This window comes from Sphingomonas beigongshangi, from assembly GCF_016820445.1.
GTDB lineage: Bacteria > Pseudomonadota > Alphaproteobacteria > Sphingomonadales > Sphingomonadaceae > Sphingomonas > Sphingomonas beigongshangi.
This window is the reverse complement of sequence record NZ_JADHDT010000005.1, coordinates 1-225610: the sequence shown is the minus strand read 5'-3', so window position 1 is coordinate 225610 and position 225610 is coordinate 1. Positions and strand designations below refer to the sequence as shown.

Here is a 225610-nt window from a genome sequence, read left to right as displayed (position 1 = left end):
CCGGATGCGGTGACGCTCGACACCAGCTTCCTGTCGATCGAGGCGAGCGTGCAGCGGGCCGTCGAAATCGTCGAGGCCGCCCGGGCGGGCTAGTCGGTCGCCCAGTCGCTCCGGGCGTGGGGGATGCGAAGGACCGTGATGCCGTCGGCCACCGCCTCGTACACGATCAAGTGTGAGCGATAGGGATGCGCGCGAAGCGGCGGATCGAGTTCGAGGCGTAGCCGCGCAGCATTCGGAAAATCTGCGAGGAAGGCCAGCGTATCGAGCAGCCCTGCGACATAATGCTCGCTCTGGTCCAGGCCGAACCGATCGGCGCCGCCCCAGTAAATGGCGTCGAGGTCCGCTGTCGCGCGACGACTGAGACCGAACCTTGCCACTCGCTACCGGACCCTGCTGCGGATGTCCGCCATGATCTGGTCGATCGGGCGAGGATCGATCCCGCTCGCCCGCGCCTCGTCGACCATCTTCTGCATCGCGGCAATCTTCTCCGCCCGCACCTGTTCGCGGCGGATGAGGTCGCGCACCACGTCGCTGGAATTGGCGTAGCGGCCGGTCTGCGCCTGGGCCTCGACCCATTCCTTCATGGCGTCGGGCAGCGATATGTTCATAGTAGCCATGCCGCAGATCGTGCGATCCATGGCAAGGATTGTCAACTTGCTTTCTCCGCCCTTTGGCGTTACCGCTGCATCGTCCGCCGGACCTATGGTTTGCGGAAGGTGTCGGCGCGTGTGGCATGTCCCCCGCGCCTTTTCGCATATTGGCGATCCCTCACCTCCCGCGGCCCATGCGTACGGCCGGATGCCGCGACCGACATGGGGTCGCCGCGGCGTTTTCAGCCAAGACCAGCGGAGCCAACCGCTTGGCCGGAAACGAATAAGATCGAGGACACTCTAACCCTATGGCTACTCAAGCCCTTCCGAGCCGCGACGATTTCGCGGCGATGCTCGATGACATGTTCGGCGGCGCCGACAGCTTCGAGGGCCGCGTGGTGCACGGCACCGTCACCGCGATCGAAAACGACATGGCCGTCATCGACGTCGGTCTGAAGTCCGAAGGCCGCGTGCCGCTGCGCGAGTTCGCCGCGCCGGGCCAGAAGGCCGACCTCAAGGTCGGTGACGAGGTCGAGGTCTATGTCGACCGCGTCGAGAATATGCACGGCGAAGCGATGCTCAGCCGCGACCGCGCCCGCCGCGAGGCCGCGTGGGACAAGCTCGAGCTCGAATTCTCGCAGGGCAACCGCGTCGAGGGCGTGATCTTCGGCCGCGTCAAGGGCGGCTTCACCGTCGACCTGTCGGGCGCCGTGGCCTTCCTGCCGGGCAGCCAGGTCGACATCCGTCCGGTGCGCGACGTCACCCCGCTGATGGACATCCCGCAGCCGTTCCAGATCCTGAAGATGGACCGCAAGCGCGGCAACATCGTCGTCAGCCGCCGCGCCGTGCTGGAAGAGACCCGCGCCGAGCAGCGTTCGGGCCTGATCCAGTCGCTGCACGAGGGCCAGATCATCGAGGGCGTCGTCAAGAACATCACCGATTACGGTGCGTTCGTCGACCTGGGCGGCATCGACGGCCTGCTGCACGTCACCGACCTGAGCTACAAGCGCGTCAACCACCCGTCCGAGATGATCAACATCGGCGACACGGTGCGCGTCCAGATCATCCGCATCAACAAGGACACGCAGCGCATCAGCCTCGGCATGAAGCAGCTCGAGTCGGATCCGTGGGACGGCGCCAGCGCCAAGTATCCCGTCGGCGCCAAGCTGTCGGGCCGCGTCACGAACATCACCGAATATGGTGCGTTCGTCGAGCTGGAAGCCGGCATCGAGGGCCTGGTCCACGTGTCGGAAATGTCCTGGACCAAGAAGAACGTCCATCCGGGCAAGATCGTCTCGACCTCGCAGGAAGTCGATGTCGTCGTGCTCGAGGTCGACGAGGACAAGCGCCGCATCAGCCTGGGCCTGAAGCAGGCGCAGAACAACCCGTGGGAGGCGTTCGCCGCCGCGCATCCGATCGGCTCGACCGTCGAGGGCGAAGTCAAGAACGCGACCGAATTCGGTCTGTTCATCGGCCTGGACAACGACGTCGACGGCATGGTCCACATGTCCGACATCGCCTGGGGCGTGTCGGGTGAGGACGCGCTGGCGCTGCACCGCAAGGGCGAGACCGTCCAGGCGGTCGTGCTCGACATCGATCCGGAGAAGGAGCGCATCAGCCTCGGCATGAAGCAGCTCGAGCGCGGCGGCCCCGTCGCGGCGGGCGCGGGCGATCGGCTGGGCAAGAACCAGGTCGTCACTGTCACCGTCCTCGAAGTCCGCGACGCGGGCCTCGAAGTGCAGGCGGGCGACGATGGCGCGACCGGCTTCATCAAGCGCACCGACCTCGGCCGCGATCGCGACGAGCAGCGTCCGGAGCGTTTCCAGGTCGGCCAGAAGTTCGATGCGATGGTGACCGGCTTCGATCGTTCGAAGAAGCCGACCTTCTCGGTCAAGGCGATGCAGATCGCCGAAGAGAAGCAGGCGGTCGCCCAGTACGGCTCGTCCGATTCGGGCGCGACGCTCGGCAACATCCTCGGCGAGGCGCTCAAGGCGCGCAACGAGGCGGACAAGAAGTAAGCACAGGTGGGGCCGGGACGCGAAAGTGTCCCGGCTCTGCTCATTTTGGCGGTTGTTATCCGAATTGGACCTATGCTTCGCGCACATTGATGCGTATCAAGGCATTATACGATGTCCTGCAGGAAGCCTGCCAATGATCCGTTCCGAGCTTATCCAGACGCTGACCGATCAGAATCCCGAGCTGAATGCGAAGGACATGGAAACGATCGTCACCACCTTCTTCGATGAGATCACCCGGCGGCTCGCGGCTAACGGCCGCGTCGAACTACGCGGTTTCGGCGCCTTTTCGACCCGCTCGCGCGACGCCCGCCAGGGCCGCAATCCCCGCACGGGCGAGATGGTCGACGTGGATGCCAAGCGCGTCCCCTATTTCAAGCCCGGCAAGGAAATGCGCGCGCGCCTCAACGTGTGACGTCCGGCCTGTCCCTCGCGCCGGTGGTCCCGGCGGCGGCCGAGGACCAAAATGTCGCGGCACGCCCGACAAATGGCCGGCGTCCGTCACGATAGACAAGCGCGCCGGGACGCGGCAACTCGCTGCATGGCGCGATGAACGCGCTTTTCCTCATCCGACCGTCGTCACGCTGTCCACGCCGTGCAAGCCCGGGCTTCGGCGGCATCGCCGCCGCTGCCGTCACCGCCTGCGTGTTTCGCCCGCGCGTCGTTCCGCCGGATAGCCGCGCCGGTCGGTTCCGGTCGCATCCGATCCCTCGGGCCCTGTCGATCGGGCCGGCGATCGCAGCCGCGGGCTTCGCCGCCGGACCCCTCCGCGTGCGCCTGCCGTCACCCGGCGTCGGGCGCATATATCCGACCTCCGGACGCCTCGCGCGGGTTGACGCCCGCGCCAAGCTGCGCTTCGGATCGTTCGTGCGCGGACGTGGCGGAATCGGTAGACGCTGCCGACTTAAAATCGGTTTCCTTCGGAGTGCGGGTTCGAGTCCCGCCGTCCGCACCATCGCCGTCGCCGTGGCGCTCGCCGGCTGCAACCAGCGGCCGGATTCGGGGCCCGTCGTGGCCAGCGCGATCGGGATGCCGCCCCGCGCCGCCGATCCGTCACGCAAGGCACTGGATACGCCTGCCCGCCTGCTGATGGACGCGACCGCCGAGGGCCTCGTCCGGTTTGACGCGGCCGGGCAGATCGAGCCGGGGCTGGCCGAGCGATGGATCGTCATCGACGACGGCATGAGCTACATCTTCCGCCTGCGCACCGCCCAATGGACCGATGGCAGCCCCGTTTCCGCCGACCAGGTCGTGGCGTTGCTCCGTCGTCAGTTGCGCGCCGGATCGCGCAATCCGCTGGCACCGTTCCTCACCGCGGTCGACGAAATCGTGGTCATGACGCCGCAGGTGATCGAGGTCCGCCTGCGTCGACCGCGCCCGGATCTGCTGAAACTGTTCGCGCAGCCGGAGCTTGCGCTGTGGCGGCCACGCAGCGGCGGCGCCGGCCCGTTGCGGATCGTCCATGCCACGGCCAGCCCGCTGCTGCGCCCGGCCATCGATCCCGGCCGCGCCGATCCTGACGATCAGCGCCGCACGGCGCCGGAGGACGAGGTCCGCCTGATCGGCGAACGGGCGGCGCGGGCGATCGTGCGTTTCGCCGCGCACGAATCGGATCTGGTCAGCGGCGGCACCTTCCGCGACTGGCCGCTTGTCGCCTCGGCCGGCGTCGCGCCGGCGAACGTGCGCATCGATCCCGCCGCCGGACTGTTCGGCCTCGCGATCGAACGCCGCGTCGGCTTTCTCGCCGATGCGGCAAATCGCGCGGCGCTGGCGGGCGCGATCGACCGGACGGCGCTGACCGGCGCGGTCATGGCCGGCTGGGAGGGGGCCGACAGGGTCTTGCCCGAACAGCTCGATTCGGCCGCGCCCCCCGCGGTGCCTGGCTGGTCGTTGCTGACGCCGGAGCAGCGCCGGGACGCCTTGCGCGCCAAGGTCGCCGCGGCCGGTGCCCCGGTCACGCTGACGATCGCGCTGCCGTCCGGGCCCGGCGCGACGCTTGTCTATGGGCAAATCGCTGCGACCCTGGTGACGGCGGGAATCGCGCCGCGCCGGGTCGCCGCCGATGCCGCCGCCGATCTGCGCCTGGTCGACCTGGTGGCGCCCTATGACAGCGCACGCTGGTATCTGGCGCAGGCATGCCGGCCGTGCAGCACCGAAGCCGCAACCGCGATCGAGGCCGCGCGCGATGCGCCGACGCTGGCCGAACGGTCGCGCCTGATCGCCGCCGCGGACGTGGCCCTGACCGGCGATGCCGCGTTCATCCCGCTCGCCCGCCCGTTGCGCTGGTCGCTCGTCGCCCTGCGCCTGCGCCAGTGGCAGGCGAACCCGCGCGCATGGCACCCGTTGAACCGGTTGCGCGACGACACCAAATAACCCTCATGACAGACCGCACTCGCCCGATCGACGCGCAGAGCGTGCTCGCCGCGCTTCCCGTTGGCCGTGACCCCGCCTCCGTCCGCACGCGGATCGCGGCGATGGAGCGCGTGATGGAGGGCCTGTTCGTCATCCCCGGCACGAACCGGCGGGTCGGCCTCGACGTGCTGCTGGACCTGATACCGGTCGTCGGCACGACGATCGCCGCGGCCATCGGCTCGTATCTCGTCTGGGAGGCGCGCAACCTCGGCATGTCGAAGATGCAGATGGCGCGCATGTTCGGCAATGTCGGGATCGACTGGGCGCTGGGGATGATCCCCTGGGTCGGCGCGGTCCCCGACTTCTTCTTCCGTTCCAACACGCGCAACCTGCGGATCATCCGGCGTCATCTCGATCGCCATCACCCCGGCACGGTGACGCTGCAGGGCTGAGGCGGACGCTTCGCGCGACAGGCCGTGCCGCGCGGCTGGCGCCGCCGTCCGATCGCGTCTATCCGCACCGCCTCATCGACAAAAGCGATCAACGGAGCGACCCATGGCCGCCACCTATCTGCCGACCCTCAAGCAGCTGCAATATCTCGTGGCGCTGAAGGACCACGGCCATTTCGGCCGCGCGGCAGAGGCGTGTTTCGTCACCCAGTCGACGCTGTCGGCCGGCTTGCGCGAACTCGAGACGCTGATCGGCGTGGTGCTCGTCGAGCGGACGCGCCGGGTCGTCCGCTTCACCCCGCTGGGCGATCGGATCGCCGACAAGGCGCGTCGCGTGCTGCGCGAAGCGGAGGAACTGGGCGATATCGCGCGTGCCGCCGGCCGGCCGCTGTCGGGCGAGATGCGGATGAGCGTCATCCCGACGATCGCCCCGTTCATGCTGCCGCGCATCCTGCCGCGCCTGCGTGCCGATTACCCCGACCTGAAACTGTTCCTGCGCGAGGAGCCGAGCGGTGCGGCGTGCGAGGGCCTGCACAATGGCCGCACCGACTGCGTGCTGCTCGCCCTGCCCTTCGCGTGCGGCGAAGTCGCGTCGCAGACGCTGTTCGACGACCGGCTTTACGTCGCCTATCAGCCCGGCGACATGCCGAGCGACCCTGCCTCCATTCCCGCATCGGCGATCGACGAGACTCGCCTGTTGCTGCTCGAGGACGGCCATTGCCTGAAGGATCACGCGCTGGCGGCATGCAACCGGCCCGAACTACGGGCGGAGGCGACCATGCTGGGAACCTCGCTGCACACGATCGTGCAGATGGTCGACAACGGTCTGGGCATGACGATGTTGCCGCAGATGGCGATCGACGCCGGCATCCTGGAGCATACGGGGATCGTCGCGCGCCCGCTTGCGGCGGAAAATGCGGTGCGGCGGATCGCTTTGGTCTGGCGGCGCGCGTCGCCACGGGAGCGCGACTTCCAGCTGCTCGCCGAAACGCTGGCGCAGGTCCACTGATGCGCAGGATCGATATCGCCCGGCCTGAGCGGGTCGCCCCGACGCGGCGACGCGTCCTGCCCCGCCACAGCGCCGCCATCATGTTGCTGGCGGCCCTGCCCGGATGCGTGCCGCCGGCGGCCATACCCGGCGTCGCCCCGCCGCCGACCAGCGCCACGTTGACGCCGACCGCGGTCGATCCCGCCCGGATCGCCCCGGACGCGACGATCGGCCAGTCCGTCGCGGCCACGCCCGGCCTGTCGACACTGGCGGCGGAGGTCCGTGCCGCCGGTCTGGGCACGATGCTCGACGGGCCCGGGCCCTATACGCTCTTCGCGCCCAGCGACGCCGCCTATGCGCGCCTGGCGCCGGGCGTGGCGCAGGACCTGCTCGCGCCGGACAATCGGGCGACGCTGGCCTTGCTGCTGCGCAATCACGCGGTCGCCGGCGAGGTCGATGTCGCGGCGCTGACGCAACGGATCGAGGCAGGCGGCGGCCGCGCGACGCTGACGACCCTCGCCGGACAGCCCATCACGGCGACGCTGACCGACGGCGTCGTGACGCTGACCAGCAGCAGCGGCGAAAAGGCCTATGTCGAGGCCGCCGACATCCGCCAGGCCAACGGCCTGTTGCAGGTGATCAACGGCGTGCTGACGCCGACGCTGCCGTAAGGTCTGATCCATGTGCGCGAATGCGGTGCCGGCCTACACCCCGCTCCGGCCTCGCTGGATCGCACGTCATGGCCCGGCCGGCGGGGCCCCCGCGCCAGCGACCGGCCGCCCGCGGCGAGGCTGCCGAGCGAATGCCCGGCGTGAAGCAGCGTAGGATGTTAGGGCGGTCCGCCGGGTCAGCCCCAGCGTGCGGCCGCGGCATCGTCCGTGTCGCGCGCCTCGACCCAGCGGGCGACGCCGTCGCGCGTCTCGCGCTTCCAGAACGGTGCGTCGGTCTTCAGCCGGTCGATCAGATAGGCGCAGGCCTCGAGCGCGGCGGCGCGGTGCGGTGCCGCAGCCGCGACGAAGACGATCCGCTCGCCCGGCGTCATCGGGCCGACGCGGTGGACGATCGTCGCCGTGCCGAGCGACCATCTTTGCTGCGCCTGCTCGGCGAGCCGGGTCAGGGCGGCTTCGGTGGCGCCGGGATAATGTTCGAGCTCGAGCGTGCCGACTCCGCCCGTCCCGTCCGCTCCGTCCGCATCGCGGCGCACCAGCCCGGTGAAGGTGGCGATCGCACCTGCCCCCTCCGCTGCCTCGATCCGCGCCATCTCCGCGGCGAGGTCGATCGGATTCTGCTGGACGAGGATGCGGATCATCCGCCCGTCACCGGGGGGAACAGCGCGATCTCGCGGGCGCCGGCGATCGGCGCGTCGAGCGCGACGAACGCCTGGTCGACCGCGGCGCGCAGCCGACCACGATCACTGAGCGCCGCCGCGCCGGCGGGATCGCGCGCGACGAGCCAGTCGATCAGGTCGGCGACGGTGCCGACCGTGGCGGGCGGCGTCACCCGCTCGCCCGCGCGTCCCATCGCCTCGCGTACCCAGGCGAAATAGAGCAGGTCGATGGCCATCGTAATCAATCCATGTGCTTCAGGCCGACGCGCAGGTAATCCCAGCCCGTCACAAGGGTGAGCGCCGCCGCGCCCCACAGGCTGCCGAGCCCGGCGATCTTGATCCACGGCGCGCCGGGCAGCGCGCCGGCGAGGATCAGCGCGCCGAACGCGACGAGCTGCAGCGTCGTCTTCCACTTGGCCAGCTTGGACACCGGCAGCGAAACCTGCAGGCCGGCCAGGAACTCGCGCAGGCCGGAGACCGCGATCTCGCGCAGCAGGATGACGAGCGCGGCGATCAGATGGACGCCCGTGATCAGCGCGGCATCGTCGTGCCGCGTCCCGACCAGCATCAGGATCACCGCGGCGACCATGATCTTGTCCGCGATCGGATCGAGGAAGATGCCCAGTTTCGACACCGCCCCCTGCGCGCGGGCGAGATAGCCGTCGAAATAGTCGGTGATCCCCATCAGGCAGTAGAGCGCGAAGGCGATGCCGAACCCCGCCTCCCACCGCGGCCACCACAGAAAGGCGACGAGCAGCGGAACCGCGACGATCCGCGACAGGGTCAACAGGTTGGGGAGCGTCAGCATGCCCCTTCCTATCGAGCCGGAGGACCGGGCGGAACCCGGCATCGCACGAACCGGCATCATGCCTGCCGCAGGATGGCTAGATGATGCCGCCGCGGGACGATCGCCGTCGCTTCCGCCGCGTCGCGCCACGGGCGCCGCGTCGGCAAAGCTAAGGCGTTGGCGATCCCCCGCGCCTCGGCTATGCCGATGACACGTCCGTCACGATCGAAGGGCCTGCGTCCATCATGCTGAATGCCTTGGGGTTGCTGAAGCAACGCCGCTTCCTGCCCCTGTTCACCACGCAATTTCTCGGTGCGTTCAACGACAATCTGTTCAAGACGTCGATGGTGTTGTTCGCGACCTACGCGATCTTCGACGATGCGCGGATGGAGGCCAATTTCAACGCGCTCGCGACCGGAATCGCGATCCTCCCCTTCTTCCTCTTCTCCGCCCTCGCCGGGCAGCTTGCCGACAGCCATGACAAGGCGCGCATCATCCGCATCGTCAAGACGGCGGAGATCCTGATCATGCTGCTCGGCGCGGCGGGGCTGATGGTGGCGCGTGCCGGACTGCCGACGGTCGGTATCGGCCTGATGCTCGGCGCGGTGCTGTTCCTCGGCGTGCACTCGACCTTCTTCGGCCCGATCAAATATGCGATCCTGCCCCAGCACCTGCCGCCGCACGACGTGCTCGGCGGCACCGGCCTCGTCGAGGCCGGGACCTATCTGGCGATCCTCCTCGGCACCGTCGTCGCCGGCTGGATCCCGATCGAAGGCGCGGCGGCGCTCGTCCTGGTGATTGCGGCGGTCGGCTGGCTCAGCGCACGACAGGTGCCGCCGGCCCCGCGCGAGGGGGCGAAGCTCGCCATCAACTACAATCCCTTCACCTCGTCCTGGCGGCTGATCCGCGCGACGCTCCATATCCCGCGCCTGTTCCTGTCCATCTGCGCGATCAGCTTCTTCTGGACGATCGGCGCCGTGCTGATCGTCATCTTCCCGCCGCTGGTGAAGAACGTCCTGACCGCCGACGAACGTGTCGCCAGCGGCGCGATCGCGGTCTTCTCGGTCGGTGTCGCGCTCGGCTCGGTGGTCATCAACACTTTGCTGCGCGGTCGGATCAGCGCACGCTATTCGCCCGCTTCGGTGATCGCGATGGGCGCGTGCGTGGTCCTTTTCTCCTTCCTGTGCCGCGGCTGGACCCCGGCCCCCGCCGGCGCGCTGTACCATTGGCCGGACTTCGTCGCCCAGCCGCGCGCGATACCGATCATGCTGTGCCTGCTGGCGATCGCGACGACGGGCGGCATGTTCGTCGTGCCGCTCTACGCCTTCCTGACGACGACGGTGGAGAAGGACCAGACCGCCCGCACGGTCGCGGCGAACAACGTCGTCAATTCGGGGGCGATGACGCTGGGTTCGGCGGCCGTGTTCGGGCTGAGCGCCGCAGGTGTCCAACCGCTGGAGATGCTGTTCCTGGTCGCCGCCATGTGTCTCGTCGCGGCATGGCTGGCGCAGAAGCTGCACCAGGCCTGCGACTGACCGCCGCGCGGCGGCCCCGGCACGGCGGTCGTCCCGGCCGTCCCGTTTCGGGACTCAGCCAATCATGGTATAGAAGCAGGTGAAGAACGCCGCGAAGCTCAGGCAGAAGAGCTTCCAGTCCTGATCGTCGTTGCGCGGCCGTGCGAGGCGAACCACGGTGGGGGGAAGGCTCCGCCGGAAAGGATGGCGGGCGGCTTCGTTGGTGAGGACGAGGCGTCTGGTCATGGCGAAGCGTTAACGCGCCGTTTACGATTCAGGCCAGTCGCAAAGAGGGTTAAATCCCCGCCGTCCCATGTCGGGACAGCGAAATGGAGAGGGATTGCAAGGGCATGAGCGTGGCCTTCCGCCGCGAAAGCGACGACGAGCATCTGGAGCCGAAGTTCGAAATCCCGTTGCCGCCCGGCCCCAACCGCGTGACGCGCGCAGGGCTGGCGCTGATCGCGACGCGGATCGAGGCGCTGGAACGCGCGCTCGCCGACACCGATGCCGATCCGGCGGCGGCCGAGCCGATCCGGCGCGACCTGCGCTATTGGCGGACGCGGCGCGCCACGGCGGAACCGACCCTGGCGCCGGACGACGGCAGCGCGGGGTTCGGCACCTATGTGGAGGTCGAGATGGGTGGCCGGACGCGGCGGCTGGCGATCGTCGGCGACGACGAAGCGGATCCCCATGCGGATCGGATCGCCTTTTCGGCGCCTCTGGCACGCGCGCTGACGGGCGCGGAAGCCGGCGACGAGATCGCGTTCAACGGCAAGGAGGGAGCGATCCGCGTTCTGTCGATCGCGCCGATCGACCCGCCGGCGCAATAGCCGGGCTGCGACGGCGGGAGACCGCCGCAGCCCGGTTCCAGACGCCGGGGAGCATCTGAAAGCGTCGATGGTGTCGATTGGGAGAGAACAACACCGACGGCTGTCCCGTTAGCGCGACCATGTGTCCCGCATATTTCCGCGCCGCGGCGATCGGGACATTCGCGTGCAAGACCGCGGGCGCATCGGGTGCCACCTGCCAAGGAGGTGCTTTGCCGTGATGTCCCGAACGACGCCGTCCTGCTGTCACAGCCGCCATCGGCCCGGCCGTCTGCAATGGGAGGCGGGTGGAATCACCCGCGCGCGGTGTCGCAGCTGCGGGATGAACCTGATGCGCCTGGCGCTCAGCCGCCGCTGGATCATCGCCGACCAGCTTGGCGGGGGCGGCGTCGACCAGGCCGAACGGGCGCAGCCGGTCGATCGCGCCGTCGCTCATCACTGATTGGGGCAGCCAGCCGCGCAGCGGCGGCGGAGTCAGAGCGGCAGCCAGACCGTCGCGATCGCGCCGCCGTCCGGATGGTTGCCGATCGTCGCATCCCCGCCATGCGCGCGCGCGATGCCGCGCACGCTCGCCAGCCCCAGGCCGATCCCGCCCGTATCGCGATTGCGCGAACGCTCGCCCCGGAAGAACGGCTCGAACACGCGATCGAGATCGTCCGGATCGATTCCGGGACCATGATCGCGCACCTCGATACAGGCATGACCGTCTTCCTGTGACAGGGTCACCACCGCGTCGCCCGCATATTTGAGGGCATTGCCGACGAGATTGCCGATCATCGCCTTGATCCCCGTCGCGTCTCCGGTCAGCACCAGCGGATCGCCGTCGGCGAGCGACACCGCCGCGCCGCGATCGGCAAGATCGTCGACGATGCTTTCGGTCAGCGAGCGAAGATCGAGCGCCCGCCGCTCCACCGATTGGGTCGCATCCCGGAAGAAGGCGAGCCCGGCCGCGATCATCGCCTGCATGTCGTGGATGTCGGCCTCGCTCGCGGCGCGGATCGACTCGGGCGCCTGCTCCAGCCGCAGCGACAGGCGCATCAACGGCGTGCGGAGGTCGTGCGCGATCGCGGCGATGACGGTCGTGCGGTCCTCGACATAGCGGTTGAGCCGCGTCTGCATGCGGTTGAAGGCGACCGCGGCTTCCGCGATCTCGCTCGGCCCGTCCAGCGGCACGGGCGCGGCACGCGGATCGCGACCCAGGCGCTCCGCGGCGGCGGCGAACAGCTTGACGGGCGCGATCGAACGGCGCGCGAGCATCCAGGCGAAGGGCGCGACCGCGACCAGCGCGGCGAGAAGCCACAGCAGCGCGCGCCATCGCCATCCTTCCAGGCCGGTGCGGCCGGCGCGGGCGATGATCCAGTCGCCGTCAGGCTCGCGCACCGCGACGGTGAAACCGCCGAACAGGATCTGCGCGCGCGCGTCGGGGCGCGGGTGACGCCGCGCGGCGAAGTCCGGCATGACGGGATGGAAGCCGCCCGGCGGCCCGCCGAAATGGACCCGGACGCGCTGGATCGGCACGCCCAATTGCGCCGCGAGCGCCTGTTCGAGGTGCAGGGTGCGCGGCCCCCGGCCCGCCGGTGCGTCGTCCTCGCGATCGAGCACGATTTCGCCGCTCGCATCGCGACCGTGGCGCAGCGCGCTCGCGACCTGCGCGACCGAAAAGATGTGCGGCGTCGGCGGCGTGACGAAGACGAGCAGCGCGACGTTGACGAGCTGCACGCTCGCGACGCTCGCCAGCATGACGAGGAAGATTCGCCAGAACAGCGACAGGCCGATCCGCCGCCACCAGGCCATGGCGGGTATCGGCTCGTCCGCCGTGGCGCTCATACCCGCGCTACGGCGGGTACGAACAGATAGCCTTCGTTCCGGATCGTGCGGATCATTTCGTCCCCGCCACAGCGCAGCTTCCGGCGCAGGCGGCTGATCTGTACGTCGATCGCACGGTCGAACGCGTCGGAATTCGGCCCGCGCGCCGCCTCGAGCAGCGTCTCGCGCGACAGGACGCGGCGCGGCCGCTCGACGAAGGCGCGCAGCAGCGCGAATTCGCCGTCGGTGAGGCCGACCAGCACATTCTGCGGGTCGAACAACTCGTGCGCGACAAGGTCCATCACCCAGCCGTCGAAGCCCAGGCAAAGCCGATCGCCGGCGGTCACCTGGCGGCGCATGCGCAGCGCGGCGCGCACGGTCGCCAGCACCTCGCGGGCGCTGCAGGGTTTGGGCAGATAATGCGTCGCGCCCATCTCGAGCCCGACGATCCGATCGCGTTCCTCGCCGAGCGCGCTGAGGAAGATCACCGCCGGCCCGTCGTCGCGCGCGATGCGGCGGCACGCGGCGATGCCGTCCTCTCCCGGCATCATCACGTCGAGCAGGATCGCGTCGATCCGCTCGCGTTCCAGTACCGCGTCCATCTCGCGCGTGTTCGCCGCCGCCTGCACGCGATAGCCGCGCGCGCCGAGGCTCTGCGTCAGGAGGGTCCGGATGTCGCGGTCGTCGTCGACCACCAGAATCGATGCGGGCTGGTCCGCGCCGGTCGGTAGCAGGGTCATGAGGCGGTCCGATGCCAGTGCTTTGTTGCGGCAAGATATCAGCATGGGTGGATTCGCGCCGCAAGCCGCCGGCGCGGCGGCGGCGCGACGCGAAGGATTTCCGACGCGCGCGCGGGGTCACGGGCGCACGCCCCCTGCCCAGACATTTGCGGGTAACATTCGCCTGATTGACGCTATGCTCCGCTTTTTCCTGGGGGAGAATTTCCATGCGTCGTCTCGCCAGCATCGCCCTCGTCGTTGCGCTCGCCACCGGATCGGGCGCTCAGGCGGAAGGGTCGCGCCGCATCTTCATCAGCCCGATGGGCCAGCCCTTCCGCGGTACCGACGCCGCGCCCGACCCGGAACGCACCTGGTTCGATGCCGCCGACGCCAATCACGATGGCGCGGTGTCGCAGGCGGAATTCGTCGCGGATGCGATGCGTTTCTTCAAGATCCTCGACCGCAAGAACGACGGCGAGATCGATCCCGACGACATCGACTATTATGAGAACACGCTCGCGCCCGAGGTCCGTTCGGGCAATGCGGGCGGCAGCGGGATCATCGCGCGGCGATCGGATGGCGAAGGCGGCGCCGACGTGCAGGGCACGCGTGGACCGCTCTACGACCCCAGCAAGCTGGGCGCGGCGCGGTTCAGCTATTTCGACCTGCCGGAGCCGGTGACCTCCACCGACCGCAACTTCAACCGAGGCGTGGACCCGCAGGAATTCACGCGCGCCGCGCAGCAGCGATTCGACTCGCTGGACACCAACCACGACGGCAAGTTGATGTGGGACGAATTGCCGCACGTGCGCGTGCGTGCGGAGGTACGCAGCTTCGGCGGCGACCGGCACGGCGGCGACCGCAAGGGCGGTCGGCGGCGCGGCGGTTATGGTGGCATGTCCGGCGGCATGTCGGGTGGCGGCCGGATGCCGATGGGGGGCATGAGCGGGGGCGACGCCACGCCCTGATCGGCCCCCTGATGGGCGGCGCCCCCGACCCGCCGGCTCAGTCGAGCCGGCGCGCCAATTCCTTGTTCAGGCCGAGCGCGATCAGCGTGCCCAGCGCGCCCGACAGCAGATAGCCGCCCGCCGCGATCAGCCCGAAGGTGCTGGCGAGCAGCAGCGCCGCGAGCGGCGCGAATCCGGCGCCGAACAGCCAGGCGAGATCCGACGTCAGCGCCGCACCGGTATAGCGCGCGCGCTTGGGGAAGTTGCTCGTCACCGCGCCCGACGACTGGCCGAACGACAGGCCAAGCAGGACGAAGCCGGCGATCATGAACACCAGTTCGCCCGCGGTGCCGCCGCGCAGCAGCTGCGGCGCGAAGCCGCTGAACACCGCGATGCCGACGGCGGTATAGCCCAGCAGCGAGCGGCGGCCGACGCGATCGGCGAGCAGCCCAGATGCGACCAGCGCGCCCAGGCCGAAGACCGCGCCGACGATCTCGATCCCCAGGAACCAGGCGATGTTGACGTTGGTGTAGAGGAAGATCCACGACAGCGGGAACACCGTCACCATGTGGAACAGCGCGAAGCTGGCCAGCGGCGCGAAGGCACCGATGATGATGTTGCGCCACTGCGCCTTGATGGTGGGCAGCACCGGCGATGGCGTCAGCTCGCGGCTGTGGAACAACTCGGTATATTCGGGCGTGACGACGATACGCAGGCGCGCGAACAGCGCGACGACGTTGAGCGCGAAGGCGACGAAGAACGGATACCGCCAGCCCCACGACAGGAAGTCGACCGGCTCCATGTTGGCAAGGAAGAAGGCGAACAGGCCGCTCGCCACGATCAGGCCCAGCGGCGCGCCCAGCTGCGGCACCATCGCATACCAGCCGCGCTTCTTCTCCGGCGCGTTGAGCGCGAGCAGGGAGGCGAGGCCATCCCAGGCGCCGCCCAGGGCGAGGCCCTGGCCGATGCGGAACAGCGCGAGGAGCACCGCCGACGCGTTGCCCGCCTCCGCATAGCCGGGAAGGAAGGCCAGCGACACGGTCGACGTGCCGAGCAGCAGCAGCGCGATCGTCAGTTTCGTGCCGCGCCCGTGCTGGCGGTCCACCCACATGAACACCTGCGTCCCGATCGGCCGGACGATCCAGGCGAGCGGGAACAGGGCAAAGGACCAGAGCGTGCCGCTCAGCCGGTCGAGATAGGGGAAGACGACCTGCGGAAAGACGAGCACCGAAGCGATCGCGTACACGAAAAAGTCGAAGAATTCCGACGTACGGCCGATGATGACGCCTATCGCAATCTCACCGGGACGGACCTGATGGTCGCCCTGAGTGTTGACCGCACGCGCGTCGCGCTCGAGCGGGGCGGAATGGGCGGAAGCCACGGCCATGAATCGTCATCCTGTCTTCACATGGAGGTCGCCCGACCTCATCGTCTCAACGCACCGGAGCCTAACACGGTCCCGGCGCAAGTGCTCCCCTGTAACGTCGCATGCTGCGCCGCGGGATAGGACAAAATGTCCTATTTTGCAGTGCAGCGCGCAGGCTTAGGCGCACGGTCATGCGAGCCAAACCGCCCCTCCCCCTGCGCACCGGCAAAGGCCTGCGCGCACTCGCCGTCGTCCTCGCCGCGCCCGCCCTTCTGGGCGGCTGCGACATGGTGGTGATGAACCCGTCCGGCGACGTCGCGCAGCAACAGGCGAAACTGGTGCTGGCGTCGACCGGGCTGATGCTGCTGATCATCGTCCCGGTGATCGTGCTGACCGTGCTGTTCGCGTGGAAGTATCGCGCAAGCAACACGGACGCCGAATATGCGCCGGACTGGGATCATTCGACCGGCCTGGAACTCGTCATCTGGTCCGCCCCGCTGCTCATCATCATCGCCCTGGGCGCGCTCACCTGGATCAGCACGCATACGCTCGACCCCTATCGTCCGCTCGCCCGGCTGGCGGAGGGGCGCCCGCTCGCCAAGACGGACAAGCCGCTGGAGATCCAGGTCGTCTCGCTCGACTGGAAGTGGCTGTTCATCTATCCCGAACAGGGCGTCGCCACCGTCAACGAACTGGTTCTGCCCAAGGATCGCCAGGTCCGTTTCCGCCTGACGTCCTCGTCGGTGATGAACGCCTTCTACGTCCCCGCGATGGCCGGCATGGTCTACACGATGCCGGGCATGGAGACGAAGCTGCACGCGGTGCTCAACCGCCCGGGCCGCTTCGAGGGCATGTCCGCCAATTACAGCGGCGCGGGCTTCTCCTACATGCACTTCCCGGTCGACAGCGTCGATGACGCGGGCTTCGCGCGCTGGGTGTCGGAGGCGAAGACCGCGGGGCGCACGCTGAACGCCGCGACGTACATGCAGCTCGAGAAGCCGAGCGAGCGGGTGCCCGCGATCCGCTTTGCGGCGGTGGAGCCGCAATTGTTCGACCGCGCGGTCGGCATGTGCATCCAGCCCGGCCTGTCGTGCATGCAGGATACGATGGCCAAGGACATGCAGGCCGGCGGCGGCCATGGGTCCGCGGTCAACGACACGCCCGACCAGCGCGGCAGCGAGGCGAAGGGCGCGATCCTGAAGACGCCGGAGGAAAAGGGCTCGAGCCCCCACCGCAACGCCCCGCGCCCGCCCGCGCCCGGCACCAACGATCGCGGTTCGGCAGCGAACCGCACCATGACCTCGGCCGATCCGTTGCCGCAGCCGTTCGCCGGCCGCGCGCCGATCGCCCGCTCGTAGGACGAAGACCCATGTCCGATTCCCTGCTCAAGACCATCTTCGGGCGCCTGACGCTCGACAGCTTCCCCATCCACGAGCCGATCCTGGTCGCGACCTTCATCATGGTCGCGATCGGCGGCGCGGCGGTGCTGGGCGCGCTCACCTATTTCAAGGTGTGGGGCTATCTGTGGAAGGAGTGGTTCACCAGCGTCGACCACAAGAAGATCGGCATCATGTACATGGTGCTCGGCATCATCATGCTGCTGCGCGGCTTCGCTGACGCGCTGATGATGCGCGCGCAGCAGGCGATGGCGTTCGGCTCGAACGAGGGTTTCCTGCCCGCGCATCACTATGACCAGGTCTTCACCGCGCACGGTGTCATCATGATCTTCTTCGTGGCGATGCCGTTCGTCACGGGCCTGATGAACTATGTCGTGCCGCTGCAGATCGGCGCGCGCGACGTGTCCTTCCCCTTCCTCAACAACTTCAGCTTCTGGATGACCGTCGCAGGCGCGCTGATCGTCATGGCCAGCCTGTTCGTCGGCGAATTCGCGCGCACCGGCTGGCTGGCGATGGCGCCGCTATCGGGCCTCGACTACAGCCCCGACGTCGGCGTGGATTATTACGTCTGGGCGTTGCAGATCGCGGGCGTCGGCACGTTGCTGTCGGGCGTCAACCTGCTCACCACCATCATCAAGATGCGCGCGCCGGGCATGAGCCTGATGAAGATGCCGATCTTCACCTGGTCCGCGCTGGCGACCAACACCCTGATCGTCGCCGCCTTCCCGATCCTGACCGCCGTGCTCGCGCTGCTCAGCCTCGACCGCTACGTCGGCACGCACTTCTTCACCAACACCATGGGCGGCAACCCCATGATGTACACCAACATGATCTGGATCTGGGGCCACCCGGAGGTGTACATCCTGATCCTGCCGGCGTTCGGCGTGTTCAGCGAGGTCACCAGCGCCTTCTGCGGCAAGCGCCTGTTCGGCTACACGTCGATGGTCTACGCGCTGCTGGTCATCACCATCCTCGCCTATCTCGTCTGGCTGCACCACTTCTTCACCATGGGGTCGGGGGCGAGCGTCAACTCGTTCTTCGGCATCACCACCATGATCATCTCGATCCCGACGGGCGCGAAGATCTTCAACTGGCTGTTCACCATGTACAAGGGGCGGATCCGCTTCGAGCTGCCGATGATGTGGACCATCGCGTTCATGATCACCTTCGTGATCGGCGGCATGACCGGCGTACTGCTCGCGGTACCGCCCGCAGACTTCGTGCTGCACAACTCGCTGTTCCTGGTCGCGCACTTCCACAACGTGATCATCGGCGGCGTGCTGTTCGGCATGTTCGCGGGCATCAACTTCTGGTTCCCGAAGGCGTTCGGCTTCAAGCTCGACAAGTTCTGGGGCACGATCAGCTTCTGGTGCTGGACGATCGGCTTCTACGTCGCCTTCATGCCGCTCTACGTGCTGGGCCTGATGGGCGTGACGCGTCGCCTGCGCCACTTCGACGATCCCAGCCTGCAGATCTGGTTCATCATCGCGGCCATCGGCGCGGTGATCATCGCGGCGGGCATCGGCGCCTTCCTGATGCAGCTGTTCGTCAGCATCCGGAACCGCGACAAGCTCGTCGACACCACGGGCGATCCGTGGAACGCACGCAGCCTGGAGTGGGCGACCTCGTCGCCGCCGCCGGCCTACAACTTCGCGTTCACGCCGGTCGTCCACGATCTCGACGCCTGGTACGACATGAAGAGCCGCAATGCGGCGCGCCCGGAGGAGGGATTCCGTCCGATCCACATGCCCAGCAACACCGGCTCGGGTGTGATCCTGGCCGGCCTGTCGATGGTCTTCGGGCTCGCGATGATCTGGTACATCTGGTGGCTGGCGATCCTGTGCTTCGTCGGGATCCTGGCGGTCGCGATCGGCCACACCTTCATCTACGACCGCGACTATTACATCCCTGCCGACGAAGTGACCGCGACCGAGAATGCGCGCACCAAGGCGCTGGCGACGGCGGGAGCCTGAGGACCCATGAGCACAGCCACCATCCCCCCCGGCGCCGAGGCGCCGATCTTCTACGAGCTCGACGAGCACGAGCATGAGGCCGGCGGCAGCACGATGCTGGGCTTCTGGCTCTATCTGATGAGCGACTGCCTGATCTTCGCCATGCTGTTCGCGGCCTATGGCGTCTATGGCGGCAGCTACGCCGGTGGCCCGCAGCCGCACGAGATCTTCGAGCTGCCGCTGGTCGCGCTCAACACCTCGATGCTGCTGCTGTCCTCGATCACCTATGGCTTCGCCATGCTGGCGATGAACCAGGGCAAGGCGCGCGCGGTCCAGCTCTGGCTGGCGGTCACCGGCCTGTTCGGCGCGTCCTTCGTCGGCATCGAGCTCTACGAGTTCGGCAACCTGATCCATGAAGGCGCGACGCCGCAGCGCAGCGCCTTCCTGTCCTCCTTCTTCACTTTGGTGTCGACGCACGGGCTGCACGTCACCTTCGGCTTGATCTGGCTGGTGACGCTGATGGTGCAGGTGGGGCGCAAGGGGCTGATCCCGGCCAACCAGCGCCGGCTGCAGTGCCTGTCGCTGTTCTGGCACTTCCTCGACGTCATCTGGATCGGCGTCTTCACCTTCGTCTACCTGCTGGGAGTGCTGCGATGAGCGCCGGTAACCACGCGCACGGCCACGACCATGGCCACGGCGATAACGGGCACGGGCACGGCCATGACGGCGCGCCGCACGGGTCGATGCGCGACTATGTGATCGGTTTCGTCCTGTCGGTCATCCTCACCGCGATCCCCTTCGCGCTGGTGATGACCAACGCCTTTGCCGATCACCGGGTCACCGCCGGCCTCTGCATGGCGTTCGCGCTGGTGCAGATCGTCGTGCACATGATCTACTTCCTGCACATGAATACGAAGTCGGAGAACGGCTGGACGCTGATGGCGCTGCTGTTCACCATCGTCATCGTCGTGATCTGCCTGTCGGGCTCCTTGTGGGTCATGTATCACATGAACCTCAACATGATGCCGGGCAGCGGCGCTATGTCCGCGATGTAGGGAGCCGCCGGGCGATGGCTTCCCGATCGCCCCGCCGCGCGGTCGCCACGATCCTCGTGGCGGCCGCGATCCTGCTGCTGATCGGGCTCGGCATCTGGCAAGTCGAGCGATTGCAATGGAAGCGCGCGCTGATCGCGCAGACCAATCGGCAGCTGGGCCTGCCGCCGGTTCCCGCGCCCGGCCCCGACGCCTGGCGCACCATCGGCAAGGCCGATGCTTATCGCCCCGTTCTCGCCACCGGCCGCTATCAAGCGGGGGCCGACGCCTATGTCCAGGCGGTGACGGAGCTCGGCGGCGGCTATTGGGTGGTGACGCCGCTCGTCACCGACGCGGGCTTCATGCTTCTCGTCAACCGCGGCTTCGTCCCCGCCGCGCTGCGCGGGCGCGTGCCGGCACCGGCCGGGCCGCAGCGCGTCGTCGGCCTGCTCCGCCTCTCCGAACCGAACGGTGCCTTTCTGCGCCACAACGATCCCGCCGCCGACCGTTGGTATTCACGCGACGTCGCCGCGATCGGCGCCCGACACCGGCTTGACCGCCTCGCTCCCTATTTCATCGACGCGCGCCAACCGACCAGCGGCTGGCCGCGCGGCGGGCTGACGGTGGTCCGCTTCCCCAACAACCACCTCGTCTATGCGATCACCTGGTTCGGCATGGCGGCGCTCGTCGCGTTCATGGCGTGGCGGTCGCGGCGACGGATATAGGCGGATCGTCCGCTCCGCGCCCGTCGCCCCCCTCCTTCCATCCACGCGCACGTCGCCCGCATCCACGGATGCCAAGCCGCCGTCCCGGCGTTATACTGGCCATCGCATGCTGCCCCCCTCCCCAGCCCGCGCCGACGCCGCCAGCCAGCGCAACATGCGCCAGCTGGTGCTGCTGCGCTGGCTCGCCGTCGGCGGGCAGCTCGCCGCGATCGTCGTCGTCCACTACGGCCTCGGCATCCGCCTGCCGCTGGTGCCCATGGTGTCGGTGCTCGGCGGTCTGGTGTTCCTCAATCTGGTCACGCTGCTCCGCCTCGCGCGCTGGCCGGTCACGCATGCGGAACTGTTCGGCAGCCTGCTGGTCGACGTCACCGCGCTGACCGTGCAGCTCTACCTCAGCGGCGGCGCCTCCAACCCGTTCGTGCTGCTCTACCTGCTCCAGGTCGTGATGGGCGCGGTGCTGCTGGAGGTGTGGGCGAGCTGGGCGCTGGTCGGCATCACCAGCGCGACCTTCGCGCTGCTGGCGATCGAGCATCGCCCGCTGCTGCTGCCCGCCGATTTCGCCACCAGTCTGTCGCCCGTCTATATCCTCGGCAGCTGGTTCGCCTTCGTCCTCGCCGCGGTGCTGCTGGTGCTGTTCGTCACCCGCATCGCCGCCAACTTGCGCAGCCGCGACGCGCATCTCGCCGAAATGCGCCGTCGCGCCGCGGAGGAGGAGCAGATCGTGCGCATGGGCCTGCTCGCCAGCGGCGCCGCGCACGAACTTGGCACGCCTTTGTCCTCCATCTCCGTGCTGCTCGGCGACTGGAAGACGGAGAGCCTGATCCGCGCCGATCCGCGCCTCGCCGCCGAGGTTGACGAGATGCAGGCGGAGGTGAAGCGCTGCAAGGCGATCGTCTCCGGTATCCTCTTCGCCGCCGGCGAGGTGACGGGCGAGGCGCCGGCGCGCACGACGCTGCGGCGCTTCCTGCGGGGCATCGTCGAAACCTGGCCCGGCAGGGTCGGGTTCGAGGATCGTCTGGGGCATGACCGGCCGATCGTGGCCGACCGGGCGCTGGGACAGGCGCTGACCGCGCTGCTCGACAATGCCGCCGAGGCATCCGCGACGACGATCGCGCTGGTCGCCGTCACCGACGCGGACGACCTGATCCTGTCGGTACAGGACGACGGCATCGGCTATCCCCCGCAGGTACTCGAAAGCCTCGGCCGCCCCTATAACAGCAGCAAGCCGCGTCAGGGCGCCGGACTCGGCTTGTTCCTCGCCACCAACGTCCTGCGGACGCTGGGCGGGTCCCTGGAGGCGCGCAACCTGCCGGGCGGCGGCGCCGAGACGCGCCTGACGCTGCCGCTCGCGAGCCTCGCGCTGGAGGAGGACGCATGACCGATTCGCCCGTCGACCGCCGCCTGCTCGTCGTGGAGGACGACGCCAGTTTCGCGCGCACGCTCGCCCGGAGCTTCGAACGCCGCGGCTATAGCGTCGAGATGCTGCCGGGCCCCGACGGGCTCGAGCAGACGGCGGCGCGCTTTCGTCCGACGCATGCGGTCGTCGACCTCCGGCTCGGCGGCGCGTCGGGGCTCGCGTGCGTCGCCACCCTCCACGCCGCGGACCCGGCGCTCAAGATCGTCGTCCTCACCGGCTTCGCCAGCATCGCCACCGCCGTCGAGGCGATCAAGCTGGGCGCGACCAACTACCTGACGAAACCCGCCAACACCGACGATATCGAGGCAGCCTTCGCGCGCGAGGGCGGCGATGCGGACGTCGACATCTCGGCCGCGCCGACGTCGATCAAGACGCTCGAATGGGAGCATATCCACCAGACGCTGGCCGATGCGGACTTCAACATCTCGGAGGCCGCGCGGCGCCTGGGCATGCACCGGCGGACATTGGCGCGAAAGCTCGACAAGCGGCACATGGGCTAAGGCCGCGACGGGAAAACCGTTGCCGTCCCCCCGCGCAGGCGGAGGGCCAGACATGCCATCGTCGCGAACGAGCCGAGCGGTTGACCGATCTGGACTCCGCCTTTCGCGGGAAGGACCGTGTTTGCCGTTACCGCAACAGCTTCGGCGCCTCCTGCTGCAACACCTCGCGGATCTTGCCGGAGAACATCGCCAGGAACATCGGCACGTCGACGATCATGTGCACGTTGGCGTCGCTCACCGTCGCGCGCGTGGCGAGGGCCTGGCCCATCGCCTCGACCTTGAAGTGAAGCGTGTCGCCGTCCCAGCGCTGCTCCGTGATCGCGCCGCCGGGGATCACCTTGCCGATCTTGCCGATCCCGCCGTCGAGCCGCGCCTTCGCGGCGTCCTTGCCCAATTGGTGGGGGATGTTGACGTCGATCTGGCTCATGCCGGTTCCTTTTCTTGCACTGCGGTCGCGAATAGCATCGCATCGTCTGCGAACGCCTTGAACTCCAGCGCGTTGCCCGACGGATCGCAGAAGAACATCGTCGCCTGCTCGCCGACCTGTCCCTTGAAGCGGATGTGCGGCGCGATGCCGAACGCCACGCCCGCCGCAGTCAGCCGCTCGGCGAGCGACCGCCAATCCGCCATCGTCAGCACGACGCCGAAATGCGGCACGGGCACATGGTGTCCGTCGACCGCGTTGGCGACCGCCACCGGCTCTGCCGCCGGATCGAGATGCGCGACGATCTGGTGGCCATAGAGATCGAAGTCGATCCACTGGTCGCTAGAACGACCCTCGCGGCAGCCGAGCAGGCCGCCGTAGAAGCCGCGCGCGGCGGCAAGGTCGTGGACGGGAAAGGCGAGATGGAAGGGGCGCAGCGTCATCGCGCCGTGATACGCCGTGTGTAGGCGAGCGTCACCTGCCATCGGTCAGCCCGGGCTTGTTCCGGCATCCGCCGTGCCGCACATAGCCGCGTAACTGGCTTTCGGCGGCGTGGATGCCGGACCGAGTCCGGCCTGACGAAAGAAGACGATCGCTGATGACCCGCCGCCCCGCCCTTCTCGCGCTGACGCTCGGCGCGCTCGCCGCCTGCGGCTTCGCGCCGCTGCAGCTGTGGCCGCTGACGATCCTCGGTCTCGCCGGCCTCGCTTGGCTCGTCCATCGCGCGCCGACGATGAAGCGGGCAGGCTGGATCGGCTGGTGCTGGGGGGTCGGCCATTTCACCGTCAACGACAATTGGTTCCAGCACGCGTTCGACTTCCAGGACAAGATGCCGCCGGTGCTCGGCTATTTCGCCGCGGTCGCGCTGGCGCTCTATCTCGCGGTGTTTCCGATGCTGGCCGCGCTCGCCGCATGGCGGATCGGCCGTCGCGACACGCCGGATGCGGCCTATGCGTTCGTCTTCGCGGCGGCTTGGATCGCCGGCGAATATCTCCGCAGCGTGCTGTTCACCGGCTATGCCTGGGACCCGATCGGGGTGGTCTGGCTACCGGTGATCGGCGTCGCGCGACTGTCGGCCTTGATCGGCACCTATGCGCTGTCGGGCGTGACCATGCTCGCCGCCGCATCGCTGCTGCTCCTGCCGCAGCGTCGCTGGCGGCTGCCCGCCGGCATCGCCGGTCTGCTCGCGCTCGCCGCCTTGTCCGCGCCCCTCACCCGTGCGCCCGATGTCTCTGGCGACGCCCCGCTGCTGCGCACCGTCCAGCCCAACATCGGCCAGGACCAGCGCAGCGAGGACGACGGCGAGCGGGTGCTCGACGCGCTTTCCGCGCTGTCCGGCAGGCCCGGCCCCCGCCCCCGCCTGATCCTGTGGCCGGAGGGCGTGGTCCGCGACTTCATCGAGACCGGCTATCCGCGCTGGGCCTATGGGCTTAGCAGCCCCTATTACACACGCTGGCGGATGGCGCGCCTGCTGGGGCCGCGCGACGTGCTGCTGACCGGCGGAACCGCGCTGAAATTCGACAAGGCGGAAAATGTCAGCGGCGCCGCCAATACCATCTTCGCGATCGACTCGCGCGCGCGGATCCTCGACCGCTACGACAAGGCGCATCTCGTCCCCTATGGCGAATATCTCCCCTTGCCCTGGCTGCTGAAGCCGCTCGGCCTCGCCCGCCTCGTCCCCGGCGACATCGACTTCGACGAAGGTCCGGGGCCGCGCAGCTTCACCGTGCCGGGGTTCGGTCCGATCGGCTTCCAGATCTGCTACGAGATCATCTTTTCGGGTCAGGTCGTCGACGCGGCGCACCGCCCGCGGCTCATCTTCAATCCCTCCAACGATGCGTGGTTCGGCCGCTGGGGCCCGCCGCAGCACCTGGCGCAGGCACGGATGCGCGCGATCGAGGAAGGCCTGCCGATCGTCCGATCCACGCCGACCGGCATTTCGGCGGTGATCGCCGCCGACGGACGGCTGCTCGCCGCCGTGCCGCACGGGACGGCCGGCGCGGCGGAGGTGCCCTTGCCCCCCGCGCTGCCGCCGACGCCGTTCAGCCAGCTGGGCAACTGGGCCGCCCTGATCGTCGCGCTTCTGTTCGCCGCCGCGGCGATTGCCATCCGGCGGAGGACGCGATAGGGCTCATATAACGACATCTTTATATCGTTATGAGGCAGTGATGCGCGGTTCCTACATCTTCACCTCCGAGTCCGTGTCCGAAGGGCACCCCGACAAGGTCGCCGATCAGATCAGCGACGCGATCGTCGATCTCTTCCTGTCCAAGGACCCGGAGGCCCGCATCGCCTGCGAGACGCTGACCACCACCAACAAGGTCGTGCTGGCCGGCGAGATCCGCTGCAAGGGCGTGTTCGAGGACGACCAATGGGCGCCCGGCGCACTCGAGGAGATCGAGAAGACGGTGCGCGAGACCGTGAAGCGCATCGGCTACGAACAGTCGGGTTTCCACTGGCAGACGTTTGATTTCTCGAACAACCTGCACGCCCAGTCCGCGCACATCGCGATGGGCGTCGACGAGAGCGGCAACAAGGACGAGGGCGCGGGCGACCAGGGCATCATGTTCGGCTACGCGACCGACGAAACCCCCGGCCTGATGCCCGCGACGCTGTATTACAGCCACAAGATCCTCGAGAAGATGGCCGCCGATCGCCATGCCGGCACCGCGCCCTTCCTCGAACCGGACGCGAAGAGCCAGGTGACGCTGCAATATGAGAATGGCGTGCCGGTCAAGGCGACCGCGCTCGTCGTGTCGACGCAGCACAGTGCCGATCATTCGAACCCCGAGGGGCAGGCCAAGCTGCGCGACTACGTCAAGGGCGTGTTCGCCGAGATCCTGCCCGACGGCTGGCTGCCGGAAGACGACAAGATCTACGTCAATCCTACCGGCCTGTTCGAGATCGGCGGACCCGACGGCGACGCCGGCCTCACCGGCCGCAAGATCATCGTCGACACCTATGGCGGAGCGGCACCGCACGGCGGCGGCGCGTTCAGCGGCAAGGACCCGACCAAGGTCGACCGCTCGGCAGCCTATGTCGCGCGCTACCTCGCCAAGAACGTCGTCGCGGCGGGTCTCGCCAAGCGCTGCACGATCCAGCTCAGCTATGCGATCGGCATCGCCGAGCCGCTCAGCGTCTATGTCGACACGCACGGCACGGGCACGGTCGACGAGGCGAAGCTGGAGCAGGTGCTGCCGCAGCTCGTGCGCCTGACCCCCAAGGGCATCCGCGAGCATCTGAAGCTCAACGCGCCGATCTATTCGAAGACCGCCGCTTACGGGCATTTCGGGCGCGATCCCGAAGGTGCGCTGTTCACCTGGGAAAAGACCGACCTGGTCGACCGGCTCAAGGAAGCGGTCGCGGCTTAGTCTGCGATCCGGCAACGCCGGATCGGGGCGGCACCGCGTCCCCGCACGTGGATCGTCCTTCGATACGAAAAACCCCGGGGAGACCCGGGGTTTTTTCTTTGTCGCGGCGGATGGGGCTTGCCGGCTCAGCGCCGGTAGGCGTGCCGCACCTCCGCCATCCATCCGACCTGGATGCCGCCGACCGAGGTCACCGCGGCGGCCCGCGGCTTGCGGGCCTCGTCCAGATTGACCGGCTGTTCGAAACGAAGGCCTGCGAGGCGGTCGGTGATCCACATCACCGTCCCGCGCAGCTCACGCAGGGTTCCCATGTCGATGCGCAGCGTCATGCCGACCTGCATCTCGCCCTGGTGCTCGATGCACGCGCCCGTCAGCGAGAGGTTGCGCACGCGGCGCTCGACCTGGCGGTCGCTGTCGGGAAGGCTGACCAGCGCGCGCACGATGACGCTGCTGCGCTTTTGCCGGGGGTTTTCGGTAAGATCGTCCATCGGGTCCTCTTGCCGACCCTTCTATCGCTATCGTCGTAACCAGAAAGTAAACACGCGGCCATTTATATCCGTTACGAACGTTTTTTTCCGTGGCTGACCGCCCGCACGGCCCAGTCGATCGCAAATCCCGCGGCCATGTCGGCGATCGGGTGGGATGGCGTCTCCGCGCCCTCGCGCGGGGCGAGCAGACGCGCGCGCGCGGTCGCTCCGACGGCCGCGACCAGCTGCGCGGCGACCATGCGGCCGCCGCCGCGCACCAGCGCGGGTCGCCGGGCCGCGACGCCGACGGCGACCGTGCCGAGCGCGACCGCAAGCATCGCGGGGTGGCGGCGCAATTCGCGTATCACCGACGCCGCTGCCTCGCCGAGGCCGTCCGTGGCAGGCGCCTCCGCCGGCCGCACCACCACCGCCTGTCCGGCGCCGCCCGCCACGTCGTTCATGTCAGCTCCTTCGGCATCTCGCCCCGTACCTGTGCGTGCGCCAGCAGCGCGAAAATGCCGGCCCCGCCGATCAGATTGCCCAGCACGGCCGGTGCGATCAATCCCAGCAGCGTCTCGACCGGCTCGGTGCGGCCGCTGAACAGTAGCAGGAACGCCTGGGCGGATCCGACGATCGAATGGCTGAACCCCGCGATCGTCAGGATGTAGGTGAAGGACAGGATCAGCCAGAAGCTCTGCATCCGCGCGCTGGGCAATACCCATGCCAGCACGGCAATGACGAAGCCGGCGGGAACGGCGTTGATCACCGTCCCGCCCGGCGACAATCGGGTGATCTTGTCCGACACCGCCAGCGCCGCGGTGCGCAGCGCATCGTCGCCGATGATGCCGTGGGCGATCGCCCAGCCCGCGATCGCGGTGCCCAGCAGATTGGCGAGCAGCACGATCCCCCACAGCCGCAACGTCCGGCCGAGCGCCCAGGCGGACGGCCGCGTCACCAGCGGCAGCATCGCGGTGATCGTGCTTTCCGTGAACAGCTGCATCCGACCGAGCACCACGAACAGAAAGCCGATCGGATAGCCGAACCCGACGACCAGCTCGCGCCACGGCGCGTCGGGCAGATGTTCGTGCAGCGCCGCCTCGGCGATCAACGAGGTGCTGATCGCGATTCCCGCCGCCAGGCCCGACCAGAATAGCGATATGGCCGGGCGGCGCAGTTCCTCCTCGCCCTCTTCGCGCACGGTGCGGTGGAGGTCCTTGGCGTCCGCCGCCTTCAGGTCATCGTCGTCGTGCGTTTCAGCCATCTTCATCGGGTAACGGCTGCGCCGTGCAATGGGTCCGCGACTTTGCCAGCCGCGCGCGATGTCGCTAAGGCCGCGCTCCCATGAACGACCCCGTCACCATCCGCCGCCTCTACGGCCGCCGCCAGGGCCACAAGCTTCGCCAGGGCCAGGCCGCGCTCGTCGAGGACCTGCTGCCGACCGTCAGCGTACCCGAGGATGGCGCGCTGGATGCGAAGCGGCTGTTCGGCGACGATCGCCCGCTCGAGGTGGAGATCGGCTTCGGCGCGGGCGAGCACCTCGCCGGCCAGGCGGCCATGCGCCCCGGCACCGGCTTCATCGGCTGCGAGCCGTTTCTGAACGGGGTGGTCGGGGCGCTCGGCCACATTCGCGACGGCGGTCTCGCCAACGTCCGGCTGCACATGGGCGATGCGCTCGAGGTGCTGGAGCGGCTGCCCGATGCCAGTCTGTCGCGCCTGTACCTGCTCCACCCCGACCCCTGGCCCAAGGCGCGCCATGCCAAGCGCCGGATGATCAACCACGGCCCGCTCGACGTCATCGCCGCCAAGCTGAAGCCGGGCGCCGAATTCCGGCTCGGCACCGACGATCCGACCTATTGCCGCTGGTCGATGATGGTGATGAACCAGCGCCGCGATTTCGCCTGGACCGCGCGCACGCCGCAGGATTTCCTGACCCGACCCGCCGACTGGCCGGAGACGCGCTACGAGCGCAAGGCGCGGCGCCAGGGGCACGAGGTGTGGTATTTCCGTTACCTGCGCGTCTGACGCGCGGGGGGGATCAATCGTCCAGCTTGGCGCCGTCGAGCGTGCGGTCGATGCGCGCCCGGTCGGCGGCGTCGGCGGCCTTTTCCGCCTTGGTCCGCCCGAACTTCGCGCGGTTCGCGTCCGCGCTGCGGGCGGCGTCGGCGCGGTCGCGCGCCTTGCGGGCGCGGCGCAGGTTGATGATCTCGGCCATGGCGACAGCCTATCGCGCCGCGCGATCGCGCGCCACCGCGCAGACACGGCGATACGCGGCGAGTTCGGCGCGCGCATCGGCAAGCGCACGATGCGCCGGCGGTTCGGGATCGCCGTCGGGCGTCGCGCTGCGCACCACCTCCTCGACCACGCTGCCGAGCGCCTCGCGCGGCACCACCGGCGCCAGGATCTCCGCCGCGCCGTCGCGCTGCGCCTCGTCCGTGTCGCGCAGACGCAGCGCATGGCGCGGCAATTTCGCGGCACGCAGCAGCGCGCTCAGCCATTTGCCGTCCCATGACGGCGCGCTGGCGAACAGGTCGTGCCCGCTCAACGCCTCCACCATCCGCCGCGCGACGACGTCGTGCGGCGTGCCGTCGCGCTCGATCGTCGCGCGCGCGATGCCATGCACCGCCTCGGCCGCCGGGTCCCAGTCCGTCCAGCGTTCGGGTGGCCGGATCAGGTAGGATTGCTCGCGTCCCTCCTCGAACACCCAGGCCACCTCGATCGGGTAGCTGGTCTTGCCGAGCGACGAGGCTTCGAAATCGATGAATACGCGCATGGCGGCCGAACGCATCGAGCCGCGCTCGGGGTTCAATGCCGCTGGCCCGACCGCGCCCACAGGCCGCGCAGCATCCGGCCGGCCCATGCCGGCGCGCCAGGTCGCAGCAGCAGCCAGTCGCGGATCGCCGGCCCTTTGGTGGCGCCGATCACCTGCTTGTACCCGCTGTCGCCCGCCCCCCAGTCGACCCGCGCGATGCCGCGGTCGAGCGCACTGCCGAGGTTGCGGTAATAGAGCAATTTGCCCGGCGACTGTTTGGCGAAGTCGGGGTCGTAGCTGTTGGCGATCGCATATGTGAGGTCGCCGGCATCGATATCGAAGGAAAAAGCCACCGGCCGCCCGTCGATCGTGAGGAGCGCGGCATGCATCATCGCCGCCACCTCCGGATCGGCGGCGGCGGCGCGCCAGAAGGCGCCATGCCCCCCTTCGGTGAATTTGGCGTCGCGCCCGTCGGTGCGCGACGCGATCCAGCTCGCCGCCTCCACCGCCGCCAGCCTGTCGAAGGCGGCCGGCCAGTCCGCGCCGCGCAGGCCGAGCCATTCGGGCGTACCGCGTTCGCCGAGCTGCCGTTCGAGCTGCCGGTTCTTGCGCAGCGTCGAGCCACGCGGCCACGTCCCCTGCGCGCGGAGCGCCGTCATGTCGAGCAGCCAGCTGTCGGCGACGAACCGCGGCATCGCGCACCAGCCCGCGCGTCGTGCCGCCGCGATCAGCGGTGTCGCGCCGGGATCGTCATCATAGACCGGCCCGATGCGTAATCCGTTCACCGTGCCGGCGAGCGCCGCCAGCGCCGCGTTCCAGCCGCCCTCGCTCGCGCCATGCGCGACGGGAAAGCTGCGGAAAGGCCAATAACTTCCCGGTATCGCAGCCAGGTGCAGCGGTCCGGGCCCGAACCCGACGAAGGGAAGCGCGATGACGGGCACCCCGTCGTCCTCGACCACCAATGTCCGCGGCGACCCGCCATAGGCGGCGAGTGCCGCCGCATACCAGCCGTAGCGCAGGAAGCCGTGGCTCGCCGGCCCGGCCGCGGCCACGGTATCGATCGCGCTGGCCAGCCCTTCGGCGATCCGCGCGCGCGCGATCGGCGGCATCCGCTCAAACTCGGCAAGGAGCATCGGCTTCGTCACGACCATGGTCGCTATACGCAATCGGTTACCAAGCGGTGCAGCTCGCAAGGCGGCAATCGCGAGGCTGCGTCGGACGCCGGCCCCGTTTCGGCCCTTCCGCTGCCGCGCCCGCCGCCTATGATGCGCATCATGCCGACCATGCCCGCCGTCACCACCATCGCACAAACCATCCAGCTATCGCTCGCCCCCGTGTTCATGCTGGCGGCGATCGGTCAGATTCTCAATGTGCTCGCCGGCCGGCTCGCCCGCGTCATCGACCGGGCGCGCGCGCTCGAAAGCCTGCTCGGCGAGATCGACGGCGACGAGGCCGCGCGCCGGAAATGGGAACTCAAGCTGCTCGACGAGCGCATGTCGATCATCAACGGCGCGCTGTTCCTGTCGGTGTCGAGCGCGGTGATGGCCTGCATCGTCATCGCGATGCTGTTCGTCGCCAATCTCGCCAAGCTGCACATCGGCACGTGGATCGCGCTGGTCTTCATCGTCGCGGTGACGCTGCTGATCCTCTGCCTCACCGCCTTCATGTGGGAGGTGCGGGTATCGCTGCGCGCGATCCACGTGCGCAAGGAGATCCTGCTGTGAACGCCTCGCTGGAACGCCGCTTGCTCCAGGCCGTGGTCGCGGTCGCCTGCCTCGTCCCGCTGGCGATCGGCGGCATGGGGATCGTCAGGGGCCCCGGCTTCCTCGGCCATCCGCCGGTGATCCCGCGCGACCTCGACAGCCACTTCCGCTACATCTCCGGCATCTTCTTCGCGGTGGGCGTCGCCTTCGCTACCTGCATTCCCGATATCGCGCGCAAGGGCCCACGCTTCCGCCTGCTCGGCGCGCTGGTCATCGCGGGCGGCTGCTCGCGGCTGGTCTCGCTGGCCAGCGTTGGTGCGCCCTCGTCGGGCCATCTGTTCGGGCTGGCGATGGAACTGGGCGTCGTGCCGTTGCTGATGCTGTGGCAGGCAAGCGTCGCGCGCCGGGCCTGACGCCCCCCGTTTTAGCGCACGCCCTCCAGCCCCGGCCCCACGTCGGCCTGCGCGCGATAGGTCGGGACGACCCGCGCCTTGGCCCGCTGTTCATAGGCATAGCCCGCGCCCAGCACGGTCGCCTCGCCGCCCTTGCCCGCGATGAACGACAGGCCGACCGGCAGTCCCTTGGCCAGCCCCATGGGAACCGTCAGGTGGGGATAGCCGGCGATCGCCGGCAATTCGGCGGCCGACGGGCCATTATACTGGTCGCCATAGACCGGATCGCTCAACCAGGCGCCGGCATAGGTCGGCTCGACCAGAACGGTGGCGCCCGCCGCCTTGAGCATCGCGTCGATGCCCTCCTGCCCCGCGAGCCGCAGCGACTTGGCCCGCGCCGCCTTGTAGGCGGCATCGTCCAGCCCGCCGGTCTTCGCCGCCATCTCGAAGATCTCCTGCCCGAAGAAGGGCATCTCGACCGCCGCATGATCGCGGTTGAACGCGATCAGCTGGTCGAGCGTCCGCGCCGTCACCGCCGCGGGGGTCGTCGCCAGATAGGCATTGAGGTCGGCCTTCAGCTCCGTCTGCAGCACGAGGAACTCGGCGTCGCCGAGGCCGTCCAGCTTGGGCGGCGTCACGTCGACCAGAACCGCCCCGCCCGCGCGCAGCACCGCAAGCGCCGCATCGTAGCGCGCGGCCGTGTCCGCGGGCAGATCCTTGGGGCGGATCACGCCGATCCGCAGCCCCGACAGCGCGCTCACCGACAGGCCGCTCGCATAATCGCGGCGCACCGCGCCCGCCGTCGCCGGATCGGCGGGATCGGGCGCGACCATCGCAGACAGGAGCAGCGCGACGTCGCGGACGCTGCGCCCCATCGGCCCGGGCGTATCCTGACTATGGCTGATCGGCACGACGCGCGTGCGGCTGACGAGGCCGATCGACGGCTTCAGCCCGACCAGGCCGTTGATCGACGACGGGCAGGTCACCGATCCGTCCGTCTCCGTCCCCACCGCCACCGCGGCGAAGCTGGCCGCCACCGCCGCGCCCGATCCGGACGACGATCCACAGGCGGTGCGGTCGAGCGCATAGGGATTCTTGACCAGACCGCCGACCGCGCTCCAACCGCTCATCGCATGCGTCGAACGGATGTTCGCCCATTCCGACAAATTGGTCTTGCCCAGGATGACCGCGCCCGCGCGGCGCAGCTCCGCCACCACCGGCGCGTCGCGGCCGGTAACATTGTCCTTCAGCGCCAGGCTGCCGGCCGTCGTCGCCATGCGGTCCGCGGTTTCGATATTGTCCTTGATCAGCACTGGTATGCCATGCAGCGGCCCGCGGATGCGGCCGGCCCTGCGCTCCGCGTCGAGCGCCTTCGCCTGGTCGAGCGCATCGGGGTTGACGGCGATGACGCTGCGCAGCGCCGGCCCCTTGCGATCCATCGCCGCGATCCGCGCCAGATAGGCGCGGGTCAGCTCGACGCTGGACGCCTCCCCCCGTGCCATCATCGCCTGCAGCTGGTCGATCGACGCTTCCTCGACCCTTACCGTCTTCGCCGCCGCGATATTCGGCACGACCGCACCGGCAAGCAGAAAGGCCAATAAAATCCGACGCATGGAATCCCCCTTCGAGACAGGCACGATGCTATCGCGCCCGTCGCGGAGCGCAAGCGGGGTTGCCGGGTGAACCGCAATCGCGCACCTGCGTTGGTCGCGATCCTCTTGCCCTGGACAGTCCGTGGCCACAGCGCTCAAGATCATCGGTGCCATCGTCGTATGCCTCGTGGTCGTCATCGGCCTCGGCATCACGATCGTCCCACGCTTCCTCGATCGCCTCTATTATGAGGGGCCGGACAGCGACCATTACGACGGACAACGTTTTTTCAATCCGGACGGCGACGGCGACACGTTCCGCATCGCGCCGGCGGGCGGTAGCCGCGCGGGCTTCTTCTGGCGCCAGCTGACCGGGCGCGACGGGCGGCCGGCATGGCCGGATACCGTCGCGGTGACGCCCGACCGTCCCCCCGCCCGTGTCGAAGGGGAGGCGATGCGCGTCACCTGGGTCGGCCATGCCACGGTGCTGATCCAGACCGCCGGTCTCAACATCCTGACCGATCCCGTCTGGAGCGAGCGCGCAGGTCCGCTCGGCTTCGGGCCGAAGCGCGTCGCAGAACCCGGCATACGCTTCGAGGATCTGCCCAGGATCGACCTCGTGCTCGTCAGCCACAACCATTACGACCATCTCGACCAGGCGACGCTGCGGCGCCTTTGGGAGCGCGACCGTCCCCAGATCGTCACCAGCCTGGGCAACGACAGCGTGATCGGCCAGGTCGGGGCGAAGGCGACCGCGCTCGACTGGGGGCAGGCCGCGACCCTCGATGCGACGGGGTTGAAGGTCACGCCCGTCGCGCCGCGTTGCGGGGAAAGCCCCTGGTGCCCCGGCGACCGCGCGCAGGTGATCGTGACGCGCAACCACCATTGGGGCAGCCGCTGGTTCACGGACCGCAACCGCGCGCTCTGGTCCAGTTTCGTGATCCGCCTGCCCGGCGACGGCGGCAACATCTTCTTCGCCGGCGACACCGGCTTCGGCGACGGCAACTGGCCGCGCGAGGCGGCGGCCTATGGGCCGATACGCTTCGCGATGATCCCGATCGGCGCCTTCCGCTTCGTGCCGGGACAGATGTCCTCGGGCAGCCATGTCGGCCCGGCGGAGGCGGCGCTGATCCACCAGCGTCTGGGAGCCGCGCGCAGCATGGCGATCCACTGGGGCACGTTCCGCCTGTCCTACGAAGGCTATGACACGCCGCCGCGCATGCTGGCCGAGGCGATGCGCTGCACCGGCGGCACCGGCTTCACCGCCCAAGGCCTCGGCAGGCCGTTCGAGGTGCCCCCCTACACCGCCCCCGCATCGCACGCCCCGCTGACGCGCGACGCGATGCTGCGCTGCATGGACACGCCCGCGGTGAAGGCGCTGCCCTGACGTCGCGACGAACGTCGGCGATGGGGACGATCCGCCGGGATGCCCGATCGACACGCTATCGCCGGACGGCGCCTCGGCCGGCACGCCTGTCTTCAGTCGTGCGGACCTCGCGCGCACGATGGCTGCATCGTGTCGCGCCGGTCGATCCGGCTGGTCGATCCACCGGGATCGTCGGCGAACACCCAGGCTTCTGCTTCCTCATATGTCCGGAAATAGGCGGCATCCTCCCGTGCGGTGATCCGCTTGATCTGCATCTGCGCCAGCGCGGCATCGATGACATAGGCGAGTCGCCGCGAACGGGCCTCGGGATTGGCCAGCATCGCTTCGAAGGCCGCTCCGGCATCGGCGGACTGGATCTGGACGCCACGCGTGTCGCAGATCGTGACGTGTGGCCTTCCTGCGAGCGAGGGCCGCAATCTGACGATCGCCGCGCGCACGGCGGTCGCGAACCCCGCAACGTCGTCGACAGTGAAAAAGCCACGGATGGCGAGCTTGAGAAGCCTGCGATCGAGCTCGACCTCTACATTCCAGGACGCCTTCGTCATGCACGTTCGTTACGGCAATCATATTAATCTAAGGTAATCAAATTGATCTGGATCAAACTTTAGACTGGCACTAGGGGGGCCCGGCCCGAACACCAGCATCGCTCTCACCGGGACATGCGGGCCCCGAAATCCAGCGAGCGACCAATGACGATATCATGAACTCGCCATGCCCCAGATAGACATTGCGCTCCTCAAGCGGCAGCATGCCGACATAGTGGTTGCTGTCGACGCCCTCATCGCGCTGACCAGGCAACCGCAGGCGACGGCCCTGCCGCAATTGGGGGCGACCCGCGTCAGGCTGGCGCAGCTCCTCAGGGACCATCGCCTCGCCGAGGAGGCACAGGTCCACGCACCCTTGCGTGCGGCGCGTCGGATTGACGCCATCCCCGGCTATGCGTCCATCCTCGAAGACGCGCGCCGGCTACGCGGTGTATATTCCGCGCATCTGAACCGCTGGTCGGCGGCCGAGATCGCCAAGGCATGGGCGGCGTACGGCCAGGAGGTGCCGACCCATCGAGCGGCGTTGCTCGCCATGTTCAAGCGCGAGGAGGCCGAGCTCTACCCGGCGGCCGCGCGGCTCTTGCAAGGCTGATCGGGTAGAGCTTCGGGCGACGGGGCGCATCCCCTTCCGGCAGGTTGCCCGCTCACCGGAACGTCTGCGCCAGGCCGTGGTACAGCTTCTCCCGGCAGACGGCGCGGCTTGCCCAGTCGGCGATGAAGGCGACCGCGAACATCGGCAGCAGCAGCCCGCGGCTCGCCGTCGTCTCCGACAGGATGATCACCGCGGTCAGCGGCGCGCGCACCACGCCGGCGAAATAGGCGGTCATCCCCAGGATCACGACCGCGCCTGCCGGATCGCCGGGAAACAGCGCGTGCAGCAGGTTGCCGACGCCCGCGCCCACCGCCAGGCTGGGCGCGAAGATGCCGCCGGGCAGCCCCGCCACCGCGGTCGCCAGCGTCGCCAGTGCCTTGGCCGGGCCGAACCACAAGGGCGCGTCGACGCCGACGATCATCGCCCGCGCCGCCGAATAACCGGTGCCCCAGGTCAGGCCGGACGTCGCGATTCCCAGCGCGGCGACGATCAGGCCGCACAGGCCGGCAAAGGCGATCGGCTGCGCCTTCGTCAGCGTCGTGATGCGATGCGCGCCGCTCGCCAGGCCGAGCATGACGCGCGAGAACAGCCCGCCGAACGCGCCGCCGACCACGCCTGCGACCGGCACGACCAGCAGGGCGGTCGCCAGCGAGATGTGCGCCCCGATCGCGCCGAAATAGATATAGTCGCCCATCAGCGCCTGCGCGGTGATGCCGGCGACGACGATGAGCGACAGCACCAGCAGCGTCACCTTCTGCTCATAGGCGGCGGCGAGTTCCTCGATCGCGAACAGCACGCCCGCCAGCGGCGTGTTGAACGCCGCCGCGACGCCGGCCGCGCCGCCCGCGACGATCACCGCCGCATTGAGCGGCACGCGCAGCACGCGGTGCGTCACGCCCATCACCGCCGCCGCGATCTGCACGGTAGGTCCCTCGCGTCCCACGCTCGCGCCGCACAGGATCGCGCCGATCGTCAGCAGCACCTTGGCGCAGACGGTCTTCACCGAGATCAACCCGCGGGTCGCCCCCTGCGGATCGGCGCGCGCCGCCATCACCTGCGGAATGCCAGACCCGCGCGCCAGCGGCGCGAACCTGCGCGTCAGCCAGACCAGCGCCATGAAACCGATGGGCGTGGTGAGCAGCGGCAGCCAGTGCCACCGCCGCGCGAAGGCGGCGAACATCAAGCCGGTCGCGTCGGACGCGCGCGCGAACAGCACCGCGACGATGCCGATCGCGACCGCGCCGGTCAGCACCGCGATCCGCCGGCGGAAGCGCAGGCTGGTCGGCCCCCGCGATCGCAACAGCGCACGAAAACGTCGTGGCGTCCACCCGCGCGGGCGACGCGGCGGCAGGGCTTCGCCGGTCATGCGCCGCGGGGTAGGGGAAAGGCGCGGCGGAGAGAAGCGCTAAACGCGCATTTCACGCCCCCCCCATTTCGAGAGGGAGTCGGTGTGGGCCCGGGGCTCACCGGGGACGGCGCGGGTGGACAGCCCCACACCTATCCCCTCCCGCAAGCGGGAGGGGAACCTCCTCAGTCGACGAAGGCGCGCTCGATCACATAGGTGCCGGGCTTGGCGTTCGAGCCTTCCTCGAAGCCGATGCCGTCCAGCATCTGCGCGGTCTCGCGGATCATCGCCATGCTGCCGCACAGCATGATCCGGTCCGTCTCCGGGTCGAGCTTCTTGGGCCCCTGCACCGGATCGCCGAACAGCGCCGCGCTTTCGATCAGGTCGCCGATGCGCCCCGTCGTGCGGAACGGCTCGCGCGTCACCGTCGGGATATAATGGAACTGCTGCGCCGCCTCTTCGGACACGAGCGGATCGTCCGCCAGCCGCGCCTGCAGTTCATCGTGATAGGCGAGGTCACTGACCTGCCGCACCGAATGGACCAGGATCACCTGGTCGAACATGCCATAGACGTCCGGGTCGCGCGCCAGGCTGAGGAAGGGCGCGAGGCCGGTACCGGTCGAGAAGAAGAACAGCCGCTTGCCGCCGACCAGCGCGTCGGTGACCAAGGTGCCGGTCGGCTTCTTGCCCATATACACCTCGTCGCCCGGCTGGATCAGCTGCAGCTTCGACGTCAGCGGCCCGTCCTCGACCTTGATCGACAGGAACTCCAGCTCCTCGGCATAATTCGGGCTGGCGACCGAATAGGCGCGCATGATCGGCTTGGCGTCCGGTCCGTCGCCCGGCAGGCCGATCATCACGAATTCGCCCGAGCGGAAGCGGAACGACGCAGGCCGTTCGACCGCGAAGGAGAACAGGCGGTCGTTCCAATGGCGCACCCACAGCACCTTGACGTTGAGGAACGCCTTGGTCTCGGGGATCAGCACGGGGGCACGGGTATCGGTCATTGCGGACAGGGCTTTGGATGGTTCGTGGAACGCGGTCGCATTATGAAGCGCGGCGCGGCGGGTCAACCAAAGCGAAACTTGGGCGCTCCCCCACTCGGCCTGCGCCCCTCCCTCTTCTTGGCTCCCCGGCGAAGGCCAGGCCCAGTTGGGTGACGCTCAGCGATCACGCTCGGAAGCCTTCCCGGCTGGGCCCCGGCCTTCGCCTGGGAACGAAGCGTGCGCATGTTCCCGATCCGTTGCCACCGACCGCCCCCGCCCCCATATCCCCGATCCTATGGCCATCCAGATCCGCACCAGTCTCGCCGAGCCGGAAACGGGCGAGAGCTTCGTCCCCCATCGCCCCGCGCGGCCCGACAAGGTGGAGGGCGGCAAGCGTTTCGATTTGGTCAGCGACTATCAGCCGTCGGGCGACCAGCCGACCGCGATCGCCGAGCTGACCGCGGCCGCGCGTGCGGGCGAGAAGGATCAGGTGCTGCTCGGCGTCACCGGCTCGGGCAAGACCTTCACCATGGCCAAGGTCATCGAGGAGCTGCAGCGCCCCGCGCTGATCCTCGCCCCCAACAAGATCCTCGCCGCGCAGCTCTATGGCGAGTTCAAGAGCTTCTTCCCCAACAACGCGGTCGAATATTTCGTCAGCTATTACGATTACTACCAGCCCGAGGCGTACGTCCCGCGGTCCGACACCTATATCGAGAAGGAAAGCTCGGTGAACGAGTCGATCGACCGGATGCGCCATTCGGCGACCCGGTCGCTGCTCGAACGCGACGACGTCATCATCGTCGCCTCGGTGTCTTGCCTCTACGGCATCGGCTCGGTCGAGACCTATTCGGCGATGATCTTCGACCTGAAGAAGGGCCAGACCGCCGACCAGCGCGAGATCGTGCGCAAGCTCGTCGCGCTCCAGTACAAGCGCAACGACGCCGCCTTCGCGCGCGGCAATTTCCGCGTGAAGGGCGACACGCTTGAGGTCTTCCCGTCGCATTACGAGGACACCGCCTGGCGGATCAGCTTCTTCGGCGACGACATCGAGGAGATCGTCGAGTTCGATCCGCTGACCGGCAAGAAGGTCGCCAGCCTCAACAGCGTGCGCATCTACGCCAACAGCCACTATGTCACGCCCGGCCCGACGCTGAAACAGGCGACCGAGGCGATCAAGCACGAGCTGTCAGAACGGCTCAAGGAGCTGGTCGCGGAAGGGAAGTTGCTCGAGGCGCAGCGGCTGGAGCAGCGCACCAATTTCGACCTCGAGATGATCGCCGCCACCGGCAGCTGCAACGGCATCGAAAATTACAGCCGCTTCCTCACCGGCCGCCTGCCCGGCGAGCCGCCGCCGACGCTGTTCGAATACCTTCCCGAAAACGCCGTCCTGTTCGTCGACGAGAGCCACCAGACGGTGCCGCAGATCGGCGCGATGGCGCGCGGCGACCATCGTCGCAAGATCACGCTCGCCGAATATGGCTTCCGCCTGCCGTCGTGCATCGACAACCGGCCGCTGCGCTTCAACGAATGGGACGCGATGCGCCCGCAGACGGTCAGCGTCTCGGCGACGCCGGGCGGCTGGGAAATGGAGCAGACCGGCGGCGTCTTCGCCGAACAGGTCATCCGCCCCACCGGCCTGATCGACCCGCCCGTCGAGATCAAGCCGGTCGAGGAACAGGTGCAGGACCTGATCCAGGAGTGCAAGGCGACGACGGCGAAGGGCTATCGCAGCCTCGTCACCACGCTGACCAAGCGGATGAGCGAGGACCTGACCGAATATATGCACGAGGCGGGGATCAAGGTCCGCTACATGCATTCCGACGTGGAGACGCTGGAGCGTATCGAGCTGATCCGCGATCTGCGGCTCGGGGTCTATGACGTGCTCATCGGCATCAACCTGCTGCGCGAGGGGCTCGACATTCCCGAATGCGGGCTGGTCGCGATCCTCGACGCCGACAAGGAAGGCTTCCTGCGCTCCGAGACGTCGCTGATCCAGACGATCGGCCGCGCCGCGCGCAACGTCGACGGCCGCGTGATCCTCTATGCCGACCGCATCACCGGCAGCATGGAGCGCGCGATGAACGAGACCGCGCGCCGGCGGGAAAAGCAGCAGGCGTACAATCTCGAACACGGCATCACGCCCGCGACGGTGCGCAAGAACATCGGCGACATCATCGCCCATGTCGCCAGCCAGGATCAGGTGACCGTGCCGATCGACGAGGACGGCCAGCGCCCGCACATGGTCGGCCACAATCTGCGCGCCTATATCGAGGAGCTGGAAAAGAAGATGCGCAAGGCCGCCGCCGACCTCGAGTTCGAGGAGGCCGGCCGCCTGCGCGACGAGATCCGCAGCCTCGAGCAGGAGGAGCTCGGCCTGCCCGTCGAACAGCAGAAGGCGCCGATCATGGGCCGCAGCAACGAAGGCAAGCCCGGCACGCGCAAGACGCGCTTCGGCAAGCAGCAGAAGATGCGCATGGGGGGCAGCCGGTCGCGATAGGCTATCGAAACGATCCTTTCCGGGGTACCAGCGTGGTTAGGGTGCTGGCGAAAGGTAGCCAACATGATCCGCAGCTTCGCCACGCGTGAAACCCATGCGCTCTTTCGCGGCAAGCGGGTACGCCAATTCCCGCCGGATATTCATGATACGGCACGTCGCAAGCTCCGTCAGCTTGAAGCGGCGGAACGGCTGGACGATATGCGGCAGCCGCCGGGTAACAGGCTGGAGCAGTGAAAGGCTACGCGCCTCCACGATATAGTGTACGCATCAACGACCAGTGGCGGCTCACCTTCTGCTGGTCCGATGGAGGCGCGGACGATGTCCGGATCGAGGATTACCATCGCGGATGAGGACCGGTTGGACAACGTCCATCCAGGCGACATCCTGCGCGAAGATTTTCTGATCGGTTCGAAGATTCCGTTGGACGAAGTGGCGCGTGGCGCTGGGATCGACCTGACAACGCTTGAAGCGATCGTAGCGAGCAAGCGACACATTGACGCTGCCGTCGACGCCAGGCTCACACGCTATTTTGGCATGTCGAACGGCTTCTTTCTGCGTCTGCAGAATAGCTATGATATCGAGGAGGTCGAACGCGCCGAAGGCGACGCGCTCGACCGGATCGTGCCGCGCGCGGCTTAACCCGCGCTCAGATCCTCGCGACCGACGCCGTAATAGCTCGCGACGCGATCGGCATAGGCCTGGTCGAACACCGGCGCGTTGTTGGACCAGCTCGGCCCGCCCTCCAGCATACGCCGGTCGATCGTGATGACGTACAGGTCGCGCACCGGATCGAACTGCAGCAGGTGGAACGGCACCGGGTAGAAGCTCTTGCCCATGCCCAGGAAGCCGCCGAGGCTCAGCACCGCATGCGTCGTGCGGCCCGAACCCTTGTGCACCATCAGCGCATAGACCGAACCGACGACGTCGCCGTCGCGGCTTTCCACCTTCAGCGTGTGCGCGACATTGGTCTGCGCGAGCAGCTGCGTGGCGGCGGTGGTGGCGGCATGGGTGTCGGGGGCGGCATCGGCGGACATGGCGGCTCCTGATAGGCTGGCGTTGCACGTTGATGCAGATGAACCGTCCTGCCGCCGCGCCGGTTCCCGCGCGCCTCGGGTTGAGGCAGCCGCGCGCATCGCCCATAAGCCGCCGCCATGCCCGTCCGTCATCCGCCTCTATCCGTGCCGCTTTTGGCGCTCGCCGCCGCGGCGTGCGTTCCGCAGTCCGCCGCCCGGCCGGTCGTCGCGCCGCCGCCCGCTGCCCTGCCGGCGCCCCCGCCGGTCGTGCAGCCGGTGAGCGACGACTGGCGCGACTGGCCGACCACGCCGGGGACCTGGAGCTATCGCCGCGATGCGCGCGGCGGTCTGGCGCTGTTCGGACCCGCCGGCGGCGATGCCCTGCTGTCGCTGCGCTGCGACGTGGCGGCCCGGCGGCTCTATCTGTCGCGTGCGGGCAGCGCGACGGGGCCGCTGACGATCCGCACCACCAGCCTGACGCGCGGCGTCGCGGTCCAGCCGACCGGCGGCACGCCGCCCTATGTCGCGGTCGCGCTCGCGCCCGACGACCGCCTGCTCGACGCGATGGCGTTCAGCCGCGGCCATTTCACTGTGCAGCAGGCCGGTACTGCGACACTCGTCGTGCCCGCCTGGGCCGAAGTCGGCCGGGTAATCGAGGACTGCCGCGGCTGATCCGCGACCGTGGCGCCGCACATGGCGCGAAGCGGCGGATTCTCGTGCAAAGATTGCGACAAAACAAGTCTTGTATGTCGGCCCCTGCTTACGCACATTGGTGACGTGGCGGGGGTCCCCGGCACATGGCTATCACAAGCGAAAGGAGGTGATCCGATGTCTCATGGTTCAGCAATGGGGTCGGTTCAGTTCGTTCGGGGGACCGGCTTCTAAGACCCGATACGGCCTGCATCGGGGGGTATCCTCCCCCAATCAACGATGCCGGCAAGGGTTGAAGAGGCCGCATGGTCTCCCGGGCTGGAGCTCTCCGGCCGCTGACCATGTTTAGGGGTTGTCGGGCATACCCGGGAGGGATGCTCGGCAACCTCTTCTCATATCCGGCGCAGGGCGGCAGGGCGGCAGGCCCTCGACGCACGCGCACTACCTGGCCGGCATCGCGCAACGACGACCAACGACGCGGCCTCGCCTTGACGAAAATCGGGTAGCTGAAGGCGACGGGCAGCGATTTCGCGACGCATGCGCTTATGGATGTCAGGCCGCACGCCGCCGTCGCCTGCGCCCCGCGTCGTCACCACAACGACCGACTTGCTGGCCCGTTTCGATACCAAACCTTACGAGCACGATCCGGCGGGCCGTTCCGGGCGCCGTAAGTTCCTGAACCATCCTGGCGTGACTCGCGGCAGTGCTGTCGAGACCAACGATCGGTCGATCCGGATCGGAGGATCAAGACATCCCTTAACGGCGCACTTCGCAGTTTCTTGAGAACGAATCGTTGTGTAAACACAACACATCATGCATCATCTATGCATGCACAACCGTATCGCCTTGTTCCGCAACGACCGCGGCGTCTCGCGCCGCGATCTGGCGGAGGCGGTCGGCGTCAATCCGCAGACGATCGGCTATCTCGAACGCGGCGACTACAACCCCAGCCTCGAACTGGGGCTGAAGATCGCCGCCTATTTCGACGTACCCGTCGATCTCGTCTTCTCGCTCGCGCCCTTCCCCTCGCTCACCGACGCGCTGCGCCGGGCCGGAGACGCCTGATGGCTTACGACAGTCGCCGCTGGACCGGTCGTTATGCGCGGGGCGAGATGCCGCCGGAGTTCGCCGGTGGGCGCCCCTATCGCAGCCGCCACCTGCGCTGGTACCTGCTCGCCGCCGTCGTCGGCAGCGTCGCGCTGGCCGTCGCACAGCCGCTGCTGCCCGACGCGCACGGTTCCAGCCTACCGCTCGGCTGGTTCGTCGCGATGGCGATGTTCAACGTCTCGCGCGGTCGATCGCCGTTCGCGCGCGATCAATGGTATGTGGGCCGCCACGACGAGTTCGAGCGCGAGGCAATACTCCGCGCGACGCAATGGGCCTATCGCATCGTCGTGATCCTAATGATCGCCGCGCTGACATGGTGCGCCGTCGCGACCGCCTATGCGCTGCCGATGCCGCGTCGCTGGGGCGACTGGGCGGTCTGGGCGCTCACGCTGGCGGCGGTCGCCAGCAACCTGCCGACCTTGTTCGCGGAATTCGCTATTCCCTTCCCCTCCGACGAGGACGCCGCATGAGCTACCGCGACGGCTACGACTTCCGCAAATGGTACGACGCAGAAGCGCGCGAACGGCCGCGCCGCTATTGGGAGCGCTGGGGGCTTCTGATCGGTCTCGCGCTGATCTGGACGACGCCCGTCCTGTCGATGGTGAACCCTGGGGACCATAGCGCACTCGTCCCGGGCATTACGACGACGGGCATGCCGATCTTTCTCAGCGCGCTTCATTCGCCCTTCACGCGGGGAGCGTGGATCAGTCCACAAGGCTTTGCCAAATATGACGAGTTCGAGCGCAAGGCCCTGTCGGACGCGATGCGCCGCGCCTACCTCATTGACCTGTGCGTCATCGGGGCGCTGTTCCTCTGGCTGATGGCCGCCACCCGCGCCGGCTGGCCAGTGCCGCGCACGACCGGGCAATGGGGCAGCATCGGCTATGCCATAGTCATGACGATGCTGGCCCTCCCCGTCATCTTCGCCGAAATCATGGTTCCCATGCCCGATCCGGAGGACGAGTCGCTATGAACGACAAGACCATCCTGCAGCGCCTCGACGGCCTCGTCGAATGGACCGGCGTTCCCGCGCTCGCCTCGGGGCACCCGCGCCGCCGCCCGATGCGCTGGCCGGCGGCGATCGCCCTCGCGCTGGCGGCCGGCGGCTATGCGATCAATTTGCTCGGCGGTCTGAAGGGGGGCAGCTTCGCGATCGGCATCGGCATGCAGGCGCTCGCCATGTGCGCCAGCGGCTTCATCGTCGGTTTGGGTCCGCTGAAGCCGTTCGGGTCGGTGGAGCGCGTCGACGAATGGGATCGCGCGATCCGCACGCGATCCTATATGGCGGCGTTTACGACCTTCGTCGTCGTCACCGGGGCCGCCGCCTTCCTGCTGCTCGCCGCGCTGGCCTTCGATTGCCCACGCGACGCGATCATGCGCGGCACGATGGCGACGATCTTCCTGCTGGAGATCATCGTCATGGCCCTCCCCACCGCCTATGCCAGCTGGACGGTGCGCTGGCAGGGCGACGACTGAGGCGTCAGGCAGCGGTCCGCCCGGGCTGCGGCGGTGGCCCCGGCAGGAGCGCGTAGAGCGCCGTCTCCTCGCGCATGATCCGGTGGTTCAGCGTCTGCACGATGCGGCGGGTTTCCATGCCGAACCGGCGCCAGTCGGCAGCGATCCTGTCTGCGGGCCAGTCCGCGATATAGGCGCGGTACCGATGCGCCAGGTCCCCCATCTCGTCGGCGAAGCGATGCGCGAGCGCCGCCGCGCGCGCATCGCTGCCCGCCTTCAGCCGCGGGTAGAGCAGATTGTCCTCCTTCGCGAGATGCGCGAGCAGCTTGCGGGTCAGCTGCCAGCGGATCCGCCCGACCGCATCCGGCCGCGGTGCCGGCGCGCCGACGCAGTCGACGAGCGCCGCGGCCAGGTCCGTCAATTCCTCATGTTCCGCAGACAGCGTCAGTCGGCTGAGCATGTCCGTCCCCCCTTGCCAAGACCAGTGGCATCGCCCCCCGGCGATCCGGGACTCGGCGTAAGGAGTACGGAGTTTCCCTTTCGTTAAAGCATCTTAGCCGGCATGCGGCACCCGACACGGCGCGCTTGCCCCGTCGCGCATCGCGCGCTTCCCGCGCGCGTCAGGCCGGCTGCAGCATCCCCTCGCCGGCTTCCCTCGCCCGTGCGATCTTCTCGCGCCACACCAGCGGCGCGAGCGCGTGGACGTTCTGCCCCTCCGCATCCACCGCGACGGTGACGGGGAAGTCCTTCACCTCGAACTCGTAGATCGCCTCCATGCCCAGATCGGCGAAGCCGACGACCTTGCTGCCCTTGATCGCGCGCGCGACCAGATAGGCGGCGCCGCCGACCGCCATCAGATAGGCCGACTTGTGATCGCGGATCGCCTCCGTCGCCGCCGGCCCGCGCTCCGCCTTGCCGACCATCGCGAGCAGCCCCTGCTCCAGCATCATGCGCGTGAACTTGTCCATCCGCGTCGCGGTCGTCGGGCCCGCGGGGCCGACCACTTCCTCGCCGACCGGGTCGACCGGGCCGACGTAATAGATCACGCGCCCCCTGAAATCGACGGGCAGTTCCTCGCCCTTCGCCAGCATGTCGGCGATCCGCTTGTGCGCCGCGTCGCGCCCGGTCAGCATCTTGCCGTTGAGCAGCAGCCGGTCGCCATGCTTCCACGTCCCCACCACCTCGGGCGTCAGCGTGTCGAGGTCGACGCGGATCGCGGCGCTGTCGGGCTGCCAGTCGACCTTGGGCCATTCGTCGAGCTTCGGCGCCTCGAGGAACACCGGCCCGCTGCCGTCGAGCGTGAAATGCGCGTGGCGGGTCGCGGCGCAATTGGGGATCATCGCCACCGGCTTCGATGCGGCATGCGTCGGCCAGTCGAGAATCTTGACGTCGAGGATCGTCGACAGCCCGCCCAGCCCCTGCGCGCCGATGCCGAGCGCATTGACCTTGTCGAACAGCTCGATGCGCAGCGCCTCAAGGTCGTTCCGGGGCCCGCGCGCCTTCAGCTGTGCCATGTCGATCTGGCCCATCAGCGATTCCTTGGCGAGCACCATCGCCTTTTCGGCGGTGCCGCCGATGCCGATGCCCAGCATTCCCGGCGGGCACCAGCCCGCACCCATCTGCGGGATCATCTCCAGCACCCAGTCGACGATCGAATCGCTGGGATTCATCATCTTGAACTTGGTCTTGTTCTCGCTGCCGCCGCCCTTGGCCGCGACGTCGACATGCACCTGCGCGCCCGGCACCATCTCGACGTGCAGCACGCTAGGCGTATTGTCGCGCGTGTTGCGCCGCGTGAACGCCGGGTCCGCCAGGATCGAGGCGCGCAGCTTGTTCTCGGGGTGCAGATAGGCGCGCCGCACGCCCTCGTCGACGACCTCCTGAAGCGACCGGTCGCCCTCCAGGCGGCAGTCCTGGCCCCATTTGACGAAGACGGTGACGATGCCCGTATCCTGACAGATCGGCCGGTGCCCCTCGGCGCACATCCGGCTGTTGGTCAGGATCTGCGCCATCGCATCCTTGGCGGCGGGGCTCTGCTCCGCGGCATAGGCTTCGCCCAGCGCGCGGATGTAATCCATCGGGTGGTAGTAGCTGATGAACTGCAGCGCGTCGGCGACGCTGTCGATCAGGTCGTCGGGGCGGATGGTCACGGGCGTCACGGCGGTCACGGGGGCGCAAGCTCCTTCTTACCTGGGCAGCCTTAGGCGCCCCCCCGCGCCAATCCAAGTCCCGTCCACCCGGCCGCATGGGTCGCTGCAAACCGCCCTCGGTCCGCCACCGCACCCACCCCTCGCAACCCTTCGGAAACGATTCGGCACATAAGGATCGGATATGCGGGCCTTTCTTCCAAAACCTGAGCAAGACACGGAAAAAGGCTCCGTCTGGCACCTGCTCGGCCTGAAGGAGGATCACGACGATCCGATCACGCGCCAGCATGCCGCGCGCCTGCGGACCGCCGCCGTGACCTGGCCCTTTGCCGGCATGATGGCAGTCGCCGCCGCGGCGGTGCTCCCGATCGTCGCGGTGGTGCAGGGACAGTCGTGGATCGCCGGCGTCTCCGCGCTGGAAGCCGCGGCGATGATCGCGCTGGCGGCCTGTCTGTGGCTACTGCTGAGTCAGGGCGAACGCCAGCGCTGGCCCATCCACCTGCGCATGCGCGCGCTCGTCGTCGGCAGCGCGGGGATCGCGGCGACGCTGACCGCCATGCTGTGGACGACGACCGGGCTCGCCGACGGTCCGACGCAGACCGCGGCCTTCGTCGCCACGCTGGCCGCGCTGATCGCGACCGCGCTCGCGATCCATCCGCTACGCGCCGCGTCCCTGGGCTTCCTCACCAGCCTCGTCGTCACGCTCGGCGTCGTGTCGCAGCAATGGCTGGCGACGCTCCTCGCCGCCGGCTTTCTCGTCGCGCTCGTCGCGGCCGTCCTGCGCATCGCCCGCGTCGAGGCCGCCGCCGCCCGTGCGTCGATCCGCGACCGCGAAGCGGGCCAGTCGGCCGCGCGCATGATCGGCGAGTTCGAGGCGCATGGTAACGGCTGGTTCTGGCAGACCGATCGCTACGGACGCCTCACCTACCTGTCGGACAAGGTCGCCGGCGACCTGACCTACGACGGGCAGGCGCCGATCGGGCAATTGCTCACCGACCTGTTCCAGATGGACAGCGTCGCGCCGGGCACGGAGCGCACGCTCGCCTTCCATCTCTCCTCGCGGACGTCTTTCGCCGACTATACCGTCCGCGCGGTGCGCGACGGCGGCCAGCCGGAAGGCGAACGGCGCTGGTGGTCGATCTCCGGCCGTCCGCTGATCGACCATCTCGACCGGTTCCAGGGATTCATCGGCTCCGGCAGCGACCTCACCGAGCGGCGCCGTTCGGAAGCCGAGATCACGCGTCTCGCGCTGTTCGACAGCCTCACCGGCCTCGCCAATCGCCAGCGCATGCGCCACAGCCTGGACAAGACGCTGCAGCAGCAGGGCGCCTCCTACCGTCCCGCCGCGCTCTTCCTGATGGACCTCGACCGGTTCAAGGCGGTCAACGACACGCTCGGCCACCAGGCGGGCGACGCCCTGCTCGTCCAGGTGGCGCAGCGTCTCCAGCGCGGCGTCGGCGACGCGGGGCTGGTCGGCCGGCTAGGCGGCGACGAGTTCCAGGTGCTGCTCCCCGGCCTCGACAAGCGCAATGCCCTCGCTCAGCTGGCGCAGGAGCTGATCGAATCGCTGTCGCAACCCTATTTCATCAGCGGCACGTCGGTATCGATCGGCTGCTCGATCGGCATCGCCATCGCGCCCGACCATGGCGAGGATGCCGAGGAGCTGATCCGCAACGCGGACCTTGCCCTCTATGCCGCGAAGGCGGACGGGCGCGGCGTGCATCGCTTCTACACCGACGCGATGCTGGCCGGCGCGCGCACGCGCAAGCAGCTCGAGGACGATCTGCGCACCGCGCTCGCGGAGGGGCAGTTCCACCTCGTCTATCAGCCGCTGGTCGGTACGGTCGACGAGCGGATCGTCGGCTATGAGGCGCTGCTGCGCTGGAACCACCCGACGCAGGGGCCGATCTCGCCCGCCACCTTCATCCCCGTCGCTGAGGAATCGGGCCTGATCGCACCGATCGGCGAATGGGTGTTGCGGACCGCCTGCGCCGCCGCCGCGTGCTGGCCGCGCGCCGTGCGCGTCGCGGTCAACGTCTCGCCGCTCCAGTTCGCCAACCCGACGCTGCCCACGCTCGTCGCCAGCGCGCTCGCGCATGCCCGGCTCGCCGCGCATCGGCTCGAGCTGGAGATCACCGAGACCGCGTTCCTCAACGACTCGTCGGACGCGATGTTCAAGGCGTTGAAGGGGCTCGGCGTGCGCCTGAGCCTCGACGATTTCGGCACGGGCTATTCCTCGCTCGGCTATCTGCGCAACGCGCCGTTCGACAAGATCAAGATCGACCAGTCGTTCGTGCGCGGCGCGGCGCAGCCCGCCAGCCGCAACGCGGCGATCATCAAGGCGATCGTCACGCTCGCCGATACGCTGGGGATGGAAACGACCGCCGAGGGCGTGGAGGTACAGGACGAAATCGCGCTGGTCCGCGCGCTGGGCGTCAGCCACATCCAGGGCTTCGTCTACGGCCCGCCCGTGCTCGATGCCGAGGTCGTCGGCCAGCTCGGCGGCGGCGTGATCGCGCCGACCGGCCACAAGGTCAGCCGCCGCCCGCGTACGAAGATGCTGCGCACCGCACGGATCACGGTCGGCAGCGCCACCGGCGACGTGCGCATCCGCAACATCTCGCCCATGGGGGTGATGGTCGAAGGGCTGTCGATCGCCGGCAATTCGGTCGGCATGGACGTGTCGATCGAGCTGGTGGAGCATGAAATGGTGCCCGCGCGCGTCGCCTGGGCCCACGACGGCCGGGCGGGGCTGCATTTCCTCCACGAATTCGACCTGTCGCGCCTGGCGCCCCAGCCGGCCCGCCCGCTGCGCCGCACCGCCTGACCCGCCATGGGCGGCGCGTGGCGCCGCAACATCGCGCGGCCGCCCCTTCCGGCGAAGCGTCGGCGCCCACGCCATTCCAGCCCGTCCCGGACCCATCGGCGGCCGGTGAAAATTTTTTTCCAGGCGGCTTCTGCGCTTGCACTTTGGGAAACCCGCAGAAGTCCGCGCGTCGCGCGTTCGACCCTGCTAGGACGGTCCGGAAACGGCGGGAACCGGATGGCTGGCACGCCATTAATCCTCTTGCCTCCCGCGACGGTTTGCCACAATTTGTTGGGGTTGGTCTCGGGGGAGCACCCTACTACTGGTGTCGATCGCACACCCTATATAGGGTGTGGAGAGACGCCGCGCGCCCTCGACCAGGCGAAATATGTCGGGTCTCCGCCGATCGGCGCCATGGACGGACCAACCGCCCGTGCCGCTGCCGAAGCGCAGGCGAAGACGGATATGAAGGAGCGCTTTTGGCGATGGATTTCAGGGATACGCAGGACGCAGTCATGACCACCGATATGCTCGCTCCCATCCTGGCGCAGGACCCCGCGTCCGGCGACGTCGCGGCGGCGCCTGCCGCCACCGGCAGCCGCGCGGTCGCGCGCCCCTATGCGCTCGACGTCGACCACGGCCGCGACGCGCTGCTCACCGACTTCGGCAAGGAGACGCTGAAGGATCGCTACCTGCTGCCGGGCGAGAGCTTCCAGGACCTCTTCGTGCGCGTCGCCTCCGCTTATGCCGACGACGCCGCGCATGCACAGCGGATCTACGACTATATCAGCCGTCTGTGGTTCATGCCCGCGACGCCGGTGCTGTCGAACGGCGGCACGGGTCGCGGCCTGCCGATCAGCTGCTACCTCAATTCGGTGCCCGACAGCCTCAACGGCATCGTCGACACGTGGAACGAGAACGTCTGGCTGGCGTCGCGCGGCGGCGGCATCGGCACCTATTGGGGCAATGTGCGCGGCATCGGCGAGCCGGTCGGCCTCAACGGCAAGACCAGCGGCATCATCCCCTTCGTCCGCGTGATGGACTCGCTGACGCTGGCGATCTCGCAGGGCTCGCTGCGCCGCGGTTCCGCCGCCTGCTATCTCGACATCAGCCATCCGGAGATCGAGGAGTTCCTCGAGATCCGCAAGCCGTCGGGCGACTTCAACCGCAAGGCGCTCAATCTCCATCACGGCGTGCTGCTGACCGACGATTTCATGGAGGCGGTGCGCGACGGCCGGGAGTGGGAGCTGAAGAGCCCCAAGGACGGCTCGGTCCGCGGCAAGGTCGATGCGCGCGCGCTGTTCCAGAAGCTGGTCGAGACCCGCCTCGCGACCGGCGAGCCGTACATCGTCTTCGCCGATCACGTGAACAAGGCGATGCCGCGCCATCACCGCGAGCTGGGGCTCAAGGTGTCGACGTCGAACCTGTGCAGCGAGATCACGCTGCCGACCGGTGTCGACCATCTCGGCAACGACCGCACCGCGGTCTGCTGCCTGTCCAGCCTCAACCTCGAGACGTGGGACGAGTGGAAGGACGACAAGCAGTTCATCGAGGACGTGATGCGCTTCCTCGACAACGTGCTGCAGGATTACATCGACCGGCACGAGCCGGGCATGGAGCGCGCCGCCTATTCCGCCGGCCGCGAGCGTTCGGTGGGCCTGGGCGTGATGGGCTTCCACTCCTTCCTCCAGGCGCGCGGCCTGCCCTTCGAAGGCGCGATGGCGAAGAGCTGGAACCTCAGGATCTTCAAGCACATCAACGCGCAGGTGAATCAGGCGTCGATGACGCTCGCCGCCGAGCGCGGCCCCTGCCCGGACGCCGCCGACGTCGGCGTGATGGAGCGGTTCAGCTGCAAGATGGCGATCGCGCCGACCGCGTCGATCAGCATCATCTGCGGCGGCACCAGCGCCTGCATCGAGCCGATCCCCGCCAACATCTACACGCACAAGACGCTGTCGGGCAGCTTCTCGGTCAAGAATCCCTATCTCGAGAAGCTGCTGATCGAGAAGGCGAAGAATTCCGACGCGGTGTGGAACTCGATCCTCGAGCATGGCGGCAGCGTCCAGCACCTCGACTTCCTCAGCCAGGAGGAGAAGGATTGCTACAAGACCAGCTTCGAGATCGACCAGCGCTGGCTGCTCGAACTCGCCGGCGACCGCACGCCCTATATCGACCAGGCGCAGTCGCTGAACCTGTTCATCCCGGCGGACGTCGAGAAGTGGGACCTGCTGATGCTCCACTTCCGCGCCTGGGAACTGGGCATCAAGTCGCTCTACTACCTGCGCTCCAAGTCGGTGCAGCGCGCCGGCTTCGCGGGTTCGGGCGGCGTCGAGGCGGACAATACGATCAGCGCGCCCAAGTTCGAGATCGGCGAGACGACCGATTACGATGAGTGCCTCGCCTGTCAGTGAGGTGCGGGCGGCTTCGGATCGCGTAGCGATCCGAAGACTCGCCACGGCGGGCAGCAGCGGCGGCAAGGCCGCCGATGTCTGACGGCGTGGCGGATGTGGTTCGAAAGGCTGTCCTCACCCTCCCACCCGGCTGCGCCGGGCGGGCCCCTCCCTCTCCCGGGGGGAGAGGGGTTGAGGCGGCCGGCAATTCCCTCTCCCCCCGGGAGAGGGAGGGAGCCGCGAAGCGGCGGAAGGGTGAGGGCAGGTGCGCCTCTACGAGCGACAGCCGATCGGTACGGTTCCCCGCGCCCGGCAGCTGCGCCGTGCCGCGCCCGAACCCGAACGCCGCCTGCTCCGGGCGCTACGCGAAGCCTATCCGGCGCTGAAATGGCGCCACCAGGCACCGGTCGGCCCCTTCTTTGCCGACATCCTGTGTTTCTCGATCCGCCTGATCATCGAGATCGACGGCGACGACCATGCGCTGAAACCGGAACGGGACGCGCAGCGCACCCGCTTCCTCGAATCCGAAGGCTATGTCGTGATCCGCTTCGCCAACGCCGATGTGATGACGAACCTCGACGGTGTCGTGGCGCGCATCGGCGCGAATCTGGCGGGCAAGCAAAAGGGTGGCACCGCATGACCGGTGCCACCCTCACCTTCCCACAGCCTGCGGCTGCGGGTCCCTCCAGCGTCGGGCCGGCCATGCTCCCAGCATGGCCTAGACAGCGCGGGACGATGTCTACCCGACGCTCCCACGAGGGGAGAGGGAATGATGGCTCACGCCTCTTCGAACATGTCCTGCGCGTTCTGCGCGGTGGCCGACAGGCGGACGGTGTCGCCCTCGATCTCCGCGACCAGGCCGGCGGGCAGGTAATGATGCTTGGCGCCCTGCCCGTCCTCGGTGGAGGGCGAGTCGGTCTTGGTCAGCTTGATGCGTTCGCCCTCGACATGGTCGACGGTGCCGACATGGACGCCGTCGGCGCCGATGACCTTCATATGTTCCTTGATGTTGCTATGGTCGTGCATGCTGGGTCTCCTTCAAGGGGGTCGGACGCGAAACGAGCATCGCGGGGAATGGATGCATGATCCGTCAGTCGCTCATCATGTACGGCGTGGCGCTGGTGCTGATCCTGATCGGCGCCGCCAGCCTCTTGCTGCTGCTGCGCGAGGGCGGCCCGGCGCGCACCTATGTGCTGCGCATGGTCGGCATCATGGCGCTGTCGGCGGGCGTGCTGCTCGCGGTCGGCGCCGGCCAGATGCAGCGGTGGAGCGTCGGCGGATGAGCATCGACGTCAATCGCTCGCAAGTCTACCAATTGGCCGTGTCTAGCCTACTGGTTCTGGCGTTCACCGTGTTGCGGCTGTATTTCGGCTGGCAATTGCCGGGATGGGCTAACTGGATCGGCATTGCTATCGCCGTGATCATCGGCGCCGACTTAATGATAAGACCCCGCCAAACCCCTTACATGCGCCCCATCTTCGCGCGCACCCTCGGCATCGCGATAATCTTTATTGCCGTCAACGCGGCCTTTTCTCAACTTAGTTCGAAATAGGAAGACCCCATGTCCCTCCTCCAAGCCTCCAAGCAGTACAAGCCGTTCGAATACCCCTGGGCGTTCGAGTTCTGGAAGCGTCAGCAGCAGCTCCACTGGCTCCCCGAAGAGGTGCCGTTGGGCGAGGATTGCCGCGACTGGGCGCAGAAGCTGACGGATCACGAGCGCAACCTGCTCACGCAGATCTTCCGCTTCTTCACGCAGGCGGACGTCGAGGTGCAGGATTGCTACCACGAGAAGTACGGCCGCGTGTTCAAGCCGACCGAGATCAAGATGATGCTGACCGCGTTCAGCAACATGGAGACGGTGCACATCGCCGCCTACAGCCATCTGCTCGACACGATCGGCATGCCCGAGAGCGAATATGGCGCCTTCCTCGAATATGCCGAGATGAAGGACAAGCATGATTACATGCAGAACTTCGGCGTCGATACGGACGAGGACATCGCGCGCACGCTCGCCATGTTCGGCGGCTTCACCGAGGGCGTGCAGCTGTTCGCGAGCTTCGCGATGCTGATGAACTTCCCGCGCTTCAACAAGATGAAGGGCATGGGCCAGATCGTCAGCTGGTCGGTGCGCGACGAGAGCCTGCATTGCGAGGGCATCATCCGCATGTTCCACGCCTTCTGCCAGGAGCGGCAGTGCCTGACCAAGGCGGTGAAGGACGACATCGCCGACGTGTGCCAGACGACGATCCGGCTGGAGGACAATTTCATCGACCTGGCGTTCGAGATGGGCCCGGTCGAGGGGATGAAGCCCAAGGAGATCAAGAAGTACATCCGCTACATCGCGGACTGGCGGCTGGGCCAGCTGGGGCTGAAGCCGATCTACATGATCGACGAGCACCCGCTGCCGTGGCTGACGCCGCTGCTCAACGGTGTCGAGCACGCCAATTTCTTCGAAACCCGCGCGACCGAATATTCGAAGGCGGCGACCAAGGGCCAGTGGAACGACGTCTGGGACAGCTTCGACAAGCGCCAGAAGGCCAAGGGCGCCAAGCCGGCGAACGAGGACGCGGGCGCCGTCGAGGGCGATATGTTCTCGCGGGCTGGCGTGGCAGCGGAGTGAGATGCCACACGTAAGCTCATCGGCCATGCACCGCGTTGAATATGACGCGATAGCAGGCAGGTTAGATATCTGGTTCAATGACTCAGGCCGGTACTCCTATTTCGGAGTACCGGTCGACGTTTACAATCAATTACTAGCAGCCGGTTCCAAAGGCGCATTTTTTAACAATCACATTAGAGATCGATACCGCGACCTCTAACTTGAATAATCTATGCTAGATAAACTGAAAGGAGGTCACGCAAGATACTGACGTATATATCCCGCGCGTGAAAACGGGCGGCCGCACACAGACTTAACGCTACGTCGAACCGGAACACCGGCGCACAACAGGTTTTCTCTCGCGGCCCGCAGGAAAAATGATCGCGTATTGAATATTTCCTATGGGGCAACCTTATGGAGTCACTTTGCTTCTGGTTGCATATGGATGAAGCGTCAATGTGGAGATGGTATTGTTTTGACGACAACCGGACCCTCGTTGCTCGATCAGCCGAAAATTATTTCGGCCGCGATCAGGCCTTAGCTGCCCTTAAGGCAGCTAAGGCACGTATGATTCAGGCAGCAGCCGCATAAGGGCGAGCGGCCTTAATGGCCGCTCGCTTTGACTCCAATGATCGCCATCGGAGGTTCAAAGACGTTAATGCCCGTCGTCTCGCTCTTCTTCGGCATTGTGATCCGCATGTATTTCGACGATCACCCGCCACCGCACTTCCATGCGGCCTATCAGGGCTTCGAGGCATTCGTTCGTATTGAGGACGGCGAGATCACGCAGGGATCGCTACCCCGCAAGGCGGCGCGGATTGTGCGGCAATGGGCGCTCGACCATCACGACGAACTCATGGCAAACTGGCAGCGCGGCATCGCGCTGGAGCCGCTGGAGATGATCGCCGGAGCCGACCTCGATGATTAAGCTGGTCCACATCGCCGTCACGGGCGCCGATGCACTGACGCTGACCTTCAGCGACGGCAGCCATGCAGCTTGGTCGGCAGCCGACCTGATCGCCCGCGACACGGTGATGACGCGCCCGCTCGCGGATCCCGCCTATTTCGCCCGCGCCTTCATCGATGGGGGCGCGCTCGCCTGGCCGAACGGCTTCGAACTTTCCGCCGACGCGCTGCACCGCCGCCTCGCAGCGAGCGGCGCGCTCACCCGCCCCGCAGCCTGATCCTCCCGCGTGCTCCTGCGCACGCAGGAGCCCAGGGTCACGAACGCAGCGCTCCGATACTCTGGGTTCCTGCGTACGCAGGAACACAGGCCGTTCACCGAAAGCCGTCGGAGCGCCCGTCGCGTCCGGCCGCAAATTCCGTCACGATCGCGTCGGCCGGGATCATCGCGGACCGGTCACGGCATTGCGCCAATCCCCGCTCGATCTTCGCCCGCTTCCACGCGGCATAACCCCCGTCGCGTGCGTCGCTCACAAAGGCCCATTCCCCACGAACCCCAGCCGCGTGATCCCCGCGCGCTTCACGACCGCGAGCGTCTGGTCGAAGCGTTCGTAGCGGGTCTCCGGATCGGTGCGCATCACCAGCAGTGCCTTGGGGTCCGCCTTCACCGCCGCCAGCCGCGCGGGCAGCGCGGCGACGGGCACCGGCGCGCCGTCGAGCACCACGCCGCCGTCGCGCAGCAGCGCTAGGCTGTGCGTGACCCGCTCGGCCAGCGGCACCTTCACATCCTGCGGCAGGTCGATCGGCACCTTGTGCAGCACCTGCGGCAGGGTCAGGATCATCATCACCAGCAGCACCAGCATGACGTCGATCAGCGGCGTGATGTTGAGCTCCGACAAAGGCTCGCCGACCGGCGCGGCGGCATAGGAAGGGGCGAAGGCACGCTGGCGTCGCATATCACGTCTCCCGTCAATGTGATGTTATGGCATCACGTTTGCGGGGTGGCGTCAAGCGGCTTCGTGCGAGCGGTCCGCGTCGGGGCGACGCCGATCCGGCACTGGGGTCCGACATCAGGTCCGGCACTAGAGCATAATGGCATACCATTGATCCGTCATTGCGAGCGGAGCGACGCAATCCAGAGTCGGACCAGGAAGGCCTGGATTGCTTCGCTACGCTCGCAATGACGGCGTGGTTCGACCTGATGTCGTCCCGCCCCAAGTCCGGCGCCGGGGTCGGCCCTCACCCCGCCCCGTTACCCCTCGCGTCACCCCCTCGCGTCACACCGGGCACGCTACTCCCGCCGGAACCAGCCCACGATCCGCCCGAGCATCCCGCCGCGCGCCACGGGCGCGTCGCCATAGTCCATCGGCGGGTCCGCCGCCGTCAGGCCGGGGCCGCATCGCACCGTGTCGATCGCCTCGCGCAGCTTCACCGCCCCGTCGCGCTCGCCCGCCTTGTCGAGCAGCCCCGCCGCCATCAGCATCAGCGTCATCGCCGTTTCCACCGTCTTCGCCATAACACCCCCCATCGGGAAGCCGCCGGCGTGCCCCCCGGGGGCACGCCGTCGCTTCGAAGAACCGGGTGCTAGAAACCTAAGACAAGTTAGGCGCGGGCGCCTTTAGCCGGGTGGCCTGGACATGCGCGTCCGCCACCCGGTCGTATCGAGACCGGCTCTTGTCTTGCGAGGATTCTAGGCCCCGCCCGCGTCTCCGCGGGAAGCGGCATTCTAAGCCCGAGGACGCAGAGCGGCAAGCTTCGCACCCGCCGTAGCCGGCTTTCCGGACGACGCGAAGCGATCCCGCCGCCACCCCTTTGAAAAACCGACAAGATCAGCGTGCCGCCCCCTTGCCGCCCGTCGCCGGCCGCCCGGCACAGCCCTCCGCCAGCGCCATCACGCGCGTGTGCATGCCCGCACCGCCTCCGTCGCCCGCCCCCGCCATCCGCGAGGCTGTACCAACCATCTCGACAGAACGAGCCCATTTGGTTATAGTGGTGAAGGAGAACCACGCGAGGAGTCGACCATGCCCGCCCTGCCCGAACCGTCCGCCCCGTCCGGACCTGCCGCCGATGCCGGGCCGCCCGCCTATCGCGCGCCGACGCTGCGCACGCGCGCGGACGGCTGGACGGTGGATCGGCAGCGCCGCTTCCTCGCCACGCTCGCCGAGACGGGCAGCGTCGCCGCCGCGGCGGAGGTGGCGGGCATGAGCGCGCGCTCCGCCTATCGGCTGCGCCTCCACCCCCGCGCCGCCGCCTTCGCGCATGCCTGGACGCAGGCGCAGCTCGCCGCCGGGCATCGGCTGCTCGCGGTCGCCTATGATCGTGCGATCAACGGCGCGATCCGTACGAAGTGGAAGGACGGCACGATCGTGTCGGAAACGCGCGTGCCGTCGGATCGCATGACCGAATTCCTGCTGGCGAAGACGATGCCGCATCTGTTCGGGCCGACCTCCGCCAGCAACGCGTTCGGCACCGACCGCGTCGGCGTGGCGCAGCGCGCGCTGCCCGGTGCGCTCGACCAGCTGTGCGACGTCGCGGCGGAGGATTGCCCCGACGCGCCGCACGATGCGGATACGCTGCACGACGACGATCCGACGCTGCGCTGCTGAGCGCACCGCACCCGCGCCGCCCGCGCGGCGGCGGTGCCGTCCGGGATTAAGGCGAAACACCGTGACCTTAGCGACCTTTCGGGCGCCACGGGGGCGCTTTAACCGTGTCCCGCAACGCGATCGCAAGCGCGCGTGGCACAGGACGGCGGGTGCGATGATCCCCGGCCCCCGCCTCTTCCGCAGCCGCTGGGCCGCCCTGCTCTGGGCGGCGGGGCTGTTATGGGCGGTGGCCGACATGGCCGGCGGCCTGACGGGGCCGCATCGCGCGCGCCCCGCCGCGCCCGGCGCGTCCTCGACGCCAGAGGCCCCGCCCGCCGAGTCGCCCGCGCAGGATCCCGACGTGGCGGCACTGGTCAACGCGCTGGGCTGAACCGGGGCGGGCTGAACCGGGCGGCCGGGCGCGCGCCTGCCACCCTTTCGTTTCCTGAACGGAACGTTGTCGTGGGTTCATGCAACCGTCACTATCCGGACCGCGTTGGTTGAACATGATTTTCCGATGAAAGGGAGTGTTACGATGCGCAAGTTCATGCTGGCCCTCGGCTGTACCGCGATGGTGATCCCGGCGACGATGGCGGTGCCCGTGTCGCAGGCGGGTGCCCAGCGCTACAAGTATCGCGAGTGGCGCGACGATCGCGGCCGCCTGCGCTGCCGCAAGCCGGACGGCACCACCGGCCTCGTCGTCGGCGGCGTCGCGGGCGCGCTGCTCGGGCGCACGATCGACACGCGCGGCGACCGCACGCTCGGCACGCTCGGCGGCGCGGTGGCGGGCGGCCTGCTCGGCCGCGAGGTCGACCGCAGCAGCCAGCGCAGCCGTCGCGGCTGCCGCTGATCCGACCGGCGGCCGGGTGACGCTCATCTTCGCGTCATTTTCCGGTTGCCGCCAAATGCGCGTTCACGCGTTGGGCCGGGGCGTCGCGAGCAATCGCGGCGCCCCGTTCTCGATGACTTGAGGAGACAGACGATGGTGACGCGCTCGGGCTCGGCCCGCTACGAAGGACTCGGCAAGGATGGCAAGGGTCACGTCTCGACGCAGTCGGGCGTGCTCAGCGACACGCAATATGGCTTCAACACCCGGTTCGAGGATGGCGCCGGCACCAATCCCGAAGAGCTGATCGCCGCCGCGCACGCCAGCTGCTTCACCATGGCGCTGTCCTTCGCGCTGGCGCAGGCCGGTCACAGCCAGGGCACGCTCGAGACGACCGCCAAGGTGACGCTCGACAAGGACGGCGACGGCTTCACGATCACGCGCTCTGCGCTGACGCTGAAGGGCCATGTCGACGGCATCGACCAGGCGGAGTTCGAGCGTATCGCCAACGAGGCCAAGGCCGGCTGCCCGGTGTCGAAGGTGCTCAACGCCGACATCACGCTCGAAACCACCTTCGGCTGAAGGCCGGCGGCCGTCATCCCGGTCTGCGGATCGGGATGACGGAATGGGCAGGCTCCCTGTCCCGATCATGAACCGGATGTAGTTTTCCGTTCACGCAACTGTCACCCGCGCGGGCCGTTTTCCTGACCTGCATTATGAAGGAGAGCTCAGATGCGTAACGCCTTTCTGATGGCCGCGCTGGCCGCCACCACCCTGGCGGCGATCCCCGCCGCGGCGCAGGACACGCCGTGGCAGGCGAACCGCGAGTATCGCAAGGAGGTGCGCGACGCGCAGCGCGACTATCGCCGCGACCTGCGCAACGCCGATTCGCCGCGCGACGTGCGGGAAGCGCGGCGCGATTATCGCGACCAGGTCCGCGACGCCCGCAAGGACCGGCGCGAGGACCTGCGCGACATCCGCCAGGACCGCCGCGACGATTGGCGCGGCTGGCGCAACTATGACTACAACCGCCTGCCGCCGGGCCAGCGCGCGTATTACGCCGACCGTTACTATCGCGACGGCCGCTACTACCAGCCGCGCCGGCTGACCCGGAACGACCGCGTCTACCGCGGCAACGACGGGCGCTACTATTGCCGCCGGTCGGACGGCACGACGGGTCTGATCGTCGGTGGCCTGGCGGGCGGCGTGCTCGGCAACGTCATCGCCGGCGGCGGCTCGCGTCTGCTCGGCACGGTGATCGGCGGCGCCGGCGGCGCGCTGCTCGGCCAGTCGGTGGACCGTGGTCAGGTCGTCTGCCGCTGATCGGCTGATCGGCTGACCTGCGAAGGGCGGGGCCCGGCGAGCGATCGCCGGGCCCCGTCCCGCGTCAGAGGATGCCGCCGCCCAGGCTCAGGCGGATGGCGAAGATGACGATCAGGATCAGGTTGAGGTTACGGCCGCCGTTGCTCGACGACAATGCGCCCACCGCCGCCCCGACGATCCCGATCGGAATGACCAGCCAGTTGAGCCAGCCCAGCAGCGGCACGAAGGCGATCAGTCCCAGCACCAGGGTGACGAGGCCGATCAGCACGGAGATGATGTTGAGCATGTCCGCAAAGATGGCCCCTGCGCCCCGGCAGACAAGCCCCGACGCCCCGCCCTGCCCCGGCACGTCCCGCCCCGGCACGTCCCGCTCCGGCACGGCGACGCGGTCGCGCCGGGTTAACCACGCTTGTCGCTTGTTCCTTAGCGGCGGCCGCGGCACGGTCCCGCCCGTGTTGCCGACTCGCGCCCTGCCCCTGCTGCTCGCCCCGCTGCTCGCCGCCTGCGGCAAGCCCGCCGCGCCGCCGCAGCAGGATCTCGACAGCCTCGACCGCGAGCTGACCGAGGGGGCGAAGCCCGCCAACCAGCGCGACCCCGCGCTCACCGCGGCGCTGCGCGACCAGATCATGGTCGATCCGGCGATGACGCAGAGCGCCAACACCAATGTCGTCCGCCCGCCCAGCCGCCCCGATGCCGGCTCGGTGCCGCCCGACGCCGCCGGCGCCCGCCCCGACGGCGTGACCGCCGCCGACCTCAAGCCGGTCCCGGCGGCGAAGGGCGATTGTCCGGCGTGCCGCAAGGCGGACGGCGCGCTGACGCTCGGCGAGCTCGCCCGCCGCCAGGCACCGGCGACGGCGGCCTGCGCGCAGGCGGTCTCCTATTCGGCCGGCTGGGCGAACCGCCTTCCCGCCAACGTCCCGCTCTACCCCGACGCCCGCGTCCTCGAAGCCGCCGGCAACGACGCCTGCGGGCTGCGCATCGTCAGCTTCGCCAGCAGCGCGCCGACCGGCCGCATCCTCGACTGGTACAATGCCCGGGTCACCCGCGCCGGCTATTCGGCGGAGCATCAGGCCGACGGCGCCCGCCACGTACTCGGCGGCACGCACGGCGATGCCGCCTTCATCCTCTACGCCACCCCCCGCCCCGGCGGCGGCACCGACGTCGACCTCGTGACGCGCTGACGCGCCGTCGCAGCGGCATTTCCCTTCCTCGCCCATTTCCGGTAGGGGGCTGCCATGCCTCTCGTCCTCGTCATGCTCGGCGGCGCGCTCGGCAGCGGCGCGCGGCACCTTGTCGGCCGCGCCACGCTGCACCTGCTCGGCCCCGCTTTCCCCTACGGCACGCTCGCCGTGAACCTGATCGGCGGGTTGCTGATGGGCCTGCTCGTCGGCAGCCTGGCGCGGTTCGGTTCGGGCGGAGAGACGTGGCGCCTGTTCCTCGGCGTCGGCGTGCTCGGCGGCTTCACCACCTTCTCCTCCTTCTCGCTGGACGCGGTGACGATGATGGAGCGCGGCGCCGCCCCGCTCGCCCTTGCCTATGTGCTCGTTTCGGTGACGGGATCGATCCTCGCGCTCGCCGGCGGCCTTGCCCTGGCACGGGGCATGGCATGAGCGACGCCGTCCGCCAGTTCACCGTCGGCATCGACGACGACGGCATCCGCCTCGACCGCTGGTTCAAGCGGCACCTGCCCGAGACGAGCTTCACCATCGTCGCGAAATGGGCGCGCACCGGGCAGCTCCGCGTCGACGGCGCCCGCGCCACGCCCGGCGATCGCATCGCCGCCGGCCAGGTGCTGCGCGTTCCCCCGGCCGAAGCTGCCCCCGCCGCGGCGAGCCCACGCCCGCAGCGCGAGCGTGTCCCCCTGACGGATGACCAGATCGCCTTCGCCCGCGAGATGGTCATCCACAAGGATGCGCAGGCGCTCGTCCTCAACAAGCCGCCCGGCCTGGCGACGCAGGGCGGCACCAAGACGACGGAGCACGTCGACGCGCTGCTCGATGCGTTGCAGTTCGAGGCGGACAGCCGGCCCAAGCTCGTCCACCGTCTCGACAAGGACACGAGCGGCGCGTTGCTCGTCGCCCGCACCAGCCGCGCCGCGGCCTTCTTCGCCAAGGCCTTTTCGGGCCGTACCGCGCGCAAGGTCTATTGGGCGCTGGTCGTCGGTGTGCCCTCGATCGACGACGGGATGGTCGACCTGCCGATCGCCAAGCAGCCCGGCACCGGCGGCGAGAAGATGCACGTCGACGAGGAGAACGGCCAGCCGTCCCGGTCGCGCTACCGGGTCATCGAGCGGGCGGGCAATCGCTGCTGCTGGGTGGAACTCCAGCCCTTCACCGGCCGCACGCACCAGCTGCGCGTCCACATGGCGGCGATCGGCCATCCGATCGTCGGCGACGGTAAATATGGCGGCCCTGCCGCCTTCCTGACCGGCGGGATCAGCCGCAAGATGCACCTGCATGCGCGCCGCATCCGCGTCGACCATCCCGACGGCGGGTCGCTCGACGAGGTCGCCGCGCTGCCGACGCACTTCGCCGAAAGCCTGGCGAGCCTCGGCTTCGAGGAGGCGCAGGGCGATGCCATGCCGCTCGAGGAACCGAAGAAGGGCCCGCCTCCCAAGTCGGTCCTCAAGCAGCGGGCGAAGGCGCATGCCAAGACGATGCGCAAGGAACACCGCGGCGAGCGTCGCCGGCGCGGCAATCGGGACTGATCGGGATGCCGCGTCTCGCCGTGTTCGATTGCGACGGCACGCTCGTCGACAGCCAGGCCAATATCTGCCGGGCGATGGAGAAGGCGTTCGCCATCGCGAATCGTCCCGCCCCGCCCCGCGCGGCGATCCGCCGAATCGTCGGGCTCAGCTTGGTCGAGGCGTTGCAAGCGCTGCTGCCGCAAGACGATGACGCGACGCATCGCCGCATGGCGGCCGATTACAAGCAGGCCTTCTTCGACCTGCGCACCAGCGGCGACATGGCGGAGGAACCCCTGTTCGACGGCATCGCCGCCGTGATCGACCGGCTGGAGACGGACGGCTGGCTGCTCGGCGTCGCGACCGGCAAGTCCGATCGCGGGCTGGCGCATATCCTGGCGCATCACGGCCTGACGCATCGCTTCGTCACGCTGCAGACGGCTGACCGGCATCCTTCGAAACCGGATCCGTCGATGTTGCTCGCCGCGATGGCGGAGGCAGGCGCGGCCGCGCATGAGACCGCGATGATCGGCGACACCAGCTTCGACATGGCGATGGCGAAGGCCGCGGGCACGCGCGCGGTGGGGGTCGCCTGGGGCTATCACGATCGCGACGACCTCGCCCGCGCCGGCGCGGATGTCGTCGCCGAAGAGGTGCACGCGCTGCCGGGGATGCTCGCATGATGCCGCAGGACCGGCTCGCGATGCGGCGCTGGATGGCGCTGGTCGGCATTCGCCTGGCCGGGACCGCCGGTGCGGTGTTCGGTATGATCCTCGCGGCGCGGACGCACGATATCCCGGTCAAGGTCCTCGGAGTCGCGATCGTCCTGTCCGCGCTGGCGGTGATCGCGATCGTGCCCGCCAGCCTCGCGCATCGCTGGCGGAGCCCGGGCGCATGAAGCGCTTCTGGCAGCAGGCGCGGGTCGATGCCGATCGCGTCGTGACGCTGGACGGGCGGCCCGTGCGCACCCCGGGCCGCACCCCGCTCGCGCTGCCGACCGATGCCCTGGCGGACGCGGTTGCGGCGGAATGGAACGCCGTCGGGGACACCCTGGACCCGCGAGCCATGCCGCTCACCGGCCTCGCCAATGCCGCGATCGACCGCGTCGGGCCCGAGCATGGCGCATTCGCCGCCGGTCTTTCGGCCTATGGCGAGAGTGACCTGCTTTGCTATCGCGCCGCGGAGCCCGAGCAATTGGCCGACCGCCAGGCCGCGGAATGGGACCCATGGCTGGACTGGGCGCGGAGCCGGTACGACGTGCACTTCGTTGTCACGCAGGGCATCGTCCATCAGGCGCAGCCCGCAGCGACCCTGGCCCGGCTGGGTGAGGCGGTCGCGGCGCTCGACGGCTTCCGCCTCGCCGCTTTGTCACCCATCGTGACGATCACCGGATCGCTCGTGCTCGCGCTCGCGCTGATAGAGCGTGCAGGTGACGCCGATACGATCTGGGCGGCCGCCAATGTCGATGAGGACTGGCAGGCCGAGCATTGGGGACGCGACCCCCTCGCCGAGCAGGCCCGCGCCGGCCGTCGCCACGACTATGACGCGGCGGTGCGCTTCCTCGGCGCGCTGGGCTGACCCTTACGCTTCTGCGTGGCCGATCTGGCCGCTATCGACGTCGAGGTCGCGCAGGTCGCGCCCCCGCGTCTCCTGCCCGAACCACCCAACGAGCGTCAACGCGACGACCGTCGGCACCATGACCAGTGTCGCCGCCTTGCCCATCGACAGCGAGATGCCGGCGATCGTCAGTCCCTGTGCGATCAGACCCCCGGCCTTGGTACAGGCCGCGACCCAGCCCGTCGCGCGGCCACGGACCTTCAGAGGGAAACTTTCCGCGGTATAGGGCAGGACGATCGCGATGATGCCATTAGTCCCGACGATCAGCAGGGCCACCGGCAGCACCGGGCTGCCCGTTCCCGCCAGTTCCAGTCGCAGGACGAGCACCAGCCCCGCCAGCGTCAGCGCGATCATCGTCGCCAGCGCCCATTTGGTGCTCCAGCGGCTATAGAGCAGCGCCGCGACGAAGACGGTGGGAAAGGCGATCAGCGCGCTTTCGGCCAACAGCCGGCTCGAGACCCCGACCGAATAGCCCTTGGCGACGAGATCGGCGGGCAGCCACAGCAGCAACCCGAAATTGATCAGCCCCCAGGACAGCGCGCAGATACTCAGCGCCGCGAGCTTGCCGTAGAGCCCGAGGCCGGTAAGCGCATGCGATCCGCGCTTTTCCGCCAGCACCGCAGGTCCGGCCTGCCGCGCCTTCGCGCCGAACCGGCGCATCACCGCCTCCGCTTCCGTGGCGCGTCCCCGCGCCAGCAGGAATTTCGCCGATTCCGGGATGAGTGCGCCGAGCAGCACAAGCGTAAGTCCCGTCGGCAGGTTGGCGAGCCACAGGATGCGCCAGCCAAAGACCGGTTGCAGCACGGCGGACAGGCCGCTCGCGGCGAAATAGCCGCCGACTGCGCCCAACCCGCCGACCAGCACGAGGCTCCAGCCGCGGTGGCGGCTCGGCATCATCTCGGCGAGCAACGCATAGGTGACCGGCAGCATCCCGCCCGCCGCCGCCCCCATCATGAAGCACATCGCGATGTTCCAGGCGAGGCTGGGCATCGCGCCGCAGATCGAGGTGCCGACGAACATGACCGCGGACAGCAGGATCGACGCCTTTCGCCCATAGACGTCGGCGATCCACCCCCACAGCACCGACCCCGTGACGGTGCCGGCAAGCGCGAAGAAGGGGACGAGGGACACCGTCCGCTTCGGGACGCCATATTCGCCAATCATTCCCGGCACGGTGAAGCCGAGCGATGCAGGCTTCATCACGTCGATGATGAGGGCGACGACGAGCACCGCCATGAGCCCCCAATGCGCGGCTGATAGGGGCGCATCCTCCGGCGCGGCGATCACGATATCCGCCGCGGCAGCGCGCTGGGCCGCCACATTGCGCGGCAGCAGGCCATAGGCGGCCAGCAGGGTCCCCGCGACGATCGACGCCATGCCGGCCAGCATCAGCGGGTCCATCGGCATTCCCGCCAGCCGGTAGTGCATCGTCCGCGCCATCGCGAACATCGGCAGGTGCGCAAGCACGCCGAGCGTCACCGCGACACAGCCCAGAACGAAGGCCCATGTGGCCTGCCTTCCGCTCAGCGTGCTGCTCATACCGCCCCTCCCATACCGATCGCGTCGATAGCAACAGCCCGATGCGTGAGGGAAGAGGGCGCGATCAGCGCGTCAGCTTGCGGATGAAGCCGATCAGGCCGGTCTGGCGGGACCGCTTCAGCCGCTCCGCCGCCAGGATCGTGCGCACGCCTTCGAAACAGCGTTCGACATCGTCGTTGACCAGCACATAGTCATAGCCGTCCCAGTGGCTGACCTCGTTCGCCGCGCGCGCCATACGCGCCTCGATCACCTCGGCCGAGTCGGTGTTGCGATTGGTCAGCCGCGAACGCAGTTCTTCCATTGAGGGCGGGAAGATGAAGACCCGCACCACATCGCCCCCGGCGATCTGGAACAGCTGCTGTGCACCCTGCCAATCGATGTCGAACAGCACGTCCTTGCCCGCCGCCAGCATAGACTCGACCTGCGCGCGGGGCGTGCCGTAGCGATGGTTGAAGACGTGCGCCCATTCCAAGAATTCGTCTTCCGCCACCATGCGGCGGAATTCCTCGAGATCGACGAAATGATAATCCTTGCCCTCGACCTCGCCGGGTCGCATCGGGCGCGTCGTCGCGGAGACCGACATGGCCAGTTCCGGATCGGCGGCGAGCAACTTGCGCGCGATGGTCGATTTGCCCGCACCCGAAGGCGAGGAAAGGACGAACAGGACTCCACGACGCTTGAAGTTGTGCGGATCGGCAGGGGTCGTCGGCATGTGCGCTAGTGACGCGCGAAGGCCGCGGGCGTCAAGCACCCGCGGCCTGCTGCACTGCGGAAAAATTTATCGGCGGCTGGCTTCAGGCTAGCGTACCGCGCTTCGCCAGCTTTCGGCGATCATAGGCTTTTTTGGCCACATAGCCCCCACCGATCAGCATGCCGAGCGGGCCCATGCGGCGCAGCACGCCAGCGGCGATCACGCCGGTCAATGCACCCTTGGCACCGTCCGAGCCATCACGACGGTCCAGTTCGCGCCCGACGAGCGCCCCGATAATCTTGCCGATCATGCCTGTTCCTTTCCGAAAACCTGGTTCCTCAGCTCCGCCGCACCGCGCAGAACCGCCCATCCCACCGCATAGGTGACGGCGATCGGCAGCACGACCTTGAGCACATTGGCGGTGACCGCGCCGATGATCGCGCCGTCCGCCACGCCGTCGTCACCCGACAGAGAGTCGATCGCGCCGCCGATCAGCGCGCCTATCGTCGTTGCGCTCATGATTGCCTCCCGAAGCTTGCGGGGATCCAATCGCCGGAAGCGGGCAGTTGTTCCGGAAAGGACTTATCGTCCGACCATGTCGCCCGGCCGCACGAGGCGGTCGAACGTCGACTCGTCGACCAGGCCAAGCGTCAGCCCTGCCTGTCGCAGCGTCCCGCCCGTCTCATGGGCATATTTGGCGATCTTCGCGGCATTGTCGTAGCCGATCTCGGGCGCGAGCGCGGTGACGAGCATCAGCGATTGCTCGACCAGCGCTGCGATCCGCGCCTCGTTCGCGCGCATGCCCTCGACGGTACGAGTCGCGAAGCTTTCCATTCCGACGCTGAGCAGGTCGATGGACCGCAGCACGTTCGCGCCGATCAGCGGCTTGAACACGTTGAGCTCCATATGCCCCTGCAGACCACCGACGGTGACGGCCACGTTGTTGCCCATCACCTGGGCGGCGACCATCGTCAGCATCTCCGCCTGCGTCGGATTGACCTTGCCGGGCATGATCGAGCTGCCCGGTTCGTTGGCAGGCAGTTCCAGTTCGCCCAGCCCCGATCGCGGGCCCGAGCCGAGCAGCCGGATGTCGTTGGCGATCTTCGTCAGCGCGACCGCCAGCACGTTGAGCGTGCCGTGCAGATCGACCAGCCCGTCGTTGGACGCCAGCGCCTCGAACTTGTTTGGCGCCGTGACGAACGGGATACCGGTCAGCGTCGCGATCTCGGCCGCGATATCCTTGGCGAAACCGTCCGGTGCGTTGAGGCCCGTGCCGACCGCCGTCCCGCCTTGTGCCAGCGGCAGGATGTTGCGTTTCACCGCTCCTTCGATCCGGTCCCGGGCGTTGGCGAGCTGTTGGACATAGCCCGACACCTCCTGCCCCAGCGTCAGCGGGGTGGCGTCCTGCAGATGCGTGCGGCCGATCTTCACGATACCGTCCCACGCCGCCGCCTTGGCGGCCAGGGCATCGTGAAGGATCGCTAGCGCCGGCAGCAGCCTGTCGCGCACCGCCAGCGCCGCTGCGACATGCAGCGCGGTGGGAAAACTATCGTTGGACGATTGGCCGCGGTTGACGTCGTCATTGGGATGAACGGGCGACTTGCCGCCGCGTTGACCCGCCAGCATCTCATTGGCGCGACCGGCGATCACCTCGTTGACGTTCATGTTCGACTGCGTTCCCGACCCCGTCTGCCAGATGACGAGGGGGAACTGGTCGTCGAGCTTGCCCGCGACGATCTCCTGCGCGGCGGTGTCGATCGCCTCGGCCTTTTCGGCCGGCAGGCCGTGCCGTCGGTTCACCCGCGCCGCCGCCTGTTTCACGATGGCTAGCGCATGGACGATACCGATCGGCATCCGCTCTCGCGCATCGAAGGGAAAATTCTCCAGGCTCCGCTCGGTCTGCGCGCCCCAATAGGCGTCGGCGGGGACCTCGATGGGGCCGATCGAATCGGTCTCGGTGCGGGTATCGGTCATGTGAACGTGAACCTGCGGCGTCGGGGTTGGTTGCGGCTTCGCCATAACGCCGCGCCGTCGTTCATGCCAAGGCAAGCCCCCGGACACGCGGTCCGGGGCGAAGCTGTTACCCCCGCGCGTCAGCCTGATCGTCATCCCGGCGAAGGCCGGAACTTATGAATCCGCAGCACCGGGGCGCCGCATCATCGCTCGCCAGGCGCGTGGATGGGTCCAGCCAATGCACGTAATGATGAGGATCGGCGGGGCGCGTCGCCGGCTAGACGCTCCGCAGCGCTGCTCGCGCCCTATTTCTTCCGCTTGAAATCGACGCTGACGACGTTCGATCCGTCCTCGACCGGCGTCACCGTCGGGCCGTCGTTCTCCGCCTCGTCATGCGGCTCGGGGCCGTCATCCGGGTCCTCGGTCGCCTGGAAGCGCAGCTCGAAGTTGACCGCCGGGTCGTGGAAGCCGGTGATCGCCGAATAAGGAATGACCAGCTTCGAAGGTACCTGGTTGAAGCTGAGGCCGACGGAGAATTTGCGCTCGTCCACCGTCAGGTCCCAGAAACGGTTCTGCAGCACGATCGTCATCTCGTCCGGGAACCGCTCGATCAGTCGCCGGGGAATGTCCACGCCCGGCGCCTGGGTCTTGAAGGTGATGTAGAAATGATGGTCGCCGGGCAGCGCGCCCGTCTCGGCCACCGAGCCCAGCACGCGACCGACGACGGCGCGCAGCGCCTCCTGGACGATCTCGTCATAGGGGATCAGGCTATCGGGCAGTCCGTCGGTCATGCACCCTTGGGTAGCGGCTTCGCATGGCCGGTCAAGATTGTGCGTGACGACACACGCTTCTATGGGCCGAACCGATATGCGCACCGCCACGATCAACCGCTCCACCGCCGAGACGCGGATCGACGTCACCGTCAATCTGGACGGCACCGGCGTCTATGCCATCCATACCGGCATCGGCTTCCTCGATCACATGATCGAGCAGCTATCGCGCCACGGCCTGATCGACATCGACCTCAAGGTCGAGGGCGACCTGCACATCGACGGCCACCACACCGCCGAGGACTCGGCGCTCGCGCTCGGCCAGGCCATCGCCAAGGCGCTGGGCGACAAGCGTGGCATCCGACGCTACGGCGACGCGCTTTCACCGATGGACGAGACGCTGACGCGCGTCGCGCTCGACATTTCGGGCCGGCCCTGGCTCGTGTGGAAGACGGCGTTCACGATGACCCGGCTCGGCGACCTCGACACCGAACTGATCGAGCACTGGTTCCACAGCTTCGCCCAGACCGCCGGCCTGACGCTGCACGTCGAGACGCTCTATGGGCAGAACAACCACCATATCGTCGAGAGCGCGTTCAAGGGGCTTGCCCGCGCGCTTCGCGCCGCGGTGGAGATCGACCCGCGCAAGGGCGACGCCATCCCGTCGACAAAGGGGATGTTGTGAGCGACCCCTTCGTCAGGCCGGACGCACCGCTCTGCGTGGTATCGCTGCACTACGACGCGCCGCTGGACGCGATCGACGCGCGGATGGCAGCCCATGTCGCCTGGCTGCGCAAGGGCTATGACGCGGGCCTGATCCTGGCGTCGGGCCGCAAGGTGCCGCGGACGGGCGGCGTCATCGTCATGCGCGGCGACGCGGAGCGGGTGCAGGACCTGATCGCCACCGATCCGTTCGTCTCCGACGGACTCGCGCGGGCCGAGGTCACCGGCTTCACCGCCAGCATGGCAGCGCCCGCGCTGGCGGAGATGCTGGCATGACGCTCGCGCTGATCGACATACGTTCGGGCAATCTCCATTCGGTCGCCAACGCGCTCGCGGCGGCCGGCGCGACCGACGTGCTGATCACCGCTGATCCGGACGATCTGGCCAGGGCGGATCGGATCGTGCTGCCCGGCGTCGGCGCGTTCGGCGCCTGTGCCGCGAACCTGCGCGCGATCGACGGGCTCGAGGAAGCGCTGCGCACGGCGGTGTTCGACCATGGCCGCCCCTTCCTGGGAATCTGTGTCGGCATGCAGCTGATGGCGGAGACGGGCGAGGAGATGGGCATCCACCGGGGCCTCGGCTGGATGAAGGGTCGCGTCCGCCGCCTCGATCCCGGCACGATGGCGGCGAAGGTGCCGCACATGGGCTGGAACGACGTGCGCCCCGCGGGCGGCCATCCGCTGGTGCCGGCCGGCGAGGCCTATTTCCTGCACAGCTACGCCTATGAGGGCGATGACGTGGTGGCGACAACCAACCACGCCGGGCCGGTCACCGCCGCGATCGCGCGCGACACGATGCTCGGGCTGCAGTTCCACCCGGAGAAGAGCCAGCGCTACGGCCTCGACCTTCTCGCCAACTTCCTGAAATGGCGTCCATGACCCGCACCGTACCGCTCATCGTCTTCCCGGCCATCGACCTCAAGGCCGGCCAGGTCGTCCGCCTTGCGGAAGGCGATATGGACCGCGCCACCGTCTATGGCGACGATCCCGCACACCAGGCCGACCTGTTCGCCCGGGCGGGAGCGCAGCATCTCCATGTCGTCGACCTCGACGGGGCCTTCGCCGGCGAGTCGGTGAATGGCGACGCGGTGCGCAGCATCGTGTCCGCCTTCCCGGGCCATGTCCAACTGGGCGGCGGCATCCGCACCCGCAACAGCGTCGAGCGCTGGTTCGACCTAGGCGTGTCGCGCGTGGTGATCGGCACCGCGGCTCTGGAGGATCCGGATTTCGTCCGTGGCGCGGCGCGCGATTTTCCGGGCGGCATCGTCGTCGCGGTCGACGCAAAGGACGGCATGGTCGCGACCAAGGGCTGGGCGGACGTCTCGACGACGAGCGTGGTCGACCTTGCCCGCCGGTTCGAGGATGCAGGCGTCGCCGCGCTGCTGTTCACCGATGTCGGCCGCGACGGGCTGCTGAAGGGCGCCAATATCGAGGCGACGGTGGACCTGGCCCGCGCCGTGTCGATCCCCGTCATCGCCAGCGGCGGCGTGAAGGGCATCGACGACATCCACATGCTTGCCCTTCATGCCCGCGTCGACGGAGAGCGTGGTGGCGTCGAAGGCGTCATCACCGGCCGCGCGCTCTACGACGGGCGCCTCGACCTCGCGGCCGCGCTCGCGGTGGCGGCGGCGGCGGCGGTATGAATCCCGGCGTCGCCGGCCTGCTGACGGGCGGCGTCGTCGGCGCCTATGCGCCGATGCTGCGCGACCAGATCCGCCACGGCCGGATCGACGTGCCGATCGGGGGTATCAATCCGATCGGCGTTCGCCGCGACCAGCATCCGCTCGCTTTCCGTGCCTGCGCCACCGCCATGGTCGCCATCGTCGCGGCGCTGCTTCTCGTCTCCATCGTCCTCATCATACGGGCCCTGCTGCCATGACCGTCCGCGCCCGCGTCATTCCCTGCCTCGACGTCGCCAACGGCCGCGTCGTCAAGGGCGTCAACTTCGTCGACCTGATCGATGCCGGCGACCCGGTCGAACAGGCACGCGCCTATGACACGGCCGGCGCCGACGAATTGTGCTTCCTCGACATCACCGCCAGCGCGGAGGATCGCGGCACCATCCTCGATGTCGTCCGGCGCACCGCCGCGGTCTGCTTCATGCCCCTGACGGTCGGCGGCGGCGTACGCACCGCCGACGACGCCCGCGCGTTGCTGCTCGCCGGTGCGGACAAGGTCGCGGTCAATTCCGCCGCCGTATCGAGGCCGGAAGTCGTCGCCGACATAGCGGAACGGTTCGGCAGCCAGTGCTGCGTCGCCTCGATTGACGCGCGCCGGACCGGCGACGGCTGGGAGGTCTTCACCCATGGCGGCCGCCGCGCGACGGGAATAGACGCGGTCGCGCATGCCGTCCGCCTTGCCGAACTTGGCGCTGGCGAACTGCTCGTCACCTCGATGGACAAGGACGGAACCCGGTCGGGCTACGACCTTGCCCTCGTCCGCGCCATCGCCGACCGCGTCTCGGTACCGGTCGTCGCGAGCGGCGGCGTCGGCGGGCTCGCCGACCTCGTCGCCGGCATCCGCGACGGCCATGCGAGTGCGGTCCTCGCCGCGTCGATCTTCCATTTCGGCGAGGCGAGCATCGCCGATGCGCATGCCGCGCTCGCGTCCGCGGGCATCCCCGTTCGTCGCCCCCTCTTCGCAGATTAGCGGTTCCGCAAGGCTTGGCTGCGATAAGGTCGGCGCATGTACGCGATCGACCTGCATCCCGAGCGCAATCTCGTCGATATTCGCTGGACCGGCCTGTTCACGGCGGATGCCGTCGCCGGTTATGCGAACGAGCTTGAGCGCCGCTTCGTCGCCGGTGGCTTCCGGCCTGGCTACCTGCTCCGCATGGACATGAGCGCCACCACCGTCCAGCCGCGCGATGCGGTCGATGCGATCCATGCGCGCCTCGGCGATTTCCCGCGCGCACGCCGCATCGCGGTCGTCACGGGCAGCGCGATCACCCGGCTGCAGGTGCAACGGTTCATGACGCAACCCTATCTGCGCATCTTCGCCGATCCCGACGCGGCGCTCGCGTGGCTCACCGAACCCGACCTGCTGCCCGCATGATCGCGCTGTCATCGGTCGCCGGGGGCCATTCGGGCATCGTCCATCCGCGCACCGCACCCGCGCTGTCTGACGTCGCGCTGTTCGTCGTGGCGGTGATCGGTGTCTGGCTGGCCCGCAGGGCCTTGCGGCGCCGCTTCACCAAGAACGATTGACGCGCCCCCCGTCGTCGCGCCAAGCGCAGCGGCATGGATCCGCTCGACCGTCTCGACGCCACCATCGCCCAGCGCCGCGGCGCGGACGCCGGCACCTCCTATGTCGCCAGCCTGTTCGCCAAGGGCAGGCCGAAGATCGCGCAGAAGGTGGGTGAGGAGGCGACGGAGACCGTCATCGCCGCGCTCGCGCAGCCCGACAAGCTCGTGGCGGAGGCCGCCGATCTCGTCTTCCACCTGATGGTGCTGCTCGCCGATGCGGGGCACAGCCTCGCCGACGTGCGTGCGGAGATCGCCCGCCGCGAGGGCACCTCCGGCCATGTCGAAAAGGCCGCCCGCCAGCCGTAAGGACGCCCGCCATGCCCATCGATCCCACCCTGCCCTACGACGACCAGAACATCTTCGCGAAGATCCTGCGCGACGAAATCCGCTCGCGGCGCGTCTACGAGGACGAATGGGCGGTCGCCTTCCACGACATCGCACCCCACGCGCCGACCCACGTGCTGGTCATTCCGCGCGGCGCCTATGTGTCGTGGGACGACTTTGCCGCGCGCGGCAGCGAGGCGGAGATCGCCGGCTTCGTCCGCGCCGTCGGCACGGTCGCGCGCCAGCTTGGCCTCGTGGAGAGCGGCTATCGCCTGCTCGCCAACATCGGTCGCGACGCGGGGCAAGAGGTGCCGCACCTCCACGTCCACCTCTTCGCCGGACGTCCGCTCGGCCCCATGCTGGCGCGCTGATCGCGCCGGCGCGGCTATCCTCGCGCAATATCCTGTTGCACCCGTATCATTTGCGACTAGGCTTCGCGGCTTCACCATGCGGGGGGCCGCCAAGGCCCTCAACGCAGATGGGGGGATCGCTTACATGATATTCGGGCGCGTCAAGCCACTCGACGCCATCCTTGCCACCGCCGAGAAGAAGGGCCTGCACCGCTCGCTCGGTGCCTTTCAGCTGACCATGCTGGGCATCGGCGCCGTCATCGGCACCGGCATCTTCGTCCTCACCTCCGAAGCCGCGCAAAAGGCCGGGCCGGGCATGCTGCTCAGCTTCGTCGTCGCCGGCTTCATCTGCGCCGTCGCGGCGCTCTGCTATTCGGAGCTCGCCTCGATGGTGCCCGTGTCGGGCTCCGCCTATACCTACACCTATGCGGTGACGGGCGAGATCCTGGCGTGGATGGTCGGCTGGGCGCTGATCCTCGAATATGCGGTCGGCGCCAGCGCCGTCGCGGTCGGCTGGTCGAACCATGCGGTCGGGCTGCTCAACGGCATCGGCTTCCACGTGCCCGCCGCGATCAGCAACGCCGACGCGCTGATGGCGCACATGTATCTGGCGCTCGGCGCCACGCCCAGCGCCGATCTGACGCAGGCGATGGCGACGGGCGGCTGGGTCAACGTGCCCGCCATCTTCGTCGTCGCGATCGTCACCTGGCTGCTGATCATCGGCACCACCGAAAGCGCACGCGTCAACGCGATCCTCGTCGCGATCAAGATCGCCGCGCTCACCGCCTTCGTCCTGCTCACCCTGCCGGTCGCCAAGGCGGAGAACTTCCACCCGTTCCTGCCGACCGGCGTGGGCAATCCGTTCAACTCCTCGGGCCTTGGCGTGCTCGGCGCCGCCGCCTCGATCTTCTTCGCCTATGTCGGCTTCGACGCGGTCTCGACCGCTGCCGAAGAGACCAAGAACCCGCAGCGCAACGTACCGATCGGTCTTATCGGCAGCCTCGCGATCTGCACCATCTTCTACCTGCTCGTCGCCTCGGGCGCGATCGGGGCGATCGGCGCGCAGCCGGTGACCTCGCTCGCCGGCCAGGTGCTCGCACCGGGTACGCCCGAGATCGCCGGCCGCTGCGCTGCCATCGTCGCCGCCGGCACGCTGGAACCCTTGGTCTGCTCGAAGGAGGCTCTGGTCCACGTCCTCGACACGATCAACTGGCCGATGATCGGCCGCCTCGTCGGCCTTGCCGCGGTGCTGGCGCTGCCATCGGTCGTGCTGATGATGATGTTCGGCCAGACACGCATCTTCTTCACCATGGCGCGCGACGGCCTGCTTCCCGCGAAGCTCGCCTCGGTCCATCCGCGCTTCCGCACGCCGCATGTGGTGACGCTGCTGACCGGGGTCGCCGCCGGCGTCGCCGCCGCGATCCTGCCGGTCGGCAAGCTGGCCGACTATTCCAACGCCGGCACGCTCTTCGCCTTCTTCATGGTGGCGGTGTCGGTGATGGTGCTGCGCCGCACCGATGCCAACCGCGCGCGGCCGTTCCGCACGCCCGCGGTCTATGTCGTGGCGCCGCTCGCGATCGTCGGCTGCGTCGTCCTCTATCTGTCGCTGCCGCTGACCGCGAAGCTGGTCCTGCCGATCTGGGGCGCGATCGGCCTGGTCATCTATTTCGGCTACAGCCGCAGCCGCTCCTATGTCGGCCGCGGCATCATCGACACGGTCGACGATCCGTCGATTCAGCCGGAAACGTCGCGCTCGATCCACTGAGCGGCCCGACACGGGGCATGAAAAAAGGGCCGGTGGATCGCTCCACCGGCCCTTTCCTTTTGTCGGCGGTTCGCTGGCTCAGCCGAGCTTAGACGCGACCAGCGCCTGCATGTCGACCATCGGTCGCGCGCCGAAGTGGCTGATGATCTCCGCCGCGCAGATCGCGCCGAGCTTCAGCGATTCCTCCAGCCCCTTGCCCTGCGCCTGGCCGTGCAGGAAGCCCGCCGCGAACAGGTCGCCCGCGCCGGTCGTGTCGACGACATGGTCGATCGGCTCGGCGTTCACCTCGGCGCGTGTCCCGCGCTGGATCGCGCACGCACCGTGCGCGCCGCGCGTCACCACCAGCGTCGGCACCTGCGCGGCGATCTTCGCCACCGCCGCCTCGAAATCCTCGACCTCGGCCAGCGCGGTCAGCTCGTTCTCGTTGGCGAACAGGATGTCGATCAGCCCATCGGCGATCAGCGCGCGGAAGTCGCCCCCGTGCCGGCCGATGCAGAACACGTCCGACAGCGTGAAGGCGACGCGCCGGCCGGCACCGCGCGCCGCCTCGATCGCGGCGCGCATCGCCGCGCGCGGCTCCTCCGGATCCCATAGATAGCCTTCCAGGTAGAGGATCTCGGCGTCCTGGATGATCGACAGGTCCAGCGCGCCCTCGGGCAGGAACTGCGACGCCCCCAGATAGGTGTTCATCGTCCGCTGCCCGTCGGGCGTGACGAAGATCAGGCAGCGCGCGGTCGTCGGCTGGCCGGGGCGGACCGCCGTGTCGAAATGCACGCCCGCCGCGCGGATGTCGTGCGCGAAGACCTGGCCCAGCTGGTCGTCGGCGACCTGGCCGATGAAGGCGGTGCGACCGCCCAATGCGGCGATGCCGGCGACGGTGTTCGCCGCCGAGCCGCCCGACACCTCGCGGCCGGGCCCCATCTTCGCATAGAGTGCGTCGGCATCCTCGGGCGAGAACATCAGCTGCATCGAACCCTTGGCGACGCCGATCTCCGCGATGAAGGCATCGTCGGCCTGGGCCAGGATGTCGACGATCGCGTTGCCGATCGCGACCACCTCGAAACGGGGCTGGGTCAAGGTAGGGGAAGCTCCGAAAATAGGGATAAAGCGGCTCCCTACCGTCCTTCGCGCCGCCGCGCGAGCCCTTGCTTGACGCGCGGCCGCCGCCACGCCACGTCGCAGGGACGATGTTCCGCGCTCTCGTGCTCACGCTGCGCCAGCTCGGCGACCCCGCGATCCTGCGCGTGCTCGCCAAGTCGCTCGCGGTCACGCTGGCCGTGTTCGCCGCCGGTGGCTTCGGCCTGTTCGAACTGCTGCGCCGGTGGCTGGCCGGCTTCGCGGGCGGCCATGACGACGGCCTTGCCGGCGTCGCCGCCATTGCGATCGGCCTGCTCGCCGGCTGGCTGTTGTTCCGCGTCGTCGCGATCGCGATCATCGGCCTGTTCGCCGACGATATCGTCGCGGCGGTGGAGACGCGTCATTATCCCGCCGCCTTCGCTGCCGCGCGACCCGTCGGCGTCGCCCGCGCCGCGCGGATGGGCCTTGCCTCCGCGCTCCGGGCCTGTCTGGTCAACCTGCTGATGGTGCCGGTCTATCTGGCGTTGCTCTTCACCGCGGTCGGGCCGGTGGTCGCCTTCACCCTGGTCAATGCCTGGCTCCTCGGCCGCGACCTCGGCGACATGGTGGCGAGCCGGCACCTGGACGATGCGACGATGCGGGGCTGGCGCAGGTCCACCGCCGTACCGCGCTTCCTGTTGGGGCTTGTCGCCACGGGGCTGTTCGTGGTTCCGCTCCTCGGCCTGCTCGCGCCGATCGTCGGTGCGGCGATGGCGACGCATCTGTTCCACGGGGGAAAGACATGAAGGCTCGCTTCACACTCGCGGCGGCGCTCGCATTGTCCGCCTGCGCCGCGCCGGGCGTCGTCGCCCCGCCCGTCGCCAATCGCGCCGTCGTCCCCTATACCAATGTCGGTCTGGAACGGGTCATCGGCCAGAACGCCGCCGGCCTGATCGCCCTGTTCGGCCAGCCCGACGCAGACACGCGCGAGGGCCCGGCGCGCAAGCTGCAATTCGCCGGACCGATCTGCGTCCTCGACGCCTATCTCTACCCCAAGGAGGGCAATGGATCGGGCGGTGAGCAGCGCGTCACCTATCTCGATGCGCGCGAGCCCGACGGCAGCACGATCGACCGAGCCAGCTGCGTCGCGGCGCTGACCCGGCGCGACGGCGGGAAATAGGCGCGGCCGTTCGCGGCCCCGCCCTCGTCGCGCTGGCAGCGACATGGCGCACGGGCGACGACCCGGCAGCCCGCTTGGGCAGTGAGGACGCAACGGCGACAGTCCCGCCTTATAGCGCCGCCAGGAAGCGATCGATCCGCGCCATCACCGCCAGCCGGCGCGCGTCCGCCTCGCGCAGCAGCTCGTGCCCCTGCCCGGCATAGACCGCCACCTCCGCGCACGGCAGGCGCCGCGCCGTGCGCAGGATCGCGCGCCGGCTGACGATCGGATCGCGCGCCGACACCAGCAGTAGCAGCGGCGTCGCGACCCTTTCCAGCGGCGCGGCGCGCAGGCGCGCCAGCGATTGGCACGCCGCCAGCGTCCAGCCCCAGCTCGGCGCACCGGAGGCGATGGTGGGGTTCGTCGCCTTCCACCAGACCTTGTCCGCCTGCCGGTCCGGACAGGCGGTCATCCGGCCGCGCACATGCCCGGCATCGCCCTTCCACAGGCACCTTTGCCCCTGCCCCGCCGCGACCGCGCCGCGCGCCGCCAGCGCGATCGCGCGCGTGCCGAGCGGACCGGCGCGGATCCCCAGCATCGGGGCCGCCAGCACCGCGGCATCGAGCAGCACGCCCCGTTCGGCCAGCAGCCGCAGCAGCAGGTGCCCGCCCATCGAATGCGCCACCGCGACATGCGGCCCGCCGCCGCGTCGCCAGCCATCGACGAACGCCGCCAGATCCTCCAGCAGCGGCTCGAAGCTGTCGAGGTGGTTGACCAGCGGGTCGGCGAGCAGGCGCCCCGACCCGCCCTGCCCGCGCCAGTCGAATCCCGCGATGCTCCACCCCGCGGCGCGCCAGTGCGCCATCGCCTCCAGATATTTTTCCGCGAAATCGCCGCGTCCGCCCAGGAACAGCAGCCGCCCGCGCGGCGCCTCCGCCGGCCAGTCGAAGGCGCGCAGGGCCCAGCCGTCAGCCGCGATCCACGGCGCGAACGTCATCCCCGCCGGATGGCGCCGCCGATCGATCGCTACAGCCGCGTCAGCGCCCATCGCGCCGCCTCCGCCACCACCGCATCCGGATCGTCCACCAGCGCGGCCAGCGCCGGCCGCAGCGCCGGCGAACCGCTGTTGCCCGCCGCGATCGCCGCGTTGCGCACCATCCGGTTGCGCCCGATCCGCTTGATCGGCGATCCCGCGAACACCTGCCGGAATCCCGCGTCGTCGAGCGCGAGCAAATCGGCCAAATAGGGCACGGTCAGCTCCGCGCGCGGCTGGAACGCCATGTTCGCCGCCGCGCTCGCAGCGAACTTGTTCCACGGGCACACCGCCAGGCAGTCGTCGCAGCCGTAGATGCGGTTGCCGATCGCGGCGCGGAATTCCTCGGGGATCGGCCCGGCATGCTCGATCGTCAGGTACGAGATGCAGCGCCGCGCATCGAGCCGAAACGGCGCCGGAAAGGCGTCCGTCGGGCAGGCTCGCTGGCACGCGTCGCACGAACCGCAGCTCTGCCGCATCGCACCGTCCGGGACGAGCTCGAGCGTCGTGTAGATCGCCCCCAGGAACAGCCAGCTGCCATGCTCGCGGCTGACCAGATTGGTATGCTTCCCCTGCCAGCCCAGTCCCGCCGCCTCCGCCAGCGGCTTTTCCATCACCGGCGCCGTGTCGACGAACACCTTGAGGTCGCATGGCTCCGCGGCGCCGTCTGGCCCGGTGACGGTGGCGCCTTCCTGCGCCAGCCAGCGGCCGAGCGCCTTCAGCGCCTTCTTGACGACGTCGTGGTAATCCTGACCCTGCGCGTAGACGGAGATGCGGCCGACCTCGCCCTCCGCCTCGAGGCGCAGCGGATCGGCGGCGGGGGCATAGCTCATCCCCAGCGAGATGACGCTGCGCACCGCGGGCCACAGCCCCGCCGGTGCCTCGCGATGATGGGCGCGCTCCGCCATCCAGATCATGTCGCCATTCCGCCCCTCGGCCAGCCACTGGCGCAGCCGCTCGGCGGATCGCGGCGCGGCATCGGCGCGCGTGATGCCGCAGGCGACGAACCCCAATTCCGCCGCCTTGGCCTTGATCCGATCTTCCAGCTTGTCCTGCGGCACGCGCGCCCGCTACCACATACCGGCGCCGCGTCGAAGGTGCGATGAATCGGGGGCAGGGTGAACGGCAACGATCTGGCGGTGTCCGCGCAAGGCCTGGTGAAGCGCTACGGCGAGCGGCGCGTCGTCGACGGCGTCGACCTCGCGGTGCCGCGCGGCGCGATCTACGGTGTGCTCGGTCCCAATGGCGCGGGCAAGACGACGACGCTGCGCACGTTGCTCGGCATCATCGAGCCCGACGAGGGGCGCCGCGCCGTCTTCGGCCATGACGCGCCGCGCGACGTCAGCGACCGCATCGGCTATCTGCCCGAGGAACGCGGCCTCTACCCCGCGATGAAGGCGCGCGAGGCGATCGCCTTCATGGGCGCGCTGCGCGGACTCGACTGGAAGACGGGCCGCGCCCGCGCCGAACAGATGATGGAGGCCGCCGGCCTCGGCCACGCCACCGAGCAGAAGATCCGCAAGCTGTCGAAGGGCATGGCCCAGCTCGTGCAATTGCTCGGCAGCGTCGTCCACCGCCCCGACCTGCTGGTGCTCGACGAGCCCTTTTCCGGCCTCGACCCCGTCAACCAGGAAAAGCTCGAGGCGCTGATCCTCGCGGAGCGCGATCGCGGCGCGACCATCCTCTTCTCGACGCATATCATGGCGCATGCCGAGCGGATCTGCGACCGGCTGGCGATCATCGCCGGCGGCCGGCGCCGCTTCGAAGGCACGGTCGACGACGCGCGCGCGACGTTGCCGCAACAGGTGCGCTACACGCCCGCCCACGCCGGCACCGACCTTGCCGCGCTGTTGCCGGCCGGTGCGACGACGGACGGGCGCGCCTGGCGGTTCGAGATGCCCGCGGGCGGCATCGAGCCGCTGCTCGTCACGCTGATCGAACGCGGCCACGGCATCGCCGGCCTGTCGATCGAGCGCCCCGGCCTGCACGACGCCTTCGTCCGCATCGTCGGCGAAAGCGCGGCGGGCGACGTCACCCATGCCGAACCCGCGGGAACCTTCGCATGACCCTTGCCCGCACCCTCCGCCAGGCGCTCACCATCGCGCGCCGCGACTTCACCGCCACGGTCTTCACGCCGATCTTCCTGCTCTTCCTGTTCGCGCCGCTGATCATGGGGTCGTTCGGCGCCATCGGCGGCATGGGCGCGGCCAGCGTCGCCGACGCGCGCGCGGACAAGGCGCGGATCGTCGCGATCGTCCCGCCGCCCGCGATGCGCGCCTTCAAGGAGTCCGATGGGCGGCTGCGCGCGGTCTTCCGCCGCGACGAGGAACAGCCGCCGGCGCTGGTGACCGTCGCGCCCGACGGGCGCGGCCTGGACCAGGCGCGCAGCCTCTTCGCCGCCAAGGATTACGAGGCGAGCGCCGTGCTCGCAGGGCCACTCGACGCGCCGCACGTCCTCTATGGTCCACGCGGCAAGCGCGCCGCCGACTATCTCGGCGTGCTCGCCGGCGACGCACTCGCCGCCGCGAAACTGGGGGGCAGCCTCCCCCGCGTCGCTGTCGTCAAGCTGCCCGTCGCGCGGGCGGGCGGCGGCGCCGGCGCGTCCGGCTATCGCCAGTCCGCCTCGTTCGCCGTCTTCGGCGTCTTCCTGCTCAACCTGTTCCTCGCCAGCCAGGTCGTCGGCACGATGGCGGAGGAACGCAACAACAAGGTGATCGAGGTACTCGCCGCCGCCGTCCCGCTAGAAAGCGTCTTTCTCGGCAAGCTGCTCGGCATGTTTGGCGTTGCCATCCTGTTCGTCGGCTTCTGGGCGACGATCGTCGCCAAGCTTGGCAGCGTCCTGCCGCCGGACGTCGCCGGCGCGCTCGCGCTGCAGACCGCGGTCGGACTGCCGACCTTCGGCCTGTTGTTCTTCACCTATTTCACCATGGCCTATCTGCTGCTCGGCTCCGCCTTCCTCGTCGTCGGCGCCCTTGCCTCGTCCCCGCGCGAGATCCAGATGCTGTCGCTGCCCATCTCCATCGTGCAGATGGCGATGCTCGGCCTCGCGCTGGGGGGCACCGCGCATCCCGAAGGCGCGATGGGCTGGGCGGCACGGCTGTTCCCGCTGTCCTCGCCCTTTGCCATGGCGGGTCGGGCCGCGACGGAGGCCGCGCTCTGGCCGCATGTCGCGGCGATCGCCTGGCAATTGCTCTGGGTCTCGCTGTTCATCACCTTCGGCGCGCGCCTGTTTCGCCGGGGCGTGCTCCAGTCGGGCAGCGCCAAGCCGCGCTGGTTCGGTCGCAAGCCCGCCGCCGAGCCCTTGACGTAACCGGTAACAGGGTATCTCTTGCGTCAAAAGACGCAGGAGAGGACCCATGGCCACCCAGTTGCAGGAGGCCGCGCCCGCGGCCGATCCGCTCGACGTCAGCCGCGCCGCGCTCTATCGCGACGACGCCTGGCACGCGCCATTCCGCCGGTTGCGCGAAACCGCGCCGGTCTATCGCTGCGACAACAGCGATTATGGCTCCTATTGGTCGATCTCCACCTACAAGCCGATCGTCGAGGTCGAGTCGCTGCCCGATCTCTACTCCTCCGAGGCCGGCGGCATCACCATCGCCGACATCCCGCCCGACCAGACCGTGCGCATGCCGATGTTCATCGCGCGCGACCGCCCGGTCCACACCGGCCAGCGCCGCACCGTCGCCCCCGCCTTCACGCCGTCGGAGATGGTGCGCATGTCGGCCGACATCCGCCGCCGCACCGGGGAGGTGCTCGATTCTCTGCCTTGGGGCGAGACGTTCGACTGGGTCGACCATGTCGCGATCGAGCTGACGACGCAGATGCTGGCGATCCTGTTCGACTTCCCCTGGGCGGACCGGCGCAAGCTCACCTTCTGGTCCGACTGGGCGGGCGACATCGAACTCGTCAGGAACGAGGAGACGCGCAAGCAGCGCCTCGCCCATATGTACGAATGCGGCGCCTATTTCACCGGGCTTTGGAACGCCAAGGTCGGCAAGCCGCAGACGCCCGACCTCATCTCGATGATGATCCATTCGGATGCGATGGCGCACATGGACACGCACGAGTTCATCGGCAATCTGATCCTGCTGATCGTCGGCGGCAACGACACGACGCGCAACACCATGTCCGCCGTCGCGCATGGCCTGAGCCTCTATCCCGACGCGCGCGCGATGCTGGAGGGCGACCCGGCGCTCATCCCCAATGCGGTACAGGAACTGATCCGCTGGCAGACCCCGCTCGCGCACATGCGCCGCACCGCGACGCGCGACACCGAGCTGATGGGGCAGAGGATAGCGGCGGGCGACAAGCTCGTCCTCTGGTATCTCTCCGCCAATCGCGACGAGAGCGTGTTCGGCGCGGACGCCGACGCGATCCGCGTCGACCGTCCCAATGCGCGCCGGCATCTCGCCTTCGGCCACGGCATCCACCGCTGCGTCGGCGCGCGCCTCGCCGAGCTGCAGGTCGGCGTGCTGCTGGAGGAAATGGCGAAACGCCGCATGCGCGTCGTCGCCGACGGCGAGCCGGAGCGCGTCGCCGCCTGTTTCGTCCACGGCTATCGCCGCATGCCGGTGCGGCTGGAACGCTATTGAGGGGTTGCTTTTACACGATGTTCGCGTTATGTTCCTTTCGGCTTTGACGCGGCTCTTTCCCATCGTCAGCAATCCCCAAGACCGTAGCGCAGAACGCCCCGCTCTACGGCCCCGTCATTCCCGCGCAGGCGGGAATCCAGAGCCGCAGACGCTCGTGACGAAAAGAAGTGCCGAATTGCTTGTGGTCAAGCATCTGCAAATGCCCAATTCCGCATGGTCGGGATCCAATTCGGGATAACTACCATACATCAAGCGCGATCTTTCCGGCGTCAGCAGCCTTGTCGGTGGTCATCCTCGCGCTGGGTGCACCAGTTCCATCCGTATTGAGGGCACCTCGCCACCTGCCGCGAGGCAAGGTCGCATGACATGCCCGGTTTCCACGAAGCCGAGCTTGCGAAGCACCCGGCCCGAGGGAGGATTGTCCTCGAAGTATCCAGACGTAATGACGGGAAGGCCGAGACGTTCGAAACCGAAGACAACGACGGCCCTTGCGGCTTCGGTCGTAATGCCGCCCCCCCAATGGGCAGGGGAAAGCCAATACCCCAATTCGGCGGCGTCAGTATTCTCTTCCGGCGTCAGGCCGATCGCGCCCAGCAACGTGTCGGATCCGCGCAGCGTGACGGCCCATACCCACTCGGCGGGAACGACATGATCCAGGAAAAAGCGGGCATCGGCCGGACCGTAGGGATGCGGGACACGCGCCAAGCGGCGTGCCACGTCCCAATTTCCGACCACGCCGACAATGGCGTCTACGTCGCAATCGGCCGGACGCCGGAGGGACAGGCGTTCAGTGGCGAGGTCGGGTCGATTGTCCAGCGACAGGTCGGTGTTCATTGCGTCTGGATAAACTGGCATGAGTGGGCACCGCAACAGGCGGCCCGTCCTGCCAAATGGCGATGTTCGCTGTCCCAACAAAAACCGACGCTTCGCGCTGTGCGACACTGCGACTTTCTAAATATTCTGTCGCACACAGGGAATTTGAATAAACCACTTAGATATACCGATTAATACACAATACTTTCCCCGATCACCGTCGCACTGACACCCCAAACACTGCGACTTTCTAACGCCCCAATACCCGCCCCGCCACCGCGTCCAGCCGTGCGGCGAGCGCCGGGTCCCACGCCGCGCGCGCGGTGATGATCGCGCTGTCCAGCACCGTGTCGATCGGCGACGCCGGCCGCTCCGGCGGCAGCGCGCGCAGCAGGCCGAGCACCAGCGCCCGCGCCTTGGCGGCATTGGCGGAAACCTGCGCCAGCACCTGCGCGACATCGACGCCCGCCTCGCCCTCGCGCCAGCTGTCGTAATCGGTGACCATGCCGACGAGCGCATAGGGCAGCTCCGCCTCGCGGGCGAGCTTCGCCTCGGGCATCGCGGTCATGCCGATCACCGCGCAGCCCCATTGCCGGTACAGCCGGCTCTCCGCGCGCGTGGAGAATTGCGGCCCCTCCATCGCCAGATAGCCGCCGCCGCGCGTCACCGCCGCGCCCGCCGCCTCGGCCGCGTCGGCGGCCAGCGCCGACAGCCGCGGGCAGACCGGATCGGCCATGGAGACATGCGCGACGAGCCCGGTGCCGAAGAAGCTCGACGGCCGCCCGCGCGTACGGTCGACGCACTGGTCGACGATCGTGAAACTGCCCGGCGGCCGATCCTCCGCCAGCGACCCGACGGAGGAGATCGCCAGCACGTCGGTGACGCCCAGCCGCTTCAGCGCGTCGATATTGGCGCGTGCGGGGATCGCCTCCGGGCTGATGCGATGCCCCCGGCCGTGCCGCGGCAGGAACGAGACGCGCGCCGCGCCGACGCGGCCGGTGAAGATCGCGTCGGACGGCGTGCCCCAGGGGCTCGCCACCTCCACCCAGTGGCCGTCCTCGATCCCGGCGACGTCGTACAGGCCCGACCCGCCGACGACGCCGATATGCCAGCCGCTCACGCGATCCTCGCCCGCCCGCGCGCGTAGAACAGATAGAGCAGCAGCCCCGCCGCGTTCCAGCCGAGGAAGGCGACCTGCGTCACCGCCTGCAGGCTGGTGAACAGATAGCAGCAGCCCAGGATCGCGACCGGCGCGACGATCCAGGCGAGCGGCGTGCGGAACGGCCGCCGCGCCTGCGGATCACGCCGCCGGAGGACGAGGACACAGGCAGCCACCGCGACGAAGGCGCACAGCGTGCCCGCATTGGCCAGGCTGGCGATGACGTCGAGCGGCGCGAGGCCGGCGACGATCGCGACGAACACCGCGGTCATGGCGGTGATCCGCGCCGGCGTGCCGCGCTTCGACACCTTGGCGAGGCCGCTCGGCAGGAAGCCGTCGCGCGCCATGACGAGGAAGATGCGGCTCTGGCCGTAGAGGAAGGCGAGCAGCACCGTCGGCAGGGCGATGGCGGCGGCGGCGGCGACGATCGTCGCGATCCGCCCCTGCCCGATCTCGCGCAGGATCAGCGCCAGCGGCTCCGGGCTGTCGCTGAACCGCGTGAAGCTGAGCGCGCCGACCGCGGTCGCGGCGACGATCATGTAGATGGCCGTGCACGCCAGCATCGATCCGACGATGCCGATTGCCAGGTCGCGCTCCGGCTTCTTCGTCTCCTCTGCCGCGGTCGATATCGCGTCGAAGCCGTAGAAGGCGAAGAAGATGATCGCCGCGGCGCCCATCACGCCATATTTGACGCCGCCCTCGCCCACCGGCGCGCCATAGCCATAAGGGGCGAAGGGGTGGAGGTTGGCGACGTCGAAATGTGGCAGGGCGACGCCGACGAACAGCGCCAGCGTCACGATCTTGACCAGGACCAGCGCGGTATTGACCCGCGCGCTCTCCCGCGTGCCGAGCATCAGCAGCCCGGCGACGAGGGCGATGATCGCCACCGCCGGCAGGTTGACGATGCCGCCCAGCCCCGGCCCGTTGGCGAGCGCGGCCGGCACGACGATGCCCAGCCCCTTGAGGAAGCCCACCGCATAGCCCGACCAGCCGACCGCCACGGTCGAGACGACGAGCGAATATTCGAGGATCAGGCTCCAGCCGACGACCCAGGCGATCACCTCGCCCAGCACGGCATAGCTGTAGGTATAGGCGGATCCGGATGCCGGGATCATCGTCGCCATCTCGGCATAGCAGAGCGCGGCGCAGGCGCAGATCGCGCCCGCGACGATGAAGGACAGGATCACGGCCGGGCCGGCGCGATCCGCACCGACGCCGATCAGCGTCAGGATGCCGGTGCCGACGATCGCACCCACGCCCAGCGCGACGAGATGGGGCCAGCTGAGCGTGCGGGCGAGCTGCTCGCCCGGCGGGGTCGGCTGGATCGTCTTGCGACGGAACAGACCCCCGCTCACCAGACGTGGACCCGCTTTTCGGGCGCCAGATACAGCGCATCGCCCGGCTTGACGCCAAAGGCGGCATACCAGTCGTCGATGTTGCGCACCGTCTCCGCGCGGAAGCGGCCGGGCGCATGGACGTCGCCCTGCACCTGTGCACGGACCGCCTTGTCGCGCGCCTTCTCCGCCCAGCTCTGCGCGAAGGCGAGGAACAGCCGCTGGTCGCCGGTCAGGCCGTCGATCACCGGTGCCGGCTTGCCGCCCAGCGAGGCGTGATAGGCGTCAAGCGCCGCGGTCAGGCCCGCGACGTCGGCGATATTCTCGCCCAGGGTCTGCTTGCCGTTGACGTGCAGGCCGGGCAGCGGCTCGTATGCGTCATATTGCGCGACCAGCGCCTGGCCCTGTGCCTCGAACCGGGCAAGGTCCTGCGGCGTCCACCAGTTGCGCAGCCGGCCCTCCGCATCGAAGTCCGCGCCGAGATTGTCGAAGCTGTGGCTCACCTCATGGCCGATGATCGCGCCGATCGAGCCGTAATTGGCGGCGGCATCGCGCTTCGGATCGTAGAAGGGCGCCTCGAGGATCGCCGCCGGGAAGTTGAGCGCGTTCTGCAGCGGCAGGTTGAGCGCGTTGACCACCTGCGGCTCGATCCACCATTCGCGCCGGTCGACCGGCCGGCCGATCTTCGCGAGCTGCTGCCGGGTGTGCGCCAGTTCGGCGCGATCGACATTGCCGACCGGATCGTCGGCCCGGATGTCCAGCCCGCTATCGTCCGCCCAGGCGTCGGGATAGCCGATGCCGACGACCATCGTCTCGATCTTGCGCCGCGCCTCCGCCTTGGTCGCGGGCTGCATCCACTGGAGGCCGGCGACGCGGGTATCGAACGCCTTCAGGATATTGCCGACCATCGCCTGGATATCGGCCTTGGAACTGGCCGGGAAATAGCGCTGGGCATAGATGCGCCCGACCGCACCGCCCAGCGCGCCATTGACCGCAGCCAGCGCCCGCTTGTCGCGGGCACGCTGCTCGGGCGTACCGCTCAGCGCCTTGCCGTAAAAGGCAAAGCTCGCCTGATCGAACGCGCGCGGCAGGACGCCGGCGACGCGGTCGATCCGATGGAAACGCAGCCAGTCCTGCCACGCCGCCAGCGGCTCGCTCGCGACCAGCGCGGACAGGCCGGTGATCGCGGTCGGCTGCCAGACGACGAAGTCCTGCTGGCCGCCGAGGTTCGCCGCCTGCCAGAAGCCCGTCCAGTCGATGCCTGGCGCCTTCTTCGCAAAATCGGCCTTCGTCCACGGATTGTCGGCCTTATGCGCATCCTGGCTGGTGACGAGGTCGACATGCGCCCGGGCGATCTTCGTTTCGAGGTCGATCACGCGTCCTGCACGGGCCGCCGGGTCGCTGAAGCCCGCAAGCTGGAACAGAGTCGTCACATAGGTGCGATAGGCGTCGCGCACCTCGCGCATCGCGGGCGTGTCCGACAGATAATAATCGCGGTCGGGCATGCCGAGGCCACCCTGCAGCACGTAGGGCACCGTCTTGCTCGGCGTGTCGAACGCCTGCGTGACGAACAGGCCGAGGATGTTGCCGGTCTGGAAATCCGTCGCGTTGAGCGGATCGATGTCGGCGCGCACGTTGCCACCGAGAAGGCGCGACAATTGCCCCTTGTCGCGCACCGCATCGATCGCCGCGAATGCCGGTTTGAGCGGCGCGATACCCCGCGCCTCGATGCCGGCCTGATCCGTATAGGCCGTGTAGAAGTCCGCGATACGGCGCTGGTCGCTTCCCGCCGGCCCCTTTGCCGCACGGGCGTCGGCGACGATCGCGGCGTTGCGCTGGTCGGCGAGTTCGATGACGCGCAGGAAGACACCGGTGGAGGAACGGTCCGCGGGAATCACGGCCTTGGCGCGCCACCCGCCATTGGCATAAGCATCGAAGTCGTCGCCGGGCTTGACGCTGCGATCGATCGAACCGGTGTCGACACCGGCGGAGCGGTTTTGTGCCAGGGCGGCCGTGCCGGCAAGCAGCCCGACAGTGGCTGCAAGGACGAAGCGCTTCATCGGATCATCATCTCCATAATCATGCGTTGGAGATGCGATAGCCGGGCGGCCGGCCGTCCGCCAGCGGCGGTGTCCTAGCGCAGCCTGACCCACGTCGGCGCGTGATCGCTCGCCTTGTCGCGACCGCGGTAATCCTTGTCGACCCCGGCATCGATCAGCCGGTCGGCTACAGCCGGGCTGAGCAGCAGGTGGTCGATGCGGAACCCCGCATCGCGCTGCCACGCGCCTGCCTGGTAATCCCAAAAGGTCCAGACGCCGCCCTTGGGCTTGCGGCTGCGAAGTGCATCGGTCCAGCCTTGCGCGAGCAGCCGGCGATAGGCCTGCCGGCTTCCTGGCTGCATCAGCGCATCGTCCGCCATTGCGCGGATCGAGAAGGTATCGTCGTCATTGGGAATGACGTTGTAGTCGCCCATCAAGATCGCCGGCACTTCCTCGGCGAGCAGCGCCGCCGCGCGCCCGGCCAACCGGTCCATCCACCGCAGCTTGTAATCGAACTTCGGTCCTGGCTGCGGATTGCCGTTGGGCAAATAGATCGAGGCGACCACAAGATCGCCGACCCTGCATTCGAGATAGCGGCTATGCTCGTCCTCTGGCTCGCCGGCGAGGCCGCGCTGGCGCTCCTCCGGCTGGCTGCCGCGGGCGAGGACCGCGACGCCGTTGAAGCCCTTCTGCCCATGCCAGACCGCGCCATATCCCGCCGCCTCGATCTCCGCGATCGGAAACGTGTCGTCGGTGGTCTTCAACTCCTGGAGGCAGACGACGTCAGGCTGCTGCTCGTCGAGATATTCGATCAGGCGAGGCAGGCGCGCCTTGATGCCGTTGACGTTGTAGGTGACGAGCTTCACGCGTCAGATCGCGAAGCTGGTACCGCAGCCGCAACCGGACGCCGCGTTGGGGTTGGTGACGCGGAATGCCGCGCCGCCGAGGGATTCGACGTAATCGACGGACGCACCACGCACGAGGTCGAGGCTGATGCCGTCGACGACCAGGCGGACGTCGCCGGTGCTCGCAATCGTGTCATCCGCGTCCGGCGCATCGGCAAGACCGAATTTGTACTGGAACCCGGAGCAGCCGCCGCCCTCCACCGACAGGCGCAGGATGGCCGGCTTGCCTTGCCGCGCGGCGATCGCAGCGACGCGGGCGGCAGCGGCGGGGGTAAGGGCAATATCGGCGGGATGCGTGGCCATGACCGTGGAGATAGGAGCACGAGCGCGACGCGGCAACCGGCCTCTGCGCCCCGCGGGTATTCGCGAGACCGACACGCTCGCATGAAAAGTTGGACACGCCGGCGTACGCATCATCGTCGAATCGCGCCGATCAGTCCCGGGACCAGGTTGCACGCGCACGCTCGCGATGCCGCACCACGCCCATGGACAAGGGCGTCGGGATAGCCGGCGCCCTCGATGCCGTCACCGCGCCGGCGACAGCCTCAATCCTGCGCCGCGGGGCCGTCCGTGGAAACCGGGATGACATGGACCGCACGGTCCTGCGACGCCAGCAGATAGTCGGCCGTGGTCAGGAAGGGTATCGGATTGACCGCATGCCCGTCGATACGGACCTCATAGTGGAGGTGCGAACCGGTCGACCGACCGGTCGAACCCATCAGGGCGATCAGCTGACCGCGCGTCACATGCGTGCCGTCGGCAACCAGGATCTTCGACAGATGGCCGTAGCGGGTGGCGATGCCCTTGCCGTGGTTGATCTCCACGAGGTTGCCGTAACCGCCCTGCAGACCCGCATGGTCGACGATTCCGTCTGCGGTTGCGTAGATGGGCGTACCGATCGGACCCGGAATGTCGACGCCCGCATGCATCCGCGCGGTCCCCTGGAACGGGTCGGAACGGATGCCGAAGTTGCTCGTGAACTGGAGGCGCTGGACCGGCTGCACCGAAGGGATGGCGATGCCGCCCTGCGGCGCCGTGTCGAGCTTCTTCCAGCTCTGGAACAGCGTCCGGAATTGCGCATCCGCCTTCAGGTCCGCCTGAGCCTCGGCCACGTCGGCCGCGGCACCGGTCGCGCCGGCAGCGGCAACCGCGGGGGCACCCGCTGCCGCGGTGGTGGTCGCAGCGTCGGCGATCGTCGGCATGGCTGCGACGATGGCGGTGGCGGTAGCGAGGGCGGTGATACGCGTGCCGAAGGAAGCGGCGATACGGACGAAGCTGTTCATCGGACCCCAAGGACAACCGCCGCGTCCGCCCTGACCGGACCCGGCTTCGGTGATCGTCGTGCTACGCAGCCCCCTGCGCTCAGACGGCCGTTACCTGCCCGCATTCGCGCCCGCTCGACAAGCCGCGGGCGGGGCGCGGCGCGGTCAAATGGGGGCGGGCTGCGGCGAAGCGTTATACGATGTCACGTCGCGGCATGGTTCGGACATCAGGCCTGCCGCAAACCCCATGTTCGAATCGGGATGTCCGCTACGGAAAATGTCGGTGCGGACGCACCGAATCGCCGTCTTCCGCCGCATGCCGAAATCATCCACCCGCGCGGCCGCGCGGCAGACAGCCCCTCACATGCGAACCGCTGGCGGTGGATGACGGTGGCGGGCTAAGGGCGTATAGCGACTGGATAACCAATCGGATTTGCTGAAAATGCTCGACACGCCCACCCATGAGACCGCCGCCGCGAGCGCGCAGGTTCCCGTCCTCAGCCTCGCCGATCAGGCGCGTGATCCTGCCGCCTTCGCCGCCGCGTTCGGCGGATCGTTCGAACGGTTCGGTTTCGCGATCGTCGCCGACCATGGCGTGCCGCAGGACCTGATCGACCGCGCATGGTCGGAAACCGAGGCGCTGTTCGCGCTGCCTGAAGAGGAAAAGCGCGGCTATTTCGTCGAAGGGGGTGGCGGCGCGCGTGGCTATACGCCGTTCAAGACCGAGATCGCCAAGGACGCCAAGCACGTCGACCTCAAGGAATTCTGGCACGTCGGGCGCGAGCTGCCGGAGGGGCATCGGTTCGAAGGCCAGATGGCGCGCAACATCTGGCCCGCCCGACCCGAAGGGTTCAAGGACACGTTCGTCGAATTGTTCGCGGCGTTCGACCGCGCCGGCGACCGCCTGCTGTCGGCGATCGCGCTGCACCTCGGCCTCGACGCACACTGGTTCGATCCTGCGGTCAAGGACGGCAATTCGGTGCTGCGCCTGCTCCATTATCCGCCGATTCCGGTGGATGCGGAGGGCGTGCGGGCGGGCGCGCACGAGGACATCAACCTCATCACGCTGCTGCTCGGCGCCGAGGAAGCCGGGCTGGAACTGCTCGACCGCGACTCGGGCGAATGGCTGGCCATCAAGCCGCCCGAAGGCGCGATGGTGGTCAATGTCGGCGACATGCTGCAGCGGCTGACCAACCACGTCATGCCGTCGACGACGCACCGGGTGGTCAATCCTGCCCCCGAGCGTCGAGGCCATTCGCGCTATTCGATGCCGTTCTTCCTGCACCCGGCGCCCGATTTCCTGATCGAGACGCTGCCGCAGACGATCACCGCCGAAAACCCCAATCGCTATCCGACCCCGATCACCGCGCACGATTACCTGCACGAACGCCTGGTCGAGATCGGCCTGATCAAGAAGTGAGCTCCGGACCCGGACGGGCGCGCCTCGCCCGCCCGGGTCCGATCGATCTTTACGCAAGCGGGACGCCCCGCTTCCGGCATGGGATCACCTTATCGGCCGCCCCCGCCAGCGCGGGTGCGGTTCATGCGAACCCGTGCTCTAGGAAACGGGTCGCCATGGCGCAGTGCAGGGCGACGCCCTTCGCCATCATCGCCTCCTCGATCTGCATGCGCGTATTGTGCAGTGGCGGATTGGTGGCGGGATCGCTGCCCTCCGGCGCGAAGCCGACGAAGGCAAAGGCGCCGGGCACCTGTTGCAGGACATAGGAGAAATCCTCCGCGCCCATCATCGGTTGCGGCATCGTCATGAAGCCGCCCGCGGACAGGTCCTGCGCGCAAGCCTCGATCAACGCCGCGCCGCGCGGGTCATTGACGGTGACGGGATAGCCGGGGTCGACCCAGGCCTCCGCGGTCGCGCCGTGCGCCGCGGCGATATGGGTCGCGATCCGCTGCAGCGCGTCGCGCATCGTCGCCCGCGTCGCTTCCGACAGCGTCCGCAGCGTGCCGAGCATCCGCACCTCGCCCGGCACGACATTGTGCGCGCTGCCAGCCTGGATCTTGGTGATGGAAAGGACCGCGGGATCGGTCACGGCGACCTGGCGCGCGATGAACGTCTGGAGCGCGAGCACGATCTCGCACGCGACGGGGATCGGATCGAGGCAGTCGTGCGGCATCGCCGCGTGGCCGCCGCGCCCCGTGACGACGACGTGCACGGTGTCCGCGGACGCCATGATCGGCCCTCCCCGCGTCACCACGAGCCCGGCCGGCGCGTTGGGCGACACATGGAGCGCGAAGGCGGCGTCGGGCGCGGCTTTCGCCAGCAGGCCATCGTCGATCATGAAGCGCGCGCCGTGATGCCCCTCCTCGCCCGGCTGGAACATGAAGACGACGGTGCCGGGCAGCTGGTCGCGGCGCGCGGACAAGGCGCGCGCGGCGCCGACCAGCATCGCCGTATGCGCGTCATGGCCGCAGGCGTGCATCTTGCCTTCGTGGGTGCTGGCAAAGGGAAGACCCGTCTCCTCCGCCATGGGCAGGGCATCCATGTCGCCGCGCAGCATCACGGTACGACCGTTGTCGCCGCGCTGCCCGCGCAGGATCGCGATGAAACCGGTGGTCGACGTGCTGTCGTGGATCTCGAGCGGCAGGCCGGCGAGCGCGGCCTTCGCCTTCTCGGTGGTCAGTGGGCAGTGCAGCCCGACCTCCGGCTCGGCATGGATCGCCCGGCGCAGCGCGACGACGGTGTCGAGCTCGGACTCGCCGGCAGCGGCCCAGTCGACCCGGTCGATGGTGTCGAGGGTCATCGTCTTGGCTCCTGTTGATCGGTTCGCCCGTTTGTGCGCCGATAGCGCGCGGTTGTCACGGCTTTGTCATCGCCCGTGCGTCGCTTGGCGCCGCAAGCACGGGCGCCGTCGCCTCACCGCCGCATCAGATTGCCGAGCACGCTGCGCAGCACCGTGCCGACGAGCCCGCCGCCACTGCTCCGCCCGCGGCCGGTGCCGAACACCTGCTTGCCGATCTCGTTCGCCACCTGCCGCCCGATCGAGCTGGACGCGGCGCGGGTAGCGGACGTCATCGCTTTCGACCAAGGCGAATTGGCGGCCTCCCGCTCGGCCTCGCGCCGCGCCTGCGCTTCCGCCTTTTCCTGCGCCGCGGCGGTGCGCGCCGCCTCCTTCGCGGCCTTCGCCTCTTCCTTGGCCTGCAGCGCGGCGGCCTTCTCGGCATCGTCCTTCGCGCGCGCCTCGGCGGCGGCGGCGGCGGCCTCCTGCGTCTTGGCGGCAAGGATCTCCTCGGCGGACTCGCGGTCCACCACGGTGTCGTACTTCGCGCCGATCGCGTCGGTCTGGATCATCACGCGCCGCTCGTCGGGCGTCACGGGCCCGACACGGCTGGCGGGCGGCGCGATCAGCGTCCGCGTCACCGGCGACGGCGCGCCATCGGGCTGGAGCAGCGAGACGAGCGCCTCGCCGACCTTGAGTTCGGTGATCGCCGTGGCGACGTCGACGCCGGGATTGGCGCGGAACGTCTCCGCCGCGGAGCGGACCGCCGCCTGATCACGCGGCGTGAAGGCGCGCAGCGCATGCTGGACGCGGTTGCCGAGCTGCCCGGCGACCTTGTCGGGAACGTCGATCGGGTTCTGCGTGATGAAATAGATGCCGACGCCCTTCGACCGGATCAGCCGCACGACCTGCTCGATCTTGTCGAGCAGGGCGTCGGGCGCATTGTCGAACAGCAGGTGCGCCTCGTCGAAGAAGAAGACCATCTTCGGCTTGTCCGGATCGCCCACTTCGGGGAGATGCTCGAACAGCTCGCTCATCAGCCACAGCAGGAAGGTGGCGTACAGCTTGGGCGCGGCCATCAGCTTGTCGGCGGCGAGCAGGTTGACGATGCCGCGCCCCTTGTCGTCCGTGGTCAGGAAGTCGTCGAGGTCGAGCGCGGGCTCGCCGAAAAACTTCTCGCCGCCCTGTGTGCGCAGTTGGAGCAGGGCGCGCTGGATCGCACCGATCGACTGCTTGGACACGTTGCCATAGGTCGTCGTCAGTTCGTCCGCCCGCTCCGCGCAATGCACGAGCATCGCCTGCAAATCGTCGAGATCGATGAGCAGCAGGCCCTCGGTATCGGCGACGTGGAAGGCGATGGTCAGCACGCCTTCCTGCACCTCGTTGAGGTCCATCAGCCGGGCGAGGAGCAGCGGCCCCATCTCCGACACGGTGGTGCGGATCGGATGGCCCTGTTCGCCATACAGGTCCCAGAATTGCACCGGTGTGTCGGCATAGGCCCAGCCGGTGTCGCCGATCTCCGCGGCACGCGCGGCAAAGGCGGCATGTGTCTTCGCGGTCGGCGATCCCGCCATCGCTAGGCCCGACAGGTCGCCCTTCACGTCGGCGACGAAGCTGGGGACGCCGACCTTCGAAAAGCCCTCGATGATCCCCTGAAGGGTCACCGTCTTGCCGGTACCGGTGGCACCGGCGATCAGGCCGTGGCGATTGGCGCGCCGGAGATCGAGGCTCTGCGGATCGGCACCGCCCTCGCCCGCGCCGATGAAGATGCCGTCCGCCATGCTGCCGCTCCTGTGACCCGTATCCACGTGATACCCGTCCGCGGGCGCAAAAGAAAAGGGCCGCCGATCCTCCCGGGAGCGGCGACCCTTCGCGTCGGTCGGACAGGTCCGCCGGTTTACTTGCCGATCTTGAGCGTCAGGAACTGCGCTGCGCCGCGGCCGCGCTGCGCGAGGACGAGCACCTGCGTACGGCCGGCCGCCTTGGCCTGCGCGACGAGGCGCGCGACATCGGCAGCGGTACGCACCGGCACGGCGTTGACCGACGAAATGACGTCGCCGCGCCGCAGCTTGCCCGCCGCATCGCTGGAGGCGTCGACGCTGGCGATCACCACGCCCTGCGTCGTCGGATCGACTCCGATCGCGCGAGCGATGCCCGGGGTCAGCGGCTGGACGTTGAGGCCCAGCGGCCCGCCGGCGCCTTGGACGGCGCCGCTGCTGTCATCGTCATCCGACCCATCGCTCTGCGGGTCGTTGGGGCCGAACCCGCCGGTGTCGTCGCCGCCGTTCGCCTGGGCAAGCAGCTGGTCATTGGACGGACGCGTTGCGACCTGAATGTTGACCGAGGCCGGCTGACCACCACGGAGCACATCGAAGCGTGCGGTCGTGCCGGGCTGCAGATTGGAGACGAGATAGGTCAGCGTCTGGTCCGGCGTAACCTGCTGGCCGTTGATGCGGACGACGACGTCACCCGAACGCAAGCCGCCCTTCGCGGCGGGGCCGTTCGGCTCGACACGGGCGATCAGCTCGCCCTGATTCTTCGGGATGCCGAGCGCGGCCGCCTTGTCGTCGTCGACCGCGCCGCCGATCGTCACGCCGATATAGCCGCGCGTGATCTTGCCGCCCTTCATGAAGGTGTCGATGATGGGCCGTGCGATCGAGGCGGGGATGGCAAAGCCGATGCCGATGTTTCCGCCCGACTGGCTGAAGATCTGCGAGTTGATGCCGATCACATTGCCGTTCATGTCGAACATCGGGCCGCCGGAATTGCCCTGGTTGATCGACGCGTCGGTCTGGATGAAGCGGTCGTAGGCACCGCCCTGACCGGTGACGCGGTTGATCGACGAGATGATGCCCGCCGTCACCGTGCCACCCAGGCCGAAAGGCTCGCCGATCGCGAGCACCCAGTCGCCGACGCGCGAGCGGCTGCTGTCGCCCCACTTCACGAAGGGCAGGTCCTTGGCGTCGATCTTGAGCAGCGCCAGGTCCGAATCCTGGTCCTTGCCGATCACGCGCGCGGTATATTCCTGCTTGTTGTTGAGCGTGACCGTGATCGAATTGACCGTCGCGCCCTGCGCGCCCGGCGCGATGACGTGGTTGTTGGTCACGACATAGCCGTCGGGCGAGATCAGAAAGCCGGAGCCGAGCGAGGCGCCCTCGCGCTTCACCGGCGCGCCCTGACCGCCCATGCCGCCGAACAGATCGCCGAAAGGCGTTCCGGCGAACGGATTGGCCTGCTGACGCTGGACGATCGTCTGCTTGGTAGAGATGTTGACCACCGCGGGCTGCAGCTTGGCGACCATGTCGGCAAAGCTCATCGGCGCGCCGGCGCGCGGCGCGCTCGCCTGGATCGCGCCGGGCTCGTTCTGCGCGACCTGCGCGGTGGAGGGCTGGAGGGCCAGGGTGGCGGCCGCGCCGCCGAGGAGGAGTGCACTGGTGATGGCGTAGGCGTTGCGCACTAGACTTGGGTCCTCTTCTGTCATTGGTGCCGCTAAGATCGGTGCCTTAGTGGACCAAATCGGCTGAACGTCGCTTGAATATGAACGCGGCTGAAAGGTGGAAGGCTCCCGCGGGAACGTCGACCTTCCACCGGATCGTCATTTCCCCTTGCCCTCGAACTCGCGAAGATAGCTGTTGTTCGGCGACAGGATGATCGACGTCGACCCTTCCGGCGCCTGTCCGCCCGCTGCCCCGAAGGTCCGGCGATACGACTGCATGGCGCGATAGAAGTCGTAGAAGCCGGCATCCTTGGTGAAGCTTTGCGCATAGATGCGCGCGGCCTGCGCGTCGGCGTCGGCGCGGATGATCTGCGCCTCCTTGTTGCCCTGCGCCCGGATCGTCGTCGCCTGCTGCTCGCGGGCGGTGCGCATGCGGGCCAGGGCGCGATCGAGCGGGCTGCCGTCGGGCAGGTCGGCGTGCTTGATGCGGACGTCGACGATCTGCACGCCATATTGGCTGGCGAGCCGCTGCAGGCGCGCCTGGATATTGTCCATCACCTGGTCGCGTTCGGGCGAAAGCAAGGTCGCGAACGGCTGGTTGCCGAGCTCGTTGCGGATCGAACTGCCGAGCAGCGGACGCAATGCGTCGGTGATCCGCGTTTCGGTCGACGATGTGCTGCCGGTCGCGTTCACCGCCTTCAGCGGATCGACGATGCGGAATCGCGCGAAGGCATCCACCTCCAGCCGCAGCTGGTCAGAGGAGAGCACCTGCTGGTTGTCATAGTCGACGTCGAGGATGCGCTTGTTCAGCCAGACCAGCCGATCGACGAACGGGATGCGCGCGATGAGACCCGCGCCCGTACGGCCGAACACCTCGCCGGATCGCCAGGCGTTGACGGTCCGCACCGGCTGCTCGAAGCGCAGGACGACGACCTGCTGCGTTTCCGGCACGATCGTGACGGTGGCCGCGAGCAGGATCACCGCGACGAGCGCGGCGAGCCCGAGCGTGACGGGATTGCGCCAAAGGCCGCTCACTGGCCGCCTCCCTGCGCCGGGGCGCTGGCTGTCGCTGCGTCACCGGTCTGCGGTTCGGGCAGCTTGCGGCCCGGAGCGATCGGCAGATAGGGGATGACGCCCGGGGTCTCGACGATCGTCTTGTCGGTCTTGGCCAAAACGGCTTCCATCGTTTCGTAGTACATCCGCCGCCGCGTCACGTCGGGCGCAAGGCGGTATTGCTCGTAGACCTTGTCGAACTGCGCCGCCTCGCCTTCGGCCTGGGCGACGATCTGCTTGGCGTAGGACTGCGCCTGGTTCCGGGCCCCCTGCGCGTCCTGCTGCGCGGCGGTGACGTCCTTGAACGCGTCGTTGACGCGTGCCGGGGGATCGGCCTGCTTGATGCCCACACCGGCGACGCGGATGCCCGCGTTATAGTCGTCGAGCACCTTCTGCATGCGCTCCTGCACCTGCGCCTCGATCACGGGGCGGCCCGGCCCGAGCGCCTGGTCGAGCGTCATGTTGGCGACGACTTCGCGCATCGCGCTCTCCGCCGTCGCGCGCACCGTCTCGCGGGGCTTGTCGATCTGGAAGACATAGTCCTCCGGATTGGCGATCGTCCAGCGCACCGAATAGGCGAGGTCGATGATGTTCTGGTCGCCGGTCAGCATCAGGTTCTCGCCACCGCCCTCCGGGAAATCCTCCACCCGGATGTTCTGCACGTCGACCTTGACGACGTTGGAGATGGGCGCCGGCAGCGTCAGCGCGATGCCGGGGCTGAGCGTCTCGACATACCGGCCAAAGCGCGTGACGACGCCGCGCTGCTGCGGCGCGATCGGATGGATCGACGTCCACAAAATCCAGACGAGAAGGATGATGCCCGCGCCGATCAGCCACAGTCCCCGTGCGCTGGTTCCGCCCGGCAGACCGCCGAACCCGCCGCCGCCATTTCCCGACCCGCCGCCGTCGCCGCCACGCGCCTTCTTGAGGAATTCATCGAGCGCGGTCGGGCGCTGATTCGCCCTGCGACCGCCGGGCGGCACCGCCCAGGGGTTGCGCGGACCGTTACCCGAAGGATCATCGCCCTGCCCCCACGGGCTTTTCGGCGGTTCGACGGCCAGAGCGGGAGGAAGGACGGAGGGGCGTGCCCGGCGGCCCGGCAGGATCTTCATGACGCCTTTATAGGAGGGCATGCGCGGAAAAACAGTGCCAAGCCGGGGAAGCTATCTTATCTGCGACCGCGACATGGACGAAAACGGATTGAAGCAGGCGATCGCCGCCGCGGCGGGCGCACGCGCAACGGTGCGGATCGAAGGGGTGCGCGCGGGCATCGTACTCGATGCGACGGGCCTGCCGCCCGAAGCCCGCGACGCGCTGGAGGCGGAGGTCCGCGCCGCCGCTGCGACCGCATGGAACGGCGAATTGCGCGTGATCGTCACAGCCGAGCGGGTGCGGCGGCGCATCGTCGCGGTGGCGAGCGGCAAAGGCGGCGTCGGGAAGTCGACGATCGCCGCCAATCTGGCGATCGGCTTGGCCCGCGCGGGCCGGCGCGTGGGGCTGGTCGACGCGGACATCTATGGCCCGTCGCAGCCGCGACTGATGTCCGCCGAAGGCATCCGGCCGACCGCCAAGGACAAGGTGCTGGATCCGGTGCCGACGCCTTTTGGCGTACCGATGCTGTCCATGGGCCAATTGGTGGAACCGGGGCGCGCGCTGGCGTGGCGTGGACCGATGGCGGCTGGCGCACTCGGCCAGCTGGTCGAGGCGGATTGGGGCGCGACCGACACGCTCGTCCTGGATCTGCCGCCGGGTACGGGCGACGTGCAGCTCACCATGGTGCAGAAATACAAGCCGGCAGGGGCGGTGATCGTCTCCACGCCGCAGGACCTGGCGCTGATCGATGCGACGCGTGCCATCGACCTGTTCGACAAGGCCGGCGTGCCGGTGATCGGACTGGTCGAGAACATGGCCGGCTATGCCTGTCCGCATTGCGGCGAGGTGTCGGACCCATTCGGTCGCGGTGGCGCAGAGGCGACCGCGGCGCAGCTCGGCTTGCCCTTCCTAGGGCGGGTCCCGCTCGCGATCGACATTCGCATCGCGAGCGACGCCGGGCGGCCACCGGCCGCGGACAAGGGGGATCGCGTGTTCGCGCCGATCGCCGCCCGGGTCGCGCATTGGCTGGAAGACCGATAGGAACCCAGCGCCGCCGCTCGCGCTATAGCTGCTGCACCTGAGGGAGACCTGTCATGCCGCTGACCGACGATGCCGGGATCAAGACGCTGCTGGAGAATGCGCGGAAGATCGCGATGGTTGGCGCGTCGGACCGGCCGGACCGGCCGTCCTATGGCGTGATGGAGATGCTGCAGCGGCACGGCTATCGCGTGATCCCGGTGAACCCGCAGATCACCGGCGAGCACGTCCATGGCGAATTCGTCTTCCGCGAGCTCGGCCAGCTCGGCGATCCGATCGATATCGTCGACATCTTCCGCCGTCCCGAGGCGGCCGGCCTCGCGGTGGATGAGGCGATCGCGATCGGCGCCAAGGCCGTGTGGATGCAGTTGGGCGTCGTCAATCACGCGGCAGCGGCACGTGCCGAAGCGGCAGGCCTGACGGTGGTCATGGATCGCTGCCCGGCGATCGAGATCCCAAGGCTGAACGTCGCGCCCATCACGGCTTGATTTGGCCACATTGACGCGCGACCATAAGCCGTAACCCGTACGGGAGTGCCCGATGCTCGTCGCGTTGTTGCTGATCCAGGCCGAAGCCGCCGCTGCTTCGCCACCGATCCGCATCGGACAGCCTTTCGTCGAACAGCCTTGCCGCTACGATCGGAGCAGCACCGACATCACCGTTTGCGGCAAGCGCAGCGCCGACCGGTTCCGCGTGCCGTTCATCGTCCACGAAGCGGGCGACCGACGCTACGAGGGCGTGCCCGCCGAACGCGAGCGGCTGCTCCACCGCACCAATCCGACGAGCGACCTGACGCCCTTCCTGGTCGGCGGCGGGATGACCGGCGTGAAGATGAGCACGCGCGGCGGCGTCACCGGCGCCACCGACCGGCCGTTGGCGCCCTGAGCGGCAGCATGATACTGATCCTGCTTGCCTTGCAGGCGGCGTCCGTGCCGTCGCCCCAGAGCCAGACTCCGCCCAAGACCCAGACCCAAACGCCGCAGAGCTTCTCCATCCTCGCGCCGAGCCCGTGCGGCACGCGCGACGACAAGGGCGACATCGTCGTCTGCGCCAACGGCGCCTCCTCGCAGGCGCTTCCGCTGCCAGGCGAAAGGGAGCCGCCGAAGGGACGGGGCGCGAACCACGATCTGTCGGCCGTGCGGGCGCTCGAACTGGAGGGGACGCCGTGCGCGGCGTCACAATGGGGATGTACCGTGGGCTTCGGCCCGCCGATCGTGCCGCTGGCGGTCGCCGCGGCAAAGGCGGTCAAGTCCGCCTTCGCGCGCAAGCCGGACAAGCGCGGGCGCGTCGCCATCCCGCTCGACGACCCGCCGCCCGCAGGGACGCTGCTGCCCTGAGCCCCCTCGCCAGCCGGCCCGTAAGGCCTTAATCGGGCTGACATGAGAGAAGCGGAGGGGCTGCGGAGCGACCGCGTCGGACAAGTCGTGATCCTGGGCGGCGGCACCGCGGGCTGGATGACCGCAGCGGCGCTGGCGCGCACGTTCGCCGGCCGCGTCGCGATCACCCTGCTTGAATCGGAGGAGATCGGGACCGTCGGCGTCGGAGAGGCCACGATTCCCACGATCCACTGGTTCAACGAGCTGATCGGGCTGGATGAAGCCGCCTTCCTCGGCGCGACGAAGGCGACGTTCAAGCTGGGCATCGAGTTCGTCGACTGGCGCAGCCCCGGCCACCGTTATTTCCATCCGTTCGGCCAATTCGGCGCGCCGCTGCCCGGCGTCGCCTTCCATCACCGCTGGCTGAAGGCACGAGCCGACGGACACGACCTGCCGCTTTCCGCGCTGTCGCTGGCGACCGCGCTCGCGATGCAGAACCGCTTTGCCAAGCCCGTGGCGGACGCGCGGTCGATCCTGTCGACCCTGGGCTATGCCTTCCACTTCGACGCCGGTCTGTATGCGCGGCATCTGCGCAGCCTCGCCGAGAGCGCGGGCGTGACGCGGATCGAGGGCAAGCTCGCCCGCGTCGAGCGCGACGGTGGCGGCGGCCACGTGACGGCGCTGGTCACCGAGCGGGGCGAGCGGCTGGCAGGCGACCTCTTCATCGACTGCTCCGGTTTCCGCGCCTTGCTGATCGAGGGCGTGATGCAGGCAGGCTATGAAGACTGGTCACACTGGCTGCCGTGCGATCGCGCGGTCGCCGTGCCATGCGCGCGCGTCGGAGAAACGACCCCCTATACGCGCTCGACCGCGCGTGCGGCCGGGTGGCAGTGGCGCATCCCGCTGCAGCACCGCACCGGCAACGGCTATGTCTATGCGAGCCCGCACCTGTCCGATGACGAGGCGGCGGCCACCCTGCTCGCCAATCTCGACGGCGAAGCGCTGGCGGAGCCGCGCTTCCTGCGCTTCGTCGCCGGTCGCCGACGGCGCGCGTGGATCGGCAATGTCGTGGCGATCGGCCTGTCCTCAGGCTTCCTCGAGCCGCTCGAGTCGACCAGCATCCACCTGATCCAGAGTGGCATCGCGAAACTGCTGACGCTGTTTCCCGATCGCGACATGGATCCGGCCCTGGCGCGGCGCTACGATGCGCTGTTGTCGGCGGACATGGACAATATCAAGGATTTCCTGATCCTCCACTATCATGCGACCGCGCGCGACGAGCCCCTGTGGCGCGCGGTACGGGCGATGGCCGTTCCGGAGACGCTGACGGAACGGATCGGTCATTATGCGCGCGCCGGGCGGCTGATGGTGGGCAGTGACGAGCTGTTCCGCGACGCCAGCTGGCTCGCGGTGCTGGACGGCCAGGGGATTGCGGCACGGGACTATAATCCCGTCGCCGACACGGTCGATCCGGTGGGCAATCGCAATCAGGTGCAACAGATCGCCTCCTTGATCGCGCGCGCCGCGCCGACGCTGCCGGGGCATGACGCCGCGCTTGCCGCGCTGCTGGAGCCGGCACGGTGACGCCCGAGATCAGCGCGCGGCATGTCGGCGGCGATCGCCAACCGGTCGTCGTGGTCGACGGCTTCCACCCCGACCCGGCGGGACTGCGGATGGCGGCGCTCGCCGCGTCGTACGAACCGGGACGGCATCACTATCCCGGCATTCGCGCGCCCCTGCCTGGGGACTATTTCGACGCCGTGCGGCCGCCGCTCTCGCTGGTGCTGCGCGAGGTTTTCGGCGCGAGCGGGATCGACCTCATTGACGCCAGCTTCTCGATCGTCACGACACCGCCAGCGGCGCTCACCATCGCGCAGCGTATCCCGCACGTCGATGCGGTCGACGACGATCGCATCGCGATGGTCCATTATCTGTCGCCCGACGACGGCGACGGCACCGCCTTCTACCGCCACCGTGCCACGGGATTCGAGACGATCGACGCCGCGCGCGGCCCCGGCTATGCGGCGATGCTGCAGCGCGAGCTCGCCGGCTACACGCCGCCCGCCGCCTATATCGCGGGTGACACGCCGCTGTTCGCGCGGATCGACGGCGTTGCGGGGCGTTTCAACCGGGCGGTCTTTTACCGCAGCGCCATGCTGCACAGCGGCGCGATCGCGCCGGATGCCGCCCTGAGCGACGATCCGGCGCGGGGTCGGCTGACGGTTACCGCCTTCTTGCGCGCGGTGCCGGCGTAGCGGGCGAGCCCGGCGGCTGCACCGCGAGATAGACGGTGCTCCACAATTGCGCCGCGTTCGATTCGTCGACGTCCTGCTTGCCCGCGCCGAACGGCACGACGCGGTACTTCCCGCCGTCGAATGCCCAGGACCAGAGTTCCGAGCTCTGCGTCGCGCGCGTCGCCTGGATCGCGCGCCACAGCGCGCCCTGCGCCTCGGTCAGCGTACGCCGCGTCGAAGGCGGCAGATCGGTGCGCGCGAGCTGCCGCGCCAGACCGGCGGCGAACAGCGCCTGCTGCCATGACCACACGACCGCGCCGTGATAGGCCGCCGGGGTGAAGCGCGCCTGCACCTCGCGCGGCGCGAGCGCGGGATTGGCGACGAGCAGGCCGACGTCGGTCATCAGCCCCGCCGGGAACGGACGGGCGAGCGCGGCGACATAGGTGTCGAGATCGTCCGGATCGGGATCGCCGAACAGGAGCGCGAAGCCCTCGTCCGAATTGATGATCGGCACGGGCCGCCCCTTCGCATCGAGCGACAGCGCATGATAGACGAGCGGCCGGCCGCCCAGCGCAGTGATCGCGGGATCGGCGGGTACACCCAGCGACTGCGCATAGTCGCGGATCATCGGCGCCGCCTGCGCGGCGGGCAGGCTGACGCGGAACAGGTCCGGCGCCTTGGCGCGCCAGGTCACCGCCATTGCGCCAGCGCGCATCAGCGACGCACGGTCGGCCGGTTTCACATAGGGGTCCAGCAACCCGCTGGCGAGCAGCTTCGCCCCCGCGTCCAGCGCGGCCGGGACGAGCACGGCGTTGACGTCATAGGCATATTTGCCGCGACCCAATCCCTCCTCGCTGTCCCGCCATTCACCGGTCAGGCGACCGTCGTGGATGGCGACGAGGTTGGCCGCCGTCGGGACGTCGGCGAAGCGGCGCGCCTGTTCCACGACGAAGCGCAGGTTGCGCACCAGCCCGGCGCCCGCGGTCTCGCTGCTACCAGGCCGGGCGGCGCTGGGGATCGATCTGGCGAGGAATCGCCGCGCCGCGGCGCGATCGCCGAGCAGATAGGGCATGGCGACGGGCGCCAGCATGTAATCGTCGTCGACCATGCCATAATCGAGCGTCGCGCCGTCGCCCCCACTGCCATCCTTGCGATGCTCGACGACCGCGAATTCGCCGATCCCCTCCTCATGCGCCACGTCGCCCGGCGATCCGAGGCGGGCGAGGACAGAGCCAAGGCCCGCCTCGATCGCGGGCCCGCGCAACGCAGGCATCAACAACCGCAGCGACATCAGGGTATCGCGGCCGAAATAGGTGTTGAAGCGCCACGACCCGGCGTTGAACTTCTCTCGATAGCTTAGGAAGCGCAGCGCGTTGCGCGCCCCCGGATCATTGGCCGCATTGGCATTGAGCAGCTCGTCGAGCGGGATGCCGTGCAGGGGAGCATCCCCACTCGTCGCGACGATCCGCAGCCGGATGCGACCGTTCGCGCCGGCGGCTATCCCATCGGCTGTCGCCTGCCCCTCCAACACCGTGATTTCGAGGCGATATCCGGCGGCGCCGTCCAGACGGTCGCGCTGCCAGACGATCGTGCTGCCACTTACCTGCGGCGCGCCGACCGAGACCTCCGCCGGAAAGCGCCCGATCGCCTGATAGTCGCGCAGGAAGCGGACATTGGTCAGCACGGCCTGCTTGAACGCCAGACGAGGGGCAGCGATCGAGGCCACCGTCTGGATGCCATAGAGGGGACGTCCCCGGGCATCGCGCAGGGTCTGCGGACGCGGCGCCTGATCGAGCGTCCATGTCGCCGGTGCGGCAAGCGGTTCGAACCACAGTCCGACGCCGCTGTTGCCCGCCGGGAATGCGACCAGGATGCGCGGATCGGTACCGTTGCGCAGAAGCAGATGCGCCGCGACCGCACCGTCGCGAACGAAGGCGTTGAGATTTTGTCCCTCCGTCAGCTGATAGGCGAGTTCGGGCGCCTTGCCGCCACGCTGCGCATTCCCCTGCCCCGCCATCAGTCCGGCCGCCGCGAACACGCCCGAAATCAATCCGCCCGTCAGCATCACCCGTGCGATCCGCGTCATCCCCATTCTCCCGATATGAAGAGGGCGCGGCAGCCTGTCGGCCCGCCGCGCCATCCCTGTTGTCATCCTGGCCAATACCGGCGGCAGTGAAACGTTCCCGCCCACCGCCGCCGCCACGCCGGGTCAGAACCGCATCGTCAGCGAGCCGCCATAGGTCGGGCCGACGATGCCGCGGGCATAGAAATAGCCGTTGGTGATCGCCTGCGTCTGGCCCTGACGCGGATTGCCCTCCGTCAGGCCGATGACGTTGAAGATGTTGTCGGCATTGAGGTTGAGCTGCAGCCTGTCACTGAGGTTGAAGTTGACGCCGACACCGGTCACGCCATAGCTCGGCAAGGCGACACCATTGCCATTGTCGGCGTAGATCTTGCCGGTGAACTTGTAGCGCGCATAGACGTCGCCGATCCCGTTCGGCAGCTTGTAGGTCGGCGTGATCGTGAACAGCTGCGCAGGGGTCCGCTCCGGACGGTTGCCCTCGTATTGCCGGCCTGCGTCGACCCCGTTCAGCTGCAGGTTGAGCAGCTTCGGGTCCTGGAACACACCCTGGAAATCGACCGCAAAGGCGTCGATCGGCCGCACGACGAAGTCGATCTCCACGCCGTTGGTGCGCAGGTTCGCGTTCAGATTGACCTGCTGCGACGGATTGTTGGGATCGGAGAAATTATAGTTCTGGTTGCGGAAGTTGGTGCGGAACACCGTCGCCGAGCCCGAAAAGATCTTGCCATACTGATAGCGGACGCCCGCCTCGTATAGCTCGATGGTCGTGGTCGGATCGACGTTATTGGTCTGGAAGCCGTTCGCATAGCGGGCATAGACCGAGAAGTTCGGCGTAAACAGGTAGTTGGCGCCGATCGTATAGGCCGCCTTCTGCCGTGTACGCTTGGTCTCGGTGAACGTGCCGTCGAAGCTCGACCCGACGTTGCGGACGACGCCGACCACACCGGGCTGGACCGGCTGGTTCACTGCCGACGCATTGCCGTCGCGTGCGGTCGCCTGGTCGCTCTCCCAGCGGATACCGCCGTCAATACGCAGGTCGCCGAACGCGATTTCGTCGTTGGCATAAAGCGAGACCGTGCTGTCGAGCCGCTCGCGGATGCCCGCGCCCCAGTCGCCGTAGGAGACGAGACCGTTGTCCGACAGGACCCCGACGACCTGATTGCCCGCGTTGAGCGCAACGATGTCGTAGATGTCGCTGTTGGTCTTGACGTCGTTGACCACGCTGGCGGTCGCGGACTGATCCTGCGAACGCTTGACGTTATAGTACATGACGCCGGCGGTCAGCGAGTTCTTGAAGCTGCCGTTGTCGACTTCCCAGCGGCCGCCGACGTTGATGCCGAGATCGCGGCCGTCGATATAGTCGTGGTTGAGCGTCGTCCGCTGCAGGAAGCCGTTGCCGTTGAGCGCGTTGAGCGCGTCGGTCTGGTTCGCGCCGAGCACCACGCCCGTGCGCAGGTTCTGGATGCCGAAGCGCACCGCCGTCGGATAGGCCGCGGCGCCGGCGGTCAGCAGGTCGTTGATGGGGGAGTTCGCCCCCGGAGTGAGATAGTTGACCGCGCTGGTCAGCCCCGCGTTGCCCGTGCCGGAGCCGGGGAACAGGCCGTTGAAGTCATAGGAATACTTCAGGTAGCGCGCGTGCGCGAACAGGTCGATCGAATCCGACACCGGCTTTTCGATGTCGAGGCGGACCTGCGCCGTCCTCGCCTTGATGCCGTCACGATACCGGAATTCGCGGAACCCGCTGGGGTGTGCGAAGGTCGAGACGGGCACCGCGATGTTCGAGAACGCATCGCCGCCGACATTGCCGAACTGCGTATCGAGGCTGGGGATGCCGGTCGGCTTGTTGTTGGTGAAGCGATAGGGCTGGTCGGCGTAATAGGCGTTCTCGACGTCGCCACCCTTCGCGGACAGGCGGATATAGCCGCCGCCGTCGAGCCTGTACTCGAGCATGCCCTTGAGCCGCCAGCCGGCATAGTCGAAGGGATTGTCGCGCACGCCGGGGCTCGACTGGATGTAGCCGCCGACATTGAAGGCGAGGTTGTCGGCCAACGGCGCGGAATAATAGAAATCGCCGCGCTTCATGCCGTAATTATAGGCGGTGACGCGCGCCTGCCCCTCCGCCTCGTTGAAATTGGGGCGCTTCGAGATGAAATTGATCGTCGCGCCCGCGCCGTTGACGGTCAGCACGCCCGACGAGCCGCCCTTCACCGCCTCGAGCCGATCGATGGTGAGGTCCTGGTCGAAGAAGAAGTCCGCGCCGCCCCCGCCGTAGAGGATCGGCATGCCGTCCTCCTCCAGCTGGACGAATCGCTGGCCGCCGCCCTGCAGGCCGCGCACCGAATAGTTGTTCGACACCTGGCCCGCCGTCGCCTCGACGAAGATGCCGGGGACGAGGTTGAGCATGTCCGCGGTCGAGCGGGGTGCGAGACGGTCGATCGCCTCGCGATTGGCATAGGTGATGTCGGCGGACGCGCTGATCAGCGGACGATCCCGGGACGTGGTGCCGGTGACGACGATGTCGCCGAGGTTCTGGTCCGCCTGGGCGGCCACGTCACTGTCTACCGGGCCTGACGGCTGCGACGTCTGCGCCGCGGTACCGGGCGCGGTCTGCGCCAGCGCGGGCATGGCCGGCAGCGCCGCGGCGCCCAGCAAAAGCGCGGCCCGAAAGCCGATCGGCGAATTGGTCAACACAACCCTCTCCTGAACTAAATACTTCATGCGGCGCTGTTTTTAGCCACTGCGAGGCAAGCGATATGACCGCGTGCGACGGTACCGCAATCGATTTCAACGCGGATGTAACCGTTTTCGCCCGTACTGTGGCGACGCTGCAACGCTGCCCGCCGTCCGGCCCCCGATCGCTCGACGACCCGCGATCCGCACGCGCTGCTACCGTCGCAGGCGGCGTAACATCCGTGCCATGACGGGCCGCCGGGCGAGCTTTTTCCCCCGTCCAACCAGGCCATCGAAACCCATCGAGGCGATCGCGATCACATGATTGGCGAGGGTCGGACGCAGAACCAGCAGGTCGACGCAGGCGATGCCGTTGGTGGCTAACAACCGCTTGTGCTGCCCCTCGCCTTCGGTGAAGTCGAACCAGCGGAAGCGGTCTTCGAAGAGCGCCGCCATCGCCGCGGCGTGGAGGACGGTGCCCGGCGACAATTCGCCGTAAGCCGGGTCGTGCCCGACATGATCGTAGCGAAGCGCGCTACCCTGTGCCGTGCAGCAGAGGTAGGCGACGGGCTTGCCGGCGATCAGCAACAGCCAGGCACGCAGCTCGTCGCGCGCCGCCGCCGCCCGCAGGGTCGCGACCCGCCGGCTGTCCTCGGGCAGCCCCGCGTCGAGCAGACGCTCCTGATAGGTGCGCGCCGAGATCATTCGGGCGAGCGGGTGGAAGGAGTCGAATTGCTCTGCGGTACGGAAGGCACGGATCTCCAGTCCTGCCGCGACCGCCTTTTTGGACTTGCGCCTCAGCGTCGAGCGCGCCTGACCGGACAGGCTCGAAAGCCACGCCGCATGGCCGATCGACAGGTCGGTATAGTAGCGCGTGTAGCACTGGCGCTCCGCCACGATCCGCCCCTTGGCCTCGATCCGCTCGCGGAGCGCCTGAGGAAGCGACGTGACCAGATAACCGTCCCCCGCCCTATCCGGCAGCGCCGGTACGCGCAGGGCGAGGACGTCCTCCAACGACAGCGCGATGCGGTCCAGTCGGCGCGACACGCTGGCGAGCGTGCGGGCACCGATCTGGAACCGCAGCGGGACGACGGTCACGCCGCGCGCTCGGCGACCCAGTTCGACCAGAGCTGTTCCGCCTGCCGCCAGCGGCGGCGGCGCGCACTCGGCGCGAGCGGCACATCGTCCTGTCCCAGCGCCAGCGTCGGCCGGTCGGCGAAGTGCGTCGTCGGCAACACGGCGCGCCGATCGGCCAGCATGCGGAACAGCGCCTCACACCGGCGGACGTGCACCGCATTGGCGCGGGTGCCGAGGCGATTGGCGAGCTCGAAGCCGTGGCTCACGATCGTCACGGCGGCATGCCCCTCCGCCACCGCATGGTCGAGGGCGGCCTCCGCCTCCGCCGACGACAGCGCACAGAGCTGGAAGTGACGCCAGAGCCCCGGTGCCTCGGCGATCACGGTCACGGGCACTTCGGTGACCCGGGCACGCAGCGGCGCGATCTGCGACGCCGCGAGACCGATGCGGCTCTCGTCCCCTTCCGCGCCATTGTGGCTGCTGTCATAGAGGAATCCGAGTTGCGCCAGCGCCTTCAGCGTATCGTCGTTGGCCGCATAGCCACCGGCGCGGAAGGCGATCGGGTGCCGCGCACCGGCGGCGACCAGCAGCTCGGTCGCGCCGCGCAGCAGGTCGATCTGCTCAGCGAGCGAATATTTGTACAATTGGAAACGGCCGTGCGTGGCACCACGATCGCCGGCGCGCCCCCCCGTCCAATTGGGGTGGAGGTGCAGCTGTACCTCCTGCTCGGCCTCCTGGATCGCCTCGACCATCCGCCGGATCGGCGCGAGCCCGAACAGCAACGCCGGCATCGGATCGACGAAGAAACAGGCCTTCAGCCCATGCTCCGCGAGCAGCCGCAGCTGAAAGCCCAGGCCGACCCCGGCGGGCTCGATCGACCGGGCATAGATTTCATCGGCGTCGAGCCCGGCGGCGTGGTGCCGCCACGCGAATTCGGTGTCGATCGTCAGAAAAACGGGCGTCGCCATAGCCACGCCCTATCGACCACGGGTGAACAAATGGCAAAAGATGACAAAGGCTTCAGGGAACGATGCCGTAACGCCGATAGTCGTCGTCGATCCGCGGCGACAGCGTACGCGCGGCCAGCAGATCGGCCTTGCCGTCGTGCCCCTGCTTCGACGCGATCACCCCGCGCATGTACAGGCTCTGCGCCATGTCCGGTTCCGCGTCCAATGCGGCGGAGAGATCGGCCAGCGCGTCGTCCAGCCGGTTCATCCGGAAATAGACCATCGCCCGGCTGTCCAGCGCATCATAGGTCGAATCGCTCAGCTCGATGGCGCGCGTGCAATCCTTGAGCGCGGTGTCGAGCGCCACGTCGAGCGTTCCCTTGATCCAGCAGCGGCTGTTGAGCAGCTGCGGATTGCCGGGACTTGCCGCGACCGCCTGATCGATCGTCGCGATCGCGGCGTCCTTGTTGCCCGCGCGCGCCAGCACGTCGGCCTTCAGCGCCATCATGCGCGCCTTGTCCTCGCCACCGGCGTCGATGCGGACCTGGACCAGGTCGAGCGCGGCGTCCGTCTGCCCGGTATCCGCCCGCAGCAGCGCCAGCTGGCGGATCACGGCCTCCGAATCGGGCTCAAGCTTGTGGGCAGCCTCGAGATCGGCGAACGCCTTGGCATTGTCGCCGCCGTCCCGGAACAGCCGCGCGCGCCAGCGATAGCTGTCGACGGTGGGACTGATCGCCAGCGCGCGCCCGAGATCGGCGATCGCGGCGGGCCGGTCGTAGATCTGTTCGCGGAACCAGGCCCGCTCCGTCAGCGGTCCCGCCTCGTCCGGCTTGTCGGCGATCGCCTGGTCGTAGAGCGCGAGCAGGCCGGCGAACCCGCCGAGCTTGCGCGCCGCCTGGACGCGCTGGTAGCGCGACGGCAGGTCGGCCGGCGCGACGATGCTGAGCAGCCTGCCCTTGGCCGCGGCGAGCGCCGCGCGCTCCGCGGGGATCTGCTCGACCGCCACCTCTCCCCCCGGCGACACCGCCCGATCCTCCACCGTCAGCCAGGCGCCGTCGCGCTTCACCGTTCGCGTCACCGTCGCGCCGATGATCGGGCGCGCGAAGCTCTGGTCGCCGTCCAGCGCATAGCCGTTGCCACCGGCGGGCAGGCGGATTCGGGTGACCGTACGATAGTGGAACCCGTCGCCGAGACCGGCGGGAATAGCGCGCCACGTGGTGCGCGACCGATCGGGCTCGAAGGTGAAGTCGCTGATCGCATGGTCGATCGCCGATCGGAACCGCTGGTCGCGGCGCTTCCATTCGGGATAGGCGATCCCGGTCGCGCTGATCGTCGCCAGACCCGTCGCGGGGTCATAGGCGAGCTTGCGATCGACGACGGTCACGCTGCCGATCAGCTTGCCGAGCATCGTACTCGTCATCGTCGCGATGTCGTCCTTGCTGGCCTGCGCCTGCGCGGCCTGGATCATCTGCGCGACGCGGCCACGGACGCTGACCGTCGCCTTGAACGGCGCGGGCAGGTCGACACCCGCGCTCTCGTCGAGCTCGGTGGCGAGTTCGACGTCGGGCCGGGCATGCGCGCGCATCGGCAGCGGGATCAACGCCGACCCGGCGGCGCGCACGGGCAGGACGTAGCGGAACGGCGGCGTGTCGGTGACGTCCTCCAGCCGCGCGCCGCCGTCGGTCCCGTCCAGCCACAGGACCTGCCCGCCGACCGTCGCGCGGACGAGCACATGGTCGAAGGCGCCGGGTGTCGGCAGGCGCGTCGGCAGCAGGTCGCCGAGCTGGCTGTTCGCCAGGACCGGCTCCGCCTCTATGCCAAGGCCATGGAGCAGCGCGAGCAGCAGCAGCGTCTTCGCCTTGCAATCGCCATAGCGCGCCGCCCAGGTCTCGGCGGGCGTCTGGGGACGGTAGTTGCCCTGGTCCATCCCGTTGAACAGGTAGCGGATCTGGTCCTGCACCAGCCGGAGCGCCGCGGCGGTCCGCAGCATCGGGTCGGGGCTTGCCGCCCTGATCTTCGCGATCTCGCCGGCGAGCGCGCCGCCGGGCGCGATCAGGCCATCCGTCGCATAGAGCGGGGCCATGACGCGCGAGACGTCCTCCCAGCCCCCGAAGCTCGACGCCTCCAGCACCGGCAGCTTGCGGAACCGCGCGGGCGCGTCGCTGGGCAGGTCCGCCGGCTTGGGCAAGGGAAGCGGCACCGTCAGCTCGTGATAGCCGCCGGCGACCGTCTCGACCGGCGTTGCGCCATCGGCATAGGTCTTCCACCGCACGGCCGCCTTGTCCGGCCAGAGCAGCCGCGCACGGGCGAAACCGATCTTGAGCGGCGCGGCGGCGAGCGGGGTGAACCCCTGCATCTGGCCGCCGAGCGCGCCGTCCTTGCGCGTGATCGATGCGACGACGTGCAGGATGTCGCCGACCTGGAGCCCTTCCACCGCCATGGTCGCGGTGAGCATGCCGTCGAGCTGGCGCTGCTCCAGCTTCTGTTCGCGGCGGATGACGGAAAAGCCCTTCCCCGCCTTGATCAGGTCGATGCGGTCGCCGCCGCGGATGATTTCCGCGCGATGGACGATCAGGTCGCCCGCGGCGGGCTGCCACGTCAGGCTGACGGTGCCCAGCTGGCCGAGCAATTCGGTCGTCGCGGCACGGGTCGCCGTGTCCGTATAGGCCCAGACGGTGCCGTCCTGCAGCCGCTGCTGGTTGTCGAGCATCAGCAGGACGGGCGAGTCGGCGGTGATCCTGGCCGGATCAATCGCGGGCGCCGGCTTCACCCAGTCCGGCGCGGGCTGATACAGGATCTTGTCTGCCGCCTGCGCCGACATGCTCGCCGACGCCAGCAGCGCCGCCACCACCCACTTGGTCATCATTCCCCCCGTCATTGCCGGCGAGTGTACCCGCGGCGAGACGGCGCGCAATGGGGCTTGTCCGTGCCGATCCCGTGCAGACCCGGCGCAGGGCCCGATCCGGTGCATGGACGCGGTGCCGCCCCCGCCCCGATCCGGCCCTGCCGGATCAGATGCCAAAGTGCGTCAGCGGCAGCGGCGCGGCGTTAGGCCACGACCCCGCAGCCGGCCGCGGCCTTGCCCACCTCCAGCGCGATGCGCGGATCCTTGATCTCGCCGGCGACACGGAGCAGGTCGCCGAGCGTCAGCTGCGCCGGATTGGGATCGTCGCGGCGATAGGCCGCGGCGGCGTTGCCGAGCTGCTGCAGCTGGCCGAGCGACAAGTTACTCTGCAACCGGTCGCCGACGCAGGTCGATCGCTGCGCGTCCAGGCCATAACGCTCCAGCCCCATCGCGATTCGCGTCGACGGCGCGGCACAGCCGGTGGCGAGCATACCCAGAGCGACGACGGCGACGAAACGGACCACGGCATTTCCCCTGCGTGAGCGGCAGCGGATTTGCGGCCGATATGGCCCAGAAACCCGGCTCCGCCGGAAGTGTTCCTGTCTGGTACTTCCCGCAGCGGGCGTGAGTAGTTTTGCCGAAGCGGTGGGGTGATTCCTGCGCGGTCTGGCGGTAGTTCGGCAAAGCCCGACCGCGCCCGCGAAAGGTCGCTAAAGTCGCACCCGTTCGCCTCGCTCATCGGCGGTGCCGCCGCCTCGACCGATCTGCCTACGATGGGAAAGAGCCGCAGGCGGACCGTCGCCTTTGTCGTACTAACACCATTCCTGCGGGTAGACATCGGAGATATATCCGGTTCGGATGTTATACTGCCGTTCGGACAGCGGGTTCTCGATGCCTGCCGTGATTGGGCGCCAATCGCTCGGAGCAAAGGTCATGTCTCACGCTGCATCTTCGCGGCGGCGATTCTGCACAGCGTCATCTCCGCCGCTATCATGTCGCAGGCCTCGCCATTGCGGTACTCCTACGCGATCACGGAATGTCCAGTTATGGGGGGAAGCAGCCCAGCCGCTTTTTGGCTTCGCAGATGGCGTAAGCTGCCGTTCGTTCATCGAACTCGCCACGGCAGCACTCGACCACCTTGAGACATGCAGCGTCGTTGATGTGAAAGCCGGTTTTGCTAATATCCGCCATTCCGGCCGGGCAGACCGGCAGGCCGGCTTTGCGCTCTTGGCAGTCGTAGATAGCCACCGATGGCGTTCCCAAAGAGAACCCGGCCGCCAGCTCCTCGGCATCCGAAAGGCGGCCGGATGCAATACAAAAAATCTCAGTAGGGTGAAAACACATGAAAACATTTACACCCAGAGAGTTAAATTATGAGTGATGCGAAGTGAGACAAAAAGCGAAGAATAAAAACCGTTTTGCGGTCAACCTCCCCAAACGGCGGTGGCCGCGACCAAACCGTCGATTAACCGCTTATGCGTCTCAAACATTTCGTTTAGTCCTCGAATCCCAACCGATTGGGAACCACCGTGAGCGGTAGAATTCCTAATCGCATAGCAAGAGGAAATGCCGTCCTTTAGACCCGGATTATCATCTACGAATTTGGAGAAAGCTTTATACCAGCCAGCATCAAAGCGTGTCAGCAATTGCTGTATTGCCTCACAATCGAGATTTTGCCCCCGCTTGAAATGTGACTTTATAAAATTTAACACATGATCGTGAGCTTTAGGGCGGAGACGACTCAAGATTATTATCTGTACCGATTGCTCGATATTGCCGCAGATGAGAACCGTTCCCAGCCTACATAGATAACTCTTGAGTTGATCATCTTCAGGTAAGGCTCGGGCCTGCGCGATGAAACCGTCGAGCGTCTTGAGCCGGGCCTTTAGCTCGTGATCCATAGATCAGATACCAGCAAAAGCTTCTGTCGCCATTTCGATACGCTTGCGGACGCTATCTTCGTCAGCGGTAGCTCGAATCCAATATCGCCTGAAGTCATCTCTTCCAAGCAGCGCACCGTAGGCGTCTTTAACGCTATCGCTAGTCGGCGGGCTACCGTTCTCAAGCCGCTTCGCCAGCCCGACCATAACGGCGTCGAAGACAGCAGCATTGAGAGATCGCGATGGACGAAAAGCCTTACTTCCCAGTGATTTATTTAACATACCGATGGTCTTCACAAAGATTTCCGCCCGCTTACTTCGTTCGGCATCATTGACTTTGTTCATAGACTGGGAATACTTGTTTAGAAATTTCGACATTGGACGAGAATACTTCGCGCTATCATCATGGAGTGCGAGGAAGCGAGTAATTAATTCTTGATCTTTCGAATGCTTATTAATTTCTGCTCCAAATATCGCCCTCCAATCGGCATTCACGTTCAGATCGCGGACCATATCTGTGAAGGGTCCAGCGGCGATTGCATTGCGGATTTCCTGCGCTGTTAATCGAATGCCACCAGTGTTGATGCGTTCGAAAACAAAATACACACTATCTAGAGCGTTCTCCGGCTCATCCTGTGAAAAAATGGTGGCATGAACGATCGAGTCGTCGAGTTTCAACTGATCCGACGGCGAGAGTTCGGCGTAGGTTTTGTTTGCCCACTCATCGATAACGCCAATTAGCCGAAACTTCCGCTCGCCGAACAGCCCGTCATAGTACGCCTGCAACGTACGCAAGCGTTGTTGTCCGTCGATCACGAGATGCTTGTTCGTCGCTCCCTCGCGATAAAGGAATATGCCCGGAACAGGCAATCCCATCAGCAAGGACTCGATGAACTTGGATGCGTGCCGCTGAGACCAAACAAATCGGCGTTGAAAGCTAGGAATTGTAAACGCCTCGTTACGCATCCGCTTAACGAGGGTATCGACGGTGTAATCTGCGCCGTAGCTGGTAATCGAAAAGCGCGTTGTTTCCGCCGTATCATCGCAAAGCGTCTCATCATCGACACCTTCGGCTAAGGCGATCTCATACTCGTCGGTAGACGCTACTTGATCGTCTGTACCGGGGCTTGCGGCTACAGCACCGTCCAGCGCGGGCGTTTCCGATACCGAAGTTTCTTCAGGGGCGCTTCCCATGTCGCTCACTGTCACACCCATTCTGCTATTCACAAACCCTTCTGGACGAAATTGACTGCGGAGCAAGGGCTAACGCGGCCTTGGTTGTCGCTCACCTCAATAGATAACAATACCGAAACGACCCATTACCATCGATCCCGGCGCCCCAATCTCGGCGGTTTCGGTTCTCGTGAACCAATGGCCGCTTCTGGTGTCGCGAACGAGCCAGCTAGACGGCGACGATCGGGCGCAAGCGGTCAATTTGATCAGGTAGACCAATCGCCGAATGAAGGGGGCGTCCAGCACCCACGATGCGAACCGCACCCACCGGAAGCAGGACGCACCGTAGCGAGGCGCGGTCGCCGGCGGGACCGGCACCCTCTCCGGCCGGCGCCGTTTCCCGCGCCCGGATCAAACCGTTACCGCGCGTGGTAGAAGTCGTAGACCTGCTGCGCCACCGCGCTCGACACGCCCGGCGCCTTGCGCAGATCCTCCAGGCTGGCGTTGCGCACCGCCCGCGCCGTGCCGAAATGCATCAGCAGCGCCTTCTTGCGGGCGGGGCCGATGCCCGGCACCTCGTCGAGCGGACTCGCGCCGATCGCCTTGGCGCGCTTCTCGCGATGCGCGCCGATGACGAAGCGGTGGACCTCGTCGCGCAGGCGCTGGAGGTAGAAGAGCACGGGGGCGTTCACCGGCAGCTGGAACTCGCGCCCGTCGAGCAGGTGGAAGACCTCGCGCCCCTCGCGGCCGTGATGCGGCCCCTTGGCGATGCCGACGAGGCACACGTCCTCGATACCGAGATCCTCCAGCACCGCCTTGGCGGCATTGAGCTGGCCGCGACCACCGTCGATCAGCACGAGGTCTGGCCAGGTGCCGTCGTCGCGATCGGGTGCCTCCTCCAGCTGGCGGGCGAAGCGGCGGCGGAACACCTCGCGCATCATGCCGAAATCGTCGTTGGTCGCCGCCTCGTTCCCCTTGATGTTGAACTTGCGATACTGGCCTTTGCGGAAGCCCTCCGGCCCCGCGACCACCATCGCGCCGAGCGCGTTGGTGCCCTGGATGTGGCTGTTGTCGTAGATCTCGATCCGGTCGGGCGGGCCGTCGAGGCCGAACAGGTCCGCCACCTCGCGCAGCAGCCGCGCCTGCGTCGTGCTTTCCGCCAGCCGGCGTTCGAGCGCCTCGATCGCGTTGCGCTTCGCCTGGTCCATCAACCGGCGGCGATCGCCGCGCTGCGGCACGGAGATCGCGACCTTGTAGCCGGCGCGCTCGCCGAGCGCCTCCATCAGCAACGCCCCCTCGGACAGGTCGCGGTCGAGCAGGATGGTGCGCGGCGGTGGCACCTCCTCGTAGAATTGCGTCAGGAAGCTCGCCAGCACCTCGTCCTCCGGCACCTCTGCCGTATGGGCGGGGAAGAAGCTGCGGTGGCCCCAGTTCTGGCCGCCGCGGATGAAGAAGGCCTGGATGCCGATCACGCCGTCCTTGCACGCCAGCGCGAAGACGTCGGCATCGCCGACCCCCTCCGCGTTGATCGCCTGCGTGCCCTGGACGAAGGTCAGCGCCTTCAGCCGGTCGCGCAGCAGCGCGGCGAGCTCGAAGTCCATGTTCTCCGCGGCGGCCTGCATCTGCGCGCCGAGCTTGGCCTGCACCTTCGTCGACTTGCCGGCCAGGAAGTCGCGGCAATCGTCGACCAGGTCCTTGTAGCCCTCGGTATCGATGCGGCCGACGCAGGGCGCGGAGCAGCGCTTGATCTGGTAGAGCAGACACGGCCGGTCGCGCGTCTTGAAGAAGCTGTCGGTGCACGAGCGCAGCAGGAACAGCTTTTGCAGGGCGTTGAGCGTGTTGTTGACGCTGCCGGCGCTGGCGAAGGGGCCGTAGTAATTGCCCGGCGCGCGGCGGGCGCCGCGATGCTTCTGCACGCGCGGGAAATCGTGGTCGGTGCGCAGCAGGATGAAGGGGAAGCTTTTGTCGTCGCGCAACAGCACGTTGTAGGCGGGACGGAAGCTCTTGATCAGCTGCGCCTCGAGCAGCAGCGCCTCCGCCTCGTTGTTGGTGGTGACGATCGTCATCGCCCGCGTCTGCGACACCATGCGCTGGAGGCGCTTGGGCAGTTGCTTGATCTGCGTGTAATTGGCGACGCGCTGCTTCAGCGAGCGCGCCTTGCCGACGTAGAGGACGTCGCCCTTTGCGTCCTGCATGCGATAGACGCCGGAGCGGTTGGGCAGCGTCTTCAGCACGTTGCGGATCGCCGCCACGCCCGCATCAAGATCGGGCGTGTCCGATCCGCGGACGGTGAAGGTGGCGCGTTCCTCGTTGAAGCGATCGGGGGGGCCGTAGCCTGACATGCGGCTGCATGTAGGAGTCGCGCACGGGCGCGGCTAGAGTCTGATCCACATGCGTGGAATCGGTACCGGCGTGACGATCAGGCTGCGGCCGTCACGGCCCGCATTTCACCGCCCGCTGGTCGGCCCCGGGCGCTTCTTCGCGGGCGGCGGGGGCGCACCGCCGCCGAGCGCGGCAAGATCGAAGGCGAGCTTCTGCATCAGGTCCGCCGTCATCTGGCCGCCGCTGAGCGGCGCGAGCCGACGCAGCGACAGCATGCGGAACCTGGGCAAATTCTCGTCGTCGCTGAGGCCGGGCATGTCCTTGTCGAGCACCGCCTTGGCCGCCGGATCGGCGATGAGATCGGCGATCGGCGTGTCGAGGGAGAAATGCGAGGCGATGCCCTTCGCCGGCGCCTCCGGCGGCGCGGCGGCGGGCGCCACGGCATCGGGCGGCGGCGCCGCCGGCGCGGGTGCGACGCTGTCCCCCTTCGGCACGGCCGGGGGCGCGGCCGAATCGTCCGCCGGCAGGTCGAGGGAGAATTTGCCCGCGCGTTCCGCCGCGGTGGTTTGCGGCAAGACTGCGAGCATCAACGCGGACAGGACGATCGACATAGCGGGGCATCTCACCGGACCGTCGTGGTCCGCCCCCAGCCTATCACGGCCGCACGGGCGCGGAAACGCTCAGCCTTGCGCGAAGATCTTGGTGCCGACCACCCCGATCACGGTCAGCGCCATGAAGCAGGCCTGTACGAGGCTGACCTTGTCGCCGAAGAAGATGACGCCGCCAATGATCACGCCCACGGCGCCGAGCCCGGTCCATACCGCATAGGCGGTGCCGGCGGGCAGACCCCGCATCGCGAGCGCGAGCAAGCCCATGTTGACGAAGGACAGGATGATCGGGACGCTGGACGCCTGCCACGTGCCGAGCGTCGCCGCCCATTTCAGGCTGAGCGCCCAGCAGATCTCGGTGACGACGGCGACGGCGAGAATGGCCCAGGACATGGAGGCGACTCCTTGTGGCGGGCTCGATTCAGCTAGGGACGCCGCCGGAAACCCGGGAAGAGACGGCGTCGGATGTCAGCATCAACCGCGGCGCAGCGTGTTCCTGCGAACGCAGGAACGCAGGACCACAGGCGCTCCGCGTGCGGCTCCGGGCTCCTGCGTCCGCAGAGGCACGCTTGCCACCAGCGGACAAGGGCATGGCGCCCCGGAAACCCGATCAGTGCGGGCGGCCGAGCCCCGCGATGGCGCGATCGACCATTGTCTTGTCGGCACCGCCGTCGTGATGCTCCGCGATCAGCGTCGCGGCGGCGCGCGCGGCCGTATCGGCGGCAAGCGCGCGGACCTCGGCGATCGCCTGGCGCTCGGCGGCAGCGATCTTGTCCTCGGCGCGCTTGGTGCGGCGGGCCATCAGCTCCTCCGCGTCCTGCTTCGCCTTGGCGATGATCTGGTTCGCCTCCTGCTGCGCGTGATGGCGCATCGTCGCGGCGTCGGCCTCGGCGGCCTTGGCCTTCGCCTCATATTCCGCGCGCAGCGCCTCCGCCTCGGCGCGCAGCGTCTTCGCCTCTTCGAGCTGGGCGCGGATCGCCGCGATCTTGCCGTCGAGCGCGGCGCCGATCTTGCCCGGCACCTTGGCGACGATCATGCCGATCAGCACGACAAGCGCGGCGATGCCGACCCAGCCGGTGGTGTTGAAGCCGAGCGCGGTCGGTTCCTCGACGTGATGCGCCGTCGGTTCGGCGACGCCGTTGGTCACCGCACTCGCGTCGCGCACGTCGCGCGGCTGCAGCCCCTCGGTCTGCGTCGCATCGGCGAGGTTCGCCGCGATCGACGCGTCGGTGCTGGCGTTGGAAGCGGGATTAGCCATGGGCGCTGCTCCGGCGGACCGCATCTGCGGCGGCTTCGATGCTGACCTGGAGTCCGGCGACCTTGCCCACCAGCTCCTGCGCGACTTCGGCCGCGACGGACTGGAGGTTGAGCATCGCCTGCGCCTTGGCATTGCCGACGGCGAGGTCGTGATGCGCGAGCCGCTCCGCCAGTTCGGCGTCGACCGCGTGGATCTGGCTTTCCGCGGCCTTGGCGGCGCGCGCCTTGGCAGCGGTGGTCTCCGCCTGCGCCGCGGCACGGGCGGAATCCATTTCGGCACGCCATGCCGCCTCGACCGCGTCGGCGGACAGGCGCGCCTGTTCCGCCGCGGCGAGGTCGCCCGCGACCTGCGCCTCGCGCGCGTCCACGGTCGCGATCACCTTTGGCACCATCACCTTGCCGATCCCGAAATACAGGATGCCGAAGGTGACGAGCAGCCAGAAGATCTGCGAGGCGTAGGTGGCGGAGAGCTGGGCTATCTGTGGCATGGCGTCCTCTCGTGGCGGGCGGCGGCCGCGAACGGCTCGCCGCCTGCCGACGACATTACTTGGCGACGAACACCAGGATGATCATCGTCACGAAGGCGAGCAGGCCGAGCAGCTCGGCGCCCGCGAAACCGATGAACAGGCGGCCCTGCTGGCTGTCCGCCGCACCCGGATTGCGCAGCGCGCCCTCGAGGAACTTGGCGAACACGTTGCCCACGCCGAGCGAGGCGAGGCCCATGCCGATGGCGGCCAGACCGGCACCGAGCATGCGAGCGGCTTCTGCGTCCATTTCAATCACTCCAGTTCGAAAATCTAAACGGTTGGTACGAAAACTCTTAGTGCAGGTTGACCGCATCGTTGAGATAGACGCTGGTCAAGAGCGCGAAGACATAGGCCTGGATCGCCGCCACCAGCAGCTCCAGCAGCGTGATGCCGAGCATCAGCGCGAAGCTGGGCAGCGAGATCAGCAGGCTGTAGCCGGGGCCGAAATTGATGCCGTTGATGACGAAGGCGGCGAGCACCTTCAGCAGGATGTGCCCCGCGGTCATCGCGACGAACAGTCGCAGGCCGAGGCTGAACGGGCGCACCAGGAAGCTCATCAGCTCGACGACGAAGATCAGCGGGATCATCAGGACCGGCGTGCCGTGCGGCACGAACAGGCTGAAGAAGTGGAAGCCGTGCTTGCCGAAGCCGACGATGAGCACGATCGAGAAGCTGATGATCGCCAGCACGCCGGTGACGGTCAGGTGGCTGGTGATGGTGAACGGATGCCATCCCGGCACGACGCCGACCGGGGTCAGGCCCCAGATGTTGGCGAACAGGATGAACATGAACAGCGAGAAGACATAGGGGACGAAGCGCTTGCCCTCCGGCCCGATGTTCGACAGCAGCATGCCCTGGACGAAGCCGGTGAAGCCCTCCACCGCCGCCTGCCAGCGGCCGGGCACCAGCTGGCGCTTCATGCCGCCGAGCATGAACAGCCACAGGCTGACGAGCGTGATCACCATCCACAGGGCGGAATTGGTGAAGGACAGGTCGTGCCCCGCGACGACCCAGCGCTGACCGAACAGGGGTTCGATCAGGAACTGGTGCATCGGATCGATCTTGCTGCCCGCTTCTGCCGCCACGTGCCTTCGCTCGCCTTCCAATACGACAAACGCCCGGTTTAGTCCGGGCGCGTGCCTGTGATCCGTATGATCTGCCTGAACGCGACCGCTATTCCGAGGAACAGCATCACGATCAGTGCCCAGGGGGTCGTGCTGAACCAGCGGTCGATACACCAGCCGATCAGCGCCGAGCCGACGAGACTTCCGATCAGCGCCGCCAGCACCCGGTTGCCGAGCGAATAGCCCGCGTCCGCATCCGGTACCGCCTGCCCCGTCCGCACCGCTTCCCGATGCCGCGCTTCCCGGAGCCGCTCGTCGAGCGCGGAAAGCCGCGGATCTTCCGCCGTGCTGCCGAAGTCCTGTCCCGGACCCTCATCCGCCATGCGTCATCCTCAACCCAATCGTATCGGCCGGGGGAGGAAAGCGCACGATCGGCGAGCGATCCCGCCAAGGCAAGGTCGCGTCTAGATAAGGGGCCTTGGGGTGTCAACCGCCTGCGATTGTTACGCGGGGATGAACGGCCGGGCTGGCGTGTCTCCTTGCCCCGCCCCTCTTCGTCATTCCCGCGCAGGCGGGAATCCAGAGACGCCGGCGGTGCGGCTTACGGGAAGCCTGCGCGTCTGGATCCCCGCCTTCGCGGGGATGACACCCTCGGGGAGGTGAGAGACCGACAGGGATGCCGGCCCGGAAGCGGCGACATGCCCCCCCACCTTCGTCATCCCGGCGCACGCCGGGACCCATGGTTGCGATCGGCGCGAATGGCGCGCGACGTCCGTCATACACCGTGTCCATGGGTCCCGCGTGCGCCGGGATGACGAAGAGGGCGTGGGCGCCTTTTCCCACGTTTGTCATGCCCGCGCAGGCAGGAATCCAGAGACGCCGGGGTCCGGCATACGCAAAACCTGCGCGTCTGGATCCCCGCCTGCGCGGGGATGACGATGGATAGGGCGCCCCCGCCTTCCGAGGGGATGACGGCGGAAAGGGAGCGGCGTTACTTGCAGCGGCCGTCGAGTTCCGGCGTGCCGGTATTCTCCTTCCACTGGCCGGACGGCGTCTTGTACATCTCGCCGACCGGGACGCGCGCGACGAGGTTGCAGCCGGTGGTGAAGGCGAACTGCTCGACCGTCGAGCCATTGGCCTGCGCGCTTTGCGTATAGGCCGCCTTGCGCTTGATGTTGATGTCGCGGACCATCGCCTGGAGCGCGGGGCTGCCGCCGCCGACGACGCCGAGATAGCCGTCGGGCTGTTCGCCGACCTGCTTCGCCGCCCGCGCCGCCTGATAGGCGGGATCGCGCTGCGCCGACGCCTGTACCGAAAGGCCAGCGAGAGCCGCCGCACCGGCAACCATCAGGACCTTGTGCATCAGAAAATACCCCCGGGGTTCTGCTGGATCAGCGACTTGGCCTCGCCATCGAGGCGATAGACCACCTGTTGCGTGACCGCGATGTTGAGGTTGATCTCGATCGGCTTGTCGGGCGCGGTGACGTTGACGCATCCGCCCGTCATCCCCGTCGCCGCCACCAAGCCGATCATCGCCAAACCCCTCATCACGAGCAAGGTCGTCATCCGTCGCCCGTTCGTCAATCCTGCTCGTCTCATGGCACGGTCTCGCTTGCGGGAGGCTGAATGCCGCCCTGTTGGGTCTGTTTGTCCTGCTGGTCGATCAGCTGCGACAGGTTGCGACGCACCAGCCGGCTGGGATCGTAGAAGGACTGCGCCGAATCGAGCAGCCCGCGGAAGGGCGCCTTGATCCGGATGTTGAACACGAAGGGCAGCCTCGCCAGCCGGCGGATCAGGACGTTCGACTTGGCGCCCTTCCCCTGGCTGACGCCGGCGAAGCGCACTTCCGTCACCATCTCGCCCGCGAGCGGCCCGTTCATCGTGATCGTCAGGCTGCGATAGCGCAGCGATTTGAGCGCCTGGAAGGCGAGATTGCCCCAGAAGCCGAGGTCCTTCTGGGTCAGCGTGCCGACATAGGCGATGCCGCCGCCGCCCTCACGCACCTTGAGGAAGCCGTTCTCGATCCGGCCGCCGCTCGCATCGAAGACGATCGGCAACTCGCCGTCGAACACCCCCGTGGCGTCGATGTTCTGGAAGTCGAACTGCTGCAGGAACTGGTCCGCCGCCGCGCCGCGGATGCGGAAGGTCATGCGCCGCACCTGGTCGGTCGAGAAATCGAGCAATGTCGGCAGCAGGGTGAGCGCGCCGCCGGCGAAGGGCCATTCGCCACCCTCGATCCGCACGCGGTTGCCGGGCAGCGTCTGGTAGCGGATCGTGCCGTCATTGGCGGCGACGCCGGGATTGACGCTCTTGATCGTCGCGACCTGTCCGGGCGCGCTTTCGAGGTTGAGCAGATCGGTGAAGGCGATCGTCGTCGACAGGCCCGTGACCGGACCGAAGGCGGCGGCGAGGTTCATGTCCTTCGTGCCGAACCGCCCGGTTGAGGTCACGCCGGCCGGGCTCCAGCCGATATGCCCCTGCCCCGTCACCGTTCCCGCGACCTCGGCGACGACGCCATAGGTCAGCCGGGTGAGCAGGTCGGGCTGGAAGGTCTTGGTGAAGGTGATGCCCGGCACGGCCAGGTCCGCGTCGCCCGCGCCCTTCGCAAGGTCGTGGACGATCGTGACGTCGGCGACCTTGGTGCCGGTCGTGGGTTCGGCCAGCACGCCCGTCGCACGGATGACGTTGCCGGCGAGGCGCAGCGTCACGTCGCGCCCGGCCATGGTGTTGAAGCGCGGGGCCTCGGCCGTGTCCCGCACGGTCAGGCCGCCGCCGAGCGCCAGCGCGCCGGCGCGGAACGTCCAGTCCCCCGCCGCATCGCCCAGCAGCAGCGGCACCGCGCCGATCTGTCCGCCCCCGCCCGAGAAGCGGCCCGCGATGCCGCCGTCGGCGATCCGACCGGTCAGCGTGGCGAGGTCGAGCCGCGTCACGCGATCCGGCGGCCCCAGCCGGGCCGCCAGGCCGGTGACCGTGAAGCTGCGCTCTGCGAGGCGAAGGTTCGCTCCCGATGCGCTGAGATCGAGCGGCGTCGCCCCCAGCCGCCCGGTCAGATGCGTCGCCGCGAGCCGCGCGCCGCCGTCGATGCGCCCGCCGCGTACCTGCACGAGCGCCACCCCCGGTGCGCACAGCCGGCTTCGGAACGGGTCGAGAACCAGTCCCGAGACGGCAAGCCGGCCGATCGCGAGGGGCGTGCAGCCCGGGTTCAGGGCGATCCCGCCCTGCCGATCGAAGCGCAGGTCGAGCGGCATCGTCACCCCGTCCACCCGCCCCGCCGTGCCGATCGGCCCGGACAGTCGCGCGAGCGTGACGACATGCGCCGCGCCGCCCGGCATGACGACGAAGGACACGGGCGACAGCGCGAGCCGGGCATCGCCCGCGGCATAAGGCGACACCGCCACCCGACCGCGCATCCTGCCGCCCGGCCCGCGGGCGATGACCGCCGACGCCGTCGGCAGGCTGCCGCCCGACAGCGCGAGGCGTGCGTCGGCGGTCACCGTGCCGTCGGACAGGCGATAGGCGACGCCCTGCCCGGTCGCGCCGAGCCGTGCGCCGCTGGCCGCGGCAAGGTTCAGCATCGAGACGGTCGCCCGGTCGGCGTCGAGATGCAGCCTGGCACGGGCGTCGAAATTTCTCGCCGCCGCGCCAAGCGCCGTACCCGCGCGCTGGATGAGCGGCGCCAGCGGCGTACCGGCACCCAGCGAGCGGGGATCGAACCGCGCGAGCGCGCCGCTGCGCGCGCTCTCGATGGCGAGGTCGCCGTCGAAACGCGCTTCCGAGCCGATCGCATAGCGGCCGGCGATGGTCATGCGCCGCGCCGTATCGACGCCCCGCGCAACCCCCGTCGCTCTCACATCGACGCTGCCGGTCGTGGCGGCGGCAGTGCCGGCGAAATCGACGGTACCGGCCAGCCGCGCCGCCTTCATCTGCGATACCATGGCCGGGCCGCCGACGAGCCGTATCCGTCCGCGCCAGCGGTCCAGCGCGGCACCGAGCGTCGCGTCGAGGCCAAGAGCGGCGTGCGATATCCTTCCGGTCGGACATGCCAGCCGATCGGCGCGTAGCGGGCCGGTCAGGTGCGGCGCGCCCCGCGCCACCTCCACGCCGACGACCGCCGCCAGCCCGTCCGCGGTACAGCCGGCGACCGCGATGCGGGGCGACGTGGCCGCGATCGTCCCGACGAATCCGTCGTCGAGCCTGCCGTCGCCGCTGAGCTTCAGGCCGACCAACCCGAACGGGGTCTCCAGCCGCATCCGCGCGTCCGCGATCCGGGCGCGCAGCGCGGGCAAGGCGAAGGGCCTGCCGCTGGGCGGCCCCATCAGCTTGTCGAGTTCGCCGAGCGTCAGCCTGCCGCCGACGATCCGTCCGCGCAGCCGCACGTGCCCGGCGCGGACGCCGACGAGGCGCGGTCCGGCGAAGCCATAGCCGATGCGCGTCTCCAGCCAGTCGGCGACGAGATCGGGCGAACGCGGATCGCCGATCACCACGTCGGTGAGGCGCTGCGCTCCGAAGCCGAGGTCGCCGACATGGTAGCGCGCGACCACGCCCTTTCGCGCCAGTTCGCGATCGATGACCCGGCCGGCGATGGGCTTGCGGACGATCCAGACGGCGACAAGCACCGCGAGGATCACGACGGCGATGCCGAGCATGACCCGTCCGACGCGCCCGATGCGCGGGATGTCGCGGACCGGGCGCGGCGCCGAGGAGTCCGCTTCGGCGCCTGGGTCGCTCATGCCTTCCCCTTAGGCCGTGCGGCGGTCATGACGCAATCGACACATCCGTGCCCCGACACGGGGACCGCGCCGGGACCCGCGGCCTCAGGCAAGACCGGCGCGTGCCTCCGCGAGCAACCGCCGCCCGCGCAGATACATTTCCATGCGCTGCGCCGCGAACAGCCCCAAGGCGAGCGCCATCATCATGTCGGTGACGGCGATCGGATCGAGGCCCAGCACGCCGCCGCGCATCGTGGCCGCGGAGCGCGCCGCGGTGCGCACGACGACCAACGCGATGAGGAACAGCATCGCGGCCGGCGACCCCGTCTGGTTGAGCCTGTGCGTCGCCGGATCGACCGTCAGACGCATCATGCGCCCGCGCTGCCAGCCGAGCGCCGCCCCCAGCGCCAGCGCGAACAGGCAGAACAGCCACGCCAGCCCATGCGGCGGGGTCACGGCGAAGGTCTTCGCCGCCGCCACGGCAAAGACCGCCGGCACGATCCACAGCTGCTCGATCTTGAGCGGGCGAACCTGCCGCATCCGCCGCCAGCGCAGCGCCATGACGACCGCGATGACGACGGCGGTAATCGCATAGGTGACCCAGGTCGGCGCAGGATGTGCTTGCATGTCGATCTCCCCCCGTTTCCGGCCGCCCCGACCGGTCCGTTGGCACGGTCCACCGCGAGGGCGCAGCCGCCGCCGCCGCCGGAATTGGCCGCGATGCACGATTAGGCCCATCATGTGGCAGCGCGACCGGGTCGGCAAGGCCAGGCGCGGCACGGGCCCCATGCGGGCCGAACGCGTGCCTGGCCAGCCGATCCGGTGCCGGTTTCCGCCGTGGGAAAGGGGAGCCTGCCGTCATCCTCCGCCTGCGGCGGGCGCTCGCCCGGACGGCGTACCGGTTATCTCTCGTCCTCGCGCGGGGGATGCTCGGCGCGGGGCGAGGCGACGGACTCGCGGCCGATGCGCACGATCAACTCGCCGATCTCGCGTGCCTGGTCGAACGCACGCTCTCCCTGGCCCCGCAGGAACTGGCCCTGGATGCGCATGACCTCCGCGAGATCGCGCGCCTGCGCGGCCTCGCGCATCGCGGCGAACGCCTCGCGCGTGTTGCGCTCCGCCGATTCGAGCATCTTGAGGCCGATCGCCTGGCTGCCTTCGGCGGCGTGCCGGCCGCTCGCGCGCATCGCTTCCCCCGCACGGCGGGCGGGATCGACGACATGCTCCCCGAACGAGTCGCGGGCCCGGTCGCCGGCCTCGCGCCAGCGGTCGGCCCAGCGGTCGGTGATGTCGCGCATCGCGTCGGCGGCCCTGCCGGCCTGATCCGCGCCCGTCGGCGTCTCCTCGTCAGCCATCGATTGTCTCCGCTTCGGTGCCGATTGTCGCTCCTGGAGCGATCTGCCCCCAACGCGCGGCGGCGGCGGCCGTTGCACCCGCCCGCCAGCGCGATACAAGCTGTCGGCATGCAGCAGCCAGACGACGCCATGCAACGCCAGATCCGCGGCGAACTGCTGTTGCGGGCGATCGCCTTGGGCGACGAGCTGGTGCGGCTCGCCGACGACCTCGGTCAATCGGTCGCCGCCACGCACATCTTCCAGGGACTCGAGATGATGCGCGACGAGGTGGAGCGGCTGACGGGCAAACGCGACGGGCCGATCACACCTCGCTGATGCAGCGCAGGACGAGCGTCCGCCCGTCGGGGGTCAGCGTCATGTCGGGATCGGCGTCGGAATCCTTGCGCACGATCAGGCCGCGCTCGGCGAGCACCGCGAACCACCGCTGCGCGACCGACGCGCGGATGCCCGCCGCCGCCGCGGCTTCGGTCAGGCGCAGCGACTGCCGCTCCTCGCCGGCGACGAACGCCGCCAGCAGCAGGTCCCAGGACGGCTCGCCGAAAATCTCCACCAGCGGCCCGGCGGCGCGGTCGCGCGCGCGCCGTTGCGCCAGCAGCGTGCGCGCGCGATCGACGTCGCTCGGCTCGGCGGGCCCGGCCGGGACCGTCGCGGCCATCTCTCCGCGCGTCCGCGCCGCGGCCCTGCGCACGCGCTCGATCGCCGCGACGAGCCGCTCATAGTCGTCGCGATCCTGTTCCGGCCACCGCAACAGGCGGATTTCGGCGGTCATAGTGCGACGCTCCCCCTCGTCATGGCCGTCATAGCGGCGACCAGTCCGGGTCGCTCCCGAAACGAAGCACGCGCTTGCGGTGGCGCACGGCGCCGACGGCGAGCAGGACGAGCATCGGATAGGCGATCTTTCCGCTCGCCCCGGCATACATCCACGGAACGAGCGCCGGCTGGATCGCCTTCACGCCGTGCACCGCAATCCCGATCAGGTGCAGCGCGCTGACATAGAGCGGCCAATAGCGGTCCGCGCGCAATGCGATGGCGACCAGGCCGCCCAGCATCAATACGTCGATGGCGAGTAGCATCGGCTCCAGCCCGCCATAGGGTCGCTGGGCATTGTAGAAGGGCGCGACGAAGGTCGCTGCCGCGCCGATGATGAAGATGATCGCCGTCCATCGTTCCGGCGCTCCGCCGGCGAGGAACGCTATCAGGCACACCAGACCCAGGGCGCAATTGAAGACGAGAACGTGCATCACGCGCGGCACCTAATCCGTACCGGATCATGCTGTGTGCGGGTCATGGCTTGGCCGGTCAAAGGAGCAGTCTGACGGCCAAGCCATGATTCCTCAGGCAGCGATGCGCAGATGCGCGGCATCGATGCCCGTCGGGGCGAAATCGGGCTTGGGCTTTTCGTCGCCGAAGCTCGTCTCATACCCGATCTGACGGCCGACCTTTTCGACGATGCGATGGCCGGCGACGGTGTGACCGCGGGCGGCGCCGAGCGCCATGACGGCCTGCCCGAACAGTTCGAACGCCTGCTGTCCGGCGATCGCGGGCAGGTTGGCCGCGGCGCGGGCGCGGGGCAGCGCCGCGAGAAGCTCGCCTCCCGTCGCGAACGCCTCGTCGAGCTGGGTCTCGAGCTTCCAGAGCAGCTGCGCGACGGCGTCGGCCGCGACTTGCGGATTCGTATAGGACATGGCCACCTTTCCACCCTGTCGGGTTCCCGTCGGTTCAGGAAAGGGAGCGGGTGAGCGCCGCGATCAGGCCGGTCAGGGCCTGGAGGCCGGTCATCAACATGCCGAAACCGACGGCGATGCCGAGTGCGATGGCCTGGATCCAGATCAACCTGTCTCCGATCGACAGCGGGTTGCGCGCCTGCCCTTTCCGCCGGAAGGGCAACCCGAGTCCCGGGGAGACGGCTGTCGCCTGCCGCTCCCCGGTCACCCCCGGTTGCCTGGCGATCGTCTCGTCCGGCAGGGCCTCGCTTGGCGGCTGGGACGGCAGATCCGCCAGCCGCACAGAATATCCCCCGATTTTGTCGGGGGCCGGATCATGCGGGCTGTCCCCCGCAAAGGCAGGGGCTCGGTCGCCGACCGCGCCATCCGCCTCTGCCGGTGCCGCGTCGATCGGCGCCTGCGAATCCTCGTACGCGCCGAACATCAGCGCCGCGTCGCGACGGTTGCGCGCGCCGAGGATACGGACGGCCTCCGTCAGATAGCCGTCGACCGTCGATTTCTCGATGCCCAGATCGAGCGCGATCTCCTTCGACCCGCGCAGCGCGCGGACCCCGCGCAGGCAATCGCGCTGGCGAGGCGACAGACGGTCGAACCGCATGGGGTCGAGACCGTCACCGACCGGCGGCATCATGCCTCCCGCCCCGCCGTGCCGTGCCTCGGCCATCAATGGGTCGCCGGCTTATCGGCACTCGTTCCACCATCCTCGCATCGGGCGAAATCCTGTCCTATCATGGTTACCAGGCTTCGTAACAAGTCGATTTGCATCAACTTAGCCGAAGTTTCGCCGCGCTGGAACACACGTCGGATTTCGACTCAATTAAAGCAGGCTCGCTTCGTACCACCACGGCACGGTGCAAATCGCCGCCTAGCCAGCACGCCGGGGATCGACGATGGTGGACCCCGATATCGTATCTGCGGGATCTTCGCATGCATCTGCCCCGCGCCCTCGCGGCAAAGCTCATCCTCGGCGGTTCCGGCATCGCCGTCCTGGCGGCGGCAAGCGTGTCGCGTCTGCCGCCGCGGCCAGTGGCGGTCGCGGCGCCGACGCCGCGTGCCGCAATCATGCGCCCCGCGCGCGCGGCGGCGCCCGCTGCATCGCCCAAGCGCGGGCCCGCTGCCGAATCGACCGCGACGGCGATGACGATCAAGCGCGTCTTGCCGATCGGCGCGATCAAGTTCGGCGATTATGCCTGGGACACCAAGGGCGTGCCGGACGGACCGCTGATCATCACGGTGGATCTCGCCGCGCAGACGCTGTCCGTGTTCCGCGACGGTTATGAGATCGGCGCGGCCGCCATCCTCTACGGCGCGGACGACAAGCCGACGCCGCTGGGCACGTTCCCGATCACGCAGAAGGACGCGCATCACGTCTCCAACCTCTACGACGCGCCGATGCCCTATATGCTGCGGCTGACCAACGACGGCGTCTCGATCCACGGGACGGAGGTCGCCTGGGGCTATGCGACGCATGGCTGCATCGGCGTGCCGACCAAGTTTGCGCGTCTGCTGTTCAACGAAGCCAGACTGGGCGACCGCGTGATCATCACGCGCGGCAAGAGCCTGCTCCCCGCCGCCTGACGCCGGCGCGCCGCGTGATCTGACGCTCGCGCGCAAAGCCGTCTTTCCCCATCGGTAACCCCTTGCTAAGGCCCGCGCGACGACAGGCTCAGCCAAGCGCTCCTCGCGCGCCCGCGCGGCGTCCTCCAACGCCGTTTCCCCCAGGTGCGAGTCGAGCCAGACAGAAGGGACACGACATGACCGCCATCGGCCAGGACAGCCTCAAGACCCGCACGACGCTCGACGTCGGCGGCAAGAGCTACGACTATTTCAGCCTCGCCAAGGCGGCGGAGAAGTTCGGCGACATCAGCCGGCTGCCCTTCTCGATGAAGGTGCTGCTCGAGAACATGCTGCGCTTCGAGGACGGCAAGACCGTGACGGAGGCGGACGTCAAGGCGATCGTCGACTGGCAGCAGGAGCGCCGCTCCGACCGCGAGATCCAGTATCGCCCGGCGCGCGTGCTGATGCAGGACTTCACCGGCGTGCCCTGCGTCGTCGATCTCGCCGCGATGCGCGATGCGATCACCAAGCTCGGCGGCAACGCCGCCAAGATCAATCCGCAGGTGCCCGTCCACCTCGTCATCGACCATTCGGTCATGGTCGACGAGTTCGGCACGCCCAAGGCGTTCGAGGACAATGTCGACCTTGAATACCAGCGCAACGGCGAACGCTACGAGTTCCTGAAGTGGGGTTCGAAGGCGCTCGACAACTTCCAGGTCGTGCCGCCGGGGACCGGCATCTGTCACCAGGTCAACCTGGAGTATGTCAGCCAGGCGATCTGGTCTTCGACCGAAACGGGCGATCTCGCCAACGGCACCGCGGCGATCGCCTATCCCGACACGCTCGTCGGCACCGACAGCCACACGACGATGGTCAACGGCCTGGGCGTGCTCGGCTGGGGCGTCGGCGGCATCGAGGCGGAAGCCGCCATGCTCGGCCAGCCGGTGTCGATGCTGATCCCCGAGGTCGTCGGCTTCAGGCTGACCGGCGCGCTGAAGGAGGGCATCACCGCCACCGACCTGGTGCTGACCGTCACGCAGATGCTGCGCGCCAAGGGCGTCGTCGGCCGCTTCGTCGAATTCTATGGCCCGGGCCTCAGCTCGATGACGCTGGCCGACCGCGCGACGATCGCCAACATGGCGCCGGAATATGGCGCGACCTGCGGCTTCTTCCCGATCGACGACAAGACGATCGAATACATGCGCCTGACCGCGCGCCCGGAGGAAACGATCGCGCTGACCGAGGCCTATGCCAAGGCGAACGGCTTCTGGCGCCACGACGATGCCGCCGACCCCGTGTTCACCGACACGCTGGAGCTCGACATGGGCACCGTGACCGCGTCGCTCGCCGGCCCGAAGCGCCCGCAGGACCGCGTCAGCCTGGGGAAGGTTGACGAGGTGTTCAACGGCGACCTCGCCAAGCTGTATCACAAGGATCGCGCGACCCGCGTCGACGTCGCCGACCGCGGCCATGACATCGGCGACGGCGACGTCGTCATCGCCGCGATCACCAGCTGCACCAACACGTCGAACCCGTCGGTGCTCGTCGCCGCCGGCCTCGTCGCGCGCAAGGCGAACGCACTCGGCCTGAAGCCCAAGCCCTGGGTGAAGACCTCGCTCGCGCCCGGTTCGCAGGTCGTCACCGACTATCTCAACAAGGCCGGCCTGACCCAGGACCTGGACGCGATCGGCTTCAACCTCGTCGGCTATGGCTGCACGACCTGCATCGGCAATTCGGGCCCGCTGCCCGGCCCGATCAGCGCCGCGATCAACGAGAACGACCTCGTCGCGGCGAGCGTATTGTCGGGCAACCGCAACTTCGAAGGCCGCGTCAGCCCCGACGTCCGCGCCAACTTCCTCGCCAGCCCGCCGCTCGTCGTCGCCTATGCGCTGAAGGGCACGGTGACGCAGGACATGGTCGAGACCCCGCTGGGCCAGGGCAAGGACGGGCAGGACGTCTATCTCAAGGACGTGTGGCCGACCAACCAGGAGGTCGCGGAGGTGATGGCGGCGAACATCGACGACGAGATGTTCCGCAGCCGCTACGCCAACGTCTATGCCGGCGACGAGAAGTGGCGCGAGATCGACGTCACCGGCTCGGCAACCTACGCCTGGCCGGCGGCGTCGACCTATGTCGCCAACCCGCCCTATTTCGAGGGCATGGAGATGACCCCGAAGCCGGTCACCGACATCATCGAGGCGAAGCCGCTGGCGATCCTGGGCGATTCGATCACCACCGACCACATCAGCCCGGCGGGATCGATCAAGGCGGACAGCCCGGCCGGCAAGTGGCTGACCGAGCGTCAGGTCGCGCGCAAGGACTTCAACAGCTACGGCGCGCGCCGCGGCAACGACCATGTCATGGTGCGCGGCACCTTCGCCAACATCCGCATCAAGAACGAGATGGTGCCGGGCGTCGAGGGCGGCATGACCCAGTATAATGGCGAAGTCATGCCGATCTACGACGCGGCGATGCGCCACAAGGCGGACGGCACGCCGCTCGTCGTCGTCGCGGGCAAGGAATATGGCACCGGTTCGTCGCGCGACTGGGCGGCGAAGGGCACCAACCTGCTCGGCGTGCGCGCGGTCATCACCGAGAGCTTCGAACGCATCCACCGTTCGAACCTGGTCGGCATGGGCGTTCTGCCGCTGCAGTTCGCGGAGGGCGTGACGCGCCAGACGCTGAAGCTCGACGGCACCGAGACGTTCACGATCACCGGCGTCGCCAACCTGCGCCCGCGTCAGACGGTCGAGGTGATGCTGAAGCGCGCCGACGGTTCGACCGAGACGTTCGAGACGCGCTGCCGCATCGATACCGTCAACGAGCTGGAATATTTCCTCAACGGCGGCATCCTGCAATACGTGCTGCGCAAGCTCGCCGCCTGATCGCCGCGACGCACGGTGAAACGACGGAGGGGAGGTGCCGAAGGGCGCCTCCCCTTTTTCGTGCCTATTCGTCACGTGCGCGGCGCACGGCACGCCGCCGCCCGCCATTCACCCCCGCGCTCGCTGCGCGGGGGAGCCGGGACGTCAGTTCGGCTTGATCGTCTCCGCCTGCAGCGGTTCGGCGCTGCCGGAGCAATCGCCGTTTTCGCGCGGCTTGAGCGCTGGCGGCTTGGCGCGCCCCATCGTCCAGTTCGCCTGCAGGCGCACACGCGGATTGGGCGCGCACCAGATTTCTCCGGTGTCGTTGATCGCGGTCACCCAGATCAGATTGTGTTCCTGGCCATAGTCGATCACCGCAAAGGCATAGCCCGCTCCCTTGTCGAGGACATGCACCGGCAACGGCGGCTCAAGTTGCTGAAAAGACATGATCTATGTAGCACCTTTCAGCCCGGTCAACCCAGCGCACCGCATCGCGGTTCCAACGTGGATCATTATGATCGATCGGAATGTGGGGGGCTGGGCAAGCGCGCCGCGCTCCCCATATCATCGATCATGACGAACGACCCGACCCGCCGCTCGCTGCTCTCCCTCGCCGCCACCGGCGCTGCCGGTGCGATCCTGTGGGGGTGCAGGGCCGCCCCCGCCGACGCCGCGACCTATCCCGTGCAGATGAGCGACGCGGCGTGGCGCAAGAAGCTCGGCGACCAGGCATGGGCCGTGCTGCGCCACGAAAGCACCGAGCGTCCCTTCTCCAGCCCGCTCAACGACGAGCATCGCGCCGGCACCTTCCTGTGCAAGGGGTGCGCGCAACCGCTGTTCTCTTCGAAGACGAAGTTCGACAGCGGCACCGGCTGGCCGAGCTTCTGGGCGCCGCTTCCCCGTGCGGTGGGAACGAAGAGCGACCGCTCATTGCTCGAAGCGCGTACCGAGGTGCATTGCAGCCGCTGCGGTGGTCATCTGGGCCATGTCTTCGACGACGGCCCGAAGCCGACGGGCAAGCGCTATTGCATGAACGGCGTCGCGATGACCTTTCGGCCCGCCTAACGCGCGGGGGCCGGCGCGCAGTCGGGCCGGTGCCGCGCCTCCAGCGACCGGGAGGCCGGCCCGGCACCTGCCGACGGCACAAAAATCAGCCGATCGTACGAAAAAGGGGCCCGTTTCCGGGCCCCTTTTCACATACGACAATGCGGGTTGTGATCAGCGATCGGCGACCGGCTTGACGGGCACGACCGCGGAGGTGGCGATCATCGCGAGATTGGCGGCGGCGACATCGTCGCGGCTCGCGGGGACCGCATCGGCATCGGCCGGCGCATGGCCCGAATAGATGAAGCCGTTGGTCGGATAGCTGGACGTGCCCAGGCCACCCGTCGGGCCGTACCACACCTTCACCTCGCTCCAGTCGCCGGCGGCGGAGACGTCGATCGCGCGGACGTTGCGCTCGATCTGGCCCGGGCGCGACCAATTGGCGTGGGTCAGCAGGACCTCGCGGTCGCTGACCACCTGGGACACCATCGCGACATGGCCGACGCGCATGCGATGGGTCGACTGGAAGGAGAGGACGGAGCCGACTTCCGGCTTGTGGCCACGCTGATAGCGGCCGGCGGCCTGGCCCCACCAGGTGTTCGCGTTGCCGTGCAGGTCGATGCCCGAGATCTCGCGCGCATAGGGTGCGCACTGCCAGAACTGCGCCGCCGCCGGAGAGGCCATCATCAGGCCGCAAGAGAATATCAGCGCAAGGCGCGCTGCCCACGTCTTCAACACTTGATGACCCCCCGGCCAAAACCCGTTCGTCGAGGATGGCGCTACGCACATTCGATCCGGCGGCATAGGGGCGCACCCGGTGGTTTCCGGCGAACGGTTGTGAAGCGCGGATGAACGGCTCACCGCGCGACGAAGCGAGGGTGAAGCGCTGTCCTAATCAGGCCGCGCACGCAGAAAAACCGGTCGCCGAGGCGCACCGCAGGCATGCCCGCGCCCGTGATGCGGACCGGTCGATTCGGCGGATGCATGCCCCAATTGCGGCCAGCGGTACCTTCTTTCCTTGACGCAGTAACTGGCAAAAACGTGTTTTTCGAACTTCGGGTTTGCCAGTGGCGCTGGTGCGTCCTACGCTTTTGGCGACCTAGCAAGGATCCGTCCATGGCTCTCGACCCCGAAACCTTCGACGCGCTGATCGACACCATCCGCCGCTTCGTCGCCGAACGGCTCCGGCCGCGCGAGGCGGATGTGGAGGCGGCGGACGCGATACCCGACGACCTCGTCGACGAGATGAAGGCGATGGGCCTGTTCGGCCTGTCGATCGCAGAGGAGCACGGTGGCCTCGGCCTGACGATGCTGGAGGAGGCGAAGGTCGCGATCGAGATGGGGCGCACGACGCCTGCCTTCCGGTCGACCTTCGGCACCAATGTCGGCATCGGCAGCCAGGGCCTCGTCATGGCCGGTTCGCCCGAGCAGAAGGCGCAGTGGCTGCCGCGCATCGCGAGCGGCGAGATCGTCACCAGCTTCGCGCTCACCGAGCCCGATGTCGGCAGCGATTCCGGATCGGTTAAGACCCGCGCGATACGCGACGGCGACGTCTATCGGCTGTCGGGCACCAAGCGCTACATCACCAATGCCGACAAGGCGCAGCTGTTCACCGTCATGGCCCGCACCGGCGACGCCCCGGGTGCGCGCGGCGTGTCCGCCTTCCTCGTCCCGCGCGACCTGCCCGGCGTGTCGATCGGCGAGCCCGAGAAGAAGATGGGGCAAAAGGGCGCCAAGGTCGCCGACGTCCATTTCGAGGATGTCCCGGTCCCCGTCGCCAACCGCCTCGGCGCGGAGGGCGAGGGGTTCAAGATCGCGATGCGCGTACTCGACCGCGGCCGGCTGCACATCAGTGCGGTGTGCGTCGGCGTCGCCGAGCGGCTGATCGCGGACAGCGTCGCCTATGCCAGCGAGCGCAAGCAGTTCGGCCAGCCGATCGCGCATCACCAGCTGATCCAGGGCATGATCGCCGACATGAAGACCGAGGCGCTCGTCGCCCGCGCGATGGTGCTCGAGACGGCGCAGGCGAAGGACGATGGCAAGGACGTCGTGCTCGAATCCGCCGCGGCCAAATATTTCGCCAGCGAGATGGTCGGCCGCGTCGCGGACAAGGCGGTGCAGATCTTCGGCGGCGCGGGCTATATCGCCGACTATGGCATCGAACGCCTCTATCGCGACGTCCGGCTGTTCCGCATCTACGAGGGCACCAGCCAAATCCAGCAGGTGATCATCGCCCGCGAGACGCTGAAGCGCGGCGGGTGAACGCCGCGCTTTTCCCACACAAAGCGTCCTTCCCGCGCAGGCGGGAATCCAGGCGCGCGCGCCCTGCTCTCTCGAGGGACCTGCGTTTTTGGATCCCCGCCTGCGCGGGAAGGACGGGATTTGAAGGGCGGCGAGGGATACGCTTGCCGCCCGCCATCCCATCACGATCTTTCTAGGAGCCCCGAATGGACACCACCAACCTGTTCCGACTCGACGGCCGCATCGCGCTCGTCACGGGCGGCAGCCGCGGCATCGGCCGGATGATCGCCACCGGCTTCATCGCGCAGGGCGCCACCGTCTATATCTCCAGCCGCAAGGCCGCCGCCTGCGAGGAAACCGCCGCAGCGCTGGGCCCCGACTGCATCCCTCTGCCCCAGGACGTCGCGACGGTCGCCGGCTGTCGCGCGCTGGCCGAAGCCTTGGCGGCGCGCGAGCAGCGGCTCGACATCCTCGTCAACAACGCCGGCGCGGCCTGGGGCGTGCCGTTCGAGGAATTCCCCGAGAGCGGCTGGGACAAGGTGATGGACCTCAACGTCAAGTCGCCCTTCTTCCTGACGCAGGCGCTGCACGGGCTGCTCAAGGCGGGCGGCTCGGCGCAGCGCCCGGCGAAGGTGATCAACATCACCTCGATCGACGGCCAGCGGCTGAACCCGTGGGAAACCTACAGCTACCATGCCTCGAAGTCGGCGCTGATCTACCTGACCAAGCGGATGGCGGCACGGTTGGTCCGCGATCATGTCAACGTCACCTCGATCGCCCCGGGCGCTTTCGCAAGCGAGATGAACCGCGCGGCGCGCGATCACGGCGACGACGTCGCAAAGGGCATACCCGCGGGCCGCATCGGCACCGACGAGGACATGGCGGGCGCAGCGATCTTCCTCGCCAGCCGCGCGGGCGATTATGTGGTCGGCGAGACGATCACCGTCGACGGCGGCCTCGTCCATGCGGCACTCGGGACGAGCATCGACGGATAGGCCGCGCGGCCAAGGCGGCTCGAGGCGGATGCCCGTGCGTGGACTCGGCGCCGGCTCTCACGCGCGCCCGCTTCCCTACGATGAAGGTCGGGAAGCGGGTCCTGGCGGGCCGGATCCGGAGGGCGTCGACGCTATCGGGCGATGCCGCCCGCGGCGAGCACCGCCAGCGTCACCAGCTCGCTGGCGGTCGAGGTCATCGGCGCGATCTGCACCGGCTTTTCCATGCCGATCAACATCGGGCCGATCACGCTGTCGCCGCCCAGTTCGCGCAGCAGCTTCGCGGCGATGTGTGCGGACTGGAGACCCGGCATGATCAGCACGTTCGCCGGGCCGGACAGGCGCGCGAAGGGATAATTGGCGAGCTGCTTCGGATTGAGCGCGACGTCGGGCGGCATCTCGCCCTCATATTCGAAGCCGACGCCGCGACGGTCGAGTTCCGACACGGCGTCACGGATGTTGTCGACCCAGGCGCCCTTGGGATTGCCGAAGGTCGAATAGCTCAGCATCGCGACACGCGGCTCGTGCCCCATGCGGCGCGCGACCTGCGCGGTCTGCTCCGCGAAATCGGCGAGCTGCTCGCCCGTCGGCCGCTCGTTGACCGTCGTGTCGGCGATGAACACCGTATGGCTCTGCCCGACGAGGATGTGGATGCCGAACGGCGTCCGGCCCGCCTCCGGATCGATGACCCTTTTCACCTGGCGCATCGATTCGGGCCAGGTGCGCGTGATGCCGGTGATCATCGCATCGGCCTCGCCCAACTGGAGCAGCGCGGCGCCGAAGACGTTGCGATCCTGGTTGATCATCCGCTCGACGTCGCGGCGCAGATAGCCGCGCCGCTGCAGGCGCCCGTAGACGAAATCCACCATCTTCGGGACGAGCGGCGAGACGCGGCTGTTGTGCAGCTCGTAATCGTCGGGGTCTACGCCCAGGTCGCGTAGCCGGTCGCGCACGTCGTCGCGCCCGACCAGTACCGGCGTGCCGTAGCCGCCCTCCTTGAACGCGATCGCGGCGCGGAGCACCACCTCCTCCTCGCCCTCCGCGAACAGCACACGCTTCGGGCGCGCGCGGGCGCCCTCATAGGCGAGCGTCAGCACCGACGTCGTCGGGTTGAGCCTTGCCCGCAGGCTCTGACGATAGGCCTGCATGTCGAGGATCGGCTTGGTGGCGAGCCCGGAATCCATCGCCGCCTTGGCAACGGCGGCGGGCACCTCCTCCATCAGGCGCGGATCGAACGGCGCCGGGATGATATAGTCGGGGCCGAAGCTGTGGCTGACGCCATAGGCGGCGGCCACCTCTTCGGGAACGCGCTCGCGCGCGAGGTCGGCGATCGCCTTGGCGGCCGCGATCTTCATGTCGTCGTTGATCCCGGTCGCCCGCACGTCGAGCGCGCCGCGGAAGATGAACGGGAAGCCGAGCACGTTGTTGACCTGGTTCGGATAATCCGACCGGCCGGTCGCGATGATCGCGTCGGGCCGCGCGGTCTTCGCTTCTTCCGGCAGGATTTCCGGCACCGGATTGGCCATGGCGAAGATGATCGGCGCGTCCGCCATCTCCAGCACCATGTCGCCCTTCAGCGCGCCCGCGGCGGACAGGCCCAGGAACACGTCGGCACCGACCAGCGCCTCCTTCAGCGTGCGACGATCGGTGGCGGCGGCGTGCGCCGACTGCCACTGGTTCACGTCGTCGCGCCCCTGGTAGATCACGCCTTTCTTGTCGCACATGATGACATGGTCGTGGCGCACGCCCATCGCCTTCATCAGCTCGGTGCAGGCGATCGCCGCGGCGCCTGCGCCGTTCACCACGACGCGGATCTCCGCCAGCTTTCGCCCGGTCAGCAGACAGGCATTGATCAGGCCCGCCGCACAGATGATCGCGGTGCCGTGCTGGTCGTCATGGAAGACGGGGATGTTCATGCGCTCGCGCAGCGCCTGCTCGATGATAAAGCATTCGGGCGCCTTGATATCCTCGAGGTTGATGCCGCCGAAGCTCGGCTCCATCAGCTCCACCGCGTCGATGAAGCGGTTCACGTCCTCCGTCTTCAGCTCGATGTCGATCGAATCGACGTCGGCGAAGCGCTTGAACAGCACCGCCTTGCCCTCCATCACCGGCTTGGAGGCGAGCGCGCCGAGATTGCCCATGCCCAGGATCGCCGTGCCGTTCGAGATCACCGCGACCAGATTGCCCTTGGCGGTATAGTCGTAGGCGGTGGCGGGATCGTCGGCGATCGCCTGGACCGGCACCGCCACGCCGGGCGAATAGGCGAGCGCGAGGTCGCGCTGCGTCGCCATCGGCTTGGACGCGACGATCTCGATCTTGCCCGGCCGCCCTTCGGAATGGAAGAGCAGGGCCTCGCGTTCGGAGAACTGGACGGACGCTTTTTCGGACATGGGACCTCGCTGGCGGCTGGACGCTACGGCTCTTGGCCATTTCGGGCGGGGCTTTCAACCCGGCGTGGCTAGGGTTATGTCCTGCACCATGAAGCACGAGGCCCACTTCCCGCTCGACGCGGAACGCGATCTCGCCGTCGATGCGGTTACCGCGGCAAAGGCCGGCTATGCGTCTGGCTATGGCGTCGACCACGAGGTGATCGGTCAGTGGCTGCTTACCTGGGGCACGCCGGCCTTCAAGGATTTTCCAGACTGGCTTGACGAGCAGAATGGCTAGAGTCGTCTGGCGACCGCAGGCCGTCGACGACATCCGGGGCATCATCCGCTACATCGCCCAGCATAATCCCGCCGCTGCGCGGGACATCGCCGCCCGACTGTTCACGCTGGGCCACAGCTTGAAAGATTTTCCACGACGAGGCCGCCTGGCCGGCGATTGGCGAGAGTTGACCAACGTACCGCCATATATTCTTCGCTACACGGTCGAGGGGGACACGGTCTTCATCCTCTCCGTCCGCCACGGCGCCCGCAATCCGGACTGACAGCGTTTCGATGACCCAAGCCCCCACCCCGATGATGGCGCAATATCTCAGCCTTAAGGCGGAGGCGGAGGATTGCCTGCTCTTCTACCGCATGGGCGATTTCTTCGAGCTGTTCTTCGACGATGCCCGCATCGCGGCGGGCGTGCTCGACATCGCGCTGACCGCGCGGGGCGAGCACGGCGGCGAAAAGGTGCCGATGTGCGGCGTCCCCGTCCATGCGGCGACCGCCTATCTGCAGCGGCTGATCAAGGCGGGCCACCGCGTCGCGATCGCCGAACAGACCGAAAGCCCGGAGGCGGCGCGCAAGGCGCGCGGCAGCAAGGCGCTGGTCCATCGCGCGATCGTCCGCTTCGTCACGGCCGGCACGCTGACCGAGGAGGCGCTGCTCGACGCCCGATCCGACAATTGGTGCGTCGCGATCGGCGAGGCGGGCGGCGCGGTCGCCCTGGCGGCGGCGGACGTGTCGACCGGACGGTTCGAGGTGATCGACGTCAGCGCCGACGCGCTTGGCGCCGAGCTGGCGCGGCTCGGCGCGGCCGAAGTCGTCGCGTCCGAGGCGAGCGACCATGCCGATGCCGCGACGACGCTGCGACCGCGGCAGACCTTTGACAGCGGCGCGGGCGAGGCGCGGCTGAAGGCGCTGTTCGGCGTCGCGACGCTCGACGGCTTCGGCCAGTTCGGTCGCGCGGCGCTGGCCGCCGCCGGCGGGCTGGTCGCCTATCTCGACCACAATGCGAAGGGCGCCCTGCCCTTCCTGCGGCCGCCGCGCCTGTCGCGCGCCGCTGAGACGATGGCTATCGACGCCGCGACGCGCGAGAGCCTGGAACTGACCTGCACGACCGGCGGCCAGCGCAAGGGATCGCTGCTCGACGCGATCGACCGTACGATGACGGGCGCGGGCGCGCGGCTGCTCTCCGCCGACATCGGCGCGCCGCTGATGGATCGCGCGGCGATCGAGGCACGGCTGGACCTGGTCCAGTTCTTCCATGATCAGCCGGGCCTGCGCGACCAGGTGCGCGGCAGCCTGCGCGCGATGCCCGATATCGGCCGCGCGCTCGGCCGACTCGCGGCGGGGCGCGGCTCGCCACGGGACCTCGGCCAGTTGCGCGACGGGCTCGACGGCGCCTGGCATCTCGGCGAGCGCCTGGGGCAGGTCGACGCCCCGTTGACGCTGCTCGGCCTGCTGGCGCCGCGATTGCGCGGCCATGGCGCGCTGATCGATCTGCTCAAGCGCGCGCTCGTGCCCTCGCCCCCGATCGATGCGGCAGACGGCGGCTATATCGCGGCGGGCTATGACGTCGCGCTCGACGACCTGCGCGACGCGGGTGCGGGCGGCCGGCGCGCGATCGCGGCGCTTGAGGCGGAGATGAAGGCGGCGACCGGCATCGCCACTCTCAAGGTCCGGCATAACAACGTGCTCGGCTATCACGTCGAGGTACCCGCCAAGGCGGCGGATGCGCTGATGCAGCCGGACAGCGGCTTCACGCACCGCCAGACGCTCGCCGGCGTCGTCCGCTTCAACACGCCGGCGTTGCACGAGGTCGCGGCCAAGGTGTCTCAGGCGGGCGCGCACGCCCTGGCGGCGGAGGCCGCGCATCTGGAGGAACTGACCGCCGCCGCGCTCGCGACGCGCGAGGCGATCGCCGCCACCGCCGACGCCCTCGCCCGGATCGACGTCGCCGCGGGCCTGGCCGAACGCGCGGCCGAGGGCGGGTGGAGCCGGCCGCTGCTGGTCGAGGACACGCGCTTCGAGGTGACCGGCGGCCGCCATCCCGTGGTGGAGGCGGCGGTGGCGCGATCGGGCGACCGCTTCATCGCCAACGACTGCAACCTCAACGAGGCCTCGCGGCTCTGGCTGGTTACCGGCCCCAACATGGGCGGCAAGTCGACCTTCCTGCGCCAGAACGCGCTGATCGCGGTCCTTGCGCAGGCGGGGTGTTATGTTCCGGCGACCCGCGCGACGCTCGGCCTTGTCGACCGGCTGTTCAGCCGGGTCGGCGCCTCGGACAATCTGGCGCGCGGTCGGTCGACCTTCATGGTCGAGATGGTGGAGACCGCCGCGATCCTGGCGCAGGCGACGCCGCGCAGCTTCGTCATCCTCGACGAGGTCGGGCGCGGCACCTCCACCTATGACGGACTCGCCATCGCCTGGGCGGTGGTGGAGGCGATCCACGAGGACAATCGCTGCCGCTGCCTGTTCGCGACCCATTATCACGAGCTGACCCGGCTGGCGGAACGGTGCGACGCGCTCAGCCTGCATCACGTCCGCGCGCGCGAATGGAAGGGCGAGCTGGTGCTGCTGCACGAAGTGTCGGACGGGCCGGCGGATCGCAGCTACGGCCTAGCGGTCGCACGGCTCGCCGGCATGCCGCCCGCGACGATCGCCCGCGCCAAGGCGGTGCTCGCCAAGCTGGAGGCGGGGCGCGCCAAGACGGGCGGGCTTGCCGCCGGCCTCGACGACCTGCCGCTGTTCGCCGCGGCGGCGCAGGTCGAGGAGGAGACGTGCGATGCGATCCGCGCCGAGGTCGAGGGGCTGGACGTCGACGCGCTGACGCCGCGCGAGGCGCTGGATACCCTATATCGGCTCAAGGCCTTGGCACGGGAAGGATAGCCGCGCGCGGCCGGATGCGGCTATGCTCGCGCGATGCCCGGCCGCTTCGACCACCTGCCCAATCGCCGCGCGATCGTCGATCGCCGCCTCCTTGCCGAAACGGTCGCGTCGATGGACGCGACGGGGACGCCGCTGCGCATCGAGGTCGCCCGGCTGCTCAAGAGCGCGCTCGCGGCGGGGCGGGAAGAGATCGAGCGGCGGCTGCTCGCCCATCCGTCGCGCGGGCTGGAGGCGTCGAACGCCCAGGCCTATCTGGTCGATCAGCTACTGCGCGTGCTCTTCGACGTCGCGACGCAGCGGCTGCACCCGTTGCACAATCCCACCGCCGGCGAGCGGCTGACGCTGATCGCGGTGGGTGGCTACGGGCGCGCGGAGATGGCACCCTATTCGGATGTCGACATCGGCTTCCTGACGCCGGGCAAGCAGACGCCCTGGGCGGAGCAGGTGATCGAATCGATGCTCTATGCGCTGTGGGACGTCGGGCTGAAGGTCGGCCATTCCAGCCGCAGCATCGACGAGATGGTGCGGCAGGCGAAGGCGGACGGGACGATCCGCACCGCGCTGCTGGAAGGCCGCTACGTGACCGGCGACACCAGCCTGTACGACGAGGCGTCGCGCCGCTTCCATGCCGAGGTGCAGCACGGCACCGAACGCGCCTTCATCGCCGACAAGCTGGCGGAGCGCGACGCGCGGCATCGCAAGATGGGCGACACCCGCTATGTCGTCGAACCCAACGTCAAGGAGGGCAAGGGCGGCCTGCGCGACCTGCACGCGCTGTTCTGGATCGGCAAATACGTCTTCGACGTCCAGCAGGGGCGGGACCTCGTCGAAGCGGGGCTGCTGACGCAGGACGAATATCGCCTGTTCCATCGCGCCGACAATTTCCTGCAGGCGGTCCGCTGCCACCTGCACAGCATCACGCGCCGGCCCGAGGACCGGCTGACCTTCGACGTGCAGCGCGAGATCGCCGCGCGGATGCGTTTTTCCGATCGCCCGGGCAAATCGGCGGTCGAACGGTTCATGCAATATTACTTCCTGCAGGCGCGCACCGTCGGCACGCTGACCGGGCTGTTCCTCGCCCATCTCGACGAAAGGTTCGCGGCACGGGGGCGGCGCTACGGTCTGCCGACGATCCGCCGCCGGCCGCGCAAGCTGCACGGATTCGTGCTCGACCGCGGTCGACTCGCGATCCCGAGCGACGATTTCTTCCGCGAGGATCCGGTTCGGCTGGTGGAAATCTTCCAGCTCGCCGACCTGCATGGGCTGGAGATCCATCCGCTCGCCTGGCGCGCCGCGACGCGCGACGCCAAGCTGATTGACGAGCATCGCGCCGACCTGCGCGCGAACGCGCTGTTCCTCGACGTGCTGACCAGCCCGCGCGATCCCGAACTCGTACTGCGCTGGATGAACGAGGTCGGCGTGTTCGGCCGCTTCGTGCCCGACTTCGGCCGCGTCGTGGGGCAGATGCAGTTCGACATGTATCACCATTATACCGTCGACGAGCACACCATCCGCGCGATCGGACTGCTCGGCCAGATCGACCGCGGCGCGCTGAAGGCGGATCATCCGATGGCGTCGGCAATCATCCGCCAGATCGTCTCGCGCCGCGTGCTCTATGTCGCCGTGCTGCTCCACGACATCGCCAAGGGGCGCGGCGGCGACCATTCCATCCTGGGCGCGGAGGTCGCCGAGCGGCTGTGCCCGCGCTTCGGCCTGACCCCGGCCGAGACGGAGACGGTGTCCTGGCTGGTCCGGTATCACCTGCTGATGTCCGCAACCGCGTTCAAGCGCGACCTGGCGGATTTCAAGACGATCCTCGATTTCTGCGCGACCGTGCAGAGCGCGGAACGGCTGCGGCTGCTGCTGTGCCTGACGATCGTCGACATCCGCGCCGTCGGCCCCGGCACCTGGAACGGCTGGAAGCGCCAGCTGCTGGGCGACCTGTACGAACAGGCCGAGGAAGTGCTGCGGCTGGGCCACAAGCAGCGCGGCCGCGGCGAGCGGATCAGCGCGAAGCAGCAGGCGCTCGGCGTGGCGCTGGGCTGGGACGATGCGACCTATGCCGCGTTCGTCCGCCGCTTTCCCGAAGCCTATTGGATCGCCGAGCCGGAGGACGTGCTGCTCCGCAACGCGCGCTTCATCGCCGAGGCGGGGGACGCGCGGCTGGCGATCGACGCGGCGGTCTATCCCGAACGCGGCGCGACGATGGTCACCATCTATGCCGCCGACCATCCCGGCCTGTTCTATCGCATCGCGGGCGCCATCCATGTCGCGGGCGGCAACATCATCGACGCACGCATCCATACGACACGCGACGGCATGGCGATCGACAACTTCCTGGTGCAGGACCCTCTGGGCCGACCGTTCGACGATCCTGCCCAGCTCGCACGGCTGAAGACCGCGATCGACGATGCCCTCGCCAACCGGGGCAAGCTGGTCGATCGGCTCGTCGCGAAACCGGCGGCGCGGACGCGGGCGGACGCATTCGACATCGCGCCGAACGTGCTGATCGACAACCATGCGTCCAACCGTTTCACGGTCGTCGAGGTCAATGCGCGCGACCGGCCGGCCTTGCTCAACCAGCTGGCGCACGCGCTGGTTCAGTCGAAGGTGACGCTGCATTCGGCGCATGTCGCGACCTATGGCGAGCGCGCCGTCGACACCTTCTACATCACCGACCTGACCGGCGACCGCATCCTCGCCCAGCCTCGCTTGAAGGCGCTGGAGAAGCGATTGCTCGCGGCCGCGGCGGGAGAGGATGCCGCCTTGGCGGCCTGAGACCGCGCTCTGACGTCGCACGACCGCGTGACACGGGTCGCGGTTCGCACCGCCACGAAGAAGCGGCGGCGCATCGCTACGCCGCCGCCCCCTCCCCCATCGATGGGAACCTGGTGTGCGATCCAGCTAGGTCGGATCGGGGCGGTGCCGGCCCTCACCCCCAACCCGGCCGCCCATCCAGGATATGCTGGTCGGGCGGCCGCGTGGGGTGAGGACCGGCGCCGCGTCCCCGCACGTAAATCAGACTTCAGAAGCGGATACGGGCCGTCACGCCATAGGTGCGCGGTTCCGCGAGGAACGAGGTGAAGATCTGGTTCGACGGCGAGGTGCCGAGCTTGATCGTCGAGGCGAGGCTGCCCGAGCCCTGGAACGGCGCGTTGAAGGCGACCTGCTCGTACCGCGTGTTGGTCAGGTTCTGGCCCCAGAACTCCAGCGCCCAATGCTGGTCCGGCCCACGGATGCCGATGCGCGCGTTGAGCAGGAAGAAGCCGTCCTGGCGCTTTTCGTAGAAGAGGTCGGAGCCGGTGTTGTAGTCGCTGGTCATGCGGCCATCGACATAGAAGAGGCCGGTCAGGCCCGACGCGCCGAGTTCCGGCGTGAAGGTCATCGACGACGTCACCGTATGGCGGGGCGCATTCGACAGCTGGCTGCCGGGGAGCAGGAACAGCTGTGCGTCGAGCGCCTCGCCCGAGTCGCTGCCCACCAGGTTGTGGCGGAAATGCGTGTCGGCGAGCGTGTAGCCGAGCGCGAACGACAGGTCCTTCGCCGGGAAGAGCCCCGCCTCGAGCTCGATACCCTGGCTGAGCACGCCATAGCCCGTCTTGCCGGTGCAGGCACCGGTCGTCGAGCTGCCGTCCTGGTCCGCGCCGTTGAGGCTGTTCTGGCAGGAGGTGATGTTCTGGACGATATAGTTGGTGCCGTTGAAGGTGTTCAGCTGGAAGTTCTTGAACTCCTGGCGGAACGCGGCCGCGTTGAAGGTGAACTGGCGGCTGGTGTACTTCAGGCCCACTTCATAGGCGTTGACCGTTTCCGGGTCGAAACGCAGGCGGCTGGCATTGGCGTTCGTCGGCGGCGCGAAGACGTTCGACGTCAGGTCCGACCGGTCGAGATTGTAGCCGCCCGCCTTGTAGCCGCGCGAGTAGGAGGCATAGACCAACAGGTCGCTGGTCGGCTTGTAGGAGATGACGCCGGTGCCGGTGAACTCGCCCTCGCTGAGCTTGTCCTGCGGCGTCAGCGCGTTGATCGCCGAGCTCGAGTTGCCCGTGCAGGTTAGCGTGATGATGCCGCCGATCAGCGGCTGGAGCGCGGCGAGCGCCGGATTGGCGAGCAGTGGGCTGAGCGCCGCCTGCTGCGCCGGGCAGATCGTGTTGTTGTTGTTGAACGTCGCGCGGAAATCCTTGCGCTCGTGCGTGTAGCGAAGGCCGGCGGTGATCGACAGCTTGTCGGTCACCTTGAAGATGTTGTGCGTGAAGAAGGCGTAGTTCTCGCTGTCCTGGTAATAGCGCGAGTTGGTGTCGCCGACGTTGTTGACGGTGCTGAGGCGATCGATGCCCGGCAGCACCAGCGCCGCGGCCGCGCCGAGGCCCGCGCCGACGGCCTGGCGCCCGCTCGCGCCGCCGAGCGCCGCGAGCGGCGTCGTGCCGAGACAGCCCGGCTTGGTCGGATCGCGCAGCGCCGCGAGCGGATTGATCGTCGCGATGATGCGGCAGGCGGCGAAGGCGCCATATTGCGTGCCGAACTTCAGATTGTCGGCGACGACCAGGTTTTCCTTCGAATAATAGCCGCCGATCAGCCAGTTGAGCTTGTTATCGAACGCCTCGCCGTTGAGGCGCAGTTCCTGAGTGAAGGTATGGAACTGGCGATAGGCATTGCCGTCGTCGGGGCGATAGCCGATGTCGAGGTTGCCATAGTCGATATCGGCGGCACCGCCCGACTTGTACTCGCGATAGGCGGTGATCGACGTGAGCCCCGCGCCGCCCAGATTCCAGTCGAGCTGCGCCGACCCGCCATAATCCTTGGTGACGTTGCTATAGGCACGGCCGGGGGTGTTCGCGATCCGGCGATTGTACGGATCACCGAGGCTCGGGAAGACCGCGCCGAGCTGCTGCATCACCTGGACGATGCGGTTGCCGTTGGGATTGATCGTGAAGTCGCCGGGGACGCCGGGCGTCGGGTCCAGCTTTTCGCGCGTATCGATGTAGACGGCGCCGCAGCACTTCTCGTTGCGCCACGTATAGTCGCCGATCAGGCGCAGCGAGATGTCGGACGTCGGCTCGAACAGCAATTGCCCGCGCACGAAGAAGCGGTTGCGGTTGTTGTAGTCGGTGTTGTTGACGACGTCGCGATAGAAGCCGTCGCGCTTGTTGTAGACGCCGTCCAGCCGGAAGGCGAGCATGTCCTTGATGATCGGTCCGGTAAGCGCCCCGGCGAGGCGGACGGCGTTGTAATTGCCGTACGTTCCCTCCGCATAGCCGCCGAACGTGTACGAGGGCGCCTTGGTGATGATGTTGATCGTGCCGGCGGACGCGTTGCGGCCCGACAGCGTGCCCTGCGGCCCGCGCAGCACTTCGATGCGGTCGACCTCGCCGATGTCGTTGAGGCCCGAGCCGGTGCGGCTGCGATAGACGCCGTCGATAAACACGGCGACCGAACTTTCGAGGCCCGGGTTGTCGCCGACCGTGCCGATACCGCGGATACGCGCGGAGGCATTGGCCTCCGAACCGGTCGAGGAGACGAGCAGCGACGGCGTGAGCTGCGTCAGCTGGCGGATGTCGGTGGCACCGGAATTCTCCAGCGCCTGCGAGCTGACGGCGGAGACGGCGATCGGCACGTTCGACAGACGCTCGGCGCGGCGGGTTGCGGTGATGACGATGTCGCCCAGGTTGCTCGCCCCCTGTCCGACCGGCGGCAGCTGCCCCGCGTCCACCGAACCATTGGCGGTGGCGGAGGTGCTGGTCTGCGCCTGCCCCTGCGTCGTTGGCGCATCGGTCGGCGGAGCATTGGTCTCCTGCGCCGACACGACGGTGGGGGCGGCCAGCGCGATGGTTGCGGCCGAAAGCAGATACGCGGTCAGGCGCATGGGCATCCTCTCCTGTTTTTCCGTCATGCTTTGCATATCCGGGTCGAAGACAGGCTAGGGTCGCTGCGGGGCCGGCGTCTACCCTTTTCACGTTCCGGTCATCAACCAAACCCGATTTTCAAAGTCGGTGTCGCCAAAGCGCAACACTGTAGGTCGGCATTGCGGACCCGTTGTTCGAAAATTTCGTGGAAGAAGGGCAGGAGGCATGCCGGATCGTCGTCGAGACGATCCGCGGCGCGTACCGCGTGCATCACGCGGGAAGCACAACAAAGACGCGCCCCGACAGATACTTAGAGCCGAATCCCGTCGCGCGGAAGCGATGCCGGCCGTTTCCCCACCCAGCTGCGCGCCCAGCGCATCGTGGATAGGCAGCGGGGTGGAGGTAAGGGCCGGCAACGCCCCAATCCAGCCTTGCTGGATCGTACATCGCAGCCGGGTCGACCGCAGTGGACGCGACGCCGCCGATCAACCGGAGCGGCCGGCGTCTGGCCACGCCGTCGGGATGGCATGTGTACAAGCAGCACACGAGCGAGGGAGACATATGAATGCACGGATACCGCCCAAGCGCCAACCGCGAGCGGTATCCGGGATGATGTCGAGGGGCGGGACGGTATGCCGCCGACCGGACGGCGCCGCTCGCGCGCCATGGGCCCTTCGAGCCCTGGTCGAGAGACACGGACCCCGGAGCGATGACAGTCCGGACCGGCGAAGACGTCCCCCTCGCCCGAGGGGGACGCAGCGTTTATTTTGGCGCGAGCACCATGAGCATCTGGCGGCCTTCCATGCGCGGATAGGCCTCGACCTTGGCGACCTCGGCGACCTGCTCGGCGACGCGCTGGAGCACGTTCATGCCGAGCTGACCGTGGCTGAGCTCACGGCCGCGGAAGCGCATGGTAACCTTGACCTTGTCGCCTTCCTCGATGAACTCGACGACCTTCTTCATCTTGGTGTCATAGTCGTGGTCGTCGATGTTCGGACGCATCTTGATCTCCTTGATCTCCTGCGTCTTCTGCGACTTGCGGGCGAGGTTCGCCTTCTTCTGCGCCTCGTACTTGTACTTTCCGACGTCGAGGAACTTGGCGACGGGCGGATCGGCGTTGGGCGACACTTCGACGAGATCGAGGCCGACTTCCTGCGCCTGCGCGATCGCCTCGCGCGTGTACATCACGCCAAGATTCTCGCCCTCATGGTCGATCACGCGAACCTTGGGGCTCTGAATCCACTCGTTGAACCGAGGGCCGTTCATCGGTGGCGCCTGCATCGGCCGGCGCATCATGGGAGGACGTATGGGTGTAGCTCCTGTAGTGGTTTGCCACGCATATAGGCTATAATCGCGCCGATTTGAAGGCTAGTCGAGGTCGGCGAGCCGAATCGTCACGCCCGCGAGCAACGCGGCGACCGGCTGATCCGCCTCATGCTCGTCGACGTCGGTATAGCGGCCGTCCACGGGTGCGCGATGCGTACGGACCGTCTGCCGCACGGCGTCGACGACCCAATAGTCCCGAACGCCATGCTCGGCATAGAGCGGCGCCTTCACCCGCAGGTCGTAGCCGAGCGAGCTGTCCGCGACCTCGATCACGAGCAGCAGATCGGGTCCGCGCACCTGACGCGGCAACCCGCCCTTCTTCCAGACGGCGAGGTCGGGCTCGAGCAGCCGCACGGGCGACAAGGTGACGGATGGTTCCACGAACAGCCTCAGGTCATCCGGCAATGCGCGTACGAGACCGCGGTTCAGCCGGGACTTCATCACCTCGTGCCAGTCCGCCTTCGCCGCCGCCATCGGCACGATCTCCCCGTCGATCAGCTCGAAATTCTCGGTCTCCGCGAAGACGCCGGCCGCAGTCAGATCATAGACCTGATCGACCGTCAGATGGGCGGGGATCGCGCCAGCCTTGATGTCCTGGAGGATCGTCATCTCGTCTCCCTACCGCAGATCGGGCGGAGTCGCCTCCTCGCGCAACATAGCGATCGCCTCGTCCAGCGTCACGATCTGCTGCGCCTGGCTGCCCAGGCGGCGGATGGCGACCTTGCCCTCCTCCGCCTCGCGCTTCCCGACGACGAGCAGCACCGGCACCTTGGCGACCGAATGCTCGCGCACCTTGTAGTTGATCTTCTCGTTGCGCAGGTCGGTCTCGACCCGGATGCCCGCGGCGCGCAGCGTCGCCGCCGCGTCGCGCGCATAATCGTCAGCGTCGGAGACGATCGTCGCCACCACCGCCTGCACGGGGCTCAGCCACAAGGGGAAGCGGCCGGCGTGATGCTCGATCAGAATGCCGATGAAGCGCTCGAACGTGCCGAGGATCGCGCGGTGGAGCATCACCGGCCGGTGGCGGTTGCCGTCCTCGCCGACATAGCTCGCGTCGAGCCGCTCGGGCAGCACGCGGTCGGACTGGATCGTGCCGACCTGCCAGGTGCGGCCGATTGCGTCGGTCAGGTGGAATTCGAGCTTCGGCGCGTAGAAGGCACCCTCGCCCGGCAGTTCCTCGAACTTCGCCTTGATCGCGTCGGACAGGCCGGAGGCGAGCACCGCCTCGCGCAGCTCGGCCTCCGCCTTGTCCCACATCGCATCGTCGCCGAACCTTTTCTCCGGGCGCAGCGCGAGCTTGACCGCATAATCCTCGAAGCCGAGGTCGCGGTAGACGCTGTCGAGCAGCTCGCAGAACTTGCGCACCTCCTCGACCAATTGGTCCTCGCGCACGAAGATGTGCGCGTCGTCCTGCGTGAACTGGCGGACGCGCATGATGCCGTGCAGCGCGCCGTGCGGCTCGTTGCGGTGGCAGCAGCCGAATTCCGCCATGCGGATCGGCAGGTCGCGATAGCTCTTGATCCCCTGCTTGAAGATCAGCACGTGCGCCGGACAGTTCATCGGCTTGAGCGCCATCAGGTCGCCCTCGCCCGACAGGACGGCGCCCTCCTCCTCGGTATTGGGCACCTCGTCGGGGACGACGAACATGTTCTCGCGATACTTGCCCCAGTGGCCGGACTGTTCCCACTGGCGGGCGTCCATCAGCTGCGGCGTCTTCACCTCGGCATAATCGGCGGCGTCGAGGCGGCGGCGCATATAGGCCTCCATCTGCCGCCACAGCACGAAGCCCTTGGGGTGCCAGAACACCGACCCCTGCGCTTCGGACTGGAGGTGGAACAGGTCCATCTCCGCGCCGATCTTGCGATGGTCGCGCTTCGCCGCCTCTTCCAGCATGAACAGATGCGCGTCGAGCTGCTTCTTGTTCAGCCAGCCGGTGCCGTAGATGCGGCTGAGCATCGCGTTGTTCTGGTCGCCGCGCCAATAGGCGCCCGAAACGCGCGTCAGCTTGAACGCCTGCGGGTCGAGGCGACCGGTCGAGGGCATGTGCGGCCCCCGGCACATGTCGAGCCATTCGCCCTGGCGATAGATGGTCAGTTCCTCGCCATCGGGCAGTTCGGCGGCCCATTCGGCCTTGAACGTCTCGCCTTGGCGGCGCCACGTCTCGATCAGCTGTTCGCGGCTCCACACCTCGCGCGTGAACGGCTCGTTCCGCGCGATGATGCGGCGCATCTCCGCCTCGATCGCGGGCAGGTCGTCCTCGGTGAAGGGACGATCTTTCGGCGCGAAATCGTAGTAGAAGCCGTCGTCCGTCGCCGGGCCGAAGGTGATCTGCGTGCCCGGAAACAAGTGCTGCACCGCTTCGGCCATGACATGCGCGAGGTCGTGGCGGACGAGCTCGAGCGCATCGGCCTCGTCCTTCGCGGTGACCAGCGCCAGATGCGTGTCGCCGTCGAACGGACGGTTGAGGTCCCGCACCTGTCCGTCGATGCGCGCGGCGATCGCCGCCTTGGCAAGGCCGGGTCCGATCGCGGCCGCGACGTCCGCGGGGGTAGTCCCCGGCGCTACCTCGCGGACGGAACCGTCGGGCAACGTGATGCGGAACATTTCGACCGTGTGGGCAGACATGATGGACTTTCGGCTTTGGGGAAGAGCGCGAATTATCTCCGTAGACGTCTATTTGCAATTCCTCCCCGCCACGCGGGGAGGGGAACCGCCAGCCGACAGGCTGGTGGTGGAGGGGCAGCCACGCAGGGCAATGCATGCGGCTGCCCCTCCACCACCCGGCTACGCCGGGTGGTCCCCCTCCCCTGCTTCCGCAGGGGAGGAATGCGTCACGCGACGCCGAACGGCACGATGCGGTTGCTCTGCGTATGGCCGATTTCCGCCCGGCCCAGATAGGGCACGCCGAGGTCCCCGCACCAGCGCCGCACCATCGCCTCGACCGGCTCGTTCCATTCGGGCTCGTTGGGGGTGACGGCGGTCACGGCGCCCAGCCTGACCCCGGCGAGCCCCTTCAACTGGGTCGCATGCCCCATGTGGAAGAGCAGCCGGTCGATATTGTACATCGGCTCCGACACCTCCTCGATCAGCAGGACGTGGTCGGTCAGGTCGGGCAGCCAGGGCGTGCCGATCAGCGCGCCGAGGATCGACAGGTTGAACGCCGCCGCCGGCCGGCCGTCGAGCCCGGGCTCCAGCCCGCTACGGTCGCCGCGCGCCAGCCAGCCGAGCGAACGGGCGATCGTCGCATCGCCGTGCTGACGACGGATGTCGCTCGCCATCGGCCCGTGGCACGGGCGGCCGATCCGCCGCGCATAGAGCGCGCCGAGCAGGAACCCCATGTCGGAATAGCCGAGATAGGCCTTGTGCCGCGCCGCCGGCCCGAGCCGGGGCATCACCAGCGGCAGGATGCGGTTCGAGCCATAGCCGCCGCGCAGGAACCAGATGGCGTCGAAGCCGGGATCGTTGGCGAATTCGAGGAAGGCGTCGGCGCGGCGCGCGTCGGAGCCGGCGAAATGGCCGTCGCGCTCCCAGCATTGCGGGTGCACGACGAGGTCGACCTCCGGATAGGCGAGCACCGCGAAGGCGAGGAACGGCGCTTCCGCCTCCTGGTTGCCGATGCTGGCCGGGGCCACCACGCCGATCCGCATGTCGTCTTCGCACCCCCATCCATCGGGGGCGCCTTGCCCCCGACCCGCCGCCCGGATAGCGCGGGCGCATGGCGAACGGCAACAACGGGCCGCTGGACGGGCGGCGCTTCTTCCTGGTGGGCATCGGCGGATCGGGAATGATGCCGCTGGCGATGATCCTGGCGGGCCGGGGCGCGACGGTTGAAGGCTCCGACCGCGGGCTCGACCAGGGCCGCGTGCCGGCCAAGTTCGCGGCGCTGTCGGCGCTGGGCATCCGCCTGCATCCGCAGGACGGCAGCGGCGTCGTCTCCGCCGACCAGGTCGTCGTCGCCTCCGCCGCGGTCGAGGACAGCGTCGCCGACATCGTCGCGGCGACCCGGCTGGGCTGTACCCGGATGACGCGCGCGCAGCTGCTCAGCGACCTGTTCAACGCCAGCGGCCTGCGCATCGGTGTCGCGGGGACGAGCGGCAAGTCGACGGTGACGGGCATGATCGGCTGGATCCTGCACGCGACGGGGCGCGATCCGACGGTGATGAACGGCGCGGTGATGACCAATTTCGCGCGGCCCGATGCGCCCTTCGCAAGCGCGCTGGTCGGAATCCCTGGCGCCGGTGGCGGCGATACCTTCGTCAGCGAGGTCGACGAGAGCGACGGGTCGATCGCTTTCTATCGCCCGAACATCGCGGTGCTGAACAACGTCAGCCTCGACCACAAGGGCCTGGACGAGCTGCGCCAGCTGTTCGGCGATTTCGCCGGGCGGGCGACGACGACCGTGATCAATGTCTGCGACGAGGAAGCCGCCGCGCTTGCCGCCCGCCTGCCGCGCGACACTCTGTTGACCTTCGCCGTCGACGGCCCGGCCGACATGACCGCCGAGGCGCTGGCCCCGGAACCCTTCGCCATCGCTTTCGACCTCGTCATGGGCGGGGCGCGGCGCCGCGTGCGGCTGGCAGTACCGGGGCGGCACAATGTCGCCAACGCACTCGCCGCGATCGGCGCCGCCATGGCCGCGGGCGTCGACCGTGACGAGGCCGTGCGCGCGATCGAGGGATTCACCGGGTTGAAGCGCCGGTTCGAGAGGGTCGGCACGATCGGCGAAGGCGCCGCCGGCATCACCGTCATCGACGATTTCGGGCACAATCCCGACAAGATCGGCGCGACGCTCGACACGCTGCACGCCTTTCCCGGCCGGCTGCTGCTGCTGTTCCAGCCGCACGGCTATGGCCCGCTCAAGGTGATGCGGCGGGAGCTGGTCGACAGCCTCGCCACGCGGCTCGCCCCGGAGGACGTTCTGGTGTTGCCCGATCCCGTCTATTTCGGCGGCACCGTCGCGCGCGAGGTGACCAGCGCGGACATCGTCGCCGACCTCGTCGCGCGCGGCTGCGACGCCCGCCATGTCCCCGACCGCGCCGACGCGGCGGCGATGCTGGTCGCGGAAGCGAAGCCGGGCGATCGCATCGTGGTGATGGGTGCGCGCGACGACACGCTCGGCCTGCTGGCGCGGGAGATGATGGAAAGCCTCCGCGCCAAAACGTAAAGTCCGCTTGACGTAAAGCTCACTTTCCATGTAAAGCCTCCTTCACATCGAGTCGAAGGAGGTTATCGTGACCTGCACGCCCGCCCAGCGCCGCTACAACCGGCGCATCATCGTCCTTTCCATCATCTACGCCGCCATCCTGCTGCCGGTGTGCTGGGTGTTCGTGCGGCACCTTGCGTCCGGCCCGCTCGCCTATGCCCTGGGCGTCGCGCCCGCGCTTCCGGTGTCCGGCTTCTTCGCGGTCATCGGCCTGTATTTCGTCGAGGAAACCGACGAATATCTGCGGATGCTGATGGCGCGGCAGGTGATCGTCGCGAGCGGCCTGGCGATGACGGTGGCGACCTTCTGGGGCTTCCTGGAGAATTTTGGGCTGGTCCCGCATCTCGTCGCTTATGCCTGGCCGATCGTCTGGTTCGCCGGACTGGGTGTCGGCGCCCTCGTCAACAAGCTGATCGACCGGAGCGCGGCATGAACAACCGCCTGCGCGTGCTGCGCGCCGAGCGCGGATGGTCGCAGCAGGACCTTGCCGAGCGGCTGGAGGTCAGCCGGCAGAGCGTCAATGCGATCGAGACCGGTCGCTACGACCCGTCCCTCCCCCTCGCCTTCCGCATCGCCGAGCTGTTCGGCCTCGCCATCGAAGACGTGTTCGTCAGCCCTTCCAAGGAGTCCGCATCATGATCCGTCACCTGCCCCTGCGTCTCGCCGCTTCGCTGCTGACGCTTGCCGTCGTGCTCCAGCCCGCCGCCCGTGCGACCGCCGCCCCCGCCGCGAAGGCCTCGCCCGCCACGGCGGCAGGCGCGACGGTGCGGCTGCCGCACGTGTCGATCCGCTCGGTCGGCACGGGCAGCCCGGTGGTGCTGATTCCCGGCCTGTCCTCGCCCGCCGCGGTATGGGACGCGACGGTGGCGCAGCTCTCGCCGCGCCACCGCGTCATCGTCGTCCAGGTCAATGGTTTCGGAGGCGACGCGCCGGGCGCCAATCTGTCGCCCGGTATCCTCGACGGCGTGGTCGCGGACCTGCACGGCTATCTGGCGCGCGAGACGCTGACCAAGGTCGCGCTGGTCGGCCATTCGATGGGCGGCCTGCTCGCGCTGAAGACCGCACTCGCGCATCCCGGCGATGTCGGGCGCATCATGATCGTCGATTCGCTGCCCTTCTACGGCCGGTTGTTCGGGCCGCAGATGACGGTCGCCGCGATCGAGCCCCGCGCGCGGGCGATGCGGGACATGATGGTCGCCCGCTACGGCAAGCCGGCCGACCCCGCCGCCGATGGCGCGCTGGCGGCGCAGATGGCAGCCACCCCCGCCGCGCGCGAAGCGGTCGCCGCCTGGGTCGCCAAGGCCGACATGCGGGTCAGCGGGCAGGCGATGTACGAGGATCTGACCACGGACGTCAGTGACGACCTGCCGCGGATCACCGCGCCGGTGACGTTGGTGGTGCCCTATAACGCGACCCTGCCGCAGGCGACGGTCGATACGCTGTATCGCGACGCCTATAAGGGGACGGCGACGCTGAACGTCGTCGAAGTCGCCGACGCGGCCCATTTCGTCATGCTCGATCGCCCGCAAGTCTTCGCTGGCGCGCTCGAAGACTTCCTGCGCTGAAATGAACCATTTTTAACGAAGCGCGGACTTGACCCCCGCCCCCCGGCCGCGTCACCTTCGCGGCCGGGGGGACTTTCATGACAGACGAGACCAGGGCCGAACCGCGCGCGTTCCGCTTCCGCGGCACGTGGCAGGATTATGCGCCGATCGCCTTCACCAATCTGCTGCTGACGATCGTCACGCTCGGCATCTACAGTTTCTGGGGCCGCGCGCGCACCCGGCGCTATCTGTGGAGCCGCACGATCTTCATCGACGACCGGCTGGAATGGACGGGCACCGGGCTCGAGCTGTTCGTAGGCTATATCCTCGCCTTCCTGTTCTTCGTGCTGCCGTTCGGCATCATCAACCTGGTGCTGCAGGGCGTGCTGATGCGCGGCCATCAGGGGGCAGCGGCGCTGCTGGTCGGCGTGCTGTATCTGATCGCGCTGTTCCTGATCGGCGTGGCGCGGTTTCGGGCGCTGCGCTACCGCCTCAGCCGCACCTTGTGGCACGGCATCCGGGGCGGCAGCGACCGGCAGGGCGTCGCTTATGGCTGGTCGTGGTTCTGGCGCAGCCTGGTGGCGACGCTGACCGCCTATCTGATGATGCCCTGGTCGATGGCGCGGCTGTGGAACGAGCGCTGGAACACGATGAGCTTCGGCTCGCTCCACTTCCGCAGCGACGCGCGCTGGCAGCCGGTGTTCGGCCGATTCATGCTGTTCTACCTTGCACCGGTCGTGCTGTTCTTCGCGATCCTGGCGATGATCGCGATCGGGATCGGCGCCGGCATGATGGCGGGCATCAAGCCCGGCGCGCCGCCGCCCGCCGGCGCGATCGTCACCTTCGCGCTGCTCGGCATCGCCTTCTACCTCGTCTTCTTCGGCGTGCTCGGCGTGATCGCCGCGGCCTTCTTCTCCGCCTTCTTCCGCGAGGCGGTGGGCGCGACCAGCCTGGGCGACCTCGAATTCGGGTTCGAGGCGCGGACGATGGACTGGGTGAAACTGTTCGTCGGCAACTACGCGCTCGTCATCTTCACCTTCGGCGTCGGCTATATCTTCGTGCCCTATCGCAACTGGGCCTTCTTCATCCGCCACCTCGCCGCTTACGGCAGCGTGGCGATCGACACGCTGACCCAGTCGCAGACTCGCGCGCCGGGCCAGGGCGAGGGGCTGCTGGACGCATTCGATGTCGGCGCCTTCTGAGGGCGGCGCAGCGACGGGAGCGGCGCCCGACGATGGTGCAACCGTCTGGCATTACGACGGCGTCAGTGCGCTCCGCCGGCGCGCCCGGCTGCTGGTCGAAGGCGACGCCCTCGTACTGGTCGAGGACGGCGTCGCCGGCGCCCGCGTGCCGATCGCCGATCTGGTCCCCGGTCATGCCGATGCCGGCGCGGCGAGCTTCGGGCTGAAGGGGCGACCCGGCTGGCGGATCGATTTCGCCGGACCGGTGCCGCCTGCCCTGCGCGCGCGGCTGCCCGGCGCCGTGCGCTATGGCGGCTGGGTCGACCGGCTGGGCCTGTGGCGCGCGGCGACGGCGTTCGCGGCGGTCGCGGCGGTGGTCGTCGTCATCGTGCTGCGGACGCCGGCGATGGTCGCGCGCCTGGTGCCCGCCAGCGTCGAGCGGCAGCTGGGCGAGACGATGGTCGGCGACTTCGGCCGGCGCGGCTGCACCGATGCGGCGGGCCGCGCCGCGCTGGCGACGCTGGCGCATCGCATCGACCCCGACGCCCCGCGGCTGGAGGTGGACGTCGTCAAGCTGCCGATGGTCAATGCGGTGACGCTGCCCGGCGGGCGGATCGTCGTCTTCGACGGGCTGATCCAGGCGGCGCGCTCGCCCGACGAGGTCGCGGGCGTCGTCGCGCACGAGATCGGCCATGTCCGCCACCGCGACGTGATGGAGGGCCTGTTGCGCCAGTTCGGCCTGTCGGTGCTGCTCGGCGGGATGGAGGGGCATGTCGGCGGCTACACCAACACGATCCTCGCCACCGCGTATTCGCACGATGCCGAGGCCAAGGCGGACGGTTATGCGATCCAGCTGCTGCGCGATGCCAAAGTGTCGCCGCTGCCGACCGCGACGTTCTTCGACCGGCTGGGTCGCGGCGGGCCGGGCAAGGCGGAACGGATGCTCGCCTATCTCGCCACGCATCCCGTGTCGGCGGATCGGGCACGGCGATTCCGGCAGAGCGCGCTGGCGGGCGGCTATGCGCCGGCACTCGCCCCGGCGCAGTGGCAGGCGCTGCGCGGCATCTGTCGCGGCGACACGGACCGCATCGACTGGCGCTTCTGAACGATGCGACCGGCCGCGGCGGTCGCGGCCGCCCCGCTCAGCGGAAATTGTCGGCGTAGGCCTGGAGCTTGAGCTTGCGCTGCGGCGCGGGGATCAGCTCGTAGTCGAAGCCCTGCGCCTCGCAATAAGCGATCGCGGCCTCCTGCGTCGGGAAGCTCAGGCGGATCTGCTCGCGCGTGTCGCCGCTGCCCGCCCAGCCGGTGAGCGGATCGGGCTTCTTCGATTCGGCCGGCTCGAACTCGAGCTGCCAGTGATCGGTCCGGTACTTGCCGGACTGCATCGCGTTCTTGGGGCGCTGGAAGATGCGGGCGGTAGGCATGACAGGCTCCTTAACGCGCGAAGGGCCCGCGGGGAAGCGGCGTTGGCGAGCGACGGTCGGACGGTGCGCGAGCGCGGCCGCGACGGCCGTTCGGGGACGCGACCGGCGCGGCGGGGATGCGAACCGCGCGACGCGGGCGGGAGACACGTGCTAGAGGGCCGCCGGCGATACGCTCCGTCGCCCCGGACCTCGTCAGCAGCCCACCGCCCAGCGGAAGTACGGGCGGGACGGGACAGGGGGATTCCGGAAACGGGCCGGGCGTATCGAAGGAAAGCGTAGACTGTGTGGAGCCTCGTTTATTGAACGCGTTTACGCATCTGTCCAACAGCGGACATTGCTGTTCGTTAGGCCGGTCATTTTGCCACATCGGCGTTCTGCAGCTGATCGCACGGCGACCAGGAAATCGTCGTGCTTCTCGCAGAGCCGGCGACCTCGATGTCATTGGCGCTGTTTAGCTGTTCGCATAACAACTTGTAGCACAATGCCGGCCACCCCCTCGCACAGGAGCTCTTCGCCTGACTTAGACTTGCCGGGATTGTTTCGTGGATGCAAGATACATCAAGAACGTCCGGTTCCAATACGCCATTCTTGCCGATTCGCTCGAGGTTTGCTATGCCCAGAGGGTTTCCCGCGCTGTTACTTGTGGTCGCCGCGGCTGGTATAAGCACGGATGCGCCTGGTCAGTTCGCGACTCCCCCGGCTAAAGTTTTTGCGCGCCCGGAAGATCAGAAGCGCGCGCGGCTTCTCGGTGTGCCATGCGCGCAATCTGACGAAGGGCACGCCTGCTATCGGTTCGACGGTCGTTTGATACGCAAGGGACCCTGCACGTACGTTATCGAAGCCGGAGTGATTGGGTCTCTGCCTACCGACAAATGCTACAAGATGAAGTCTCCGCGTCGGTATCGCGGCGTCTGGGTCGACGACTTCGAGGGCCAGCAGTTCATCCCGCAGGGAACTACGGCGCCCCAATGGGCTAGCGGAGATACGAAATCATCCCAATGGAGAAAGCAGGCTGATGCAGCCATCGCGGCGACGATCTGGCTAGATGTCGAGCGGACCACTCTGCGGCATGGGTGGCAACGGGGCGGCCGGAGATTATTTGTCGAATTCGTAGGTCGCGAGACCAAGTATCCGGGCCATTATGGTCATATGGGGATGTCAGGTCGGGAAATAATTGTCGATCATGTGATCTCGCAACATGACTGTCCTCACACGGGTGCCTGTGGCTGAGAGCCGTCAGTCTGCCTTCCTCCAAACAGCGGACATTCCGCTTTCGTCCACACTCAGACGTGCAGGCTGGCAATCCGCCCCTTCCGATGACGGCCGATCATTAAGCGCGATCTTTCCCGCTTCTCCATCTCCGACGGGCCATTTCGGGAAAGAGCAATCGGGAGTGGTCTCGGTGTATTCTGCCTTATTCAAGGGCTTCGTCAGCGGCCTCGAAGCATCAAATTAGCTACTGTTACCGTCATCTCCTCAATCCTGATCGCTGCTACGTGTTCGATGATGTCACTTGGCATTCTGTTAAGAATAAGGCAGGCAGTAGTGTTTCGTGGAGACCGGCTTGTCACATATGATAGCGATGTGCGCATCTGGAGCGCTTTTGTCGATCACTACAAAGCCTCAACCTACTTTTATGTCAACCTAGATGGTTATCCGGTAAAATTTGAGATACCGTCGAACGATTATCTGGCGGCCTTTGGCCCGGTCGAGCGAATACATCCACGCAACTATTGTGTGAGGATCACCGTCCAACGAGCTGGCAAGGCGGTGCGGTTTTTAGCCCATAATGGTTTGTCGCTGCCGGAGGGAAGTCTTGAGAGGTGCCCGGCGTCGGCCAGCTAAGCGTCAGGCGTCTTAGCAGGCAGACGTGACCAGAGACTACGCTTCCCGATCAACCATCAATTTTGGGAAAGGCAGCGACCCGCTGATGTCTTCTATCGCGACCAGCCGTGCCGAAGCTGCCATTCCGCTCTCCTCCCAACAACAGACATTCTGCTATCGCTGGATCGACGCAGGAACAACATCGGCCGCGCTCACCCGCCTCGGCGCGCATCGGCCTTCTTGGTGCGCAGCGTCGCGGCGGCGGCGGCGGGGTCGTCGGGCCAGGGATGTTTGGGATAGCGCCCGCGCATCTCCTTCGCCACCGCCGCCCAGCTGCCGCGCCAGAAGCCGGGCAGGTCGCGCGTCGTCTGGATCGGCCGGCCGGCCGGGCTGGTCAGGCTGAGCACCAGCGGTACGCGCTCGCTGCCGACGGTCGGGTGCTCTGCGAGGCCGAACAGCGCCTGGACGCGCAATTCCACCTTCGGCCCGCCCTCCGCCGCATAGTCGATCGCATGGGTGCTGCCCGCCGGGCTGGTGAAATCCGCCGGCGCGAGCCGGTCGAGCCGCTGCATTTCGGTCCAGCCGATCAGCGTCCGCAACGCATCGGTCAGCGCGCCGGCGGGAATCGCATCCAGGCGGCGCCGGCCGGCGAGCAGCGGCGGCAGCCATTCGTCGAGCCGCTCCGCCATCAACGCCTCCAGCGGCACGCCGGCATAAGCGGCGCGACGGCGTAGCGCCGCGGCGCCCTCGCTCCACGGCAACAGGTCGAGACCGCGCGCGCGCACCGCCTCCAGCAGCGCGGCCGCGATCGCCGCCGGGTCCGCCTGCGCATCCGGGCCGCTCGACAGGCGCAGCGCGCCGAGCCGCCGCTCGCGTAGCGCGACGACGCCGCCGGTCGCGGGGTCGAAGGTGACGGTGCGCTGCGTCTCGATCCGGTCGGCGAACAGCCGCTCGATCGTCGCCAGCGCGATCGGCGCGGCGGCGAGGATGCGCGCGCCCGATGCCGCGCCCTGCGTCTCCGCCACCGCAAGCCATTCGGCGCGGGCGAGATTGCTCGCCGGGTCGAGCCGGAAGCCACGGCCGCCCGCCGATGCCCAATGCTCGCCGCTCGCGTCGCGGCGGCGCGCGACGCGGTCGGGAAAGGCGAGCGCGATCGCGACCTCGACGCCCTCCTCCGCGCCGGGCGTGCCGCCGGCGAGCTTCGCCCAACGCTCGGCGAGCTGGCGCGCAGCCTTGGCTTTCGGACCGCGATCGGTGCGCCAGCGCTTCAACCGGGTGTCGAGGTCCGGGTCGGAGCCGCCAAGCCCGCGCTCGGACAGGAGCACCGCGACCTCAGCGGCGATCCGCCCCTGCCCCATCGCGCCCGCGCGCAGCAGCATATGCGCCAGGCGTGGCGCCATCGGCATGGCGGCTATGCGGCGGCCGTGCGCCGTGGGGCGGCCGTCGCCGTCGATCGCGTCGATCTGCGCCAGCCTGCCGCGCGCTTCCTGCACCGCCGCCTCGGGCGGCGGGTCGAGCCAGGCGAGCGCGCGGGGATCGGCGACGCCCCAGATCGCGGCGGCGAGGACGAGGCCGGACAGGTCCGCCTCCAGGATCTCGGGTGGGTCGAAGCGCGGCAGGCCGGCGGTCGCCGCCTCCTCCCACAGGCGATAGGCGACGCCCGGGCCCTGTCGCGCGGCGCGGCCGGCGCGCTGCGTCACCGCCGCCTGGCTGGCGCGCTCGGTGACCAGGCGGGTCATGCCGGCGGCGCGATCATAGCGAGGCCGCCGCGCCAGCCCCGAATCGACGACGATGCGGATGCCGTCGAGCGTCAGGCTGGTCTCTGCGATGCCGGTCGCGAGCACGAGCTTGCGGCGGCCGTCGGGCTCCGGCCGGATCGCGGCGCGTTGCGCGGCGGGGTCGAGGCTGCCGTGCAGCTGATGGAGCGCGATCGTCGCGGGCAGGTCCGCGAGGCGTTCCTGGACGCGCTCGATCTCGCCGACGCCGGGCAGGAAGGCGAGCACGCCGCCCTCTTCCTCCGCGAGCGCGCGGCGGATCGCGGCGGCGACCGAATGCTCGATCCGCGCGGTCGCGTCCCGGCCGAGATGGCGCAGCGTCAGCGGATAGCTGCGCCCCTCGCTTTCGATGACCGGCGCGGGCTGGCCCTGGGCTCCCATCAACGCGGCGAAGCGGCTGCCGTCGAGCGTCGCCGACATGGCGACGAGGCGCAGGTCGGGCCGCAGCGCCCCCTGCGCATCGAGCGCGAGCGCCAGGCCGAAGTCGCCGTCGAGACTGCGTTCGTGCACCTCGTCGAACAGCACGGCGGAGATGCCGGCGAGCTCGGGATCGGCCTGGATGCGCGCGACGAAGATCCCCTCCGTCACCACCGTCACGCGCGTCGCCGCGGAGCGGCGCGAATCCATGCGGGTCGCATAGCCGAAGGTCCCGCCAACCGCCTCCCCCGCCAGCGCCGCCATCCGTTCCGCCGCGGCGCGCGCCGCGAGCCGCCGCGGCGACAGCAGCAGCACCTCGCCCGTGCACCAGTCTTCATGGATCAGCGCGGGCGCGACGGCGGTCGTCTTGCCCGCGCCGGGCGGCGCGACGAGCACCGCGTTGCTGCCCCGCCGCAGCACGGCGAGCAGGTCTGGCAGGACGGCATGGATGGGCAGGTCGGACACGGCGCGGCGGCTGTGCCACCGATATCGGGGGACTTCAACGCGACCGAACGCTTCGCTACGATCGCAGCTTCCGTTGTGGGAGACATCACATGGGCATGTTGGACGGCATTCTGGGTCAGGTCGCGGGCAATCCCGCCATCACCAATCTGGCGGAAAAGGTGGGTCTGTCGCCGGAACAGGTCAGCGCGGCGATCGGCGCGCTGGGCGCGGCGCATGGCCAGGAGGGCGACACCGTCGCAGCCGCCGCCGACTCGACCGGCCTGCCGCACGACGTGCTGAACCAGATCCTGGCCCATGTCGGCGGCGAGGGCGCGCTGGGCGACATCGGCCGCGTCCTGGGCGGCGGCGAAGGCGGCATCGGCGGCATGCTGGGTGGCCTGTTCGGCAAGGACTGAGGTCCTATCATCACCTGCCGCCGCGGTGATAGGGCTGCTGCCGGCGGCCCTTTCGCCGGGACGAGGACGAACGGTTGCACATCCATCATCATCACGACGGCCACGGCCATGGCGGCGGTCACGCCCACCAGGGCCATGGCCATCACCACGGCCACGGTCACGGTCACGGTCACCATGGTCACAGCCATGCTCCCGCCAGCTTCGACCGCGCCTTCGCGATCGGCATCGGGCTCAACATCGCCTATGTGCTGGCGGAAGCGGGTGCGGGGCTGTGGACCGGGTCCGTCGCGCTGCTGGCGGATGCGGGACACAATCTCTCCGACGTCCTCGGCCTCGCGGTCGCCTGGGGCGGTGCGACGCTGGCGAAGCGCGGGCCGACCAAGCGCTTCACCTATGGCTTCAAGGGATCGACGATTCTCGCCGCGCTGCTCAACGCGCTGCTGCTGCTCGTGGCGCTCGGCGCGATCGCGCTGGAGGCGGTGCAGCGGATCGGCGACCCGCCGCCGCTCGCCGGGCTGACCGTATCGGTCGTCGCCGGCATCGGCATCCTGGTCAACGCCTTCACCGCCTGGCTGTTCGCGAGCGGCCGCAAGGGCGACGTCAACGTCCGTGCCGCCTATCTCCACATGCTCAGCGACGCCGCGGTATCGGCGGCGGTGGTCGTCGCGGGCGCGGTGATCTGGGCGACGGGTATCGGCTGGATCGATCCCGCCATCAGCCTCGTCATCGCCGCGCTGATCTTCTGGCAGACCTGGGGCCTGCTGCGCGAGACGGTCGAAATGTCGCTGTCCGCCGTGCCGCGCGGCATCGACTATGACGCGGTCGAGCAGGCGCTCGCCGACCTGCCCGGCGTCACCGGCATCCACGATCTGCACATCTGGCCCATGTCGACGACGGAGCCGGTGCTCACCGCGCATCTGCTGATGCCGCTCGGCCTGCCGCACGACCATTTCCTTGCCCAGGCGCAGGCGATGCTGCACGACCGCTTCGGGATCGGGCACACGACGCTGCAGGTGGAAACCGCCGGCGACTGCGGCGGCTGCTAGTGCGCCATCCAGCAAGGCTGAACGGGGGCTGGATCGGGGGCCGCCCCCCTTCCGCAGGTGGATCAGACTTTAGTAGGCGCGCGCTACCGCGAAGGCGACGGCTTCGACCATGGCGTCCTTCGCCTTGCCGGCGGGGAAGCCAGCGATCGCATCGATCGCGCGCTGACCATAATGGCGCGCGCGCGCCAAGGTATCGTCCACCGCGCGCGTCTTGCGGACCAGTTCGATCGCATGCGCGAAATCGGCGTCCGACGCCCGGCGCCCTTCCACCGCGTCCTTCCAGAAGGCCCGGTCCGTCGCATCGCCGCGTGCCAGCGCGAGGATGACGGGGAGCGTCATCTTGCCCTCGCGGAAATCGTCGCCCGCGTCCTTGCCCATCGTGCCGGCGTCCGAGACATAGTCGATCGCGTCGTCGACCAGCTGGAAGGCGATGCCGAGGTTGCGGCCATAGGCATCCAGCGCCGCCTCGTCCGCGTCGGGCCGTTCCGCGACCACGGCGGCGATGCGACAGGCGGCCGCGAACAGCGCCGCGGTCTTGGCATCGATGATGTCGAGATAGCGTTCCTCGGGCAGGTCGATGCGCCGGGCGGCGGTGAGCTGGTTGACCTCGCCCTCCGCGATCACCGCCGATGCATTCGACAGGATGCGGAGCACCTTGAGCGATTCGGCCTCGACCATCAGCTCGAAGCTGCGGCTGAACAGGAAGTCGCCGACCAGCACGCTGGCGGGGTTGCCCCAGATGATGTTCGCCGTACGCTTGCCCCGGCGCAGGTCCGATCCATCGACCACGTCGTCGTGCAGCAGCGTCGCGGTGTGGATGAACTCGACCGCGGCGGCGAGCATGTGGTGCCGAGTCCCCTCATAGCCGAGCAGCCGCGCGCTCGCGAGCGTCAGCATCGGCCGCATCCGCTTGCCGCCGCCCGCGATCAGATGGCCGGCGAGTTCCGGGATCAGCGGGATGTCGGACCGCATCCGGTCGAGGATCACCGCATTCACATGTTCCATGTCGCCCGCCACCAGCCGGAGCATCGGCTCGAGCGAGGGGGCGTGGGTGTCGAGGCGCTGGACGGTGGCGGTCATCTCCCGCGCGCTGTGGCGGTTGGCGCGCGCGAAGGCAAGCCTTGCCCGCCGCGCGACTTGCGATCATGGAGCAAGCCGCCGGGCAAATCGGCCACGCATCGGGAGGCGGCGGGTGAGCGACGAGACACTGCAGGGCTATCGCAAGAGCATCGACAACATCGATGCCGCGCTCGTCCATCTGCTCGCCGAGCGCTTCAAGGTGACGCAGGCAGTCGGCCGGTACAAGGCGACGAGCGGGCTGCCCCCGGCCGATCCCGGCCGCGAGGAACGCCAGATCGCGCGGCTGCGCCGCCTCGCCGAGGAGGCGGAGCTCGATCCGGAATTCACCGAGAAGTTCCTGCGCTTCATCATCGACGAGGTGATCCGCCACCACGAGCGCCTGCGCGCGTGACGCGCGGCGGTTTCCCTGCGGGCGTGACCCGCGGTTTTTTCATCGCGGTCGAGGGCGTGGACGGGTCCGGCAAGAGCGGCGTCGTGCGCGCGCTGGTCGCCGCGCTGACGGCGCGCGGCCTGCCGGTCCGCGCCACGCGCGAGCCGGGCGGTACGCCGGAGGGCGAGCAGCTGCGCGCGTTGCTCCTGTCGGGCGGCGGCGAGGGCTGGGCGCCGCGCGCGGAGCTGCTGCTGATGACCGCGGCCCGCGTGCAGCATGTCGAACGCATCGTGCGCCCGGCGGTGGCGGCGGGCGAGATACTGGTGTCGGACCGCTACGTCGGATCGACAATCGCCTATCAGGGCGCGGGCCGCGGCATGGACGAGGGCCTGATCCGCGATCTGCATGCGACGATGTGCGACGATCTGTGGCCGGACCTGACGCTGGTGCTGGACGTGGACGCGGCGACCGGCCTGTCGCGTTCCAGACGGCGGCTGGCGGCGGACGCACTGGACGAGGGACGGTTCGAGGCGCTCGACCTCGCCTTCCACGAGCGGATCCGGGCGTCCTTCCGTGCCCAGGCTGCGGCGGCGCCCGCGCGCCACGTCGTGATCGACGCAAGCGGCGCGCCGGAGGACGTACAAGCAGCGGCGATCGGCGCCGTCGCGGACTTTTTGCAGCGGTCGGTCGACCACGGCTCGTAATCTGCCGGACCGAATATTACAAAATCAAGATCGATTGACCCTCTTTTGGCCGCGTAGCATAGTCTTCGTCTCGATCGTCGAAGGAGATACGCGTGATGTTCAAACGCAGTGTTCTGCTGGCCGCGGCACCGATGCTTTTGCTGGCGGCGAAAGACGATCCGATGGCGGGCCGGGTCGCGGGCTCGCCGGCGAAATGCCTGTCGTCCATCGATGCCACCGCGCGGGCCGAGATCGTCGACGCACGGACGATTACCTATTCGCGAACGGCGAAACGCACATGGGTCGTGCATCCACGCGGCACGTGCCTGGGATTGCAGCCCGGCCGGACCCTGGTCGTCGAACAGCGCGGCGCGCAATTGTGCCAGGGCGACCGCTTCAGGACGGTCCAGTCGACGTCGTCCGTGCCTTCGCCCGCTTGTACCTTCGATGCGTTCGTCCCGTATGACCTGAAGGACACGCGCCGGTAAGCGACGCATCCCATGGCGGGCGTGGCCCGGCGGCTGGCGCCGGCCGCGGCGATCGTCGTTGCTGCCTGCGGCGCAGCGACGGCGAACATATTCGCGGCCGACGGTGCCGATCCGCGCCGCTTCGTCGCGGCCGACTCGCCCGAGGCGCGCCGGCTGGCACCGGTCGGCGCGATCGCTTCGGAGTATGTCCTGCTCGATAAGCGCGGTTTCGGACACGTGCCGCCGGGTGCCGGAACGGCATTCCTGGTATCGCCTTGCTATGCGATGACCAATTATCACGTCCTTTTCGGCGACCAGACCCTGACCCCCGACCCGATGAGCGCCTATACGCTCGAGGTACGCTTCGCGATCGGGGATGCGCGCGGCGTGCCCGCCGGCGCGGCGGACAAGGGTCCGATGAGGGCGCGCGGGCGGGTGCGTTATGCGGGCAGCCTTGATGGATCGGCACCGGACATCGCGCTCGTCCGGCTGGATGGCTGCCCCGGCCGGCGCCTCGGCTGGTATGAACTCGCCGCGGCCACGGGCGACGATATCGACGGTGTTGCGGTGGATCAGGCAGGCTATTCGCAGGACCGCGGCATGCGCCGGCTCAGCGTACAGCATGGATGCCATATTCGCGCCGCGGCACCCCGACAGGGGTGGCTACTGCATGATTGCGCGAGCCGCGACGGCGCGTCGGGCTCGCCGCTGATCGACCGGACGCCGGGTGGCGTGCCGCGCGTCGTGGCGATCAACGTCGGCGAACTGGCGCCTACGCGCGCGATCCAACCTGCGTTCGACAGACGCCGGGCGAACGTCGCGATCGATCTCGCCACGCTTGCCAAGATGCCGCTGGTCGCCGACGCCATCGCCCGGGATCGCGCAGGTGCTCGCAACCCGATCGCGGGGGATTAGTAGGCGATCCCGCAAGGCTGGATGGTCGCGGCCGCGGAGCCCTTCTATCGTCCCGTCCAGTTGCCCGGCCGCTTCTCGACGAAGGCGGCCATGCCTTCCTTCTGGTCGGCGGTGCCGAACAGGCCGTTGAACAGGCGCCGCTCGAACTGGATGCCCTGCGCCAGCCCGGTCTCGAAGGCGAGGTCGACCATCTCCTTGTTCGCCTTGACCGCCAGCGGCGCCATCGCGGCGATCGTCTGCGCGGTCTTCACCGCTTCCTCGATCAGCGCGTCGGCAGGGACGATACGGCTGACGAGACCGGCGCGCTCCGCCTCGGCCGCATCCATCATCCGGCCGGTGAGGCACATCTCCATCGCCTTGGCCTTGCCCACCGCGCGGGCCAGCCGCTGCGAACCGCCCATGCCGGGAGTGACGCCGAGCTTGATCTCGGGCTGGCCGAATCTGGCCGTATCCGCGGCAAGGATGAAGTCGCACATCATCGCCAGCTCGCAGCCGCCGCCGAGCGCATAGCCCGCGACCGCCGCGATGATCGGCTTGCGGGTGCGCGTCAGCGTCTCATAGCCCGCGAAATGGTTGGTGGCGTACATGTCCGCAAAGGACATGGCCTGCATTTCCTTGATGTCCGCGCCGGCGGCGAACGCCTTCGCGCTGCCGGTCAATACCGCGCAGCCCTGGCCGTCGTCCGCATCGAAGGCTGCCAGCGCGGCGAGCAGGTCCGCGAGCACCTGCGCATTGAGCGCGTTCAGCGCCTGCGGCCGGTTCAGCGTGATCAGGGTGACGGGGCCACGCTGATCGACCAGGATGGTATCGTAGGTTGCCATGCTATCCTCTTTCAATCGTGTCCCGCGGGTCGCGGCGTCGTCTCAGTCGTGCGGCGTCCAGGCCTCCGCCTCCGGCAGCGGGGCGAAGATCTGGTCGAGGACGTGGTCCGTCACGCCCTCCGGCGTCGCGGGGTTCCAGCGCGGCGCATGATCCTTGTCGACGATCACCGCGCGTACCCCCTCGAGGAAGTCGTGGCGCTGCACCATCCGTCCCGCGACGGCATATTCCTGACGCATCTCGTCGGCGAAGCTCTGCAGCCCCGCGCCTTCGTGTACCAGGCGAAGGCCGACCTTCATCGCCAGCGGCGACTTGGTGCGCACGACCGCGAGCTGCTCGCGCGCGAAGGCGCCATCGTCGGCTTCGAGCGCGGCGACGATCTCTTCCAGCACGTCCGATGCGAACAGGCGATCGATCTCGGCCCGGTGCGCGGCGATCGTGCCCTCCCCCGGCCCCGACGCCATCCGATCGAGAATCGCCCCGATCCCCGCGGGATCGGCGATGATCGCCGCCTTCGCCTCCTCGAGGCGATCCGCCGACAGAAAGTGCGTCGCGAGGCCAAGCGCCGCGCAGTCCGCGCCGTCCAGTCGATGGCCGGTGACGGCCAGAAAGGCGCCGACGCGCCCCGGCAGGCGCGAGAGATACCAGCCGCCGCCGACGTCGGGAAACAGGCCGATACCCGATTCCGGCATGGCGAACCGCGTCCGCTCCGTCGCGACGCGATAGCGGCAGGGCATGGCGATGCCGACGCCGCCGCCCATCGTCACGCCGTCCATGAACGCGACTATCGGCTTCGCATAGGTGAACAGCGCGTGGTTCAGCCGGTATTCGAGACGGAAGAAGGCGCGCGCCGCCTCACCATCGGTGGCGCCGCTGTCGGCGAGCAGGCGGATGTCGCCCCCGGCGCAGAAGCCGCGCGACAATTTGGGGTCGCCATCGGGCGCGGGCGCATGATCGAGCATCACCGCGGCCACGCCCGGATCGCCACGCCATGCGTCGAGCGCGTCCAGCATTGATGCGCACATCGCCACGTTGAGTGCGTGCAGCGCCCGCGGGCGGTTGAGGCGCAGGCGGCCGACTTTTCCTGCCGTGTCGATGATCACGTCCGTCATGCGGGCCTTCTACCCTCGTTGTCTCGATCGTCCATACCCGAGGATGGAAAGGCTTGTGTCAACTGTTGACGCAGACCGGGCCCGGGGTCATTTCGCATGTCATGGCCATCCGTCAGTCGCGCAACATCTCGCTCACCGCCGAACTCGATCGGTTCATCGATGCCCAGCTCGCCTCCGGCGATTACGGCAACGCCAGCGAGGTGGTGCGGACCGCGTTGAAATTGCTCCGCGATCGCGGCGAATCGGGGCGCATGCCGACCCGGCGCAGCGCTTTCCCGATCGGCGGCGGCGTCTGCGGTCAAATGATCCGCGAGCGCGACTGGAGCCGGACGCCGCTCGGCCCGATCGAGGACTGGTCCGACTCGCTGCGCTGCACGGTGTCCAACATCGTCAACTCACCCGTGCCGAAGGTTCTGATGTGGGGCCCGGACCATGTCATGCTCTACAACGACGGCTATATGGCCATCGCCGGGGCCCACCACCCGAAGGCACTGGGCGGACTCGTACCGGATATCTGGCCGGAGATCTGGGATTGGAACCGCGAGATCCTGCGCCGCGGCTTCGCGGGGGAGGTCATCGCCTATCACGACCAGCCGATGACGCTGATGCGCGACGGGCAGACACCCGAGCATCTGCGATTCGATCTGTTCTACACGCCGATCTTCCAGAGTGACGGGTCGATCGGCGGCGTGATGTGCACCGTGATCGACAATACGGCCCGCGTCGCCGCAGAGGCCGCGGCGACCGCCAGCGCGGCGGAACTCCGCGCCATCACCGACGCGCTGCCGGTGCTGATCTCCTATGTCGACCGCGACCAGATCTATCGCTTCGCCAATCGTTACTATGAGGATTGGATGGGCCTCGACGCCGGCCAGGTGGTCGGACGATCGCTTCGCGAGGTGATCGGCGACGACGTCTATGCGGAGCGGCTGCCGCTGATCGAACGCGCGCTGTCAGGCGAGCCGATCGTGGCGGAAGGGTTGATGCACCATCGCGACGGCACCCCGCGCCGGTCGGAGATCCGCTACCTGCCCCGTATCGACGCGGAGGGCAACGTCGCCGGATTCCACGTCCTCGTCTCCGACATCGAAGAACGGGCGCGCCGCGAGGCGGAGGTGCGCGTCAGCAACGGTCGGTTCCGCGCTGCGATGGAGGCGGTGCACGGCGTCCTGTGGACCAATACGGCGGACGGCCGGATGCAGGGCGCGCAGCCTGGCTGGCAGGCGCTGACCGGCCAGACGGAGGAGGAATATTCCGGCTATGGCTGGAGCGCGGCGGTACATCCGGACGACGCGCAGCCAACCGTGATCGCCTGGGAAGCGGCGGTGGCGGCGCGGTCGATCTTCGTGTTCGAGCATCGCGTGCGGCGACACGACGGCGCCTGGCGCAACTGCCTGATCCGCGCGCTGCCGATCAAGGATGCCGACGGCAGCATCGTCGAATGGGTCGGCGTCCACACCGACATCACCGAGCAGCGCGCCGCGGAGCAGGCGCTGCGCGATCATGCCGACGCGCTGGCGCGGCAGGTCCGCCATCGCGAGCGCGCCGAGGAACAGCTGCGCCAGCTCAACGAAAATCTGGAAGCGCGCGTGATCGCCGAGATCGGCGAGCGCCGCGCCGCGGAAGCCGCGCTGGCGCAGGCGCAGAAGATGGAGACGATCGGCAAGCTGACCGGCGGCGTCGCGCACGATTTCAACAACCTGTTGCAGGTCGTGTCGGGCAACCTCCAGCTGCTGGCCAAGGACATCGCCGGCAACGAGCGCGCCGAACGCCGCGTCGCCAATGCCATGGCGGGCGTGTCGCGCGGGTCGAAGCTCGCCGCGCAGCTGCTCGCCTTCGGGCGACGGCAGGCGCTGGAGCCCAAGGTCGTCAACGTCACCCGCTTCGTCCAGGGCATGGACGACCTGCTGCGCCGCGCGATCGGCGAGGCGATCGAGGTGGAGACGGTGTTCGGCGGCGGCCTGTGGAACTGCTTCATCGATCCGGTGCAGATCGAGAATGCGCTGCTCAACCTCGCGATCAACGCGCGCGACGCGATGAGCGGCCAGGGCAAGCTGACGATCGAGCTCGCCAATGCCCATCTCGACGACGATTACGCGCGGCTGCACGACGAGGTCGAGCCGGGGCAATATGTCATGCTGGCGGTCAGCGACACGGGCACGGGCATGAGCCCGGAAATCATCGACAAGGTGTTCGAGCCGTTCTTCTCGACCAAGAGCGAGGGCAAGGGCTCGGGCCTCGGCCTGTCGATGGTCTATGGCTTCGTCAAACAGTCCGGCGGCCATGTGAAGATCTATTCGGAGGTCGGCGAGGGCACGACGATCAAGCTGTACCTGCCCCGCTCCGCTCAGTCGGAGGACGTCGAGGTCGTCACCGACATCGGCCCGGCGATCGGCGGCACCGAGACGGTACTGGTCGTCGAGGACGATGACGAGGTGCGCGCCACGGTCGTGGAGATGCTGGGCGATCTGGGTTACCGCGTGCTCAAGGCGGTGGACGCGCAAAGCGCGCTCAACGTCATCGAGAGCGGCATTCCGATCGACATCCTGTTCACCGACGTGGTGATGCCGGGCACGCTCAAGAGCCCGGAACTGGCGCGCAAGGCGAAGGAGCGGCTGCCCGACCTCGCCGTCCTCTTCACCAGCGGCTACACCGAGAATTCGATCGTGCATGGCGGCCGGCTGGATGCTGGCGTCGAACTGCTCTCCAAGCCCTATACGCGCGAGGCGCTGGCGCGGAAATTCCGCCACGTGCTCGCCAACCAGCGGCAGCGGACTCAAAGCCTGGAGGCCCGCGCGCTGGCCAGCCCTCCTGCCCCGCTGAGGCCGCAGCCCGCCGGGCGCGGCCAGGTGACGGTGCTGCTGGTCGAGGACGACGAGGTAATCCGCGGCACTACCGCCGAACTGCTGCAGCAGGGCGGCTATGTCGTCGTCGACGCCGCCAGCGCGGAAGATGCGATGACCGCGCTGCAGACGGTGCCGATCGACGTGCTCGTCACCGACGTCAACCTGCCCGGCATCTCCGGCCCGGAATTCGCCACCAGGGCACGGGCATTGCGCAGCGGCATCGGCATCGTCTTCGCGACGGGCGACGTCGGTGCCGTGCCGGCCGAGACGGGGGCCGTCCTGCTGGCCAAGCCCTATGGCCTGGAAACGCTGCAGGCGGCGATCGCCGGGGCGATCGGCCGTCCGGCCGAGGCGGCGGCAACGCCGGTCCGCGAAGCGCGGGACGCGCCGAGGCTGGAGCGCGAGGCCGACTGACCCCCGTCGTCGGTCCCGCTCAGAACCTGAAGCTGACCCAGCCGGCGAGGAAGTCGCTGCTCTTGAAGCCCGCTTCCGTCAGCGCGGGGCCGGCGGCGAGATGCTCGTAGCGCCCCGTTACCGAGACGCGCGGGCTGAGCGTCCACACGGCCTGAAGCCGCGCGACGTCGGCGACCTTGCGCGCGCGGACGTTCTGCGTGCCCGCGAAGGGCTGTCCATTGGCGCGATAGACCGCGTCGGTGACGCTGTCGCGCCAGGTGAACTGATATTCCGCCGTCACGCGCACTTGCCGGAGCGGTGAAACGGTGACGTTCGGCGCCAATGCGACGAGATTGGAGGGCGTCAGGAAGAGGGCGTAGCTATAATAGATGTTGTTGCCGAACGGCGCATAGGCGTCGCGCAGCTTTCCGTCGCCATAGCCGCCGCCCCCGGACGCGTAATCGGCGTGGAACCCGATCCGCGGCGCCGTGGCGGCCCTGCCCAGACGCAGCGTCTGCGCGGCGAAGACCTGCCATGCGTCGATGCGCTGCGCGATATAGGTGCCGTATTGGTGGTTGACGGTCCAGTCGATCGTCAGCGGCCCGGCATCGCCCCACACGCGCGTGCCGACATAATAGCGCGTCGCCGGACCGATCCGCCCGCCCCAGGCACCGACCATGTTGCGCCGCCGCCAGAAGAAGGGATCGACGTAGAGCTTCGACCCGCCGAACCAGTCGCGCGGCACGACGAAGCCCAGCGTCACGCCCGAAAAGCGCCGCGCCGGATCGCTGACATCGTCCTCCGTGCCGAGGTCGCCATAAGCGGTCGGCTTGAGGTCGAACAGGTCGGCGCGTACCGTCCTGCCACGCGCCCAGAGCCTCAGACCGTTGAGCGTGTAGCGGATCGTGTTGTTGTCGCGCTGCGAGACGAGCAGATTGGGGCCGTCGGTGAATTCCTGCCGGCCGTAACGGGCACCAAGCGACACGCCGGCCCCGCCGACATCGACGTCGACATCGCCCTCGACGAAGGCCTGCTGGACGACCAGATCGTTGCGCAGCGTCGCCGCGGGCGCGCCAAGCTCGACGCCGGAGATGCCGCCATGCGCGACCTCGGCAAAGGCGCGCAGGTGCGGCCCTACGTGCAGGTCGGCGCCCGCCACGATCCGGTTGATGTCCTGCCGCTGAGCCCGCGCATCGCGCAGATTCGGGTTGGTGGTGTGGTTGACGCGCAGGCGGAATTCGCCCGACAGCGTCAGATAGACGTCCCCGTCGCCGTCGAGCGGCAGGAACTTCAGCCTGTCGAGCGGATCGTCGCGCTTTTTCGCATCGCGATAGCCGCTCCAGTCCTCCGCCCAGCGCGACAGGTTGAAGCCGTTGGTGGTCGCGCCGTCCCCGGCCGCCGCGGCGGGATAGGACTGGGCGATCGGCGCGGCCGGATTGCGGGTCTGGCCGGCCTCGCTGGGCGCCGCGGTCTGGGCGCGCGCGGCGGTCGCGAGGACGAGCAGGGTGGTGGCGCCGCCGAGGGCGCAGGCGATACGGGACATGAAGGCTCCCTTCCGGGTCGAGGCCTGGCCCGTCCCCGATCAGGGCGACGGGCGGGCGAAGCGTAGCGGCCTATTCCGCCGCGATGGCGTCGGCGGGCAGTTGGTCGACGCGCGGCATCTCGCCGCGCATCGCCGCATCCAGCCGGTCGCGGTCCAGCGCGCCTTCCCAGCGCGACACGACGATGGTGGCGACCGCGTTGCCGATGAAGTTGGTGAGGCTGCGGCATTCGCTCATGAACCGGTCGACGCCGAGGATCAGCGCCATGCCCGCGACCGGAACGCTCGGTACGATCGACAGCGTGGCGGCGAGCGTGATGAAGCCCGCGCCGGTGACCCCGGCCGCGCCCTTCGACGACAGCATCGCGACGCCGAGGAGCAACAATTGCTGACCGAGGGTCAGGTCGACGTTGCACGCCTGCGCGATGAACAGCGCCGCCAGCGTCATGTAGATGTTGGTGCCGTCGAGGTTGAAGCTGTAGCCGGTCGGCACGACGAGCCCCACGATCGACTTGGGACAACCGGCGCGTTCCATCTTCTCGATCAGCGCGGGCAGCGCGCTTTCGGACGAGGAAGTGCCGAGCACGAGCAGCAGCTCCGCCTTGAGATAGGCGATCAGGCGGAAGATCGAGAAGCCCGCGAGATGCGCGGTGACGCCCAGCACCACCAGCACGAACAGCAGCGACGTGAGGTAGAAGGTGCCGACCAGCGCCGCGAGATTGGCGAGCGTGCCGACGCCATATTTGCCGATGGTGAAGGCCATCGCGCCGAACGCACCGATCGGCGCGGCCTTCATCACGATGGAGACGAGCTTGAAGAAGGCGACGGACGCCTGTTCGAGCAACGCCAGCACCGGCTGGCCGCGCTCGCCGATCAGCGCCAGGCTGATGCCGAACAGGATCGCGACGAACAGCGTCTGCAGGATGTTGCCCTCGGTCAGCGCCGAGAGGAAGGTGTCGGGAATGATGCCGGTCACGAAGCCCGTGATCGTCGTGTCATGCGCCTTCTCGGCGAATTCGGCGACCTTCTTCGTGTCGAGCGTCGCGGGGTCGATGTTGAGCCCCGCGCCGGGCCGGACCACATTGGCGACGATCAGCCCGACGATCAGCGCCAGCGTCGAGAAGAACAGGAAGTAGAGGAACGCCTTGCCCGCGACGCGGCCGACCGACCCCAGGTCGCGCATGCCGGCGATACCGGTGACGATCGTCAGGAAGATCACCGGCGCGATCACCATCTTCACCAGCTTGATGAAGGCGTCGCCGACCGGCTTCAGCGCCTCTCCGCTCGCGGGGGCGAAATGCCCCAGCAGCACGCCCGCGATGATCGCGACGAGCACCTGGGCATAGAGATGCGCATACCACGGTCGCGCGGAGGATGGGATCGCGGGTTGAACGGCGGGATCGATCGTCATGGGCCTCTCCTCTCGCGCTGGCCGACTGTCGCGGTCGCTGCGTCTGAACCCGAAGCCTGCCACTCCACCAGACATCCGAAAAGCGCCTGTTACATTTTGTTTTTATCGCTATTTTTCAGTTTCTTGGACAAAGCGGTCGAATGCCTCCCGGCAGATTTCGGCGCATGCCTCGCCCGCAATGTGCAGAAACTTGCCCATGATCTTGTGCCGGGTTATGCCCGATCCATGTCGTCCACCACCCGCCGGGTTGCCGCGGCCGTCGCCGCGATGCTGGTCGCGGGCCTCGTCGCCTGGGCGGCGGGCGCGATCGCCGGCAGCCGTGCCCGCGGCGCGTTCATCGCCAGCCTGTCGGCGGATGCGCGGCTGCGCCAGGCGCTGCTGACGAGCGAGCTGGAGCGGTTCCAGCTGCTTCCCATCGCCCTGGCGGACGATGTCGATGTCCGCGCCGCACTGGCGGGAACGCCGGGCGCCGCGCCGCGGCTCGACGAGAAGCTGGCCATGCTATCCCGCGAAACCGGCGCGGCCGCCATCTACCTGATCGCACCGTCCGGGCATGCGATCGCGGCGAACAACGCGGGCACGGCGCACAGCTTCGTGGGGCAGGACTATCGCTTCCGCCGCTATTACGCCCAGGCGCAACGCACCGGCGCGGCACGGCAGTTCGCACTCGGCACGGTCAGCCGCCGTCCCGGCCTGTACCTGTCGCGCCGCACGCCGGGCGGCGGCGTGGTGGTGGTCAAGCTGGAGTTCGACCGGATCGAGCAGGCCTGGCGCGCCGCCGGCGGCGAGACGTTCGTGACCGACCGCGACGGGATCGTGCGCGTGACCAGCCATCCCGCATGGCGCTTCGCCGCGATGCGGCCGTTGCCCGCCGCACGTGCCGCCGCGGTGCTCGCCGACAGCGGCGTCACCGCGCTGCGCCCTTCCCCGATCCGCGCCGACGATCGCGGCCGCACCCGCGTCGCGGGGATCGACGGCCCGGTCGCGCTGGTCGAGGCGCCGCCCGATGCACGCGGCTGGCGCCTGCATCTCGCGATGGCCGCCGCGCCGGCGGTGCAGCCCATCGTCCGCATCGCCCAGGCGGCGGCCGCCCTGCTGACGCTGATGCTGGCCGGCATCGCCTGGACATGGCGCGCACGGGTCCGGCGGCGCGCGGAGCGCACGCTCGCGCTCGAGGCGGCGGTCAGCGAACGCACGGCGGCCCTGCGCCGCGAGATCGAGGACCGGACCGCGGCGGAGGCGCGCGCGGCCGACCTTCGCGAAAGCCTGCGCCAGGCCAATCGGTTGGCGGCGCTGGGCCAGATTACCGCGAGCGTCGCGCATGAGACGGCGCAGCCGGTCGCGGCCATCCGGACCTATGCCGCCTCCGGCGAACGGCTGCTCGACCGCGGCGAAACCGAGGAAGTCCGCGACAACCTGCAGGCGATCGCGCGTCTGACCGAGCGGATCGGCGCGGTGACGGCGGAACTGCGCGGCTTCGCGCGCAAGGGCAGCGGCGCGATCCAGCCCGTGTCGCTGGTCGAGGTCGTCGACGGCGCGCGCCTAATCCTGAAGGAGCGGCTGCGCGCGATCCGCCTGGACGTGGCGCCCATCCCGGCGGACCTGCGCGTTCTCGCCGGCCGCGTGCGACTGGAACAGGTGCTGGTCAATCTGCTGCAGAACGCGATCGAGGCGCTGGACGGACGGCCTGACGCGCACATCGCGCTGGACCTCGCCTGCGATGCGGAGACCGTCAAGCTGACCGTGCGAGACAATGGCCCCGGCATCGCGCCGGACATCGCCGGCCGCATCTTCACGCCCTTCGCGACCAGCCGCCCGACCGGGCTCGGCCTGGGGCTCGTCATCGCGCAGGACATCATGACCGATCTCGGCGGCGCGCTGCACCTGATGCCCCCGGACGGCAGCGGCGCGGCGTTCCGCGTCACGTTGCGACGCGCGGCATGAGCGAGCCCGCCGTCCGCGTCGCGCTGGTCGAGGACGACGACGACCTGCGCGCGTCGCTGTCGCAGGCGCTGCGGCTCGCGGATTTTACGGTGGACGCCTTTGCCGCCGCCGCGCCCGCGCTCGCCGCGCTCGACGCGGACTATCCGGGCGTCGTCGTCACCGACCTGCGCATGCCGTCGGTGTCGGGACTGGAACTGTTCGCGACGCTGGCGCAGCGCGATCCGTCGCTGCCGGTCATCCTGATGACGGGTCATGGCGACGTCGCCACCGCGGTCGACGCGCTCAAGCGCGGCGCCTGGGATTTCCTGACCAAGCCGTTCGATCCCGAGCGACTGACGGCGAGCGTGGCGCGCGCCGCCCAGACGCGCGCGCTCGCGCTCGAGAATCGCCGGCTGCGCCTGGCCGCCGAGGCGGACGCCGGCGACGGGCTGCTCGGCGAATCGGCCGCGATCCGGCGCCTGCGGACGATGATCCCGGCGCTGGCGGACGCGGACATCGACCTGCTGATCGAAGGCGAGACGGGGACGGGCAAGGAGATGCTCGCCCGTCTGATCCACCAGGCCGGCAAGCGGCGGCGCAAGCGTTTCGTCGCGATCGGCTGCGCCGCCCTGCCCGAGGCCCTGGTCGACGGCGAATTGTTCGCGAGCGTCGGCGCGGGCAGCGTCACCACGGCGGACGGCGGCACTCTGTTCCTCGACGACATCGACCGCGCGCCGCAGCGGCTGCAGGATCGGCTGGCGGCGCTCGTCGAGACCCGCACGGTGCCGGGTCGCGGGCGCGATCCCGTGCCCGTCGACCTGCGCATCATCGCCACCGCGCGCGAGGCCGGCCAGCGCGGCGACCAGGCGATCGATCCCGCCCTGCTCTATCGCCTCGCGGCGGTGCGGCTGCGCCTGCCACCGCTGCGCGAGCGGCGCGAGGACATTCCCCTGCTGTTCGCGCATCTGCTGGCGCGCGCCGCGGCGAGACTGCGCGCGCCCCTGCCGATGCTGAGCGATGCCGCACGCGCGCACCTGCTCGGCCACGACTGGCCCGGTAACGTGCGGGAACTCGCGCATTTCGCCGACCGGCTGGTGCTGGGACTCGACCCGCTCGCGGACGGCGCGCCGAGCCTGGCGTCGGCGGCAACGCTGCCGGAGCGGCTCGACGCCTTCGAGCGCGCGGCGATCGTCGAGGCGCTGGGGGCGACGGACGGGGAAGTCGGCGCGGCGATCCAGCGGCTCGGCATTCCGCGCAAGACCTTCTATTACAAGGTGCAGCGGCTGGGCATCGACCTGCCCGCATTGCGCCGGCGGCGGGCGGGCTGAGGTTCGATTCACCGACGCGGGTGCGGGCCGGCATGGCCGCGCAGCGGTTCCGTCAGAAGCCGAAGCCGCCCTGCGCGCTTTCGAAGGCGAGCAGATGCCGCTTGGCGGCGAGGCCGCCCGCGAAGCCGGTCAGCGCGCCGCCGCTGCCGACGACCCGGTGGCAGGGGATGACGATCGAGATGGGATTGCGTCCGTTCGCGGCACCGACCGCACGGACGGCGGCGGGCGACCCGATCGCGGCGGCGATATCGGCATAGCTGCGCGTCGCGCCGAAGGGGATGGCGGCGAGGGCGTCCCAGACGCGCCGCTGGAAGGACGTGCCCCGAGGGGCGAGCGGCAGGTCGAAGCGACGCCGCGTTCCGGCGAAATAGGCGTCGAGCTGCGCCGCGGCCTCGCGCAGCACCGGATGCGACGCATCGTCGCGTGTGTCCGGCAGCGGCACCCTCGTCGCCTCGCCCGCGTCCGGCCACAGGATCGCGACCAGACCGGCGTCCTCCGCCACCAGCGTCAGCGCGCCGACCGGGGAGGCAACGACATGCCGCGCGAGCGCCGTCATCCGAGGATGTGCATCCACAGCGGCGCGCCCGCCAGGCTCGACGAGCCGCGCAGCTTTTCCAGCGCCTGCGCGACGCAGCGTTCCGGCCCTTCGTGCGTGACGATCGCGACCAGGGCCTTGCCGTCGGCGGTGGTGCCGCGCTGGATCAGGCTTTCGATCGAGACGCCGGCATCGCGCATCGCCGCGGCGATCTCCGCGAGCACGCCGACCCGATCCTCGACGGTGAAGCGCAGATAGGCGCGACCGCGGCGCGCGCCGCTGTCCGCCCGATCCTGCTCGATGAGCGCGGCGGCCGGCATGGCGTAGGGCGGCCCGAACTCGCCGCGCGCGATGTCGATCAGGTCGGCGACGACGGCGCTCGCGGTCGGACCGTCGCCGGCACCGGCGCCCTGGAAGAACAGCCTCCCGACGAAATTGCCCTCCGCCACAACCGCGTTGAGCGAGCCGGTGACATGCGCCAGCGGATGGTCGATCGGCACCAGATGCGGATGAACCCGCTGGAACAGGCCGTGCGGCCCGGATTCCGCGACGCCGACGAGGCGGACCTTGTAGCCGAGCGCGGCGGCTTCCGCGATGTCTGCGGCGATGACATGGCGGATACCGCCGGTGGCGACGTCCGCGAAGGCCGGGCGGGTGCCGAAGGCGATGCTGGCGAGGATCGACAATTTGTGCGCCGCGTCGACGCCGTCGATGTCGAAGCTCGGATCGGCCTCTGCATAGCCCAGCGCCTGCGCCTCGGCGAGGACATCGGCAAAGTCGCGGCCTTCCGCCTCCATCTTGGAGAGGATGAAATTGCAGGTGCCGTTGAGGATGCCGTAGACGCGGCCGATGGCATTCGCCGCCGCGCCTTCGCGCAGGCCCTTGATGACGGGAATGCCGCCCGCCACCGCCGCCTCGAACTTCAAGGGCACGCCCGCCGCTTCCGCCGCGGCGGCGAGCTCGAGACCGTGGTGCGCGAGCATCGCCTTGTTCGCGGTGACGAAGCCACGCCCCGCGCCCAGCGTACGCCGCGCGAGCGTCAGCGCCGGCCCGTCGGAACCCCCGATCAGCTCGACGACCACGTCCGCCCCTTCGAAGGCGGCGAGTTCGGCCGTGTCGTCCACCCAGGCGAAGCGCGACAGGTCGACGCCCCGGTCCTTCGTCCTGTCGCGCGCGGAAACCGCCACGATCTCGATCGCGCGGCCGGCGCGGCGGGCAATGAGGTCGCGATTGGCGTCGAGCAGCCGGATGACGCCGCCGCCGACGGTGCCGAGACCAGCAAGGGCGACGCGCAAGGGTTGATGATCGGTCATTGCGGCCGCCTAGCGGAAAACAACGCCAGATGTCGAGACGGCGCAACCTTGTTTCGTGGATAGGAAGGTTGCGGCGAAGTTCGCCCTCTCTCTCCGCAAGAACGAAACCGGGTGGTGCCGCTCGCTTCCCCAATCCCGTCACCCCCGCCCATGCGGGAATCCAGACCCGGAACGTCCGTTGGAGTCCACCTGCGACGGCAGCGTTTCTGGATCCCCGCCTGCGCGGGGATGAGGGCAGGGGTATTGGCGCTGGCATCGCTGGCGATGGCGAATGCCATCCTGCGCGCGGCACCCGACCCCATGACAAAACCACGCGCGCCCTTGTCGGCACGGCGGCATTCGTGCCACGCATTGCCGCATGACCGACACCCGAACCGCCCCAGAGCGGCCGATCGCCGAGCTCACCGTCCGCGGAATCCTGCTCGGCGGCCTCATCACGTTGCTGTTCACCGCCGCCAACGTCTATCTCGGGCTGAAGGTCGGGCTGACCTTCGCCACCTCGATCCCCGCCGCGGTGATCTCGATGGCGGTGCTGCGCTATCTGCCCGGTGCGACGATCCTCGAGAACAACATCGTCCAGACCGTCGCCTCGGCGGCGGGAACGCTGGCGGCGATTATCTTCGTGCTGCCCGGCCTCGTCATGATCGGATGGTGGAGCGGCTTTCCCTATCTGCTCACCGCGGGCATCACCGCGACGGGCGGCATCCTGGGCGTGATGTTCTCCGTGCCGCTGCGCCGCGCGCTCGTCGTCGACACCGACCTTCCCTATCCCGAGGGTCGCGCCGCCGCCGAGGTGCTGATGGTCGGCGCGGGCAGCCGCGCGGGCGAGGCGGAAAGCGCGCGCGGCCTGAAGCTGATCGTCGTCAACGCGATCGCCTCCGCGGGCTTCGCGATCCTGACGCAGACCCGCATCGTCGCGGCGGAAGCGGCGCACTATTTCCGCGTCGGCGCGGGCGCGACCGGGATCTCGGGCGGCCTGTCCTTCGCGCTGATCGGCGCGGGGCATCTGGTCGGCATTTCCGTCGGCATGGCGATGCTGGTCGGCGTGGTGATCGGCTGGTGGGTCGCCCTGCCCTATCTGACCGCGCTGTCCCCCGCCGCGGTCGGCGTGACCGTAGAAGCCTGGGCAGGCGGCGTGTTCCGCAGCGACGTGCGCTTCCTCGGCGCGGGCGTGATCGGCGTCGCGGCGATCTGGACGCTGCTGAAGATCATCGGCCCCGTGCTCGCCGGCATTCGCTCGTCGATCGCGGCGAGTCAGGCCAAACGCGGCGGCGCGGTTCTCGAGCTTGGCGAGCGCGACCTGCCGATCGGGCTCGTCGGCATCGTCAGCCTGGCGGTGCTGGTACCGATCGCCGGCCTGCTCTGGTCGGTGATCGCGGGCGGGCCGCTGGCCGGATCGGCGGTCGCGCTGATCGCGGGCGCGCTCGTCTTCATCCTCGTCCTCGGCCTCGTGATCGCGGCGGTTTGCGGCTACATGGCGGGCCTGATCGGCGCGTCCAACAGCCCGGTCTCCGGCATCGGCATCCTTTCCGTCCTCGCCGCCAGCCTGATGCTGGTCGGCCTGTTCGGACGCGGCACGCCGCCCGAGACGACGCAGGCGCTCGTCGCCTATGCGCTGATCGTCACCGGCATCGTGTTCGGTGTCGCGACCATCTCCAACGACAATCTGCAGGACCTGAAGACCGGCCAGCTGGTCGGCGCGACGCCGTGGAAGCAGCAGGTCGCGCTCGTCTTCGGCGTGATCTTCGGCAGCCTGGTCGTGCCGCCCGTGCTCGAACTGCTCGCCACCACGCTCGGCTTCCAGGGCGCGCCCGGCGCAGGTCCGAACGCGCTCGCCGCGCCGCAGGCGGCGCTGATCTCCGCGCTGGCCAAGGGTGTGCTGGGCGGCGACCTCAACTGGGGGATGATCGGCGTCGGCGCGCTTGTCGGCGTCGCGGTGATCGCCCTCGACGAGGTGCTGGGCCGGATGGGCAAGCTGCGCCTGCCGCCGCTCGGCATCGGCCTCGGCGTCTATCTGCCGATGGCGGTGACGCTGCCGGTCGTGATCGGCGCGATCATCGGCTTCTTCTACGATCGCTGGGCGGACACCCATGTCGACGCGGAGGGTGCGAAGCGCATGGGCGTGCTGACCGCGACCGGCATGATCGTCGGCGAAAGCCTGTGGGGCGTCGCCTTCGCGGTCATCGTCTACCTGACCAATTCCGACGCGCCGCTCGCGCTGGTCGGCGACGGCTTCGCGACGATCGCGCTGGTCGGCGGCACCATCGCCTTTCTGCTCCTCGTCGCCGCGCTCTATCGCTACACGCGACGCATGGTGACGGCCCGCTGAGCGTCTTTATGCGACGAACGGTGCGGTAGCGCGCGGAACGCCTGCGCGGTTTCGCCGTTCTGCCTTACGAACCCGGTGATCGCCTGCCCTCCCCCCCCCCGGACGGCGATCACCGGGTTCTATCGTATGCGTAGGATCAGGTTCGGACGTGCCGTCGCCAGAAGAAGACCGTCGTCGCCTTGCCGCCATTGGGGAGGCGCTGCGCCAAGGCGTGGCCGTACCGACCGACACCTATATCACCGAAGACATCCCGCTTCTCCTCACGCTGCTGTCAAAGGTCGACCGTTTGCCGCCGGTGCGTTGCCCCCGGCGCAAGGGGGATAACGCGGATGTGCCGCAGGTCAGTGACGACGACCGCCCGAACGCTCCTTGAGCGCCGGAGCGTACGCGCGCGTTATCCCCCAAGCGGACGCCCGAATTATCCCCCGAGCGGACGCGCGCATTATCCCCCGAGCGGACGCGCGCATTATCCCCCGAGCGGACGCGCGCATTATCCCCCGAGCGGAAGCGCGCATTATCCATAGTGAATGGTTCGTGGACTTGGTCTAAGACCGCCCGATCTATGACCGACGCATCCGCTGCTCCCGGCGCCGCACAAGACTGGCGCGACACCGTCTTCCTGCCCAAGACCGACTTCCCGATGAAGGCGGGGCTGGCCGCGAAGGAACCCGCGATCCTGGAGCGCTGGCAGCGGATCGGCCTCTACGACCGGCTGCGTGAAATCCGCAAAGGCCGCGAGCTGTTCATCCTCCACGACGGCCCGCCCTACGCCAACGGCGACATCCACATGGGCCATGCGATGAACAAGGTGCTCAAGGACATCATCGTCCGCACCCAGTCGCTGATGGGCAAGGACGCGCCCTATGTGCCCGGCTGGGACTGCCACGGCCTGCCGATCGAGTGGAAGGTCGAGGAGGCCTATCGCGCCAAGAAGCAGAACAAGGACGAGGTGCCGGTCGCACAGTTCCGGGCGGAATGCCGCGCCTATGCCGATCGCTGGGTCGACGTCCAGCGCGGCCAGTTCCAGCGGCTGGGCGTCATGGGTGACTGGGCCGATCCCTATCTGACCATGAACTATGGCGCGGAAGCGGCGATCGTCGGCGAATTGCTGAAGTTCGCGGAGAGCGGCCAGCTGTACCGCGGCGCCAAGCCCGTCATGTGGTCGCCGGTCGAGAAGACCGCGCTGGCCGAGGCGGAGGTCGAGTATGAGGACATCGTCTCGACCCAGATCGACGTCGGCTTCGAGATCGACCATGCGCCGGAAGCGGACATACTGGTCGGCACGACCGCGGTGATCTGGACGACGACGCCGTGGACGATCCCCGTCAACCAGGCGCTCGCCTACAATCCGGCGCTCGACTACATCCTGTTCGCCTGCGGCGGCCGGCGGTTCCTGGTCGAGGAAAACCTGATGCCCGCGTTCATGAAGCGCACGGGCATCAAGATGGAGGAATTCGTCGCGCTGGTGAAGGGCGCGGTGCTGGAGGGGGCGACCGCGCGGCATCCGATGCACGCGCTGGGCGGCTTCTTCGCCAGGCCGCGGCCGTTCCTGGCGGGCGACTTCGTGACGCGCGAGGCAGGTACCGGCCTCGTCCACATGGCGCCGGATCACGGCGAGGACGACTTCCTGCTGTGCAAGGCGCATGGCATCGACCCCGTCTTCGCGGTCGACGGCGCCGGCTTCTACCGGCCCGACTGGGCGTGGCTGGGCGGTCAGGGCAGCGTCATCAACAAGAAGTTCGTCGGCGCGGACGGTCCGATCTGCAACGATCTGCGCGAGGTCGGGGCGTTGCTGTCCGCCTCCGACGATTTCGCGCACAGCTATCCGCATTCGTGGCGGTCGAAGGCGAAGGTGATCTTCCGCGCCACGCCGCAATGGTTCATCCCGATGGACCGCGCGATCCTGGGCGACGGACCGGACACGCCGAGCAACGGCGCGACGCTGCGCGAGACGGCGCTCGACGCGATCGAGCATACCCGCTGGGTGCCGGAGCGCAGCCGCAACCGCATCCGTTCGATGGTGGAGGGGCGGCCCGACTGGGTGATCAGCCGGCAGCGCGCCTGGGGCGTGCCGATCGCGCTCTACGTCCATCGCCAGACCGGTGAGTATCTGGTCGACCCGGCGGTGAACGCGCGCATCGTCGCGGCCTTCGAGGCGAGCGGCGCGGACGCCTGGTTCACGGCGGACCATCAGGCGCTTCTCGGCCCCGACCATGATCTGGCGGAATACGAGGTGGTCGAGGACATCCTCGACGTCTGGTTCGATTCGGGATCGACGCACGTCTTCACGGTTGAGGCGCGCTATGGCGAGGACGTGCGCGCGAATCTTTATCTCGAAGGGTCCGACCAGCATCGCGGCTGGTTCCAGTCGTCGCTGCTGGAAAGCTGCGGCACGCGCGGTCGCGCGCCCTATGACGCGGTGCTGACGCACGGATTCGCGCTCGACGACAAGGGGCGCAAGATGTCGAAGAGCCTCGGCAACGTCGTCGACCCGCTGAAGGTGATCGGCGAGAGCGGCGCCGACATCCTGCGCATGTGGGTCGCCTCGACCGACTATTTCGACGACGTACGGATCGGCAAGGAAGTGCTGGCGACCGCGTCGGACGCCTATCGCAAGCTGCGCAACACCTTCCGCTATCTGCTCGGCGCGCTCGACGGGTTCACCGATGCCGAGGCGGTGCCGGTCGCCAAGATGCCGGAGCTGGAACGCTACATCCTGACGCTGCTGGGCCAGCTCGACGCCGACCTGCGCGAGGCGGCGGAAGGCTATGAGCTCAACCGCTACATGCGTCGCCTGACCGACTTCGCCAACGAGGACCTGTCCGCCTTCTTCTTCGACATCCGCAAGGACTCGCTCTATTGCGATGCCGCAGACGATCCGAAGCGGCGTGCGTACCGCACCGTGCTCGACGTGCTCTTCCACGCGCTGGTCCGCTACGCCGCGCCGGTGCTCTGCTTCACCGCGGAAGAGGTGTGGCAGGCGCGCTTCCCGAGCGACGACCAGTCGGTGCATTTCCTGGAATGGCCGGACCTGCCCGCCGTGGCCGGTGACGAACCCCTGTCCACCGACTGGGCGGATGTCCGCGCGTTGCGCCAGACGGTGACCGAGGCGATCGAGCCTCTGCGCCGCGAAAAGACCGTGCGCTCCAGCCTGGAGGCGGAGGTGACGGTGCCTGATCTGCCACTGTCCGCCGAGGCGCTGGCCGAAACCTTCATCGTCGCCAAGGTGGCCGAGGCGGACGGCGTGTCGGTCGCGCGCACGGCCTATCACAAATGTGGGCGGTGCTGGCGGCACCTTCCGGAGGTCGGCGCGGACGGGGCGCTGTGCGACCGCTGCGCGACCGTCGTGGGAAAGGGTGCCCCCTCGCATGCGTAAGCCGCCCTTGATCGGCCTCGCCGCGGCGGGATTGCTGTTCGTCGTCGACCAGCTCACCAAGATCGGCGTCACCCACGGCCTGGGCCTCGACGCGCTGTCCGACGCGCGCGAGGTGACGCCCTTTTTCAACCTCCGCTTCGTGGCGAACCACGGCGTGTCGCTCGGCCTGCTGCATGCGGATACCGATCGGATGCGCTGGGCGCTCGTCGCGATGACCGGCGCGATCGCGGTCGCCGTGGCCATATGGATGACGCGCGAGACCCACCGTGCCGACAGGATCGCGCTGGGTGCGATCCTCGGCGGAGCGATCGGGAATATCGTCGATCGCGTCCGGCTGGGCTATGTCGTCGACTTCGCCGACCTGCATTTCGGCGACTGGCGGCCGTTCCTCGTCTTCAACGTCGCGGATGCGGCGATCACCCTTGGCGTGCTGGTGCTGCTTGTCCGCGCGCTCCTGATGCGCGACAAGCGCGACGCTGTTTCGGAGAATCCCCATGCGTAAGTTCGTTGCCGTTGCCACTGGCCTCGCCTGCGTCGCCCTTCTGTCCGGTTGCGGCAAGCGCGGCTACGACCGCGCGCGGCCCGACGAATTCGCCGTGGCGCGTCAGGCGCCGCTGGTGATCCCGCCGGATTATTCGCTGGTGCCGCCGCAGCCGGGCGCCGCGCGTCCGCAGGACAATGCCAATACCGCCCAGACGCTCGACGCACTGTTCGGCGGCAATACGCAGCGCAGCCAGGGCGAGAATGGCGTGCTGCAGCAGGCGGGCGGCGATACGGCGGATGCCGGCATCCGCTCGTCCGTCGGCGATCCCGACACGAACGTCGTCGACAAGGGCGCGACGACCCGCGACATCGTCGCCGCGCCGCAGGGCGACGGCCAGGATGCGCGCGCCGCGGCGAAGTAAGCACCTGCTGAGCCTCTCCCCTTCGGGGGAGGGTTCTGGGGGAGAGGCGCGTCTCACCGAGACCGGCGCCCGGGTCTCCCCCACCTTGCCCCACCCTCTCAAGGGGAGAGGCGTTCCACGACGATCAGAAGCTCGTCCCGATATACGCCAACACGGTCGAACCACGCCCCAGACGCTGCGCGAAGCGGTTCTGGTTGCTGATGTCGGTTCCGACATAGCTGACACCGACCTTCAGCGGCCCACCCACCGCCTCCGCCGTCGCGGACCAGTCGAAATAATCGTCGTCGCGGCTGCCCGGGATGTTGAGCGAGCCGAGCGATCCCTTCGAATAGCCCAGATGCCCCTTCAGCGTCACCGGCGTCGTCGGGATGCCGACGGACGCTTCGCCATAGGCGTAGATGTTACTGTCGTTGGTCGAGCGCACGTCGAAGCCCGACAGGCCCTTTTGCCCGTCCCAGGCATAGGCGACGCCCGCCTTGGTGGCGACCGGCCCGACCGTATAGGTGATCGAGGCATAGGGTTCGAAGAAGTCGGTCTTCTGCCCGCTGACGTGGCCAACGTAATAATAATAGAGCAGGCCGGCATCGACCCCGAACCCGCCCTTCAGCGTTTTGGTGAAACCGCCGTAGAGATCGACTTCCGCCTGGCCGTAGCCGGTCAGCGCGGGCGTGCGACCCGAGCCGTCGATCGTAGACATGAAGGTGCCGACATAGAAGCCGGACTTGTGATTGAGGTTGAGCGTCGTCTGCAACGCGGGCCCGCTGTCGGTCTGCGTGGCGCCGCGGAAGCGATAGTCGCTGATCAACGTCGTGCCGCCCGACAGCTTGAGCGCGGGCGGTGGCGCGGTCTCGTCCTGAGCGAAGGCCGGCGCGGCGCTCGCCAGCGCAAGGCCGCCGAGCAGGATCGTGGTGAAGCGCATCGTGTCCCCTTTCGAATGGAAGATCGATGTCCCCGCCTGCATGGCCCGCCGGCTCGCGTCTGTCCGCCCCAACGGGGCGCGCACGATACTCGTTCGAGCTAGCCCCTGATGCGCCATTATGGCGCGATGCACAACAATTTGTGAACGTCATGCGGCGTTTTCGTAACGCAATGTTGCTGAAAAGCCGCGCATGACGGGCAGTCGTGCCCCAAGGCGCGCGTTTCATCATGTAGAATAGGCTGGGAAAGCGGGTCGTTGCGGTGGTCCGGGAGCCGTCGTGGCAGCGGGCCCGCGATCAGGTCAGCGCGCGATAGGCCGCCAGGCCGCGTTCGAGATCGGCGATCAGGTCGCCCGGTGCCTCCAGGCCGATCTGGAGCCGTACGAGGGGGCCGGGAAAGGCGCGACGCGCCACCGAACGGATCCGCGCGACATCGACCGGGATCACGAGGCTCTCGTATCCGCCCCAGCTGTAGCCGATGCCGAACAGCGACAATGCGTCGATGAACGCGGCGCGTGCCGCCTCGTCGCCCCCGTTGAGCACGAACGAGAAGAGGCCGCTCGATCCCTTGAAGTCGCGTCGCCACAGTTCGTGGCCGGGGCAGCCAGGCAGCGCGGGATGCAGCACTTCGGCAATTTCCGGGCGCGCTTGCAGCCAGCGGGCGATCTCCAGTGCGGACTGCTGATGCCGGTCCAGCCGCACCGCCATGGTGCGCAGGCCGCGGCTGCCGAGCCAGGCGTCGTCGGGGCTCGTCACCTGCCCCAGCTGATAGCTCGTATCGCGCAGCGCGGCGTAACGCCCTTGCGCGGCGGTGACCGAGCCCATCATCACGTCGGAATGACCGACGATATATTTGGTCGCGGCGAGGATCGAATAATCGACGCCATGCGCGATTGCCGGGAAAAAGAGCGGCGTCGCCCAGGTGTTGTCAAGCAGCGTCGCGACCCCGCGCGCCCTGGCGGCCGCGACGATCGCGGGCACGTCCTGCACCTCGAACGTCAGGCTGCCCGGACTTTCCATGAAGATCGCGCGCGTGCGCTCGCCGATCATGTCCGCGATGCCGCCGCCGATCAGCGGGTCGTAGAAGCGTGTCGTGATCCCGAACCGCTTCAGCAGGCCACTCGCGAGCCCCCGCGTCGGTTCGTAGGCGCTGTCGACCAGCAGCAGCTCGTCGCCCGGCGACAGCACCGCGAGCAGCGCGGCGGCGACCGCCGCGACGCCGGACGGATAGAGGAAGGTCGCCTCCGCCCCCGGCTCCAGGCTCGTCAGGGCATCCGCGAGGCTCCATTGCGTCGGCGTGCCGCGCCGGCCGTAATAGAGGCGGTGATGCGTATCCCCGTGACCGTTGGCGCGCAGGTCGGCGATCGAATCGTAGAGGATGGTGGATGCGCGCCAGACCGGCGGGTTGACGATCCCGCCGGTCCATTCGGGGCGCCGCCCGGCCTGGACGACGCGGGTCGCATCGTCCAGCGGGCGGTCGGTATCATGCTCGTTCAAGGTCCCGTGCGGCTCCCATCGCCTTTGGTGTGGATCGGTCCGCGCCCCATTCGGACCAGCTGCCGTCATAGAGCGCCGCGTCGCGGCCGAACAGGTGCAGCCCGAACGCGAGCGTGGAGGCGGTAATGCCCGACCCGCAGGTCAGCGCGATCGGCCTGTCGATATCGACGCCCGCACCCTCGAACGCGCTTTTCAGCGCCTCGCCCTGCTTCCAGGTGCCGTCCGCGTTGAACAGACCGGTATAGGGCAGGTTGCGCGATCCCGGGATATGGCCCGCATGCGTCGCGGGGCGCGGATCGGGCTCCTCGCCGGTGAAGCGGGCCGCGGAGCGCGCGTCGACCACCTGCTCGGCCCCGGTATCGAGGTTCGCCTTCATCTGGTCGAGCGTGCGCACGCCCTTTCGATCCTGCCAGGCGGTGAAATGGCGATGCCGCAGCGTCTCCTTGCCGGTCGCGACCTCGCGACCCTCCGCCTGCCACTTGGCGAGGCCGCCATCGAGGATCGCGACGTCGTGCGCCCCGAAGGTGCGCAGCATCCACCAGGCGCGCGCCGCCGTATGCCACGGCGAAGTGTCGTAGAGGACGATGCGGCTGCCGTCGCCGAGGCCGAGGCTCTGCATGCGGCTCGCGAACTTCTCCGCGCTCGGCAACATCATGGGCAGATCGCTGTCGGTGTCGCGCAGCTCGCCGAGGTTCATGAAGACGGCGCCGGGAATGTGCGCCGCCTCATATTCTGCCGCCGGATCGCGACCGAGCGCCGCGTCGACGTAGGTCGCATCGACGATGCGCAGGTCGCTCGCCCCCAGTTCGTTGGCCAGCCATTCGGTGGTCACCAATGCGTCCATGTCTCTCTCCATCCGTTACAAACGTACAAGCGTCGGGCAGAAAACGCCTGGGGAGGAGGCCCGCGACGACATTAGTAGCCTGTGTCGCCGCTCGCGTCGAGGGATCGGAGAAAACCGTCAGCCTGGGCGCGCGTCGCCGCGCGGTCCTGGTCGCTCATCCGCGACCAGGTGCGGTACGGCATGCGCATCCGGGGATTGTCGCCGAGCCTGCCCTCGTGGCGGGCGATGAAATCCCAATACAGCGCGTTGAACGGGCAGGCGTCCGCACCGATCCGCTTCTTCACGTCGTAGCGGCAATGACCGCAATAATCGGACATGCGATCGATATAGGCCCCCGAGGACACATAGGGCTTGGTGCCGACGAGGCCGCCGTCGCCGAACTGGCTCATGCCCAGTGTATTGGGCAATTCCACCCATTCATAGGCGTCGACATAGACCTCCAGATACCAGCGATGCACCGCGGCCGGGTCGGCGCCGATCAGCAGGGCGAAATTGCCGGTGACCATCAGGCGCTGGATGTGATGCGCGTGCGCGGTGGCGAGCGTCTGGCCGATCGCCTCCCTCAGGCAATGCATGTCGGTGTCGCCCGTCCAGTACCAGCCCGGCAGCGCACGGTCGTGGCGCAGGAAATTGCGCGTCACATAGTCTGGCCCCTCGCGCCAGTAGATGCCGCGCATGAACTCGCGCCAGCCGATGATCTGGCGGATGTAGCCCTCCACCGCGTTGAGCGGCGCGCGACCGGCGCGATATTCCGCCTCCGCGCGGCGACACAGGTCGAGCGGATCGAGCAGGCCGGCGTTGATATAGGGCGACAGGATCGAGTGCCACAGATGCCGCTCTCCGGTCAGCATCGCATCCTCATAGTCGCCGAACTTCGGCAGGGCTTCCGCGAAGAAATGCGCGGCCTGCGCTTCCGCATCGGTTGCGGTGACCGCCCAGGCAAAGCCGTCGAGACTGCCCGGATGGTTGCCGAAGCGGCGCTCGACCAGCGCGATGACGTCGCGGGTGATCGCGTCGGGCCGGAACGCCAGCGCTTTCGGCACGAACAGGCGACCGCCGGGCGCAGGCTTTCGGTTTTCCTTGTCGAAATTCCACTGCCCCCCTTCCGGCTTGCCGTCCGTCATCAGCAGGCCGGTACGGCGGCGCATGTCGCGATAGAAGAATTCCATCGTCAGCTGGCTGCGTCCGTCCGCCCAGGCGGCGAAGTCGGCGTGAGTGCACAGGAACCGGTCGTCGATGCGAATGTCGACGGGCACGTCGAACCGGGTCGCCCAGCTTTCCAGCATCGCGGCGACGCGCCACTCGCCCGCTTCCGTCACGACGATCCGCGCCGCGTCGTGGCGGTCCAGCGCGCGTGCGACCTCCGCCGTGAAGCTGCCGCCGTTTTCGGGGTCGTCGAGCGCGACATAGTCGACCGTCCAGCCCGCCTCGCGGAGCGCGGCGGCGTGATGGCGCATCGCGGACAGGATGTAGGCGAGCTTCTGCTTGTGATGGCGGACGTAGCCGGTCTCCTCCGCCACCTCCATCATCAGCACCACGGTCCGTGCCGGATCGGCGCCGGCCAGCGACGAAATCTGCGGACTGAGCTGGTCGCCAAGGATCGGAACGAGCGTTTTCATTGCGGCACGAAGCTCCTACATGCGCGGCCATGACCCCGATGCATCTCGGCCAGACGAGCCACCTACCCGCCTCCCCGGAAGAGGCCATCCTGGATTATGTTCCCAATCCGCGCCCCGGCACGCTCTATTGCGTCCGCTTCGTCGCGCCCGAGTTCACCTCCCTGTGCCCCGTCACCGGCCAGCCCGACTTCGCGCACCTGGTCATCGACTATGCGCCGGACGCGACGATCGTCGAATCGAAATCGCTCAAGCTGTTCCTGGGATCGTTCCGCAACCACGCCGCCTTCCACGAGGACTGCACCGTCGGCATCGGCCAGCGCCTGTTCGACGAGATGAAGCCGACATGGCTGCGCATCGGTGGCTATTGGTATCCGCGCGGCGGCATCCCCATCGACGTCTTCTGGCAGAGCGGCCAGCCGCCGGCCGCGCTCTGGCTCCCCGACCAAGGTGTCGCGCCTTATCGCGGAAGGGGTTGATCTGCCTCAACATTGTAGCTGCCGCTGCATTGCAGCAATACTGCAACCTTTGCCCCCCTCGCGTGTTCAGCTTTTCGTAAGGTTCTCGGCCGGTCCGGGAGCCTTTCTGCGGTAGCGAAGGGTTTGGCATGGCGGGCAACGCGGCGACGGGCGATATCAAGCATCTGGCGATGATCGGCAATTTCCTGCCGCGCCAATGTGGCCTGGCAACGTTCACGACCGACGTGTGGCAAGCGATGCATGATCGTTTTCCGGACGTACAGGTCGACGTCTATGCGATGGACGATCACCCCGGCCGCTACGCCTATCCCCCCGCCGTCACTGGCGCGATCCCGCAGAACGAGCTTTCCTCCTATATCGACACCGCCCGCCGCATCGAAACGAGCGGTGCGCAGGCGATCTGGGTGCAGCACGAATATGGCATCTACGGCGGGCCGGCGGGCGAGCACCTGCTCTCGCTGCTCGATCGCACCACCCTGCCCGTCATCGCGACGCTGCATACCGTGCTGGAGAAGCCCAACGCCGACGAGCGGCGTGTCATGGAGGGGCTGCTGCGCCGCTCCGCCAAGGTCGTCGTCATGGCCGAACGCGGGCGCGAAATCGTGCGTCGCGTCTATGGCGCCAATCCGCGCCAGATCGCCATGATCCCGCACGGCGTGCCCGACCGCGCCTTCGTCGATCCCGATCAGCTCAAGCCGCGGTTTGGCTGGGAAGGCCGCGAGGTCGTGCTGACCTTTGGCCTGCTCGCGCCGAACAAGGGCATCGAGACGATGATCGAGGCACTGCCCGCCGTCGCCGAGAAGCATCCCGATCTACTCTACGTCGTGCTGGGCGCCACGCACCCAAACCTCGTCGCGCATGAGGGCGAGGCGTATCGCGATCGCCTGAAGGCCCTGGCCGCCGACCTGGGGATCAGCAAGAACGTCGCCTTCATCGACGGGTTCGTCGAGCACGACGAACTGATCGAGTATCTGCAGGCGGCCGATATCTATGCGACGCCGTACCTGAACCCGGCGCAGATCACGAGCGGCACGCTGTCCTACGCGGTCGGGGTCGGCAAGGCCGTTATCTCGACACCCTACGTCCATGCCACGGAGATTCTGGCCGACGGCCATGGCATCCTGGTCGATTTCCGCGACGTCGCCGCCTTCTCGCGCGAGATCGAGCGGCTGCTGGCCAACAGCCGCGATCGCATGCGTCTGGCACGGCGTGCCTATGACCGGGGGCGGACGATGATCTGGCCGCGCCTCGCCGAGGCGACGCTTGCGCAGGTGGAGGCATCGGTCGCCGCCCACCCTCGCAAGCTCAACCAGGCGCAGCCCAAGGTTCGTCCGCTCGCGCCGAACTTCGCGGCGGTCGAGCGGATGAGTGACGCCACGGGCATGCTCCAGCACTCGATCTATTCGGTGCCCGACCGCCGCCACGGATATTGCATCGACGACAATGCGCGCGCGCTGATGCTGATGAGCGCGATCGACGACATCGATCCCGTGACGCGTGACAAGTGGACGACGGTCTATGCCTCGTTCCTGCAATATGCCTGGAACCCCGAGGCACGCCGCTTCCGCAACTTCATGAACTTCGACCGCACGTGGTGCGAGGACGTGGGCAGTGAGGATTCGAACGGCCGCACCGTCTGGGCGCTGGGGGTCACCGCGCGCGATGCCCGCGAGCCGAAGCACCGCGACTGGGCGAAGGCCATGTTCGACGCGACCGCCAGCTGCGCGCTCGACCTCGGCTCGCTGCGGGCGCAGTCGTTCGCGATGCTGGGCGCGGCGGCGATGCTAGAGGCCTCGCCGGGCCACGAACTGGCGCGGACCATCCTGGAACGTTTCCCCGATGATCAGCTCGCGCTGCTCGAAGAGGCCCGCCGTCCGGAATGGCAGTGGTTCGAGATCGTGCTCGCCTACGACAATGCGCGACTGCCGCAGGGTCTGATCCAGGCCGGCATGGCGCTGGGCCGGCAGGAGCTGGTCGCGTGCGGACTGGAGACGCTCGACTGGATCGTGGCGAAGCAGACCTCGCCCGAGGGGCGCTTCCGCGCCGTCGGCACCGAGAGCTTCCACCGTCCTTACGCGGAACCGCTGCAGTTCGATCAGCAGCCGCTGGAGGCGCAGGCTACCGTCGACGCCTGTGCCACCGCCTATGCGGCGACGGGCGACGGGCGCTGGCTGGTCGAGGCCGAGCGCGCCTATGCCTGGTATCTCGGGCAGAACGACCTCGACCTGCCGCTGGCGACGAGCGCCGATGGCGGCTGCTTCGACGGGCTGATGCCGACGGGTCTCAATCGCAACCAGGGCGCCGAGTCCATTTTGGCGCTGCAACTGGCGAATTGTGCGATTTCGGCTCTTGGAAAGTCTGCCCAAGGCGTGGCAGGGACCGGCCGCGTCGTCGCGTGATCGATCCTGCGGCGACGGCCTGTAACGACCGGTGAGGCTGTACCCCGCGATGGAGTTGTTCAACCACGAGCTGCGGCTGCACGCGGATCCCTCGCGCGTCGTCGTGCGTCCCTTCCACATCGCCTGGGGCGGCAAGGGCGGTGCGCCGAACCGGACCGAGCGTCTGGTCGGCGAAGTGCTGAAGATGACGCCGCAGCAGGCGCGCGACGAACTCGAGGTCGTGCTGAAGGATTTCGAGGCGCGCCACTGGCAGACGCGGCGCGTGTTCATGACGCGCTACGACGAGATCGCGGACCTGCTCGGTCTCGACGGCAGCGAGATCGGCGACGAGAAGCGCCAGCTGATCGGTGCCTATTTCTGCCACGAATACAGCTATGCCGCTGCGGCGCTGATGAACCCCAGCGCCGTGCCGCATTTCGACCAGTCGGGCATGCCGGCCGGGTCGATGCGCATCCTCATGTCGCTGCGTTCCGTCGGCGAGGGGCACATCAGTTCGGTCGCCTTTCGCGAAGGCATCATCACCGACCAGAATCAGCTGAAGCTGGCGCCCGAACCGCCCTTCGCCACCGCCGCGGACGTCGCGGAAGCGATGGAAGACGAAATGCCGGAAGGCCCCGTCACCGTCTACCGCCATCGCGACTCGACGCTGTCTGGCACGGTGATCTTCCCGATCACCAGCGCGCAGTCGAAGGGGCTGGAGGATCTGCGCATCGTGCATTTCCAGCACGACGACGGCAGCTTCGAGTGGATCGGCACCTACACCGCCTATAACGGATCGGTGATCCAGTCCGAGCTGATGCGCACGCGAGATTTTCGTGCGTTCGACCTGGTGCCGATGTCCGGCCCGGCGGCGCGCAACAAGGGCATGGCGCTCTTCCCGCGCAAGGTCGGCGGCCAGTATATGATGATCGGACGGCAGGACGGTGAAAACCTGTTCCTGCTCAAGTCGGACAGTCTCGAGCATTGGGACGAGGGCGAGAAGATCCTGACGCCCGTCTATCCCTGGGAATTGGTGCAGATCGGCAATTGCGGGCCGCCGATCGAGCTCGACGAGGGCTGGCTGCTGCTGACGCACGGTGTCGGCGCGATGCGCAAATATTCGATCGGCGCGGTCCTGCTCGACAAGGACGATCCCGCCAAGGTGATCGGCCGCACCGTCGAACCCCTCCTGGCGGCGAAGGATCAGGATCGGGAGGGCTATGTGCCCAACGTCGTCTACTCGTGCGGCGCGATCCGCCACGGCGACACGTTGTTCCTGCCCTATGGCATCGCCGACAGCTCCGTCGGCTTTGCGTTCGTCAAGATCACGGAGATGCTCGCCGCCATGGCGTGATCGCGCCGGCGTGTCGGACCAGGTGACCAGGCGCGGATGCCGTGTGCCTGACTCGCGCCCCGACACCGGCGCCGCGCATCAGGCGCCCAATATCATCCTAGCGCGCGCGCAATCCGCGTCCATCTGGCGGACGAGCGCGTCGAGATCGTCGAATTTTGCCTCTGGCCGAAGATAGTCCACGAGCGCGACCTCGATCGTCTGGCCATACAGGTCGCCCGCGAAGTCGAAGAAATGGGGCTCGAGCAGTTCCTTCGGCGGATCGAACGTGGGGCGGATGCCAAGGTTCGCCGCGCCCTTCAGCATGGTTCCGTCCTGCAGTCGTCCCGTCACCGCATAGATGCCGTAGGCCGGCCGCAGATATTTGCCCATGTCCAGGTTTGCGGTCGGATAGCCGATCGTCCGGCCAAGTTTGTCGCCGTGCTGGACGACACCCTCGATCGCGAACGGCCGGGTAAGCAGCCGCGCCGCGCCGCGCATGTCGCCCGCGCGGAGTGCCTCGCGGATGCGGCTGGACGAGACCGCGGTGCCCTCCAGCATGACGGGCGCGACGGTCTCGGCGGCGAATCCCAAGGCGTCACCGAAGATCGCGAGATCGGCCACGGTGCCGCGCTTGCCCTTGCCGAAGGTGAAATCCTCGCCCGTGACGACGCCCTTGACCCGAAGCAGGTCGAACAGGCGCAGCATGACGAAGTCCTCGGCCGACAGCGACGCGAGCGCGGCGTCGAAATGGAAGACGATCATCGCATCCACACCGGCGGCCGCGAACAGCCGCTCGCGCTGGTCGAGCGTGGTCAGCCTGAACGGCGGCGTCTCGGGGCGGAAGTGCCGTACGGGATGCGGATCGAACGTCGCGACCAGCGCCGGGCGGCCCTCTGCCCGAGCGCGCGCGACGGCCCGGCCGACAACCGCCTGGTGACCGAGGTGAAATCCGTCGAAATTGCCGAGCGCGACGATGCCGCCGGCCAGATGCGGCGGAATGGCCGAGCCGCCGTCAAGCCGCTCCATGACGGCGCGTCCTAGGGGAGGACGGCGGGCGACTCAATGCCCGGCGGCGCCCCGCGGCGACCGAACGTCGGACGGGAAAGGCGCGGCCTCATTCCCGCGCCAGCGTCACGAAACTATAGGCCGGCCGTCCCTCCGACGCGGGATGATCCTCGCGCGCCACCTCATGGAAACCGGTGAAGGGGGGCACCACGGCGTCCCCCTCGAAGTTGCCATGCACCTCCGTCAGCGCGATGCGATCGGGCGTGAACAGCGCGAATATCTCCGCGCCGCCGATCACGGCGATGTCACCCTCGCCCGCCAGCGCGAGCGCCTCCTGCGTGCCGTGCGCCACCTCGGCGCCAGGCCGTGCCCAGCGGCGATCACGCGTCAACACGATGTGCCGCCGGCCTGGCAGCGGCGCCGGAAAGCTCTCGAACGTCTTGCGGCCCATGATCATCGGCTTGCCCATCGTCATCGCCTTGAAATGCCGGAGGTCGGCCGGAAGGTGCCAGGGCAGCTGGCCATCGCGGCCGATGACGCCATTGGCGGCGCGGGCGAGCACGAACAGGATCGTCATGACGTCGCCCCGCACAGCACCGGCCCCGCGACTAGCGATGCCGCGGCGTCGATCGCGCTGTTGCTCATGTTGTTTCTGTGGCCTCCATGGATCCGACCAACCGTCGTGAACGGCTAGACGGCGACATCGCCGTGGATCGGCGGGTGGGGGGAATAACCGTCGACCGCGAAATCGGCGAACCGGTATCCATCGATCGATCCGGGATTGCGCAGGAGCCGCATCGTGGGGAATTCCCTCGGCTCCCGTCCCAGTTGCGCGCGCACCTGATCCTGATGGTTGAGGTAGACGTGCACATCGCCGCCCACCCAGACCAGCTCGCCGGGGGTCAGGCCGGCCTGCTGCGCGAGCATGTGGACCAGCGCCGCCGCGCCGAAGAAGTTGAACGCGGCCCCCAGGAACAGATCGCACGACCGCTGGAAGAGGAGACAGTTGAGCTCGCCGCGCGAGGTGACGTGAAATTGATAGACCATGTGGCATGGCGGCAGCGCCATCTGGTCGAGCTCGCCGACGTTCCAGGCGTGGAACAGCATGCGGCGGCTGGACGGATTCGTCTTCAGCGTCTCGACCAGGTCGCCGATCTGATCGTGCTCCCTGCCCGACCCGTCGAGCCATCGCCGCCACTGCTTGCCATATACCGGCCCGAGGTCGCCCCATGCGTGCGCGAACGCGTCATCGGCGAGTATCCGCTCCTCGAATTCGGCTTGCGTGATCGACGCGCCGGTCTCTCGTCGATAGCGCGCCAGCGGCCAATCGCTCCAGATACGGACGTTCTCGCGGAGCAGATCCTGTATGTTGGTCCCGCCGGTCAGGAACCAGAGCATCTCCTTCAGCGCGGTCTTCCAATAGACGCGCTTGGTCGTGAGGATGGGTACCTGGCCCCCGCTCAGGTCGAACCGGATGAGCGCGCCGAAGAGCGACCTGGTCCCCACCCCCGTGCGGTCCATGCGTTCGTCTCCCTTGGCGAGGACGTGATCCAGTAGAGCAAGATACTGGCTCTCCGCGTGATTCATCCACAACACTCCACCACCGACACTTGTCCCGCCAGGCTCGCCCGTGAAAGGCCGCCGGCCGGAGCTCGGGAGCGACCGTCCGCCAGTGCCCTGCTGCCGAGGATGGCCGCCTGACCCAGCCGGGCGCGCGACCATAGCCGGTCCTGCCGCGCCACGCACCCGTTTCCCGCTCGCGTTTCCGCGCGGCACGACGCACGCCACGGCTACCCACATCGATCGTCCCGTACGAAGCCGTCCCGTCAGCGGCATGCACGCGGGAATTCCGCGAACGCGAAGCTCGGGTAGATCCTAGCCACGGTCCTTGTCGCAACCGCAGCACGCACCATCCGCCGTGACGGTTTCCACCGAAGCGGACACACTTCGCCGTGCAGGGATCGGGATCGCGCGTCAGGGTGAACCGTGCATCCCGCCCCCGTCCTGCCCCGCATCGCCGATGTCTCGAGTGCAGCCGCGCTATTCGCCGATCTGCGCCACGCCCCGGCGGAGCGCGCGGCGGTCGCGCTACTCGATCCGGAATGGAGGCTTCTCGCCATGCTCGATTTCGAGGGCCGCAGGGGCTCGGTATCGCCGTCGCTGCGCGACATCGTTCGCGCCGCCTTGGTGCAGGATGCCGCCGCACTGATCCTGGCCCACAACCATCCCAGCGGTCTCCCGACGCCGAGCGCTGCAGATCTCACCTTCACGCGTGCCCTTGCCCGCGTCGCGCAGCCCCTTGGCCTGGTGCTCGCCGATCATCTAATCCTGACCGGCTTGACGACGGTCAGCTTTCGCGATCTGGGTATCCTGTAACGGCGTGGCCCACCGCAGCGGCGTGCGTGCGGGACGGCATGCCGCCCCGGCTCATAACCACCTGCCGATCATTTTCCCCCGCCCAGGACGGACACGGCGACGGATACCGCTGCGCCGGTCTTCGCGGCATTGGCGGCGGCTTCCGCAGCGGCTGCCGCGCGCGCCTGCTCCGCCTGGAGAAACGCGGCCAATGCCTGACCGTCAGAAGACGTCGGATCGATGCCGCCGCTGCCCGCGCGTTTCGCCTCGGTGACGATGCCGCGCCTGTCCTCGGCAGCGTCGCGTTCGGCGGCCAAGCGCTGCTCCGGAGACAGATCACGGCGTTCGGTTGTGAAACTGTCGGCCCGGGTCTCGATCACCGTCTTGCAGGACGGAGCGACCGTATTCCTCGCACCTTGCGGATCGCAGCGGTCATGGCCGGCGATACGCGCCACGGACAGCGCGCGACTGTCACCGGCCTGTGCCAGCGGCGGTCCGGCCTGTGTGCCAAGGTCGCGCTGCGCTGCCGATGGCGTCGAGGCGATCGCTCGGTCGGCCGATCCGATCTGCGCGACCGCCGGCGCCCGCACCGGCGGGTCGAGCCGCATATCCGCGACGGGGTCGGGGCGCTGCCCCTCGTTGACCTGCGCGATCCCGACCGCATCGGCGCCGGCGGGCGCATACGGGGGGCCGCCACCCAGCAGCGCGTCGACGCGCTGACAGGTCGCCGCGGTCGGCATGATCGCCGGGAATATCAGGACGAGCGCGAGCGCCAATCGCCACAGGTGACCGATCCACGACGGAGCGTCGTCGGCATCGCACGGACGGCCCGTCACCGGCGGGCCATCATTGGCGGATCGTCGCGGACGCGCCGCCGGATTGCACGACCTTGATATCCATCGCATTGTTCCCCTGTTGCTGCCAATCGAGGGTATTGCGATTGCCGCTTTGCGCCGCGGTCATCACATTGTCGTTGCCGACCTGGACGAGCTTGGCGACGTTGGACGCACCGGACTGATCGAGCGTGATGACGTTGCGCGCGCCGATCTGGCTGAGCGCTGCGATATTGTTGCCGCCCGCGCCCAATTGGCGCGCAGCCGCCAGATTGTCATTGCCCCGCTGCTGAACCACGAGATCCTGTTCGCCCGGCCCGCCCTGCCAGGCGAGCGCGGTATTCGCCCGACCCGACTGATCGATCAGCGCCACCGCGCTGCCGGCGCCGGTGGTCGTCACCGCGGCGACGTTGCCGGTCCCGGCTTGATGGACCACGGTCTGGCTGCTCGCCGCGTTCTGCGTCACCTTTGCGCTCTGCACGTCGCCCACCTGCGCGATAAAGGCGCTGGACGACGCGCCGATCGGGTCGGCAAGCTGTTGCGCCGAAGCACCGCCGCAGGCGACACAGGTCGCGAGGACGGCGAGCATGGTTAGTCGGACACCATTCATTTGCCTGATCCTTCTACTCCCGTCCGTCAACGCGGAAGGCAAAAGACCGGGACGTGGGCGGGGATTGCGACGAAGCCGTCGAACCCCCGCCATCCTGTCCGGTTACTTCTGGGTGACCGAAGCGACGTTGCCGTATCCGCTCTGGGCGAGCACCGAATAGTTGTTCCAGCCGATCTGGAAGATATTGGCCTTGTTGTAATCGCCGGTCTCGGTGACGACCGACGCGTTCGACGTGTCGCCGTTCGAGATGATCGCGCTGTTCCCGGTGCCGCCCTGCGTCAGCAGCGAATAGGCATTGGTCGAACCCGGCGAGAAGGTGACGTTGGCGTAGTTGCTGGTGCCAAGCTGCTGGACGGAGCTCTTACCGTTCGTGCCCGACTGGAGGACTACGGCGCGGTTCGCGCTGCTGCCGCCGGCGCCAACGCCCTGCGAGATCTGCGAATAGTTGGTCGCACCGCTCTGCTCGACCTGAACGGACTCGAGCGAACCCTGCTGCGCGACCAGCGAGATCGCGTTGTCGGTGCTCTGCAGCAGGGTGGCGTTGTTCGCATTGCCGACCTGCTCGATGTACGAGACGTTGCTGGGGAAGCCGCTCTGCGCGGCGGCCGGCGCGGCGAAGGCGAGGACGGAGGCCGAAGCCAAAACGAGAATCTTCATGGTTGTCATTCCTTAAGGTGTGAGATGATAACCATGCGGCCCCGCCGGCACGCCGGCGCGGTGCATGATCGTTGTTTCCATGGCAACGCTCCTTCACGACGGGGTTGCCGCCCCGTCGTGAAGACCCCCATTTCGTACAATCGCCGCGGGGGGGACGGCCGTACGACCGGCATCTCTCCATCCGGGAGGACGCCGGCCGACGTTCCTTATGGCGACCCCTTCTTGTTGCCGGCGTCCGGGCCGTCGTCGCCCTTCAACCGGTCACGTGTCGCCAAAACCTTGAGCGGCGGCGCCGAATTTGCCGCTTTCATCGCGGTCTCGACCTTATCGGGCGCGAACTTGCCGTCGCGCTCCGCCTTATAGGCCTCGAGAAGCGGCGCGCCCGCCTCCGGGGCCTTGAACGCCCACAGCTTCAGGTCGACGCCTTCGAGGACCAGGCCGTAGACCGCTTTCTCGATCGCCTGACGCAGGGCGAGCTGGTCCGGCTCGTTGGTCGTGATCCCCATCTCCGCCTCGAGCAGTTCCTTGAACGCGACGTAGCGGAACGTGCTCGCGTTCAGGGACCGCGAGGCGATCGTCTTGGAGGCGGTTACCGTCGTCAGCACCTCCCCCGTCCGAACCGATACCGCGCGCAGATACACGGTCACCGTGTCCTGCCGATATTGCGTGCTCGCGCCCAGGCCCAGGAACGCCGCCCCCGCACCGCCGGTGACGGTGTTGGTGTCGTAGCCGATGACGCCGCCCTCGAGCAGCACGCCGGCGAACAGCAGCGACGGCAGCGCCTGGGCATTGACGTTCGCCTCCCCCAGATAGCGCTCCCGCATCTCGCGGATCACCTGCCGCTCGTTGAGCAGGTTCTTGAACTGCTCGCGTTCCACGACGGTGAACCACTGGCGGTTGCCCGCATCCTGGAGCGCCTTGACCAGGATCGATCCGGCGCCCTGGGTGACCGCGCGGGACAGGGTCTGCCCCTGTTCGCTCGGCTTGAACTGCCCGGTCTGGTCGCCGAAGCCATAGACCGCGACCGACAGCGGCCGCGCAGGCGGCGGCAGCTGGTTCAGCCGCACTTCCGTCGGCGTCTTCGCCGGGATGAAGGCGGCCGTGCTGAAGCGCGAAGGGCCGACGTTATAGGCCGCGCAACCCGACAGACCGACGGATGCGAGAAGGGCGAGAGCGGTCCGCATCTCAGCTCGCCTTGACCAGCGTGGGCACGGTGATGACCGTCGTCTTGCCCGTCGTCGTGTCGGTGATGGTCAGCGTCACGCTGTCCAGCCCACGGACGAACTGGATGGTCTGCGACCCGAAGGTGATCGTACCGCTCTGCTGCGGGTTCGCACCGAAGATCGCATTGGTGACCTGCGTGGAAAGCGATGACAGCAGCTGCGACTGCAATTGCCGTGCGAACAGCTCCGCCTGCGACTGGTTCGACGGGTCGTTGGGATCCTGATATTTGTTCTGCCCGTTAGCTTCGGCGAACAAGTGATTTGAATTGAATGGGTTTCCGCCAAATCTCGGATTGACCGGCTGATACGTCAGGTCTTGCGCCACGGCAATCGTGGGCAATGTCAGCATCACAGCTGCCAGACTCGCCATGGTCTTACGCCAGGCCATGTATCCAAACCCCCTGATCGTTAAGTTCTTGATAACCGATTACGCCGGCACATCCAGATTGCCAACGATTATCTGTGGTTAATCAGGGCCAGGATGTCCCTAAATGATCTCGTCTCCGACAAGTAGGTGAATCAAAAGGCATATTATCAAGCACAAAATCGCGGCCTGATAAGATCTTCTTTAGATTGTCTGCCGCCTTTCCAGAGAACAGGACTCTACGTTCACCCCTATCTCGCAAGAATAATCTTTATTTTCAACGTCAAGGCCATTTTGAACATGATTCGTTCACACGGCGGTCGCATTCAAGTTCGGTTTGGACGCCCTTGGTCTGCAGACGCACATCATGACCGTGCGGCTTGGATCCCAAAGGGCATTGGGATCGACCGCGCCCTGCCCGCGCGCCGCCGCTTCCCTCTACGGTGCCGGGTCGCGCCGGTGCAGGCGTTCCAGGGCGCCGTACCGGAACGCGGCGCGCCGACGACCCTGTTCGTGTTCGATGGCATCGACAGGAAGGACGACCGACGCGACGCCGGCGCGCATCCACCGTCCGATCGACGCCGCGGCATCCGTTAGTGTGCGATCGAGCAAGGCCGGATCGGCGCGGTACCGGCCCTCACCCACATGGACCAGCCTCTAGCGGAGACGGCAGGCCTTGATCTGCGCGGGCTCCGGACGCGCGCCGACGGGCTGGAACGTCGCCATGTAGCCACCCGCGGATGGCATCTGCGCCTGCGACACCTGGCGATACCCGACCGCCTCGAACTCGCAGCGGAGCAGTTCGGGCGGCGTGCCGTGATTCTGGGGACGGCGGTCCGCGTCGACGACGACGACCAGGCCGTCCGGCTTTACCGACGGACGCAGCCGCCAGAGGAACTCGTAGGGCTGCGCGATCTCGTGATACATGTGCACCATCAGCACGCGGTCGAAACTATGTTCCGGAAGCTTGGGATCGGCCGGCTCGCCGAGCCGGACCGAGACGTTCTCGAGATCCTCGCGCGCCACGCGGTCGGCCAGGGCATCGCGGACGCTGGCGACGATATCCTCCGCCAGCACGCGCCCCGTCTTGCCGACCCGCTGGGCGAGGCGGATCGTGTAATAGCCCTCGCCTGCACCAATGTCCGCGACGGTCATACCGCGGCGGATCTTCGCCTTGTCCATCACCTCCGTCGCCTCGTTCAGGCGGTCGCGCGCCTCCTCGCTCGACCAGCGGGACGAGACGATGCTGGCGACCGGCCTGTCGGCGGCGGGAAAGGGGCCGGGTTCGGCCGGATCGCGACGGATCAACGGCTTCGACCCGTCGCAGGCGGCAAGCAGCAGCAGCGCGCACAGCACGCCGTCCACCATCCCCCGCCCCCTGCGACGCGTCGCGGCCATCAGTCGACATCCTCCACATCAACCTTCTCGCCCGTCACCCGCTGCGACAGCGCCGCCGCCATGAACGGGTCGAGCGCGCCGTCGAGCACGTCGCCGGGCGCGGTAGAGGTGACGCCGGTGCGCAGGTCCTTCACCAGCTGATAGGGCTGCAGCACATAGGAGCGGATCTGGTGGCCCCAGCCGATATCGGTCTTCGTGGCGTTCTCCGCATTGGCGACCGCCTCGCGCTTCTGCAGCTCCAGCTCGTACAGGCGCGCGCGCAGCTGGTTGTACGCCTCCGCCTTGTTCTTGTGCTGCGAACGCTGGTTCTGGCACTGCACGACGATGCCGGTCGGGATGTGCGTGATGCGCACCGCCGAATCGGTCGTGTTGATGTGCTGGCCGCCGGCGCCGGATGCGCGATACGTGTCGATGCGCAGGTCGCTCTCGTTATAGTCGACCTCGATATTGTCATCGATGACCGGATAGACCCAGACGCTCGAGAAGCTCGTGTGGCGCCGCGCGGCACTGTCGTAGGGGCTGATCCGCACCAGGCGGTGTACGCCGCTTTCGGTCTTGGCGAAGCCATAGGCGTTCTCGCCCTTGACCAGCAGCGTCGCGGACTTGATCCCGGCCTGCTCGCCCGCGTGATAGTCGATGAGCTCGACCTTCATGCCGCGGCGCTCGGCCCAGCGCGTGTACATGCGCTGGAGCATGCCCGCCCAGTCCTGGCTCTCGGTGCCGCCCGCGCCCGAATTGATCTCGATATAGGTGTCGTTCGCGTCCGCCTCGCCCGCGAGCAGCGCCTGGACCTTGTCATGCTCGGCGCGCACGGCGAGCTGGGCGAGCGCCTCGACGCCCTCGGTCTCCATCTCCGTATCGCCCTCGGCTTCGGCCATCTCGATCAGCTCGACGGTGTCGTCGAGTTCCGACTGGATCGCTTTCGTGGCGGTGATCGCCTCGTCGAGTCGGCGACGCTCGCGCATCACCTCCTGCGCGGCCTTGGGGTCGTTCCACAGCGCCTGGTCCTCGACCCGCGCGTTGAGTTCGTCGAGCCGGCGCAGCGCGCGGTCCCAATCGAGGAAGCGGCGGAGCAACGCCAGCGCGTCCTTGATGCGGTCGACATGGGATTGCGCTTCGGCGCGCATGGAAGATCTCCGGAAAATGCAAGAATGGCGGACGGACCGCGGATATGGAAGCGGCGCTAGTAGATTCCGCCTTCCCTTTGCAAGAAGTCGCTGTCGCGCGGCGCCTGTGTCTTCGCCGCGGAGGGGGTGGCGGCGGCGGCAGGCGTGGGCCCCGCATGGCGCGCCGCACGGCGCGGCTCGCTCTCCGGCTTGAACGCTTCCCAGATCACCGCCGGCTTGGGGTCGGTGTCGGTGGGGAAGGTGCCGTAGACCGGCCGACCGCTCGCGCGATCGATCCGGACCATGCGGATGCCCGGCGCGGCGCGGAAGGGCAGCTTGTCGAGCCCCTCATAGGCCTTGACCGCGAACTCCTTGAAGATCGGCGCGGCGACGGTGCCGCCCTCCGCCGCGCCCAGGCGCCGCGGACTGTCGTAGCCGAGATAGAGACCGCCGATGAACTGCGGCGTGCCGCCGATGAACCAGACGTCGGTCGGACCGGTCGTTGTGCCCGTCTTGCCCATCATCGGCCGGTCGAGATCGCGCAGAACGGTCGCCGTACCGCGCTGGATGACGCCTTCGGTGATGTGCACCATCTGATAGGCGGTCATCGCGTCGATCGCCTGCCGCGTCCGGTCCCGCGGGCGCGGCATCGCCTTGCCGTTCCAGTCGGGCGCGTTGCAGCCGTCGCAGGCACGCCAATTCTCCGGCCAGATCACCTTGCCGTGGCGATCCTGCACGAAGTCGATCAGGCTCGGATCATGCGCGCGCCCCTGGTTGGCGATCGTGGCATAGGCGTTGACCATGCGGCTGACGGTCGTCTCGCCCGCGCCGAGCGCGATCGCGAGATAAGGCGAATAGGTGCCGACGCCCAGCCGCTTCATCACGTCCACCACCTTGGGCATGCCCGTCGTCGCCGCGGCGCGGACCGTCATCAGGTTGCGCGACTGCTCGATGCCCCAGCGCATCGTGTGCGGCCCCGCCGCGCGCATGTTGGCGAAGTTGCGGAAGCATTTCTGGCCGAGCCGTGCCCCCTGGTAGACGCAATAGGGCGCATCAAGGATGATCGTCGCGGGCGTCATCCCGTTTTCCAGCGCGGCAGAATAGACGATGGGTTTTATCGTCGACCCCGGCTGGCGCAGCGCCTGTGTCGCGCGATTGAACGCCTGGATGCGGCTGTCGAAGCCCCCCTGCATCGCGAGCACGCGGCCGGTCGCCGGCTCCTCGACGACGAAACCGCCCGAAACCTTGGGGATCGACCGGATCGACCAGCTGCCGCCTTCGGGCGCGACCGCGATGATGTCGCCGGGCTTCAGCGCCGAGAAGCTGGTCGCCGCGCTGCCGCGCACCGGCATGAGGGCCCGCGACCGCGGCAGTTCGCCCGTCTTGCCGTCGCCGAAGCCGATCCGCCACGCGTCACCGTCGCGGGCGATGACGATCGCGGCGCGCCAATCGGCATAGTCGAGCGCGATGTTGGTGTTGATCAGCGCGCCGAGCCAATTGTCGTCCTCGATCTCGACATGACGGATCGGGCCGGACCAGCCGCGTCCGCGATCGTACCGGATCAGTCCGTCGCGAAGCGCCTGGGTCGCCAGGTCCTGCAATCGCGTGTCGAGGCTGGTGCGCACCCACAGGCCGCCCGCATAGACGCTATACGGGCCGTCCTGCGAATTCTCGCCGAACTTATCGATCAGCTGCCGGCGCACCTCCTCGACGAAATAGCCGCCGACGCGCTCGAACTTGGGCGTGCGGCGCAGGATCGTGCCGAGCGGCTCCGCCACCGCCTGATCGTGCTGCGCCTGCGTGATGAAGCCGTTCTTCAGCATTTCGCCCAACACCCAGTTGCGCCGTTCCATGGCGCGGTCTGGGTGGCGGACCGGATCGTAGTTCGACGGCCCCTTCGGCAGGACGGCGAGATAGGCGAGCTGCGCGAGATCGAGCTCGGGCAGCTCCTTGTCGAAATAGGCGTGGCTCGCCGCTTCGACCCCGAAGGCGTTCCGGCCGAGCGCGATCTGGTTGAGGTAGAGTTCCAGGATCTGCGGCTTTTGCAGCGTATCCTCGATCCGGAAGGCGAGGATCGCCTCCTTCAGCTTGCGCGTGGGCGAATATTCGTTGCCGATAAGCAGGTTCTTGGCGACCTGCTGCGTGATCGTCGAGCCGCCGCGGGCGCGCTTGCCGCTGCCGAACTTGCGGGCGTAATCGATGACCGCGCCGGCAAGTCCGGGGTAATCGACGCCGTGATGCTCGAAGAAGGTCTTGTCCTCCGCCGCCAGGAAGGCGCGGACCAGCAGCGGCGGATATTCGCTGTAAGACAGCTCGACGCGCCGTTCCCGCGCATAGGACTGGATGGGATTGCCGTCGTTGCCGCGCACGTTCGTCGGCAGCGGCGGCTCATAGGTGCGCAACTGGGCGACGGAGGGCAGATCGCGCAGGATCGTGATCCACAACACGCCATAGCCGATCGCGGCCAGCACCGCGAGAACCGCGAGCGCCTTGACCCACCACCGACCCCAGGCGGCCCGCACCACGCCGCGCAGGCCGCCTGCGTCGCGATACCGGGTCATGCGGGTGGTGCTGGGGGGATCGGACGCCATAGACTTGCGGCTCGCGTGTAGCAGGTTCGCAGCCGGTTGCCAGCCGATTGCGGCGTGCCGCGCCGCGTTGCGGCGGCGAACCGCCATGCTGCGCGGCCGTTAGCGTGCGATCCGGCAAGGCGGATCGGGGCGGCGACGGCCCTCACCCCCACCCGGCCGCCCACACAGCGTATCGTGGATGAGCGGCCGGGTTGGGATGAGAGCCGGCGCCGCTTCCATGCAGGTGGACCGGACCCTAGCGGCTCACCATCTGGCGGGCGAAGTGCACCTCGATCGCGCGCGTCACGCTTTCCCCGATCTTCTCGCGCCCCTCGCGGCTGTCCAGGAAGGCGGCGTCGCGCGCGTTCGAGATATAGCCCGTTTCGAACAGGATCGACGGCATGTCGGGTGCCTTGAGCACCATCAGCGACGCCATGCGGTGGAAGACGTCCTTCGTCGGGATCAGGGGCTTCGCCTCGCGCCCCAGCAGCCGCGCGAAGTTGGCGGACGTGTTCATCGTCTCGCGCTGGGTCAGGTCGATCAGGATCGACGACACGTCCGCACCGGCGTCGCCGAGGTTGATGCCGCTGATCACGTCCGCCTTGTTCTCCCGCGCCGCGAGCCGTGCGGCCTCCTTGTCCGATGCCACTTCCGACAACGTGTAGACCGAGGCACCGCTCGCCTCGCCGCTGCCGACGCTGTCGCAATGGATCGAGATGAACAGATTGGCGTGCAGCCGTCGCGCGATGCCGAACCGCTCGCGCAGGACGAGGTAGCGGTCGTCGTCGCGAGTCAGCGCGACGCGCACGCGACCGCTGGCGAGAAGCTGGTCGCGGATCGCCTTCGCGATGCGCAGCGTCACGTCCTTCTCGCGCAGCCCGGTCTCGGCGTTGATCGCGCCGGGATCGACACCGCCATGGCCCGCATCGATCACCACCAGCGGCCGGTCGTCCTCGCCCTCGACACGCGGCAGCTTCACGCCGCGCGCCGGCGGCGGCACCGGCACGGACACCTTGTACTTCGGCCGCGCGGTCAGCGTGCCGAGATCGAAGGGGAAAAAGCTGAGTGGGCCCGCCGCGCTCGCGGCGGCGAATCGCGCCACGTCGACCGCCTGGAGCGACAGCGTCAGGCGCCGTCCGTCGGGATCGAAGCCGCCGTCGTCGATGACCGCCGGACGCGCGAGGTCGAACAGCAGCCGCGTGCCGCCGGCATGCGCGATCTGGCGGATGCCGGCCACCGGCCCCCCGCCGATCGCATGCGCGCCGGGCATCGCCCCCGCGACGTCGACCGCGATCTGCCGCGTGCCCTTGAGGATGAGGCCGGTCGCATCGCCGACCGGGCCGTCGAAGCGGATGTCGATCCGCCCGTCGACCACCGACACGCTACGCACCGCGGTCGCCGCGGCGGCGGGACCGCCGACGAGCCATCCGGCGAAGAGGGCCAGGAACGCGAACACGGCACGTATTTGCCGCTTCACCCGGCCGCGGGTCCAGCGAAAAACCATCCATACCCCTTTGGCGATCCCCTTGTGATCGCGAGAAGTTCCGATAGGAGCCAAGCTCCTGCCACCGGGTTGCGCGGCAGGGTTAATTGTCCGTTGGGCACGATTTTGCCGCCGAAACCGGCAATTTACCGCCGGTTGCGATGCGGCTCTCACAATGCTACCTAATCAAATGTACCCGTGCGTCGCGACCAAGGTCGGCGACACATCGGTCCGCCGTGCCGTTCTGGCGCGGGACATAACCAGGTTGACGCTCGCATGACGCATTTCTCCACGTTCCGACACCGCCCGGCAGTTGCCGGCGGATGCGCGGGCGTGTGGGCGGGCCGTGCCCCCCAGATTGCCGGGCGAGCAGACGCATCTTTGCCAAACACCCGCGCCGACGTGATCGGCGCGCTTCATCGTCGCGCGCCCCGCCCTGCTGCCGGCCCTGCCGCACCACCGGGACGCGCGTGGAGACTATTCAATGACCACGCGTATGCTGATCGACGCACGCCACCGGGAAGAGACCCGGGTCGCCGTCGTCAAGAACAACCGTATTGAAGAATTCGATTTCGAGAGCGCCGAGCGCAAGCAGCTCAAGGGAAACATCTATCTCGCCAAGGTGACGCGCGTCGAGCCGTCGCTGCAGGCGGCGTTCGTCGACTATGGCGGCAACCGCCACGGCTTCCTGGCGTTCAGCGAGATCCACCCCGATTATTACCAGATCCCCAAGGAGGATCGCGACGCGCTGCTGCGCGAAGAGGCGGAGCATGCCGCCGAAGAGGCCGCGCTGCGCGCCGAACATGACGGCGACGACGAGGAGTTCGAGGGCGATCACGACGCCGTGGACGACCACGGCGACGACCATCACGACGATCACGACGACCATGCCGACGATGCGGAGGCGACCGGCACGTCGAAGCGTCCGCGCGGCAACGGCAACGACGACCAGGTCGAAGCACTGCGCCAGCGCCGCATGAATCTGCGCCGCCGCTACAAGATCCAGGACGTGATCCGCCGTCGTCAGGTGCTGCTGGTCCAGGTCGTCAAGGAAGAGCGCGGCAACAAGGGCGCGGCGCTGACCACCTATCTGTCGCTGGCCGGCCGCTATTGCGTGCTGATGCCCAATACGTCGCACGGCGGCGGTATCTCGCGGAAGATCAGCAATGCGGCCGACCGCAAGCGGCTGAAGTCGATCATGGCGGACATGCAGCTGCCGTCGTCGATGGGCTGCATCGTGCGGACCGCCGGACTGCAGCGCACCAAGACCGAGATCAAGCGCGACTTCGACTATCTGGCGCGCCTGTGGGACGGCATCCGCGAAACGACGCTGCATTCGTCGGCGCCGGCGCTGATCTATGGCGACAGCGACCTGATCAAGCGCGCGATCCGCGACATCTATAATCGCGAGATCGACGAGGTGATCGTCGAGGGCGAGGACGGCTATCGCCACGCCAAGGACTTCATGAAGCTGCTGATGCCCAGCCATGCGCGCCGGGTGAAGCAATATGCCGACGCGGTGCCGCTGTTCCAGCGCGCGCACGTCGAGGACCAGCTGGCGGCGATGTACAACCCCGTCGTGCAGCTGAAGTCGGGCGGCTATCTGGTCATCAACCCGACCGAGGCTCTGGTGTCGATCGACATCAACTCCGGCCGCTCGACGCGCGAGCACAATATCGAGCAGACCGCGACCGCGACCAACCTGGAGGCGGCCAAGGAGATCGCCCGCCAGCTGCGCCTGCGCGACATGGCGGGCCTGGTCGTCATCGACTTCATCGACATGGACAACGGCTCGAACGTCCGCAAGGTCGAGAAGGCGATGAAGGAGGCGCTGAAGGACGATCGCGCGCGCATCCAGGTCGGCCGCATCAGCAGCTTCGGCCTGATGGAAATGAGCCGCCAGCGCCTGCGCACCGGCGTACTTGAGGCGTCGACCCGCCAGTGCCCGCATTGCGAAGGCACCGGCCTGGTCCGCACCGCCTCGTCCGCCGGCCTGTCGGCGCTGCGCCTGATCGAGGACGAGGCCGCGCGCGGCCGCGGGTCGATCCTGACGCTGCGCGCCAGCCAGGAAGCCGCCGTCTACGTGCTCAACAAGAAGCGCGCCGACATCGCGGAGATCGAGGATCGCTATGGCGTGACCGTCGAGATCCTGCCGGATCGCGAAGAGGAAGGCGCGCGCATGTCGGTCGAGGCGAGCGGACCGCCGCCGACGCACGCCCCCAAGATCGAGCCGCTGGTCGAGGATCTCGACGACGACCTGCCCGAGGATATCGAGGAGGAGTTCGACGAGGAGGAAGAGGTCGAGGCGGAAGCCGAAACCCGTGCACCGCGCGAGGATCGCGCCGAGGGCGAAGACGGCGAGGGCCGTCGCGGCCGTCGCCGTCGTCGTCGCGGCCGGGGCCGTGGTCGCCGCGACGAGCAGGGCGAGCAGCAGGACGATAGCGTCGACGCCACGCCCGCGACCGGCAACGCCGAGCAGGACGCCGATGACGCCGGTGACGACGAGGCCGAGACCCTTGCCCGCGAGGACGTCGAAGACGCCGCCGTCGCCGAGGGCCAGGGCGAGAAGCGCCGCCGTCGCGGTCGTCGCGGCCGCCGTGGTGGTCGTCGGAGCGCCGAAGGCACGGTCGAGGCGAACGAGAACGCCGAGGCCGCCGAGGCCGCCGAGGCCGCCGAGGCCGCTGCGCCGGAACTGGAGCCGATCGTCGAGGCTGGCGATGCCGGTCCCGTGACCACCGGGCTGGACGCGCCCGCGACCGAACCGGTCGAGGATGCGCCCGCCGAGGCGCCGCGCACCCGCCGCCGCCCGCGCGCCCGCAAGGCCGCCGCGCCGACGACCGAGGCTGCGACGACCGAGCAGCCGGTGGCCGAGCCGGCGCCCGCGACGCTCGAGGTCGGGGCCGAAGCCGAAGCGCCCGCCAAGCCGAAGCGCACCCGGAAGAAGGCCGCCCCGGCGGCCGCCGAACCCGTTGCCGACGCCCCCACAGAGGCGGCGACGGAAGCGGCTCCCAAGCCCAAGCGCACGCGTCGCAAGGCCGCGCCCGCTGCCGTGACGGAAGAATCCTTGTCGGCAGAGGCCGTCGCCGCACCGGCCGACGCTCCGGCGGCGGAACCGGCGGCCGATGCGGCCGCGGCGGATGCGGAGGCTTCCGCCGGCGAATCCACCGACACGCCGCGCCGCGGCTGGTGGCAGCGCACCTTCGGCGGCTGACCCTTCACCGCAAGGCTGAGCAAACTAAAGGCCCTCCCGCCTCGTGGCGGGAGGGCCTTTTGCCGTCTGCACCGGCATGCCGCAGGCGGCGCGATAACCTGCGGGGATCGCCCCATGACGCTCCCGTAAGCGACCTGTAAGCCATCGCACCTAAGGTCGGCCGTCACGCGCAACGCGGCGCGAGCAAAGGATATGCGCATGCGGTGGCCGACCGGATCGATCCTGCCCCTTGTCCTGCTCGCGGGCATTTTCCTCACCCCGCATGCCGATGCCCGGCCGCGCCACGTGCCGACCACGCCGGCGGGCATCCGCGATGCTGTCCGACGCGAGGGCGCGACGCGCGTGGTGGACCGACTCGCGGCGAACAATCTGTGGTTCGACGTCGTCGAAGCCAGGATCGACGCCGCCGCCCCAGGCTGGATCGAACTTGCGCCGCTGCTTGCTCCCGGCACGGATGCCGCGACGGCCGAGGGACTGGGGCTCAGCCTCGCTGGCGCGCTGCCGCATGCACCGGATCGCGTGCTCGCCGTCCTCGACCTCACCGGCGCATCGCCCGTGCTCCGGCCGGCGACGGTCTGCAGCGCAGGGTTCATCGACGTTCCCGCGGCCGAGATCGCCGCCTATCGCAGCCGGACGCTCGTCGCCGTCCGGCGCGTTCGCAACGCGACGCTCGCCCGCGCACGGGCCGCCTGCATCGCCAGCCTGACCCGCGGCTGAAGACGCACCGCCACGACGGTCACGGCCGCCTTCGCTTTCAGCCGCGGTTCACCTAGGCTTCGCGATAGGCGCGGCGATGAGCCGTTCGCCGCGTTTCGCCGTGACCTTCCCCCGCGGCGCGCCTATGGTGGGCGCTATGCCACCGGCCGGGGACCGATAGCGCATGAAGCGCCTGCTTGCCGTTGCCGCCGCCGCGATCCTGCTTGCCGCCCAGCCTGCGGCGGCGCAGTCGATCCTGCGCGACGCGGAGACGGAGGCGATGTTCGCCGACATGTCGACGCCGCTGATCAAGGCGGCAGGCCTCAGCCCGCGCGACGTCAAGGTCGTGCTGATCAACGACGATTCGATCAACGCCTTCGTCGCCGGCGGTCAGACCGTCTACGTCCATTCCGGCCTGCTCCAGGCGGCAGACAATGCCAACCAGGTACAGGGCGTGATCGCACACGAACTAGGCCATATCGCCGACGGCCATGTCGTCCTCGCCGACCGTGGCATGAAGCCCGCGATGGGCATCACCCTGCTGTCGATGGTTCTCGGCCTGGCCGCGATCGCGGCGGGCAGCGGCGAGGCGGGGGCGGGCCTGATGGCGCTGGGGCAGCAGGCCGGGCTGGGCAAATATCTCGCCTTCAGCCGCACGCAGGAATCGACCGCCGACGCGGCGGGCGCCAGATATCTCAGCACCGCCGGCATCACCGGCAAGGGCATGCTGAGCTTTTTCAAGAAGCTGCAGCAGCAGGAATATCGCTACGGCGTCGAGAACATCGACCCGTTCATGCAGACGCACCCCCTGTCGGGCGAGCGCATCGCGCATCTGACCGCCGATCTGCAGGCGTCGCCGGCCTGGAACACGCCCTCCGATCCCGCGCTGGAGGAACGGTTCCGCCGGGTGAAGGCGAAGCTGGAGGGCTATGTGATGCCCGCCGAGCGCACACTGGCCGACTTCCCGGACACCGACAACACGGTCTATGCGCATTACGCACGCGCCTACGCCTATCACAAGGCCGGCTATCCCGACAAAGCCGATGCAGAATCGGCGGCGCTGCTCAAGGCGAAGCCGAACGATCCCTATTTCCTCGAGATCCGCGGACAGATCCTGCTGGAAGCGGGGCGACCCGCCGATGCTTTGATGCCGCTGCGCCGCGCGACCGAGGGGTCGGGCAACAATCCGTTGATCGCGACGACGTTCGGCCATGCGCTGATCGCGACCGAGGACAAGACCAATTACCCCGAGGCGATCAAGGTGCTGCGCATCGCGACGCAGCGCGACGACGACAATCCCTTCGCCTGGTACCAGCTCGGCACCGCCTATGAGCTGACCGGCGACACCGCGCGCGCGGCGCTGGCCACCGCGGAGCGCGCGAGCATGACCGGCGACCAGCGCACCGCCGCGCAAAGCGCGCGCTATGCGATGGCGCGCATCCCCGCCAACACCGCGGACTGGATTCGCGCGCAGGACATCGCCATGGCCGCCCAGAACGACATGGACGACAATCCGAAGAAGTATAAGCGCAAGTGAAGACCATGCATCTGCTGGGCGTCGCCACGCTCGGCGCCCTGATCGGCGCCGGCGCGGTATGGAGCGCCGATCGCCTCGTCGCCCCCGGCGGCGCGGACCGCCTGCGCATCGAGCGAGTCGTCCATGACTATATGCTCTCACACCCGGAGATCATCCCCCAGGCGATGCAGGCGTTGCAGGCGCGCGAATCGGGCAAGGCGGTGGCGGCCAATCGCGACGCGATCACCACGCCGTTCGCCAGCGCCTGGGCGGGAAATCCCAAGGGCGACGTCACCCTGGTCGAATATTACGATTACAACTGCGGCTATTGCCGCGCGTCACTGCCGATGATCGCGGACCTGATCCGGCGCGATCCCAACCTGCGCGTGGTCTATCGCGAACTGCCGATCCTGGGGCCGACCAGCCGACCGGCGGCCCGCGCCAGCCTGGCGGCGGCGCAACAGGGGAAGTTCGCCGCCTTCCACGACGCGCTCTACGCGGCGGGGCCGGTCAGCGACGCGACGATCCGCGCGACAGCGGCGAAGACGGGCGTCAGCTTGCCGCCCGCCAGTGCACCGGCCCTCGACGGAGAGATCGCCAGGAACATGGAGACGGCGGCGAAGCTGGGCATGACCGGCACGCCCACCTGGGTGATCGGCGACCAGATGCTCGCCGGCGCGCTGCCGGTGGAGGAGCTGGAAAAGGCGATCGCGGCGGCCCGCGGCCGATAGGGCGGGCGTTCCAGCGCTCCACGCGCCGGCCAGGGGCCGCCGACCGGGCCGATTGGCGCCGGACGTGCCCGATACCGCAACCCGGCACCCTTTCGCCCGGCCGCCCGCCGCCCTATCTCCCGCGGCAACAAGGGGGCATTGCATGGCCGAACCGATCCTAGCGCTTTCCGGCGTGTCGAAGACCTACAAGAGCGGCACCACGGCGCTGCACAGCGTCGACCTGACGATCAACAAGGGCGAGATCTTCGCGTTGCTCGGCCCCAACGGCGCGGGCAAGACGACGCTGATCAGCATCGTCTGCGGCATCGTCACGCCGTCGACCGGCAGCATCTCGGTCGGCGGCCACGATGCATTGCGTGCGTTCAAACGGGCCCGCCGGATGATCGGACTGGTACCGCAGGAACTGTCGGTCGACATGTTCGAGACCGTGCTGGCGACGGTCAGCTATTCGCGGCGGCTGTTCGGCTATGGCGCCGACCCCCAGCATGTCGAGCAGGTGCTGCGCGACCTTTCGCTGTGGGACAAGCGCGACGCCAAGGTGATGGAGCTTTCCGGCGGCATGAAGCGCCGCGTGCTGATCGCCAAGGCGCTGGCGCACGAGCCTGACATCCTGTTCCTCGACGAACCGACCGCGGGCGTCGACGTCGCGCTGCGCCGCGACATGTGGAAGCTGGTCCACAAGCTACGCGCGCGCGGCGTCACGATCATCCTCACCACCCATTATATCGAGGAGGCGGAGGAGATGGCGGATCGGGTCGGCGTCATCACCGGCGGTAAGCTGCTGCTGGTCGAGGAGAAGGCGACGCTGATGCGCAAGCTCGGCAAGCGCGAGATGGACCTGACCCTCGTAGAGCCGATGACGCAGATACCGGCGGGGCTGGAACGCTGGCACCTCGCGCTGGAGAACGAGGGCAAGACGCTGCGCTACGTCTTCGACGCGACGGAGGAACATACGGGCATCCCCTCGCTGCTGCGCGCGCTGGCCGAACAGGGCATCGCGTTCAAGGACCTCGAAACGTCGAAGTCGAGCCTCGAGGACATTTTCGTCGACCTGGTGGGAGGCCGCGCGGCATGAACCTGAACGGCATCTGGGCGATCTATCGCTTCGAAATGGCGCGCGCGCTGCGCACCGTGTGGCAGAGCCTGATCACGCCGGTCCTGCTCACCAGCCTCAACTTCATCATCTTTGGCGGCGCGCTGGGCGGCCGGATCCAGGAAGTGGGCGGCGTGCCCTATGGCAGCTTCCTCGTCCCGGGCCTCATTATGTCGTCGCTGCTGGTGCAGAGCGTCAGCAACGCGTCCATCGGCATCTACTTCCCCAAGTTCACCGGCACGGTGTTCGAGCTGCTATCCGCGCCGATATCCGCGATGGAGATGGTGATCGGCTTCGTCGGTGCGGCGACCACCAAGTCGGTGGCGATCGGCCTGGTCATTCTCGCGACCGCCACCGCCTTCGTCACGGTACGTATCGACCATCCATTCGCGATGGCCGCGCTGCTGATCCTGACCAGCCTCGCCTTCTCGCTGTTCGGCTTCATCATCGGCATCTGGGCCAAGAATTTCGAACAGCTCAATTTCGTCCCGACGCTGGTGGTGACGCCGCTGACCTTCCTCGGCGGGGTCTTCTATTCGATCGACATGCTGCCGCAGCCATGGCGGACGGTCACGCTGTTCAACCCCGTCGTCTATCTGGTCAGCGCGTTCCGCTGGAGCTTCTTCGGAACGGGCGACGTGCCGGTGCTGATCAGCCTGGGCGTCACGGCGGGCTTCCTGCTGCTGTGCCTCGCGGTGGTCGGCTGGATCTTCCGCACCGGCTGGCGGCTGAAGAATTGAACCCGGCCGACGCCACGGCCCCCGGCGGACGCGCGTCCGATGCCGGGCAGCCCGGGGCGTCGGAAAGCTTCATCGGCTTCGATTCCGCTTGGACCGACAATCCGCGCGCGCCCGGCGCGATCGCCGCGCTCGTCGTCGCGAGCGACGGGACCGTGACCTTCCACCCGCCCCGCCTCGCGCGCTTCGCCGAGGCGCTCGCCTTCATCGACGAGGTCGCTACGGGCTACACGTTGATCGCGCTGGATCAGCCGACGATCGTCCGCAACGCCGCCGGCATGCGCCCGGCGGAACGCGTCGCGGCGGCGGCGATCAGCTGGCTCGGCGGCGGCGTGCAGCCCGCGAGCCGCAGCAAGACCGGCATGTTCTGCGACGCTGCGCCGATCTGGCCGTTCCTCGCGGCGCTGGGCGCCGCCGACGATCCGATGGCCGCGCGTGCCGCGTCCAATGGCCGTCATGTCATGGAGGTGTTTCCCGCCCTCGCCATACCCGCCTTTGACGCGGGCTGCGCGGCGCGCAAGGCCGCGGCCAAGTACAATCCGGCGAACCCGCGCTTCCGGCCGGACGATTGGTGCCGCGTCGCGCGCGCCGCCGCCGCGCAGTTCGACCGCTGGCACCTGGCCGAGCCGGCCTGCTGGTGCCGTGACGCCGCGGCCCTTCCCCGCCCGCGCAAGGCCGATCAGGATCGGCTCGATGCGATGCTCTGCCTCGCCATCGCGCTGCACTGGCGGCTCGCGCCGTCAGCCGAATCGATCATGATCGGCGATCTCGACGACGGCTATATCGTCGCGCCGCTCGCCCCCGCGCTGCAGGATCGGCTGACCGCCGCCGCTGCGCTGCGAGGCGTCGCTATCGACGGACGGCCCGCCGCCGTATCCGGCCGCTGACGGCGGGACGCAGAACGAGGGCGTTGAGGTCGGTCAGCGCATGCGCAACGATCGGCAGCCACAGCGCGCCGCTGCCGAGATAGAGCGCCGTCATCAGCGCCCCCCCGATCGCGGTCGCGACGACGCCGACCCGGCCCTGGTAGCGATGCATCGCCGCGAAACAGGCGGTTCCGAGGCCACAGCCGATCGCGGGCGCCCCCGTCAGCAGCGTGAGCGCAAGCGGTAGCGCCAGGCGAAAGAACAATTCCTCGGTCACGCCCGCGCTGATCGCGAGCGCGGTCGCCGGCAGCAGTTCGGCATCGCTCGTCGGCATGATCGCGCGCGCATCGCCCGCGGTCCAGGGCGCGCGCCCGCGCCGCGCCCGCCACCAGGTCGCGAGCAGCCCGAGCCCCGAGCCGCCGGCAAGCCCGGTCGCGATGGTTCCGAAACCGATATCGCCGGGCCGAAGATCGAGCGACGCGGAAAGCGGCAGGAAGGCGGGGGGAAGCGAACGCAGCGCACCCCATTGTCCCGCAAGGGCCAGGAACATCAGCGCCGGCAGGCCATAGCCGAGCCACAGGCCGATCGCCCAGCGACCATGCCGTGCGGCGATCGGCACACGGACCGGCAGCCACAATCGCCCGCGCCACAGCAGGACGACTGCATAGGCGCTCACCAGCGCGGCGAGCGCCAGGATCGTCATCCGTCGAGGCGATGTTCGCCCTTCACCCACCGCACCGTGCCCGACGAGGCGCGCATCACGACGCTTTCGGTCGTCATCTTGCCCTTGCGGCGCTTGACGCCTTCGAGCAGCGACCCGTCGGTCACGCCGGTCGCCGCGAAGATGCAGTCGCCGCGTGCGAGTTCCTTGAGGTCGTACTGCTTGTCGAGATCGTCGATGCCCCATTTGCGGGCACGGGCGCGCTCGTCATCGTTGCGGAACAGCAGGCGGCCCTTGAACTGACCACCGACGCAGCGCAGCGCGGCGCAGGCGAGCACACCCTCCGGCGCGCCGCCCGATCCCATATAGACGTCGATCGTGGTTTCCGGATCGGCGGTGGCGATCACGCCGGCGACGTCGCCATCGCCGATCAGCATGACGCCGACGCCGAGCGCGCGCAGCTCCGCGATCAGGGCCTCGTGCCGCGGTCGATCGAGCACACAAGCGATGATGTCGGAGGGCTTGACCCCCTTGGCCGCCGCGATCGCGCGGATATTGTCCGTCGGCGACCGGTCGAGGTCGATGACGCCGTCGGGCAGGCCGGGGCCGACCGCGATCTTGTCCATATAGACGTCGGGGGCGTTGAGCAGGCCGCCCTTTTCCGCGATCGCCAGCACCGCGAGGCTGTTCGGTCCGGCCTTGGCGCAGATCGTCGTGCCTTCCAGCGGATCGAGCGCGATGTCGATCTCCGGTCCCTTCCCCAGTCCGACCTTCTCGCCGATGAACAGCATCGGCGCCTCGTCGCGCTCGCCTTCGCCAATGACGACGGTACCGTCCATATAGAGTTCGTTGAGCGCGCCGCGCATCGCCTCGACGGCGGCGGCATCCGCCGCCTTCTCGTCCCCGCGACCGACCAGCGTGGAGGCGGCGATCGCCGCCGCTTCGGTGACGCGCACCATCTCGAGAACGAGGACGCGGTCGAGGACCTGGCTGGCGGCGGTCATATCTTCCCCTTGCATGTCGATAGCTTTGCGGGCGGCGATAGGCGGGCGCGCTCATCGTGTCGAGGGCATGCGTGGGCGGGACGGGCGGTGCTGTCGTCCCATCCTACCGACGCGCGCCTTGGCCGATCATGGATGTGCCCGCATTCCGATAAGCCAGGCGGATTGTTCGAGCGCTGACCGCTCGCCGGCGCGGCAGCCGCCGACGTTTCAAGCCATGATTTGACCGGCCGCGTCCTAGAAACACCCATTTTGAGCAATAACCGTTATGGACCTTTTTAATCTATTTTTCATTCTTTCCCTGATACTTCCGGAGCGAACTTAACTGGGGGGAGCGTCGACACTCGCCCCGGTTTTCCCTCCGGGCACAGGGCATCTGCACGCGGGAGGGGGGACTGCCGCCCCGTCGACGGCAGTCGGTCATCGTGCGCGATGATCGGGGTTCGGCGGAAACGGGGCGGTGCGGGGGTACCGCCAACAGCTCGGGACGTGCCTCTGTGAAAAACTTGAAGATCGCGGGTAAATTATCTGTCGCATTCGCCATCGCCATTGCCGCACTGGTCGGCCTTGGCGGTTTTTCCATCTATCGATTGTCGGTCGCCGCGGAGCGCGCCGACTATCTCGGTCGCGACCAGGCCACGAAGCTCGGCCTGGAGGACGACGTCAACACCGCAACGTCCGACTTCGGCGCCTATCAGGCGGTTCACCTGCTCGCCAACACACCCGCTCTTCAGCAGGAATATCTCAAGCGCATGAACGAGCGCGCCGCGCTCATCGACACGCGACTGAAGTGGTTGGGCGACAACGTCGTCGCCCCAGGGCCCAAGGAAAAGCTGGACGCCCTGCGGTTGCGCTGGGCCGAGTTCATGAAGACCGTGCCGGCGGGCGTCGCACTCGTTCAGGCCGGGCGTCACGACGATGCGCTGCGCCACTTCCTGAACAATCGCGACGTCTACAATCGCGGCAACACGGCGGCGAGCGAACTCATGGATGCGCAGCGGGCCAATACCGCCAGGATCGCCGAAGAGGCGCAAGCGTCGTACCGCACGTCGCGGATGCTCCTGATTGTCTCGATCATCGGCGTCGTCGCGTTGCTGGTCGGCTTGATGATGATGCTGATCCGATCGATCGCCGCGCCGCTGCGCACGGTCACGGAAGGGCTGACCGCCCTCGGCGCCGGCAACATGGACGTCGCGATCCCCGATGCGGATCGCACCGACGAGGTCGGCGATCTGGTCACGGCGATGAAGAACCTGCGCGACCAGCTGGCGGCGGCAGAGCGGGCCAAGGCCGAGCAGGCGACGCTGATCGTCGAAAGCATCGGCAAGGGTCTGGAGGCGCTTGCCACGGGCGACCTGACCACGCGGATCGAAACCCAGCTGACGGGGCCGTTCGCCAAGCTGCGCGAGGATTTCAATCGCGCATTGTCCGCGATGGGCGATGCGATGACCGCGGTGACGGAGGCGACCAGCGGCATCAACAGCGGTGCCAGCGACATCCGCCAGGCATCGGACGACCTGTCGCAGCGTACCGAGCAGCAGGCCGCCAGCCTGGAAGAGACCGCCGCCGCGATGGACGAGATCACGACCACGGTGCGCCAGACCGCCGCGGGTGCGGTGAAGGCGAACACCGCGGTGGAGGAAGCGCGTGTCGAGGCGGAACAGTCGGGTCGCATCGTCGGCAAGGCGGTCGAGGC

At 68.3% G+C, this 225610-nt stretch carries 229 protein-coding genes and 1 tRNA gene (1 of these 230 cut by a window edge); 119 read left to right on the top strand and 111 right to left on the bottom strand.

Annotated features, from left to right (window positions below; all coding sequences use genetic code 11):
• Positions 1-93 carry the end of a (d)CMP kinase gene (gene cmk, locus IQ292_RS10695; protein ID WP_203310294.1) on the top strand. Its footprint begins 531 nt before the window's first position, so 93 of the gene's 624 nt are visible here — the last part of the coding sequence; its start codon lies off the left edge, out of view; its stop codon occupies positions 91-93.
• On the opposite strand, the gene IQ292_RS10690 is transcribed toward cmk, so the two are convergent.
• Together IQ292_RS10690 and IQ292_RS10685 are read right to left on the bottom strand one after the other, a co-directional pair.
• Positions 90-377 (bottom strand): type II toxin-antitoxin system RelE/ParE family toxin, encoded by a 288-nt coding sequence (locus IQ292_RS10690; RefSeq protein ID WP_203310293.1) that lies wholly within the window; start codon positions 375-377, stop codon positions 90-92. The two genes, cmk and IQ292_RS10690, sit on opposite strands and share 4 nt — an antisense overlap.
• 3 nt (positions 378-380) lie before the next feature.
• On the bottom strand, positions 381-653 hold the full coding sequence (locus IQ292_RS10685) for a type II toxin-antitoxin system ParD family antitoxin (RefSeq protein ID WP_338057623.1): 273 nt from the start codon (positions 651-653) through the stop codon (positions 381-383).
• 245 nt (positions 654-898) lie between these two features.
• Here IQ292_RS10685 and rpsA point away from each other — a divergent pair, with 245 nt between their 5' ends.
• From rpsA to IQ292_RS10650, 7 genes are all read left to right on the top strand, one after another.
• Positions 899-2608, top strand: coding sequence for a 30S ribosomal protein S1 (rpsA, locus tag IQ292_RS10680; RefSeq protein WP_203310292.1), 1710 nt, complete (start codon positions 899-901; stop codon positions 2606-2608).
• 133 nt (positions 2609-2741) lie between these two features.
• A complete protein-coding gene (locus IQ292_RS10675; RefSeq protein ID WP_203310291.1) occupies positions 2742-3020 on the top strand; it encodes an integration host factor subunit beta in 279 nt (92 codons plus the stop codon).
• 456 nt (positions 3021-3476) lie between these two features.
• A tRNA-Leu gene (locus tag IQ292_RS10670) sits at positions 3477-3560 on the top strand.
• Between the two features lie 56 nt (positions 3561-3616).
• Complete coding sequence (locus tag IQ292_RS10665) at positions 3617-4978, top strand: ABC transporter substrate-binding protein (protein ID WP_287979873.1); 1362 nt, start codon at positions 3617-3619, stop codon at positions 4976-4978.
• A gap of 5 nt (positions 4979-4983) precedes the next feature.
• Complete coding sequence (locus tag IQ292_RS10660) at positions 4984-5409, top strand: DUF4112 domain-containing protein (RefSeq protein ID WP_203310290.1); 426 nt, start codon at positions 4984-4986, stop codon at positions 5407-5409.
• Between the two features lie 103 nt (positions 5410-5512).
• On the top strand, positions 5513-6415 hold the full coding sequence (locus IQ292_RS10655) for a hydrogen peroxide-inducible genes activator (protein WP_203310289.1): 903 nt from the start codon (positions 5513-5515) through the stop codon (positions 6413-6415).
• Positions 6415-7065: a fasciclin domain-containing protein gene (locus tag IQ292_RS10650; protein ID WP_238940992.1), complete on the top strand. Its 651-nt coding sequence runs from the start codon at positions 6415-6417 to the stop codon at positions 7063-7065. The genes IQ292_RS10655 and IQ292_RS10650 overlap by 1 nt, the downstream gene beginning before the upstream one ends.
• Before the next feature lie 176 nt (positions 7066-7241).
• Here the strand turns inward: IQ292_RS10650 and IQ292_RS10645 are convergent, their stop codons facing one another.
• The 3 genes from IQ292_RS10645 to pgsA are packed head-to-tail and all read right to left on the bottom strand — an operon-like array spanning position 7242 to position 8529.
• The gene (locus IQ292_RS10645) at positions 7242-7703 is read right to left on the bottom strand and encodes a molybdenum cofactor biosynthesis protein MoaE (RefSeq protein ID WP_203310288.1); all 462 of its coding nucleotides are present in this window, start codon (positions 7701-7703) and stop codon (positions 7242-7244) included.
• A complete protein-coding gene (gene moaD, locus IQ292_RS10640; protein WP_203310287.1) occupies positions 7700-7957 on the bottom strand; it encodes a molybdopterin converting factor subunit 1 in 258 nt (85 codons plus the stop codon). Before moaD ends, IQ292_RS10645 begins: the two co-directional genes overlap by 4 nt.
• A 5-nt stretch (positions 7958-7962) precedes the next feature.
• Positions 7963-8529 carry a CDP-diacylglycerol--glycerol-3-phosphate 3-phosphatidyltransferase gene (gene pgsA / locus IQ292_RS10635; protein WP_203310286.1) on the bottom strand — a complete coding sequence of 189 codons (567 nt, stop codon included), beginning with the start codon at positions 8527-8529 and terminating at the stop codon, positions 7963-7965.
• A 224-nt stretch (positions 8530-8753) separates the two neighbouring features.
• On the opposite strand from pgsA, the gene IQ292_RS10630 reads away from it, so the two are divergent.
• Positions 8754-10043 carry an MFS transporter gene (locus tag IQ292_RS10630; RefSeq protein WP_203310285.1) on the top strand — a complete coding sequence of 430 codons (1290 nt, stop codon included), beginning with the start codon at positions 8754-8756 and terminating at the stop codon, positions 10041-10043.
• Between the two features lie 54 nt (positions 10044-10097).
• On the opposite strand, the gene IQ292_RS10625 is transcribed toward IQ292_RS10630, so the two are convergent.
• Positions 10098-10268 carry a hypothetical protein gene (locus tag IQ292_RS10625; RefSeq protein WP_203310284.1) on the bottom strand — a complete coding sequence of 57 codons (171 nt, stop codon included), beginning with the start codon at positions 10266-10268 and terminating at the stop codon, positions 10098-10100.
• Positions 10269-10372: 104 nt separating this feature from the next.
• Here IQ292_RS10625 and IQ292_RS10620 point away from each other — a divergent pair, with 104 nt between their 5' ends.
• On the top strand, positions 10373-10852 hold the full coding sequence (locus tag IQ292_RS10620) for a GreA/GreB family elongation factor (protein ID WP_203310283.1): 480 nt from the start codon (positions 10373-10375) through the stop codon (positions 10850-10852).
• 471 nt (positions 10853-11323) lie between these two features.
• Here the strand turns inward: IQ292_RS10620 and IQ292_RS10615 are convergent, their stop codons facing one another.
• Together IQ292_RS10615 and IQ292_RS10610 are read right to left on the bottom strand one after the other, a co-directional pair.
• Positions 11324-12676 (bottom strand): ATP-binding protein, encoded by a 1353-nt coding sequence (locus tag IQ292_RS10615; protein WP_203310282.1) that lies wholly within the window; start codon positions 12674-12676, stop codon positions 11324-11326.
• Positions 12673-13395, bottom strand: a complete 723-nt coding sequence (locus IQ292_RS10610) for a response regulator (RefSeq protein ID WP_203310281.1) — start codon at positions 13393-13395, stop codon at positions 12673-12675. Before IQ292_RS10610 ends, IQ292_RS10615 begins: the two co-directional genes overlap by 4 nt.
• Positions 13396-13601: 206 nt before the next feature.
• Between IQ292_RS10610 and IQ292_RS10605 the strand changes: the two genes are divergently transcribed.
• On the top strand, positions 13602-14342 hold the full coding sequence (locus tag IQ292_RS10605; RefSeq protein ID WP_203310280.1) for an EF-hand domain-containing protein: 741 nt from the start codon (positions 13602-13604) through the stop codon (positions 14340-14342).
• Between the two features lie 37 nt (positions 14343-14379).
• Here IQ292_RS10605 and IQ292_RS10600 read toward each other — a convergent pair whose 3' ends face one another.
• On the bottom strand, positions 14380-15708 hold the full coding sequence (locus IQ292_RS10600) for an MFS transporter (RefSeq protein ID WP_203310279.1): 1329 nt from the start codon (positions 15706-15708) through the stop codon (positions 14380-14382).
• 170 nt (positions 15709-15878) lie between these two features.
• Between IQ292_RS10600 and cyoA the strand changes: the two genes are divergently transcribed.
• The 7 genes from cyoA (at position 15879) to IQ292_RS10565 (ending at position 22709) form a co-directional block, all read left to right on the top strand.
• Positions 15879-17045, top strand: coding sequence for a ubiquinol oxidase subunit II (gene cyoA, locus IQ292_RS10595; protein ID WP_203310278.1), 1167 nt, complete (start codon positions 15879-15881; stop codon positions 17043-17045).
• Between the two features lie 11 nt (positions 17046-17056).
• Entirely contained in the window at positions 17057-19057 is a 2001-nt protein-coding gene (gene cyoB / locus IQ292_RS10590) for a cytochrome o ubiquinol oxidase subunit I (protein ID WP_203310277.1), read from the top strand.
• 6 nt (positions 19058-19063) lie between these two features.
• Entirely contained in the window at positions 19064-19693 is a 630-nt protein-coding gene (cyoC, locus tag IQ292_RS10585; protein WP_203310276.1) for a cytochrome o ubiquinol oxidase subunit III, read from the top strand.
• Positions 19690-20091 carry a cytochrome o ubiquinol oxidase subunit IV gene (gene cyoD, locus IQ292_RS10580; protein ID WP_203310275.1) on the top strand — a complete coding sequence of 134 codons (402 nt, stop codon included), beginning with the start codon at positions 19690-19692 and terminating at the stop codon, positions 20089-20091. Before cyoC ends, cyoD begins: the two co-directional genes overlap by 4 nt.
• 14 nt (positions 20092-20105) lie before the next feature.
• A complete protein-coding gene (locus IQ292_RS10575) occupies positions 20106-20792 on the top strand; it encodes an SURF1 family protein (RefSeq protein WP_203310274.1) in 687 nt (228 codons plus the stop codon).
• 106 nt (positions 20793-20898) lie between these two features.
• Positions 20899-22170, top strand: a complete 1272-nt coding sequence (locus tag IQ292_RS10570) for an ATP-binding protein (RefSeq protein WP_238940991.1) — start codon at positions 20899-20901, stop codon at positions 22168-22170.
• Positions 22167-22709: a response regulator transcription factor gene (locus tag IQ292_RS10565; RefSeq protein ID WP_203310273.1), complete on the top strand. Its 543-nt coding sequence runs from the start codon at positions 22167-22169 to the stop codon at positions 22707-22709. Before IQ292_RS10570 ends, IQ292_RS10565 begins: the two co-directional genes overlap by 4 nt.
• A gap of 127 nt (positions 22710-22836) precedes the next feature.
• Here the strand turns inward: IQ292_RS10565 and IQ292_RS10560 are convergent, their stop codons facing one another.
• Both IQ292_RS10560 and IQ292_RS10555 read right to left on the bottom strand, forming a co-directional pair.
• On the bottom strand, positions 22837-23136 hold the full coding sequence (locus tag IQ292_RS10560; RefSeq protein WP_203310272.1) for a polyhydroxyalkanoic acid system family protein: 300 nt from the start codon (positions 23134-23136) through the stop codon (positions 22837-22839).
• Positions 23133-23576, bottom strand: a complete 444-nt coding sequence (locus IQ292_RS10555; protein WP_203310271.1) for a VOC family protein — start codon at positions 23574-23576, stop codon at positions 23133-23135. The genes IQ292_RS10560 and IQ292_RS10555 overlap by 4 nt, the downstream gene beginning before the upstream one ends.
• A 155-nt stretch (positions 23577-23731) precedes the next feature.
• Between IQ292_RS10555 and lnt the strand changes: the two genes are divergently transcribed.
• Together lnt and metK are read left to right on the top strand one after the other, a co-directional pair.
• Positions 23732-25261, top strand: a complete 1530-nt coding sequence (gene lnt / locus IQ292_RS10550) for an apolipoprotein N-acyltransferase (protein WP_203310270.1) — start codon at positions 23732-23734, stop codon at positions 25259-25261.
• A gap of 40 nt (positions 25262-25301) precedes the next feature.
• Entirely contained in the window at positions 25302-26504 is a 1203-nt protein-coding gene (metK, locus tag IQ292_RS10545; protein WP_203310269.1) for a methionine adenosyltransferase, read from the top strand.
• A gap of 125 nt (positions 26505-26629) precedes the next feature.
• Here metK and IQ292_RS10540 read toward each other — a convergent pair whose 3' ends face one another.
• The 3 genes from IQ292_RS10540 to IQ292_RS10530 all read right to left on the bottom strand — a co-directional run bounded on the left by IQ292_RS10540 (position 26630) and on the right by IQ292_RS10530 (position 28235).
• Complete coding sequence (locus IQ292_RS10540) at positions 26630-26989, bottom strand: PilZ domain-containing protein (RefSeq protein WP_203310268.1); 360 nt, start codon at positions 26987-26989, stop codon at positions 26630-26632.
• A gap of 71 nt (positions 26990-27060) precedes the next feature.
• Complete coding sequence (locus IQ292_RS10535) at positions 27061-27429, bottom strand: hypothetical protein (RefSeq protein ID WP_203310267.1); 369 nt, start codon at positions 27427-27429, stop codon at positions 27061-27063.
• Entirely contained in the window at positions 27426-28235 is an 810-nt protein-coding gene (locus tag IQ292_RS10530; RefSeq protein WP_420853677.1) for a formate/nitrite transporter family protein, read from the bottom strand. The genes IQ292_RS10535 and IQ292_RS10530 overlap by 4 nt, the downstream gene beginning before the upstream one ends.
• A 74-nt stretch (positions 28236-28309) precedes the next feature.
• On the opposite strand from IQ292_RS10530, the gene trmB reads away from it, so the two are divergent.
• Positions 28310-28990 carry a tRNA (guanine(46)-N(7))-methyltransferase TrmB gene (trmB, locus tag IQ292_RS10525; protein ID WP_203310266.1) on the top strand — a complete coding sequence of 227 codons (681 nt, stop codon included), beginning with the start codon at positions 28310-28312 and terminating at the stop codon, positions 28988-28990.
• 13 nt (positions 28991-29003) lie between these two features.
• Here trmB and IQ292_RS10520 read toward each other — a convergent pair whose 3' ends face one another.
• The 3 genes from IQ292_RS10520 to IQ292_RS10510 are packed head-to-tail and all read right to left on the bottom strand — an operon-like array spanning position 29004 to position 30862.
• The gene (locus tag IQ292_RS10520) at positions 29004-29180 is read right to left on the bottom strand and encodes a DUF4169 family protein (protein WP_203310265.1); all 177 of its coding nucleotides are present in this window, start codon (positions 29178-29180) and stop codon (positions 29004-29006) included.
• Positions 29181-29189: 9 nt separating this feature from the next.
• Positions 29190-29738 (bottom strand): 3'-5' exonuclease family protein, encoded by a 549-nt coding sequence (locus IQ292_RS10515; protein ID WP_203310264.1) that lies wholly within the window; start codon positions 29736-29738, stop codon positions 29190-29192.
• Between the two features lie 32 nt (positions 29739-29770).
• Complete coding sequence (locus tag IQ292_RS10510; protein ID WP_338057622.1) at positions 29771-30862, bottom strand: GNAT family N-acetyltransferase; 1092 nt, start codon at positions 30860-30862, stop codon at positions 29771-29773.
• A 129-nt stretch (positions 30863-30991) separates the two neighbouring features.
• Here IQ292_RS10510 and IQ292_RS10505 point away from each other — a divergent pair, with 129 nt between their 5' ends.
• Complete coding sequence (locus tag IQ292_RS10505) at positions 30992-31441, top strand: DUF2721 domain-containing protein (RefSeq protein WP_203310263.1); 450 nt, start codon at positions 30992-30994, stop codon at positions 31439-31441.
• Positions 31438-31833 carry a DUF4345 family protein gene (locus IQ292_RS10500; RefSeq protein WP_203310262.1) on the top strand — a complete coding sequence of 132 codons (396 nt, stop codon included), beginning with the start codon at positions 31438-31440 and terminating at the stop codon, positions 31831-31833. The genes IQ292_RS10505 and IQ292_RS10500 overlap by 4 nt, the downstream gene beginning before the upstream one ends.
• Positions 31834-31844: 11 nt before the next feature.
• Here the strand turns inward: IQ292_RS10500 and IQ292_RS10495 are convergent, their stop codons facing one another.
• Positions 31845-33425 (bottom strand): amidase, encoded by a 1581-nt coding sequence (locus IQ292_RS10495; RefSeq protein WP_203310261.1) that lies wholly within the window; start codon positions 33423-33425, stop codon positions 31845-31847.
• 121 nt (positions 33426-33546) lie between these two features.
• On the opposite strand from IQ292_RS10495, the gene IQ292_RS10490 reads away from it, so the two are divergent.
• The gene (locus tag IQ292_RS10490) at positions 33547-34788 is read left to right on the top strand and encodes an MBL fold metallo-hydrolase (RefSeq protein ID WP_203310260.1); all 1242 of its coding nucleotides are present in this window, start codon (positions 33547-33549) and stop codon (positions 34786-34788) included.
• 92 nt (positions 34789-34880) lie between these two features.
• Here IQ292_RS10490 and IQ292_RS10485 read toward each other — a convergent pair whose 3' ends face one another.
• Complete coding sequence (locus IQ292_RS10485; protein ID WP_203310259.1) at positions 34881-35333, bottom strand: hypothetical protein; 453 nt, start codon at positions 35331-35333, stop codon at positions 34881-34883.
• A 166-nt stretch (positions 35334-35499) separates the two neighbouring features.
• On the opposite strand from IQ292_RS10485, the gene IQ292_RS10480 reads away from it, so the two are divergent.
• Positions 35500-35925: a hemerythrin domain-containing protein gene (locus IQ292_RS10480; RefSeq protein WP_203310258.1), complete on the top strand. Its 426-nt coding sequence runs from the start codon at positions 35500-35502 to the stop codon at positions 35923-35925.
• A 52-nt stretch (positions 35926-35977) separates the two neighbouring features.
• On the opposite strand, the gene IQ292_RS10475 is transcribed toward IQ292_RS10480, so the two are convergent.
• Both IQ292_RS10475 and IQ292_RS10470 read right to left on the bottom strand, forming a co-directional pair.
• A complete protein-coding gene (locus IQ292_RS10475; RefSeq protein WP_203310257.1) occupies positions 35978-37291 on the bottom strand; it encodes a chloride channel protein in 1314 nt (437 codons plus the stop codon).
• A gap of 164 nt (positions 37292-37455) precedes the next feature.
• Positions 37456-38277, bottom strand: coding sequence for a ferredoxin--NADP reductase (locus tag IQ292_RS10470; protein ID WP_203310256.1), 822 nt, complete (start codon positions 38275-38277; stop codon positions 37456-37458).
• Between the two features lie 274 nt (positions 38278-38551).
• Here IQ292_RS10470 and uvrB point away from each other — a divergent pair, with 274 nt between their 5' ends.
• The 3 genes from uvrB (at position 38552) to IQ292_RS10455 (ending at position 41392) form a co-directional block, all read left to right on the top strand.
• Positions 38552-40753: an excinuclease ABC subunit UvrB gene (gene uvrB, locus IQ292_RS10465; RefSeq protein WP_203310255.1), complete on the top strand. Its 2202-nt coding sequence runs from the start codon at positions 38552-38554 to the stop codon at positions 40751-40753.
• Positions 40754-40816: 63 nt separating this feature from the next.
• Entirely contained in the window at positions 40817-40987 is a 171-nt protein-coding gene (locus IQ292_RS17655; RefSeq protein WP_238940990.1) for a type II toxin-antitoxin system RelE/ParE family toxin, read from the top strand.
• 123 nt (positions 40988-41110) lie between these two features.
• A complete protein-coding gene (locus IQ292_RS10455) occupies positions 41111-41392 on the top strand; it encodes a HigA family addiction module antitoxin (RefSeq protein ID WP_238940989.1) in 282 nt (93 codons plus the stop codon).
• Here the strand turns inward: IQ292_RS10455 and IQ292_RS10450 are convergent.
• On the bottom strand, positions 41389-41787 hold the full coding sequence (locus IQ292_RS10450; RefSeq protein ID WP_203310253.1) for a PRC-barrel domain-containing protein: 399 nt from the start codon (positions 41785-41787) through the stop codon (positions 41389-41391). The genes IQ292_RS10455 and IQ292_RS10450 overlap by 4 nt on opposite strands.
• A 117-nt stretch (positions 41788-41904) precedes the next feature.
• Here IQ292_RS10450 and IQ292_RS10445 point away from each other — a divergent pair, with 117 nt between their 5' ends.
• The 5 genes from IQ292_RS10445 to IQ292_RS10425 all read left to right on the top strand — a co-directional run bounded on the left by IQ292_RS10445 (position 41905) and on the right by IQ292_RS10425 (position 45000).
• Positions 41905-42438, top strand: a complete 534-nt coding sequence (locus IQ292_RS10445; protein WP_203310252.1) for a hypothetical protein — start codon at positions 41905-41907, stop codon at positions 42436-42438.
• An 807-nt stretch (positions 42439-43245) separates the two neighbouring features.
• Positions 43246-43482, top strand: a complete 237-nt coding sequence (locus IQ292_RS10440; protein ID WP_238940988.1) for a helix-turn-helix transcriptional regulator — start codon at positions 43246-43248, stop codon at positions 43480-43482.
• Complete coding sequence (locus IQ292_RS10435) at positions 43482-43994, top strand: hypothetical protein (RefSeq protein WP_203310250.1); 513 nt, start codon at positions 43482-43484, stop codon at positions 43992-43994. The genes IQ292_RS10440 and IQ292_RS10435 overlap by 1 nt, the downstream gene beginning before the upstream one ends.
• Positions 43991-44497, top strand: a complete 507-nt coding sequence (locus IQ292_RS10430) for a hypothetical protein (RefSeq protein WP_203310249.1) — start codon at positions 43991-43993, stop codon at positions 44495-44497. Before IQ292_RS10435 ends, IQ292_RS10430 begins: the two co-directional genes overlap by 4 nt.
• On the top strand, positions 44494-45000 hold the full coding sequence (locus tag IQ292_RS10425; RefSeq protein ID WP_203310248.1) for a hypothetical protein: 507 nt from the start codon (positions 44494-44496) through the stop codon (positions 44998-45000). The genes IQ292_RS10430 and IQ292_RS10425 overlap by 4 nt, the downstream gene beginning before the upstream one ends.
• A gap of 4 nt (positions 45001-45004) precedes the next feature.
• On the opposite strand, the gene IQ292_RS10420 is transcribed toward IQ292_RS10425, so the two are convergent.
• Both IQ292_RS10420 and IQ292_RS10415 read right to left on the bottom strand, forming a co-directional pair.
• A complete protein-coding gene (locus tag IQ292_RS10420) occupies positions 45005-45439 on the bottom strand; it encodes a hemerythrin domain-containing protein (protein ID WP_238940987.1) in 435 nt (144 codons plus the stop codon).
• 160 nt (positions 45440-45599) lie between these two features.
• On the bottom strand, positions 45600-47138 hold the full coding sequence (locus tag IQ292_RS10415; RefSeq protein WP_420853687.1) for a fumarate hydratase: 1539 nt from the start codon (positions 47136-47138) through the stop codon (positions 45600-45602).
• 172 nt (positions 47139-47310) lie between these two features.
• On the opposite strand from IQ292_RS10415, the gene IQ292_RS10410 reads away from it, so the two are divergent.
• The 3 genes from IQ292_RS10410 (at position 47311) to IQ292_RS10400 (ending at position 52962) form a co-directional block, all read left to right on the top strand.
• On the top strand, positions 47311-49953 hold the full coding sequence (locus tag IQ292_RS10410) for a putative bifunctional diguanylate cyclase/phosphodiesterase (protein WP_238940986.1): 2643 nt from the start codon (positions 47311-47313) through the stop codon (positions 49951-49953).
• A 464-nt stretch (positions 49954-50417) separates the two neighbouring features.
• On the top strand, positions 50418-52343 hold the full coding sequence (locus IQ292_RS10405) for a ribonucleoside-diphosphate reductase subunit alpha (RefSeq protein WP_203310246.1): 1926 nt from the start codon (positions 50418-50420) through the stop codon (positions 52341-52343).
• A gap of 244 nt (positions 52344-52587) precedes the next feature.
• Positions 52588-52962, top strand: coding sequence for a DUF559 domain-containing protein (locus tag IQ292_RS10400; RefSeq protein WP_203310245.1), 375 nt, complete (start codon positions 52588-52590; stop codon positions 52960-52962).
• Between the two features lie 137 nt (positions 52963-53099).
• On the opposite strand, the gene IQ292_RS10395 is transcribed toward IQ292_RS10400, so the two are convergent.
• Positions 53100-53348 carry a DUF2171 domain-containing protein gene (locus IQ292_RS10395; RefSeq protein WP_024310411.1) on the bottom strand — a complete coding sequence of 83 codons (249 nt, stop codon included), beginning with the start codon at positions 53346-53348 and terminating at the stop codon, positions 53100-53102.
• A 56-nt stretch (positions 53349-53404) separates the two neighbouring features.
• Between IQ292_RS10395 and IQ292_RS10390 the strand changes: the two genes are divergently transcribed.
• The 6 genes from IQ292_RS10390 (at position 53405) to IQ292_RS10365 (ending at position 56105) form a co-directional block, all read left to right on the top strand.
• Positions 53405-53605 carry a hypothetical protein gene (locus tag IQ292_RS10390; RefSeq protein WP_203310244.1) on the top strand — a complete coding sequence of 67 codons (201 nt, stop codon included), beginning with the start codon at positions 53405-53407 and terminating at the stop codon, positions 53603-53605.
• Entirely contained in the window at positions 53602-53874 is a 273-nt protein-coding gene (locus IQ292_RS10385; protein ID WP_203310243.1) for a hypothetical protein, read from the top strand. Before IQ292_RS10390 ends, IQ292_RS10385 begins: the two co-directional genes overlap by 4 nt.
• A 9-nt stretch (positions 53875-53883) precedes the next feature.
• The gene (locus IQ292_RS10380) at positions 53884-54942 is read left to right on the top strand and encodes a ribonucleotide-diphosphate reductase subunit beta (protein ID WP_203310242.1); all 1059 of its coding nucleotides are present in this window, start codon (positions 53884-53886) and stop codon (positions 54940-54942) included.
• 1 nt (position 54943) lies between these two features.
• Positions 54944-55141 carry a KTSC domain-containing protein gene (locus tag IQ292_RS17910; RefSeq protein WP_420853676.1) on the top strand — a complete coding sequence of 66 codons (198 nt, stop codon included), beginning with the start codon at positions 54944-54946 and terminating at the stop codon, positions 55139-55141.
• Between the two features lie 408 nt (positions 55142-55549).
• Positions 55550-55849, top strand: a complete 300-nt coding sequence (locus IQ292_RS10370) for a DUF4160 domain-containing protein (protein ID WP_238940985.1) — start codon at positions 55550-55552, stop codon at positions 55847-55849.
• Complete coding sequence (locus IQ292_RS10365; protein WP_203310240.1) at positions 55842-56105, top strand: DUF2442 domain-containing protein; 264 nt, start codon at positions 55842-55844, stop codon at positions 56103-56105. Before IQ292_RS10370 ends, IQ292_RS10365 begins: the two co-directional genes overlap by 8 nt.
• 94 nt (positions 56106-56199) lie before the next feature.
• On the opposite strand, the gene IQ292_RS10360 is transcribed toward IQ292_RS10365, so the two are convergent.
• The 3 genes from IQ292_RS10360 to IQ292_RS10350 form a co-directional block, all read right to left on the bottom strand.
• Positions 56200-56358 carry a hypothetical protein gene (locus IQ292_RS10360; RefSeq protein WP_203310239.1) on the bottom strand — a complete coding sequence of 53 codons (159 nt, stop codon included), beginning with the start codon at positions 56356-56358 and terminating at the stop codon, positions 56200-56202.
• A complete protein-coding gene (locus IQ292_RS10355) occupies positions 56355-56780 on the bottom strand; it encodes an ExbD/TolR family protein (protein ID WP_203310238.1) in 426 nt (141 codons plus the stop codon). The genes IQ292_RS10360 and IQ292_RS10355 overlap by 4 nt, the downstream gene beginning before the upstream one ends.
• Before the next feature lie 335 nt (positions 56781-57115).
• Positions 57116-57340 (bottom strand): hypothetical protein, encoded by a 225-nt coding sequence (locus tag IQ292_RS10350; RefSeq protein ID WP_203310237.1) that lies wholly within the window; start codon positions 57338-57340, stop codon positions 57116-57118.
• Positions 57341-57845: 505 nt separating this feature from the next.
• Here IQ292_RS10350 and IQ292_RS10345 point away from each other — a divergent pair.
• The 5 genes from IQ292_RS10345 to IQ292_RS10325 all read left to right on the top strand — a co-directional run bounded on the left by IQ292_RS10345 (position 57846) and on the right by IQ292_RS10325 (position 60558).
• Positions 57846-58430, top strand: a complete 585-nt coding sequence (locus IQ292_RS10345) for a hypothetical protein (RefSeq protein ID WP_203310236.1) — start codon at positions 57846-57848, stop codon at positions 58428-58430.
• A 154-nt stretch (positions 58431-58584) separates the two neighbouring features.
• Positions 58585-58800: a hypothetical protein gene (locus IQ292_RS10340; RefSeq protein WP_203310453.1), complete on the top strand. Its 216-nt coding sequence runs from the start codon at positions 58585-58587 to the stop codon at positions 58798-58800.
• Positions 58801-58944: 144 nt separating this feature from the next.
• Positions 58945-59259: a glycine zipper 2TM domain-containing protein gene (locus IQ292_RS10335; RefSeq protein ID WP_203310235.1), complete on the top strand. Its 315-nt coding sequence runs from the start codon at positions 58945-58947 to the stop codon at positions 59257-59259.
• 132 nt (positions 59260-59391) lie between these two features.
• The gene (locus IQ292_RS10330) at positions 59392-59817 is read left to right on the top strand and encodes an OsmC family protein (RefSeq protein WP_203310234.1); all 426 of its coding nucleotides are present in this window, start codon (positions 59392-59394) and stop codon (positions 59815-59817) included.
• 150 nt (positions 59818-59967) lie between these two features.
• Complete coding sequence (locus IQ292_RS10325; RefSeq protein WP_203310233.1) at positions 59968-60558, top strand: glycine zipper 2TM domain-containing protein; 591 nt, start codon at positions 59968-59970, stop codon at positions 60556-60558.
• Between the two features lie 64 nt (positions 60559-60622).
• On the opposite strand, the gene IQ292_RS10320 is transcribed toward IQ292_RS10325, so the two are convergent.
• Entirely contained in the window at positions 60623-60844 is a 222-nt protein-coding gene (locus tag IQ292_RS10320) for a hypothetical protein (RefSeq protein ID WP_203310232.1), read from the bottom strand.
• 166 nt (positions 60845-61010) lie between these two features.
• On the opposite strand from IQ292_RS10320, the gene IQ292_RS10315 reads away from it, so the two are divergent.
• Genes IQ292_RS10315 through IQ292_RS10290 form a run of 6 tightly spaced genes read left to right on the top strand, consistent with a single transcriptional unit; the run spans position 61011 to position 64819 of the window.
• Complete coding sequence (locus IQ292_RS10315; protein ID WP_338057620.1) at positions 61011-61739, top strand: hypothetical protein; 729 nt, start codon at positions 61011-61013, stop codon at positions 61737-61739.
• A 54-nt stretch (positions 61740-61793) separates the two neighbouring features.
• Positions 61794-62168: a fluoride efflux transporter CrcB gene (crcB, locus tag IQ292_RS10310; RefSeq protein WP_203310231.1), complete on the top strand. Its 375-nt coding sequence runs from the start codon at positions 61794-61796 to the stop codon at positions 62166-62168.
• Positions 62165-63265 (top strand): RluA family pseudouridine synthase, encoded by a 1101-nt coding sequence (locus tag IQ292_RS10305; RefSeq protein WP_203310230.1) that lies wholly within the window; start codon positions 62165-62167, stop codon positions 63263-63265. Before crcB ends, IQ292_RS10305 begins: the two co-directional genes overlap by 4 nt.
• A 5-nt stretch (positions 63266-63270) precedes the next feature.
• Positions 63271-63924 (top strand): HAD-IA family hydrolase, encoded by a 654-nt coding sequence (locus IQ292_RS10300; protein ID WP_203310229.1) that lies wholly within the window; start codon positions 63271-63273, stop codon positions 63922-63924.
• A complete protein-coding gene (locus IQ292_RS10295; RefSeq protein ID WP_338057619.1) occupies positions 63921-64139 on the top strand; it encodes a hypothetical protein in 219 nt (72 codons plus the stop codon). Before IQ292_RS10300 ends, IQ292_RS10295 begins: the two co-directional genes overlap by 4 nt.
• Positions 64136-64819 (top strand): ATP12 family chaperone protein, encoded by a 684-nt coding sequence (locus tag IQ292_RS10290; RefSeq protein WP_203310228.1) that lies wholly within the window; start codon positions 64136-64138, stop codon positions 64817-64819. Before IQ292_RS10295 ends, IQ292_RS10290 begins: the two co-directional genes overlap by 4 nt.
• A 3-nt stretch (positions 64820-64822) precedes the next feature.
• Here the strand turns inward: IQ292_RS10290 and IQ292_RS10285 are convergent, their stop codons facing one another.
• The 6 genes from IQ292_RS10285 to IQ292_RS10260 form a co-directional block, all read right to left on the bottom strand.
• A complete protein-coding gene (locus tag IQ292_RS10285; RefSeq protein WP_203310227.1) occupies positions 64823-66397 on the bottom strand; it encodes an MFS transporter in 1575 nt (524 codons plus the stop codon).
• A 64-nt stretch (positions 66398-66461) separates the two neighbouring features.
• On the bottom strand, positions 66462-67109 hold the full coding sequence (gene gmk, locus IQ292_RS10280; protein WP_203310226.1) for a guanylate kinase: 648 nt from the start codon (positions 67107-67109) through the stop codon (positions 66462-66464).
• An 82-nt stretch (positions 67110-67191) separates the two neighbouring features.
• The gene (locus tag IQ292_RS10275) at positions 67192-67398 is read right to left on the bottom strand and encodes a hypothetical protein (protein WP_203310225.1); all 207 of its coding nucleotides are present in this window, start codon (positions 67396-67398) and stop codon (positions 67192-67194) included.
• Positions 67395-67607, bottom strand: a complete 213-nt coding sequence (locus tag IQ292_RS10270; protein ID WP_203310224.1) for a hypothetical protein — start codon at positions 67605-67607, stop codon at positions 67395-67397. Before IQ292_RS10270 ends, IQ292_RS10275 begins: the two co-directional genes overlap by 4 nt.
• A 63-nt stretch (positions 67608-67670) precedes the next feature.
• The gene (gene fumC / locus IQ292_RS10265; protein ID WP_203310223.1) at positions 67671-69062 is read right to left on the bottom strand and encodes a class II fumarate hydratase; all 1392 of its coding nucleotides are present in this window, start codon (positions 69060-69062) and stop codon (positions 67671-67673) included.
• 284 nt (positions 69063-69346) lie between these two features.
• The gene (locus IQ292_RS10260; protein ID WP_203310222.1) at positions 69347-69832 is read right to left on the bottom strand and encodes an SspB family protein; all 486 of its coding nucleotides are present in this window, start codon (positions 69830-69832) and stop codon (positions 69347-69349) included.
• A 76-nt stretch (positions 69833-69908) separates the two neighbouring features.
• Here IQ292_RS10260 and hisB point away from each other — a divergent pair, with 76 nt between their 5' ends.
• From hisB to IQ292_RS10205, 11 genes are all read left to right on the top strand, one after another.
• Complete coding sequence (hisB, locus tag IQ292_RS10255; protein ID WP_203310221.1) at positions 69909-70496, top strand: imidazoleglycerol-phosphate dehydratase HisB; 588 nt, start codon at positions 69909-69911, stop codon at positions 70494-70496.
• Complete coding sequence (locus tag IQ292_RS10250) at positions 70493-70810, top strand: YciI family protein (protein ID WP_203310220.1); 318 nt, start codon at positions 70493-70495, stop codon at positions 70808-70810. The genes hisB and IQ292_RS10250 overlap by 4 nt, the downstream gene beginning before the upstream one ends.
• Positions 70807-71412 (top strand): imidazole glycerol phosphate synthase subunit HisH, encoded by a 606-nt coding sequence (hisH, locus tag IQ292_RS10245; RefSeq protein ID WP_203310219.1) that lies wholly within the window; start codon positions 70807-70809, stop codon positions 71410-71412. Before IQ292_RS10250 ends, hisH begins: the two co-directional genes overlap by 4 nt.
• Entirely contained in the window at positions 71409-72176 is a 768-nt protein-coding gene (gene hisA, locus IQ292_RS10240) for a 1-(5-phosphoribosyl)-5-[(5-phosphoribosylamino)methylideneamino]imidazole-4-carboxamide isomerase (protein WP_203310218.1), read from the top strand. The genes hisH and hisA overlap by 4 nt, the downstream gene beginning before the upstream one ends.
• Positions 72173-72412, top strand: coding sequence for a hypothetical protein (locus IQ292_RS10235; RefSeq protein WP_203310217.1), 240 nt, complete (start codon positions 72173-72175; stop codon positions 72410-72412). Before hisA ends, IQ292_RS10235 begins: the two co-directional genes overlap by 4 nt.
• Positions 72409-73182 carry an imidazole glycerol phosphate synthase subunit HisF gene (hisF, locus tag IQ292_RS10230; protein WP_203310216.1) on the top strand — a complete coding sequence of 258 codons (774 nt, stop codon included), beginning with the start codon at positions 72409-72411 and terminating at the stop codon, positions 73180-73182. The genes IQ292_RS10235 and hisF overlap by 4 nt, the downstream gene beginning before the upstream one ends.
• 36 nt (positions 73183-73218) lie before the next feature.
• Entirely contained in the window at positions 73219-73587 is a 369-nt protein-coding gene (locus IQ292_RS10225) for a SpoIIAA family protein (RefSeq protein WP_203310215.1), read from the top strand.
• On the top strand, positions 73584-73739 hold the full coding sequence (locus tag IQ292_RS10220; RefSeq protein ID WP_203310214.1) for a hypothetical protein: 156 nt from the start codon (positions 73584-73586) through the stop codon (positions 73737-73739). Before IQ292_RS10225 ends, IQ292_RS10220 begins: the two co-directional genes overlap by 4 nt.
• Positions 73740-73772: 33 nt before the next feature.
• Positions 73773-74084, top strand: a complete 312-nt coding sequence (locus IQ292_RS10215) for a phosphoribosyl-ATP diphosphatase (RefSeq protein ID WP_203310213.1) — start codon at positions 73773-73775, stop codon at positions 74082-74084.
• 11 nt (positions 74085-74095) lie between these two features.
• On the top strand, positions 74096-74473 hold the full coding sequence (locus tag IQ292_RS10210) for a histidine triad nucleotide-binding protein (RefSeq protein ID WP_203310212.1): 378 nt from the start codon (positions 74096-74098) through the stop codon (positions 74471-74473).
• Positions 74474-74597: 124 nt separating this feature from the next.
• Positions 74598-76217: an amino acid permease gene (locus IQ292_RS10205; RefSeq protein WP_203310211.1), complete on the top strand. Its 1620-nt coding sequence runs from the start codon at positions 74598-74600 to the stop codon at positions 76215-76217.
• Between the two features lie 78 nt (positions 76218-76295).
• Here the strand turns inward: IQ292_RS10205 and IQ292_RS10200 are convergent, their stop codons facing one another.
• A complete protein-coding gene (locus tag IQ292_RS10200; protein ID WP_203310210.1) occupies positions 76296-77294 on the bottom strand; it encodes an adenosine kinase in 999 nt (332 codons plus the stop codon).
• A gap of 110 nt (positions 77295-77404) precedes the next feature.
• Between IQ292_RS10200 and IQ292_RS10195 the strand changes: the two genes are divergently transcribed.
• A complete protein-coding gene (locus IQ292_RS10195; RefSeq protein WP_203310209.1) occupies positions 77405-78079 on the top strand; it encodes an EI24 domain-containing protein in 675 nt (224 codons plus the stop codon).
• The gene (locus IQ292_RS10190; RefSeq protein ID WP_203310208.1) at positions 78076-78453 is read left to right on the top strand and encodes a hypothetical protein; all 378 of its coding nucleotides are present in this window, start codon (positions 78076-78078) and stop codon (positions 78451-78453) included. Before IQ292_RS10195 ends, IQ292_RS10190 begins: the two co-directional genes overlap by 4 nt.
• A 109-nt stretch (positions 78454-78562) precedes the next feature.
• Here the strand turns inward: IQ292_RS10190 and IQ292_RS10185 are convergent, their stop codons facing one another.
• Together IQ292_RS10185 and queG are read right to left on the bottom strand one after the other, a co-directional pair.
• On the bottom strand, positions 78563-79480 hold the full coding sequence (locus tag IQ292_RS10185) for an alpha/beta hydrolase (protein WP_238940984.1): 918 nt from the start codon (positions 79478-79480) through the stop codon (positions 78563-78565).
• Positions 79459-80526, bottom strand: coding sequence for a tRNA epoxyqueuosine(34) reductase QueG (queG, locus tag IQ292_RS10180; protein WP_203310207.1), 1068 nt, complete (start codon positions 80524-80526; stop codon positions 79459-79461). Before queG ends, IQ292_RS10185 begins: the two co-directional genes overlap by 22 nt.
• A 57-nt stretch (positions 80527-80583) precedes the next feature.
• Here queG and IQ292_RS10175 point away from each other — a divergent pair, with 57 nt between their 5' ends.
• Genes IQ292_RS10175 through IQ292_RS10165 form a run of 3 tightly spaced genes read left to right on the top strand, consistent with a single transcriptional unit; the run spans position 80584 to position 84057 of the window.
• Positions 80584-81531 carry an ATP-binding cassette domain-containing protein gene (locus IQ292_RS10175; protein ID WP_203310206.1) on the top strand — a complete coding sequence of 316 codons (948 nt, stop codon included), beginning with the start codon at positions 80584-80586 and terminating at the stop codon, positions 81529-81531.
• Positions 81528-82775 carry an ABC transporter permease gene (locus tag IQ292_RS10170; protein ID WP_203310205.1) on the top strand — a complete coding sequence of 416 codons (1248 nt, stop codon included), beginning with the start codon at positions 81528-81530 and terminating at the stop codon, positions 82773-82775. The genes IQ292_RS10175 and IQ292_RS10170 overlap by 4 nt, the downstream gene beginning before the upstream one ends.
• A 46-nt stretch (positions 82776-82821) precedes the next feature.
• Positions 82822-84057 carry a cytochrome P450 gene (locus IQ292_RS10165; RefSeq protein WP_203310204.1) on the top strand — a complete coding sequence of 412 codons (1236 nt, stop codon included), beginning with the start codon at positions 82822-82824 and terminating at the stop codon, positions 84055-84057.
• Between the two features lie 288 nt (positions 84058-84345).
• Here the strand turns inward: IQ292_RS10165 and IQ292_RS10160 are convergent, their stop codons facing one another.
• From IQ292_RS10160 to IQ292_RS10130, 7 genes are all read right to left on the bottom strand, one after another.
• Positions 84346-84891, bottom strand: a complete 546-nt coding sequence (locus tag IQ292_RS10160) for a GNAT family N-acetyltransferase (protein ID WP_203310203.1) — start codon at positions 84889-84891, stop codon at positions 84346-84348.
• A gap of 229 nt (positions 84892-85120) precedes the next feature.
• Positions 85121-85990, bottom strand: coding sequence for an S-methyl-5'-thioadenosine phosphorylase (gene mtnP, locus IQ292_RS10155; protein ID WP_203310202.1), 870 nt, complete (start codon positions 85988-85990; stop codon positions 85121-85123).
• Positions 85987-87384 carry an amino acid permease gene (locus tag IQ292_RS10150; RefSeq protein ID WP_287979947.1) on the bottom strand — a complete coding sequence of 466 codons (1398 nt, stop codon included), beginning with the start codon at positions 87382-87384 and terminating at the stop codon, positions 85987-85989. The genes mtnP and IQ292_RS10150 overlap by 4 nt, the downstream gene beginning before the upstream one ends.
• Positions 87381-89423 (bottom strand): M13 family metallopeptidase, encoded by a 2043-nt coding sequence (locus IQ292_RS10145; RefSeq protein WP_203310201.1) that lies wholly within the window; start codon positions 89421-89423, stop codon positions 87381-87383. Before IQ292_RS10145 ends, IQ292_RS10150 begins: the two co-directional genes overlap by 4 nt.
• 74 nt (positions 89424-89497) lie before the next feature.
• Complete coding sequence (gene xth / locus IQ292_RS10140; protein WP_203310200.1) at positions 89498-90268, bottom strand: exodeoxyribonuclease III; 771 nt, start codon at positions 90266-90268, stop codon at positions 89498-89500.
• A gap of 3 nt (positions 90269-90271) precedes the next feature.
• Positions 90272-90610 carry a HesB/IscA family protein gene (locus IQ292_RS10135; RefSeq protein WP_203310199.1) on the bottom strand — a complete coding sequence of 113 codons (339 nt, stop codon included), beginning with the start codon at positions 90608-90610 and terminating at the stop codon, positions 90272-90274.
• A 242-nt stretch (positions 90611-90852) separates the two neighbouring features.
• Positions 90853-91590, bottom strand: a complete 738-nt coding sequence (locus IQ292_RS10130; protein ID WP_203310198.1) for a M23 family metallopeptidase — start codon at positions 91588-91590, stop codon at positions 90853-90855.
• A gap of 421 nt (positions 91591-92011) precedes the next feature.
• Between IQ292_RS10130 and IQ292_RS10125 the strand changes: the two genes are divergently transcribed.
• Positions 92012-92989: an isopenicillin N synthase family dioxygenase gene (locus IQ292_RS10125; protein ID WP_203310197.1), complete on the top strand. Its 978-nt coding sequence runs from the start codon at positions 92012-92014 to the stop codon at positions 92987-92989.
• A 121-nt stretch (positions 92990-93110) separates the two neighbouring features.
• Here the strand turns inward: IQ292_RS10125 and IQ292_RS10120 are convergent, their stop codons facing one another.
• The 5 genes from IQ292_RS10120 to hflK all read right to left on the bottom strand — a co-directional run bounded on the left by IQ292_RS10120 (position 93111) and on the right by hflK (position 99905).
• Positions 93111-94328, bottom strand: a complete 1218-nt coding sequence (locus IQ292_RS10120) for a M20 metallopeptidase family protein (RefSeq protein ID WP_203310196.1) — start codon at positions 94326-94328, stop codon at positions 93111-93113.
• Between the two features lie 113 nt (positions 94329-94441).
• A complete protein-coding gene (locus tag IQ292_RS10115; RefSeq protein ID WP_203310195.1) occupies positions 94442-96085 on the bottom strand; it encodes a helicase HerA-like domain-containing protein in 1644 nt (547 codons plus the stop codon).
• A gap of 116 nt (positions 96086-96201) precedes the next feature.
• Complete coding sequence (locus IQ292_RS10110) at positions 96202-97761, bottom strand: Do family serine endopeptidase (protein WP_203310430.1); 1560 nt, start codon at positions 97759-97761, stop codon at positions 96202-96204.
• 138 nt (positions 97762-97899) lie between these two features.
• A complete protein-coding gene (hflC, locus tag IQ292_RS10105) occupies positions 97900-98775 on the bottom strand; it encodes a protease modulator HflC (protein ID WP_203310194.1) in 876 nt (291 codons plus the stop codon).
• Positions 98772-99905 carry an FtsH protease activity modulator HflK gene (gene hflK, locus IQ292_RS10100; RefSeq protein WP_203310193.1) on the bottom strand — a complete coding sequence of 378 codons (1134 nt, stop codon included), beginning with the start codon at positions 99903-99905 and terminating at the stop codon, positions 98772-98774. Before hflK ends, hflC begins: the two co-directional genes overlap by 4 nt.
• Positions 99906-99978: 73 nt before the next feature.
• Here hflK and IQ292_RS10095 point away from each other — a divergent pair, with 73 nt between their 5' ends.
• Genes IQ292_RS10095 through IQ292_RS10070 form a run of 6 tightly spaced genes read left to right on the top strand, consistent with a single transcriptional unit; the run spans position 99979 to position 104494 of the window.
• Positions 99979-100926: an Mrp/NBP35 family ATP-binding protein gene (locus IQ292_RS10095; protein ID WP_238940982.1), complete on the top strand. Its 948-nt coding sequence runs from the start codon at positions 99979-99981 to the stop codon at positions 100924-100926.
• Between the two features lie 53 nt (positions 100927-100979).
• Entirely contained in the window at positions 100980-101411 is a 432-nt protein-coding gene (locus tag IQ292_RS10090) for a CoA-binding protein (protein ID WP_203310192.1), read from the top strand.
• Positions 101412-101463: 52 nt separating this feature from the next.
• Positions 101464-101808 (top strand): hypothetical protein, encoded by a 345-nt coding sequence (locus IQ292_RS10085; protein ID WP_238940981.1) that lies wholly within the window; start codon positions 101464-101466, stop codon positions 101806-101808.
• Positions 101809-101816: 8 nt separating this feature from the next.
• On the top strand, positions 101817-102260 hold the full coding sequence (locus tag IQ292_RS10080; protein WP_203310191.1) for a hypothetical protein: 444 nt from the start codon (positions 101817-101819) through the stop codon (positions 102258-102260).
• 42 nt (positions 102261-102302) lie between these two features.
• Entirely contained in the window at positions 102303-103823 is a 1521-nt protein-coding gene (locus IQ292_RS10075) for a tryptophan halogenase family protein (protein ID WP_203310190.1), read from the top strand.
• Entirely contained in the window at positions 103820-104494 is a 675-nt protein-coding gene (locus IQ292_RS10070) for a DUF6445 family protein (RefSeq protein ID WP_203310189.1), read from the top strand. The genes IQ292_RS10075 and IQ292_RS10070 overlap by 4 nt, the downstream gene beginning before the upstream one ends.
• On the opposite strand, the gene IQ292_RS10065 is transcribed toward IQ292_RS10070, so the two are convergent.
• From IQ292_RS10065 to IQ292_RS09960, 22 genes are all read right to left on the bottom strand, one after another.
• Positions 104463-106559, bottom strand: a complete 2097-nt coding sequence (locus IQ292_RS10065; protein WP_203310188.1) for a glucosidase family protein — start codon at positions 106557-106559, stop codon at positions 104463-104465. The two genes, IQ292_RS10070 and IQ292_RS10065, sit on opposite strands and share 32 nt — an antisense overlap.
• 123 nt (positions 106560-106682) lie before the next feature.
• Positions 106683-109247 (bottom strand): TonB-dependent receptor domain-containing protein, encoded by a 2565-nt coding sequence (locus IQ292_RS10060; RefSeq protein WP_338057618.1) that lies wholly within the window; start codon positions 109245-109247, stop codon positions 106683-106685.
• A 195-nt stretch (positions 109248-109442) separates the two neighbouring features.
• Positions 109443-110324 (bottom strand): GNAT family N-acetyltransferase, encoded by an 882-nt coding sequence (locus IQ292_RS10055; protein ID WP_338057617.1) that lies wholly within the window; start codon positions 110322-110324, stop codon positions 109443-109445.
• Positions 110321-111271, bottom strand: a complete 951-nt coding sequence (locus tag IQ292_RS10050; RefSeq protein ID WP_203310187.1) for a polysaccharide deacetylase family protein — start codon at positions 111269-111271, stop codon at positions 110321-110323. Before IQ292_RS10050 ends, IQ292_RS10055 begins: the two co-directional genes overlap by 4 nt.
• A gap of 52 nt (positions 111272-111323) precedes the next feature.
• Positions 111324-114116, bottom strand: a complete 2793-nt coding sequence (locus IQ292_RS10045) for a DUF3857 domain-containing protein (protein WP_203310186.1) — start codon at positions 114114-114116, stop codon at positions 111324-111326.
• A 182-nt stretch (positions 114117-114298) separates the two neighbouring features.
• Entirely contained in the window at positions 114299-114619 is a 321-nt protein-coding gene (locus tag IQ292_RS10040; RefSeq protein ID WP_287979967.1) for a hypothetical protein, read from the bottom strand.
• 520 nt (positions 114620-115139) lie between these two features.
• Entirely contained in the window at positions 115140-115343 is a 204-nt protein-coding gene (locus IQ292_RS10035; protein WP_203310185.1) for a hypothetical protein, read from the bottom strand.
• Positions 115344-115519: 176 nt separating this feature from the next.
• Entirely contained in the window at positions 115520-115996 is a 477-nt protein-coding gene (locus tag IQ292_RS10030; protein WP_203310184.1) for a HEPN domain-containing protein, read from the bottom strand.
• 3 nt (positions 115997-115999) lie between these two features.
• Positions 116000-117169, bottom strand: a complete 1170-nt coding sequence (locus IQ292_RS10025) for a GmrSD restriction endonuclease domain-containing protein (RefSeq protein WP_238941008.1) — start codon at positions 117167-117169, stop codon at positions 116000-116002.
• Between the two features lie 398 nt (positions 117170-117567).
• Complete coding sequence (gene uvrC, locus IQ292_RS10020; protein WP_203310182.1) at positions 117568-119490, bottom strand: excinuclease ABC subunit UvrC; 1923 nt, start codon at positions 119488-119490, stop codon at positions 117568-117570.
• A 105-nt stretch (positions 119491-119595) separates the two neighbouring features.
• The gene (locus tag IQ292_RS10015; RefSeq protein ID WP_203310181.1) at positions 119596-120081 is read right to left on the bottom strand and encodes a hypothetical protein; all 486 of its coding nucleotides are present in this window, start codon (positions 120079-120081) and stop codon (positions 119596-119598) included.
• 69 nt (positions 120082-120150) lie between these two features.
• On the bottom strand, positions 120151-120471 hold the full coding sequence (locus IQ292_RS10010) for a DMT family transporter (RefSeq protein WP_203310180.1): 321 nt from the start codon (positions 120469-120471) through the stop codon (positions 120151-120153).
• A gap of 217 nt (positions 120472-120688) precedes the next feature.
• Positions 120689-121336: a F0F1 ATP synthase subunit B family protein gene (locus IQ292_RS10005; RefSeq protein ID WP_203310179.1), complete on the bottom strand. Its 648-nt coding sequence runs from the start codon at positions 121334-121336 to the stop codon at positions 120689-120691.
• The gene (locus tag IQ292_RS10000) at positions 121329-121823 is read right to left on the bottom strand and encodes a F0F1 ATP synthase subunit B family protein (RefSeq protein WP_203310178.1); all 495 of its coding nucleotides are present in this window, start codon (positions 121821-121823) and stop codon (positions 121329-121331) included. The genes IQ292_RS10005 and IQ292_RS10000 overlap by 8 nt, the downstream gene beginning before the upstream one ends.
• Before the next feature lie 55 nt (positions 121824-121878).
• Positions 121879-122109: a F0F1 ATP synthase subunit C gene (locus tag IQ292_RS09995; protein WP_115378701.1), complete on the bottom strand. Its 231-nt coding sequence runs from the start codon at positions 122107-122109 to the stop codon at positions 121879-121881.
• 46 nt (positions 122110-122155) lie between these two features.
• Positions 122156-122947, bottom strand: coding sequence for a F0F1 ATP synthase subunit A (locus IQ292_RS09990; protein WP_203310177.1), 792 nt, complete (start codon positions 122945-122947; stop codon positions 122156-122158).
• A 38-nt stretch (positions 122948-122985) separates the two neighbouring features.
• Complete coding sequence (locus IQ292_RS09985; RefSeq protein WP_203310176.1) at positions 122986-123309, bottom strand: AtpZ/AtpI family protein; 324 nt, start codon at positions 123307-123309, stop codon at positions 122986-122988.
• Between the two features lie 608 nt (positions 123310-123917).
• Complete coding sequence (locus IQ292_RS09980) at positions 123918-124289, bottom strand: YdbL family probable chaperone protein (protein ID WP_203310175.1); 372 nt, start codon at positions 124287-124289, stop codon at positions 123918-123920.
• Positions 124289-124492 carry a YnbE family lipoprotein gene (locus IQ292_RS09975; protein ID WP_420853675.1) on the bottom strand — a complete coding sequence of 68 codons (204 nt, stop codon included), beginning with the start codon at positions 124490-124492 and terminating at the stop codon, positions 124289-124291. The genes IQ292_RS09980 and IQ292_RS09975 overlap by 1 nt, the downstream gene beginning before the upstream one ends.
• 29 nt (positions 124493-124521) lie before the next feature.
• Positions 124522-127656: an intermembrane phospholipid transport YdbH family protein gene (locus IQ292_RS09970; protein WP_203310174.1), complete on the bottom strand. Its 3135-nt coding sequence runs from the start codon at positions 127654-127656 to the stop codon at positions 124522-124524.
• A gap of 84 nt (positions 127657-127740) precedes the next feature.
• The gene (locus IQ292_RS09965) at positions 127741-128262 is read right to left on the bottom strand and encodes a CcdC protein domain-containing protein (RefSeq protein WP_203310173.1); all 522 of its coding nucleotides are present in this window, start codon (positions 128260-128262) and stop codon (positions 127741-127743) included.
• Positions 128263-128537: 275 nt separating this feature from the next.
• Positions 128538-128990 carry a phasin family protein gene (locus tag IQ292_RS09960; RefSeq protein WP_238940980.1) on the bottom strand — a complete coding sequence of 151 codons (453 nt, stop codon included), beginning with the start codon at positions 128988-128990 and terminating at the stop codon, positions 128538-128540.
• A gap of 108 nt (positions 128991-129098) precedes the next feature.
• On the opposite strand from IQ292_RS09960, the gene IQ292_RS09955 reads away from it, so the two are divergent.
• Positions 129099-129305, top strand: coding sequence for a hypothetical protein (locus tag IQ292_RS09955; protein WP_203310172.1), 207 nt, complete (start codon positions 129099-129101; stop codon positions 129303-129305).
• Here the strand turns inward: IQ292_RS09955 and IQ292_RS09950 are convergent.
• From IQ292_RS09950 to IQ292_RS09935, 4 genes are all read right to left on the bottom strand, one after another.
• Positions 129292-129759: a hypothetical protein gene (locus IQ292_RS09950; RefSeq protein ID WP_238940979.1), complete on the bottom strand. Its 468-nt coding sequence runs from the start codon at positions 129757-129759 to the stop codon at positions 129292-129294. The two genes, IQ292_RS09955 and IQ292_RS09950, sit on opposite strands and share 14 nt — an antisense overlap.
• Positions 129760-129787: 28 nt before the next feature.
• Entirely contained in the window at positions 129788-130231 is a 444-nt protein-coding gene (locus tag IQ292_RS09945; RefSeq protein ID WP_238941005.1) for a hypothetical protein, read from the bottom strand.
• Positions 130232-130324: 93 nt separating this feature from the next.
• The gene (locus tag IQ292_RS09940) at positions 130325-130675 is read right to left on the bottom strand and encodes a hypothetical protein (protein WP_203310170.1); all 351 of its coding nucleotides are present in this window, start codon (positions 130673-130675) and stop codon (positions 130325-130327) included.
• A 34-nt stretch (positions 130676-130709) separates the two neighbouring features.
• Positions 130710-131345, bottom strand: a complete 636-nt coding sequence (locus tag IQ292_RS09935) for a helix-turn-helix domain-containing protein (RefSeq protein WP_238940978.1) — start codon at positions 131343-131345, stop codon at positions 130710-130712.
• A gap of 296 nt (positions 131346-131641) precedes the next feature.
• On the opposite strand from IQ292_RS09935, the gene IQ292_RS09930 reads away from it, so the two are divergent.
• Both IQ292_RS09930 and acnA read left to right on the top strand, forming a co-directional pair.
• Entirely contained in the window at positions 131642-132292 is a 651-nt protein-coding gene (locus IQ292_RS09930) for a L,D-transpeptidase family protein (protein WP_238940977.1), read from the top strand.
• Positions 132293-132468: 176 nt separating this feature from the next.
• Complete coding sequence (gene acnA, locus IQ292_RS09925; protein WP_203310168.1) at positions 132469-135156, top strand: aconitate hydratase AcnA; 2688 nt, start codon at positions 132469-132471, stop codon at positions 135154-135156.
• A 144-nt stretch (positions 135157-135300) separates the two neighbouring features.
• On the opposite strand, the gene IQ292_RS09920 is transcribed toward acnA, so the two are convergent.
• On the bottom strand, positions 135301-135582 hold the full coding sequence (locus IQ292_RS09920) for a hypothetical protein (RefSeq protein WP_203310167.1): 282 nt from the start codon (positions 135580-135582) through the stop codon (positions 135301-135303).
• Between the two features lie 126 nt (positions 135583-135708).
• On the opposite strand from IQ292_RS09920, the gene msrB reads away from it, so the two are divergent.
• Positions 135709-136200: a peptide-methionine (R)-S-oxide reductase MsrB gene (msrB, locus tag IQ292_RS09915; protein ID WP_203310166.1), complete on the top strand. Its 492-nt coding sequence runs from the start codon at positions 135709-135711 to the stop codon at positions 136198-136200.
• Positions 136201-136353: 153 nt separating this feature from the next.
• Here msrB and IQ292_RS09910 read toward each other — a convergent pair whose 3' ends face one another.
• Positions 136354-136866: a CHAP domain-containing protein gene (locus IQ292_RS09910; RefSeq protein ID WP_238940976.1), complete on the bottom strand. Its 513-nt coding sequence runs from the start codon at positions 136864-136866 to the stop codon at positions 136354-136356.
• 429 nt (positions 136867-137295) lie between these two features.
• Here IQ292_RS09910 and IQ292_RS09905 point away from each other — a divergent pair, with 429 nt between their 5' ends.
• Both IQ292_RS09905 and IQ292_RS09900 read left to right on the top strand, forming a co-directional pair.
• A complete protein-coding gene (locus tag IQ292_RS09905; RefSeq protein WP_203310164.1) occupies positions 137296-138441 on the top strand; it encodes an acyl-CoA dehydrogenase family protein in 1146 nt (381 codons plus the stop codon).
• 185 nt (positions 138442-138626) lie between these two features.
• A complete protein-coding gene (locus tag IQ292_RS09900; protein WP_203310163.1) occupies positions 138627-139415 on the top strand; it encodes an SDR family oxidoreductase in 789 nt (262 codons plus the stop codon).
• A 131-nt stretch (positions 139416-139546) separates the two neighbouring features.
• Here the strand turns inward: IQ292_RS09900 and IQ292_RS09895 are convergent, their stop codons facing one another.
• Entirely contained in the window at positions 139547-141802 is a 2256-nt protein-coding gene (locus IQ292_RS09895; protein ID WP_203310162.1) for an NADP-dependent malic enzyme, read from the bottom strand.
• A gap of 88 nt (positions 141803-141890) precedes the next feature.
• On the opposite strand from IQ292_RS09895, the gene IQ292_RS09890 reads away from it, so the two are divergent.
• From IQ292_RS09890 to IQ292_RS09875, 4 genes are read left to right on the top strand one after another with little or no spacing between them, the layout of a single operon-like run.
• Positions 141891-142079, top strand: coding sequence for a hypothetical protein (locus IQ292_RS09890; RefSeq protein ID WP_203310161.1), 189 nt, complete (start codon positions 141891-141893; stop codon positions 142077-142079).
• A complete protein-coding gene (locus tag IQ292_RS09885; protein ID WP_203310160.1) occupies positions 142072-142341 on the top strand; it encodes a type II toxin-antitoxin system RelE/ParE family toxin in 270 nt (89 codons plus the stop codon). Before IQ292_RS09890 ends, IQ292_RS09885 begins: the two co-directional genes overlap by 8 nt.
• Before the next feature lie 31 nt (positions 142342-142372).
• Positions 142373-144952, top strand: a complete 2580-nt coding sequence (gene mutS / locus IQ292_RS09880; protein WP_203310421.1) for a DNA mismatch repair protein MutS — start codon at positions 142373-142375, stop codon at positions 144950-144952.
• Positions 144953-144985: 33 nt separating this feature from the next.
• Positions 144986-147730 carry a [protein-PII] uridylyltransferase gene (locus IQ292_RS09875; protein WP_203310159.1) on the top strand — a complete coding sequence of 915 codons (2745 nt, stop codon included), beginning with the start codon at positions 144986-144988 and terminating at the stop codon, positions 147728-147730.
• A 247-nt stretch (positions 147731-147977) separates the two neighbouring features.
• Here IQ292_RS09875 and IQ292_RS09870 read toward each other — a convergent pair whose 3' ends face one another.
• The 5 genes from IQ292_RS09870 to IQ292_RS09850 form a co-directional block, all read right to left on the bottom strand.
• Positions 147978-150809 (bottom strand): TonB-dependent receptor, encoded by a 2832-nt coding sequence (locus IQ292_RS09870; protein WP_203310158.1) that lies wholly within the window; start codon positions 150807-150809, stop codon positions 147978-147980.
• 742 nt (positions 150810-151551) lie between these two features.
• The gene (gene infC, locus IQ292_RS09865) at positions 151552-152085 is read right to left on the bottom strand and encodes a translation initiation factor IF-3 (RefSeq protein WP_203310157.1); all 534 of its coding nucleotides are present in this window, start codon (positions 152083-152085) and stop codon (positions 151552-151554) included.
• Positions 152086-152157: 72 nt separating this feature from the next.
• Positions 152158-152724 (bottom strand): Uma2 family endonuclease, encoded by a 567-nt coding sequence (locus IQ292_RS09860; RefSeq protein WP_203310156.1) that lies wholly within the window; start codon positions 152722-152724, stop codon positions 152158-152160.
• 9 nt (positions 152725-152733) lie between these two features.
• Positions 152734-154719, bottom strand: a complete 1986-nt coding sequence (thrS, locus tag IQ292_RS09855; RefSeq protein ID WP_420853686.1) for a threonine--tRNA ligase — start codon at positions 154717-154719, stop codon at positions 152734-152736.
• 227 nt (positions 154720-154946) lie between these two features.
• On the bottom strand, positions 154947-155762 hold the full coding sequence (locus tag IQ292_RS09850) for an LD-carboxypeptidase (RefSeq protein WP_203310154.1): 816 nt from the start codon (positions 155760-155762) through the stop codon (positions 154947-154949).
• Between the two features lie 68 nt (positions 155763-155830).
• Here IQ292_RS09850 and IQ292_RS09845 point away from each other — a divergent pair, with 68 nt between their 5' ends.
• From IQ292_RS09845 to IQ292_RS09820, 6 genes are all read left to right on the top strand, one after another.
• A complete protein-coding gene (locus tag IQ292_RS09845) occupies positions 155831-157279 on the top strand; it encodes a glutamate ligase domain-containing protein (RefSeq protein ID WP_203310153.1) in 1449 nt (482 codons plus the stop codon).
• 67 nt (positions 157280-157346) lie between these two features.
• Positions 157347-157751: a hypothetical protein gene (locus IQ292_RS09840; RefSeq protein WP_238940975.1), complete on the top strand. Its 405-nt coding sequence runs from the start codon at positions 157347-157349 to the stop codon at positions 157749-157751.
• Entirely contained in the window at positions 157748-157957 is a 210-nt protein-coding gene (locus IQ292_RS09835) for a helix-turn-helix transcriptional regulator (RefSeq protein WP_203310152.1), read from the top strand. Before IQ292_RS09840 ends, IQ292_RS09835 begins: the two co-directional genes overlap by 4 nt.
• Positions 157954-158883 carry an alpha/beta fold hydrolase gene (locus IQ292_RS09830; protein ID WP_203310151.1) on the top strand — a complete coding sequence of 310 codons (930 nt, stop codon included), beginning with the start codon at positions 157954-157956 and terminating at the stop codon, positions 158881-158883. Before IQ292_RS09835 ends, IQ292_RS09830 begins: the two co-directional genes overlap by 4 nt.
• Positions 158884-158960: 77 nt before the next feature.
• Entirely contained in the window at positions 158961-160064 is a 1104-nt protein-coding gene (locus IQ292_RS09825) for a YjgN family protein (protein ID WP_203310150.1), read from the top strand.
• Positions 160048-161148, top strand: coding sequence for a M48 family metallopeptidase (locus tag IQ292_RS09820; protein ID WP_203310149.1), 1101 nt, complete (start codon positions 160048-160050; stop codon positions 161146-161148). The genes IQ292_RS09825 and IQ292_RS09820 overlap by 17 nt, the downstream gene beginning before the upstream one ends.
• 37 nt (positions 161149-161185) lie before the next feature.
• Here IQ292_RS09820 and IQ292_RS09815 read toward each other — a convergent pair whose 3' ends face one another.
• Complete coding sequence (locus IQ292_RS09815) at positions 161186-161467, bottom strand: ETC complex I subunit (RefSeq protein WP_203310148.1); 282 nt, start codon at positions 161465-161467, stop codon at positions 161186-161188.
• Positions 161468-163051: 1584 nt separating this feature from the next.
• Here IQ292_RS09815 and IQ292_RS09810 point away from each other — a divergent pair.
• On the top strand, positions 163052-163312 hold the full coding sequence (locus tag IQ292_RS09810; protein ID WP_203310147.1) for a hypothetical protein: 261 nt from the start codon (positions 163052-163054) through the stop codon (positions 163310-163312).
• Positions 163313-163503: 191 nt separating this feature from the next.
• On the opposite strand, the gene hrpB is transcribed toward IQ292_RS09810, so the two are convergent.
• Positions 163504-165948 (bottom strand): ATP-dependent helicase HrpB, encoded by a 2445-nt coding sequence (gene hrpB, locus IQ292_RS09805; protein ID WP_203310146.1) that lies wholly within the window; start codon positions 165946-165948, stop codon positions 163504-163506.
• A gap of 89 nt (positions 165949-166037) precedes the next feature.
• Here hrpB and IQ292_RS09800 point away from each other — a divergent pair, with 89 nt between their 5' ends.
• Positions 166038-166343: a winged helix-turn-helix domain-containing protein gene (locus IQ292_RS09800; protein WP_203310145.1), complete on the top strand. Its 306-nt coding sequence runs from the start codon at positions 166038-166040 to the stop codon at positions 166341-166343.
• An 80-nt stretch (positions 166344-166423) separates the two neighbouring features.
• The gene (locus tag IQ292_RS09795) at positions 166424-167389 is read left to right on the top strand and encodes a cation diffusion facilitator family transporter (RefSeq protein WP_203310419.1); all 966 of its coding nucleotides are present in this window, start codon (positions 166424-166426) and stop codon (positions 167387-167389) included.
• A 69-nt stretch (positions 167390-167458) separates the two neighbouring features.
• On the opposite strand, the gene IQ292_RS09790 is transcribed toward IQ292_RS09795, so the two are convergent.
• A complete protein-coding gene (locus tag IQ292_RS09790) occupies positions 167459-168469 on the bottom strand; it encodes a polyprenyl synthetase family protein (RefSeq protein ID WP_203310144.1) in 1011 nt (336 codons plus the stop codon).
• Positions 168470-168581: 112 nt separating this feature from the next.
• On the opposite strand from IQ292_RS09790, the gene IQ292_RS09785 reads away from it, so the two are divergent.
• The 4 genes from IQ292_RS09785 (at position 168582) to IQ292_RS09770 (ending at position 170904) form a co-directional block, all read left to right on the top strand.
• Positions 168582-168860, top strand: coding sequence for a chorismate mutase (locus IQ292_RS09785; protein WP_203310143.1), 279 nt, complete (start codon positions 168582-168584; stop codon positions 168858-168860).
• A gap of 23 nt (positions 168861-168883) precedes the next feature.
• The gene (gene tmk / locus IQ292_RS09780; protein WP_203310142.1) at positions 168884-169543 is read left to right on the top strand and encodes a dTMP kinase; all 660 of its coding nucleotides are present in this window, start codon (positions 168884-168886) and stop codon (positions 169541-169543) included.
• Positions 169544-169638: 95 nt separating this feature from the next.
• Complete coding sequence (locus IQ292_RS09775) at positions 169639-170010, top strand: hypothetical protein (protein WP_203310141.1); 372 nt, start codon at positions 169639-169641, stop codon at positions 170008-170010.
• 12 nt (positions 170011-170022) lie between these two features.
• Complete coding sequence (locus IQ292_RS09770) at positions 170023-170904, top strand: trypsin-like serine peptidase (protein ID WP_203310140.1); 882 nt, start codon at positions 170023-170025, stop codon at positions 170902-170904.
• Between the two features lie 44 nt (positions 170905-170948).
• Here IQ292_RS09770 and IQ292_RS09765 read toward each other — a convergent pair whose 3' ends face one another.
• Together IQ292_RS09765 and IQ292_RS09760 are read right to left on the bottom strand one after the other, a co-directional pair.
• Positions 170949-171725 (bottom strand): enoyl-CoA hydratase, encoded by a 777-nt coding sequence (locus IQ292_RS09765; RefSeq protein ID WP_203310139.1) that lies wholly within the window; start codon positions 171723-171725, stop codon positions 170949-170951.
• Positions 171726-171767: 42 nt separating this feature from the next.
• The gene (locus IQ292_RS09760) at positions 171768-172835 is read right to left on the bottom strand and encodes an enoyl-CoA hydratase/isomerase family protein (protein WP_203310138.1); all 1068 of its coding nucleotides are present in this window, start codon (positions 172833-172835) and stop codon (positions 171768-171770) included.
• Between the two features lie 101 nt (positions 172836-172936).
• Here IQ292_RS09760 and IQ292_RS09755 point away from each other — a divergent pair, with 101 nt between their 5' ends.
• A complete protein-coding gene (locus tag IQ292_RS09755; protein ID WP_203310137.1) occupies positions 172937-176095 on the top strand; it encodes a type II toxin-antitoxin system ParD family antitoxin in 3159 nt (1052 codons plus the stop codon).
• 19 nt (positions 176096-176114) lie between these two features.
• Here the strand turns inward: IQ292_RS09755 and IQ292_RS09750 are convergent, their stop codons facing one another.
• On the bottom strand, positions 176115-177617 hold the full coding sequence (locus IQ292_RS09750; RefSeq protein ID WP_203310136.1) for an alginate export family protein: 1503 nt from the start codon (positions 177615-177617) through the stop codon (positions 176115-176117).
• Positions 177618-177687: 70 nt separating this feature from the next.
• Positions 177688-179025 carry a dicarboxylate/amino acid:cation symporter gene (locus IQ292_RS09745; RefSeq protein ID WP_203310135.1) on the bottom strand — a complete coding sequence of 446 codons (1338 nt, stop codon included), beginning with the start codon at positions 179023-179025 and terminating at the stop codon, positions 177688-177690.
• Positions 179026-179250: 225 nt separating this feature from the next.
• On the opposite strand from IQ292_RS09745, the gene IQ292_RS09740 reads away from it, so the two are divergent.
• Both IQ292_RS09740 and IQ292_RS09735 read left to right on the top strand, forming a co-directional pair.
• A complete protein-coding gene (locus IQ292_RS09740; protein ID WP_203310134.1) occupies positions 179251-180969 on the top strand; it encodes a sensor histidine kinase in 1719 nt (572 codons plus the stop codon).
• Positions 180966-182276, top strand: coding sequence for a sigma-54-dependent transcriptional regulator (locus IQ292_RS09735; protein WP_203310133.1), 1311 nt, complete (start codon positions 180966-180968; stop codon positions 182274-182276). Before IQ292_RS09740 ends, IQ292_RS09735 begins: the two co-directional genes overlap by 4 nt.
• 52 nt (positions 182277-182328) lie before the next feature.
• On the opposite strand, the gene IQ292_RS09730 is transcribed toward IQ292_RS09735, so the two are convergent.
• Both IQ292_RS09730 and IQ292_RS09725 read right to left on the bottom strand, forming a co-directional pair.
• Positions 182329-182832 carry a methylated-DNA--[protein]-cysteine S-methyltransferase gene (locus IQ292_RS09730; protein ID WP_203310132.1) on the bottom strand — a complete coding sequence of 168 codons (504 nt, stop codon included), beginning with the start codon at positions 182830-182832 and terminating at the stop codon, positions 182329-182331.
• Positions 182829-184124 (bottom strand): homoserine dehydrogenase, encoded by a 1296-nt coding sequence (locus IQ292_RS09725; protein WP_203310131.1) that lies wholly within the window; start codon positions 184122-184124, stop codon positions 182829-182831. Before IQ292_RS09725 ends, IQ292_RS09730 begins: the two co-directional genes overlap by 4 nt.
• A 358-nt stretch (positions 184125-184482) precedes the next feature.
• Here IQ292_RS09725 and IQ292_RS09720 point away from each other — a divergent pair, with 358 nt between their 5' ends.
• The 5 genes from IQ292_RS09720 (at position 184483) to IQ292_RS09700 (ending at position 190734) form a co-directional block, all read left to right on the top strand.
• Positions 184483-186453, top strand: a complete 1971-nt coding sequence (locus tag IQ292_RS09720; RefSeq protein WP_203310130.1) for an OPT family oligopeptide transporter — start codon at positions 184483-184485, stop codon at positions 186451-186453.
• Positions 186454-186601: 148 nt separating this feature from the next.
• Positions 186602-186826: a hypothetical protein gene (locus tag IQ292_RS09715; protein ID WP_203310129.1), complete on the top strand. Its 225-nt coding sequence runs from the start codon at positions 186602-186604 to the stop codon at positions 186824-186826.
• A 189-nt stretch (positions 186827-187015) separates the two neighbouring features.
• Positions 187016-189829 (top strand): isoleucine--tRNA ligase, encoded by a 2814-nt coding sequence (gene ileS, locus IQ292_RS09710; RefSeq protein WP_203310128.1) that lies wholly within the window; start codon positions 187016-187018, stop codon positions 189827-189829.
• Positions 189822-190331 carry a signal peptidase II gene (lspA, locus tag IQ292_RS09705; protein ID WP_203310127.1) on the top strand — a complete coding sequence of 170 codons (510 nt, stop codon included), beginning with the start codon at positions 189822-189824 and terminating at the stop codon, positions 190329-190331. The genes ileS and lspA overlap by 8 nt, the downstream gene beginning before the upstream one ends.
• The gene (locus IQ292_RS09700) at positions 190324-190734 is read left to right on the top strand and encodes a DUF3035 domain-containing protein (protein ID WP_203310126.1); all 411 of its coding nucleotides are present in this window, start codon (positions 190324-190326) and stop codon (positions 190732-190734) included. The genes lspA and IQ292_RS09700 overlap by 8 nt, the downstream gene beginning before the upstream one ends.
• Positions 190735-190858: 124 nt before the next feature.
• On the opposite strand, the gene IQ292_RS09695 is transcribed toward IQ292_RS09700, so the two are convergent.
• The 4 genes from IQ292_RS09695 to IQ292_RS09680 form a co-directional block, all read right to left on the bottom strand.
• Positions 190859-191653 (bottom strand): TorF family putative porin, encoded by a 795-nt coding sequence (locus tag IQ292_RS09695; protein WP_203310125.1) that lies wholly within the window; start codon positions 191651-191653, stop codon positions 190859-190861.
• A gap of 295 nt (positions 191654-191948) precedes the next feature.
• Positions 191949-193148, bottom strand: coding sequence for a cystathionine beta-lyase (metC, locus tag IQ292_RS09690; RefSeq protein ID WP_238940973.1), 1200 nt, complete (start codon positions 193146-193148; stop codon positions 191949-191951).
• A complete protein-coding gene (gene sseA / locus IQ292_RS09685) occupies positions 193135-193992 on the bottom strand; it encodes a 3-mercaptopyruvate sulfurtransferase (protein WP_203310123.1) in 858 nt (285 codons plus the stop codon). Before sseA ends, metC begins: the two co-directional genes overlap by 14 nt.
• A 71-nt stretch (positions 193993-194063) precedes the next feature.
• Positions 194064-195611: a cryptochrome/photolyase family protein gene (locus IQ292_RS09680; RefSeq protein ID WP_203310122.1), complete on the bottom strand. Its 1548-nt coding sequence runs from the start codon at positions 195609-195611 to the stop codon at positions 194064-194066.
• Positions 195612-195640: 29 nt separating this feature from the next.
• Here IQ292_RS09680 and queF point away from each other — a divergent pair, with 29 nt between their 5' ends.
• From queF to IQ292_RS09665, 3 genes are all read left to right on the top strand, one after another.
• Positions 195641-196087 (top strand): preQ(1) synthase, encoded by a 447-nt coding sequence (gene queF / locus IQ292_RS09675; RefSeq protein ID WP_203310121.1) that lies wholly within the window; start codon positions 195641-195643, stop codon positions 196085-196087.
• A gap of 128 nt (positions 196088-196215) precedes the next feature.
• Positions 196216-198486 carry a glycosyltransferase family 4 protein gene (locus tag IQ292_RS09670; RefSeq protein WP_203310120.1) on the top strand — a complete coding sequence of 757 codons (2271 nt, stop codon included), beginning with the start codon at positions 196216-196218 and terminating at the stop codon, positions 198484-198486.
• A gap of 49 nt (positions 198487-198535) precedes the next feature.
• The gene (locus IQ292_RS09665; protein WP_203310418.1) at positions 198536-199819 is read left to right on the top strand and encodes a glycoside hydrolase family 130 protein; all 1284 of its coding nucleotides are present in this window, start codon (positions 198536-198538) and stop codon (positions 199817-199819) included.
• A gap of 78 nt (positions 199820-199897) precedes the next feature.
• Here IQ292_RS09665 and IQ292_RS09660 read toward each other — a convergent pair whose 3' ends face one another.
• The 3 genes from IQ292_RS09660 to thyA form a co-directional block, all read right to left on the bottom strand.
• Positions 199898-200824, bottom strand: coding sequence for a bifunctional riboflavin kinase/FAD synthetase (locus IQ292_RS09660; protein ID WP_203310119.1), 927 nt, complete (start codon positions 200822-200824; stop codon positions 199898-199900).
• Positions 200825-200912: 88 nt separating this feature from the next.
• On the bottom strand, positions 200913-201380 hold the full coding sequence (locus tag IQ292_RS09655; RefSeq protein ID WP_203310118.1) for a dihydrofolate reductase: 468 nt from the start codon (positions 201378-201380) through the stop codon (positions 200913-200915).
• A gap of 113 nt (positions 201381-201493) precedes the next feature.
• Entirely contained in the window at positions 201494-202390 is an 897-nt protein-coding gene (thyA, locus tag IQ292_RS09650; RefSeq protein ID WP_203310117.1) for a thymidylate synthase, read from the bottom strand.
• A gap of 399 nt (positions 202391-202789) precedes the next feature.
• Between thyA and IQ292_RS09645 the strand changes: the two genes are divergently transcribed.
• Complete coding sequence (locus IQ292_RS09645; protein ID WP_203310116.1) at positions 202790-203179, top strand: JAB domain-containing protein; 390 nt, start codon at positions 202790-202792, stop codon at positions 203177-203179.
• A 68-nt stretch (positions 203180-203247) separates the two neighbouring features.
• Here IQ292_RS09645 and IQ292_RS09640 read toward each other — a convergent pair whose 3' ends face one another.
• From IQ292_RS09640 to IQ292_RS09600, 9 genes are all read right to left on the bottom strand, one after another.
• Entirely contained in the window at positions 203248-203994 is a 747-nt protein-coding gene (locus IQ292_RS09640; RefSeq protein ID WP_203310115.1) for a hypothetical protein, read from the bottom strand.
• A gap of 10 nt (positions 203995-204004) precedes the next feature.
• Positions 204005-204601 (bottom strand): hypothetical protein, encoded by a 597-nt coding sequence (locus IQ292_RS09635; RefSeq protein ID WP_203310114.1) that lies wholly within the window; start codon positions 204599-204601, stop codon positions 204005-204007.
• 102 nt (positions 204602-204703) lie between these two features.
• Positions 204704-205258, bottom strand: coding sequence for a hypothetical protein (locus tag IQ292_RS09630; RefSeq protein ID WP_203310113.1), 555 nt, complete (start codon positions 205256-205258; stop codon positions 204704-204706).
• A 206-nt stretch (positions 205259-205464) separates the two neighbouring features.
• Positions 205465-206442: a CsgG/HfaB family protein gene (locus IQ292_RS09625; protein ID WP_203310112.1), complete on the bottom strand. Its 978-nt coding sequence runs from the start codon at positions 206440-206442 to the stop codon at positions 205465-205467.
• A 1-nt stretch (position 206443) separates the two neighbouring features.
• Complete coding sequence (locus IQ292_RS09620; protein ID WP_238941001.1) at positions 206444-206830, bottom strand: curli assembly protein CsgF; 387 nt, start codon at positions 206828-206830, stop codon at positions 206444-206446.
• Positions 206831-207502: 672 nt separating this feature from the next.
• Positions 207503-208243, bottom strand: a complete 741-nt coding sequence (locus IQ292_RS09615; RefSeq protein ID WP_238940972.1) for a class I SAM-dependent methyltransferase — start codon at positions 208241-208243, stop codon at positions 207503-207505.
• Positions 208243-209370: a peptide chain release factor 2 gene (gene prfB, locus IQ292_RS09610; protein ID WP_203310111.1), complete on the bottom strand. Its 1128-nt coding sequence runs from the start codon at positions 209368-209370 to the stop codon at positions 208243-208245. Before prfB ends, IQ292_RS09615 begins: the two co-directional genes overlap by 1 nt.
• Positions 209371-209426: 56 nt before the next feature.
• Positions 209427-211940: a penicillin-binding protein 1A gene (locus tag IQ292_RS09605; RefSeq protein ID WP_203310110.1), complete on the bottom strand. Its 2514-nt coding sequence runs from the start codon at positions 211938-211940 to the stop codon at positions 209427-209429.
• 235 nt (positions 211941-212175) lie between these two features.
• Complete coding sequence (locus IQ292_RS09600; protein WP_203310109.1) at positions 212176-213423, bottom strand: N-acetylmuramoyl-L-alanine amidase family protein; 1248 nt, start codon at positions 213421-213423, stop codon at positions 212176-212178.
• Positions 213424-213886: 463 nt separating this feature from the next.
• On the opposite strand from IQ292_RS09600, the gene IQ292_RS09595 reads away from it, so the two are divergent.
• The 7 genes from IQ292_RS09595 (at position 213887) to IQ292_RS09565 (ending at position 222273) form a co-directional block, all read left to right on the top strand.
• Positions 213887-216613 carry an Rne/Rng family ribonuclease gene (locus IQ292_RS09595; protein ID WP_238940971.1) on the top strand — a complete coding sequence of 909 codons (2727 nt, stop codon included), beginning with the start codon at positions 213887-213889 and terminating at the stop codon, positions 216611-216613.
• A 198-nt stretch (positions 216614-216811) separates the two neighbouring features.
• On the top strand, positions 216812-217330 hold the full coding sequence (locus IQ292_RS09590) for a hypothetical protein (protein WP_203310108.1): 519 nt from the start codon (positions 216812-216814) through the stop codon (positions 217328-217330).
• Between the two features lie 163 nt (positions 217331-217493).
• Complete coding sequence (locus IQ292_RS09585; protein ID WP_203310107.1) at positions 217494-218846, top strand: M48 family metalloprotease; 1353 nt, start codon at positions 217494-217496, stop codon at positions 218844-218846.
• A 5-nt stretch (positions 218847-218851) separates the two neighbouring features.
• The gene (locus IQ292_RS09580) at positions 218852-219556 is read left to right on the top strand and encodes a DsbA family protein (protein ID WP_203310414.1); all 705 of its coding nucleotides are present in this window, start codon (positions 218852-218854) and stop codon (positions 219554-219556) included.
• A gap of 142 nt (positions 219557-219698) precedes the next feature.
• Entirely contained in the window at positions 219699-220631 is a 933-nt protein-coding gene (locus IQ292_RS09575) for an ABC transporter ATP-binding protein (protein ID WP_203310106.1), read from the top strand.
• Positions 220628-221389, top strand: a complete 762-nt coding sequence (locus tag IQ292_RS09570) for an ABC transporter permease (RefSeq protein WP_203310105.1) — start codon at positions 220628-220630, stop codon at positions 221387-221389. The genes IQ292_RS09575 and IQ292_RS09570 overlap by 4 nt, the downstream gene beginning before the upstream one ends.
• Complete coding sequence (locus IQ292_RS09565) at positions 221386-222273, top strand: DUF429 domain-containing protein (protein WP_203310104.1); 888 nt, start codon at positions 221386-221388, stop codon at positions 222271-222273. Before IQ292_RS09570 ends, IQ292_RS09565 begins: the two co-directional genes overlap by 4 nt.
• On the opposite strand, the gene IQ292_RS09560 is transcribed toward IQ292_RS09565, so the two are convergent.
• Both IQ292_RS09560 and glpX read right to left on the bottom strand, forming a co-directional pair.
• Positions 222236-222955, bottom strand: a complete 720-nt coding sequence (locus IQ292_RS09560) for a CPBP family intramembrane glutamic endopeptidase (RefSeq protein ID WP_203310103.1) — start codon at positions 222953-222955, stop codon at positions 222236-222238. The two genes, IQ292_RS09565 and IQ292_RS09560, sit on opposite strands and share 38 nt — an antisense overlap.
• Positions 222952-223917 (bottom strand): class II fructose-bisphosphatase, encoded by a 966-nt coding sequence (gene glpX / locus IQ292_RS09555; protein WP_203310102.1) that lies wholly within the window; start codon positions 223915-223917, stop codon positions 222952-222954. Before glpX ends, IQ292_RS09560 begins: the two co-directional genes overlap by 4 nt.
• 494 nt (positions 223918-224411) lie before the next feature.
• Between glpX and IQ292_RS17650 the strand changes: the two genes are divergently transcribed.
• The coding region (locus tag IQ292_RS17650; protein WP_338057616.1) for a methyl-accepting chemotaxis protein at positions 224412-225610 on the top strand (1199 nt) is incomplete at its 3' end.

Bases quoted from the DNA above. Each gene is read 5' to 3' on its own strand.
- rpsA (WP_203310292.1), top strand. From the start codon at position 899: ATGGCTACTCAAGCCCTTCCGAGCCGCGACGATTTCGCGGCGATGCTC.
- IQ292_RS10675 (WP_203310291.1), top strand. From the start codon at position 2,742: ATGATCCGTTCCGAGCTTATCCAGACGCTGACCGATCAGAATCCCGAG.
- IQ292_RS10660 (WP_203310290.1), top strand. From the start codon at position 4,984: ATGACAGACCGCACTCGCCCGATCGACGCGCAGAGCGTGCTCGCCGCG.
- IQ292_RS10655 (WP_203310289.1), top strand. From the start codon at position 5,513: ATGGCCGCCACCTATCTGCCGACCCTCAAGCAGCTGCAATATCTCGTG.
- IQ292_RS10650 (WP_238940992.1), top strand. From the start codon at position 6,415: ATGCGCAGGATCGATATCGCCCGGCCTGAGCGGGTCGCCCCGACGCGG.
- IQ292_RS10645 (WP_203310288.1), bottom strand. From the start codon at position 7,703: ATGATCCGCATCCTCGTCCAGCAGAATCCGATCGACCTCGCCGCGGAG.
- moaD (WP_203310287.1), bottom strand. From the start codon at position 7,957: ATGGCCATCGACCTGCTCTATTTCGCCTGGGTACGCGAGGCGATGGGA.
- pgsA (WP_203310286.1), bottom strand. From the start codon at position 8,529: ATGCTGACGCTCCCCAACCTGTTGACCCTGTCGCGGATCGTCGCGGTT.
- IQ292_RS10630 (WP_203310285.1), top strand. From the start codon at position 8,754: ATGCTGAATGCCTTGGGGTTGCTGAAGCAACGCCGCTTCCTGCCCCTG.
- IQ292_RS10625 (WP_203310284.1), bottom strand. From the start codon at position 10,268: ATGACCAGACGCCTCGTCCTCACCAACGAAGCCGCCCGCCATCCTTTC.
- IQ292_RS10620 (WP_203310283.1), top strand. From the start codon at position 10,373: ATGAGCGTGGCCTTCCGCCGCGAAAGCGACGACGAGCATCTGGAGCCG.
- IQ292_RS10615 (WP_203310282.1), bottom strand. From the start codon at position 12,676: ATGAGCGCCACGGCGGACGAGCCGATACCCGCCATGGCCTGGTGGCGG.
- IQ292_RS10610 (WP_203310281.1), bottom strand. From the start codon at position 13,395: ATGACCCTGCTACCGACCGGCGCGGACCAGCCCGCATCGATTCTGGTG.
- IQ292_RS10605 (WP_203310280.1), top strand. From the start codon at position 13,602: ATGCGTCGTCTCGCCAGCATCGCCCTCGTCGTTGCGCTCGCCACCGGA.
- IQ292_RS10600 (WP_203310279.1), bottom strand. From the start codon at position 15,708: ATGGCCGTGGCTTCCGCCCATTCCGCCCCGCTCGAGCGCGACGCGCGT.
- cyoA (WP_203310278.1), top strand. From the start codon at position 15,879: ATGCGAGCCAAACCGCCCCTCCCCCTGCGCACCGGCAAAGGCCTGCGC.
- cyoB (WP_203310277.1), top strand. From the start codon at position 17,057: ATGTCCGATTCCCTGCTCAAGACCATCTTCGGGCGCCTGACGCTCGAC.
- cyoC (WP_203310276.1), top strand. From the start codon at position 19,064: ATGAGCACAGCCACCATCCCCCCCGGCGCCGAGGCGCCGATCTTCTAC.
- cyoD (WP_203310275.1), top strand. From the start codon at position 19,690: ATGAGCGCCGGTAACCACGCGCACGGCCACGACCATGGCCACGGCGAT.
- IQ292_RS10575 (WP_203310274.1), top strand. From the start codon at position 20,106: ATGGCTTCCCGATCGCCCCGCCGCGCGGTCGCCACGATCCTCGTGGCG.
- IQ292_RS10570 (WP_238940991.1), top strand. From the start codon at position 20,899: ATGCTGCCCCCCTCCCCAGCCCGCGCCGACGCCGCCAGCCAGCGCAAC.
- IQ292_RS10565 (WP_203310273.1), top strand. From the start codon at position 22,167: ATGACCGATTCGCCCGTCGACCGCCGCCTGCTCGTCGTGGAGGACGAC.
- IQ292_RS10560 (WP_203310272.1), bottom strand. From the start codon at position 23,136: ATGAGCCAGATCGACGTCAACATCCCCCACCAATTGGGCAAGGACGCC.
- IQ292_RS10555 (WP_203310271.1), bottom strand. From the start codon at position 23,576: ATGACGCTGCGCCCCTTCCATCTCGCCTTTCCCGTCCACGACCTTGCC.
- lnt (WP_203310270.1), top strand. From the start codon at position 23,732: ATGACCCGCCGCCCCGCCCTTCTCGCGCTGACGCTCGGCGCGCTCGCC.
- metK (WP_203310269.1), top strand. From the start codon at position 25,302: ATGCGCGGTTCCTACATCTTCACCTCCGAGTCCGTGTCCGAAGGGCAC.
- IQ292_RS10540 (WP_203310268.1), bottom strand. From the start codon at position 26,989: ATGGACGATCTTACCGAAAACCCCCGGCAAAAGCGCAGCAGCGTCATC.
- IQ292_RS10535 (WP_203310267.1), bottom strand. From the start codon at position 27,429: ATGAACGACGTGGCGGGCGGCGCCGGACAGGCGGTGGTGGTGCGGCCG.
- IQ292_RS10530 (WP_420853677.1), bottom strand. From the start codon at position 28,235: ATGAAGATGGCTGAAACGCACGACGACGATGACCTGAAGGCGGCGGAC.
- trmB (WP_203310266.1), top strand. From the start codon at position 28,310: ATGAACGACCCCGTCACCATCCGCCGCCTCTACGGCCGCCGCCAGGGC.
- IQ292_RS10520 (WP_203310265.1), bottom strand. From the start codon at position 29,180: ATGGCCGAGATCATCAACCTGCGCCGCGCCCGCAAGGCGCGCGACCGC.
- IQ292_RS10515 (WP_203310264.1), bottom strand. From the start codon at position 29,738: ATGCGCGTATTCATCGATTTCGAAGCCTCGTCGCTCGGCAAGACCAGC.
- IQ292_RS10505 (WP_203310263.1), top strand. From the start codon at position 30,992: ATGCCGACCATGCCCGCCGTCACCACCATCGCACAAACCATCCAGCTA.
- IQ292_RS10495 (WP_203310261.1), bottom strand. From the start codon at position 33,425: ATGCGTCGGATTTTATTGGCCTTTCTGCTTGCCGGTGCGGTCGTGCCG.
- IQ292_RS10485 (WP_203310259.1), bottom strand. From the start codon at position 35,333: ATGACGAAGGCGTCCTGGAATGTAGAGGTCGAGCTCGATCGCAGGCTT.
- IQ292_RS10480 (WP_203310258.1), top strand. From the start codon at position 35,500: ATGCCCCAGATAGACATTGCGCTCCTCAAGCGGCAGCATGCCGACATA.
- IQ292_RS10475 (WP_203310257.1), bottom strand. From the start codon at position 37,291: ATGACCGGCGAAGCCCTGCCGCCGCGTCGCCCGCGCGGGTGGACGCCA.
- IQ292_RS10470 (WP_203310256.1), bottom strand. From the start codon at position 38,277: ATGACCGATACCCGTGCCCCCGTGCTGATCCCCGAGACCAAGGCGTTC.
- uvrB (WP_203310255.1), top strand. From the start codon at position 38,552: ATGGCCATCCAGATCCGCACCAGTCTCGCCGAGCCGGAAACGGGCGAG.
- IQ292_RS17655 (WP_238940990.1), top strand. From the start codon at position 40,817: ATGATCCGCAGCTTCGCCACGCGTGAAACCCATGCGCTCTTTCGCGGC.
- IQ292_RS10450 (WP_203310253.1), bottom strand. From the start codon at position 41,787: ATGTCCGCCGATGCCGCCCCCGACACCCATGCCGCCACCACCGCCGCC.
- IQ292_RS10445 (WP_203310252.1), top strand. From the start codon at position 41,905: ATGCCCGTCCGTCATCCGCCTCTATCCGTGCCGCTTTTGGCGCTCGCC.
- IQ292_RS10440 (WP_238940988.1), top strand. From the start codon at position 43,246: ATGCACAACCGTATCGCCTTGTTCCGCAACGACCGCGGCGTCTCGCGC.
- IQ292_RS10435 (WP_203310250.1), top strand. From the start codon at position 43,482: ATGGCTTACGACAGTCGCCGCTGGACCGGTCGTTATGCGCGGGGCGAG.
- IQ292_RS10430 (WP_203310249.1), top strand. From the start codon at position 43,991: ATGAGCTACCGCGACGGCTACGACTTCCGCAAATGGTACGACGCAGAA.
- IQ292_RS10425 (WP_203310248.1), top strand. From the start codon at position 44,494: ATGAACGACAAGACCATCCTGCAGCGCCTCGACGGCCTCGTCGAATGG.
- IQ292_RS10420 (WP_238940987.1), bottom strand. From the start codon at position 45,439: ATGCTCAGCCGACTGACGCTGTCTGCGGAACATGAGGAATTGACGGAC.
- IQ292_RS10410 (WP_238940986.1), top strand. From the start codon at position 47,311: ATGCGGGCCTTTCTTCCAAAACCTGAGCAAGACACGGAAAAAGGCTCC.
- IQ292_RS10405 (WP_203310246.1), top strand. From the start codon at position 50,418: ATGGATTTCAGGGATACGCAGGACGCAGTCATGACCACCGATATGCTC.
- IQ292_RS10395 (WP_024310411.1), bottom strand. From the start codon at position 53,348: ATGCACGACCATAGCAACATCAAGGAACATATGAAGGTCATCGGCGCC.
- IQ292_RS10390 (WP_203310244.1), top strand. From the start codon at position 53,405: ATGATCCGTCAGTCGCTCATCATGTACGGCGTGGCGCTGGTGCTGATC.
- IQ292_RS10385 (WP_203310243.1), top strand. From the start codon at position 53,602: ATGAGCATCGACGTCAATCGCTCGCAAGTCTACCAATTGGCCGTGTCT.
- IQ292_RS10380 (WP_203310242.1), top strand. From the start codon at position 53,884: ATGTCCCTCCTCCAAGCCTCCAAGCAGTACAAGCCGTTCGAATACCCC.
- IQ292_RS17910 (WP_420853676.1), top strand. From the start codon at position 54,944: ATGCCACACGTAAGCTCATCGGCCATGCACCGCGTTGAATATGACGCG.
- IQ292_RS10370 (WP_238940985.1), top strand. From the start codon at position 55,550: ATGATCGCCATCGGAGGTTCAAAGACGTTAATGCCCGTCGTCTCGCTC.
- IQ292_RS10365 (WP_203310240.1), top strand. From the start codon at position 55,842: ATGATTAAGCTGGTCCACATCGCCGTCACGGGCGCCGATGCACTGACG.
- IQ292_RS10355 (WP_203310238.1), bottom strand. From the start codon at position 56,780: ATGCGACGCCAGCGTGCCTTCGCCCCTTCCTATGCCGCCGCGCCGGTC.
- IQ292_RS10350 (WP_203310237.1), bottom strand. From the start codon at position 57,340: ATGGCGAAGACGGTGGAAACGGCGATGACGCTGATGCTGATGGCGGCG.
- IQ292_RS10345 (WP_203310236.1), top strand. From the start codon at position 57,846: ATGCCCGCCCTGCCCGAACCGTCCGCCCCGTCCGGACCTGCCGCCGAT.
- IQ292_RS10340 (WP_203310453.1), top strand. From the start codon at position 58,585: ATGATCCCCGGCCCCCGCCTCTTCCGCAGCCGCTGGGCCGCCCTGCTC.
- IQ292_RS10335 (WP_203310235.1), top strand. From the start codon at position 58,945: ATGCGCAAGTTCATGCTGGCCCTCGGCTGTACCGCGATGGTGATCCCG.
- IQ292_RS10330 (WP_203310234.1), top strand. From the start codon at position 59,392: ATGGTGACGCGCTCGGGCTCGGCCCGCTACGAAGGACTCGGCAAGGAT.
- IQ292_RS10325 (WP_203310233.1), top strand. From the start codon at position 59,968: ATGCGTAACGCCTTTCTGATGGCCGCGCTGGCCGCCACCACCCTGGCG.
- IQ292_RS10320 (WP_203310232.1), bottom strand. From the start codon at position 60,844: ATGCTCAACATCATCTCCGTGCTGATCGGCCTCGTCACCCTGGTGCTG.
- crcB (WP_203310231.1), top strand. From the start codon at position 61,794: ATGCCTCTCGTCCTCGTCATGCTCGGCGGCGCGCTCGGCAGCGGCGCG.
- IQ292_RS10305 (WP_203310230.1), top strand. From the start codon at position 62,165: ATGAGCGACGCCGTCCGCCAGTTCACCGTCGGCATCGACGACGACGGC.
- IQ292_RS10300 (WP_203310229.1), top strand. From the start codon at position 63,271: ATGCCGCGTCTCGCCGTGTTCGATTGCGACGGCACGCTCGTCGACAGC.
- IQ292_RS10295 (WP_338057619.1), top strand. From the start codon at position 63,921: ATGATGCCGCAGGACCGGCTCGCGATGCGGCGCTGGATGGCGCTGGTC.
- IQ292_RS10290 (WP_203310228.1), top strand. From the start codon at position 64,136: ATGAAGCGCTTCTGGCAGCAGGCGCGGGTCGATGCCGATCGCGTCGTG.
- IQ292_RS10285 (WP_203310227.1), bottom strand. From the start codon at position 66,397: ATGAGCAGCACGCTGAGCGGAAGGCAGGCCACATGGGCCTTCGTTCTG.
- gmk (WP_203310226.1), bottom strand. From the start codon at position 67,109: ATGCCGACGACCCCTGCCGATCCGCACAACTTCAAGCGTCGTGGAGTC.
- IQ292_RS10275 (WP_203310225.1), bottom strand. From the start codon at position 67,398: ATGATCGGCAAGATTATCGGGGCGCTCGTCGGGCGCGAACTGGACCGT.
- IQ292_RS10270 (WP_203310224.1), bottom strand. From the start codon at position 67,607: ATGAGCGCAACGACGATAGGCGCGCTGATCGGCGGCGCGATCGACTCT.
- fumC (WP_203310223.1), bottom strand. From the start codon at position 69,062: ATGACCGATACCCGCACCGAGACCGATTCGATCGGCCCCATCGAGGTC.
- IQ292_RS10260 (WP_203310222.1), bottom strand. From the start codon at position 69,832: ATGACCGACGGACTGCCCGATAGCCTGATCCCCTATGACGAGATCGTC.
- hisB (WP_203310221.1), top strand. From the start codon at position 69,909: ATGCGCACCGCCACGATCAACCGCTCCACCGCCGAGACGCGGATCGAC.
- hisH (WP_203310219.1), top strand. From the start codon at position 70,807: ATGACGCTCGCGCTGATCGACATACGTTCGGGCAATCTCCATTCGGTC.
- hisA (WP_203310218.1), top strand. From the start codon at position 71,409: ATGACCCGCACCGTACCGCTCATCGTCTTCCCGGCCATCGACCTCAAG.
- IQ292_RS10235 (WP_203310217.1), top strand. From the start codon at position 72,173: ATGAATCCCGGCGTCGCCGGCCTGCTGACGGGCGGCGTCGTCGGCGCC.
- hisF (WP_203310216.1), top strand. From the start codon at position 72,409: ATGACCGTCCGCGCCCGCGTCATTCCCTGCCTCGACGTCGCCAACGGC.
- IQ292_RS10225 (WP_203310215.1), top strand. From the start codon at position 73,219: ATGTACGCGATCGACCTGCATCCCGAGCGCAATCTCGTCGATATTCGC.
- IQ292_RS10220 (WP_203310214.1), top strand. From the start codon at position 73,584: ATGATCGCGCTGTCATCGGTCGCCGGGGGCCATTCGGGCATCGTCCAT.
- IQ292_RS10215 (WP_203310213.1), top strand. From the start codon at position 73,773: ATGGATCCGCTCGACCGTCTCGACGCCACCATCGCCCAGCGCCGCGGC.
- IQ292_RS10210 (WP_203310212.1), top strand. From the start codon at position 74,096: ATGCCCATCGATCCCACCCTGCCCTACGACGACCAGAACATCTTCGCG.
- IQ292_RS10205 (WP_203310211.1), top strand. From the start codon at position 74,598: ATGATATTCGGGCGCGTCAAGCCACTCGACGCCATCCTTGCCACCGCC.
- IQ292_RS10195 (WP_203310209.1), top strand. From the start codon at position 77,405: ATGTTCCGCGCTCTCGTGCTCACGCTGCGCCAGCTCGGCGACCCCGCG.
- IQ292_RS10190 (WP_203310208.1), top strand. From the start codon at position 78,076: ATGAAGGCTCGCTTCACACTCGCGGCGGCGCTCGCATTGTCCGCCTGC.
- IQ292_RS10185 (WP_238940984.1), bottom strand. From the start codon at position 79,480: ATGGGCGCTGACGCGGCTGTAGCGATCGATCGGCGGCGCCATCCGGCG.
- IQ292_RS10170 (WP_203310205.1), top strand. From the start codon at position 81,528: ATGACCCTTGCCCGCACCCTCCGCCAGGCGCTCACCATCGCGCGCCGC.
- IQ292_RS10165 (WP_203310204.1), top strand. From the start codon at position 82,822: ATGGCCACCCAGTTGCAGGAGGCCGCGCCCGCGGCCGATCCGCTCGAC.
- IQ292_RS10160 (WP_203310203.1), bottom strand. From the start codon at position 84,891: ATGAACACCGACCTGTCGCTGGACAATCGACCCGACCTCGCCACTGAA.
- IQ292_RS10145 (WP_203310201.1), bottom strand. From the start codon at position 89,423: ATGAAGCGCTTCGTCCTTGCAGCCACTGTCGGGCTGCTTGCCGGCACG.
- IQ292_RS10135 (WP_203310199.1), bottom strand. From the start codon at position 90,610: ATGGCCACGCATCCCGCCGATATTGCCCTTACCCCCGCCGCTGCCGCC.
- IQ292_RS10130 (WP_203310198.1), bottom strand. From the start codon at position 91,590: ATGAACAGCTTCGTCCGTATCGCCGCTTCCTTCGGCACGCGTATCACC.
- IQ292_RS10125 (WP_203310197.1), top strand. From the start codon at position 92,012: ATGCTCGACACGCCCACCCATGAGACCGCCGCCGCGAGCGCGCAGGTT.
- IQ292_RS10120 (WP_203310196.1), bottom strand. From the start codon at position 94,328: ATGACCCTCGACACCATCGACCGGGTCGACTGGGCCGCTGCCGGCGAG.
- IQ292_RS10115 (WP_203310195.1), bottom strand. From the start codon at position 96,085: ATGGCGGACGGCATCTTCATCGGCGCGGGCGAGGGCGGTGCCGATCCG.
- hflK (WP_203310193.1), bottom strand. From the start codon at position 99,905: ATGAAGATCCTGCCGGGCCGCCGGGCACGCCCCTCCGTCCTTCCTCCC.
- IQ292_RS10095 (WP_238940982.1), top strand. From the start codon at position 99,979: ATGGACGAAAACGGATTGAAGCAGGCGATCGCCGCCGCGGCGGGCGCA.
- IQ292_RS10090 (WP_203310192.1), top strand. From the start codon at position 100,980: ATGCCGCTGACCGACGATGCCGGGATCAAGACGCTGCTGGAGAATGCG.
- IQ292_RS10085 (WP_238940981.1), top strand. From the start codon at position 101,464: ATGCTCGTCGCGTTGTTGCTGATCCAGGCCGAAGCCGCCGCTGCTTCG.
- IQ292_RS10080 (WP_203310191.1), top strand. From the start codon at position 101,817: ATGATACTGATCCTGCTTGCCTTGCAGGCGGCGTCCGTGCCGTCGCCC.
- IQ292_RS10075 (WP_203310190.1), top strand. From the start codon at position 102,303: ATGAGAGAAGCGGAGGGGCTGCGGAGCGACCGCGTCGGACAAGTCGTG.
- IQ292_RS10065 (WP_203310188.1), bottom strand. From the start codon at position 106,559: ATGACGCGGATCGCACGGGTGATGCTGACGGGCGGATTGATTTCGGGC.
- IQ292_RS10050 (WP_203310187.1), bottom strand. From the start codon at position 111,271: ATGGCGACGCCCGTTTTTCTGACGATCGACACCGAATTCGCGTGGCGG.
- IQ292_RS10045 (WP_203310186.1), bottom strand. From the start codon at position 114,116: ATGATGACCAAGTGGGTGGTGGCGGCGCTGCTGGCGTCGGCGAGCATG.
- IQ292_RS10030 (WP_203310184.1), bottom strand. From the start codon at position 115,996: ATGGATCACGAGCTAAAGGCCCGGCTCAAGACGCTCGACGGTTTCATC.
- IQ292_RS10025 (WP_238941008.1), bottom strand. From the start codon at position 117,169: ATGGGAAGCGCCCCTGAAGAAACTTCGGTATCGGAAACGCCCGCGCTG.
- uvrC (WP_203310182.1), bottom strand. From the start codon at position 119,490: ATGTCAGGCTACGGCCCCCCCGATCGCTTCAACGAGGAACGCGCCACC.
- IQ292_RS10015 (WP_203310181.1), bottom strand. From the start codon at position 120,081: ATGTCGATCGTCCTGTCCGCGTTGATGCTCGCAGTCTTGCCGCAAACC.
- IQ292_RS10010 (WP_203310180.1), bottom strand. From the start codon at position 120,471: ATGTCCTGGGCCATTCTCGCCGTCGCCGTCGTCACCGAGATCTGCTGG.
- IQ292_RS10005 (WP_203310179.1), bottom strand. From the start codon at position 121,336: ATGGCTAATCCCGCTTCCAACGCCAGCACCGACGCGTCGATCGCGGCG.
- IQ292_RS10000 (WP_203310178.1), bottom strand. From the start codon at position 121,823: ATGCCACAGATAGCCCAGCTCTCCGCCACCTACGCCTCGCAGATCTTC.
- IQ292_RS09995 (WP_115378701.1), bottom strand. From the start codon at position 122,109: ATGGACGCAGAAGCCGCTCGCATGCTCGGTGCCGGTCTGGCCGCCATC.
- IQ292_RS09985 (WP_203310176.1), bottom strand. From the start codon at position 123,309: ATGGCGGATGAGGGTCCGGGACAGGACTTCGGCAGCACGGCGGAAGAT.
- IQ292_RS09980 (WP_203310175.1), bottom strand. From the start codon at position 124,289: ATGCACAAGGTCCTGATGGTTGCCGGTGCGGCGGCTCTCGCTGGCCTT.
- IQ292_RS09975 (WP_420853675.1), bottom strand. From the start codon at position 124,492: ATGACGACCTTGCTCGTGATGAGGGGTTTGGCGATGATCGGCTTGGTG.
- IQ292_RS09970 (WP_203310174.1), bottom strand. From the start codon at position 127,656: ATGAGCGACCCAGGCGCCGAAGCGGACTCCTCGGCGCCGCGCCCGGTC.
- IQ292_RS09965 (WP_203310173.1), bottom strand. From the start codon at position 128,262: ATGCAAGCACATCCTGCGCCGACCTGGGTCACCTATGCGATTACCGCC.
- IQ292_RS09960 (WP_238940980.1), bottom strand. From the start codon at position 128,990: ATGGCTGACGAGGAGACGCCGACGGGCGCGGATCAGGCCGGCAGGGCC.
- IQ292_RS09955 (WP_203310172.1), top strand. From the start codon at position 129,099: ATGCAGCAGCCAGACGACGCCATGCAACGCCAGATCCGCGGCGAACTG.
- IQ292_RS09950 (WP_238940979.1), bottom strand. From the start codon at position 129,759: ATGACCGCCGAAATCCGCCTGTTGCGGTGGCCGGAACAGGATCGCGAC.
- IQ292_RS09945 (WP_238941005.1), bottom strand. From the start codon at position 130,231: ATGCACGTTCTCGTCTTCAATTGCGCCCTGGGTCTGGTGTGCCTGATA.
- IQ292_RS09940 (WP_203310170.1), bottom strand. From the start codon at position 130,675: ATGTCCTATACGAATCCGCAAGTCGCGGCCGACGCCGTCGCGCAGCTG.
- IQ292_RS09935 (WP_238940978.1), bottom strand. From the start codon at position 131,345: ATGATGCCGCCGGTCGGTGACGGTCTCGACCCCATGCGGTTCGACCGT.
- IQ292_RS09930 (WP_238940977.1), top strand. From the start codon at position 131,642: ATGCATCTGCCCCGCGCCCTCGCGGCAAAGCTCATCCTCGGCGGTTCC.
- acnA (WP_203310168.1), top strand. From the start codon at position 132,469: ATGACCGCCATCGGCCAGGACAGCCTCAAGACCCGCACGACGCTCGAC.
- IQ292_RS09920 (WP_203310167.1), bottom strand. From the start codon at position 135,582: ATGTCTTTTCAGCAACTTGAGCCGCCGTTGCCGGTGCATGTCCTCGAC.
- msrB (WP_203310166.1), top strand. From the start codon at position 135,709: ATGACGAACGACCCGACCCGCCGCTCGCTGCTCTCCCTCGCCGCCACC.
- IQ292_RS09910 (WP_238940976.1), bottom strand. From the start codon at position 136,866: ATGATGGCCTCTCCGGCGGCGGCGCAGTTCTGGCAGTGCGCACCCTAT.
- IQ292_RS09905 (WP_203310164.1), top strand. From the start codon at position 137,296: ATGGCTCTCGACCCCGAAACCTTCGACGCGCTGATCGACACCATCCGC.
- IQ292_RS09900 (WP_203310163.1), top strand. From the start codon at position 138,627: ATGGACACCACCAACCTGTTCCGACTCGACGGCCGCATCGCGCTCGTC.
- IQ292_RS09895 (WP_203310162.1), bottom strand. From the start codon at position 141,802: ATGTCCGAAAAAGCGTCCGTCCAGTTCTCCGAACGCGAGGCCCTGCTC.
- IQ292_RS09890 (WP_203310161.1), top strand. From the start codon at position 141,891: ATGAAGCACGAGGCCCACTTCCCGCTCGACGCGGAACGCGATCTCGCC.
- IQ292_RS09885 (WP_203310160.1), top strand. From the start codon at position 142,072: ATGGCTAGAGTCGTCTGGCGACCGCAGGCCGTCGACGACATCCGGGGC.
- mutS (WP_203310421.1), top strand. From the start codon at position 142,373: ATGATGGCGCAATATCTCAGCCTTAAGGCGGAGGCGGAGGATTGCCTG.
- IQ292_RS09875 (WP_203310159.1), top strand. From the start codon at position 144,986: ATGCCCGGCCGCTTCGACCACCTGCCCAATCGCCGCGCGATCGTCGAT.
- IQ292_RS09870 (WP_203310158.1), bottom strand. From the start codon at position 150,809: ATGCGCCTGACCGCGTATCTGCTTTCGGCCGCAACCATCGCGCTGGCC.
- infC (WP_203310157.1), bottom strand. From the start codon at position 152,085: ATGATGCGCCGGCCGATGCAGGCGCCACCGATGAACGGCCCTCGGTTC.
- IQ292_RS09860 (WP_203310156.1), bottom strand. From the start codon at position 152,724: ATGACGATCCTCCAGGACATCAAGGCTGGCGCGATCCCCGCCCATCTG.
- thrS (WP_420853686.1), bottom strand. From the start codon at position 154,719: ATGTTCCGCATCACGTTGCCCGACGGTTCCGTCCGCGAGGTAGCGCCG.
- IQ292_RS09850 (WP_203310154.1), bottom strand. From the start codon at position 155,762: ATGCGGATCGGCGTGGTGGCCCCGGCCAGCATCGGCAACCAGGAGGCG.
- IQ292_RS09845 (WP_203310153.1), top strand. From the start codon at position 155,831: ATGGCGAACGGCAACAACGGGCCGCTGGACGGGCGGCGCTTCTTCCTG.
- IQ292_RS09835 (WP_203310152.1), top strand. From the start codon at position 157,748: ATGAACAACCGCCTGCGCGTGCTGCGCGCCGAGCGCGGATGGTCGCAG.
- IQ292_RS09830 (WP_203310151.1), top strand. From the start codon at position 157,954: ATGATCCGTCACCTGCCCCTGCGTCTCGCCGCTTCGCTGCTGACGCTT.
- IQ292_RS09825 (WP_203310150.1), top strand. From the start codon at position 158,961: ATGACAGACGAGACCAGGGCCGAACCGCGCGCGTTCCGCTTCCGCGGC.
- IQ292_RS09820 (WP_203310149.1), top strand. From the start codon at position 160,048: ATGTCGGCGCCTTCTGAGGGCGGCGCAGCGACGGGAGCGGCGCCCGAC.
- IQ292_RS09815 (WP_203310148.1), bottom strand. From the start codon at position 161,467: ATGCCTACCGCCCGCATCTTCCAGCGCCCCAAGAACGCGATGCAGTCC.
- IQ292_RS09800 (WP_203310145.1), top strand. From the start codon at position 166,038: ATGGGCATGTTGGACGGCATTCTGGGTCAGGTCGCGGGCAATCCCGCC.
- IQ292_RS09790 (WP_203310144.1), bottom strand. From the start codon at position 168,469: ATGACCGCCACCGTCCAGCGCCTCGACACCCACGCCCCCTCGCTCGAG.
- IQ292_RS09775 (WP_203310141.1), top strand. From the start codon at position 169,639: ATGTTCAAACGCAGTGTTCTGCTGGCCGCGGCACCGATGCTTTTGCTG.
- IQ292_RS09770 (WP_203310140.1), top strand. From the start codon at position 170,023: ATGGCGGGCGTGGCCCGGCGGCTGGCGCCGGCCGCGGCGATCGTCGTT.
- IQ292_RS09765 (WP_203310139.1), bottom strand. From the start codon at position 171,725: ATGGCAACCTACGATACCATCCTGGTCGATCAGCGTGGCCCCGTCACC.
- IQ292_RS09760 (WP_203310138.1), bottom strand. From the start codon at position 172,835: ATGACGGACGTGATCATCGACACGGCAGGAAAAGTCGGCCGCCTGCGC.
- IQ292_RS09755 (WP_203310137.1), top strand. From the start codon at position 172,937: ATGGCCATCCGTCAGTCGCGCAACATCTCGCTCACCGCCGAACTCGAT.
- IQ292_RS09750 (WP_203310136.1), bottom strand. From the start codon at position 177,617: ATGTCCCGTATCGCCTGCGCCCTCGGCGGCGCCACCACCCTGCTCGTC.
- IQ292_RS09745 (WP_203310135.1), bottom strand. From the start codon at position 179,025: ATGACGATCGATCCCGCCGTTCAACCCGCGATCCCATCCTCCGCGCGA.
- IQ292_RS09740 (WP_203310134.1), top strand. From the start codon at position 179,251: ATGTCGTCCACCACCCGCCGGGTTGCCGCGGCCGTCGCCGCGATGCTG.
- IQ292_RS09735 (WP_203310133.1), top strand. From the start codon at position 180,966: ATGAGCGAGCCCGCCGTCCGCGTCGCGCTGGTCGAGGACGACGACGAC.
- IQ292_RS09730 (WP_203310132.1), bottom strand. From the start codon at position 182,832: ATGACGGCGCTCGCGCGGCATGTCGTTGCCTCCCCGGTCGGCGCGCTG.
- IQ292_RS09725 (WP_203310131.1), bottom strand. From the start codon at position 184,124: ATGACCGATCATCAACCCTTGCGCGTCGCCCTTGCTGGTCTCGGCACC.
- IQ292_RS09720 (WP_203310130.1), top strand. From the start codon at position 184,483: ATGACCGACACCCGAACCGCCCCAGAGCGGCCGATCGCCGAGCTCACC.
- ileS (WP_203310128.1), top strand. From the start codon at position 187,016: ATGACCGACGCATCCGCTGCTCCCGGCGCCGCACAAGACTGGCGCGAC.
- lspA (WP_203310127.1), top strand. From the start codon at position 189,822: ATGCGTAAGCCGCCCTTGATCGGCCTCGCCGCGGCGGGATTGCTGTTC.
- IQ292_RS09700 (WP_203310126.1), top strand. From the start codon at position 190,324: ATGCGTAAGTTCGTTGCCGTTGCCACTGGCCTCGCCTGCGTCGCCCTT.
- IQ292_RS09695 (WP_203310125.1), bottom strand. From the start codon at position 191,653: ATGCGCTTCACCACGATCCTGCTCGGCGGCCTTGCGCTGGCGAGCGCC.
- sseA (WP_203310123.1), bottom strand. From the start codon at position 193,992: ATGGACGCATTGGTGACCACCGAATGGCTGGCCAACGAACTGGGGGCG.
- IQ292_RS09680 (WP_203310122.1), bottom strand. From the start codon at position 195,611: ATGAAAACGCTCGTTCCGATCCTTGGCGACCAGCTCAGTCCGCAGATT.
- queF (WP_203310121.1), top strand. From the start codon at position 195,641: ATGACCCCGATGCATCTCGGCCAGACGAGCCACCTACCCGCCTCCCCG.
- IQ292_RS09670 (WP_203310120.1), top strand. From the start codon at position 196,216: ATGGCGGGCAACGCGGCGACGGGCGATATCAAGCATCTGGCGATGATC.
- IQ292_RS09665 (WP_203310418.1), top strand. From the start codon at position 198,536: ATGGAGTTGTTCAACCACGAGCTGCGGCTGCACGCGGATCCCTCGCGC.
- IQ292_RS09660 (WP_203310119.1), bottom strand. From the start codon at position 200,824: ATGGAGCGGCTTGACGGCGGCTCGGCCATTCCGCCGCATCTGGCCGGC.
- IQ292_RS09655 (WP_203310118.1), bottom strand. From the start codon at position 201,380: ATGACGATCCTGTTCGTGCTCGCCCGCGCCGCCAATGGCGTCATCGGC.
- thyA (WP_203310117.1), bottom strand. From the start codon at position 202,390: ATGAATCACGCGGAGAGCCAGTATCTTGCTCTACTGGATCACGTCCTC.
- IQ292_RS09635 (WP_203310114.1), bottom strand. From the start codon at position 204,601: ATGAATGGTGTCCGACTAACCATGCTCGCCGTCCTCGCGACCTGTGTC.
- IQ292_RS09630 (WP_203310113.1), bottom strand. From the start codon at position 205,258: ATGAAGATTCTCGTTTTGGCTTCGGCCTCCGTCCTCGCCTTCGCCGCG.
- IQ292_RS09625 (WP_203310112.1), bottom strand. From the start codon at position 206,442: ATGCGGACCGCTCTCGCCCTTCTCGCATCCGTCGGTCTGTCGGGTTGC.
- IQ292_RS09620 (WP_238941001.1), bottom strand. From the start codon at position 206,830: ATGCTGACATTGCCCACGATTGCCGTGGCGCAAGACCTGACGTATCAG.
- IQ292_RS09615 (WP_238940972.1), bottom strand. From the start codon at position 208,243: ATGGCCGCGACGCGTCGCAGGGGGCGGGGGATGGTGGACGGCGTGCTG.
- prfB (WP_203310111.1), bottom strand. From the start codon at position 209,370: ATGCGCGCCGAAGCGCAATCCCATGTCGACCGCATCAAGGACGCGCTG.
- IQ292_RS09605 (WP_203310110.1), bottom strand. From the start codon at position 211,940: ATGGCGTCCGATCCCCCCAGCACCACCCGCATGACCCGGTATCGCGAC.
- IQ292_RS09600 (WP_203310109.1), bottom strand. From the start codon at position 213,423: ATGGTTTTTCGCTGGACCCGCGGCCGGGTGAAGCGGCAAATACGTGCC.
- IQ292_RS09595 (WP_238940971.1), top strand. From the start codon at position 213,887: ATGACCACGCGTATGCTGATCGACGCACGCCACCGGGAAGAGACCCGG.
- IQ292_RS09590 (WP_203310108.1), top strand. From the start codon at position 216,812: ATGCGGTGGCCGACCGGATCGATCCTGCCCCTTGTCCTGCTCGCGGGC.
- IQ292_RS09585 (WP_203310107.1), top strand. From the start codon at position 217,494: ATGAAGCGCCTGCTTGCCGTTGCCGCCGCCGCGATCCTGCTTGCCGCC.
- IQ292_RS09580 (WP_203310414.1), top strand. From the start codon at position 218,852: ATGCATCTGCTGGGCGTCGCCACGCTCGGCGCCCTGATCGGCGCCGGC.
- IQ292_RS09575 (WP_203310106.1), top strand. From the start codon at position 219,699: ATGGCCGAACCGATCCTAGCGCTTTCCGGCGTGTCGAAGACCTACAAG.
- IQ292_RS09570 (WP_203310105.1), top strand. From the start codon at position 220,628: ATGAACCTGAACGGCATCTGGGCGATCTATCGCTTCGAAATGGCGCGC.
- IQ292_RS09560 (WP_203310103.1), bottom strand. From the start codon at position 222,955: ATGACGATCCTGGCGCTCGCCGCGCTGGTGAGCGCCTATGCAGTCGTC.
- glpX (WP_203310102.1), bottom strand. From the start codon at position 223,917: ATGACCGCCGCCAGCCAGGTCCTCGACCGCGTCCTCGTTCTCGAGATG.